Source organism: Pseudooceanicola nanhaiensis DSM 18065 (assembly GCF_000688295.1).
GTDB lineage: Bacteria > Pseudomonadota > Alphaproteobacteria > Rhodobacterales > Rhodobacteraceae > Pseudooceanicola > Pseudooceanicola nanhaiensis.
Genome location: NZ_JHZF01000013.1, coordinates 229,803 through 457,059 on the forward strand (window position 1 = coordinate 229,803; position 227,257 = coordinate 457,059).

At 68.7% G+C, this 227,257-nt stretch carries 196 protein-coding genes, 5 tRNA genes and 1 riboswitch (2 of these 202 only partly in view); of the genes, 91 read left to right on the top strand and 110 right to left on the bottom strand.

What is annotated here, in order from left to right; translation table 11 throughout:
* A protein-coding gene (locus Q344_RS0111165) for a sensor histidine kinase (RefSeq protein ID WP_028286772.1) crosses the window boundary here: on the top strand, nucleotides 1–952 show its 3' portion. It extends 131 nt beyond the left edge of the window; the window shows 952 of its 1,083 coding nt (coding positions 132–1,083); its start codon lies off the left edge, out of view; the stop codon is at nucleotides 950–952.
* 206 nt (nucleotides 953–1,158) lie between these two features.
* On the opposite strand, the gene Q344_RS0111175 is transcribed toward Q344_RS0111165, so the two are convergent.
* The 5 genes from Q344_RS0111175 to Q344_RS0111195 form a co-directional block, all read right to left on the bottom strand.
* Entirely contained in the window at nucleotides 1,159–1,920 is a 762-nt protein-coding gene (locus Q344_RS0111175; protein WP_229669215.1) for an ABC transporter ATP-binding protein, read from the bottom strand.
* A complete protein-coding gene (locus Q344_RS0111180; protein WP_028286774.1) occupies nucleotides 1,917–2,690 on the bottom strand; it encodes an ABC transporter ATP-binding protein in 774 nt (257 codons plus the stop codon). Before Q344_RS0111180 ends, Q344_RS0111175 begins: the two co-directional genes overlap by 4 nt.
* Before the next feature lie 3 nt (nucleotides 2,691–2,693).
* A complete protein-coding gene (locus tag Q344_RS0111185) occupies nucleotides 2,694–3,959 on the bottom strand; it encodes a branched-chain amino acid ABC transporter permease (RefSeq protein WP_028286775.1) in 1,266 nt (421 codons plus the stop codon).
* A complete protein-coding gene (locus Q344_RS0111190) occupies nucleotides 3,956–4,888 on the bottom strand; it encodes a branched-chain amino acid ABC transporter permease (protein ID WP_028286776.1) in 933 nt (310 codons plus the stop codon). Before Q344_RS0111190 ends, Q344_RS0111185 begins: the two co-directional genes overlap by 4 nt.
* Before the next feature lie 119 nt (nucleotides 4,889–5,007).
* Nucleotides 5,008–6,243, bottom strand: coding sequence for a branched-chain amino acid ABC transporter substrate-binding protein (locus Q344_RS0111195; RefSeq protein WP_028286777.1), 1,236 nt, complete (start codon nucleotides 6,241–6,243; stop codon nucleotides 5,008–5,010).
* Nucleotides 6,244–6,393: 150 nt separating this feature from the next.
* Between Q344_RS0111195 and Q344_RS0111200 the strand changes: the two genes are divergently transcribed.
* The 9 genes from Q344_RS0111200 (at nucleotide 6,394) to Q344_RS0111240 (ending at nucleotide 14,416) form a co-directional block, all read left to right on the top strand.
* Nucleotides 6,394–7,590: an acyl-CoA dehydrogenase family protein gene (locus Q344_RS0111200; protein WP_028286778.1), complete on the top strand. Its 1,197-nt coding sequence runs from the start codon at nucleotides 6,394–6,396 to the stop codon at nucleotides 7,588–7,590.
* A gap of 12 nt (nucleotides 7,591–7,602) precedes the next feature.
* On the top strand, nucleotides 7,603–8,724 hold the full coding sequence (locus Q344_RS0111205; RefSeq protein WP_028286779.1) for an acyl-CoA dehydrogenase family protein: 1,122 nt from the start codon (nucleotides 7,603–7,605) through the stop codon (nucleotides 8,722–8,724).
* A 32-nt stretch (nucleotides 8,725–8,756) separates the two neighbouring features.
* Nucleotides 8,757–9,584 (top strand): SDR family oxidoreductase, encoded by an 828-nt coding sequence (locus Q344_RS0111210; RefSeq protein WP_028286780.1) that lies wholly within the window; start codon nucleotides 8,757–8,759, stop codon nucleotides 9,582–9,584.
* A gap of 18 nt (nucleotides 9,585–9,602) precedes the next feature.
* Nucleotides 9,603–10,064, top strand: a complete 462-nt coding sequence (locus Q344_RS0111215; protein WP_028286781.1) for a MaoC family dehydratase — start codon at nucleotides 9,603–9,605, stop codon at nucleotides 10,062–10,064.
* Nucleotides 10,061–10,987: an SDR family NAD(P)-dependent oxidoreductase gene (locus Q344_RS0111220; protein ID WP_028286782.1), complete on the top strand. Its 927-nt coding sequence runs from the start codon at nucleotides 10,061–10,063 to the stop codon at nucleotides 10,985–10,987. The genes Q344_RS0111215 and Q344_RS0111220 overlap by 4 nt, the downstream gene beginning before the upstream one ends.
* Nucleotides 10,988–11,004: 17 nt before the next feature.
* Nucleotides 11,005–12,207 carry an acetyl-CoA C-acyltransferase gene (locus Q344_RS0111225; RefSeq protein ID WP_028286783.1) on the top strand — a complete coding sequence of 401 codons (1,203 nt, stop codon included), beginning with the start codon at nucleotides 11,005–11,007 and terminating at the stop codon, nucleotides 12,205–12,207.
* A gap of 66 nt (nucleotides 12,208–12,273) precedes the next feature.
* Nucleotides 12,274–12,942, top strand: coding sequence for a histidine phosphatase family protein (locus Q344_RS0111230; RefSeq protein ID WP_028286784.1), 669 nt, complete (start codon nucleotides 12,274–12,276; stop codon nucleotides 12,940–12,942).
* Between the two features lie 12 nt (nucleotides 12,943–12,954).
* Nucleotides 12,955–13,989 carry a phosphotransferase family protein gene (locus tag Q344_RS0111235; protein ID WP_229669213.1) on the top strand — a complete coding sequence of 345 codons (1,035 nt, stop codon included), beginning with the start codon at nucleotides 12,955–12,957 and terminating at the stop codon, nucleotides 13,987–13,989.
* A 13-nt stretch (nucleotides 13,990–14,002) separates the two neighbouring features.
* Nucleotides 14,003–14,416: a PaaI family thioesterase gene (locus Q344_RS0111240; protein ID WP_028286786.1), complete on the top strand. Its 414-nt coding sequence runs from the start codon at nucleotides 14,003–14,005 to the stop codon at nucleotides 14,414–14,416.
* Here Q344_RS0111240 and Q344_RS23795 read toward each other — a convergent pair.
* Complete coding sequence (locus Q344_RS23795; protein ID WP_051630580.1) at nucleotides 14,401–15,087, bottom strand: class I SAM-dependent methyltransferase; 687 nt, start codon at nucleotides 15,085–15,087, stop codon at nucleotides 14,401–14,403. The two genes, Q344_RS0111240 and Q344_RS23795, sit on opposite strands and share 16 nt — an antisense overlap.
* Nucleotides 15,088–15,093: 6 nt before the next feature.
* Nucleotides 15,094–17,082 carry a lytic transglycosylase domain-containing protein gene (locus Q344_RS23800; RefSeq protein WP_084178389.1) on the bottom strand — a complete coding sequence of 663 codons (1,989 nt, stop codon included), beginning with the start codon at nucleotides 17,080–17,082 and terminating at the stop codon, nucleotides 15,094–15,096.
* A 118-nt stretch (nucleotides 17,083–17,200) separates the two neighbouring features.
* On the opposite strand from Q344_RS23800, the gene dapA reads away from it, so the two are divergent.
* The gene (dapA, locus tag Q344_RS0111255; RefSeq protein ID WP_028286787.1) at nucleotides 17,201–18,076 is read left to right on the top strand and encodes a 4-hydroxy-tetrahydrodipicolinate synthase; all 876 of its coding nucleotides are present in this window, start codon (nucleotides 17,201–17,203) and stop codon (nucleotides 18,074–18,076) included.
* Nucleotides 18,077–18,344: 268 nt separating this feature from the next.
* Here the strand turns inward: dapA and Q344_RS0111260 are convergent, their stop codons facing one another.
* A complete protein-coding gene (locus Q344_RS0111260; protein WP_028286788.1) occupies nucleotides 18,345–19,529 on the bottom strand; it encodes an amino acid aminotransferase in 1,185 nt (394 codons plus the stop codon).
* Nucleotides 19,529–20,386 (bottom strand): 3-mercaptopyruvate sulfurtransferase, encoded by an 858-nt coding sequence (gene sseA / locus Q344_RS0111265; protein ID WP_028286789.1) that lies wholly within the window; start codon nucleotides 20,384–20,386, stop codon nucleotides 19,529–19,531. The genes Q344_RS0111260 and sseA overlap by 1 nt, the downstream gene beginning before the upstream one ends.
* A gap of 135 nt (nucleotides 20,387–20,521) precedes the next feature.
* Between sseA and Q344_RS0111270 the strand changes: the two genes are divergently transcribed.
* From Q344_RS0111270 to Q344_RS0111285, 4 genes are all read left to right on the top strand, one after another.
* Entirely contained in the window at nucleotides 20,522–21,919 is a 1,398-nt protein-coding gene (locus tag Q344_RS0111270; protein ID WP_028286790.1) for a dihydrolipoyl dehydrogenase, read from the top strand.
* A 73-nt stretch (nucleotides 21,920–21,992) separates the two neighbouring features.
* Complete coding sequence (locus Q344_RS0111275; protein WP_028286791.1) at nucleotides 21,993–22,835, top strand: methylated-DNA--[protein]-cysteine S-methyltransferase; 843 nt, start codon at nucleotides 21,993–21,995, stop codon at nucleotides 22,833–22,835.
* A gap of 114 nt (nucleotides 22,836–22,949) precedes the next feature.
* Nucleotides 22,950–23,591, top strand: coding sequence for a YiaD family glycine zipper/OmpA-like lipoprotein (locus tag Q344_RS0111280; protein ID WP_028286792.1), 642 nt, complete (start codon nucleotides 22,950–22,952; stop codon nucleotides 23,589–23,591).
* Between the two features lie 100 nt (nucleotides 23,592–23,691).
* Nucleotides 23,692–24,102 carry an NUDIX hydrolase gene (locus Q344_RS0111285; protein ID WP_028286793.1) on the top strand — a complete coding sequence of 137 codons (411 nt, stop codon included), beginning with the start codon at nucleotides 23,692–23,694 and terminating at the stop codon, nucleotides 24,100–24,102.
* 178 nt (nucleotides 24,103–24,280) lie between these two features.
* Here the strand turns inward: Q344_RS0111285 and Q344_RS0111290 are convergent, their stop codons facing one another.
* From Q344_RS0111290 to ade, 6 genes are all read right to left on the bottom strand, one after another.
* The gene (locus tag Q344_RS0111290) at nucleotides 24,281–25,114 is read right to left on the bottom strand and encodes an alpha/beta fold hydrolase (RefSeq protein WP_028286794.1); all 834 of its coding nucleotides are present in this window, start codon (nucleotides 25,112–25,114) and stop codon (nucleotides 24,281–24,283) included.
* 105 nt (nucleotides 25,115–25,219) lie between these two features.
* Nucleotides 25,220–26,284, bottom strand: coding sequence for an acyl-CoA dehydrogenase family protein (locus Q344_RS0111295; RefSeq protein ID WP_028286795.1), 1,065 nt, complete (start codon nucleotides 26,282–26,284; stop codon nucleotides 25,220–25,222).
* A gap of 3 nt (nucleotides 26,285–26,287) precedes the next feature.
* Entirely contained in the window at nucleotides 26,288–27,475 is a 1,188-nt protein-coding gene (locus Q344_RS0111300) for an acyl-CoA dehydrogenase family protein (RefSeq protein WP_028286796.1), read from the bottom strand.
* Nucleotides 27,476–27,478: 3 nt separating this feature from the next.
* The gene (locus Q344_RS0111305; protein WP_051630582.1) at nucleotides 27,479–29,575 is read right to left on the bottom strand and encodes a 3-hydroxyacyl-CoA dehydrogenase NAD-binding domain-containing protein; all 2,097 of its coding nucleotides are present in this window, start codon (nucleotides 29,573–29,575) and stop codon (nucleotides 27,479–27,481) included.
* Between the two features lie 153 nt (nucleotides 29,576–29,728).
* On the bottom strand, nucleotides 29,729–30,010 hold the full coding sequence (locus Q344_RS0111310) for a hypothetical protein (RefSeq protein WP_028286798.1): 282 nt from the start codon (nucleotides 30,008–30,010) through the stop codon (nucleotides 29,729–29,731).
* Between the two features lie 90 nt (nucleotides 30,011–30,100).
* The gene (gene ade, locus Q344_RS0111315; RefSeq protein ID WP_036539133.1) at nucleotides 30,101–31,801 is read right to left on the bottom strand and encodes an adenine deaminase; all 1,701 of its coding nucleotides are present in this window, start codon (nucleotides 31,799–31,801) and stop codon (nucleotides 30,101–30,103) included.
* A gap of 124 nt (nucleotides 31,802–31,925) precedes the next feature.
* Between ade and aroQ the strand changes: the two genes are divergently transcribed.
* From aroQ to maiA, 4 genes are all read left to right on the top strand, one after another.
* On the top strand, nucleotides 31,926–32,363 hold the full coding sequence (gene aroQ, locus Q344_RS0111320; protein ID WP_028286800.1) for a type II 3-dehydroquinate dehydratase: 438 nt from the start codon (nucleotides 31,926–31,928) through the stop codon (nucleotides 32,361–32,363).
* The gene (locus Q344_RS23805) at nucleotides 32,360–33,778 is read left to right on the top strand and encodes a hypothetical protein (protein WP_036539134.1); all 1,419 of its coding nucleotides are present in this window, start codon (nucleotides 32,360–32,362) and stop codon (nucleotides 33,776–33,778) included. Before aroQ ends, Q344_RS23805 begins: the two co-directional genes overlap by 4 nt.
* A 64-nt stretch (nucleotides 33,779–33,842) precedes the next feature.
* Nucleotides 33,843–34,532: a fumarylacetoacetate hydrolase family protein gene (locus Q344_RS0111330; protein WP_028286801.1), complete on the top strand. Its 690-nt coding sequence runs from the start codon at nucleotides 33,843–33,845 to the stop codon at nucleotides 34,530–34,532.
* Nucleotides 34,529–35,164 (top strand): maleylacetoacetate isomerase, encoded by a 636-nt coding sequence (gene maiA / locus Q344_RS0111335; RefSeq protein WP_028286802.1) that lies wholly within the window; start codon nucleotides 34,529–34,531, stop codon nucleotides 35,162–35,164. Before Q344_RS0111330 ends, maiA begins: the two co-directional genes overlap by 4 nt.
* Before the next feature lie 96 nt (nucleotides 35,165–35,260).
* Here the strand turns inward: maiA and Q344_RS0111340 are convergent, their stop codons facing one another.
* Complete coding sequence (locus Q344_RS0111340) at nucleotides 35,261–35,641, bottom strand: PaaI family thioesterase (RefSeq protein WP_028286803.1); 381 nt, start codon at nucleotides 35,639–35,641, stop codon at nucleotides 35,261–35,263.
* A 101-nt stretch (nucleotides 35,642–35,742) separates the two neighbouring features.
* Here Q344_RS0111340 and Q344_RS0111345 point away from each other — a divergent pair, with 101 nt between their 5' ends.
* Nucleotides 35,743–36,138 (top strand): acyl-CoA thioesterase, encoded by a 396-nt coding sequence (locus Q344_RS0111345; protein ID WP_028286804.1) that lies wholly within the window; start codon nucleotides 35,743–35,745, stop codon nucleotides 36,136–36,138.
* 7 nt (nucleotides 36,139–36,145) lie between these two features.
* On the opposite strand, the gene Q344_RS0111350 is transcribed toward Q344_RS0111345, so the two are convergent.
* Complete coding sequence (locus tag Q344_RS0111350; RefSeq protein WP_028286805.1) at nucleotides 36,146–36,763, bottom strand: VOC family protein; 618 nt, start codon at nucleotides 36,761–36,763, stop codon at nucleotides 36,146–36,148.
* 67 nt (nucleotides 36,764–36,830) lie between these two features.
* Nucleotides 36,831–38,009, bottom strand: a complete 1,179-nt coding sequence (locus Q344_RS0111355) for a MalY/PatB family protein (RefSeq protein WP_028286806.1) — start codon at nucleotides 38,007–38,009, stop codon at nucleotides 36,831–36,833.
* A 95-nt stretch (nucleotides 38,010–38,104) separates the two neighbouring features.
* Between Q344_RS0111355 and def (Q344_RS0111360) the strand changes: the two genes are divergently transcribed.
* From def (Q344_RS0111360) to thiQ, 7 genes are all read left to right on the top strand, one after another.
* Entirely contained in the window at nucleotides 38,105–38,620 is a 516-nt protein-coding gene (gene def, locus Q344_RS0111360; protein ID WP_028286807.1) for a peptide deformylase, read from the top strand.
* A gap of 3 nt (nucleotides 38,621–38,623) precedes the next feature.
* A complete protein-coding gene (def, locus tag Q344_RS0111365) occupies nucleotides 38,624–39,121 on the top strand; it encodes a peptide deformylase (protein ID WP_028286808.1) in 498 nt (165 codons plus the stop codon).
* Entirely contained in the window at nucleotides 39,118–39,612 is a 495-nt protein-coding gene (gene def / locus Q344_RS0111370; RefSeq protein WP_028286809.1) for a peptide deformylase, read from the top strand. The genes def (Q344_RS0111365) and def (Q344_RS0111370) overlap by 4 nt, the downstream gene beginning before the upstream one ends.
* Entirely contained in the window at nucleotides 39,612–40,517 is a 906-nt protein-coding gene (gene fmt / locus Q344_RS0111375) for a methionyl-tRNA formyltransferase (RefSeq protein WP_028286810.1), read from the top strand. Before def (Q344_RS0111370) ends, fmt begins: the two co-directional genes overlap by 1 nt.
* A gap of 204 nt (nucleotides 40,518–40,721) precedes the next feature.
* A riboswitch (TPP riboswitch) is annotated at nucleotides 40,722–40,822 on the top strand.
* Between the two features lie 35 nt (nucleotides 40,823–40,857).
* A complete protein-coding gene (thiB, locus tag Q344_RS0111380; protein WP_028286811.1) occupies nucleotides 40,858–41,835 on the top strand; it encodes a thiamine ABC transporter substrate binding subunit in 978 nt (325 codons plus the stop codon).
* Nucleotides 41,811–43,358 (top strand): thiamine/thiamine pyrophosphate ABC transporter permease ThiP, encoded by a 1,548-nt coding sequence (locus Q344_RS0111385; protein ID WP_028286812.1) that lies wholly within the window; start codon nucleotides 41,811–41,813, stop codon nucleotides 43,356–43,358. The genes thiB and Q344_RS0111385 overlap by 25 nt, the downstream gene beginning before the upstream one ends.
* Entirely contained in the window at nucleotides 43,345–44,037 is a 693-nt protein-coding gene (gene thiQ, locus Q344_RS0111390; RefSeq protein WP_028287826.1) for a thiamine ABC transporter ATP-binding protein, read from the top strand. Before Q344_RS0111385 ends, thiQ begins: the two co-directional genes overlap by 14 nt.
* A gap of 80 nt (nucleotides 44,038–44,117) precedes the next feature.
* Here the strand turns inward: thiQ and Q344_RS26750 are convergent, their stop codons facing one another.
* The 7 genes from Q344_RS26750 to dapF all read right to left on the bottom strand — a co-directional run bounded on the left by Q344_RS26750 (nucleotide 44,118) and on the right by dapF (nucleotide 51,304).
* Nucleotides 44,118–45,494 (bottom strand): cytochrome c1, encoded by a 1,377-nt coding sequence (locus Q344_RS26750; protein WP_036539137.1) that lies wholly within the window; start codon nucleotides 45,492–45,494, stop codon nucleotides 44,118–44,120.
* Between the two features lie 19 nt (nucleotides 45,495–45,513).
* Nucleotides 45,514–46,857, bottom strand: coding sequence for a cytochrome b (gene petB / locus Q344_RS0111400; RefSeq protein ID WP_028286814.1), 1,344 nt, complete (start codon nucleotides 46,855–46,857; stop codon nucleotides 45,514–45,516).
* Between the two features lie 15 nt (nucleotides 46,858–46,872).
* Nucleotides 46,873–47,454: a ubiquinol-cytochrome c reductase iron-sulfur subunit gene (gene petA, locus Q344_RS0111405; protein WP_028286815.1), complete on the bottom strand. Its 582-nt coding sequence runs from the start codon at nucleotides 47,452–47,454 to the stop codon at nucleotides 46,873–46,875.
* Nucleotides 47,455–47,734: 280 nt separating this feature from the next.
* A complete protein-coding gene (locus tag Q344_RS0111415) occupies nucleotides 47,735–48,340 on the bottom strand; it encodes a glutathione S-transferase (protein WP_028286816.1) in 606 nt (201 codons plus the stop codon).
* A gap of 260 nt (nucleotides 48,341–48,600) precedes the next feature.
* On the bottom strand, nucleotides 48,601–49,215 hold the full coding sequence (locus tag Q344_RS0111420; protein ID WP_028286817.1) for an FMN-binding negative transcriptional regulator: 615 nt from the start codon (nucleotides 49,213–49,215) through the stop codon (nucleotides 48,601–48,603).
* On the bottom strand, nucleotides 49,215–50,474 hold the full coding sequence (mtaB, locus tag Q344_RS0111425; RefSeq protein WP_028286818.1) for a tRNA (N(6)-L-threonylcarbamoyladenosine(37)-C(2))-methylthiotransferase MtaB: 1,260 nt from the start codon (nucleotides 50,472–50,474) through the stop codon (nucleotides 49,215–49,217). Before mtaB ends, Q344_RS0111420 begins: the two co-directional genes overlap by 1 nt.
* Nucleotides 50,474–51,304 carry a diaminopimelate epimerase gene (dapF, locus tag Q344_RS0111430; protein WP_028286819.1) on the bottom strand — a complete coding sequence of 277 codons (831 nt, stop codon included), beginning with the start codon at nucleotides 51,302–51,304 and terminating at the stop codon, nucleotides 50,474–50,476. The genes mtaB and dapF overlap by 1 nt, the downstream gene beginning before the upstream one ends.
* Nucleotides 51,305–51,445: 141 nt before the next feature.
* Between dapF and Q344_RS0111435 the strand changes: the two genes are divergently transcribed.
* The 5 genes from Q344_RS0111435 (at nucleotide 51,446) to Q344_RS0111455 (ending at nucleotide 54,948) form a co-directional block, all read left to right on the top strand.
* Nucleotides 51,446–51,521: transfer RNA gene (locus Q344_RS0111435), tRNA-Lys, on the top strand.
* Nucleotides 51,522–51,634: 113 nt separating this feature from the next.
* Nucleotides 51,635–52,051: a response regulator gene (locus Q344_RS0111440; protein WP_268238650.1), complete on the top strand. Its 417-nt coding sequence runs from the start codon at nucleotides 51,635–51,637 to the stop codon at nucleotides 52,049–52,051.
* A complete protein-coding gene (locus Q344_RS25140; RefSeq protein ID WP_051630585.1) occupies nucleotides 52,048–54,330 on the top strand; it encodes a sensor histidine kinase in 2,283 nt (760 codons plus the stop codon). Before Q344_RS0111440 ends, Q344_RS25140 begins: the two co-directional genes overlap by 4 nt.
* Nucleotides 54,330–54,782: a response regulator gene (locus Q344_RS0111450; protein WP_036539140.1), complete on the top strand. Its 453-nt coding sequence runs from the start codon at nucleotides 54,330–54,332 to the stop codon at nucleotides 54,780–54,782. Before Q344_RS25140 ends, Q344_RS0111450 begins: the two co-directional genes overlap by 1 nt.
* An 89-nt stretch (nucleotides 54,783–54,871) precedes the next feature.
* Nucleotides 54,872–54,948 (top strand) — tRNA-Met (locus Q344_RS0111455).
* A 265-nt stretch (nucleotides 54,949–55,213) separates the two neighbouring features.
* Here Q344_RS0111455 and Q344_RS0111460 read toward each other — a convergent pair.
* Nucleotides 55,214–55,612, bottom strand: coding sequence for a diacylglycerol kinase (locus Q344_RS0111460; RefSeq protein WP_028286822.1), 399 nt, complete (start codon nucleotides 55,610–55,612; stop codon nucleotides 55,214–55,216).
* A gap of 409 nt (nucleotides 55,613–56,021) precedes the next feature.
* Between Q344_RS0111460 and Q344_RS0111465 the strand changes: the two genes are divergently transcribed.
* Nucleotides 56,022–57,359 carry a serine hydrolase domain-containing protein gene (locus Q344_RS0111465; RefSeq protein ID WP_028286823.1) on the top strand — a complete coding sequence of 446 codons (1,338 nt, stop codon included), beginning with the start codon at nucleotides 56,022–56,024 and terminating at the stop codon, nucleotides 57,357–57,359.
* 18 nt (nucleotides 57,360–57,377) lie between these two features.
* Here Q344_RS0111465 and Q344_RS0111470 read toward each other — a convergent pair whose 3' ends face one another.
* The 8 genes from Q344_RS0111470 to Q344_RS0111510 all read right to left on the bottom strand — a co-directional run bounded on the left by Q344_RS0111470 (nucleotide 57,378) and on the right by Q344_RS0111510 (nucleotide 66,222).
* Nucleotides 57,378–57,875 (bottom strand): nucleoside deaminase, encoded by a 498-nt coding sequence (locus Q344_RS0111470; RefSeq protein ID WP_028286824.1) that lies wholly within the window; start codon nucleotides 57,873–57,875, stop codon nucleotides 57,378–57,380.
* A complete protein-coding gene (locus Q344_RS0111475; protein WP_156954695.1) occupies nucleotides 57,868–58,836 on the bottom strand; it encodes an ABC transporter ATP-binding protein in 969 nt (322 codons plus the stop codon). The genes Q344_RS0111470 and Q344_RS0111475 overlap by 8 nt, the downstream gene beginning before the upstream one ends.
* On the bottom strand, nucleotides 58,833–59,801 hold the full coding sequence (locus Q344_RS0111480; RefSeq protein WP_028286826.1) for an ABC transporter ATP-binding protein: 969 nt from the start codon (nucleotides 59,799–59,801) through the stop codon (nucleotides 58,833–58,835). Before Q344_RS0111480 ends, Q344_RS0111475 begins: the two co-directional genes overlap by 4 nt.
* Nucleotides 59,798–61,228, bottom strand: a complete 1,431-nt coding sequence (locus Q344_RS0111485) for a chlorohydrolase family protein (protein ID WP_028286827.1) — start codon at nucleotides 61,226–61,228, stop codon at nucleotides 59,798–59,800. The genes Q344_RS0111480 and Q344_RS0111485 overlap by 4 nt, the downstream gene beginning before the upstream one ends.
* Nucleotides 61,229–61,430: 202 nt before the next feature.
* Complete coding sequence (locus Q344_RS0111495) at nucleotides 61,431–62,612, bottom strand: amidohydrolase family protein (protein WP_028286829.1); 1,182 nt, start codon at nucleotides 62,610–62,612, stop codon at nucleotides 61,431–61,433.
* Nucleotides 62,613–62,617: 5 nt separating this feature from the next.
* Nucleotides 62,618–63,613, bottom strand: coding sequence for an ABC transporter permease (locus tag Q344_RS0111500; RefSeq protein WP_308423368.1), 996 nt, complete (start codon nucleotides 63,611–63,613; stop codon nucleotides 62,618–62,620).
* Complete coding sequence (locus Q344_RS0111505; protein WP_028286831.1) at nucleotides 63,606–64,598, bottom strand: ABC transporter permease; 993 nt, start codon at nucleotides 64,596–64,598, stop codon at nucleotides 63,606–63,608. Before Q344_RS0111505 ends, Q344_RS0111500 begins: the two co-directional genes overlap by 8 nt.
* 55 nt (nucleotides 64,599–64,653) lie before the next feature.
* Nucleotides 64,654–66,222 carry an ABC transporter substrate-binding protein gene (locus Q344_RS0111510; protein WP_028286832.1) on the bottom strand — a complete coding sequence of 523 codons (1,569 nt, stop codon included), beginning with the start codon at nucleotides 66,220–66,222 and terminating at the stop codon, nucleotides 64,654–64,656.
* 163 nt (nucleotides 66,223–66,385) lie between these two features.
* On the opposite strand from Q344_RS0111510, the gene Q344_RS0111515 reads away from it, so the two are divergent.
* Both Q344_RS0111515 and Q344_RS23815 read left to right on the top strand, forming a co-directional pair.
* Nucleotides 66,386–67,075, top strand: a complete 690-nt coding sequence (locus tag Q344_RS0111515; RefSeq protein WP_028286833.1) for a GntR family transcriptional regulator — start codon at nucleotides 66,386–66,388, stop codon at nucleotides 67,073–67,075.
* Complete coding sequence (locus tag Q344_RS23815) at nucleotides 67,072–67,734, top strand: flavin reductase family protein (protein WP_036539145.1); 663 nt, start codon at nucleotides 67,072–67,074, stop codon at nucleotides 67,732–67,734. Before Q344_RS0111515 ends, Q344_RS23815 begins: the two co-directional genes overlap by 4 nt.
* A gap of 7 nt (nucleotides 67,735–67,741) precedes the next feature.
* Here the strand turns inward: Q344_RS23815 and Q344_RS0111525 are convergent, their stop codons facing one another.
* The 9 genes from Q344_RS0111525 to Q344_RS0111565 all read right to left on the bottom strand — a co-directional run bounded on the left by Q344_RS0111525 (nucleotide 67,742) and on the right by Q344_RS0111565 (nucleotide 77,364).
* Nucleotides 67,742–68,431, bottom strand: coding sequence for a FadR/GntR family transcriptional regulator (locus Q344_RS0111525; protein WP_036539532.1), 690 nt, complete (start codon nucleotides 68,429–68,431; stop codon nucleotides 67,742–67,744).
* A gap of 20 nt (nucleotides 68,432–68,451) precedes the next feature.
* Nucleotides 68,452–69,279, bottom strand: coding sequence for a sulfite exporter TauE/SafE family protein (locus Q344_RS0111530; RefSeq protein WP_028286835.1), 828 nt, complete (start codon nucleotides 69,277–69,279; stop codon nucleotides 68,452–68,454).
* A complete protein-coding gene (locus Q344_RS0111535; protein WP_028286836.1) occupies nucleotides 69,280–70,029 on the bottom strand; it encodes a DUF1028 domain-containing protein in 750 nt (249 codons plus the stop codon).
* Nucleotides 70,029–71,819 carry a gamma-glutamyltransferase family protein gene (locus Q344_RS0111540; RefSeq protein ID WP_028286837.1) on the bottom strand — a complete coding sequence of 597 codons (1,791 nt, stop codon included), beginning with the start codon at nucleotides 71,817–71,819 and terminating at the stop codon, nucleotides 70,029–70,031. The genes Q344_RS0111535 and Q344_RS0111540 overlap by 1 nt, the downstream gene beginning before the upstream one ends.
* An 18-nt stretch (nucleotides 71,820–71,837) precedes the next feature.
* Complete coding sequence (locus Q344_RS0111545; protein WP_028286838.1) at nucleotides 71,838–72,716, bottom strand: ABC transporter permease; 879 nt, start codon at nucleotides 72,714–72,716, stop codon at nucleotides 71,838–71,840.
* The gene (locus Q344_RS0111550; RefSeq protein ID WP_028286839.1) at nucleotides 72,716–73,660 is read right to left on the bottom strand and encodes an ABC transporter permease; all 945 of its coding nucleotides are present in this window, start codon (nucleotides 73,658–73,660) and stop codon (nucleotides 72,716–72,718) included. The genes Q344_RS0111545 and Q344_RS0111550 overlap by 1 nt, the downstream gene beginning before the upstream one ends.
* 74 nt (nucleotides 73,661–73,734) lie before the next feature.
* A complete protein-coding gene (locus Q344_RS0111555) occupies nucleotides 73,735–75,243 on the bottom strand; it encodes an ABC transporter substrate-binding protein (RefSeq protein WP_028286840.1) in 1,509 nt (502 codons plus the stop codon).
* Nucleotides 75,244–75,301: 58 nt separating this feature from the next.
* Complete coding sequence (locus tag Q344_RS0111560) at nucleotides 75,302–76,381, bottom strand: ABC transporter ATP-binding protein (RefSeq protein WP_028286841.1); 1,080 nt, start codon at nucleotides 76,379–76,381, stop codon at nucleotides 75,302–75,304.
* Nucleotides 76,381–77,364: an ABC transporter ATP-binding protein gene (locus tag Q344_RS0111565; RefSeq protein ID WP_036539149.1), complete on the bottom strand. Its 984-nt coding sequence runs from the start codon at nucleotides 77,362–77,364 to the stop codon at nucleotides 76,381–76,383. The genes Q344_RS0111560 and Q344_RS0111565 overlap by 1 nt, the downstream gene beginning before the upstream one ends.
* 284 nt (nucleotides 77,365–77,648) lie before the next feature.
* On the opposite strand from Q344_RS0111565, the gene Q344_RS0111570 reads away from it, so the two are divergent.
* Entirely contained in the window at nucleotides 77,649–79,031 is a 1,383-nt protein-coding gene (locus Q344_RS0111570) for a bifunctional enoyl-CoA hydratase/phosphate acetyltransferase (protein ID WP_028286843.1), read from the top strand.
* The gene (locus Q344_RS0111575) at nucleotides 79,028–80,194 is read left to right on the top strand and encodes an acetate/propionate family kinase (protein ID WP_028286844.1); all 1,167 of its coding nucleotides are present in this window, start codon (nucleotides 79,028–79,030) and stop codon (nucleotides 80,192–80,194) included. Before Q344_RS0111570 ends, Q344_RS0111575 begins: the two co-directional genes overlap by 4 nt.
* 7 nt (nucleotides 80,195–80,201) lie before the next feature.
* Here Q344_RS0111575 and Q344_RS0111580 read toward each other — a convergent pair whose 3' ends face one another.
* Both Q344_RS0111580 and Q344_RS0111585 read right to left on the bottom strand, forming a co-directional pair.
* Entirely contained in the window at nucleotides 80,202–80,897 is a 696-nt protein-coding gene (locus tag Q344_RS0111580) for a TetR/AcrR family transcriptional regulator (protein ID WP_028286845.1), read from the bottom strand.
* A 93-nt stretch (nucleotides 80,898–80,990) separates the two neighbouring features.
* Nucleotides 80,991–81,908, bottom strand: a complete 918-nt coding sequence (locus tag Q344_RS0111585; protein ID WP_028286846.1) for a quinone oxidoreductase family protein — start codon at nucleotides 81,906–81,908, stop codon at nucleotides 80,991–80,993.
* A gap of 174 nt (nucleotides 81,909–82,082) precedes the next feature.
* On the opposite strand from Q344_RS0111585, the gene Q344_RS0111590 reads away from it, so the two are divergent.
* Nucleotides 82,083–82,871, top strand: coding sequence for an FAD binding domain-containing protein (locus Q344_RS0111590; protein ID WP_028286847.1), 789 nt, complete (start codon nucleotides 82,083–82,085; stop codon nucleotides 82,869–82,871).
* Nucleotides 82,872–82,874: 3 nt separating this feature from the next.
* Here the strand turns inward: Q344_RS0111590 and Q344_RS0111595 are convergent, their stop codons facing one another.
* The 3 genes from Q344_RS0111595 to Q344_RS0111605 form a co-directional block, all read right to left on the bottom strand.
* A complete protein-coding gene (locus Q344_RS0111595) occupies nucleotides 82,875–84,083 on the bottom strand; it encodes a winged helix-turn-helix domain-containing protein (RefSeq protein WP_028286848.1) in 1,209 nt (402 codons plus the stop codon).
* Between the two features lie 3 nt (nucleotides 84,084–84,086).
* Entirely contained in the window at nucleotides 84,087–85,106 is a 1,020-nt protein-coding gene (locus Q344_RS0111600) for a LacI family DNA-binding transcriptional regulator (RefSeq protein ID WP_028286849.1), read from the bottom strand.
* 116 nt (nucleotides 85,107–85,222) lie between these two features.
* On the bottom strand, nucleotides 85,223–87,625 hold the full coding sequence (locus Q344_RS0111605; RefSeq protein WP_028286850.1) for a methyl-accepting chemotaxis protein: 2,403 nt from the start codon (nucleotides 87,623–87,625) through the stop codon (nucleotides 85,223–85,225).
* 202 nt (nucleotides 87,626–87,827) lie between these two features.
* Between Q344_RS0111605 and Q344_RS0111610 the strand changes: the two genes are divergently transcribed.
* The 3 genes from Q344_RS0111610 to Q344_RS23820 all read left to right on the top strand — a co-directional run bounded on the left by Q344_RS0111610 (nucleotide 87,828) and on the right by Q344_RS23820 (nucleotide 90,777).
* A tRNA-Arg gene (locus Q344_RS0111610) sits at nucleotides 87,828–87,904 on the top strand.
* A gap of 231 nt (nucleotides 87,905–88,135) precedes the next feature.
* Nucleotides 88,136–89,776, top strand: a complete 1,641-nt coding sequence (locus tag Q344_RS0111615; protein WP_028286851.1) for an FAD-binding dehydrogenase — start codon at nucleotides 88,136–88,138, stop codon at nucleotides 89,774–89,776.
* Nucleotides 89,773–90,777, top strand: coding sequence for a 2-dehydropantoate 2-reductase (locus Q344_RS23820; RefSeq protein ID WP_036539154.1), 1,005 nt, complete (start codon nucleotides 89,773–89,775; stop codon nucleotides 90,775–90,777). Before Q344_RS0111615 ends, Q344_RS23820 begins: the two co-directional genes overlap by 4 nt.
* Here the strand turns inward: Q344_RS23820 and Q344_RS0111625 are convergent.
* Entirely contained in the window at nucleotides 90,761–91,465 is a 705-nt protein-coding gene (locus Q344_RS0111625; protein WP_028286852.1) for a winged helix-turn-helix domain-containing protein, read from the bottom strand. The genes Q344_RS23820 and Q344_RS0111625 overlap by 17 nt on opposite strands.
* Nucleotides 91,437–91,724, bottom strand: coding sequence for a hypothetical protein (locus Q344_RS0111630; RefSeq protein ID WP_028286853.1), 288 nt, complete (start codon nucleotides 91,722–91,724; stop codon nucleotides 91,437–91,439). Before Q344_RS0111630 ends, Q344_RS0111625 begins: the two co-directional genes overlap by 29 nt.
* A 200-nt stretch (nucleotides 91,725–91,924) precedes the next feature.
* Between Q344_RS0111630 and Q344_RS23825 the strand changes: the two genes are divergently transcribed.
* The 4 genes from Q344_RS23825 (at nucleotide 91,925) to Q344_RS0111650 (ending at nucleotide 95,046) form a co-directional block, all read left to right on the top strand.
* Complete coding sequence (locus Q344_RS23825) at nucleotides 91,925–92,407, top strand: hypothetical protein (protein ID WP_036539157.1); 483 nt, start codon at nucleotides 91,925–91,927, stop codon at nucleotides 92,405–92,407.
* A gap of 169 nt (nucleotides 92,408–92,576) precedes the next feature.
* Nucleotides 92,577–93,209, top strand: a complete 633-nt coding sequence (locus tag Q344_RS0111640) for a ribonuclease HII (RefSeq protein ID WP_028286854.1) — start codon at nucleotides 92,577–92,579, stop codon at nucleotides 93,207–93,209.
* A 92-nt stretch (nucleotides 93,210–93,301) separates the two neighbouring features.
* Nucleotides 93,302–94,402, top strand: a complete 1,101-nt coding sequence (locus Q344_RS0111645; RefSeq protein WP_028286855.1) for a site-specific DNA-methyltransferase — start codon at nucleotides 93,302–93,304, stop codon at nucleotides 94,400–94,402.
* A gap of 182 nt (nucleotides 94,403–94,584) precedes the next feature.
* Entirely contained in the window at nucleotides 94,585–95,046 is a 462-nt protein-coding gene (locus tag Q344_RS0111650; protein WP_028286856.1) for a VOC family protein, read from the top strand.
* Here the strand turns inward: Q344_RS0111650 and Q344_RS0111655 are convergent.
* Nucleotides 95,043–96,170 carry an alkane 1-monooxygenase gene (locus Q344_RS0111655; RefSeq protein ID WP_028286857.1) on the bottom strand — a complete coding sequence of 376 codons (1,128 nt, stop codon included), beginning with the start codon at nucleotides 96,168–96,170 and terminating at the stop codon, nucleotides 95,043–95,045. The genes Q344_RS0111650 and Q344_RS0111655 overlap by 4 nt on opposite strands.
* Before the next feature lie 33 nt (nucleotides 96,171–96,203).
* Nucleotides 96,204–97,304, bottom strand: coding sequence for an A/G-specific adenine glycosylase (locus tag Q344_RS0111660; protein WP_028286858.1), 1,101 nt, complete (start codon nucleotides 97,302–97,304; stop codon nucleotides 96,204–96,206).
* 79 nt (nucleotides 97,305–97,383) lie between these two features.
* Between Q344_RS0111660 and Q344_RS0111665 the strand changes: the two genes are divergently transcribed.
* The 3 genes from Q344_RS0111665 to Q344_RS0111675 are packed head-to-tail and all read left to right on the top strand — an operon-like array spanning nucleotide 97,384 to nucleotide 99,702.
* On the top strand, nucleotides 97,384–97,890 hold the full coding sequence (locus Q344_RS0111665; RefSeq protein ID WP_028286859.1) for a DUF721 domain-containing protein: 507 nt from the start codon (nucleotides 97,384–97,386) through the stop codon (nucleotides 97,888–97,890).
* Between the two features lie 13 nt (nucleotides 97,891–97,903).
* Nucleotides 97,904–98,584, top strand: a complete 681-nt coding sequence (locus Q344_RS0111670) for a DsbA family protein (RefSeq protein WP_028286860.1) — start codon at nucleotides 97,904–97,906, stop codon at nucleotides 98,582–98,584.
* Complete coding sequence (locus Q344_RS0111675; protein ID WP_028286861.1) at nucleotides 98,584–99,702, top strand: CaiB/BaiF CoA transferase family protein; 1,119 nt, start codon at nucleotides 98,584–98,586, stop codon at nucleotides 99,700–99,702. The genes Q344_RS0111670 and Q344_RS0111675 overlap by 1 nt, the downstream gene beginning before the upstream one ends.
* A gap of 408 nt (nucleotides 99,703–100,110) precedes the next feature.
* Here Q344_RS0111675 and Q344_RS0111680 read toward each other — a convergent pair whose 3' ends face one another.
* On the bottom strand, nucleotides 100,111–100,929 hold the full coding sequence (locus Q344_RS0111680; protein WP_028286862.1) for a sulfotransferase family protein: 819 nt from the start codon (nucleotides 100,927–100,929) through the stop codon (nucleotides 100,111–100,113).
* Nucleotides 100,930–101,077: 148 nt separating this feature from the next.
* Between Q344_RS0111680 and Q344_RS0111685 the strand changes: the two genes are divergently transcribed.
* The 4 genes from Q344_RS0111685 to polA all read left to right on the top strand — a co-directional run bounded on the left by Q344_RS0111685 (nucleotide 101,078) and on the right by polA (nucleotide 106,335).
* Nucleotides 101,078–102,655 (top strand): DUF5928 domain-containing protein, encoded by a 1,578-nt coding sequence (locus Q344_RS0111685; protein WP_028286863.1) that lies wholly within the window; start codon nucleotides 101,078–101,080, stop codon nucleotides 102,653–102,655.
* Between the two features lie 9 nt (nucleotides 102,656–102,664).
* On the top strand, nucleotides 102,665–103,045 hold the full coding sequence (locus tag Q344_RS0111690) for an HIT domain-containing protein (RefSeq protein ID WP_028286864.1): 381 nt from the start codon (nucleotides 102,665–102,667) through the stop codon (nucleotides 103,043–103,045).
* Nucleotides 103,046–103,215: 170 nt separating this feature from the next.
* Nucleotides 103,216–103,416 (top strand): zinc-finger domain-containing protein, encoded by a 201-nt coding sequence (locus Q344_RS0111695; RefSeq protein WP_028286865.1) that lies wholly within the window; start codon nucleotides 103,216–103,218, stop codon nucleotides 103,414–103,416.
* Between the two features lie 120 nt (nucleotides 103,417–103,536).
* Nucleotides 103,537–106,335 carry a DNA polymerase I gene (polA, locus tag Q344_RS0111700; protein WP_028286866.1) on the top strand — a complete coding sequence of 933 codons (2,799 nt, stop codon included), beginning with the start codon at nucleotides 103,537–103,539 and terminating at the stop codon, nucleotides 106,333–106,335.
* Between the two features lie 50 nt (nucleotides 106,336–106,385).
* Here polA and Q344_RS0111705 read toward each other — a convergent pair whose 3' ends face one another.
* The 3 genes from Q344_RS0111705 to secA all read right to left on the bottom strand — a co-directional run bounded on the left by Q344_RS0111705 (nucleotide 106,386) and on the right by secA (nucleotide 111,834).
* Complete coding sequence (locus tag Q344_RS0111705) at nucleotides 106,386–107,957, bottom strand: phosphate ABC transporter substrate-binding/OmpA family protein (RefSeq protein ID WP_028286867.1); 1,572 nt, start codon at nucleotides 107,955–107,957, stop codon at nucleotides 106,386–106,388.
* Nucleotides 107,958–107,979: 22 nt separating this feature from the next.
* Nucleotides 107,980–108,999 carry a hypothetical protein gene (locus Q344_RS0111710; protein ID WP_028286868.1) on the bottom strand — a complete coding sequence of 340 codons (1,020 nt, stop codon included), beginning with the start codon at nucleotides 108,997–108,999 and terminating at the stop codon, nucleotides 107,980–107,982.
* A 129-nt stretch (nucleotides 109,000–109,128) separates the two neighbouring features.
* Nucleotides 109,129–111,834, bottom strand: a complete 2,706-nt coding sequence (secA, locus tag Q344_RS0111715) for a preprotein translocase subunit SecA (protein ID WP_028286869.1) — start codon at nucleotides 111,832–111,834, stop codon at nucleotides 109,129–109,131.
* Nucleotides 111,835–112,022: 188 nt separating this feature from the next.
* Here secA and Q344_RS0111720 point away from each other — a divergent pair, with 188 nt between their 5' ends.
* The 5 genes from Q344_RS0111720 to Q344_RS0111740 all read left to right on the top strand — a co-directional run bounded on the left by Q344_RS0111720 (nucleotide 112,023) and on the right by Q344_RS0111740 (nucleotide 115,885).
* The gene (locus tag Q344_RS0111720; RefSeq protein WP_028286870.1) at nucleotides 112,023–112,922 is read left to right on the top strand and encodes a peptidylprolyl isomerase; all 900 of its coding nucleotides are present in this window, start codon (nucleotides 112,023–112,025) and stop codon (nucleotides 112,920–112,922) included.
* Nucleotides 112,923–112,929: 7 nt separating this feature from the next.
* Nucleotides 112,930–114,156, top strand: coding sequence for a bifunctional glutamate N-acetyltransferase/amino-acid acetyltransferase ArgJ (argJ, locus tag Q344_RS0111725; protein WP_028286871.1), 1,227 nt, complete (start codon nucleotides 112,930–112,932; stop codon nucleotides 114,154–114,156).
* On the top strand, nucleotides 114,153–114,551 hold the full coding sequence (gene mutT / locus Q344_RS0111730; RefSeq protein WP_028286872.1) for an 8-oxo-dGTP diphosphatase MutT: 399 nt from the start codon (nucleotides 114,153–114,155) through the stop codon (nucleotides 114,549–114,551). Before argJ ends, mutT begins: the two co-directional genes overlap by 4 nt.
* Nucleotides 114,552–114,739: 188 nt before the next feature.
* Nucleotides 114,740–114,883, top strand: coding sequence for a hypothetical protein (locus Q344_RS26360; protein WP_169739191.1), 144 nt, complete (start codon nucleotides 114,740–114,742; stop codon nucleotides 114,881–114,883).
* Nucleotides 114,884–115,021: 138 nt separating this feature from the next.
* Complete coding sequence (locus Q344_RS0111740; protein ID WP_028286873.1) at nucleotides 115,022–115,885, top strand: DMT family transporter; 864 nt, start codon at nucleotides 115,022–115,024, stop codon at nucleotides 115,883–115,885.
* A 27-nt stretch (nucleotides 115,886–115,912) separates the two neighbouring features.
* Here the strand turns inward: Q344_RS0111740 and infB are convergent, their stop codons facing one another.
* Genes infB through rimP form a run of 4 tightly spaced genes read right to left on the bottom strand, consistent with a single transcriptional unit; the run spans nucleotide 115,913 to nucleotide 121,299 of the window.
* Nucleotides 115,913–118,420, bottom strand: coding sequence for a translation initiation factor IF-2 (gene infB / locus Q344_RS0111745; protein WP_028286874.1), 2,508 nt, complete (start codon nucleotides 118,418–118,420; stop codon nucleotides 115,913–115,915).
* Between the two features lie 17 nt (nucleotides 118,421–118,437).
* Nucleotides 118,438–119,052 (bottom strand): RNA-binding protein, encoded by a 615-nt coding sequence (locus tag Q344_RS0111750; protein ID WP_028286875.1) that lies wholly within the window; start codon nucleotides 119,050–119,052, stop codon nucleotides 118,438–118,440.
* A gap of 25 nt (nucleotides 119,053–119,077) precedes the next feature.
* Entirely contained in the window at nucleotides 119,078–120,703 is a 1,626-nt protein-coding gene (nusA, locus tag Q344_RS0111755) for a transcription termination factor NusA (protein ID WP_028286876.1), read from the bottom strand.
* A gap of 5 nt (nucleotides 120,704–120,708) precedes the next feature.
* On the bottom strand, nucleotides 120,709–121,299 hold the full coding sequence (gene rimP / locus Q344_RS0111760; protein WP_028286877.1) for a ribosome maturation factor RimP: 591 nt from the start codon (nucleotides 121,297–121,299) through the stop codon (nucleotides 120,709–120,711).
* Nucleotides 121,300–121,519: 220 nt separating this feature from the next.
* Here rimP and Q344_RS0111765 point away from each other — a divergent pair, with 220 nt between their 5' ends.
* Both Q344_RS0111765 and Q344_RS0111770 read left to right on the top strand, forming a co-directional pair.
* Nucleotides 121,520–122,212 carry a hypothetical protein gene (locus Q344_RS0111765; protein ID WP_156954697.1) on the top strand — a complete coding sequence of 231 codons (693 nt, stop codon included), beginning with the start codon at nucleotides 121,520–121,522 and terminating at the stop codon, nucleotides 122,210–122,212.
* 138 nt (nucleotides 122,213–122,350) lie between these two features.
* Complete coding sequence (locus tag Q344_RS0111770) at nucleotides 122,351–122,794, top strand: PaaI family thioesterase (RefSeq protein ID WP_028286879.1); 444 nt, start codon at nucleotides 122,351–122,353, stop codon at nucleotides 122,792–122,794.
* A 4-nt stretch (nucleotides 122,795–122,798) separates the two neighbouring features.
* Here the strand turns inward: Q344_RS0111770 and pip are convergent, their stop codons facing one another.
* Complete coding sequence (pip, locus tag Q344_RS0111775; protein WP_028286880.1) at nucleotides 122,799–123,770, bottom strand: prolyl aminopeptidase; 972 nt, start codon at nucleotides 123,768–123,770, stop codon at nucleotides 122,799–122,801.
* Nucleotides 123,771–123,821: 51 nt separating this feature from the next.
* Here pip and ubiG point away from each other — a divergent pair, with 51 nt between their 5' ends.
* A complete protein-coding gene (gene ubiG / locus Q344_RS0111780) occupies nucleotides 123,822–124,562 on the top strand; it encodes a bifunctional 2-polyprenyl-6-hydroxyphenol methylase/3-demethylubiquinol 3-O-methyltransferase UbiG (RefSeq protein ID WP_028286881.1) in 741 nt (246 codons plus the stop codon).
* A 125-nt stretch (nucleotides 124,563–124,687) separates the two neighbouring features.
* A complete protein-coding gene (locus Q344_RS0111785) occupies nucleotides 124,688–125,725 on the top strand; it encodes a sodium:calcium antiporter (protein ID WP_028286882.1) in 1,038 nt (345 codons plus the stop codon).
* A 46-nt stretch (nucleotides 125,726–125,771) separates the two neighbouring features.
* Here Q344_RS0111785 and Q344_RS0111790 read toward each other — a convergent pair whose 3' ends face one another.
* Genes Q344_RS0111790 through Q344_RS0111805 form a run of 4 tightly spaced genes read right to left on the bottom strand, consistent with a single transcriptional unit; the run spans nucleotide 125,772 to nucleotide 128,061 of the window.
* Nucleotides 125,772–126,209 (bottom strand): MarR family winged helix-turn-helix transcriptional regulator, encoded by a 438-nt coding sequence (locus Q344_RS0111790; protein WP_028286883.1) that lies wholly within the window; start codon nucleotides 126,207–126,209, stop codon nucleotides 125,772–125,774.
* A 2-nt stretch (nucleotides 126,210–126,211) separates the two neighbouring features.
* Nucleotides 126,212–127,045 carry a carbon-nitrogen hydrolase family protein gene (locus Q344_RS0111795; protein WP_028286884.1) on the bottom strand — a complete coding sequence of 278 codons (834 nt, stop codon included), beginning with the start codon at nucleotides 127,043–127,045 and terminating at the stop codon, nucleotides 126,212–126,214.
* Nucleotides 127,045–127,302 (bottom strand): glutaredoxin 3, encoded by a 258-nt coding sequence (gene grxC, locus Q344_RS0111800; RefSeq protein WP_028286885.1) that lies wholly within the window; start codon nucleotides 127,300–127,302, stop codon nucleotides 127,045–127,047. Before grxC ends, Q344_RS0111795 begins: the two co-directional genes overlap by 1 nt.
* Before the next feature lie 36 nt (nucleotides 127,303–127,338).
* The gene (locus tag Q344_RS0111805) at nucleotides 127,339–128,061 is read right to left on the bottom strand and encodes a ComF family protein (protein ID WP_036539168.1); all 723 of its coding nucleotides are present in this window, start codon (nucleotides 128,059–128,061) and stop codon (nucleotides 127,339–127,341) included.
* A 23-nt stretch (nucleotides 128,062–128,084) separates the two neighbouring features.
* On the opposite strand from Q344_RS0111805, the gene Q344_RS0111810 reads away from it, so the two are divergent.
* Both Q344_RS0111810 and hemH read left to right on the top strand, forming a co-directional pair.
* The gene (locus tag Q344_RS0111810; RefSeq protein ID WP_028286887.1) at nucleotides 128,085–128,903 is read left to right on the top strand and encodes a methyltransferase domain-containing protein; all 819 of its coding nucleotides are present in this window, start codon (nucleotides 128,085–128,087) and stop codon (nucleotides 128,901–128,903) included.
* Between the two features lie 50 nt (nucleotides 128,904–128,953).
* The gene (gene hemH, locus Q344_RS0111815; RefSeq protein ID WP_028286888.1) at nucleotides 128,954–130,003 is read left to right on the top strand and encodes a ferrochelatase; all 1,050 of its coding nucleotides are present in this window, start codon (nucleotides 128,954–128,956) and stop codon (nucleotides 130,001–130,003) included.
* A 95-nt stretch (nucleotides 130,004–130,098) separates the two neighbouring features.
* On the opposite strand, the gene Q344_RS0111820 is transcribed toward hemH, so the two are convergent.
* Both Q344_RS0111820 and Q344_RS0111825 read right to left on the bottom strand, forming a co-directional pair.
* Nucleotides 130,099–130,281 (bottom strand): hypothetical protein, encoded by a 183-nt coding sequence (locus Q344_RS0111820; protein WP_028286889.1) that lies wholly within the window; start codon nucleotides 130,279–130,281, stop codon nucleotides 130,099–130,101.
* A gap of 143 nt (nucleotides 130,282–130,424) precedes the next feature.
* Nucleotides 130,425–131,036 (bottom strand): L,D-transpeptidase, encoded by a 612-nt coding sequence (locus Q344_RS0111825; RefSeq protein WP_028286890.1) that lies wholly within the window; start codon nucleotides 131,034–131,036, stop codon nucleotides 130,425–130,427.
* Between the two features lie 175 nt (nucleotides 131,037–131,211).
* Between Q344_RS0111825 and dalA the strand changes: the two genes are divergently transcribed.
* Nucleotides 131,212–131,751 (top strand): divisome-associated lipoprotein DalA, encoded by a 540-nt coding sequence (gene dalA / locus Q344_RS0111830; protein WP_028286891.1) that lies wholly within the window; start codon nucleotides 131,212–131,214, stop codon nucleotides 131,749–131,751.
* A 235-nt stretch (nucleotides 131,752–131,986) separates the two neighbouring features.
* Here dalA and gltB read toward each other — a convergent pair whose 3' ends face one another.
* From gltB to Q344_RS0111850, 4 genes are read right to left on the bottom strand one after another with little or no spacing between them, the layout of a single operon-like run.
* A complete protein-coding gene (gltB, locus tag Q344_RS0111835) occupies nucleotides 131,987–136,525 on the bottom strand; it encodes a glutamate synthase large subunit (RefSeq protein ID WP_028286892.1) in 4,539 nt (1,512 codons plus the stop codon).
* Nucleotides 136,522–136,950 carry a GFA family protein gene (locus tag Q344_RS0111840; RefSeq protein ID WP_028286893.1) on the bottom strand — a complete coding sequence of 143 codons (429 nt, stop codon included), beginning with the start codon at nucleotides 136,948–136,950 and terminating at the stop codon, nucleotides 136,522–136,524. The genes gltB and Q344_RS0111840 overlap by 4 nt, the downstream gene beginning before the upstream one ends.
* Nucleotides 136,947–137,381 (bottom strand): GFA family protein, encoded by a 435-nt coding sequence (locus tag Q344_RS0111845; protein WP_036539172.1) that lies wholly within the window; start codon nucleotides 137,379–137,381, stop codon nucleotides 136,947–136,949. Before Q344_RS0111845 ends, Q344_RS0111840 begins: the two co-directional genes overlap by 4 nt.
* A 40-nt stretch (nucleotides 137,382–137,421) precedes the next feature.
* On the bottom strand, nucleotides 137,422–138,900 hold the full coding sequence (locus Q344_RS0111850) for an NAD(P)-dependent oxidoreductase (protein ID WP_028286895.1): 1,479 nt from the start codon (nucleotides 138,898–138,900) through the stop codon (nucleotides 137,422–137,424).
* Nucleotides 138,901–139,125: 225 nt separating this feature from the next.
* Between Q344_RS0111850 and Q344_RS0111855 the strand changes: the two genes are divergently transcribed.
* Nucleotides 139,126–139,929, top strand: coding sequence for an undecaprenyl-diphosphate phosphatase (locus Q344_RS0111855; protein ID WP_028286896.1), 804 nt, complete (start codon nucleotides 139,126–139,128; stop codon nucleotides 139,927–139,929).
* An 18-nt stretch (nucleotides 139,930–139,947) separates the two neighbouring features.
* Here Q344_RS0111855 and Q344_RS0111860 read toward each other — a convergent pair whose 3' ends face one another.
* Entirely contained in the window at nucleotides 139,948–140,931 is a 984-nt protein-coding gene (locus tag Q344_RS0111860) for a complex I NDUFA9 subunit family protein (protein WP_028286897.1), read from the bottom strand.
* 159 nt (nucleotides 140,932–141,090) lie between these two features.
* On the opposite strand from Q344_RS0111860, the gene Q344_RS0111865 reads away from it, so the two are divergent.
* Nucleotides 141,091–141,176: transfer RNA gene (locus tag Q344_RS0111865), tRNA-Leu, on the top strand.
* A 140-nt stretch (nucleotides 141,177–141,316) separates the two neighbouring features.
* The gene (locus tag Q344_RS0111870) at nucleotides 141,317–142,105 is read left to right on the top strand and encodes an enoyl-CoA hydratase (RefSeq protein ID WP_028286898.1); all 789 of its coding nucleotides are present in this window, start codon (nucleotides 141,317–141,319) and stop codon (nucleotides 142,103–142,105) included.
* 224 nt (nucleotides 142,106–142,329) lie between these two features.
* On the opposite strand, the gene Q344_RS0111875 is transcribed toward Q344_RS0111870, so the two are convergent.
* A complete protein-coding gene (locus Q344_RS0111875; protein ID WP_028286899.1) occupies nucleotides 142,330–143,103 on the bottom strand; it encodes an ion transporter in 774 nt (257 codons plus the stop codon).
* Nucleotides 143,104–143,266: 163 nt separating this feature from the next.
* On the opposite strand from Q344_RS0111875, the gene Q344_RS0111880 reads away from it, so the two are divergent.
* The 4 genes from Q344_RS0111880 to Q344_RS23830 are packed head-to-tail and all read left to right on the top strand — an operon-like array spanning nucleotide 143,267 to nucleotide 150,699.
* A complete protein-coding gene (locus tag Q344_RS0111880; protein ID WP_028286900.1) occupies nucleotides 143,267–145,516 on the top strand; it encodes an acyl-CoA dehydrogenase in 2,250 nt (749 codons plus the stop codon).
* Nucleotides 145,513–146,796 (top strand): acetyl-CoA C-acetyltransferase, encoded by a 1,284-nt coding sequence (locus tag Q344_RS0111885; RefSeq protein WP_028286901.1) that lies wholly within the window; start codon nucleotides 145,513–145,515, stop codon nucleotides 146,794–146,796. The genes Q344_RS0111880 and Q344_RS0111885 overlap by 4 nt, the downstream gene beginning before the upstream one ends.
* Nucleotides 146,793–148,862 (top strand): 3-hydroxyacyl-CoA dehydrogenase NAD-binding domain-containing protein, encoded by a 2,070-nt coding sequence (locus Q344_RS0111890; RefSeq protein WP_028286902.1) that lies wholly within the window; start codon nucleotides 146,793–146,795, stop codon nucleotides 148,860–148,862. The genes Q344_RS0111885 and Q344_RS0111890 overlap by 4 nt, the downstream gene beginning before the upstream one ends.
* Nucleotides 148,855–150,699: an acetyl-CoA hydrolase/transferase C-terminal domain-containing protein gene (locus Q344_RS23830; RefSeq protein WP_229669211.1), complete on the top strand. Its 1,845-nt coding sequence runs from the start codon at nucleotides 148,855–148,857 to the stop codon at nucleotides 150,697–150,699. Before Q344_RS0111890 ends, Q344_RS23830 begins: the two co-directional genes overlap by 8 nt.
* Here Q344_RS23830 and Q344_RS0111900 read toward each other — a convergent pair.
* The 3 genes from Q344_RS0111900 to ku form a co-directional block, all read right to left on the bottom strand.
* The gene (locus Q344_RS0111900) at nucleotides 150,681–151,292 is read right to left on the bottom strand and encodes an exopolysaccharide biosynthesis protein (RefSeq protein ID WP_028286903.1); all 612 of its coding nucleotides are present in this window, start codon (nucleotides 151,290–151,292) and stop codon (nucleotides 150,681–150,683) included. The genes Q344_RS23830 and Q344_RS0111900 overlap by 19 nt on opposite strands.
* A 101-nt stretch (nucleotides 151,293–151,393) precedes the next feature.
* Nucleotides 151,394–153,826 (bottom strand): DNA ligase D, encoded by a 2,433-nt coding sequence (ligD, locus tag Q344_RS0111905; RefSeq protein ID WP_028286904.1) that lies wholly within the window; start codon nucleotides 153,824–153,826, stop codon nucleotides 151,394–151,396.
* A complete protein-coding gene (gene ku, locus Q344_RS0111910) occupies nucleotides 153,823–154,686 on the bottom strand; it encodes a non-homologous end joining protein Ku (protein WP_028286905.1) in 864 nt (287 codons plus the stop codon). Before ku ends, ligD begins: the two co-directional genes overlap by 4 nt.
* Nucleotides 154,687–154,869: 183 nt before the next feature.
* Here ku and Q344_RS0111915 point away from each other — a divergent pair, with 183 nt between their 5' ends.
* Nucleotides 154,870–155,226 (top strand): hypothetical protein, encoded by a 357-nt coding sequence (locus tag Q344_RS0111915; RefSeq protein WP_028286906.1) that lies wholly within the window; start codon nucleotides 154,870–154,872, stop codon nucleotides 155,224–155,226.
* Between the two features lie 18 nt (nucleotides 155,227–155,244).
* The gene (locus Q344_RS23835; RefSeq protein ID WP_028286907.1) at nucleotides 155,245–157,761 is read left to right on the top strand and encodes a pyrroloquinoline quinone-dependent dehydrogenase; all 2,517 of its coding nucleotides are present in this window, start codon (nucleotides 155,245–155,247) and stop codon (nucleotides 157,759–157,761) included.
* A 114-nt stretch (nucleotides 157,762–157,875) separates the two neighbouring features.
* Here the strand turns inward: Q344_RS23835 and Q344_RS23840 are convergent, their stop codons facing one another.
* The 5 genes from Q344_RS23840 to Q344_RS0111945 all read right to left on the bottom strand — a co-directional run bounded on the left by Q344_RS23840 (nucleotide 157,876) and on the right by Q344_RS0111945 (nucleotide 167,251).
* Nucleotides 157,876–159,294, bottom strand: a complete 1,419-nt coding sequence (locus tag Q344_RS23840; protein WP_084178461.1) for a CoA transferase — start codon at nucleotides 159,292–159,294, stop codon at nucleotides 157,876–157,878.
* 106 nt (nucleotides 159,295–159,400) lie between these two features.
* Entirely contained in the window at nucleotides 159,401–160,102 is a 702-nt protein-coding gene (locus Q344_RS0111930; RefSeq protein ID WP_028286908.1) for a CpXC domain-containing protein, read from the bottom strand.
* A gap of 18 nt (nucleotides 160,103–160,120) precedes the next feature.
* Nucleotides 160,121–165,148 (bottom strand): hypothetical protein, encoded by a 5,028-nt coding sequence (locus Q344_RS0111935; protein ID WP_028286909.1) that lies wholly within the window; start codon nucleotides 165,146–165,148, stop codon nucleotides 160,121–160,123.
* Between the two features lie 128 nt (nucleotides 165,149–165,276).
* Nucleotides 165,277–166,332, bottom strand: coding sequence for a protein-L-isoaspartate O-methyltransferase family protein (locus Q344_RS0111940; protein WP_028286910.1), 1,056 nt, complete (start codon nucleotides 166,330–166,332; stop codon nucleotides 165,277–165,279).
* Nucleotides 166,333–166,357: 25 nt separating this feature from the next.
* Nucleotides 166,358–167,251: a M15 family metallopeptidase gene (locus Q344_RS0111945; RefSeq protein WP_028286911.1), complete on the bottom strand. Its 894-nt coding sequence runs from the start codon at nucleotides 167,249–167,251 to the stop codon at nucleotides 166,358–166,360.
* A 146-nt stretch (nucleotides 167,252–167,397) separates the two neighbouring features.
* Between Q344_RS0111945 and Q344_RS0111950 the strand changes: the two genes are divergently transcribed.
* Together Q344_RS0111950 and Q344_RS0111955 are read left to right on the top strand one after the other, a co-directional pair.
* Nucleotides 167,398–167,976, top strand: a complete 579-nt coding sequence (locus Q344_RS0111950) for an OmpA family protein (protein ID WP_028286912.1) — start codon at nucleotides 167,398–167,400, stop codon at nucleotides 167,974–167,976.
* The gene (locus Q344_RS0111955) at nucleotides 167,976–170,147 is read left to right on the top strand and encodes a serine/threonine-protein kinase (RefSeq protein ID WP_028286913.1); all 2,172 of its coding nucleotides are present in this window, start codon (nucleotides 167,976–167,978) and stop codon (nucleotides 170,145–170,147) included. The genes Q344_RS0111950 and Q344_RS0111955 overlap by 1 nt, the downstream gene beginning before the upstream one ends.
* Nucleotides 170,148–170,150: 3 nt before the next feature.
* Here the strand turns inward: Q344_RS0111955 and Q344_RS0111960 are convergent, their stop codons facing one another.
* The 23 genes from Q344_RS0111960 to tssA all read right to left on the bottom strand — a co-directional run bounded on the left by Q344_RS0111960 (nucleotide 170,151) and on the right by tssA (nucleotide 200,997).
* Nucleotides 170,151–170,873 carry a PP2C family protein-serine/threonine phosphatase gene (locus Q344_RS0111960; RefSeq protein WP_028286914.1) on the bottom strand — a complete coding sequence of 241 codons (723 nt, stop codon included), beginning with the start codon at nucleotides 170,871–170,873 and terminating at the stop codon, nucleotides 170,151–170,153.
* Complete coding sequence (gene tagF / locus Q344_RS0111965; RefSeq protein WP_028286915.1) at nucleotides 170,870–171,538, bottom strand: type VI secretion system-associated protein TagF; 669 nt, start codon at nucleotides 171,536–171,538, stop codon at nucleotides 170,870–170,872. The genes Q344_RS0111960 and tagF overlap by 4 nt, the downstream gene beginning before the upstream one ends.
* Nucleotides 171,538–175,116: a type VI secretion system membrane subunit TssM gene (gene tssM, locus Q344_RS0111970; protein WP_028286916.1), complete on the bottom strand. Its 3,579-nt coding sequence runs from the start codon at nucleotides 175,114–175,116 to the stop codon at nucleotides 171,538–171,540. The genes tagF and tssM overlap by 1 nt, the downstream gene beginning before the upstream one ends.
* The gene (gene icmH, locus Q344_RS0111975) at nucleotides 175,113–176,501 is read right to left on the bottom strand and encodes a type IVB secretion system protein IcmH/DotU (protein ID WP_028286917.1); all 1,389 of its coding nucleotides are present in this window, start codon (nucleotides 176,499–176,501) and stop codon (nucleotides 175,113–175,115) included. The genes tssM and icmH overlap by 4 nt, the downstream gene beginning before the upstream one ends.
* 18 nt (nucleotides 176,502–176,519) lie before the next feature.
* Nucleotides 176,520–177,860, bottom strand: a complete 1,341-nt coding sequence (tssK, locus tag Q344_RS0111980) for a type VI secretion system baseplate subunit TssK (RefSeq protein ID WP_028286918.1) — start codon at nucleotides 177,858–177,860, stop codon at nucleotides 176,520–176,522.
* Between the two features lie 25 nt (nucleotides 177,861–177,885).
* On the bottom strand, nucleotides 177,886–179,445 hold the full coding sequence (gene tagH, locus Q344_RS0111985) for a type VI secretion system-associated FHA domain protein TagH (RefSeq protein WP_028286919.1): 1,560 nt from the start codon (nucleotides 179,443–179,445) through the stop codon (nucleotides 177,886–177,888).
* A 7-nt stretch (nucleotides 179,446–179,452) separates the two neighbouring features.
* A complete protein-coding gene (locus tag Q344_RS0111990; RefSeq protein ID WP_028286920.1) occupies nucleotides 179,453–179,770 on the bottom strand; it encodes a PAAR domain-containing protein in 318 nt (105 codons plus the stop codon).
* On the bottom strand, nucleotides 179,770–180,414 hold the full coding sequence (locus Q344_RS0111995) for a DUF6931 family protein (RefSeq protein WP_028286921.1): 645 nt from the start codon (nucleotides 180,412–180,414) through the stop codon (nucleotides 179,770–179,772). Before Q344_RS0111995 ends, Q344_RS0111990 begins: the two co-directional genes overlap by 1 nt.
* A gap of 8 nt (nucleotides 180,415–180,422) precedes the next feature.
* The gene (locus tag Q344_RS0112000) at nucleotides 180,423–182,567 is read right to left on the bottom strand and encodes a type VI secretion system Vgr family protein (RefSeq protein ID WP_028286922.1); all 2,145 of its coding nucleotides are present in this window, start codon (nucleotides 182,565–182,567) and stop codon (nucleotides 180,423–180,425) included.
* Between the two features lie 28 nt (nucleotides 182,568–182,595).
* Entirely contained in the window at nucleotides 182,596–182,883 is a 288-nt protein-coding gene (locus tag Q344_RS0112005) for a hypothetical protein (RefSeq protein WP_028286923.1), read from the bottom strand.
* A complete protein-coding gene (tssB, locus tag Q344_RS26755) occupies nucleotides 182,883–187,124 on the bottom strand; it encodes a type VI secretion system contractile sheath small subunit (protein WP_028286924.1) in 4,242 nt (1,413 codons plus the stop codon). Before tssB (Q344_RS26755) ends, Q344_RS0112005 begins: the two co-directional genes overlap by 1 nt.
* Nucleotides 187,121–187,945, bottom strand: coding sequence for an ion transporter (locus tag Q344_RS23845; protein ID WP_036539549.1), 825 nt, complete (start codon nucleotides 187,943–187,945; stop codon nucleotides 187,121–187,123). Before Q344_RS23845 ends, tssB (Q344_RS26755) begins: the two co-directional genes overlap by 4 nt.
* Nucleotides 187,946–188,029: 84 nt before the next feature.
* A complete protein-coding gene (locus Q344_RS0112020) occupies nucleotides 188,030–189,043 on the bottom strand; it encodes a hypothetical protein (protein WP_028286925.1) in 1,014 nt (337 codons plus the stop codon).
* A 56-nt stretch (nucleotides 189,044–189,099) separates the two neighbouring features.
* Nucleotides 189,100–190,332, bottom strand: a complete 1,233-nt coding sequence (locus Q344_RS0112025) for a hypothetical protein (protein ID WP_028286926.1) — start codon at nucleotides 190,330–190,332, stop codon at nucleotides 189,100–189,102.
* 28 nt (nucleotides 190,333–190,360) lie between these two features.
* A complete protein-coding gene (gene tssH / locus Q344_RS0112030; protein ID WP_028286927.1) occupies nucleotides 190,361–193,063 on the bottom strand; it encodes a type VI secretion system ATPase TssH in 2,703 nt (900 codons plus the stop codon).
* Nucleotides 193,056–194,111: a type VI secretion system baseplate subunit TssG gene (gene tssG / locus Q344_RS0112035; protein ID WP_028286928.1), complete on the bottom strand. Its 1,056-nt coding sequence runs from the start codon at nucleotides 194,109–194,111 to the stop codon at nucleotides 193,056–193,058. The genes tssH and tssG overlap by 8 nt, the downstream gene beginning before the upstream one ends.
* The gene (gene tssF / locus Q344_RS0112040) at nucleotides 194,075–195,952 is read right to left on the bottom strand and encodes a type VI secretion system baseplate subunit TssF (RefSeq protein ID WP_028286929.1); all 1,878 of its coding nucleotides are present in this window, start codon (nucleotides 195,950–195,952) and stop codon (nucleotides 194,075–194,077) included. The genes tssG and tssF overlap by 37 nt, the downstream gene beginning before the upstream one ends.
* A gap of 7 nt (nucleotides 195,953–195,959) precedes the next feature.
* Nucleotides 195,960–196,457, bottom strand: a complete 498-nt coding sequence (gene tssE / locus Q344_RS0112045) for a type VI secretion system baseplate subunit TssE (RefSeq protein ID WP_028286930.1) — start codon at nucleotides 196,455–196,457, stop codon at nucleotides 195,960–195,962.
* Nucleotides 196,450–197,253, bottom strand: a complete 804-nt coding sequence (locus Q344_RS0112050; protein WP_028286931.1) for a type VI secretion system accessory protein TagJ — start codon at nucleotides 197,251–197,253, stop codon at nucleotides 196,450–196,452. Before Q344_RS0112050 ends, tssE begins: the two co-directional genes overlap by 8 nt.
* A gap of 78 nt (nucleotides 197,254–197,331) precedes the next feature.
* Nucleotides 197,332–197,850 carry an Hcp family type VI secretion system effector gene (locus Q344_RS0112055; RefSeq protein WP_028286932.1) on the bottom strand — a complete coding sequence of 173 codons (519 nt, stop codon included), beginning with the start codon at nucleotides 197,848–197,850 and terminating at the stop codon, nucleotides 197,332–197,334.
* Between the two features lie 52 nt (nucleotides 197,851–197,902).
* Nucleotides 197,903–199,399: a type VI secretion system contractile sheath large subunit gene (tssC, locus tag Q344_RS0112060; RefSeq protein ID WP_028286933.1), complete on the bottom strand. Its 1,497-nt coding sequence runs from the start codon at nucleotides 199,397–199,399 to the stop codon at nucleotides 197,903–197,905.
* 3 nt (nucleotides 199,400–199,402) lie between these two features.
* The gene (gene tssB / locus Q344_RS0112065; protein WP_028286934.1) at nucleotides 199,403–199,918 is read right to left on the bottom strand and encodes a type VI secretion system contractile sheath small subunit; all 516 of its coding nucleotides are present in this window, start codon (nucleotides 199,916–199,918) and stop codon (nucleotides 199,403–199,405) included.
* 62 nt (nucleotides 199,919–199,980) lie between these two features.
* Complete coding sequence (gene tssA / locus Q344_RS0112070) at nucleotides 199,981–200,997, bottom strand: type VI secretion system protein TssA (RefSeq protein ID WP_028286935.1); 1,017 nt, start codon at nucleotides 200,995–200,997, stop codon at nucleotides 199,981–199,983.
* A 212-nt stretch (nucleotides 200,998–201,209) separates the two neighbouring features.
* Here tssA and Q344_RS0112075 point away from each other — a divergent pair, with 212 nt between their 5' ends.
* From Q344_RS0112075 to Q344_RS26695, 5 genes are read left to right on the top strand one after another with little or no spacing between them, the layout of a single operon-like run.
* Nucleotides 201,210–201,629, top strand: a complete 420-nt coding sequence (locus Q344_RS0112075; protein WP_028286936.1) for a hypothetical protein — start codon at nucleotides 201,210–201,212, stop codon at nucleotides 201,627–201,629.
* 1 nt (nucleotide 201,630) lies between these two features.
* A complete protein-coding gene (locus tag Q344_RS0112080; RefSeq protein WP_028286937.1) occupies nucleotides 201,631–202,263 on the top strand; it encodes a MotA/TolQ/ExbB proton channel family protein in 633 nt (210 codons plus the stop codon).
* Nucleotides 202,260–202,685 carry an ExbD/TolR family protein gene (locus Q344_RS0112085; protein WP_028286938.1) on the top strand — a complete coding sequence of 142 codons (426 nt, stop codon included), beginning with the start codon at nucleotides 202,260–202,262 and terminating at the stop codon, nucleotides 202,683–202,685. The genes Q344_RS0112080 and Q344_RS0112085 overlap by 4 nt, the downstream gene beginning before the upstream one ends.
* The gene (locus Q344_RS0112090) at nucleotides 202,682–203,086 is read left to right on the top strand and encodes an ExbD/TolR family protein (RefSeq protein ID WP_028286939.1); all 405 of its coding nucleotides are present in this window, start codon (nucleotides 202,682–202,684) and stop codon (nucleotides 203,084–203,086) included. The genes Q344_RS0112085 and Q344_RS0112090 overlap by 4 nt, the downstream gene beginning before the upstream one ends.
* Nucleotides 203,086–204,678 (top strand): DUF4384 domain-containing protein, encoded by a 1,593-nt coding sequence (locus Q344_RS26695; protein WP_051630589.1) that lies wholly within the window; start codon nucleotides 203,086–203,088, stop codon nucleotides 204,676–204,678. Before Q344_RS0112090 ends, Q344_RS26695 begins: the two co-directional genes overlap by 1 nt.
* A gap of 9 nt (nucleotides 204,679–204,687) precedes the next feature.
* Here the strand turns inward: Q344_RS26695 and Q344_RS0112100 are convergent, their stop codons facing one another.
* Nucleotides 204,688–206,133, bottom strand: a complete 1,446-nt coding sequence (locus tag Q344_RS0112100) for a caspase family protein (RefSeq protein ID WP_084178463.1) — start codon at nucleotides 206,131–206,133, stop codon at nucleotides 204,688–204,690.
* A gap of 155 nt (nucleotides 206,134–206,288) precedes the next feature.
* On the opposite strand from Q344_RS0112100, the gene Q344_RS0112105 reads away from it, so the two are divergent.
* The 5 genes from Q344_RS0112105 to Q344_RS0112125 all read left to right on the top strand — a co-directional run bounded on the left by Q344_RS0112105 (nucleotide 206,289) and on the right by Q344_RS0112125 (nucleotide 217,430).
* Nucleotides 206,289–207,308 (top strand): OmpA family protein, encoded by a 1,020-nt coding sequence (locus Q344_RS0112105; RefSeq protein ID WP_244881785.1) that lies wholly within the window; start codon nucleotides 206,289–206,291, stop codon nucleotides 207,306–207,308.
* A 32-nt stretch (nucleotides 207,309–207,340) separates the two neighbouring features.
* Nucleotides 207,341–208,708, top strand: coding sequence for a hypothetical protein (locus Q344_RS0112110; protein WP_028286942.1), 1,368 nt, complete (start codon nucleotides 207,341–207,343; stop codon nucleotides 208,706–208,708).
* A 214-nt stretch (nucleotides 208,709–208,922) separates the two neighbouring features.
* Nucleotides 208,923–210,653 (top strand): ShlB/FhaC/HecB family hemolysin secretion/activation protein, encoded by a 1,731-nt coding sequence (locus Q344_RS0112115; protein ID WP_244881786.1) that lies wholly within the window; start codon nucleotides 208,923–208,925, stop codon nucleotides 210,651–210,653.
* Entirely contained in the window at nucleotides 210,613–215,508 is a 4,896-nt protein-coding gene (locus Q344_RS0112120) for an MBG domain-containing protein (protein ID WP_084178396.1), read from the top strand. The genes Q344_RS0112115 and Q344_RS0112120 overlap by 41 nt, the downstream gene beginning before the upstream one ends.
* A gap of 11 nt (nucleotides 215,509–215,519) precedes the next feature.
* Nucleotides 215,520–217,430, top strand: coding sequence for a caspase family protein (locus tag Q344_RS0112125; protein ID WP_028286945.1), 1,911 nt, complete (start codon nucleotides 215,520–215,522; stop codon nucleotides 217,428–217,430).
* Between the two features lie 58 nt (nucleotides 217,431–217,488).
* Here the strand turns inward: Q344_RS0112125 and Q344_RS0112130 are convergent.
* The 4 genes from Q344_RS0112130 to Q344_RS0112145 all read right to left on the bottom strand — a co-directional run bounded on the left by Q344_RS0112130 (nucleotide 217,489) and on the right by Q344_RS0112145 (nucleotide 221,413).
* A tRNA-Thr gene (locus Q344_RS0112130) sits at nucleotides 217,489–217,564 on the bottom strand.
* A gap of 85 nt (nucleotides 217,565–217,649) precedes the next feature.
* Nucleotides 217,650–219,200: a heme biosynthesis protein HemY gene (locus Q344_RS23855; RefSeq protein WP_051630591.1), complete on the bottom strand. Its 1,551-nt coding sequence runs from the start codon at nucleotides 219,198–219,200 to the stop codon at nucleotides 217,650–217,652.
* Nucleotides 219,201–219,266: 66 nt separating this feature from the next.
* Nucleotides 219,267–220,640, bottom strand: coding sequence for a COG4223 family protein (locus tag Q344_RS23860; protein ID WP_051630593.1), 1,374 nt, complete (start codon nucleotides 220,638–220,640; stop codon nucleotides 219,267–219,269).
* A 50-nt stretch (nucleotides 220,641–220,690) separates the two neighbouring features.
* Nucleotides 220,691–221,413 carry a uroporphyrinogen-III synthase gene (locus Q344_RS0112145; RefSeq protein WP_028286946.1) on the bottom strand — a complete coding sequence of 241 codons (723 nt, stop codon included), beginning with the start codon at nucleotides 221,411–221,413 and terminating at the stop codon, nucleotides 220,691–220,693.
* Nucleotides 221,414–221,485: 72 nt separating this feature from the next.
* Between Q344_RS0112145 and tsaD the strand changes: the two genes are divergently transcribed.
* From tsaD to Q344_RS0112165, 4 genes are read left to right on the top strand one after another with little or no spacing between them, the layout of a single operon-like run.
* Entirely contained in the window at nucleotides 221,486–222,574 is a 1,089-nt protein-coding gene (gene tsaD / locus Q344_RS0112150) for a tRNA (adenosine(37)-N6)-threonylcarbamoyltransferase complex transferase subunit TsaD (protein ID WP_028286947.1), read from the top strand.
* A complete protein-coding gene (locus Q344_RS0112155; RefSeq protein WP_028286948.1) occupies nucleotides 222,571–223,530 on the top strand; it encodes an NAD(P)H-dependent glycerol-3-phosphate dehydrogenase in 960 nt (319 codons plus the stop codon). The genes tsaD and Q344_RS0112155 overlap by 4 nt, the downstream gene beginning before the upstream one ends.
* Nucleotide 223,531: 1 nt before the next feature.
* Entirely contained in the window at nucleotides 223,532–223,804 is a 273-nt protein-coding gene (locus Q344_RS0112160) for a YciI family protein (RefSeq protein ID WP_028286949.1), read from the top strand.
* The gene (locus Q344_RS0112165) at nucleotides 223,804–224,226 is read left to right on the top strand and encodes an EVE domain-containing protein (RefSeq protein ID WP_028286950.1); all 423 of its coding nucleotides are present in this window, start codon (nucleotides 223,804–223,806) and stop codon (nucleotides 224,224–224,226) included. The genes Q344_RS0112160 and Q344_RS0112165 overlap by 1 nt, the downstream gene beginning before the upstream one ends.
* Before the next feature lie 480 nt (nucleotides 224,227–224,706).
* On the opposite strand, the gene ahcY is transcribed toward Q344_RS0112165, so the two are convergent.
* Nucleotides 224,707–226,101 carry an adenosylhomocysteinase gene (ahcY, locus tag Q344_RS0112170; RefSeq protein WP_028286951.1) on the bottom strand — a complete coding sequence of 465 codons (1,395 nt, stop codon included), beginning with the start codon at nucleotides 226,099–226,101 and terminating at the stop codon, nucleotides 224,707–224,709.
* Between the two features lie 214 nt (nucleotides 226,102–226,315).
* On the opposite strand from ahcY, the gene Q344_RS0112175 reads away from it, so the two are divergent.
* Nucleotides 226,316–226,912, top strand: a complete 597-nt coding sequence (locus tag Q344_RS0112175) for an HD domain-containing protein (protein WP_028286952.1) — start codon at nucleotides 226,316–226,318, stop codon at nucleotides 226,910–226,912.
* Nucleotides 226,909–227,257, top strand: the 5' portion of a protein-coding gene (locus Q344_RS0112180; RefSeq protein WP_028286953.1) for a GNAT family N-acetyltransferase. 122 nt of this gene lie beyond the right edge of the window; the window shows 349 of its 471 coding nt (coding positions 1–349); it begins with the start codon at nucleotides 226,909–226,911; its stop codon lies beyond the right edge, outside the window. The genes Q344_RS0112175 and Q344_RS0112180 overlap by 4 nt, the downstream gene beginning before the upstream one ends.

Consider the following 227,257-nt stretch of genomic DNA (forward strand, 5'->3'; position numbering starts at 1 on the left):
CATGTCGCTGATCAGCTTCGTCGATGCGGAGCGTCAGTGGTTCAAGGCCGAGACCGGGCTGGGGACGCAGGAGACGCCGCTCGACCAGTCGATCTGCGCGCATGCGATCCTGACGGACGGCTTTCTCGAGGTCCGCGACACCCAGCTCGACGCGCGCACGCGTGACAACCCGCTGGTGACGGGCGATCCGAACCTGCGCTTCTATGCCGGGGCGGTGCTTTTCACGCCCCAGGGGCTGCCGCTCGGCACGCTCTGCGTGCTGGACGACAAGCCGCGCGAACTGACCCCGCTGCAACGGCAGACGCTGAAGGTGCTGGCGAAGCAGGTGATGACCCAGCTCGACCTTCGCCGCGCGCTGCGCGAGGCCGAGATCCTGCGGCGCGAGGTCGATCACCGGGTGAAGAACTCGCTGCAATCGGTCTCGTCCCTGACCCGTCTTCAGGCGCGCCGGGCCGATAGTCCGGACACCCGCCATGCGCTCGACCTCGTGCGCCGGCGCGTGGACACGGTGGCGGCCCTGCACGAGGCGCTCTACCGCGCCGAGAGCGACGGGCTGGTCGCGATGAAGCCCTTCGTCGAGAAGGTCGCCGCGCTGATCCGGGGCTCCGCGCCCGAAGGGGTGCGCATCCGCACCGACGTGCCGGATGCCGACATCTCGCCCAGCCAGGCGACGGGACTGGGAATCATCCTGAACGAATTCGCGTCGAACTCGTTCAAGCACGCCTTCCCGGAAGGCCGCGGCGGCATGCTGTGGATCACCGCCTCCTGCAACGGCGAAGAGGTCAGCTTGACCTGCGCCGACGACGGTGTGGGTTTCGAGGGCGAGTCCGACGGCAAGTCGCTGGGCCTGAAGGTGATGGAGACCTCCGCCCACCAGATGAAGGCCCAATACGACCTGAGCACGGGCGGCGACGGCACGGTCCTGAAACTGGCGTTCCCCGCGGATTGCTGACCCGGGCCCGGGATTTCCCGGGAAGCCCCGTGACCCTCGACCACCGCTTCGACCTCGGGGACGGGCTGATCACCCGGCCCGAGATCTCGTGAAACGGCAACGGGGCGGCCATGGGGCCGCCCCGTGCAGGACGTCTCAGGACCAGGCCGGTCGCCGTGCCCGGCGCTCCACCGGAGCCCTGGCCCGGCGAAGCCGGGTCCGGACCATCACACCTCCAGCCATTCCTTCCGCACGTCGTCGCGTGTCTTGAAGTCGGCCGGGGTGCCGCCGTAGACGATCTCGCCGTGGCCCATCACGTAGACCCGGTTCGCGATCCGGAGCGCGATGGAGAGCTTCTGCTCGACCAGCAGGATCGACACGCCGGACTTGGCGATCTCGGCGATCATGTCGCCGACCTGCTGCACGATCTTGGGCGCGAGACCCTCGGTCGGCTCGTCGATGATGATCAGCTCCGGGTCGCCCATGAGCGTCCGGCACATCGTCAGCATCTGCTTCTCGCCGCCCGAGAGCACGCCCGCCATGTTGTCCGCCCGGCTTCGCAGGTTGGGGAACATGTCGAGCATCTGGTCGACGTCGTATTTGCCCGGGTTGCGCAGGTCCTTGACCCCCAGCATGAGGTTCTGGCGCACCGTCATCGTCGGGAAGATGTCCCGGCTCTCGGGCACGTAGCCGAGACCCAGCCGGGCGATCTTGTGGTTCGGCATGCCGCCGATCTCCTGCCCCTTGAACTTGACGGAGCCGACGGGCGTCACCTCGCCCATGATGGCCTTGGCGGTGGTGGAGCGACCCACCCCGTTGCGGCCCAGGAGCGCGATGACCTCGCCCGGCATGATCTCCATGTTCACGCCGTGCAGGACGTGGGACTTGCCGTAATAGGCATGCAGGTCCGAAACCTTCAGCATCGGCTCACCGCTCGGCGGAGGGGCGATGTCGGGCGTATGGGCGGTGTCGACGTGGAAATCGCTCATGCCGGTTCTCCCTCGATGTGATCGGCTTCCTCGCCGAGATAGGCCTCGCGCACCCGCGGATCGCCGCGGATCTCGGACGGCGCGCCGGTGGCGATGATCTCGCCGTAGACGAGCACCGAGATCCGGTCGGCCAGACCGAAGACCACGCCCATGTCGTGCTCCACGATCAGGAGCGTCTTGCCCTTCGCGGCCTTCTCGATCAGCTCCACCGCGCGGTCGGTCTCGGAATGGGACATCCCGGCGGTCGGTTCGTCGAGCATGATGACCTCGGCGCCGCCCGCGATGGTGATCGCGATCTCGAGCGTCCGCTGGTCCGCATAGGGCAGGAGCGAGGCGGGCAGGTTCGCCTTGTCGAGCAGCCCGACGTCCTCGAGGATATGGGCCGTCTTCTCCTGCACTTCCTTCAGGTTGCCGATGTTGCGCCAGAAGGAATAGCCGTAGCCCATCGAGTAGAGCACGCCGCAGCGCACGTTCTCGCGCACCGTCATGTTGGCGAAGATGTTCGAGACCTGGAACGAACGGGACAGCCCCATCCGGTTGATCTGGAACGGTTTCTTGCCCGATATGACGGCGCCGTTGAGTTGCACCTCGCCATCCGAGAGCGAGTAGAGCCCGGAGACGAGGTTGAACAGCGTCGACTTCCCGGCCCCGTTGGGACCGATGATCGCGTGCCGCTCACCGCGGGCGATCTCGAGGTTCACGCCCTGGATGATCTTGGCGGGGCCGAAGCTCTTGTGGACGTTGACGAGTTTCAGAGCAGGGGGGTGCATGGCTCAGACCTCCTCTTGCTTGCGGGTGACGTGGCGGAGCACGGCCACGCCCGCGACGAACGGGATGATGCCGATGATCCATGTCAGGATGGCGTCATGCGGCAGGGCGATGCCGAAGGGCTCCCAGACCTCGCCGTAGCCTTCCGACCAGCGGAACGCGACCTCGACGAAGACGATGATGCCGATCGCCAGCAGGAAGACGCCCGCCAGCTGCTGCGCCCACTTGCCCATCAGATGCCCCCGGTCGGGCGAGCGGATGCCGCGCCAGAAGCCGAAGACGATCCCGGCGATCCCGTCGGGCAGGAACATCACCACGCAGATGAACATGATGCCGAGATAGAGCAGCCAGCCCGCGGTGTAATCGCTGAGGTTGGAGCCCATGTAGGTCATCACGATCGCCCCCATGATCGGCCCGCTGAAGTAGCGGATGCCGCCCACGTAGGCCGCGATCAGGATCGCGCCCGAGGGCAGGAGAGACAGGCTCTCCGGCGTGAAGATCTCGTCCTGCACCGCCGACATCCCGCCGGCCATGCCCGCGAAGGCCCCGGCGAAGATGAAGACGAGGTAGCGCACGCGCGTCGGGTTGTAGCCGATGAACTGCACGCGCTCGGGGTTGTCCCGGGTCGCCTCGGAGAGCTTGCCCAGCGGGGTGCGGGTGAACATGTACATCGCCACCACACCCAGGAAGGTCCAGAAGGCGATGAACCAGTAGACCTCCTCGAGCGGACCGAGGGAAAGGCCGAGGAACTCGGGCCCCGCCATCCGGTCGCCCGAGATGCCCATCTCGCCGCCGAAGAGGCTGTCGAACATGTAGGCGAAGGCCGCCATCAGCTCGGCCACGCCCAGCGAGATCATCGCGAAGGCGGTGCCCGCGCGACGGCAGGAGGGCCAGCCGATCACCGCGCCTGCCAGCGCGCCCATGGCGAAGCCGAAGACGGGCATGGAGAAGACCGGCAGGTTGCCCCAGAAGCCGCCGTCGGCCGCGTCGATCCAGTTCAGGATGTGGACGCAGAAATAGCCGCCGAGGCCGAGGTAGACCGCATGGCCGAAGGTCAGCAGACCCGCCCGGCCGAGCAGCATGTTGAAGCTGAGCGCGAAGACGATGTTGATCCCGATGTGGTTCAGCAGCGTCATCGTCGTCCGCGACGGCCCGAAGAACGGGATCACGATCAGCACCAGCCCGAACAGGATGAAGGGCAGGACGCGCTCGCGGAACTTCTCGCCCGAGCTGGGCGCGAGGGCCGCGGAATTTGTGGTCATGTCGGTCATACTTCACGGTCCCCCATCAGGCCGGTCGGTTTCACGATGAGGATCAGCACCAGCAGCAGGAAGGGCAGCATCGGCGCCATGGAGGAGATGGTGATCTCGCCCACTTCCGAGGCCGGAGAGAGGCCGAGGAAGCCGAAGATGTCCGCCAGCGAGGCGTTGATCGACACCGCCGAGGTCTGCAGGATCCCGATCAGCATCGCCGCGATGAAGGCGCCCTCCAGCGAGCCGAGCCCGCCGACGACGACCACCACGAAGACGATCGGCCCCATCTGCACGGCCATGGCCGGGTCGGTGATGAAGTAGTTGCCGCCGATCACCCCCGCGAGGCCCGCCAGCGCACAGCCCGCGCCGAACACGCCCATGAAGACGAGCGGCACGTTATGGCCGAGATGGCCGACCATGTGGGGATGGGTCAGCGCCGCCTGGATGATCAGGCCGATGCGCGTCTTCTTCAGCATGTACCAGAGGAAGATCAGCATCGCGACGGCGACGAAGAACATGAAGATCCGGTAGGCGGGATAATCCGCGCCGTAGAGCGTGAAGAGCGTGAAGTTCAGCGAGTCCGGCACCTGGTAGTTCACCGAGGTCCGGCCCCAGATGATCTTGACGATCTCGTCGATCAGGTAGGCCAGCCCGAAGGTGAAGAGCAGCTCGGCCACGTGGCCGTTGGCATGCACCCGCCTCAGACCCCATTTCTCGACGCCCATGCCGATGACGCCCACGAGGACCGGCGCGATGAAGAGCGCGAGCCAGAAGCTCGAGACCCCCATGATTGTGTAAGCGAAATACGCGCCCAGCATGTAGAAGCTGGCATGCGCGAAGTTCAGAACGCCCATCATCGAGAAGATGAGCGTCAGCCCGCTGGAGAGCATGAAGAGCAACAGCCCGTAGATCACGCCGTTCAGCAGGGAAAAAACGATCGTTTCCATGATCTTCCCCGTCGGCCCCTTGCCGGGCCGTTCCGTGTTTGCCTGTCCCGAGAGAAAGGGGCGCCACGTCCGGTCGTGAACGTGGCGCCCCGATCAGAGCGATGTCGGCGCCGCCTGGATTACTCCGGGCGCTCCATTTCGCAGGTCGTGGGCTCTTCGGCCGCCGAGGCGTCGATGGTGCCGTTGTCCACGAGCACCCAGCCGAGGTCGATGTTGTCGACACCGTACTTCACGTCCTTCGAAACGGTCGAGATGTACAGGTTCTGCTGGGCCTGGTGATCCTCGGCCCGCATCGTGACGGGGCCGTAGGCGCCCTCGACGGTCAGACCTTCGAGCGCCTTGGCGACCTCGATCGGTTCGTTGGACCCGGCCTTCTCGGCCGCGGCCTTCAGCATCTCGGCCGCCACGAAGGCACGGTGGTAGTAGTAGTCGTAATCGGGGAAGCGCTGCTTGTATTCCTCGATCAGGGCGTATTGCTCATCCGACGCTTCCTGGTTGGTGACGCCTTCGGACACCTGGTAGAGGGTGTCGATGGAGCCTTCGCCCAGGGCCGCGACCGCACCCAGCGACCCGCCGTAGAAGGTCAGGAACGGGATGGTCAGGCCGGAATCGGCGGCGGCCTTCACCAGCAGGGTCATGTCCTGGCCCCAGTTGCCGGTGATCACGGCGTCCGCTTCGGACTGGATGATCTTCTGGATGTAGGGGGTGAAGTCCTTCACCTTCGCCAGCGGGTGCAGCTCGTTGCCGACGATCTCGATCGAGCTGTCCTTCTCGCCCAGCTGCTTCTCGGCCGCGGCGGCCACGGCTTCGCCGAAGACGTAGTCCTGACCGATCAGATAGACCTTCTGGATGTCGTCGCGCGCGGTGATCCAGTCGGTGATCGCGTTCATCTTCATGTCCGCATGCGCGTCGAAGCGGAAGTGCCAGAACGAGCAGGCCTCGTTGGTGAAGGCCGGCGTCACGGCGGCGTAGTTCATGAACAGAACTTCTTCACCCGGGTTCCGTGCGTTGTGCTTGTTCACCGCATCGATGATCGCGGCGGCCACGGACGAGCCGTTGCCCTGGAAGATGTAGCGGGCGCCCGAGTCGATCGCCTTCTGCAGCTGGACCAGCGATTCCTTGGGCGAGACCTTGTTGTCGTAGCCCGTCAGCTCGACCTGCTCGCCGTTGATGCCGCCCTCGTTGTTGATGTGCTCGAACGCCAGCTTGTACGAGGTGAAGGCCGCATCGCCCGAGGGGCCCATCGGACCGGACAGCGGATCGATGAAGGCGATCTTCATCTCGGCATAGGCAGAGCCCGCCATCGCCATGAACGAAACGGAAGCCGCGAGAGCGGCGCGCGTGAACTTTGTCATTTATTTCCTCCCGAAATAGAAAAGCCCAACCTGATCAGGCTTTCCTTGCCGACGATCAAAAGGTCTGCTAGCCCCGTTGTCAAGCGACTAGCAAAATTAAATTCTGCATTGCAGAAGTGGACCTTTGCCGCTTGTCTTGGGAGGAGTGAAATGAGCCGTTTCAGCACGGAACCGGACCTGTTCCGGCAGGAGATTGCAAGTTACATTTCCGACAATTGTTCCGCCGAATTGCGCGGGATTCCCGCAGGCCGGCGCGAGGTCTGCTGGGGCGGCAAGCGGTTCAGGTTCTCGTCCGATGCGCAGCGCGACTGGATGAATGCCGCGGCGGCCGTCGGGCTGACGGCCCCGCGCTGGCCCGAGGCCTACGGCGGGGCGGGTCTGAGCCGCGAGCAGGAGAAGATCTTCCGCGAGGAGATGCGGAAGGCCAAGGCGCCCTCGCCACTCGAATCGTTCGGGCTCTGGATGCTCGGGCCGGCGCTGCTGGCCTTCGGCACCGAGGAACAGAAGACGCATTTCCTGCCGCAGATCACCCGTGGCGAGATCCGCTGGTGCCAGGGCTATTCCGAACCGGGGGCCGGGTCGGACCTCGCCTCCGTCCAGACGCGGGCCGAGGACAAGGGCGATCACTGGCTGGTCAACGGCTCGAAGATCTGGACCTCCTACGCCAACCATGCCGACTGGATCTTCGCGCTGGTGAGGACCGATCGCGAGGCGCCCAAGCACAAGGGCATCTCGTTCATGCTGATCGACATGGAGAGCGAGGGCGTCTCGACCAAGCCGATCAAGCTGATCTCGGGCATGTCGCCCTTCTGCGAGACCTTCTTCGACAACGTGAAGGTGCCCAAGAGCTACGGCGAGGGGATCTCCTCGATCGTGGGCGAGCAGAACCGGGGCTGGGACGTGGCCAAGCACCTGCTGACCCACGAGCGCACCATGATCGGCGGCGGCGGCGGTGGCGGCATCCTGGGCGGGCGGTCCCTAGGCGACTTCCTGAACTCGCTCGAGGACGGCGTGATGGACGATCCGGTGATCCGGTCCGAGGCGATGGAGCTCGAGATCGACAGCCTCGCCATGGCGATGACGATGGAGCGCTATGGCGACATGGCGAAGGCCGGGGGCGTCGGGAACGCCTCGGCCATGCTCAAGTACTACGGGACCGAGCTGAACAAGCGCCGGTATGAGCTGCTGATGTCGGCGGGCGGCGCCTATGCGACCGAGTGGGACGGGCCCTTCGGCTCCACCGCGCCGGAATGGCTGCGCACCAAGGCCAACTCGATCGAGGGCGGCACGTCGGAGGTGATGCTCGACATCATCTCGAAACGTGTCCTCGAACTGCCCTCGAAGTAAGGAGCCCGCGCGATGACGACCTTGATGCTGACCGAAGACGAAACCATGCTGCGCGACGCCGCCCGGGGCTTCCTGGACGGGGCCGCACCGGTGAGGAACCTGCGCGAGAACCGCGACCAGGGGCGGGCCTTCGATACGGGTCTCTGGAAGGAGATGGCGCAGATGGGCTGGGCCGGGGTGCTGGTGTCCGAGGACAACGGCGGCTCCGACATGGGCCACCGCGCGGCCGGGATCCTTGCCGAGGAGATGGGCCAGACGCTGGTCGCCTCGCCGTTCATCTCGTCGGCGGTGATCGCGGCGACGGCGCTGCGCAACGCCGCCTCGGACCGGCTGGCCGGGATCGCGGACGGCTCGCTGCTTTATGCGCTGGCGGTGGATGAAGGGGCCAAGCACGGTCCCGCGAAGACCGCCATGAGCGCCGAGAAGAGCGGCAACGCCTTCCGCCTCTCCGGCCGGAAGACCTTTGTCGCCGACGGCGCCTCGGCCGACCGCGTGCTGGTGCTGGCCCGGACCGCGGGCAGCGCCGGTGAGACCGAGGGGCTGACGCTCTTCGACCTCGACGCCTCCCGCGCCGGGATCAGCCGGAGCGCAAAGAACACCGTCGACAGCCGGGACTTCGCGCAGATCGACTTCGACGGCGTGGAGGCCACCGGAGACGACGTGGTGGGCGAGGTCGACGGGGGCCATGCCGCCATCGCGCGTGCGCTCAACGCAGGCCAGGCCGCGCTTTCGGCCGAGCTCACCGGCCTTTCCGCCGGGGCCTTCGCGATGACGGCGGGCTACCTCAAGGAACGCCGCCAGTTCGACCGGATCATCGGCACCTTCCAGGCGCTCCAGCACCGTGCCGCACATATGTGGAGCGAGATCGAAGTGACTGCCTCCGCCATCGCCAATGCCGGTAGGGTCCTCGACGAAAAGCCCGACGAGTCGGAGCTTGCCGTGTCCATCGCCAAGGCCCGCGCCACCAAGACCGCGAAGCTCGTGGTCAGCGAGGGCGTCCAGATGCACGGCGGCATCGGCATGACCGACGAATTCGACATGGGCTTCTACATGAAGCGCGCCCGCGTGGGTGCGGAATGGCTGGGCGACTACGGCTACCATGCCGCGCGGGTCGCCCGCGCCCGGGGGTTCTGAGGAGGATCCTCGACAGGGGGGAGGAGACCCGCATGACACCCGACAAGCTTTTCGACCTGACCGGCAAGACGGCCCTGATCACCGGGGCCGCCACCGGCATCGGCTACATGGCGGCCGAGGGCCTCATGGGTGCGGGCTGCAACGTGATGATCGCCTCGCGCAAGCAGCACGCCTGCGAGGGCGCGGCGAAGGAGCTGAATTCCCTCGGCCTGCGCGGCAAGGCGGAGGGGTTCGCGGGGGACGTCGGCTCCGAAGAGGGCATCAACGCCCTCGTCGAAGAGGTGAAGAGCCGCACCGACAGGCTCAACATCCTGATGAACAACGCCGGCAAGACCTGGGGCGCGCCCTTCGAGGAATTCCCCTACGAGGCCTGGTCCCGCGTCTTCGACGTGAACGTGACGGCCATGTTCGTGCTGACCCAGAAGCTGATCCCCCTGCTGAAAGCCGCCGCCACGCCGGAGGATCCGGCGCGGGTCATCAACACCGGCTCGATCGGTGGTATCCTTCCGGGCGGAGGACAGGCCTATTCCTACGGTGTCTCCAAGGCCGCCGTGCATTTCATGACCGAGACGCTGAGCGCCAAGTTCGCGCCGCAGCACATCACGGTGAACGCCATCGCGCCGGGGCCCTTCATGTCGAAGATGATGGCCTTCGCCATCGGCACCGAGGAGCAGCGCGAGGAGGCCGGCAAGCGGATCCCGCTCGGCCGCGTCGGAGAGGCCGAGGACATCCAGGGCGCGGTGCTCTACCTCGCCTCGCGGGCCGGGGCCTATGTCTCGGGCCACACGATCCCGATCGCGGGCGGAATGAACGCCGCGCCGCGCACGAGCTCCGCCTCGGCCATGGCGGCGCAGGACTGAAGAGAGAGAAGGACAGCGATGAACAGGGAAGAGCTGAAGGGCAAGGTCGGCGAGGTCGTCGGCACCTCCAAGTGGTTCGTGATCGACCAGGCGCGGATCGATCGGTTCGCGGACGTGACCGAGGACTGGCAGTACATCCACGTCGACCCGGAGAAGGCCAAGGCATCGCCCTTCGGCACCACCATCGCGCATGGCTTCCTGACGCTCTCGATGCTCTCGGCCATGGTCTATGACGGCGGGCCCGAGGTGGACGGCGTCGTGATGGGCGTGAACTACGGCTTCGACAAGGTGCGCTTCGTCTCGCCGGTGAAGGAGGGCGCCCGGGTGCGCGCCGTCTTCACCATGATGGACGTGACCGACAAGGGCCCGAACGAGATCCAGACGACGATGGGCGTCTCGGTCGAGATCGAGGGACAGGAGAAACCCGCGCTGGTGGCCGAATGGCTGGGCCGGCGCTACTTCGCGGAGGCCGCGGCATGAGCATTTCGTTCGAGGGCCGCGTGGCCATCGTCACCGGCGCCGGCGTCGGACTGGGCCGGAGCCACGCGCTCGGGCTGGCGGCGCGCGGCGCGAAGGTTGTGGTGAACGATCTGGGCGTCGCGACGGACGGCACCGGGCAGAGCTCCGAGGCGGCGCGTTCCGTCGTGGCCGAGATCGAGGCCGCGGGCGGCGAGGCGATGGCGCATGGCGCGAACGTCACCGACGCGGCCCAGGTGCAGGACATGGTCGACCAGGCGATCGACAAGTGGGGCAAGGTCGACATCCTCGTCTGCAACGCCGGCATCCTGCGCGACAAGACCTTCTCGAAGATGACGCTCGAGGATTTCGAGCTGGTCGTGAAGGTCCACCTGATGGGCTCCGTCATCCCGACAAAGGCGCTCTGGGAGCACTTCAAGGCCAATGAATACGGCCGGATCGTCTATACGACCTCGGCCTCGGGGCTTTACGGCAACTTCGGCCAGTCGAACTACGGCGCGGCCAAGGCCGGTGTCGTGGGGCTGATGAACGTGCTCACGCAGGAAGGCGCGAAGTACAACATCAAGGCGAACATCCTCGCCCCGACCGCGGCCACCCGGATGACCGAGGGGCTGCTGCCCCAGCAGGTGCTGGAGCTGCTGAAGCCCGAGACGATCACCCCCGGCCTGCTGACGCTCCTGCACGAGGACGCACCCAGCCGGATGATCCTCGGCGCGGGCGGCGGCGTCTTCGCCGAGACCCGCATCTACGAGACGGAAGGCGTGGCCTTCGGCGACGACGAGCTCGACGCCGACGCGATCGCCGCCCGGATGGACGAGATCCGCAGCGAGGCCGGCCAGCAGATCATGCCGGGCGCCTTCGCCCAGACCCGAAAATACGCCCAGATGGCCGCGAAGAAGCGCGGCATCGAGCTTCCCGAGAAATAATAGAGAGGAGTTACCCCATGCGTGACGCAGTCATCGTATCCACGGCACGGACCCCGATCGGCAAGGCCTTTCGCGGTGCGTTCAACAACACCCAGGCGCAGGAGCTGATCGGCCATGCCGTGAAGAACGCCGTGTCCCGGGCCGGTCTGGAAGGCGGCGAGGTGCAGGATTGCGTCATCGGCGCAGCGCTCCAGCAAGGCTCCACCGGCGGCAACATCGGCCGCCAGGCGGCGATCCGCGCGGGCCTGCCGACCAACGTCGCGGGCATGTCGATGGACCGCCAGTGCGCCTCCGGCATGATGGCGATCGCCACGGCCGCCAAGCAGGTCGTGCATGACGGCATGCAGATCGCCGTCGGCGGCGGCGTCGAGTCGATCTCGCTCGTCCAGAACCAGAACATGCGGACCGACCGGGCGCGTGATCCCTGGATCCAGGAACACATCCCCTCGCTCTACATGTCGATGCTCGAAACCGCCGAGATCGTCGCCGACCGCTACGGCGTGTCGCGCGAGGCGCAGGACGAATACTCCGCCCGCTCCCAGGCCCGCACCGCGGCCGCGCAGCAGGCCGGCAAGTTCGATGACGAGATCGTGCCGCTGACCACCACCATGGGCGTGATGGACAAGGAGACGAAAGAGGTCTCCTTCAAGGAAGTGACGCTCGAGAAGGACGAGGGCAACCGCCCCGGCACCACCGTCGAGAACCTCCAGAGCCTCCAGCCGGTCTTCAAGGACGGCCAGCAGGTCAAGGAAGGCAAGTTCATCACCGCCGGCAACGCCTCGCAGCTGTCGGACGGCGCCTCCGCGTCGGTCATCATGGAAGCGAAGGAGGCCGAGAAGCGCGGCCTCCAGCCGCTCGGCCGCTACATGGGCGTCATGGCCGCGGGCCTCGACCCCGACGAGATGGGCATCGGCCCGATCTACGCGGTGCCGAAGCTGCTGGAAGCGCACGGGCTCAAGATGGACGACATCGGCCTGTGGGAGCTGAACGAGGCCTTCGCCTGCCAGGTGCTCTACTCGGCCCAGAAGCTCGGCATCCCCGAGGACATCCTGAACGTGAACGGCGGCGCGATCTCGATCGGCCACCCCTACGGCATGTCGGGTGCCCGGATGGTCGGCCACGCGCTGATCGAGGGCAAGCGCCGCGGCGCCAAGTACGTCGTCTGCACCATGTGCGTGGGCGGCGGCATGGGCGCGGCCGGCCTCTTCGAAGTGCTCTGAGCCAGCGTTAGACACGACATCGGCCCGCCGCCCCCCGGGGTGGCGGGCCTTTCACGAAGGAATTCCATGCCCGTTCTCTACGTTGTCCGCCACGGCCAGGCCTCGTTCGGGGCCGACGATTACGACGTCCTCTCGCCCACGGGGCACACACAGGCCGAAGCCGTCGGCCGCGCGCTGGCCGCCCAGGGCGTCAAACCCGACGCCTGGATCATGGGCGACATGCGCCGCCACCGCGAGACGATGGAGGGCATCCTGAAGGGGATGGGCGTCGAGGGCGTCACCCCCGAGATCCACGCGGGCCTGAACGAATACGATTTCGGCGCGCTCCTGTCGGCCAAGCTGAAGGCCGCCGGGCAGGACGAAAAGCCCCCGCTCGACCGGCGCAACTATTTCCGGACGCTCAAGGACGTGGTGCAGGAATGGCACCGGGACGAGATCCCGGACCCCTACGAGACCTACGGCGCCTTCCGCGACCGGGTGGAGGATGCCCGCCGCGTCTGCATGCGCGAGGGGGTCGAGACGGTGCTCGCCGTCTCGTCCGGCGGGGCCATCGGGCAGATGATCGCCCGCGCGCTGGACGCACCGCCGATCACGCAGGTGAAATTGCAGCTACAGATGAAGAATTGCGCCGTGAACCGTTTCGTTTATTCCGCGCGCAACATGTATCTTCACGGGTTCAACGAGACCCCGCATATCGACGCCTCGAACGAGGCCGACATGCTGACCTATTCCTGAGGGAGGAAAAGAATGGCCAGCCCCAACATGGATCCGACCAAGCTCGATCTCGAGGCCGTGGAGGCCTATCTCGAGCGCCACATCGACGGCTTCGAGGGCCCGCTGACGGCCGAGAAGTTCGCCAACGGCCAGTCGAACCCGACGTTCAAGCTGATCACGCCGAAGCGGAATTACGTCCTGCGCCGCAAGCCGCCGGGGCAGCTTCTGAAATCGGCGCACGCCGTCGACCGCGAGTTCCGGGTGCAATCCGCGCTCTGGGAGACGGACGTGCCCGTCGCGAAGATGCACGTGCTCTGCGAGGACGACGACGTCATCGGCTCGATGTTCTACGTGATGGAGGCGGTCGAGGGCCGCAACATCAACCTGCCCACGCAGGACGAGATCCCCTTCGAGCAGCGCCGCCAGATCAACGAGGAGATGGCCCGCGTGCTGGCCCGGATCCACGCGGTGGACCTCGAGGCCGTCGGACTCTCGGACTACGGGCCCGAGGGCAATTACTACGAGCGCCAGATCGGCCGCTGGACCAAGCAGTACCGCGCTTCCGAAACCGAGAACATCCCGGCGATGGAAGAGCTGATGGCCTGGCTCAACGACAACATCCCGGCCGATGACGGGCTGCGCACGCTGGCGCACGGCGATTACCGGATCGACAACATGCTCTTCCACCCGACCGAGCCGCGCTGCGTCGCCGTTCTGGACTGGGAGCTCTCGACCACCGGCCATCCCTATGCGGACGTCGCCGCCGTGGTGATGCAATGGAACATGCCGCAGGAAAGCCGCGGCCTCGAAGGCGTCGACCGCAAGGCGCAGGGCGTGATGGAAGACCAGGAATTCATCGACGCCTATTGCCGGAACGCCGGAATCTCGGAAATCCCCGACTTCGGCTTCTACCTCGCCTTCACCTGCTTCCGCATGGCGGGCATCCTGCAGGGGATCCGCAAGCGGCTGATCGACGGCACCGCCTCCAACCCGGAACGGGCCGCCACCGTCGCCGCCGGCGTGCCGCGCTTCGCGGAATTCGGCCTGGACGCCGCCCGCTCGGTCTGAAGGAAGGAAAGACATGAAGGACGTTTCGCTCGACCCCGCACTGGTCGAGGACCCCTACCCGTTCCAGGCGCATCTCGGCTTCTACCTCGTCGACTGGCGTGAGGATTACGCCCGCTTCGAACTGCCGATCCGCGAATTCCTCGGCAACCGCTACGGCATCCTGCACGGCGGCGTTCACGCGCTGATGTGCGACACGGTGATGGGCTTCGCGGGCTGCTATACCGGCGATCCCGAGAACCGGAAGCTCGGCATGACGCTGTCGCTGAACGTGAACTACCTCGGCCAGCTCAAGGGCGAGACGCTGATCGCCGAAGGCCGCCGCACCGGCGGCGGGCGCAAGAGCTTCTTCGGCGAGGCGAAGATCACCGACGAGCTCGGCAACCTCGCCGCGACGGGCACCGGCGTCTTCCGCTACCGCGGGAGCTGAGGCGGCACCGCGGGCCAGTCCATGACCCGCACCCGCCACGGCGGCTGCGAGGGCGCGTCGCCGACGTCGCGCACCTCGTAGGCCGCGCGCTCGGTCAGCCCCGCCTTCGGCAGGCAATGCCGGCCGATGTCGCCGACCAGCACCTCGGCTCCGCGCGCCTTCGCGGCGTTCAGAAGCGCGGCCGAGGCCTGCGCGACCTCCGGGTCGTAGAACACGTCCCCCGCCAGCAGAAGCTCCACCGCGTCCAGACCGGCAAGGTCGATGGCCGCCGCGACCTCGACCTCGACCCCGTTCGCCGCCGCATTGGCGCGGCAGGCCGCGCGCGCCATCGGGTCGGGATCGACGCAGACCGCCCGGCGCGCACCGTGCCGCATCGCCTCCACCGCCAGCAGGCCGGACCCGGCGCCGAGGTCGACGACGACCCGCCCCTGCACAGTCTCGGGATGGGCGCGGATGTAATGGATCAGCCCCGCCCCGCCGGGCCAGAGCCAGGCCCAGAACGGTGCAAGGTCCTCGGCCGTCGTGCCCAGCTTCTCGGCCAGGCGAGAGACCCGCGCCTCGGGCCGGGCGGCGTGATGCACGAGCCCCGGAAGACCCGGCACCTCGGCCAGCGGAAGATGCGCGCGGATCAGCGCGATCCGCGCCGCGGAATCGTCCTGCGTCAGGTCCATCGCGGCTCAGTCGATCCCGGGTTTCAGCGAGCTGCCCTTCAGCTCTTCGCTGAACGGCACCGGCAGCGGCTCCTTGCCCAGCCGGGCGCGGTAGATCGGCAGGCTCTCGGCCACCCGCATCACGTAGTTCTGCGTCTCGCGGAACGGGATGTGCTCGATCCAGTCGACGGCATCCACCACCTTGCTGCGCGGGTCGCCGAACAGCTCGATCCATTGTGCGGGCCGCCGCGGCCCGGCGTTGTAGCCGGCCGAGACGAGCAGCACGTTGCCGCTGAAATCGTCCGCCAGCCCGGCCAGGTAGGTCGAGCCGAGCCGCGCATTGTAGGTCCAGTCGCTCCACACCCGGTCGGGCGAATGCGCCATCCCCAGCCCGCGGGCCACGTCGCTGGCCGTGCCGGGCATCAGCTGCATCAGCCCGCCCGCGCCGACCTGGCTGGTGACGGCGGGATCGAACTCGCTTTCGCGCCGCGCGATGGCCAGCGCCATCTCCATCGGCACCGGCAGGTCGAGCTCCCGCATCGGGTGCAGCGGGTAGTAGTGGCGCGGCACGACGGTGGCGGTCTGCGCACCGGACTTGCCGATCATCACCTCGAGATGGGTCTCGCCCCGCTCCTCCAGCATCGCGCCGAGCTGTCCGAGCGATCTGCGGTCGAGCCCTTCGGCCAGCTGCATGAGGAACCGTTCGGCCAGCTGGCGGTTGCCCGCCGCCAGTAACAGCATCGCCGCGTCCTTGAGCGGGTTCTCGGCGATCGGCGCGGTGCGCCAGTCGCCGAAATCCTCGGACCCGGTCAGGGTCATGTCGAAGGGCATGCCCGCCTTCTCGGCCGCCAGCAGACCGTAGAAGCTGGTCTGCTGCATGCCGCCCTGGCGATAGGCCTCCTCGGCCTTCTCGGCCTCGCCCGCCTCTTCCAGCGCCCGGCCCAGCCAGTAATACCCCCGCCCGAGCGAGATCGGCGTGTCGACCGCGGTCAGGAAGCGCTCGAAATGCCGCGCGGCCGTGACGGGATCGTCCAGCTTGCGCAACGCGATGTAGCCCGAGAGCCATTCGAGATCGGCGAAATCCGAGCCCTCCCGCAGCTGGTGCTGCGAGGCGAGCCTGTAGGCCCGCTCGGGGTTGCCGCGGCGCATGTCCTCGCGGGCATAGGAGCGGCGGCGGTTCGACCATTCCTCGGCCAGTCCCAGCCCGCCGGGAATCGCGCTGCGCTCGAGCATCAGCTCGCGGGCCTCGTCGTGGCGCCCCTTGCCGACGCGCCAGGCGAAGCGGTCATGCGCCAGGCCCGGGTCCTTCATCTGCTCGGCGCTGAGCGCTTCGAGCCGTTCGTCCACGCCCGCCTCGCCGCGCTGAAGCGCGATCCGCGCCTGCGCCAGCTTCCACTGGTCCGCGGTGACGAGGGATTGCATCCGGTCGGTGTCGTTGCGGAGCTTCTTCCAGACGGTCATGTCCAGCCGCGCCGCATGATGCGGTTTCAGAAGCTCCCCATGCGCCGCGACGAAGGCATCGTGATCGCGTGGCCCCAGCTCCATGCTGCGCCACGCCAGCACCAGCGCGGCCTCGGCCTCGCCGCGTTCGCCCGCCCGGGACAGCGCGGCGGCATGCAGCAGCACGCCGCGGCCGGTCTGCGGCGGCGAATCGTGGAAATAGGCCAGCACGTCGGCATCGCTCGCCCCGGACAGCGCGTGTTCGCCCTGCCGGCGCATGTAGTCGAGCCCCGGCCAGTCCGGGTTGCGCGCGATGAAGTCCTCGATGTCGGTCAGCGTGCCCTCGCCCGAGCGCAGGCGATGCCATTCGATCAGGTCGCGCGCCACCGGCCCGTCGCGCAGCGCAAGCTGCATCGCGCGGGACCAGTCGCCCCGGCCCATGGCGTGAAAGGCGCTCGACAGGGGCCGCGGCGCCACGCGCTGCGCGGCGCCGTCGGTCCCGGCGACCGCGGCACCCGGGACAAATGAGCTTGAGATCACCAAGAAGGCGATCCAGTGACGGAACTTCCCTTGCATTTCACCCGACGACTCTGGATAGACAGCGCCTAGGATAAACCACCGCCCACGGGTCTCAACACACGATTTCGACAGGAACAATTCCTGGGCGGCCTCGAAAACGATAAAGGAGCGTGCCATGTTCAGGGGATCCCTTCCCGCCCTCGTCACGCCGTTCAAGAACGGCGCAGTCGATATGGATACGCTCAAGAAACTCGTCGACTGGCACGTCGAAGAAGGCTCTCACGGGCTCGTGCCGGTCGGGACCACCGGGGAAAGCCCGACGCTCAGCCACCGCGAGCACGAAGAGGTCATCGAGGCCGTGGTCGCATTCTCCGCAGGCCGCCTGCCGGTGATCGCGGGCGCGGGGTCGAACAACACGACCGAAGGGGTCCGGCTGATCCAATACGCCGCCAAGGTCGGCGCCGATGCGGCGCTCGTGGTCACGCCGTATTACAACAAGCCGACGCAGCGCGGGCTCTACGAGCATTTCAAGGCGATGCACGACAGCTGCGAGCTGCCGATCATCATCTACAACATCCCCGGCCGGTCGGTGATCGACATGACCCCGGCGACGATGGGCGAGCTGGCGAAGCTGCCGCGCATCATCGGCGTGAAGGACGCGACCGGCAAGATCGAGCGCGTCTCGATGCAGCGCGCCACCTGCGGGGCGGATTTCGTCCAGCTCTCGGGCGAGGACGCGACCGCGCTCGGCTTCAACGCCCATGGCGGCGTGGGCGCGATCTCGGTCACCGCCAACGTGGCGCCCCGGCTCTGCGCCGAGTTCCAGGAAGCGACGCTCGCCGGCGACTACGCGAAGGCGCTGACCTACCAGGACCGGCTGATGCCGCTGCACGAGGCGATCTTCATCGAGCCCGGCCTCGCCGGCGCCAAGTTCGCCATGTCCGAGCTCGGCCTCTGCTCCGACGAGGTGCGCCTGCCCCTGACCGGGCTCGAGGACAGCACCAAGGAAAAGATCCGCGGCGCCATGCGCCATGCCGGGTTGATGAACTGAGAGGCCGCACGGGGGCTCTGCCCCCGTCGCCCCTTCGGGCCGACTCCCCCGGGATACATTGACCAGAGGAAAGCAGGGGCGGTCCGGAGCGACGCCCCGGCTGAGAAGGCCCGAGCCTTTCCCAAAGCTCGGCCATCGCGTCGCCCGCCCGCGCAGCCCTGTTCACGGCGCATTAAGGTTAACGCGCCCCCACTTTCCTCTGGTCAATGTATCCTCGGGGGGCTGAGCCGCAGGCTCAGGAGGGGGGCAGACAGCCCCCCTTCCGACGTCAGATGCCCGCGTCCACGATCGCCCTGGCGAGCAGCGGCACCGTAGTGCTGTTCAACCCGGCGATGTTCATCCGGCTGTCGCCCACCATGTAGATCCCGTGATCCTTCCGGAGCGTCTCCACCTGCTCCGGCGCGCAGCCGAGGCGCGAGAACATGCCGCGGTGCTGGGCGAGGAAGTGGAAGCGGTCGGAGCCGGAGAGCCTCTGGAGCTCGGACGCCAGCTGCTCGCGCAGGCCCAGCATGTTGAGCCGGACATCCTCGAGCTCGGCCTGCCAATCGGCGCGGAGACCGTCATCCGTGAGGATCGTCGAGACGATCCGCGCTCCGTGGTCCGGCGGGAAGGAATAGTTCTGCCGGTTGAGGAAGGCGAGGTTGCCCTGCGTGGTCCTGCCGAGCCCGCGGTCCTGCGCCACAGCCATCAGCAGGCCCGTGCGCTCGCGGTAGATGCCGAAGTTCTTCGAGCACGACGCCGCGATCAGGCATTCCGGCACGGAGGACGCCACCAGCCGCACCGCGGCCGCGTCCTCGTCCAGACCGTCGCCGAAGCCCTGGTAGGCGATGTCGATCATCGGCAGGGCGCCGGCCTCGGTCAGCCTGGCGACGACGGCCTTCCATTCGGTCAGGTTCAGGTTCGCGCCGGTCGGGTTGTGGCAGCAGCCGTGCAGCAGCACCACGTCGCCCGCCTTGAGCTGGCCGAGGTCTTCCATCATGCCGGCGAAATCGACGCCGCCGGTGCTGCTGTCGAAATAGCGGTAGGAGACGGTCTCGATCCCGAGGTACTTCAGGATCGACAGGTGGTTCGGCCAGGTCGGATCCGAGACGAAGATCCGCGCGCCGGGATTGGCCATCCGGATCAGCTCGAACGCCTGCCGGACCGCGCCGGTGCCGCCGGGGGTCGCCACGGCGGAGACCTGGTCGCGGCTCACCGCGTCGCCCAGCACGAGGCCGATCATCGCGTCGGCGAACATCGGGTCGCCCGCGAGCCCGGTATAGGCCTTGGTCTCCTGCTCTTCCCAGATCCGCTGCTCGGCGGACTTCACCGCGCGCATCACCGGGGTGATCCCCTCGGGGTTCTTGTAGACCCCCACGCCGAGGTCGATCTTGTCCTCGCGCGGGTCGGCCTTGTAGGCCTCCATCAGCGCCAGGATCTTGTCGGCGGGTTGATCTTTCAAGTTCTCGAACATCAGGCCTCTCCGGTCGCGACGGGCAGCGTGGGGAAGGCCCCCCACTCGGTCCAGGACCCGTCATAGAGTGAATGGTCGCGCTTGCCGATCCGTTCCAGGGCAAGCGACAGGAGGGCCGCCGTGATCCCCGAGCCGCAGGTGGTGATCACCGGCTTCTTCAGGTCGACACCGGCGGCTTCGAAGATCGACCGCAGCTCGGCCGGGTCCTTCATCGTGCCGTCCTCGTTCAGCAGCGTCGTGTAGGGCACGTTGCGCGATCCGGGGATGTGCCCGGACCGCAGGCCCTTGCGGGGTTCCTCGACCTCGCCGCGGAAACGGGCGGCGGCGCGGGCGTCGACGATGGCGTAATCGCCGAGCTTCGAGGCGGCAGAGACCTGCGTGACGTCCTTCACCAGCTGGTTCTGCCGGCGCACGGTCATGTGGCGGTCGCGGATCACCGGCTCCATGTCCTCGACCTCGCGCCCCTCGGCCTGCCATTTCGGGAAGCCGCCGTCGAGCACCGCGATGTCCTCCTGCCCCATCAGCCGGAACAGCCACCAGACCCGCGCGGCCGAGAACAGCCCGTGGGTGTCGTAGACCACCACCTGGTGCCCGTCGCCCACGCCCATGGCGCGCAGACGCGACATGAACTTCTCGACGGGGGGCGCCATGTGCGGCAGGTCGGACCGGCCGTCGCTGACGTCGTCGATGTCGAAGAACCGGGCGCCGGGGATATGCGCCTCCTCGTACTCGGCCCGCGCGTCGCGGCCGGTGCCGGGCAGGAAGGTGGTCGCGTCCAGCACCCGCAGGTCCGGATCCTTGAGATGCGCGGCCAGCCAGTCGGTGGAAACAAGCGTCTTCGGATCGTCCTCGGCCATCCTCTTCCCTTTCGATAAGGCGGGTCCTGCCTAGCGCCGCGCCGCCTGAGTGGCAAGTGTCATGGGGGGCTTCGCAGGAACCTGCGCCCCCGGCGCGCGGTTGAGCCGGGGACCGGGAACAGGAGACAGGCGCCCATGGCGAAGGAATGCGACGTGGCGGTGATCGGCGCCGGAACGGCGGGGCTGGCCGCGGAACGCAAGGCGCGCGCCTGCGGCGCCGCCACCGTGCTGATCGACCCGGAGTTCTCGGGCACCACCTGCGCGACGGTCGGCTGCATGCCCTCGAAGCTCCTGATCGCGGCCGCGGGGGTGGCGCATGGCGTCGCCGGGGCCGGGGAATTCGGCATCCGGGCCAGCCACAGCATCGACGGCGCGGCGGTGATGCAACGGGTCCGGCGCTTCCGGGACGAGTTCGCGCAGGGCGTGCGGGACCAGATCGCGGATCTGCCGAACGGCGTGGCGCGGCGCGGGCGCGCCCGCTTCACCGCCCCGGGCGAGCTGGAGCTGGACAATGGCGAGCGGATCCGCGCGAAGGCCGTCGTGCTCGCCACCGGCAGCGCGCCCAGCCTGCCCGGCCCGTTCCGCGATCTCGGGGACCTCGTTCTCACCAACCGCGACGTCTTCGAGCTGGAAGACCTGCCCGAAAGCCTCGGCGTGATCGGCGCGGGCCCCATCGGGTCGGAACTGGCGCAGGCCTTCGCCCGGCTCGGCGTGCGGGTCGAGGTGTTCGACCGCGGCGAGACCCTCGCCGGGCTGCCGCCGGAAAGCAGCGCCCATCTGCGCCGCCTGCTGGAGCGCGAGATGGCGCTCCACCTCGGGGTCGATCCGAAAGTCGAGGCGCTCGGATCCGAGGTGCAGGTCAGCATCGACGGGCACAGCGCGCGGTTCGAGCGTCTGCTCGTCGCCACCGGGCGGCCGCCGCAGCTGGACGGGCTGGACCTGCAGGCGGCGGGGATCCGGGTCGAAAAGGGCGGGATGCCGCATGTCGATCCGCAGACGCTGCAGGTCGGCACCACGGCGGTCTTCCTGGTCGGGGACGCGAACGGCGACCGGCCCCTGCTGCACGAGGCCTCGGACGAGGGCGCCATCGCCGGGCACAACGCCGCGCATTTCCCCGAGCTCTCGATCGCCCGTCGCAAGCTGCCGATGGCGGTCACCTTCACCCGCCCCTCGGCCGCGGTCATCGGCACGATCCCGGACGGGCGCGACGACCTCGTCACCGGCTGCGCCGATTACGCCGACCAGGGCCGCGCCCGGGTCGAGGGGCGCGCGGGCGGGCTGCTGCGGCTGCACGCGCAGAAGGCGACGGGGCGGCTCGTCGGGGCCGACCTCTGCATCCCGGACGGGGAGCATATCGCCCATCTGCTGGCCTGGACCATCTCGCGCGGGACCAGCGTCAGCGATGCGCTGAACCTGCCGTTCTATCACCCGACGACCGAGGAGGGGATCAAGCCCGCCCTCCGCGAGCTCTGTGCGAAGATCGACCGCGTGCCGGCCTGGGACGAGGACGAGGGCAACCCGCCCGGCCACTGAGCAATGCGCAATATCCGGGTCGCCCGGCCCCGCGCCGCCCGTTAGATTGGTGGCGTGAACGGAGGGCCGGACCATGCGCCATGAACAGCTCGAACAGGGGTATCACTACCAGGTCATGCGCCGGGCGCTCGACCTGATCGACGCGGCCGAGGGCACGATCCCGCTCGACGATCTGGCGGCGCAGATGGGCATGTCGCCCGCGCATTTCCAGCGGCTGTTCTCGGCCTGGGTCGGGGTCTCTCCGAAGCGCTACCAGCAGTATCTCGCCCTCGGTCATGCCAAGGCGCTCCTGGCGGAGCGTTTCACCACGCTCGAGACGGCGCATAACGCGGGCCTGACCGGCACCGGGCGGCTGCACGATCTCTTCATCCGGTGGGAGGCGATGAGCCCCGGCGATTTCGCCCGCGCGGGCGAGGGTCTGACGATCCGGTGGGACCACATAGACAGCCCCTTCGGCGAGGCGCTGGTGATGGGCACCGACCGCGGCATCTGCGGCATCGCATTCACCGCCGAGACCGGGCAGGCGGCGGCGATGGCCGACATGACGGCGCGCTGGCCCAGGGCCAGCTTCGTCGAGGCACCGGGCGCGTTGTCGGACTGGGCTCGGGCGGCCTTCGCCCAGGCGGGCGAGACGCGGCTGCACATGCTTGGCGCGCCGTTCCAGATCAAGGTCTGGGAGGCGCTGCTGCAGGTCCCCTCGGGCCATGTCACGACCTATTCCGAGATCGCCGGCGCCATCGGGCGGCCCCGCGCCGTGCGCGCCGTCGGCACCGCCGTGGGGCGCAACCCGGTCAGCTTCCTGATCCCCTGCCACCGCGCGATCCGCAAGAGCGGGGGCCTCGGCGGGTACCATTGGGGCCTGCCCGTGAAGCGCACGATCCTCGCCTGGGAGGCGGCGCGCGAGGACGCCATGTGATCACGCAGATGTGGGCGGAATCCTGCTTACGCCCGTGCGATGCTGCGTTAGGCATGGCGCGTGCTTTGGTATAAGCATCGCCAAACAGAGCAATTCCCACCCGAGGGGCAGACAATGACACTCAAGATTTCCACGAAATTCGCCATGGTGGGCCTCGCCGCCCTGACGCTTGCCGCGTGCGAGAACCCCGATGACGGCTACCGCAACACCCGGCAGGGTGTCGGCGTGGGCGCCCTCGTCGGCGCGGCCACCGGCGCGATCATCGGCGGCGACGCCAAGGGCGCGGCCATCGGCGGCATCGTCGGCGGCTCGGCCGGCGCGCTCTACGGCGGCTACCTCGACAAGCAGGAAGCCGAACTTCGCGGCTCGCTGAACAACGCGCAGATCGTGAACACCGGCGACCGCCTGGTCGTGACGATGCCGCAGGACATCCTGTTCGCCACCGACAGCGCGACGCTGAACCCGGGCCAGACCTCGGACCTCTACACGGTCGCGACCTCGCTGAACAAATACCCGGCGTCGAACGTGCAGGTGATCGGTCACACCGACAACACCGGCGCCGCGGCCTACAACCAGAGCCTTTCGGAGCGCCGGGCCCAGTCCGTGGCCTACACGCTGGTTTCGGGCGGCGTGTCCCAGCAGCGGATCACCTCGATCGGCCGTGGCGAGGATCAGCCCCGCGCGACCAACCAGACCGCCGATGGCCGCGCGCAGAACCGCCGCGTGGAAATCGTCATCATCCCGACGCAGCGCTGATCGCGCCAGCGACGGAAACACACTGGACGGAGCCGGCACCCCCGGCTCCGTTTCGCGTTTCCGGCTTCCCCCTCCCGCCGCAGCGCGCTACCGATCGGGCATGAGACAGATGCCCCGCCTTGCCGCGCTGGCCGTCGTCCTGCGGGGCGATGAGGTCCTGCTCGTCCGCCGCAGGAACGAACCCGATGCGGGCCTCTGGGGCTTTCCCGGCGGTCATGTCGAACCCGGCGAGACCGTGGGCGCCGCCGCCGCCCGGGAACTGCTCGAGGAGACCGGGGTCGAGGCCCTTCCCCGCGGCACCATCGACACGCTCGACATCATCCTGCGCGAGGACGGCGTGCTCAGGCATCACTTCCTGCTGGTCGCGGTGCGCTGCGATTATGCCGCCGGGACGCCGCGCGGCGCCGACGACGTGCACGAGGCCGCATGGGTGCCGGTGGCGGAGGTCATGGCCCGCGCCCGCCCGCTCAGCGAGGACGTGGACACGATCGTCGCGAAGGCGCGGGCCTAGCCGGCGCTGCGGACCGCCCCGCGCTCCGTGGAGAGCCGCATCCGGAGGTCGGCAAGCGCCATCATCCCGGTCATGCGCCCGGTTTTGCCGGTCAGGGGCTCCCCGCCGGTCGCACCCGTCCGCGATGTCTGCCTTCATGATACGGGATCTGCCCCGGTGGCAGTGCCGTGACCCGGCGTCACTGGTCGGTATGGGCGGCGACGATCTCGACCAGAGAGGGCAGCACCTCGTCCGGCAGCTCATGGCCCAGACCCGGGATCGACAGGAACCGCGCCACCGCGATCCCTTCGGCCAGCGCCCGGCCGTTGTCGGGCGGCAGCACCGGGTCGGCGGCGCCGTGGATGACCAGCACCGGCTGGCGGATCGCGCGGAAACGCCCGGTCCAGTCGCCGCGCAGCCCGATGGTCGCGTGGTTGAACATCGAGGGCAGATGCGGCGAGCGGGCCATCACCGCGCGGATCCGGGCGCGGGCGCCCGCGGCGTCGAATGTGGTGCCGGCGCTGAGGCGGTCGATGGTGAAGAGAAATTCCTCGACCGCCGCGCCGTCGGTCCAGTCGAGCCGGCCGAGCTGTCCGAAATGGTCCAGCAGCTCGGGCCGGATGTGCGGCAGCGGTTCGCCCTCCCAGCCCAGCGGCTCCGAGGCGAGGAGCGTCAGGCTCGCGACCCGCTCGGGCGCCACCAGCGCCACCATCTGCGCGAGGTAGCCGCCCAGCGACATGCCGACGATATGCGCCGATGCGATCCCGTAGCCGTCGAGCACGGCGAGCAGGTCGTCGGCCATGTCCTCCCCGTCATAGGCGCCGCGGCCGAGCGGCACGCAGGTCGACAGCCCGGTGTCGCGGTGGTCGTAGCGGATCACGTGGCGCGCGCGATGCGACAGCGTCTCGCAGAACGTGGCGGGCCAGCCCAGCATCGAGGCGGTCGCGCCCATGACCAGCACGACCGCGGGATCGGCAGGGTCGCCGAAGGCTTCGGTCGCGATTTCAATGCCCTGTGACTGGACTATTTTCATGCTGGTCCCGGGATGTGACGGTACTGCGTGGCATGGCGCTGACGCCACGGCAAGAAAAAACCCCGCGCCGGGGCGCGGGGTCACGTCTTTCCGCCGATCGTCGGTTCAGGCGGCGGAGGCCACCTTGGCCAGCTGGTAGTCGGTGTCGCCCAGCTGCGCGTCGATCATGATGATCCGCTTGGCGTAATGCGAGCCGGGGTATTCCCAGGTCATCGCGATGCCGCCGTGCATCTGGATCGCCTCTTCGGCGACCAGCCGTCCGGCGCGGCCGATGAGGTTCTTCGCCATGGCGCAGAACTTCGTCGCATCCTCGCCGTTCAGCTCGGAGGCCGCCTTGATGACGATCGAGCGCGACTGCTCGATCTCGGTCAGCATGTCCACCGCGCGGTGCTGCAGCGCCTGGAACGAGCCGATGGCACGGCCGAACTGCTTGCGCTGCTTGAGGTAGTCGACGGTCATCGCGTGGAGCACTTCCATCGCGCCGACAGCTTCCGAGCAGAGCGCCACGATCCCCGCGTTCACCGCGTCCTGGATCGCCGCTTCGGCATCCGCCAGCACCAGCTCGGCGGGCGTCCCGTCGAGCAGCACCTCGGCCGCGCCGCCGCCGTCCATCATGCCGTAGCCGGTGACGTCGGCATCGGCCGCCTTCACGCTGAGCACCGCGAGCTTGCCGTCGAGCTTGGCCGCGACGAGGATCACCTCGGCCGCCTGCCCGCCGTAGACCGCGCTCTTGCGGCCCGTCACGGTGTAGCCGTCGCCCGACTTCTGCGCCTCGGTCTTGATGAAGCTCAGGTCATAGGGCGCCTCGATCTCGCCCAGCCCCACGGCGTATCTCACGGCACCCGAGAGCAGCGCCTCCTGGTCCGCATCGGTGTGCGACAGGATCCGCGAGGCCAGCAGCGCGCCCAGCACGGGCTCGGGGCAGATCACGCGGCCCATGGCCTCGAACACCACGGAGATGTCGAAGCCGGAGCCGCCGAAGCCGCCCTTGTCCTCCGACGCCAGCGCGAAGAGCGCGCCGAGCTCCGCGATCCCGTCCCAGAGGGCCGGGTCGTGGTAGGGCTCCGCATAGGCCACCTTGGTGCGGTGCTCCACGGGGTACTTGTCAGCCAGGAAACGGTTCAGGCTGTCCGACAGCATCTGCCGGTCTTCGGTCAGGTCAAAGTCCATAAATCAGAGCTCCAGCACGGCTTTCGACAGGATGTTCCGCTGGATCTCGTTGGACCCGCCGAAAATCGAGGTCTTGCGGTTGTTGAAGTAGCGCGCGGCATTGTTCGCCTCGCTCGCCGGGGCGAGCGCGAGGTTGCCGTCGGTGATATGGCCCGGGAAGGGCGCGGCCGACGGGCCGAGGGCGCGACGGGCGAGGTCCTTGAGCTCCTGGTTGATCACCGTGCCCTTGATCTTGAGGATCGAGGTCTCGGCCCCCGGGGCCCCCTGTTTCTGCGCCTTGAAGAGCATCCGCAGGTTGGTGATCTTCATCGCCTCGAGGTCGACCTCGACCTGCGCGATGCGGGCGGCGAAGAGCGGGTCCTCGATCAGCGGCTTGCCCGAACGCATGGTCTTGCGCGCCAGGGCCTTGACCTCTTCCAGCGACTGCATCGACGCGCCCACCCCGGCGATGCCGGTGCGTTCGTGGGTCAGCAGGTACTTGGCGATGGTCCAGCCCTGGTTCTCCTTGCCGACGAGGTTCTCGACCGGGACGCGCACGTCGGTGAAGAACACCTCGTTCACCTCGTGACCGCCCTCGATCAGCTTGATCGGGCGCATCTCGATCCCGGGGGTCTTCAGGTCCACCAGGATGAACGAGATGCCTTCCTGCTGCTTCACGTCCGGATCGGTCCGGCAGAGGCAGAAGATCCAGTCGGCGTGCTGGCCCAGCGTGGTCCAGGTCTTCTGGCCGTTGATCACGTAGTGATCGCCGTCACGCACCGCGCGGGTCTTGAGCGAGGCAAGGTCGGAACCCGCGCCCGGCTCGGAATAGCCCTGGCACCACCAGTCGTCGCCGTTCAGGATGCGCGGCAGATAGTAATCCTTCTGCTCCTGCGTCCCGAACTTCTGCAGCACCGGGCCCAGCATGTTCAGGCCGAAGGGCACGATCCGCGGGGCATAGGCGCGGCAGCTTTCCTCGTCGAAGATGTGCCGCTGCACCGGGGTCCAGCCCGGCCCGCCGTATTCCTCGGGCCAGGTCGAGGCGAGCCAGCCCTTCTCGTTCAGGATCGCGTGGTAGCGCTCCATGTGCTCCTTGGTCAGCTCACCGCCGTTCTTCACGGCGTCCGAGATTTCCTTGGGCAGGTTCTCCCTGAAGAAGTCGCGCACTTCCTGGCGGAAGGCGTTTTCCTCGTCGGTAAAGGTCAGATCCATGGCTCAACCCTCCTTGTTGAGATCAGCGAACGTGGTGCCGTCCGCGGCCATCTTGCGCAGGAGCTCCGGCACCTGCCAGTAGTTCGGGTCTTCTTTCGCATATGCTTCGATCCGGCGCACCAGTTCCTCGGCGCCGATCGTGTCCGCGTAGTGCAGCGGGCCGCCGCGGAACCGCGGGAAACCGTAGCCGAACAGGAAGACCATATCGACATCCACGGGCCGCTTGGCCGTCCCGTCTTCCACGACGCGCGCGGCTTCCGAGATCATCGCCGTCATGTAGCGGTCGACGATTTCCTCGTCGGTGAAGCTCTGGGGCGTGATCCCCTTCTCGGCGCGGACCTCGTCGATGATCGTCTCGACCTCGGGGTTCGGCACCGGACGGCCGGCGTCGTAGAGGTAATACCCCTTGCCGGTCTTGCGCCCGTACCAGCCCTTTTCGGCGATCCGGTCGGCCACGTCGCCACCGTAGCGCGCGTTCGGGTCGAGCCCCTCTTCCTTCATCCGCTGGCGGTTCATGTAGCCGATGTCGAGCCCGGCGAGGTCGCCCACCTTGTGCGGACCCATGGCGAGGCCGAAGCGCTCGAGCGCGTCATCCACCTGCTGCGGCGAGGCGCCGTCGAGCACGAGGAAGGCGTTGACCTTGCTGTAATGCCCAAGGATCCGGTTGCCGATGAAGCCGTCGCAGACCTGGGCCAGCACGCCGACCTTCTTGAGCCGCTTGGCCAGCGCGAAGCCCGTCGCCAGCACGTCGGGCGCGGTCTTGGCGCCCTGCACGATCTCGAGCAGGCGCATCACGTGGGCGGGCGAGAAGAAGTGCAGGCCCAGCACGTCCTCGGGGCGCGAGGTCATCTCGGCGATCTTGTTCACGTCGAGATAGGATGTGTTCGACGCGAGGATCGCGCCCTTCTTGCAGATCGTGTCGAGCTTGCCGAAGATCTCCTTCTTGATCTCCATCTTCTCGAACACCGCCTCGATCACGAGGTCAACGTCCGCCAGATCCTCCATCGCGAGGCTCGGCTCCAGCATGGCCAGCGCCGCATCGCGCTTCTCGGCACTCATCTTCCCGCGGGAGACGGCGCCGTCGAGGTTCTTGGTGATCGTGGCGACGCCCCGGTCCAGACCTTCCTGCGCGACCTCGATCAGCCGCACCGGGATGCCCGCCATCAGGCAGGAGGTGGTGATGCCCGACCCCATCGTACCGCCGCCGATCACGCCGATCTTGTCGAGCGGGCGGGTGTCGCCCTTCGCCTCGGGGATGTTCGACACGGCGCGTTCGCCGAAGAAGGCGTGGATCAGGCCGGCGCGCTGCGGGGTCTGCATGCAGTCGATGAAGCACTGCCGCTCGACCTTCAGGCCCTCTTCAAGGGGTTTGTTGCAGGCGGCGACCGCCTCCACGCATTTGACCGGAGAGATCAGGTGCGGGTTCTTCTTCTTCACCCCCGCCAGCGTCTCCTCGATCACCTTGGCGTCGTAGTCCGCCGTCAGGTTCTTGGTCTTGCGGGTCGAGAGCTTGCCCGCCAGCACGTCCTGCGCCGCGGCCAGAGCCACGTCGCGCGGCTCACCGGACATGACGCGGTCCACCGCGCCCTTCTCGAGCGCCTCCTTCGCCGGGACCTGCCGCCCCGACAGGATCACGTCGAGCGAGAACGGCAGACCGGAGAGACGCGGCAGCCGCTGCGTGCCGCCGGCGCCCGGGAGAAGACCCAGAAGCACTTCCGGCAGGCCGATCTTGGCGCCCTCGATGGCGACGCGGGCATGGGTGGCGAGCGCCAGTTCCAGCCCGCCGCCAAGCGCGGTGCCGTGGATGACCGAGATCACGGGGATCTCGCTGTCCTCGATCTGGTTCAGCACGTCGGGCAGCGACGGCGGCAGCGGGGTCTTGCCGAATTCCTTGATGTCCGCGCCCGCGACGAAGGTCCGGCCCGCGCAATAGATCGCGATGACCTTGGCCGAGGTGCCGATCTGCGCCATCGCGTCCAGCAGCCCCTGCCGGACGGCCTGCCCGGTCGCGTTCACCGGCGGGTTGTCGATGCAGATGAGGGCGACATCGCCCTCCTGCCCGATCGAGATCACGTCGTTGATGCTGGTGGTTTCGGCCATGGGTGCCCTCCGGATACAGTCATGGGGAGCACACGGGGCGTACGATGGATCGCGTCCCGGCTCCTCCCCTGTCGCGCGGCAAGGTATGCCGCGCGGCGAGGGAGGTCAATAAATGGAAATCAGTTTTGCATTGCAGAAAATTGCAGCGCCAGATCAGAGCGGCAGGAGGCTCTGCCGTTTCGGGACCAGCCGCTCGGTCTCTTCCTCCTCCGACTGCACCGGCAGGGGGCCGCAGACCGGCGCCTCTCCGGACCACTGGGTCTTGCCGCAGAGCTGGAGCCCGCCGCCGTCGCGGTCGATGGTGATCACGCTGACGAAGGGATGGCCCGTGGGCGCCGTCAGCCTGGGCGCGCCGCGCGCGATGTCCGACTGGGCCTGCGCCGCGCCGGCGATGGTGAGCGCGGAAACCGCGCCGAGAAGTAGGGTCCGGGTCACTCTCTCGTGCCTCCTGTTGACGTCTGGGCCCGACATACGCCCTGCGGCACCGGATGTTGCGTGACAAAGCCGTTCATCGGCCGTGAGCGGTCAGGAGATGATCTCGAATTTCGTCACGTCGACCATGCCGCGGTCGGTGATCTTCAGCGCCGGGATCACCGGCAGGGCGAGGAAGGCAAGCTGGAGGAACGGCTCCTCGAGCGTCACGCCAAGCGCCCTGGCCGCGGCCCGGAGCACGACGAGGTCGTCATGCACCGCCTCGAAGGGCGCAAGGCTCATCAGCCCGGCGACCGGCAGCGGCAGCTCGGCCTGCACGCGGCCGCCTTCGACGACGACGAAGCCGCCCTCGATCTGGCCCAGCCGGTTCGCGGCCAGCGCCATGTCGTCGTACTCCACGCCGACCACGGCGATGTTGTGATGATCGTGGCAGACGGTCGAGGCGATCGCGCCCCGCTTCATCCCGAACCCCCGGACGAAGCCGGTGGCGATGTTGCCGTTCCTGCCGTGCCGCTCGATCACCGCGATCTTCACGAGGTCGCGGGACGGGTCGGGCCGCTTGTCGCCGTCCTCGACCGGGATCTCCTCGTGCAGGTGCTCGGTGATGATCTTGCCGTCGATGATCCCGATCACGTCGGTCTCGCTGCGGTTGGCCGTGCTGCGGAAATCCTCGGGCGTGACCACCGGCGCCTCGACCGAGTTCCGGCCCACGGGCGCCACCGGCCGCCGTTTCGCGAAGGCCGTCTCCTCAAGCAGGACGCCGCCCGCGAAGACCATGCCGGCGCGGCAGGTCGCAAGCTCGTCCAGCACCACGATGTCCGCGCGCTTGCCCGGCGCGATCTGGCCCCGGTCCTTCAGCCCGAAGGCCTCGGCCGCCGAGAGGCTCGCCGCGCGATAGACGGCGAGCGGCGGGCAGCCCAGCCGGATCAGCTCCCGGATCATGTAGTCGAGATGCCCGTGCTCCCCGATGTCGAGCGGGTTCCGGTCATCGGTGCACAGGCACATGTAGGCGCTGGTCACATCCGTCAGCAGGGGCTGCAAGGCATGCAGATCCTTCGAAACAGAGCCTTCCCGGATCAGCACCCGCATCCCCTTCTGCAGCTTCTCGCGCGCCTCCTCGGCGGTGGTCGCCTCGTGCTCGGTCCGGATGCCGGCCGCGACATAGGCGTTCAGGTCCTTCCCCACGAGCTGCGGGCAATGGCCGTCGATATGCCGCCCCCGGAAAGCCTCGAGCTTGGCCATGCAACCGGGGTCCTGGAAGATCACGCCGGGGTAGTTCATGAACTCCGCCAGACCGATCACGGCCGGGTCGTCCATCAGCGGCGTCAGATCCTCGGCCATGATCTCGGCCCCCGCCGTCTCCATGTGCGAGGACGGGACGCAGGAGGACAGGTTCACGCGGATGTCGATCACGGTCTCGCGGGCACAGGCGAGGAAATACTCGATCCCCGCCACGCCGATCACGTTGGCGATCTCGTGCGGGTCGCAGATCGCGGTCGTCACCCCCCGCGGCCCGACGCAGCGGTCGAACTCGTGCGGCGTCACCAGCGAGCTCTCGATGTGTAGATGCGTGTCTATGAAGCCGGGAACGAGCGTTTTGCCGGTGACGTCGATCACCTCGCGCCCCTCGTAGGCGGCCCCGATCCCCACCACCGTGTCGCCGCAGATCGCCACGTCGCCGTCGATCATCGAGCCGGTCACCACGTCCAGCACCCGCCCGCCGCGCAGGACCCTGTCGGCGGGCACGTCGCCGCGGCCTTGCGAGATCAGGTCGGACAGGGAGGGACGTGTCATGAATTCACCATGGGAAGAAGAGCTTCCGCCACAGGTGAGCCGAAAGCGCCGGCCCTGTCCAGATCGGCCATTGCACCATGCGGGCTTGCATGGCAGGTCTCGGCCAGACCAGCGGAACCCTGACATGGCGAAAATCCTGATCCTCAACGGGCCGAACCTGAACCTGCTCGGCCAGCGGCAGCCCGAGATCTACGGCGCCACGACCCTGTCCGACATCGAGGCCTCCTGCGCGAAACTGGGACAAAGCCTCGGGTTCGAGACGGAATTGCGCCAGTCGAACCACGAGGGCGTGCTGGTCGACTGGATCCACGAGGCGCGGGGCACCACGGCCGGGATCGTCATCAACCCGGGCGCCTATTCGCACACCTCCGTCGCGATCCTCGACGCGCTGAACGCCTACGAGGCGCCGGTGATCGAGGTGCATATCTCGAACATCCACAAGCGCGAGGCCTTCCGGCACCATTCCTTCGTCTCGACCCGCGCCGAAGCGGTGATCGCCGGCTGCGGCCCGCACGGCTACGAGCTGGCCCTCCGACACCTCGCGGTGATCGCCGGGGCATGAGCGGACCCGCGCCGCAGCCCGGCCTGGACATCCGGCTGACCGGCCCGGTGATCGTGGCGCTCACCGCGCTGGTGGCCGTCTCGCAACTGGGCGGCCCGGCCTGGGCGGGGCTGGCGGCGGCGGGCCTCTATCCCTTCCTGATCCTGCTGCTCATGCCCCGCGTCCGGCGCACGCGGCTGATCTTTCCGGCCCTGGCCGTCGTGCTGACGATCGCCGCGCTGGCGACGCGGCCGGACTGGCCCGGGACCATCCTGTCGGCCCTCGACCGGGCGGCGTTCATCGCGGCGTTCTTCTCGGCGCTGACCTCGCTCAGGCACGCCGCCGACGGCTCTCCGGCGATCCGGACCTGCGGCATGTACCTCGCGCACCAGCCGCCGGGGCGGCGCTATATCGCGCTGTCGGCCGGCGGGCAGATGTTCGCGCTGCTGCTCAATTACGGGGCGATCGCGCTGCTCGGCTCGCTCGCCACCGCGGCCGCGCGCGAGGAATCCGACCCCGAGATCCGCCAGCACCGGATGCGCCGCATGCTGCTCGCCGTGCAGCGCGGCTTCATCTCGATGCTGCCGTGGTCGCCGCTCGCCTTCGCGGTGGCGATCATGTCGTCGCTCATTCCCGGCGTCACCTACGGGCGCACCCTGCCCTACGCGATCTTCACCTCGGTCCTGCTGGTCGCCATCGGCTGGGCGCTGGACACGCTCTTCAAGCCGCGCCTCGCCCGCGCGGCGCCGCCGCAGGCCCGCGGCGAGGGCGAGACCTGGCGCGCGCTGCTGCCGCTCGGCGGGCTGCTGGTGCTGCTGATGACCGTCGCGCTCACCCTGCACGAGACGACCGGCGCGCGGATCACCGCGATCATGCTGGTGGTCGTGCCCGCCATCGCCGCCCTGTGGTTCACCGTGCAGGGGCCGGAGGGCGCCCGGCTCCGGCACGGCGCGCAGCGGGTGCGGGCCTATGTCGGCCTCGACCTGCCGCGCTACCGCGACGAGGTGCTGCTCCTGTCGCTCGCGGGCTACATCGGCTCGGTCGGCGCGGTGCTGCTGACGCCCCTGATCGAACAGACCGGGTTCGACCTGCATGTCCTGCCCGGCTGGGCCGTCCTCGTGGCCGTCGTCTGGCTGATGCCGCTGACCGGGCAGCTCGGGATGAACCCGATCCTGTCGGCCACGCTGATCTATCCCTTCGTGCCGGATGCGGCGGTGCTGGGGGTGACGCCGACGGCGGTCTTCATCGCCTTCACCGGGGGCTGGGCGCTCTCGGGGTCGAATTCGCCCTTCGCGGCGACGACCCTGCTTCTGGGGAATTTCGCCGGGATCTCGGCCTTCCGGGTGGGCTGGCAGTGGAACGGGGTCTACACGATCTGCTGCGGCGTCGCCCTGTCGCTCTGGGTCGCGGCGATGGCGCTTTTCGGTCTCGGATAGAGCCGCTTTCCCCCGCCGCCCGCGCGCCCTAGTATCGCGCCGAACTCTGACAGAAGGACCGATCATGAGCCTGTTCGACCTCCCCTCCCATCCCGACGTGCCCGTGAAGGGCGAGTCCGAGGGCTATCCCGTCCGCCGCATCTTCTGCGTCGGCCGCAACTATGCCGCCCATGCCGCCGAACTGGGCAACGAGGTTCCCGAGGCGCCCTTCTACTTCACCAAGATGCCCGCCCACCTCGTGCTGAGCGGGGCCGAGCTGCCCTATCCTCCGGGCACCGCGAATTATCACCACGAGATGGAATTCGTGATCGCCATCGGCGCGCCCGTCTTCAGATGCACCCCCGAGGAGGGGCTGGCCGCCGTCTACGGCTATGCCGCGGGCCTCGACATGACGCGGCGCGACCTGCAGAACGAGGCGAAGGACCAGCGCCGGCCCTGGGACCTGTCGAAGGATTTCGAGGGCGCCGCGGTGATCGGCGAGATCACGAAAGCCGCCGAGTTCGGCCCGGTTTCCGACCAGAAGATCGTGCTGACGGTCGACGGCGAGACCCGGCAGGACGCGACGCTGGCCGAGCTGATCCACTCGGTCCCGGACGTGATCGCGCATCTCTCGGGCTACTACCACCTGGAACCGGGCGACCTGATCTACACCGGCACGCCGGCGGGTGTCAGCGCGGTCGAGGCCGGCGCGGTGCTGGAAGGGTCGGTCGAGGGGCTCGCCCCGGTCAGTCTGACGCTCGGCGCGGCGGAATGAAGCTCCTGGCGCGATCCGGATCCTCGGCGGCCTACCGCTGCCGGATCGCGCTGAACCTGAAGGGCATCGCGGCGGAGATCGAGAACCTCCCCGCCGGCGCCCATCGGGACGCGGCCTATCTCTCGGTCAACCCGCAGGGCCGGATCCCGGCCCTGCTGACCGACGAGGGCGCGCTGGTCCAGAGCATGGCCATCCTCGACTATCTCGACGAGCTCGTGCCCGACCCCTCGCTCCTGCCCGAGGGGTTGCATGCGCGGGCCCGGGCGCGGGGCGTGGCGCAGATCATCGTGGCGGATGTGCATCCGCTGCAGAACGTGGGCGCAATGGAGGTGATGGGCGGGATGTTCGGCGTCGATGCGGAGGGCCAGCGGGCCTGGGCGCGGCACTGGATCGAACGCGGGCTCGCCGCCTGCGAGGCGCTGCTCGCGCGGGAGACCCATGGCGGGGCCTATGCCTTCGGCGACCGGCCCGGCCTCGCGGACCTGTGCCTCGTGCCGCAGATGCGCAACGCGGCGCGCTTCGGGGCGGATGTCTCGGGGCTGATCCGGATCAACGCGGTGACCGAGGCCTGTCTCGTTCATCCGGCCTTCGTGGCAGCGCATCCCGACCGGCATCCGGATCCGGACGGATAGGGCGCAGGGGGGCCAGCCCCCCGTCGGCCGGAGGCCGACTCCCCCCGGGATATTTTCGGCAAGAGGAAGCAGGCGGGATCTGCGGCCTGTTCGGGTCTAATCCGAGGGGATGTGGCTGGTCGTCATCTCGATCATGACGCGGCCGTCGGGGCGGGTGACACGGGTGCGGACGACGGAGAGGCGGCGGCCCTGTTTCACGTAATCGGCGCTTGCGGTCAGCGTGCCCTCGCGGGTGTTGGCCAGGAGGTTCGCATTCAGGTTCACGGCGAGGGGGAAGCCCGCCATGCCCTGGCGTGCCTCCCTGTCGCCCAGCACGAGGCGGGTGGCGACCACGTCGGCGAACCAGATCATCGCGCCCGCGTGGACCGTGCCGAAGGGGTTGAGGATGCCCGGCTGGACCTCCATCTCGCCGCGCGCCGTGCCATCGCCCTCGTAGCGGGCGGTGAAGTCGATGGTGCCCTCGAACCTGTCGGTCATGGCGTCCTCCGTTTTGCCGCGGCAGGCCACGGCACGAGACGGGTTGCAAGCCCGGGCCGAAGCGCGAGGATGGGCGGGATCCGCGACGGAGGAGAGAGACCATGGCCGGAACCGAGACGCTCAGGACCTATGTGCAGCCCTGGCATTGCGACGAGATGGGGCACATGAACGTGCGCCATTACCTCGGCATGTTCGACGATGCCGCCTTCGTGCTGCTGGCGATGATCGGCCATGTCACCGACGAGGCCTACGGCTGGGCCGATGTGCAGCACACGCTGCGCTACCTTGCCGAGACGCCGCAGGGCTCGGCCGTGGTGGTGACCTCGGAGCTGGTGAAGCTGGGGACGAGGTCGATGACCGTGCTGCACCGGATGCAGGACGCCACGAACGGCACGGTGCGGGCCGAGGCCGAGACGGTGACCGTTTATTTCGACCTCAGGGCGCGGAAGGCCGCGCCGATCCCGGAGCGCTACCGGGCGGCGCTGGAGGCGCTCTGATCCGGGTCTAATGCAGCCATTTCGGGCCGCCGGGCGTCGCGACAAGGGCGGCGAGGGACGGGGCCGGTGCGGCCGCGACGACCACGCGCGGGTCGGAGAAGAGCGGATCGAGGCGGGCGGAGAGGCGCGCAGGCTCCGGGTGGCCGATGTCGAGGCGGAGGAGGTCGAGCCCCGCGTCGGGCATCGCCCGTGGCGGCAGCGGGTCGGTGCGCCATTCGATGACGCTCGGGAAGGTGCCGCCTTCGGGCAGCGCGCCGTCCTCCGGCACCGTCAGCAGCCAGCTGAGCGCGCCGCGGCTCACCGGCAGGGCGGGGCCCGAGGCCCGGGGCAGGCGCGGATGCAGTGCGGCCATGTCGTCGGTGCGCACGACCCAATGGGCGAGGCGGGGCGCCGCGGGCGGGGTGTCGAGCGTGAACCAGCGGGGCCGCGCCGGCGGGGCCGCCGCGGGATCGACGGCGATCACCTCGAGGAAGGCGGCGGCGCCGAGGCGGACCAGGTGGTTGTGGGTGCCCATCAGGGGATGGGCACCGCCCGGCGGCAGGCGCAGGCCGATCTGCGCCTCGACATGGTCGAGTCCCGAGGCGAGATCGGGGGCAATGACGACGATATGGTCGAACTCGGTCATGGCGGCGCAGGTCCCGGCGATGAGGTGGCGAAGGTCGGGGCGGGATCCTGCCCGCCCCCGTTCGAGCCTATTGCAGGTCCTTGAAGGCCTTCTGCATCCGCTCGACCGCCTCTTCCACCCGGCTGCGCGGGGTGGCGAGGTTGAAGCGGTTCCAGCTCTCCCCACCCTGCCCGAAGGTCAACCCCTGGTTGACGGCGATCTTCGCGTCCTCGGCGATCCGGCGCATGACCTCGTCGCGGTCCATGCCGGTGCCGCCGAAGTCGACCCATGCGAGGTAGGTGCCCTCGAGCGGCATCGAGCGCAGGCCCGGGATCGCGTTGATGCCCGCGTCGAAGACCTGCGCGTTCTGCCCGATATAGGCGCACATCTCGTCGACCCATTGCGCGCCCTCGGGCGAATAGGCGGCGGGGACCATGTGCTTGGCGAAGGCGTTCGGGGAGAGGCCCAGCCCCGCGATCGTCGCGGCGAAGGCGGCTTTCAGCCCCTCGTCCTCGAGGATCACGTTGCCGGTGTGCATGCCGGCGAGGTTGAAGGTCTTGGTGGAAGCCGTCATCATCACCGTGCGGCCCCGCGCCTCGGGCGCGGCGACCGAGAAGGGCACGTGCTTGTGGCCGGGCAGGACGATGTCGCAATGGATCTCGTCCGAGACGACCAGGAGGTCGTGCTTCTCGGCGAAGGCGGCAAGCTGGCGCTGCTCCTCCACCGACCAGACCCGGCCGCCGGGATTGTGCGGCGAGCAGAAGATGATCATCTTCTCGCGCCCGGTCATCCGGGCCTCGTAGGCGTCGAAATCCATCTCGTAGCGGCCGTCGTTCAGCGCCAGCTCGAACTGGACGATCTCGCGCCCGCCCGCCGCGATCACCTTGTGGAAGGCGTGGTAGACGGGGGTGAAGAGGATGATCCCGTCGCCCGGTTCGGTCCAGGTCTGCATCGCCAGCGCGGCGCCGTTGACCAGGCCATGGGTCGAGAAGATGCCGTCGTCATCTGCCGCGATCTCCCAGCCGTGACGCTCGCGCGCCCACCAACGGATGGCGGAAAGATAGGCGCCTTCATCGCCGAAATAGCCGAAGACGCCGTGATCGGCATAGGCCTTCACCGCGTCGATCACGCCCTGGGGCGGGCGGAAGTCCATGTCGGCGACCCACATCGGGATCCCGTCCTCCGGGGAGACCCCGGCGAATTCCTGCATCTTGTCCCATTTCGCCGAATGGGTGCCCCGCCGCTCGATCAGCTCGTCAAAGTTCATGGTCGTCCTTTCTGCTTGGCGGGGACGCTATAGCACCTGTTTCCGAGGGCAAGTGCGCCGTTGCACACGAAACTTCCATCGCCTACATGAAGCGGATGAAGCGCCCGATCCTGATCCATCCCGACCCGCGCCTGAAGAAGGTCGCCGCCCCGGTGGCGGACCTTTCGGACGAGTTGCGCGTGCTGGCCGACGACATGCTCGAAACCATGTACGACGCGCCGGGAATCGGGCTGGCCGCGCCGCAGGTCGGGGTGATGAGCCGCCTGCTGGTGATGGATTGCGTGAAGGACGACGGTCCGCCGCAGCCCTTCGTGATGTTCAACCCCGAGATCGTCTCGGCCTCGGACGAGAAGAGCGTCTACGAGGAAGGCTGCCTTTCGATCCCCGACCAATACGGCGAGGTCGAGCGCCCGGCCGAGGTCGAGGTGCGCTGGATCGACCGCGACGGGAAGGCGCGCGAGGAGCTCTTTGCCGGGCTCTGGGCGACCTGCGTGCAGCACGAGATCGACCACCTGGACGGCAAGCTCTTCATCGACTACCTCAGCCCGATGAAGCGGCAGATGATCACCCGCAAGATGCAGAAGCTCAAGCGCGAACGCGCGAGGGTCTGAGGCATGGCGGTCCTGCCGATCCTGCGCTGGCCCGACCCGCGGCTCATGCGGGTCTGTGCGCCCGTCGGGCCGGACGAGGATGTCGCGGGGCTGGTTTCCGACATGTTCGAGACGATGTATGCCGCGCCGGGCCGGGGGCTCGCCGCGCCGCAGGTCGGCGTTCTGAAGCGCATCTTCGTGATGGACGTGACCTGGAAGGAGGGCGACCGCACGCCGGTGGCCTGCATCAATCCCGAGATCCTCGCATCCGCGCCCGAGATGGCGGTGGCCGGAGAGGCCTGCCTGTCGATCCCCGGCGTGGCGGCCGACATCGCGCGGCCCGCCTGGGTCCGGCTGGGATGGAGCGACCTGCAGGGCGCGCGGCACGAGGCGCGACTCGAGGGCTTCCGGGCGGTCTGCGCGCAGCACGAATACGACCATCTCGACGGCAAGGTGATCTTCGACCGGCTGGGCGCGGAGGACCGCGCGGCGCTGGAGGATGCCTACGAGGGGCAGGCATGAGCGTCCGCCCGATCCTGCAATGGCCGGACCGGCGGCTGCGGACGGCGGCGGGCGACGTGGCCGAGGTGACAGACGCGGTCCGGCAGGTCTGGGCCGACATGGTCGACACCATGGAGGCGATGCCGGGCGTGGGCCTTGCCGCCGTGCAGATCGGCGTGATGCAGAGGCTCGCGGTGGTGGATGCCTCCGACAGACGGGGCCAGGCGGTGCTGCTGGCCAACCCGGAGGTGCTGCATGCGAGCGTGGAGCTGCGCCCGCACGAGGAGGCGAGCCCCTGCCTGCCGGGCGTGTCCGCGAAGATCGAGCGGCCACGGGCGGTGACGGTGCGCTTCCTGAATGTCGAGGGCGCGGTCGAGGAGCGGGATTTCGTCGGGCTCTGGGCGACCTCGGTGCAGCACCAGATCGACCATCTGGCCGGGCGGATGTATTTCGACCGGCTGAGCAAGGTGAAGCGCGACATGCTGCTCAGGCGCGCGCGGAAGGGGGGCTGATGCGGATCGTCTTCATGGGCACGCCGGATTTCTCGGTGCCGGTTCTGGACGCGCTGGTCGCCAAGGGGCACGAGATCGTCGCCGTCTACTGCCAGCCGCCCCGGCCGGCGGGCCGCGGCAAGAAGGACCGCCCGACGCCGGTCCATGCGCGGGCCGAGGCGCTCGGGCTCGAGGTCAGGCATCCGGTGTCGCTGAAGGGTGCCGGGGAACAGGCCGCCTTCGCCGCGCTCGGTGCCGAGGTGGCGGTCGTCGTGGCCTATGGGCTGATCCTGCCGCAGCCGGTGCTGGATGCGCCGGCGCATGGCTGCCTGAACATCCACGCCTCGCTGCTGCCGCGCTGGCGCGGCGCAGCGCCGATCCACCGGGCGATCATGGCGGGGGACGCCGAGACCGGCATCTGCATCATGCAGATGGAGGCCGGGCTCGACACCGGGCCGGTGCTGCTGCGCGAGGCGACGCCGATCGGCCGCAACGAGACGACCGGAGAGCTGCACGACCGGCTGTCGCGCATCGGCGCCCGGCTGATCGTCGAGGCGCTCGACCAGATCGGCGACCTGGTGCCGGTGCCGCAGCCCGACGAAGGCGTGACCTATGCCGCCAAGATCGACAAGGCAGAGGCCCGGGTCGACTGGTCCCGTCCCGCCGCCGAGATCGATCGGCAGATCCGCGGCCTGGCGCCCTTCCCGGGCGCCTGGTGCGAGATCGCGGGACAACGGGTCAAGCTGCTCGCCTCGCGTCTCGCCAAGGAGCAGGGGCCGGCGGGGCGGGTGCTCGACACCATGCTGACCGTGGGCTGCGGCGAGGGCTCGGTCCAGGTGCTGCGGCTGCAGCGTGCGGGCAAGGGGCCGCAGGACGCCTCGAGCTTCCTGCGCGGCATGCCGGTGCCCGCGGGCACGCAGCTCTGAGGCCGGAGGGGGGCCAGCCCCCCGTCGGCCGTTGGCCGACTCCCCCCGGGATACATGGACCAGGGGAAAGTGGGGGGCCGGCCTCCTGCTTTCCTCTGGTCCTTGTATCCCCGCCGGAGGCATGAAATCGCTGTCCGGCGCCCCCCGCCCGCGCCGTCCCGGCAGCGGAGAGCCTTGCCCTCGCCCGTCGCCCGCACTAGGCTCCGGCCTACCTCGGGGAGCCTGACAGGGCTGAGATGCGGCGACGCGAACCCGTTGAACCTGAACCGGTTAAGACCGGCGGAGGGAAGGTTGTTCGCAGCATCCGAAATCTCCGCCCGTCGCGATATGGAGGATGCACATGAGACATCTTGCGATTGCCACGGGACTTCTGTTTGCCACGCAGGCCGCGGCGCAGGACCCCGTTCTGACGATCTACACCTATGACAGCTTCAACACCGAATGGGGCCCCGGCCCGGTGGTGGAGGCGGCCTTCGAGAAGGAGTGCGGCTGCGACCTGAAGTTCGTCACCGCAGGGGACGGCGCGGCGCTGCTGTCGCGGATCCGGCTGGAAGGCGCGCGGACAGAGGCGGACGTGGTCCTGGGGCTCGACACCGCGCTGATCGCGCAGGCGGCCGAGACCGGTCTCTTCGCGCCGAGCGGGGTGGAGGCCGGGTACAACCTGCCGATCACATGGCGCGACGAGACCTTCGTGCCCTTCGACTGGGGCTATTTCGCCTTCGTCGGGCTGAAGGACGGGCCGAAGCCGGGATCCTTCGAGGATCTCGCCGCCGGCGACGCCACCGTGGTGATCCAGGACCCGCGCAGCTCGACCCCCGGGCTGGGTCTGCTGATGTGGGTGAAGGAGGCCTATGGCGACCGGGCCGAGCAGGTCTGGGAGGGCCTCGCCGACAACATCGTCACCGTGACGCCCGGCTGGTCCGAGGCCTACGGCCTGTTCCTCGAGGGCGAGGCGGACCTCGTGCTGTCCTACACGACCTCGCCCGCCTATCACCTGATCGCCGAGGAGGACGACACCAAGATCGCGCTGCCGTTCGAGGAAGGCCATTACCTGCAGGTCGAGGTCGCGGGGATGCTCGCCGGCACCGACCAGCCGGAGCTCGCGCGGGACTTCCTGCAGTTCATCACGACCGACGCCTTCCAGTCGGCGATCCCAGAGACCAACTGGATGTACCCGGCCGTGACGCCCGACGGCGGCCTGCCCGAGGGTTTCGACACGCTCGTGCAGGTCGACAAGCCGCTGCTGACCGCGCCCGAGGCGGCGGCCGGGATCCGGGACGCGGCGCTCGAGGAATGGCGCCGCGCGCTCTCGCAATAGGCCGCGGCTGGCCGGGACGGCTCGCGGCGCTCTGCGTCGCGGGCTTCCTTCTCGCGCCCCTGGGCGCGGTGCTCTGGCGTGCGGGCGGGGCCGGCTGGCCCGGCGCCGCCGACTGGGCGGCGGTGCGCTTCACGCTGGTGCAGGCCGTGCTGTCGGCGGCGATCTCGGCCGCGCTCGCGGTGCCGGTGGCCCGCGCGCTGGCGCGGCGGCGGTTCCGGCTGCGCGGGGCCTATGTGGCGCTCATGGGGGCGCCGTTCATCCTGCCGGTGATCGTGGCCGTCATGGGCCTTGTCGTCGTCTTCGGCCGGGGCGGCTGGATCAACGACCTGCTGGGGCTGGCGGGGCTTGGCCCGGTGTCGATCTACGGGCTGCACGGGGTGGTGCTGGCGCATGTCTTCTTCAACCTGCCGCTCGCGGTGCGGCTGATCCTGCAGGGGTGGCAGGAGATCCCGGGCGAGCGCTTCCGCCTCGCCGCGCAGCTTGGCGCGGGACCGGCCGAGATCCGGCGGCTTCTGGAATGGCCGATGCTCAGGCGTGTCCTGCCGGGGGTCTGCGCGGTGATCTTCGCCATCTGCCTCACCAGCTTCGCGGTGGCCCTGACGCTGGGCGGCGGGCCGCGCTCCACCACGGTCGAGCTGGCGATCTACCAGGCGTTCCGCTTCGAATTCGACCTCGGCCGGGCGGCGATGCTCTCGGTGATCCAGTTCGCGATGGTGACGCTGGCGGGCCTGGCCGCGCTGCGGCTGTCGCGGGGCGAGGGGTTCGGAACCGGATTCGACCGGGTGGTGCCCCGCTGGGACGCGCGCGGGCGCTGGCTGCGGCTGGCGGACGGCGCCTGGCTGGTCGTCACGGGGGTCTTCCTGCTCGGGCCGCTCGCCGCGGTGGCGTGGCGGGGGCTGCCGGGGCTCGACGCGATGCCGGCGAGCGTCTGGACGGCGGCCCGCGCCTCGCTCGCCGTGGCGCTTGGCGCGACGGGGGTGACGATGGGCCTGACCCTGGCGATGGCGCTGGCCCGGCGGGGCTGGGTGGAGCTGATCGGGCTCGCGCCGCTTGCCGCCTCGCCCCTCGTGCTGGGCTCGGGGCTGTTCCTGCTGCTCAACCCTGTGGCGAACCCGGCGTCGCTGGCGCTGGCCGTCACCATGGCGGTGAACGTGGTGATGGCCCTGCCCTTCGCGCTGCGCATCGTCGGACCCGCCGTCGCGGGGGTGGAGGCGGATTACGGGCGGCTGGCGGATTCGCTGGCGATGCGGGGCGCGGCGCGCCTGCGCTGGCTGGTCCTGCCGCGCATCCGCCGGCCGCTGGGATTCGCGGCGGGGCTGACGGCGGCACTGTCGATGGGCGACCTGGGGGTCATCGCGCTGTTCGCCGATCCGGAGCGGGCGACCCTGCCGCTGACCATCTTCCGGCTGATCGGCGCCTATCGCATGGAGGCGGCGGCGGGCGCGTCGCTGTTGCTGCTGGCCCTGAGTTTCGGGCTCTTCGCCCTGTTCGACCATGGAGGCCGCTGGCGTGCTGACACTTGAGGCGCTGGACATCCGGCAAGGCGATTTCCGGCTGCGGGCCGACTGGTCGGTGGCGGCCGGCGACCGGGTGGCGCTGATCGGGCCCTCGGGCGCGGGAAAATCCACGCTGCTCTCGGTGGTCGCGGGGTTCTTCGCAGCCGCGTCGGGCCGGGTCCTGTGGGACGGGCGCGACCTGACCGGCGCGGCCCCCGGAGAGCGTCCCGTCGCGATGCTGTTCCAGGACGGGAACCTCTTTCCGCATCTGACGGCGGCGCAGAACGTCGGGCTGGGCATCCGGCCGGACCTGCGGCTCGCCCCGGCGGACAAGGCCCGGGTGGCCGAGGCGCTGGCCCGGGTCGGGCTGGAGGGCTACGGCGCGCGCAAGCCCGGCGCCTTGTCGGGCGGGCAGCAGAGCCGCGTGGCGCTGGCGCGTGTGCTGGTGCAGTCGCGGCCGCTCCTGCTGCTGGATGAACCCTTCTCGGCCCTCGGCCCGGCGCTCAGGGCCGAGATGCTCGATCTTGTCGCCGGGCTCTGCGCCGAGAAGGGCGCGACCCTGCTGATGGTGAGCCATGCGCCGGAGGATGCGCAGCGGATCGCGGACCGGCTGGTGCTGGTCGACGAGGGCGTGGCCGAGGCGCCGGTCGCGACGGCGGAGGCCTTCGCGCGGCCCTCCGACCGGCTGCGGCGCTACCTGGGCTGATCCGAGGGGCCCCCGCCCGACAGCCTGCCCAAAGGAAAAGGCCCCGCCGGAGCGGGGCCTTTCATCTTTGGCGGACGGGATCAGTCCCGCTTGGTCCGGTGCTTGTGCGGGTACCAGATCCGCTTGTTGGTCAGGTAGAGCAGCACGGCCAGGATGCCGAGGAAGATCACCCCGGTGAAGCCGGCCTGCTTGCGCGCCATCATCTTCGGTTCCGCGGCCCACATCAGGAACGCGGCGACGTCCTCGGCCTCGTGGCTCAGGTCGTTCGCGTGACCGTCGGCGAATTCCACGTCCTCCCCGGCGAGCGGCGGGGCCATGGCGATCCAGCCGCCGTCGAAGGCGGTGTTTTCGTAGAACGTGGTGCCGGCCTGTTCCCGCGTCCTGCCCGTGTAGCCGGTCAGGATCGAGTAGATGTGCTCGGGGCCGCCGATGCCGTTGACGAACTGGTTGATGCCCAGGCCGTAGGGACCGTGGAACCCGGCACGGGCCTTCGCCATCAGCGACAGGTCGGGCGCGTTTTCCAGGGCCGAGCCGGGGAAGTGGTCGCCGGGCGTCGCCGGGCGGAAGTCTTCCAGCTCGTCGTCATAGACCTCGAAGTTCGCGGCATAGGCGCGGACCTGATCCTCGGGCATGCCGGGGCCGCCCTCGTCGCCGATCGTGCGGATCGGGACGTAACGCAGGCCGTGGCAGGCCGAGCAGACCTCGGTGTAGATCTGCAGGCCGCGCTGAAGCTGGAACTGGTCGTAGGCGCCGAAGGGGCCTTCGAAGGAGAAGTCCACGTCGGTCGTGTGCGTCTCGCCGTGACCGCCCGCGGCATGTTCTTCCTCGGCGGTGTCGCCTTCGATCTCGGTATGCTCGGCTTCCGCGGCCTCGCCGGCCTCGGGTGCCACCGCTTCGGTCTCGACGGTGTTCTCCTCGGCGGCGGGGCCGACCTCTTCACCGGCGGCGTCGATGGCATCGGGGCCGTCCTCGGCCTCAGCGGAGGGCTCTTCGCCCGCGGTCACGACGGAATCGCCGGTCTCTTGCCCGGTCGTCGCCTCCGCATCCGCGGCGGGTTCTTCCTCGGTGGTCGCCTCGGCCTCTGCTGCCGGGGCTTCCTCAGTGGTCGCCTCGGCCTCTGCTGCCGGCGCTTCCTCGGTGGTTGCCTCGGCCTCTGCTGCCGGGGCTTCCTCAGTGGTCGCCTCGGCCTCTGCTGCCGGAGCTTCCTCGGTGGTCGCCGCGGGCGCGTCCTCGGTCGTTGCCTCGGCTTCGGCTGCCGGAGCTTCCTCGATCGTCGCCGCGGGCGCGTCCTCGGTCGTCGTCTCTGCCTCGGCCGCGGGGGCCTCGGTTGCGGCGGCCGGCGGAATCTCGGTCCTGGGCTCGTCCGTGGTCGTCGCCTGCTGGGCCACGGCGGGGAGACCGCCGAGACCGATCAGCAGGGCCAGTGCGCTGACGGAAAGCGTTGTCTTGCGGATCATTTCAATCGTTCCTTTCCGCTCACTCGGCCGGTTTCACGATGGTTTCGGTGCCGCCCGTGTGGGGCGCGTAATGGGCATCGAAATCCTCTTCGATGGTCGCCGGGGGCGCCTTCGGCTTCTCGATCACGCCAAGCAGCGGCAGGATCACGAGGAAGTAGGCGAACCAGTAGGTGGCACCGATCAGCGAGATCGTCGAATAGGGCGGTTCCGCCGGCATCGCTCCACACCACATCAGGACGATGAAGTCGACGACCAGCAGGGCGAACCACCATTTGAACATCGGGCGGTAGCGGCCCGAGCGCACCGACGAGGTGTCGAGCCAGGGGACCAGTGCCATCACCGCGATCGCGCCGAACATGGCGAGCACGCCGAAGAACTTGGCGGTGATGATGCCGCCGGTGATCCAGCTGGCGAACATCACGACCCAGACGTCGGCGGTGAAGGCCCGCAGGATCGCGTAGAACGGCAGGAAGTACCATTCGGGCACGATGTGCGCGGGCGTCGCCAGCGGGTTCGCCTCGATGTAGTTGTCGGGGTGGCCGAGGTAGTTCGGCATGAAGCCCACCACCGCGAAGAAGATCAGCAGGACGACGGCCAGGCCGAAGAGGTCCTTGATCACGAAGTAGGGCCAGAACGGCAGCGTGTCCTTCTCGGCCTCGGCCTTGGAGCCGCGGCGCACTTCGACACCCGTCGGGTTGTTGTTGCCGGTGGAGTGGAACGCCCAGATGTGGACGATCACGAGGCCGGCGATCACGAAGGGCAGCAGGTAGTGCAGCGAGAAGAAGCGGTTCAGCGTGGCGTTGTCCACCGCGGGCCCGCCGAGCAGCCAGGTCTGGATCGGCTCGCCGATCAGGGGGATGGCGCCGAACAGGCCGGTGATGACGGTCGCGCCCCAGAAGGACATCTGACCCCAGGGCAGGACGTAGCCCATGAAGCCGGTGGCCATCATCAGCAGGTAGATCAGCATGCCGACGATCCAGGTCACTTCGCGCGGGGCCTTGTAGGAGCCGTAGTAGAGGCCGCGGAAGATGTGGATGTAGACGGCGAAGAAGAAGAGCGAGGCGCCGTTGGCGTGCAGGTAGCGCAGCATGTGGCCGCCGTTCACGTCGCGCACGATGTGCTCGACCGAGGCGAAGGCGTAATCGACATGCGGCGTGTAGTGCATCACCAGCACGATGCCGGTCGCGATCTGCAGCACCAGGCAGAAGGCCAGAACGATGCCCCAGATCCACATCCAGTTCAGGTTCTTGGGCGTGGGAATGAAGAGCGTGTCATAGAGCAGGCCGAGCACCGGAAGGCGCGCGTGAAGCCATTTCTCACCGCCCGTCTTGGGCTCGTAGTGATCGTGGGGAATACCGGACATGGTGACTTACCTCCCTCAGCCCAGAACGATTTCGGATTCGCCGTCGAACCGGGCAACGGGGACGGGCAGGTTTTCCGGGGCCGGGCCCCTGCGGATGCGGCCGGCGGTGTCGTAGTGCGACCCGTGGCACGGGCAGAACCAGCCGCCGAAATCGCCGGCCTCGCCGAGCGGCACGCAGCCGAGGTGGGTGCAGACGCCCATCATCACCAGCCATTCCTCCGCGGCCTCGCCCTCGGCGCCCTCGGGCGACAGGGCGCGGTTCGGATCGGTCGCCTCGGCGCCCTCCGGCAGGTTCGCGTTCCGGGCATTGGGGTCGGGCAGGTCCGACATCGGCACGCCGCGCGCCATCTCGATCTCTTCCGGGGTGCGGCGGCGGATGAAGACCGGTTTGCCGAGCCACTTGACCGTCAGCTGGGTGCCCGGTTCGACGCCCGAGACGTCGACGCGGATCGACGACAGCGCCTGCACGTCGGCGGAAGGGTTCATCTGGTTCACCAGCGGCCAGACGGCCGCCCCGGTGACCACCGCGCCCGCACCTGCGGTGGCATAGTAGAGGAAGTCTCTTCGGGTGCCTGCGTGATCGTCAGCGTGGGACACGAGTTCGTCTCCATTACCTGGGCCTGTGAGGCAGGCCATAATGTTCGTTGGGCCGCGCAGGGCACAGCCGTTCGGTGCGGTTCTTAGCGGCGCAACTTCGTGACGTCCAGAGAACAATGGACGCAGGCCAAGGGGAGGCGCGCATGTGTCGCGGTCTGGACGCGCGGCAGGGGGATCGCCCCGGCCGCATGGGGGGAATCGGTGCCGGTCGGGGAACGCGATGCGGCGGCCGCCCCGCCGGGACAGCCGCCGCCATGCGCGTCGAAGGCCGTGGTCCGGGTCAGGCCGGCGCGGTGGCCTTCATCGCCTCGCGCTGCGCGAAGGTCTCGTACCACGCGGCCAGCGCGTCGCATTCCTTGCGCCAGCCGTACTGGTCGTGCCGGAAGTCGAGGTAGCCGAGCGCACAGCCGAGCGCGATCTGACCCATGTCGAGCGGCCCTGCGAGGTGGCTCATCCAGCGGTCGTTCACCACCTTCACCGCCCGGGCGATCTTGGCCCAGTGCGAGTCGATCCATTCGTCCATGACCTTGTCGGCCGGCCGGAGGCGCTTTTCATAGGCGATGCCGGTGACCGCGCTGTCGAGGATCCCGTCGGCGGTGGCCTCGAGGGTCAGGACCTCCCAGAGCCGCGCCTCGGGGTAGAGACCGGCCTGCGCCTTCGCGTCGAGATAGCGGCAGATGACGCGGCTGTCGTAGAGCGTCGGCCCGTCGTCGCGTGCAAGCGAGGGGATCCGCGCGAGCGGGTTCGCGGCGGTGAGCGCCGCGTCGGACTCGAGCAGCGAGGTCGAGACCGGCATCTCCTCGACCTGACCGGTCAGGCCGGCTTCGCGGATCACGACCCGGACCTTGCGGACATAGGGCGATGCGTTGGAGGAAAAGAGTTTCATGCGGGCTCCCCTTGGATATGCGCCGTCACGTTAGGTAACGGCCGGGGGGAAGTAAATCGGCGAGACCGGCGCGGGCGGGACGAAGCGGAGGGGGCCCGGACACATGGTCGATCGCGGCGCCCCCCGCGCGGCTGTCGCCTTGGCTACCGCCGGCTCCGGGGGCCCGAGGGAAGTGCACATGGCGAGGGTGGCGGGGGCGCTGCCCCCGTCGGCCGGAGGCCGACTCCCCCGGGATATTTGGGGCAAGAGGAAGCAGGCCGTCAGGCGCGGTCGGGCGGGGTCCGCATCAGGGCCGCGAGGGCGGGATCGCCGGCGGCTTCGACGCCGTCCGCAGCGGCCCGGCGCACCGCCTCGGGCTTGTTCTGGGAGAGCTTCCAGGTGCCGTCGATCTCCTCGATGGCGAGGCGGGCGGGGACGATGGCCCGCATCATCCGCTCCATCAGCCCCCCGGTCATCTTGTCCGAGGTCCAGGGTGTCTTCGGCAGACGGCGCTCGAACTCCGCCGATTGCCGGTCGAGGAGGTCCTGCAGCCCCGCCTGCGGGGTAAGTTCGAGCGTGCCCGTGAGGTGGACGGCGACGTAGTTCCACGTCGGCACCTGGTCCTCGATCCGGTACCAATCGGGCGAGACATAGCCGTGCGGCCCGGCGACCACGAGCCGCGCGGAGGCCGGCGCGGCGAGGGCCGCGACGATGGGATTGGGGCGCGCGAGGTGCACAAGCGCCTCGGTGCCGGCCTCGTTCAGCAGGAAGGGGACGTGGCTGACGAGCGGGGCCGCCGTGCCGTTCGAGACGGTCAGGATGCCGAAGCCCTGGTCGCGCGCGAAGGCGAGGTTCGTCGCATCGCCGGCGTCGCGGAAAGCGCGGTTGGGGTGCATCAGGCCAGGAGCCCCGTGGCGCCCGCGCCGCGGATCCGGGCGGTGACGATGGCGCCCTCGGGCTGGTCGGTCCCGAAATGCACCTCGGCGAATTGCGCGGTGCGGCCCATCCGGGGGCTTTCCATCAGCACGGCGTGGTCACGCCCGACCTGCGCGGCGTGATGGGCCTGCGCCGCCACCTGCCCCGCGGCGCGCAGCCGCGCGGCCCGCTCCTTGATCGCCACGCCGTTCACCTGCGGCATCCGCGCGGCCGGCGTGCCGGGGCGGGGCGAATAGGGGAAGACGTGCAGCCAGGTGAGGCCGCATTCCTCGACCAGCCGGAGCGAGTTGTCGAACATCGTCTCGGTCTCGGTCGGGAAGCCCGCGATGATGTCGGCGCCGTAGGTCATGTCGGGGCGGAGCCGGCGCGCCTCCTCGCAGAATCGGATCGCGTCGTCGCGGAGGTGCCGGCGCTTCATCCGCTTCAGGATCATGTCGTCCCCCGCCTGGAGCGAGAGGTGGAGATGCGGCATCAGGCGCGGCTCGGTGGCGATCGCCTGCATCAGGCTCTCGTCCACCTCGATCGAATCGATCGAGGAGATCCGCAGGCGCGGCAGGTCCGGGACCAGCCGCAGGATCCGCAGCACGAGGTCGCCGAGCTTCGGCGCCATCGGCAGGTCGGCGCCCCAGGAGGTCAGGTCCACCCCGGTCAGCACGACCTCGTTATAGCCGCGATCCACCAGCCGCTTGATCTGATCGACCACGACGCCCGCGGGGACCGAGCGGGAATTGCCGCGCCCGAAGGGGATGATGCAGAAGGTGCAGCGGTGGTCGCAGCCGTTCTGAACCTGCACATAGGCGCGGGACCGGGTGCCGAAGCCGTCGATCAGGTGGCCGGCGGTCTCGGTCACCGACATGATGTCGTCGACCTGCACGCGCTCGGTCTCTCCGATCAGGTCGGGGACCATGCGTCGCCAGCTCTCGGGCTGCATCTTCTCGGTATTGCCGAGGACGATGTCGACCTCTTCCATCGCCGCGAAGGTCTCGGGCTCGGTCTGGGCGGCGCAGCCGGTGACGATCATCCGCGCGTTCGGATTGTCGCGCTTCAGGCGGCGGATCTCCTGCCGCGCCTTGCGGACGGCCTCGGCGGTGACCGCGCAGGTGTTCACGATCACCGCGTCGTCCACGCCGGCACGCGCGGCGAGATCCTTCATCGCTTCGGTCTCGTAGGCGTTCAGGCGACAGCCCAGCGTCGCGAAGACGGGCACCTTGCGGTCCATCAGGACACCCCCGGGAAATCTGCGTCGAGTTCGGCCCGGAAGACGAGCGCCGTCGGCCCGGACATCCAGACGCCGTCCTCGCGCCAGTCGAGCTCAAGCCAGCCGCCGTCGAGCTCCATCCGGACGCGCCGGTCGGTGAGCCCGCGCAGATGGGCCGCCACGGCCGTCGCGCAGGCGCCCGAGCCGCAGGCCAGGGTGATGCCGGTGCCGCGTTCCCAGACGCGCATCCGGATCTCGCCGGGGCCGCGCACCTCGGCGAATTCGACATTGGTGCGCTCGGGGAAGAGCGGGTCGTGCTCGACCTCCGGGCCGCGGAGGGCCGGGTCGGTCGCCTCCGCATCGGCGACGAAGACCACGCAATGCGGGTTGCCCATGCCGACACCCACCGGATCCCCGTCGAGCGGCAGATGCAGCGGATCGACCTCGCGCGCCAGCGGGATCGCGTCCCAGTTCAGCTGCGGCGGCCCCATGTTCACCCAGAGCGTCCCGTCCTCGCGCCGCGCCTCGAGCAGCCCGCGCGCGGTGCGGATGGTTAACCGGTCGCCCCCCTCGCCCATCACGAGCTCGGCCACGCAGCGGGTGGCGTTCCCGCAGGCCCCGGCCCGGCTGCCGTCGCTGTTCCAGAAATCGAGCGCGATGTCCGCATCCGTGCCGTCGCGAATCTCGGCGAGCTGGTCGAATCCGACGCCGCGGTGACGGTCGCCGAGGGCGCGGGCCAGCGCGGGCGTGGTCACGGCGTCGCGGCCCCGTGAATCGATGATCACGAAGTCATTGCCCGCCCCGTGCATCTTCAGGAAGGCCAGAGTCTTATGAGTCGCCGCGTCGCGCATGGGCGGGCATATAATCCCTTGGCACGCGGTTTGAAAGCATGGTGAAAACGGGTGCCGTAACGGCGTGGCCTCAAATCCCGGCAGGGCGCCAGTTTTCCGCTTGACCTCCCAAACGGCTGACCTTAGACGGGCGCCCTGAGTGGGCCGTTAGCTCAGTTGGTAGAGCAACTGACTTTTAATCAGTGGGTCGCAGGTTCGAATCCTGCACGGCTCACCACTGAAACCTCCCTGCAGTTCGAACGATCCTGCGCGCCGAGACCTCTCGAGCGCTTACGAAGGCTCAATCTTTTGCCGCTATCCCCGGGGATGGAAGCGAAAGCGACGGCAGATATGCAGAATTCATGTCCCGCCCGGCCAGGGCGCCCGGGCGCAGGGCGCCTCCGAGCCCTCGTCATCGATGACAGCACCTTCGATCTGCGCCTTGTGACGCGGCACTGCAAACGGCTGGGGATCGACGTCACCTGCGCCCGCTCCGCGGCGGAGGCGCGGGCCCGCCTCGACGGCGGCGGTTACGATCTTCTCCTCGTCGATCACGCGCTCGGCGCCGCCACCGGGTTCGATGTGCTTGCGGCGCTCGACGGGCACCCCGCCCTGCCGCGGCGGCGCATCCTGCTGACCGGAAACGACGACCCGCGCATCGCGGCGGAAGCCGCGGCGCAGGGCCTTGGCGCCTGTCTCCCGAAATCCGCGCTCGGCAGCAGCCGGATGGCCGCGCTCCTGCGCGCCGGACCGGAGGCAGAGGCATGAGCAGCGTGCTGAACCTCCCCCTGCGCAGCCGCCTGATCCTGCTTGCCGTGGCGGCGGCCCTGATCACCGGGGCCGTCACGAGCGCTGCGGCCTATTTCCTCGTGCGCGGGTCAGAATTCGCGGCCGCCGACCAGCGGCTCGGGGCGGCCGCGCGCCTGCATTCCGCAAAGCTCCGCGCCACCCTGGACCTGATCCGCGCGGACGCTGCGTCGATCGCCGCCATGCCCGCCGTGCCCGGCATCATCCGCAGCAGCACGAGCGCCGACGGGACCGATGCGCAGGAACGGTCCGATTTCGCGCTCTGGCAGCGGCGTCTGGAAACGATCTTCGCCGCGATCCTCTCCACCCGGCCGGCCTATACGCAGCTGCGCTACATCGGTATTGCCGACAACTGGAAGGAGCTCGTCCGCGTGAACCAGGGCGCCGAGGGCCCGACCGCGGTCCGGGGCGACGCCCTCCAGTCCAAAGCGGCAGAGCCCTACCTGCAGCATCCCGATTTCCTCGCCGCCGGGCGAACGCTCTTCTCGCAGGTCACCTACAACCGCGAGCAGGGGCGCCGCGACGGCCCCCCGACCCTGCGCTTCGTGCAGCCGGTTTTCGATGCGCAGGGCCAGCTCTTCGGGGTCGTCGTGATCAACGCCGACTTCGCCGAGCTCCTGCGCAGCGCGGGCTTCGATCCGACAGAGGGCAACCGCGTCCACGTCCTGACGGATTCCGGCGATCACATGAGTTTCCGCGCCGAGGCAGCCCCCGCGACGCTGCAATTCCACGAGGACGCGGGCTGGGCCCCCTCGCCCTTCGCCGCAGCCGTGGCAAGCGGGGCGGGCCGGACGGAGCTGGCGCGCGTCGCGGGCTCGGCGGTGCGCTCGGCCAGCATCGTCGCCAGCCGGGCCGAGGCGCCCCTGACCCTGAACCTTCTCGTGGAGACACCGCTCACCGCGATCCATGCCGCGGCGCGCGCCGCATTGCTGCGGACCGCCGTCGTCTCGGCCGTTCTCGTCCTGCTGGTCTGGGTGGTCGCGCAGAATGTGGCGGCCCGTCTGCCGATCGCACGGCTCGCCGCCGCGCTCCGTGACGCGGGCTCCGCGGTCGGATTCGACCTCACGAGCCTGCCCGATGACGAGACGCGCGAAGTGGCCCTCGCCTTCTCGCGGATGTCCAACGATCTTCTCTGCCAGACCCTCCGCGCGGGGGCTGTCTTCGAGAGCGTGCCCGACGGCGTGGTCACGATCGACGCCGACGGCCGCATCGAAAGCGCCAATCCCGCGATGACGCAACTCTTCGGCTATTCCGAGGCGGAACTGATCGGCGCGCCGGTCGGCATGCTGATGCCGGACGCGATCGCCGCGCGGCATCCCGGGTTCGTGGACGGCGCGACCGAGCTGTCGGGCCGGCAGGTGATGGCTGCGAACCGCGACATCCGCGGGCGCCGCAAGGACGGCAGCCTCGTCCCGCTCGAGATCTCGGTATCGCGATTCCATTTCGGCGGCGCCAACCATTTCGTCGGGGTCCTCCGCGACATCACCGAACGGCGCGAGGCCGAGGCCGAGACCGCCGCGCTGGTCGCCGCGCTGCGCCGTTCCAACGAAGAGCTCGACAAATACGCCTTCGTCGCATCCCACGACCTGAAGGCGCCGCTGCGCGTGATCGACAATGTCTCGTCCTGGCTCGAAGAGGATCTCGAGCCTGTCCTGACCGACGACACCCGCGACAGCCTCGCCATGCTGCGCAACCGCGTGCGGCGGATGGAACGGCTGCTGGACGACCTGCTGATCCATTCCCGCATCGGCCGGACCGAGGAGCGGGCGGTGCGCATCTCCGGTACGGAACTGGCGGAGACCCTGCGCGATCTCGTCGATCTGCCACCGGCCATGGAGCTGGAGATTTCCCCGCAATTTTCCGGAATAGAGATCCCGAACATGCCGATCACGACGATCCTCCTGAACCTCGTGAACAATGCGATCAAGCACCACGACCGGCCGGATGGCCGCATCATGCTCGACGTGAACGAGACCGTCGGGGGCTACGAGTTCACCGTGACCGACGACGGTCCCGGCATTCCACCCAGATATCACGCCCGCATCTTCGAGATGTTCCAGACCCTCCGGCCGCGGGACGAGGTCGACGGAAGCGGCCTCGGCCTCGCCATCGTGCGCAAACATGCCGAGGTCGCGGGCGGCCGGATCGAGGTCGCCTCCGACGGCGGGCGCGGCACGCGGTTCACGCTGTTCTGGCCGCACGACCCGGCGCCGGCCCTGCCGACGGGGCGGGCCGCGTGATGCGCCGCGCCTCCAGATCGCAGGCCACGCTCGACATCATACTCGTCGAGGATGACGATGCCGACGCCAAGGCCGTGCACCGCGCGCTCGAGAAGTCGCAGGTCGCCAAGCCCGCCGCCCGGCTGACCGACGGGGTCGAGGCGCTCGCCTATCTCCGCGGCGAAACCGGAACGCCGCCGTCTCATTACGTCCTGCTGGTCGACCTGAACATGCCGCGCATGAACGGGCTGGAGCTGCTGGCCGAGATCCGACGTGATTCCCGACTGCACGGCGCCGTGGCCTTCCTGCTGACCACCTCGGCGGATTTCGGCGACATCGCCGCGGCCTATGAACAGAACGTGGCCGGCTACATCGTGAAGGAGAATGCTGGCACGGGCTTTGCCGATCTCGTCGGCACGCTCGACCATTACCGCCGCCTGGTGGAACTTCCCCGCATCGAGGTGCGTCATTGATGCGCCGCGCTGCCGCGGCGGCACCGCGCCCCGGCGCCGGAATTCCCACTTGACGGGGTGCGGCGCTTGGCATATCCGACCCGTCGTTCGGCGGAGTAGCTCAGTTGGTTAGAGCAGCGGAATCATAATCCGCGTGTCGGGGGTTCAAGTCCCTCCTCCGCTACCAAACTTCCCCTTCCTTTCCGGTTGCGTCGGCTGCTCCGAAGTCGTCCTGGCACGTTGGCGGTCCGCGCTCCCGCAAAGAGCCGCGGGCAGCACCTGAATCCCGGCGCAGCGCGGCAGGGTAGTCTCCGGAATGAATTTTAAGCGTCGGTTTGTCAGCCGGTCCGTCCGCGTGCAGCGCTCCGACGGTGCCGCGATGAGGGAGGCGATCTTCACCCCAGGCCGGCCATTCCGGGCCGTTTCGCGCCAGCCACGCGGCGCGCGCGCCCTCACGCGAGCCCGGTGCAGACGGCAGCCACCCAGCCGGCATTGGCGAGGATCAGCAGGCCCACGGCCAGCGACCCGAGGTCCTTTGCATCCTTCGCATCTTCGGACCATCCGGGCGAGACGCGGTTTGTCAGCACTTCCAGCGCCGTGTTGATCGCTTCGACCGCCAACAGAAGCAGGAACAGGATCGCGGCGACAAGCACGTCGACGGCCGAGGCCCCCGCGCCCCAGAGCGCCGCCGCGCCAAGTGCCGCTCCGAGGCATTCCATCCGCGCGGCCGTCTCGCGGGACAATCGCCGCAGACCGGCGAGCGAATAGCCGGTCGCGTCCCAGGCATGCCGGAGGCCACGGCGCCGCTCCGGGATCCGCGGGTCGGAACGGGGGTCCGGACGCTCTCCCATCAGGCGGCCTCCGGGGGATCATACAGGTGGAGAGTATTGCGTCCGGGTTGGGCGCTTGTGCCGGAACGCGAGCCGCCGGAGCGTCGGCTCCGGGCCGAGAGTAGGATGATCGCCGGCATTGCGCCCTCCGTGTCCCATTGCGCGTCGCGGGGGCCCGGGCACGGCCGCGGGTCCTGCCGTCGCAGGTGGTCATGATTTGCCCCGCCGCGCAACCGGGTGCCACCCGTCCAGCCACGCGACGCCGGGCAGCGCCCCGTCCGGCCGCCCCGCGATCCGGCCGTGCCCCCACGTCGCGCTGGCCTGAACCGGAAAGCTGAGGGAACATCGCGCAGGACCCGGGCCGACGAAGCCTCTGCCCCGGGTTGCGGGATCATCAGGGGGGCGCCGGGCGACCGGCCGGGGACATGAGATGTTGGGCAAGGCACTGAAGATCATCATCGGCACCCTCGTGCTGATCGTGGTGGCCGCGGCGGGCTACCTGCTGGTCGCGCCGCCGGACCTGCTGCGGGTCGGCACGAATTATTCGGCCAAGATCGTCTGTTCGAACGTCTTCCTTGCCGGGCGCGACGCCGAGGACGTGCTGGCGACCGACGTGCAGGCACCGGGCCATCCGCTGCTGAAATATGTCTCGGTCGACACCGACACCGAGGCACGGCGCGTGACGGCCCATGTCTTCGGCATCTTCGCCCCGGCGGTCTCGCAGTACCGCGACGGTCTCGGTTGCAGCAACCTGCACGAGGCCGAACCGGCCGAGGCGGCCCGGCTCGCCGCAACCGCGGCGCCGGATGGCCTCTGGCCCGAGGGCGACCGGGTCGCGCCCTCGCAGGATACCGGGCTGGCGGCGATCCTGTCGGATCCCGCACTGCTCGGCGACGGTTACCGCGCGGTCGTCGTGGTCCGGAACGGGCGCATCCTGGGCGAGGCCTATGCGGAGGGGTTCGACGCCGGGACCCCGCTGCTTGGCTGGTCGATGACGAAGACGGTCGTCGCCGGGCTGATCGGCACGCTGATCGAGGCAGGCCGGGTCGAGCTGGGCGATCCGCTCACCGACAGCTTTCCCGCCTGGGCCGAGGACGACAGGCGCGACATCACCGTCGAATCCATGCTGGCCATGGCCAGCGGGCTCGAGTGGAACGAGGATTACGGCGACGTCTCGGACGTGACGCGGATGCTCTATCTCAACGACGACATGGCCGGCTTCGCCGCGGGCCGCCCGGCGCGCGCGGCGGTCGGCAGCGTGTTCAACTATTCCTCGGGCACCACCACCATGCTGTCGCGCTTCTGGCAGGACCGGGTGGGCGCGGAGAGCCTGTCCTATCCCCGCGCGGCGCTGTTCGGCCCGCTCGGCATGGCCTCGGCGGTGATGGAACCGGACGCGGAGGACACCTTCGTCGGGTCGAGCTACATGTACGCCACCGCCCGGGACTGGGCGCGCTACGGGCAGTTCCTGCTGCAGAAGGGCGCGTGGAATGGCCGGCAGATCCTGCCCGAGGGCTTCACCGACTGGATGTTCGAGCCGACCGAATCCTCGGGCGGGCTCTATGCGCGCGGCCATCTCTGGCGTGAATCGCCGGGCGATCGCCCGGCCTTCGAGGATGCGGTCTGGCTGCAGGGCCATGACGGGCAGTCGGTCGGCATCTTCCCGTCGCGCGACATGGTGATCGTCCGCATGGGGCTGACCCCCTCGCGGCTTGGCTATTCGCCGCTGCCGCTGGCGCAGGCGGTGATCGCGGAGCTCGACGGCTAGGCGCGGATTGCCGGTAGGTCAGCCACCGGACCGGGCCCGCGCGGCCCATGCGTTCAGCACCTCGGCCGCCGATGCGGCGAGGTGCTGGCTCGCGGGCATCCGCCGCGCGGCCACGGGATGCCCGCATTCATGCCGCAGATGCGCCGGGTCTATCGGGAAGCGGGCGCTTTCGGGCAGCGTGCCGAGCGCGGCGCCCGCCTGGTCCATGTCCGCCGCGTAATAGAGCACCGAGATCCCCGCGATCCCCATGGCCGCGACGCAGAGCGCGCAGGGCTCGCAGGAGGTGTAGAGCGCGCAGCCCCGCAGATCGACCGTGCGGAGGTTTCGGCAGGCGTCGCGGATCGCCTCGGTCTCGCCGTGCGAGGTGGGATCGTGGTTCATCACCGAGCGGTTGATCCCCTCGCCGACGATCCGGCCGCCCTTGACGACGACGGCGCCGAAAGGCTCCGTCCCCGGCGTGTCGAGCGCCTGCCGCGAGATCTCGATGGCGCGGCGCATGAAGGTCTCGTCATACATCGGCCGTCTCCTCGCAGGCGAAACAGGCGACGCGGCGGTCGTGCACCTCGGGGCGGCGCTGCGGGCGCTCGGCCCGGCACCGGTCGAAGGCCAGCGGGCAGCGCGGATGGAAGCTGCAGCCCGGCGGCGGCGAGACGGGGGAAGGCACCTCCCCGCCCATCGGGCTCCGGTCGCGCTTCGGCGCTTCGAGGTCGGGGATCGTCTCGAGCAGCAGCCGCGTATAGGGGTGCAGCGGGGAGGCGAAGAGATCGGCGGTCGGCTGGATCTCGACGATCCGGCCAAGGTACATCACCGCGATCACGTCGGCCATGTGCCGCACCACGCTCAGGTCGTGGCTGATGAAGAGATAGGTGAGGTCCATCTCCTTCTGGAGCCGCTTCATCAGGTTCAGCACCTGCGCCTGCACGCTCACATCCAGCGCCGAGGTCGGTTCGTCGCAGACGAGGAACTCCGGCTCTCCGGCGAGCGCCCGCGCGATCGAGATGCGCTGCCGCTGCCCGCCCGAGAATTCATGCGGGAACTTCAGGCCGTCCGACGGAGACAGGCCGACGGTGCGCAGCAGCTCGTCCACCCGGGCCGAGACCTCGGCCTCCGGCGTGCCGGGCCGCAGCGTGCGCAGCGGCTCGGCCACGATGCGTCCCACCCGCCAGCGCGGATTGAGGCTGGCATAGGGGTCCTGGAAGATCATCTGGAGCCGGTCGCGATCTCCGTGGAAGCGGATCGCCCCGCCCGAGGGCGCGTGCAGCCCTGTCACCAGCTTGGCGATGGTGCTCTTGCCGCAGCCCGATTCCCCGACCAGCGCCAGCGTCTGGCCGCGCCGGATGATGAAATCCACCCCGTCCACGGCGCGGAGCGTCCGGCGCGGCTTGCGCTCGATCAGCCGGTTCAGCCAGGGGGCGGACACGTCGAACCGGCGTTCCAGCGCGTCGACCTCGAGGATGGCATCGGGGCGCAGGCTCATGCGGTTTCTCCTTCGAGGGCGAGCCAGCAGGCGGCGCCGGGCCCGTCGATGCGGGGCACCGCGCGGCGGCATTTCGGCCCGGCATGTTCGCAGCGGGGATGGAAGGCGCAGCCTTGCGGGATCGCGTCGAGCCGCGGCATCGCGCCTGGGATCATCCGAAGCTCCTCCGCCTCCGACCGAAGGCTCGGGATCGAACCCATCAGGCCCGCGGTATAGGGATGCTGCGGCCGGCGCACGACGTCCTCGACCGCGCCGACCTCGGCCAGCCGCCCGGCATACATCACCGCCACCCGGTCCGCGGTTTCGGCGATCACGCCCATGTCGTGGGTGACCAGCATCACGGCCGTGCCCCGCTCCCGGCAGAGCCGTTTCAGCAGCGCCGTGATCTGCGCCTGGATCGAGACGTCGAGCGCGGTGGTCGGTTCGTCCGCGACGATCAGCTCGGGCTCCGCGCAGAGCGCCAGCGCGATGACGATGCGCTGGCGCATCCCGCCCGAGAACTGGTGCGGGTAATTGTCGATCCGCTCCTCCACCGCGGGGATCCCCACCTCGCGCATCAGGTCCCTGGCCCGCGCGCGCGCCTGCGCCTTGCCGAGGTCGGTGTGCAGGCGGATCGTCTCGACCAGCTGGTCGCCGACCCGAAAGAGCGGGTTGAGAGAGGTCAGCGGGTCCTGGAAGATCGCCCCGATGCGACGCCCGCGGATGTCCTGCATCTCGCGGTCCGAGAGCGTGTCGATCCGGTCGCCGGACAGGTGGATGGCGCCGCTGGCGATCCGGCCGGGTGGCTCCAGCAGGCCGAGGATCGCCATGCCGGTCATCGACTTGCCGGCGCCGGATTCGCCGACCATGCCGAGGATCTCGCCCTTCCGGATGGTCAGAGAGACGTCGTCCACCGCCGTCAGGATGCCCTTCCGTGTGGGGAATTCGACGCGCAGATTGCGGACGTCGAGCACGATGTCACTCATTCGCGGATCCTTTCGTAGCTCGGGGTGAAGATCTCGGACAGCGGCGGATGGCCGACGGTCCGGTCGGGATATTGCGCGATCAGGCGGTCGAATTGCACCTGCGCGCGGGCGGCATCGGCGGCCTCGTCGATGCCGGGAATGACCCGGTCGGCCATGACGCGGCGCCCGTCGATCCAGACGTCCCGCACGTCGCGGCCCGAGGCCCCCGTCATCAGGCTCTGCACCGGGTCGGTGCCCTGCAGGAGGCGGGCGAGGTCGATCACCGCGATATCCGCCCGGGCACCCGGTGCGAGCCGGCCCAGATCGTGGCGACCGAGCGCCTGCGCCCCGCCGAGCGTCGCCGCGTCGAACATCGCCTCGGCGCGGATCGCCTCCATCCCGTCCGACAGGCGCGCGGTGATCATGCCGATCTGCATGTTCAGGATCATGTCCGGCGGGAAGGTGTCGGTCCCGAGCCCGATGTTGATCCCCATGCTGCGGCATTTCGGGAAGGACCGCAGCATCCCCCCGTGCCGGGCCGAGACCAGCGGGCAATGGACCAGCGTCGCGCCGGCGTCAGCGATCAGGGCGAACTCGGCCTCGGTCGCGTGGGTGCCGTGCGGCAGCAGCCAGTTCGGCCGCAGGGCACCGATCCGGTCGAGCCATTCGATCGGTCCGCAGCCGTGCTGCGCCTGCACCAGACGCAGCTCGGTCGGAGACTGGGCGCAGTGCTGGCGCACCGGCGCGCCCATCTCGGCCGCGATGGCAGCGGTCCGCGCAAGGAGGGTTTCGGTGCAGGTCTCGATCCGGTCGGGGGCGAACATCGCGCGGATGCGGCCCCCCGCGGCACCGTCGATACGGCGGGCGAAGGCGGCGGCCTCCTCCAGCCCCTGCAGGCCGCGTGCCTCGTCATGAACCGCGCGGATGGTGCCCTGCGCATCCGTCACCTGCCCGCCGGTGCGATAGGCGGGGCCGAGATAGACCCGGAGGCCGAGGTCCTCGGCCGCGGCTGCGGCATCCTCGAACTCCTCGACCGTCTCGCCCCATTCCCGGTAGAAGAGCGAGGCGATCGGCAGCGCGGTGGTGATCCCGTTGCGGATGAGCTGGGCGAAGGCATGGTGCTTCTGGAAGGCCAGTTCCTCGGGCGTATACATCTCGCGCGGACCGGCGGCGACGTAGCTCTCGGGCCAGACCCGGCCCTTCCGCCAGGCGGGCCCGTTGTCGTAGCCGAGGATCGTCGTGTCGAGATCGGAGAGCGCGTCGAGGTCTATGAACCCCGGGGAGATGACGGCCTCGCCGTAGTCGATCCGTCGGGCGACCTCGCCGTCGAAGGAGGCGCCCACATGCTGCACGGCATCGCCCTCGATCACGACGACGCCGTTCTCGTGGACGACGTGGCGGTCGTCGCGGTGGCCGATGACCCAGCGGGCGGAGAGGAGGGTCTTCATTTCGGGCCGTCCATCGCGCTGCGTTCGATCAGCATGGCCCGGCGGGACGCCGGGCCGCGCCCGAGCCTCCCCCCGAAAGGGCGCATCCTCTCCGTCCCGCGCCGAAACATCGGCATGGGCACGATCACGCCGCGCATCGCTCGCAGCAGGGATGCGCCCACCCAGGGCCGGACGCGGCCCTTGCCTGTTTCCCTAGGATCGCTCACGGCGCCTCCACCACGCATTTGCCATCCCGCGCGGTGACGTCCCCGCCCTTCAGCACCAGCTTCCGCGGCGCCCGGGTCACCACCGCCTCGGCCAGCGTCTCGCCCTCGACCAGCACGCAATCCGCGCGGCAGCCGATCTCCAGCCCATAGCCCTCGTCCCCGATGATCGCCGCACCGCCGTAGGTGCAGATCTCGAGCGCCAGCTCCAGCTCGTCGTCCCGCCGGAACCCGTTGCGCTGCCCGACCGCCATCGCCTTCTCCAGCATGTCGGAATTGCCGTAGGGCCCCCAGGTATCCCGGATGCCGTCGCACCCCGCTCCGACGAGGATACCGAACGCGCTCAGCTCCTTCACCGCCGGGACCGGCGCGGCCGCGGGCGCGGTCGTCAGGATGTGGATGCGGTTCTCGGCGAGCTTCTCCTGGAGCCCCGCGACATAAGCCCGGTCCACCGCGCCGAGGCAGAAGGCGTGGGAGATCGCCACCTTGCCCTGCATCCCGTGCGCGACCGTCCGTTCGATGATCTCCTCCATCGAGAACCAGCCGAGCGCGTCGCGTTCATGCAGGTGGATGTCGATGGGCTTCCCGTGCTTCTCGGCCAGCGCGAAGACCGTGTCGAGATGCCCTTTCGGGTCCTTCTCCATCCCGCAGGGGTCGATCCCGCCGACCAGCTCCGCCCCCATGGCCAGAGCCTCGTCCATCAGTTCGGCCGTGCCCGGCCGGGTCATCATGCCGGACTGCGGGAAGGCGACGATCTCGATGTCGATCATGCCCTTCAGCTTCTCGCGGGTGGCCATGACTCCCTCGATGCCGGCCAGCCCGTGATGGGTGTCGACGTCCACGTGGCTCCGGATATGCGTGCAGCCGTGCGACATGGCGAGGATGGCGTGGCGCTCGGACTGCACCTGCGGGTCAAGCCCGAGAGAGACCTTCACCTCGCGCTCGTTGTCGATCTTGTCGATCAGCCGCGGCCCGACCTCGTTGCGATACCACGGCAGCCCGAGGAGCGACTTGTCGAGATGGGTATGCGCCTCGACCAGCCCGGGGATCAGGATACGGCCGCCGCAGTCGATGACCTCGGCGCCCTCTCCGGCCGAGGCGGCGAACCTGCCGTCCACGATGTGCAGCTCTGTCGCAGCGGCCCCCATGGGGCGGACGTTCTTGAGGGTCTTGGGCGTCATCTTGGTCACCGGAGTTTGGGGTTGAGGGCGTCGCGCAGCCAGTCGCCGATCATGTTGACCGACAGCACGATCAGGCAGAGCTGGATCGCGGGGAAGACCACGATCCACCACAGGCCCGAGAAGAGGTACTGGTTGCCGATCCGGATCAGCGTGCCGAGCGACGGCTGGTCCGGAGGCATGCCCACGCCGAGGAAGGAGAGCGTCGCCTCGGACAGGATCGCCAGCCCGAAGTTCAGCGTCGCGGCCACCATGATCGGCGTCATGCAGTTGGGCAGGATGTGGTGCAGCATGATCCGCCACGCCTTCACCCGGATCAGCCGCGCCGCCTGCACGTATTCCTTGCGGCTCTCGACCATGGCCGAGGCACGGACCGTCCGGGCGTATTGCACCCAGGAGGGCACGGCGATGGCGACGATCAGGATGGGCGCCGCGAGCACGTCCTTCAGCCCTGTCGGCAGGGAGGCGGAGGCAACCGCGGTGATCAGGATCGCGATCAGGATGAAGGGCATCGACAGGAGCACGTCGCCGATCCGCATGATGACGTTGTCCGACCAGCCGCCGAAGAACCCGGCGACGAGCCCGAGCGCCAGCCCCACGGCCAGCGCGAGGATGACCGAGGCAAAGCCGATCACCAGCGAGATGCGCGAGCCGTAGAGGATGGCCGAGAGGATGTCCCTCCCCTGGGTGTCGGTGCCGAGGATGTAGGGCCACTGCCCTTCGGCGTTCCAGATCGGCGGGATTTCGGAATTCCAGAGCTCGAGCGAGGACAGGTCATAGGGGTTCTGCGGCGTGATCCACGGCGCGAGGAAGGCGGTCAGCGCGATCAGCGTCAGCAGCCCGGCCGCGAAGATCGCCGAGGGGTGGCTGCGGAAGGAGAACCACAGGTCGCTCTCGCGCAGCCGCTTCAGGCGCGAGCGGCGGACCGGAACCAGCGTCGCGTCGGTGGCGGTGCGCATGTCGGGTGTCAGGGTCTTGTCCATCGGGTCCTTGGCCTCAGCCATGTGCGCCACCGGCGCGGGCGGTGTCGTCCCTGAGCCGCGGATCGACCCAGGCGTAGGTGATGTCGACAACCGTGTTCAGCACCACGAAGATCAGCGACACCAGCATCAGGTAGGCGGCCATCACCGGGATATCGACGAAGGTCACCGCCTGGATGAAGAGCATGCCCATGCCGGGCCACTGGAACACCGTCTCGGTCACCAGCGCGAAGGCGATGAGGTTGCCGATCTGCATCCCCGTCAGCGTGATGACCGGCATCAGGCAGTTCCTGAGCGCATGGCGCCAGTGGACGCGGCCCCTGGGCACGCCCCGGGCGCGGGCGAATTTCACGTAATCGGTGCGCAGCGTCTCGAGCATCTCGGCCCGGACCAGCCGCATCACCATGGTGATCTGGAAGATCGAGAGCGAGATCGACGGCAGGATCAGCGCCTGCCGGCCCGATGGCGTCAGCAGGCCGGTGGACCACCAGCCGATGTCGACCGTCTCGCCGCGGCCGAAGGCGGGCAGCCAGCCCAGCGTGACCGAGAAGAGCAGGATCAGCATGATCCCGACGACGAAACTCGGCAGCGAGATCCCGACGATGGAGCCGGTCTGGAGCACGTTCGCCAGCGCCGAATTCCGGTGCACCGCCGTCACCACCCCCAAGGGGATCCCGACGACGAGGGAAATCACGGTGGCCACCAGCACCAGCTCGAAAGTGGCGGGGAAACGGTCCTTGATGAGCACGGTGACGTCCTGCTGGTTCCGGTAGGAGATGCCGAAATCCATCTGCGCCGCGTTCACGACGAAGCGGACGTACTGGGTGATGAACCCGTCGTTCAGCCCCAGCCTTTCGCGCAGCTCGGCGCGGTCGGACTGCGTCGCCTGTTCGTTCACCATCATCTCGACCGGATCGCCGAAGAAACGGAAGATCACGAAGGCGAGGAAGGCGACGGCCAGCATCACGAAGATGGCGTTGGCTGTGCGCTTGATGAGAAAGGCGAGCATGGCTGTCTCCGGGGGTGCAGGTTGGGCCGGGCCCGCCGGGGCCCGGCCGTCAGGCTCACTTCATCGTCGCGAACCAGAGCCGCGGCTTGTTGTCCGGGAAGAGCGGCATCGCGGACACCTCGTCGGTCACCGCCCATGCCATCGGCTGCTGGTGCAGCGGCAGCATGATGTGCTCTTTCTTCACGATCCCGAGCGCCTCGGTCTCGAGCGCCAGCCGCTTTTCGAGGTCGAGCTCGCTGCCCGCCGCGTCGATCAGCTTGTCGAGCTCGGGGAAGGACCAGCCGCCCCAGTTGAACACGCCGGAATTGCCTTCCTTGGTGTGGAAGATCTGCAACAACGGCGAATAGGCGTCGAGCATCGGCAGCGTCGCCCAGCCAAGGATGTAGACGTCGGTGTTTCCGCTCGTCCGCTTCGGCGTCTGCACCGCGCGCGGCGCCACGTCGAGCTTGGGGGCAAGACCCACGCGCGACCACATCGAGGCGATGGCCTGGCAGAACTGCTCCTCGTTCACGAGACCGTCCGAGATGCAGCTGAACTCGAAGGACAGCCCCTCGGGCACGCCCGCCTCGGACAGCATCTGCCTGGCGGCGTCGGGGTCGAATTCCGGCAGCTCGTCCAGCTCGGGCGCATAGCCCGGGATCGGCGGGGCGACGGTGGCACCCGCGATGCGGGACTTGCCGCGCATGACCTTCTGGTGGATCAGGTCGAGGTCTATCGCCTTGTAGAGTGCCTCTCGCACCTTCACGTCGGTGAAGGGATTGGCCTCGCTGGTGGTGAGCGTCTCGCGGAACGGGAAGCCGATCATCACCGTCCGCAGGTCGACACCTTCCAGCACCGAGACGTTCGGCGCGGCCTCGAGCCGCGGAAGGTCCTGCACCGGCGCGTCGTTGGTGAAGCTGATCTCGCCCGAGAGCAGCGCCGCGACCCGGGTGGCCGCCGAGGTCACCGGCAGCAGCTCGAAGCCGTCCAGGTTGTGCTGGGGCGTGTCCCACCACTCCGGGTTCTTGACGAAGACGGTCTTCGCGTCGGGCTGCCGGCTCTCGACGCTGAAGGGTCCGGTGCCGTTCGCGTTGTAGGTGGCATAGCCCTCGACCCCGGCGCCGATGTCCGTCGGCTTCAGCGCGTCATGCTCGGTCATCCACTCCTCGTCGAAGATGTGGATGTTGGTCAGGTCGTTCAGCAGCAGCGGGTATGTGCCGTTCAGCTTGATGTCGACGGTCAGGTCGTCGACCGCTTCCGACGAGACATAGGCCGGCAGGTTCCCCTTCAGCGGCGAGGCGTCGTCGCTGACCCGGGCGAGCGAGGCGACCACGTCGGCGGCCGTGAAGGGATTGCCGTTGTGGAAGGTCACCCCCTCGCGCAGCTTGAACCGCCAGGTCACCTGGTCGTCGAGGATTTCCCAGCTTTCGGCCAGCGCGGGCTCGATCTTGAGATCCTTGTTGTAGCGGACGAGACCTTCGTAGACGTGATTGAGCACGTTGATGGTGAAGCTGTCGCCGTAGGAATAGGGATCGAGCGAGCCGATGTCCCGGTTCGCGCCCCATTTCAGGACCGAATCAGCCGGCGCCGCCCCGGCGAGGGTCGCGAGCGCCGCAGATGCGAGCAGTATCTTCCGAAGTTTCATTCTGGTCATCCCCTGTCGAGTGGATTGTATTTTAGAATCGCGAAGATTGGATACGATACAACAGGCATGCAGACCGGCCGGACACGATGCAAGTAAATTGTATCCAATTGACGTAAAAAATCGCATGCGATATGACGAGTGCAGGAAAGACAGGCGGACGGACATGAGCGACGGCAAGAACACGCTGACCACGGCAGTCTACGATCTGCTGCGAAAGGCCATTATCGAACAGGCTCTGAAGCCCGGCATGCGCCTGCCCGAGGACACGGTGGGCGAGCAGTTCGGCGTGAGTCGCACCATCGTCCGCCATGCGCTCGTCCGGCTCGAGAACGAGGGCCTTGTCGTCACGCAGCGCAATCGCGGGGCCTTCGTGGCCGAACCGTCGAAGGAGGAAGCGCAGCAGATCTTCGAGGTGCGGCGCATTCTCGAGAACGAGGTGATCCGGATCCTCTGCAATCGCATCCCCGACACTGGATACGATCAGCTCCGCTCGCATGTCCGGAACGAGGAAGGCGTGCGCGGCAAGGACGGCCCCGTCTCGATCCGGCTGGCCGGAGAGTTCCACGTCCTGCTCGCCGAGCTGACCGGCAACGAGATCCTCGCCCGCTACGTTTCCGAGGTCGTGATCCGCTGTTCGCTCATCATGTCGCTCTATGCCCGCAGCCATTCCTCGGACTGCGCCGTCGACGAGCATTCCCAGATCATCGACGCGATCCAGTCCGGTGACGCGGAGCGGGCCATCGCGATCATGGACCATCACCTCGGCGCGGTGCAGGGACGGGCGGAGCTGGCCCGCCAGCCCGACAGCATCCGCTCCATCCTGTCGCATTACGGAAAGGAGCTCGCGCAATGAGCCACCACGCGCTGGATTTCGACGCGCTGACCCCGCGCGAGGCCTACAAGGTGATGATCGGCACCATCGTCCCCCGGCCGATCGCCTGGGTCACGACGGTCTCTCCGGACGGCGTGGTGAATGCGGCGCCCTATTCCTTCTTCAACTGCCTCTCGGCCGATCCGCCGATCCTCGCCCTCGGGGTCGAGAACAAGCCCGACCGCAGTTTCAAGGACACGGCGTGGAACATCCGGATGACCGAATGCTTCACGGTGAACATCGTGGACCGCGCCAACGTCGCCGCGATGGCCGCCACCGCCGCTGCCTTCGGACCCGAGGTGGACGAGGTGCGGATGGCGGGCCTGACCACCGTGCCCGGCGACCGGATCGCCGCACCCCGCATCGCCGAGGCGCCGGTCGCCTTCGAATGCCGCCGCTACCTCGGGATACAGGTCAGCTCCGCGCGCGAGATCATCCTGGGCCGGATCGTGATGGCCCATGTCCGCGAGGACATCATCGACACCGCGACCTGCTATTCGGATCACGAGAAGCTCGACGCCATCGGCCGGATGGGCGGCAACGGCTATGCCGGGACGCTCGACTATTTCGACTGGCCGACGCCCAGCGTGGAAGAGGTGGAGGCCGCCTCGGCCCTGGCCCCGGCACGACGCCGCGGCTGAGCCGGGCTCAGTCGCAGATCACCGAACGGGCGCCGCGGTTGCGCAGCATCGCGTTCGAGACGGTGATCAGGTGATCCTCCATCAGATGCGCGGCCTCCGCCGCGTCGCGCCCGGCGATCGCCACGGTCAGCGCCTCGTGCTGGCGGCCCAGCAGGGTGATGCGGCGCAGGGAATGGGTGTGCCGGCGGGCGTCGGTCCAGCGCGCATGGCGCCGGACCGCGCGGACGGACTGGTAGATGCTGAGGAACAGCGGATTGTGCGCAAGCTCCGCGATCCGGTAGTGAAAGACCTCGTCCGCGGCCTCGTAGGCCGCCATGTCCTCGACCCCCAGCGTCGCCTGCATCAGGCGCTTGAGCGACTCGAGCTCGGCCCGGCTGGCGCGTTCGGCGGCCAGCGCGGCGAGCGCGGGCTCCACCTCGATCCGGACTTCCATGACGTTCTGCGGCGTGACCTGCCGGGCCAGCGCCTCGTGCCCCGCCACCTCGAGCGCGGGAGGCGGCGAGATGAAGGTGCCCTGCCCCTGGTGACGGAAGAGGCGCCCCTCCTCGGTCAGCCGGTCCAGTGTCCGGCGCAGCCGCGCGCGGCTGATGCCCATGGCCTCGGCCAGCCGCCGCTCCGGCAGCAGCCGGTCGCCCGAGACGAAGCGCCCGTCGTCGATCCCGCCGAGGAGCAGGGTCAGGATGTCGTCGTCGCTCATCGCCTCCTCCGCGCGGCTGATCACATGGCGTGCATGATCAAATCGCGCACCATGTTCACGGCTGTTGCCACGAGGAACAACCCGAAGAGAAGCCTCAATCTGCGTTGCGGGATGGAATGTGCCAGAGAGACACCAACCCGGGCGAATGTCGTGGTCAGCGGAACGAGGAACACGAGCAGGATCAGGTTGACATAGCCCAGCGAGAAGGGCGGCAGGTCCGCCTGCCCCATGCCGGTGATGGCATAGGTGATCGCGCCGGGCACGCCGATGAAGAAGCCGATGGCGGCCGAGGTGCCGACCGCGCGCCGGATGTCGTAGCCCAGGAAGTTCAGCACCGGCACGCAGACCGTGCCGCCGCCGATCCCCATCATCGCCGAGATCGCGCCGGCGAAGACGCCCGAGCCGATCCAGACGGGCCGCGAGAAGCTGCGCGGGGTCTCGGAGGCCGAGGGTTTGCGGAAGATCATGTCCATCGCGACGATGAAGGCCACCACCGCGAAGACCGCAATCAGCACCTGCCCCGAGACGACGCCGCCCACGATGGCGCCGCCGACCGTTCCGACGAGGATCGAGGGCGCCCAGAGCTTCAGGAGCTGGACGTCGATCGCGCCTTTCTTCCAGTGGCCCCAGGACGAGGAGGCCGAGGTGAAGATGATCGACGCCAGCGAGGTGCCGACCGCCACCTGCATGATGAGGCCGGGGTCCATGTCGGTGAACGACAGGGCAAGGTAGAGCGCCGGGACGATGACGATCCCGCCGCCGACGCCCAGAAGGCCCGCGAGGATGCCGCCGGCGATACCGGCGAGGACGGCGATACCGGCGATGAGCGCGATGTGGGTGGGATCCATTCAGGCCTCGGTGCTTGTGGCGCGGGAGGCCGAGGGGCGGCCCTCCGCGCGGCGTTGGTCTTCGGCGGCGGCGATGGCCGCGTCGATATGGCGGCGGTCGGTCGTGCCGGAGAAGTTGTCGGCGGTCGGGAAGGTCTCGGCCACCATCAGGTAGCGTTCGCCCGCGACCTCGAGCAGGCGCGCGAGTTCCGTCAGCGGGTCGTCGTGATCGTCGATGCGGAGCGACAGGTGCGCGTAGTCCTGCCCGCGGTGGATCGTCAGGCCGGCGGCCTGCCTGCCGCGCTTGTCGCCGCCCGCGGCCTCGCCCGCCTGCATGGCGGCAAGGAGCCGGTTGGCGAGCGGGCCCTGCGTTTCGGCGAAGGTGCGGGAGGTCTCCTCGATCACCTCGGGGCCCGCGAGCATGTTGCCCGCCACGGAATGATCCGACCGGATCAGGTGCCCGCACCACGGGGTGCAATCGTCCCCGGTATGGGCGGCGAAGGCGCCGTGGCTGTCCATCATGTGCGACTGGCGCAGCGCCTGCCCGCCGTCCCGCGCGCGGAAATCCTCGAGCACGGCCTGCGCCGCCTCGCCCGCCTTCAGCCGCGCCAGCCCCTCGACCCCCCAAAGCGGGTTGACGAAGGCCTGGGTGGCCACGGCGGCATTCGCGCCCACGTAGGGCACGGCGGCCCCACAGGCGAAGAAGCGGGAGGCGACGGCGATGCCGATCTCTCCCGTGCGCTCATCCCTTGCGACGATCGACCAGGTCATCAGCGCCCCACGGCATAGGCCTGCATCAGCCGCGGCGTCGCGGCGGCGCGCAGGGTGCCGTCCGCCTCGCGCATCGCAGCGGTCAGGCGGCCGACGGTCCAGGGACCGGCGACGTGGACGATGTGGCCCCGGTCGCGGAGCCCTTCGATGGTCGCTTCCCCCACGTTCGGCTCGATCATCATCTCGGCGGGCTTGCAGGCGCGCGGGTAGAAGGACCCCTGGAAATGCATCGAATGGAAGAGCGGCGCGTCCATCCCCTGCTGGAGCGACAGCCCGTGGTGGACGAAGCGCAGGAACCACACCAGCTGCCACTGGTCCTGCTGGTCACCGCCCGGGGTGCCGAAGGCCAGCAGCGCGCCGTCCTTCTCGGCCATCGAGGGCGTCAGTGTCGTGCGGGGCCGTCGGCCGGGCGCCAGCGTCAGCGGCTGGCCGTCCTCCAGCCAGTACATCTGCGCACGGGAGTTGAGCGGGAAGCCCAGCCCCGGCACCACCGGGTTCGACTGCAGCCAGCCGCCCGAGGGCGTGGCCGAGACGGCATTGCCCCAGCGGTCGATCACGTCGAGGTGCACGGTGTCGCCCTTGCGGTCGGTCAGATGCGCCATGGTGGGCTCCTGCGCGGCGACGTCGGAGACCTCGTAATTCCGGGTCGAGCGGGCGATGCAGGCATCCGCGAGATGCTCGAAGCCGGGAACGCGGCCCGGGCGCTGCTCGGTCGAGGCCGTCTCGGTGATGAGCCTGGCGCGTTCGGCGGCGTAATCGTCCGACAGGAGGTGCTCCATCGGGATCTCGCTCTGCGCCGGGTCGCCGTAATAGGCCTCGCGGTCGGCATAGGCGAGCTTCATCGCCTCGATGACGGTGTGCACGAACTCCGCCCCGTTCGGGTCCATCGACGCCAGGTCGAAGTGCTTCAGGATCTGCAGCGCCTGCAGGAGCACCGGCCCCTGGCTCCAGCTCTGGGTCTTGTAGACCGTCCAGCCGTGGTATTCGACCGAGAGCGGGGTCTCGACTGTGGCTTCCCAGCCCGCCATGTCCGCCTTGGTCAGCACGCCCTTGTGGGTGCTTTCCGAGACATCCATGACCTCGGCCTCGGCAACGAACCTGTCGATGGTCTCGGCCACGAAGCCCTCGGCCCAGGTCCGGCGGACGGCGTCGATCCGGGCCTCGCGGGTGTCGCCCTCGGCGCTGTCGGCGAGCCGCTGGTAGGTCGCGGCGAGGTCGGGGTTGCGGAAGAGCTTGTGCGCCTCGGGGGCCTTGCCGTCCGGGCACCAGGTGGCGTGGGACGAGGGCCAGTGTTCGGCGAAATACGCCGCGAGCCCCGCGATCTGGTCGGCCACGCGCGGCAGCATCGGGTGGCCGTCGCGGGCGTAGCCGATGGCGGGGGCGAGGATGTCGGCGGGCTCCATCGTGCCGTAATCGCGCAGCATCAGCATCCAGCCGTCGAAGGCGCCGGGGATCACGGTCGCGAGGTGGCCGGAGCCCGGGATCAGCGCGTGTTCGCCGCCAAGTTCCTTGCGGTAATGCTCCAACGTCGCCCCGGCGGGTGCCGGGCCCTGGGCGCAGAGGACCTGCACGTCGCTCTCGGCCTGCCTGAAGATCGCCGGAAGGTCCCCGGCGGGGCCGTTCAGATGCGGCTCGACGATCTGGAGCGTCAGGCCCGTCGCGACGGCGGCATCGAAGGCGTTGCCGCCCTTCTCGAGGATGCCCATGCCGACCGTCGAGGCGATCCAGTGGGTGGAGGTGACGGTGCCGAAGGTGCCGCGGATCTCGGGGCGCGTGGTGAAGTCGTTCATCTCATCCGTCCTTGGGTATTACGTTTCGCGGGGATCGAGCGCGTCGCGCAGCCCGTCGCCCAGAAGGTTGAAGCCCAGCACGACGAGGAAGATCGCGATGCCGGGCCAGAGCGCCATCCAGGGCGCCTGGTTGAGGAAGTTCTTGGCCGTGTTCAGCATCGAGCCCCAGGACGGCGCGGGCGGCTGCTGGCCGAGGCCGAGGAAGGACAGCGACGCCTCGGCGATGATCGCGGTGGCGACGGTGAGCGTGGCCTGCACCAGAACGGGGGGCAGCACGTTCGGGAAGATGTAGCGCGACAGGATCTTCATCGTCGGCAGGCCGATGGCATTGGCGCTTTCGACGTAATCCTCGGCAGCGACCGAGATCACCTGGCCCCGGGTCAGGCGGATGAAGATCGGCGTCGCCGACAGGCCGATGGCGATCATCGCGTTCCCGAGCGACGGCCCGAGGAAGGCGGCCAAGGCAATGGCCAGGATCAGGAAGGGCGCGGCCAGCAGCGCCTCGGTGCAGCGGGAGATGACGCTGTCCGTCCAACCGCCGAAATACCCCGCCGCGATTCCGAGCGGCACCCCGATGCCGAGCGCGATCGCGACCGACAGCACGCCGGCCATGAGGGACGCACGCGCCCCCCAGATCAGGCGGGACATCACGTCGCGCCCGATCTCGTCGGTGCCCATCGGGTGGGCGAGCGACGGCGCCTTGCGGACCGCGCCCCAATCGGTCGCGGTCGGGTCGGGGATCGGCAGGATCGGGGCGAGGATCGCGAGCAGGACGAAGAACAGGACGATCACGCCGCCCAGCATCGCGCTGCGGTGCGAGCGGAATTTCTTCCAGACCCGGCTCTCGGATTTCGCGTCCAGCGCCTCGGCGCCAGCGGGTTCGGCGACATGGGCCATCACTGCTTCCTCAGACGGGGGTTGAGGGCGAAATAGGCGGCATCCGCGACGAGGTTCATGATGATGAACCCGACGGCGGTGCAGAGCACGATCCCCTGCACCACGGCATAGTCACGGTTGAAGACCGCATCCACGACGAGCTTGCCGAAGCCCGGGATGGTGAAGATCTGCTCGGTCAGGACGGCGCCCGCGATGAGCTCGCCGAAGAGCAGCGCCATGAGCGTCACGATCGGGACCAGCGCGTTGCGGAAGGCGTGTTTCAGGATCACCCGCCGCTCCTTCAGCCCCTTGGCGCGGGCGGTGCGGACGTAGTCGGATTTCAGCACGCCCAGCATGGCCGACCGGGTGTGGCGCATCAGCGTGGCGGCGAGCGCGGTGCCCAGCACGAAGGCGGGCATCAGCATCGTCTTGATCGAGAGCCAGAGATCCTCGCCCGGCGGCACGTAGCCCGAGGCGGGCAGCAGGCCCCATTTCACGGAAACGAGCAGGATCAGCATGATCCCCAGCCAGAAGTTCGGGATCGAGAGACCGGACAGCGCGATCAGGTTCGCCGCGTAGTCGAGGACGGTCCCCTTCTTCACCGCCGAGACGATGCCCATGGGCACCCCGATCGCGATGGCGAAGATCATCGCCATGATGGCGAGCTGGATGGTGACGGGCAGCTTCTGGAGCAGCAGCTCGCTCACCGGCTGGTTGGAGCGGAGCGAGATGCCCAGATCGCCCTGCACCACGCCCGTGACCCATTTCACGTATTGCACCGGCAGCGGGTCGTTGAAGCCGTATTTCTCGCGGAGAAAGGCGATGGTCTCGGGGTCGCGCTCCTCACCGGCCATGGCGAGGATCGGATCGCCCGGCAGAAGCTGCTGGAGCGAGAAGACGAAGATCGAGATCAGCACGATCGTCGGGATGGCAACGAGGATCCGTCGGCCGATGAAGGCAAGCATGGCGGGGTCCGGTTCAGACGAGAGGAGCAAAAGGACCCGCGGCCGGAGGTGGTCCGGCCGCGGGCGGGTTCAGGTCACTCGGAGAGCGAGACGCCCTCGAGACGGATCATGCCGTCGGCGTAGGGGGTGAAGCCCTCGACGCCCTCGGCCAGACCCCAGATCCAGGTCGGGTGGTACAGGTAGACCAGCGGGCTGTCCTCCATGAGGATGTCGCGCGCCTTGTTGTAGAGCTCCTTCCGCTCGGCCGTGTCGTTGGTGACGCGGGCGGCGTTCAGGTACTCGTCGACCTGCGCGTTGGAATAGCCGGAATCGTTGATCCCGCCGCCGGTGGTCAGGAACTGGTGGATGTTGCCGTCCGGATCGACCCGGCCCGACCAGCCGACCTGGCTCGCGGTGTAATCGCCCGCGGTCTGGTCCTGCAGCATCGTCGCGAATTCCTTCGACACGATCTCGATGGTGATGCCCGCTTCGGCGGCCATCGCCTGCACCACCTGCATCACCTGCTGCGGCTCGGTGGAGTTCGGCGCCTGGATCTCGATGGTGATCCCGTCCGGGTAGCCGGCTTCGGCCAGCAGGGCCTTGGCGGCTTCCACGTCACGCTCGGGGATCGGATGATCCGGGTCGAACCAGGGCGAATTCGGCGGGAACGGCTGGTTGCCGGCCGCGAAGGCGCCGTTGAAGACGACCTGGTTCAGCGCTTCGCGGTCGATGGCGAGGCTCAGCGCGCGGCGGATCTTCGAATCCTCGCCCAGCGGGTTCTTCGCCTTGTCGCCGTTGCCGACGTTGATCGTGATCCCCTGGTAGCCGAGCGAGACGGCGCTTTCGATCTGCACCTTCGGGTCGGCCTTGGCCTGTTCGAGGTCGGTGGCCGAGACGCGGTCGACGATGTCGACGTCGCCCGACTGCAGGTTCGCCAGACGCACGGTGTTGTCCGGGATCGGCAGGTAGGTGACGGTCTCGAAGTTGATCTCGTCCGCGTTCCAGTAATCGGCGTATTTCTTCAGCACGATCCGGTCCTGCGCGACGCGGTTGTCGAAGGCGAAGGGGCCGGAACACACCGGGTTGGAGCCGAAATCGGCGCCCGCTTCCCGGGCCGCGGTCGGCGAGATCATCATGCCGGCGCGGTCCGCGAGCTGCGCCAGCAGCGTCGCGTCGGGCTGCTCGAGGTCGAGGCGGATTTCATATTCGCCCAGCACCTCGGTGCCGGTGATCGAGGCGACCTCGGACTTGCGGCGGCTTTCCTCGAGGGTCTGGGACCGCTCGATGTTGTAGGCCACGGCCTCGGCGTTGAAGGGGGTGCCGTCGTGGAAGGTGACGCCTTCGCGCAGCTGCATGGTCAGCTGGGTCTGGTCGTCGTTCCAGCTCCAGTCCGTGGCGAGCTGGCCTATGAGTTCGAGCTCGGGCGTGATGTCGACGAGCTTGTCGCAGAGCGCGGTATAGACGATCCGGCCCACGAAGGTCCGCGACTGGTCGGGATCGAGCACGTCGGCATCGGATTGCAGCGCGATGCGCAGGTCCTGCGCCTGGGCGCCGAGGGCGCTGGCGCCCATCAGGACCGCGGTGAGGGTGAGTTTGCGTAGCATTCGAGACTTCCTTTCTGTTGGCAGAAGACGGCGTTGACCGCCGCACGTTGGTTTCTTGTCAGGCCTGGCGGTCGGCGATCGCCTGCGCGTAGAGGGCGAAGCGGCGCTCCGCGCCCGCCGTCCGGGCGGGCGGTTCGGGATGCGACCCGGAGCCGTGCTCGGCCGTGATTTCCTCGGAATAGTGACAGGCGGCGCTCTGCCCGTCCGCGATCTCGCGCAGCTCGGGCACGCGGGTGGCGCAATCGGGTCGGGCGAAGGGGCAGCGGGTGTGGAAGCGGCAGCCCGCGGGCGGGTTGGCGGGGCTGGGCGTCTCGCCGTTCAGCGCGATCCGTTCGCGGGCCGTGCCGAAGACCGGCTCGGGGACCGCCGAGAGCAGCGCGCGGGTATAGGGATGGCGCGGCGTCTCGAAGACCTGGTCGGCGGTGCCGAGCTCGACGATCTGGCCGAGGTACATCACCGCGACCCGGTCGCTCATGTGCCGGATGACGGCGAGGTCATGGGCGATGATGACGAGCGTCAGGTCGAATTCGTCCTTCAGGTCGTGCAGCCGGTTGATCACCTGCGCCTGCACCGAGACATCGAGCGCCGAGACCGGCTCGTCCCCGATCAGCACGCGGGGGCCGGTGGCGAGCGCCCGGGCGATCCCGATCCGCTGGCGCTGGCCGCCCGAGAATTCGTGCGGGTAGCGGTCGGCATGTTCGGGGCGCAGACCGACGCGGCCCAGCAGTTCGGCCACCTTGGCGCGGCGGTCGCTGGCAGAGAGGCTCGGCGCGTGGACCTCGAGCGGTTCGCCGATCAGCTTGCCCACGGTCATGCGCGGGTTCAGCGAGGAGAACGGGTCCTGGAACACGAACTGCATCTCGCGCCGCAGCTCGCGCAACTCGCGGCCCTTCAGGCCCGCGATGGACTTGCCCTCGAAGAGCGCGTCGCCCTCGGTGGGTTCCAGCAGGCGCATCAGCAGGCGTGCGAGGGTCGATTTCCCGCAGCCCGACTCGCCCACGATGGCGAAGGTCTCGCCCTGCCGCACCTTGAGCGAGACGCCGTCCACCGCGCGCACGGTGCTGGCCTTGCGGCCAAGCCCGCCGCCCGAGCGGAAGTGCTTCTTGAGGTCGACCGCCTCGAGGATCGTTTCGGCCATCAGACAGCCTCCAGCCGGGTTTCGAGCGGCGCGAAGTGACAGGCGACGCGGTGATCCCCCGCCACGGGGGCCAGCGGCGGCACGGTCGCGCAGACGGATTGCGCGAAGGGGCAGCGGGTCGCGAAGCGGCAGCCCTCGGGCATCCGGTCGGGCGTCGGCACGAGGCCGGGCACGGTCGAGAGCCGCTGGCGCGGGCCGGTCAGCTTCGGAACCGAGGACATCAGCCCGATGGTGTAGGGATGCTGGGGATCGTCGAAGATCTCCTGCGCGGTGCCGATCTCGACGATGCGGCCCGCGTACATGACGGCCACCCGGGTCGCCACCTGCGCCACCACGCCGAGGTCGTGGGTGATCATGATCGTCCCCATCCCCGAGCGGTCCTGCAGCGAGGCGATCAGGTCGAGGATCTGCGCCTGCACCGTCACGTCGAGCGCGGTGGTCGGCTCGTCCGCGATCAGCACGGAGGGATCGTTGACCAGCGCCATCGCGATCATCACCCGCTGGCGCATGCCGCCCGACAGCTGGTGCGGGTATTCGCCCAGACGCTGCTTCGCCGCCGGGATGCCGACCTGCTCCAGCGCCTGCAAGGCGCGGTCGCGGGCCTCGGCCTTGGAGCCGCCCCGGTGGGCGCGCACCGCCTCGGTGATCTGGTCGCCGATCTTGTAGGCCGGGTTGAGCGAGGTCATCGGCTCCTGGAAGATCATCGCCATCCGGTCGCCGCGCAGGGTGCTCAGGCGGCGGAAATCGTCCGCCGGGATCGCCTCGCCCTCGAAGGTGATGGTGCCCGAGGAGATCCGGGTGGCATCCGGCGGCAGGAGCCCCATCAGCGACAGCGCCGTGACGGATTTCCCGCAGCCGGATTCACCGACGATGCAAAGCGTCTCGTTCCGGTTCAGCGCCAGGCTGACCCCCTCGACGAGATCGGTCGCCTGCCCCCGGAACCCGAAGGACAAATTGTCCACTTCAATCAGGGATCGAGGCATCGCTTTTCCCATCGTCTCCACTCGTCACCTGCTCCCGGGAGACCAGGAGCGAAACCAAATACGGATTGGTTCTTTTCGGACGAGTTCGGTGAGCTTGTCAACGCTCGTCTCCGGCCAGGACGCATGGCGGCCCTCGGGGTGTCGCGGCGATGCCCGGAAAAAAGGCATTCCCAAGCGCCCGCGCCGGAAGCGTCCCGCCGCCAGTGTCCCACCCGCCCTTGCCCGGGGCATTGACTTCACCGCCCCAAACCCGCCGCATGGGCGCGAGGCAACGGAGCGCAGATATGCATATCGAGAACAGGACCTTCGACGAGATCCGCGTGGGCGACACGGCCGAGCTGAAGCGGCTGGTCACGGTGGACGACCTCTTGGTCTTCGCGAACGTCTCGGGCAACCACAACCCGCTGCACATCTTCAACGCGGACGGCGACGGCGACGGACAGAACGAGGCGATCGCGCCGGGGCTTTTCGTCGGCGCGCTGATCTCGGCGGTGCTGGGCAACATCCTGCCCGGCGCCGGCACCCGCTATCATGCGCAGAGCTTCCGGTTCCACGCCCGGGCCCATGCGGGGGACGAGCTGATCTCGCGCGTGACGGTCACCGGCAAGGCCGAGGCGGGGCAGATCCTCACGCTCTCCACCGAGGTCCGGCGGATCGCCGATGACGCGCTGATCCTCTCGGGCGAGGCCGAGGTCGAGGCGCCGCGCGCCCGGATCGCGCTCGACAGCGCCAACCTGCCCGGGCTGATCGTGCAGCGGCACCGGCATTTCGAGAAGCTGCTCGAACAGGCCGCCCCCCTGCCCGCGCTGGTCACCGCCGTGATCTCACCCGAAGAGCCGAAGTCGCTGGGCGGCGCGCTTCTGGCGCAGGATCACACGCTGATCTCCCCCGTGCTGATCGGGGCCCGGGCGAAGATCGAGGCCGCGGCGCAGGAGATCGGGCGCGACCTCTCGGGCATCGAGATCCTGGACGAACCCGATCACGCCGCCGCCGCCGTCCGCGGCGTGGCGATGGTGCGCGAGGGCAAGGCGGGCGCCCTTATGAAGGGGCATCTGCACACCGACGTCCTGCTGCGCGCGACGCTCGACAAGGATGCGGGGCTGCGCGCGGGGCGGCGATTCACCCATGTCTTCGTGATGGACGTGCCGGGGCTGGCGCATCCGCTGTTGGTGACGGACGCGGCGATCAATATCTCTCCCGACCTCAAGACCAAGGTCGACATCGTGCAGAACGCCATCGACCTCGCGCTGTCGCTGGGGATCGCGGAGCCGAAGGTCGGCGTGCTCTCGGCGGTCGAGACCGTGAACCCGGACCTGCCCTCCTCGATCGACGCGGCGCTCCTGTCGAAGATGGCCGAACGCGGGCAGATCACCGGCGGGCTGGTGGACGGGCCGCTGGCGATGGACAACGCGGTCGACATCGCGGCGGCGCGGACCAAGGGGATCCTCTCGCCGGTCGCCGGCCGGGCCGAGGTGCTGGTGGTGCCGGACATCGACGCGGGCAACATGCTGGCCAAGCAGCTCACCTTCATCTCGCATGCCGAGGCCGCGGGGCTGGTCCTCGGCGCGCGGGTTCCGATCATCCTCAACAGCCGCGCGGACGACGACATGAGCCGCCTCGCCTCCTGCGCCGTCGCGGCGCTGCACCACGCCAGGACCTCGGCATGAGCCGGGTGCTGGTGCTGAACGCCGGGTCGTCTTCGGTGAAGTTCGGGCTCTTCACCGATGCGCCCGAGCCCGAGGAGATCGCCGCGGGCCTCGTCGAGACGGTGGGCGAGGAGACCCACCTCCACCTGCGCGACGCGGGCGGCGCAGCCCTGGCCGAGGATCGTCTGCCGCCCCGCGACCGCGGCCATCACCGCGCCGCCATCGCCGCCATTCTCGCCGCGTTGGAGACGCATTTCCCCGGCGAAGCGATCACGGCCGTCGGCCACCGGATCGTGCACGGCGGGCTCGATTTCACCGAACCGCAGGTGCTGGACGAGGCCGCGCTGACAAGGCTCGAGGCGCTGGTCCCCTTCGCGCCGCTGCACCAGCCGCACAACCTCTCGGGCGTCCGCGCCGCGCAGGAGGCGTTCCCCGGCGCGACCCAGGTCGGCTGTTTCGACACCGCCTTCCACCGCGGGCAGCCGTTCGTCAACGACACCTTCGCCCTGCCCCGCGCCTATTACGCCCGCGGTGTGCGGCGCTACGGCTTTCACGGGCTGAGCTACGATTACATCTCGGGCCACCTGGCCGAAACCGCGCCCGAGCTGCACGCCGGGCGGGTGATCGTCGCCCATCTCGGCAACGGGTCGTCCATGTGCGGGATCCGGGCAGGCCGCTCCGTCGCCTCCTCCATGGGGTTCACCGCGCTGGACGGGCTGCCGATGGGCACCCGCTGCGGGCAGATCGACCCCGGCGTCCTGCTCTACATGATCGAACAGGAGGGGATGGGCCCGGCCGAGCTGGGCGAGATGCTCTATCGCCGCTCGGGTCTGCTGGGGCTGTCGGGGGTGAGTTCGGACATGCGGAGCCTGCTGGCCTCGGAGGTGCCGGCGGCGCGCGAGGCGATCGACTATTTCACCGCCCGCATCCGCCGCGAGACCGGCGGGCTGACCGCCGCGCTCGAAGGGCTGGACGCGCTGGTCTTCACCGGCGGCATCGGCGAGAACGCCACGGAGATCCGGGCCGAAATCTGCGCCGGGCTGGGTTGGCTGGGCGTCCGGATCGACCCCGCCGCCAACGACGCGGGCGCGCGGGTGATCAGCGCCGAAGGCGCGCAGGTCACCGTCATGGTGATCCCCACGAACGAGGAGCTGGTGATCGCCCGGGCCGCCGCGCGCGCCTGAACAGGCTCTAATCCGGCTGATCCAGCGTGCCCGGCACGAATGCGACCGGCGCGCTGTTCCGTATCCCGGCCACTGCGAAGGCCACGAGCGCGTCCCGCGCGACGCCGCGGTCGGCGACAGAGGCGCGCCCCTCCGACAAGGCCGAAAGGCGGTCGGCGGCGCGATCCTCGGTGCTGGTGAGGATCGTCGTGCTCACCATCAGCAGGTAGCGCCAGAACAGGTCGCCCGTCTCGGCCCCGGGCACCGCCTTGGCGAAGGCATCGACATAGGCGCGGGCCATGGGGTTGAGGTATTCACCCACGATCCGCCGCGTGGTGTCGCTAGGCTCGAGCCGGTGCGATAGGATGAAGCGTGCCATCAGCACGCCCTGATCCTCGTTGCCGTCGCCCATGTAGGGCTCCACGAAACTCGAGACGATGCGCGCGAGGTCGGGCGCCTCGCCGGCCGCCGCGGCCGCCGAGAGGATGTGGCCCAGCCCGGTCAGGCGCTCTTCCGTCACCCGGGCGATGACCCGTTCGAAGACCGCCTCGGCCAGATCGTCCTTGCTTCCGAAATAGTAGTTCACGGAGGCGACGTTGACCTCGGCCTCCCGGGTGATCTGCCGGACCGAGGTCGCCACGACGCCCTGCCGCGAGAACAGCAGCTCTGCCGCATCCAGAATGCGGCGGGCGGCGGGGGCCTCCGGCTCGGAAAGTCGTTTCAAACTCATGTTTTACGATGAGCCGCGGCCAACCCGCTTGTCAATCCTCGAGGGCGCCTGTCCATCCGGGCGCCTGGTCTTCGGGGCCTTCCGCCGTCACGGCACCAGAACGATCTTGCCGCGGACGTGGCCGGCCTCGCTCTCGGTGTGGGCGCGGGCGGCTTCGGTCAGGGCCATCTCCTCGATCTCGGGCGGAGCCCAGGCTCCGGCGATCGTATGGGCCACCACACGCTCCAGCCGCTCCCGGCTGCGTGTCACGGCGGGCCGCAGCGAGGTGACCCCCTCGCGCGTCGGTTCGGGGGCGGTGGCGCCGGAGCCGATGAAGGCCGCCCGGCCGCCGGGCCGCAGCGCGGCGAAGCTGCCCGGCACGGTCGCGCCGCCGACGCAATCATAGACCGCATCCCGGTCGCCCAGCACCTCGGCCAGGTCCGCCTCGCGGTAGTCGATGCACAGATCGGCCCCCATCTGCCGGAGATAGCCGTGATTCTCGGACCGCGCCGTCGCGGCCACATGGCAGCCGAGGTGATGCGCCAGCTGGATCGCCATGCCGCCGACACCACCCGCGCCGCCCTGGATCAGGACCTTCTCGCCCGCGGTCACGGCGAGCGTATCCTCGAGCCCGACCATCGCGGTCAGCCCGGTCAGCGCCATCGCCGCGGTCTCGACATGGCTGAGCGAGGGCGGCTTCAGCGCCAGCAGCTCCGAGGCGAAGACGATGTGGCTGGCATAGGCGCCCTCCTTGTCCTGCGGGCTCACGCCGAAGACCTCGTCGCCCACCTTGAGGTCGGCGCCTTCGCCGCAGGCCACCACCACGCCCGAGAAATCGCGCCCGGGCACATGCGGCAGTGCGTGTTTCTGCATCGCCTTGCCGCGCCGCACCTTCCAGTCGGCCGCGTTCACGCTGGCCGCATGGATCTCGACCAGCACCTCGCCGGCGCCGGGCACCGGGTCCGGCCGCTCGGCGGGCTTCAGCACTTCCGGGGCGCCGTATTCCTTGAACTCGATCACAAGCATGTCGCTCTCCCTCTCGTCAGTGCACCATAACGTGGCCATGGCGCGCTGCATCCGCAAAGCGCGCACGGTCCGCATATTGACATGCTCCGCCCCGGCCCCGAGGGTATGGCCGAACCGGCGCCGCGTGCCGCCCTGCCGCGACACTCTCGCTGCAGGAGACCAGGGAGACATCCGATGTACAATTTCGAGCTCGTGAAACCGACCACCGTGGAAGAGGCCGTCGCCGCACTGAAGGCGGAGGAGGCGCAGCCGCTGTCTGGCGGGCAGACCCTGATCCCGACGATGAAGCAGCGGCTCGCCGCGCCCGAGGTTCTGGTGAGCCTTGCCGGCATCGCCGAGATGAAGGGCGTCTCGGTGGCGGATGGCGTGCTCACCATCGGCGGCGGCACGACCCATGCGGTGGTGGCGAAGGAGGCGGCCGAGGTCTATCCGGCGCTCGCCTACCTGGCCGGCAAGATCGGCGACCCGGCGGTGCGCAATCGCGGCACGATCGGCGGCTCGATCGCCAACAACGACCCGGCGGCCTGCTACCCGGCGGCGGCGCTCGCCTCGGGCGCGACGATCGTGACGAATGCACGGGAAATTGCCGCGGACGACTTCTTCGAGGGGCTCTTCACCACCGCGCTGGAAGAGGGCGAGATCGTCACCGCGGTGAAGTTCCCGATCCCCGAGGTGGCCGATTACCAGAAGTTCGAACAGCCCGCCTCGCGCTTCCCGCTGACCGGCGTCTTCGTCGCCAAGTTCGCCGAGGGCGTCCGGGTGGCCGTCACCGGCGCGGGCGAGGACGGGGTCTTCCGCTGGACCGAGGGCGAAGAGGCGCTCTCGGCCGATTTCTCCAAGGACGCCGTCGCGGGCCTGACCGTCGCGGCAGAGGGGCTGATGTCGGACATTCACGGCTCTGCCGAGTACCGGGCGCAGCTGGTGAAGGTGCTGACCGGCCGCGCGGCCGCCGCCGCGCGCTGAGGCTCAGCCCGGCAGCCAGCCGGGTGCATGGCGCACCTGGTGCACCCCGGCGAAGCGGGCGACGCGGACCAGCTCCGCGTCGAGCCGCGCCTGCCGCCCCTTCGACAGCCTGACCCCCGGTTCCAGCCAGAGCCGCTTTACCGCCAGCCCGTCGTCCTGCCGCCGGGCGGTCATGTCGATCCGGCCGATCAGCCGGTCCCCCTCGAGGATCGGGAAGACGTAATAGCCGTAGCGGCGCTTCGGCTCGGGGACGAAGATCTCGATCCGGTAGTGGAACCCGAAGAGGAACTCCGCCCGCTTCCGGTCGCGCAGCGCGGGATCGAAGGGCGACAGGATGCGCAGCCGTCCGGTGACCTCGGGCAGCGCCTCCGCCTCGGCGACCAGGCCGGGGCGCGCGTAATGCGGCCGGGTGCGGCCGTCGGCGCCCTGCACGTCGATCCGCTCGAGCCGCCCCGCCGCCTCTTCCGCCGCGCACCAGGCGGCGGCCTCCTGTGGCGTCACATGGGCCCAGAAGGCGGCGACATGGCCCGAGGTCGCGAAGCCCAGCCGCGTGATCGCCGCGTGGTTCAGCCAGTCGATGCTGTCGGCCTCGGTCGGCGCGGGCGCCCGCGCCTCGGGCGGGATGACCCGCTCGGTCAGGTCGTAGACCTTCGTGAAACCTTCGCGGCGACAGACCGAGAGCTGACCGGTCCGCCAGAGATATTCCAGCGCGGTCTTCGACGGATGCCAGTTCCACCATCCCGCGGTCTTACCCGGCGCGCGGTCTTCGGCCAGGTCGCCGGAGCGCACGGGGCCGTGCGCGGTGACATGGGCGAGCACCTTCTCCACCTCCGACCGGTATTGCGTGCCCTGCCAGCTCTCCCACCGGCCATGCAGCCGTGCTTCATCCCGCGCGAAACGCAGCCGCCAGTGCGGGAAGAACTCGACCGGCACGATCGCCGCGTCATGGGTCCAGTGTTCGAAAAGCAGCCTCTGCGTTTCAAGCAGCGGGCGGAGGTGTCTCGGCCGATAGGCCGGGCGCCGCGCGAAGAGGATCATGTGATGCGCGCGTTCCACCGTGTTCACGCTGTCGACCTGCACGAAGCCGAGCGCGCGGATCACCGACATCAGGTCGTCGCCCTTGCCGGGGCCCTGCGGCGGATCGCCCAAGAGGTGACGATGCAGGAAGACGCGCCGCGCCGCGCGGTTGGTGAGAAGCGGGCGGGGCGGCATGGCTCAGCGGCGCATCGTGTCGCCGGGGTCGATGGTCGGCGCCAGCTCGACCTTCTCGCCGGGTTCGCCCTGGTCCTTCAGTCGGTCGGCGATGATCTGCGCGGCACGGCGCCCGATCTCCTCGCGGCAGCTGTCGATCGTGGCCAGCTTGCGCGGCAGCCCGTTCAGCAGGCGGACCCCGTTGAAGCCGGCCATGCCGACCCGGCCCGGCACGTCGTACCCCTTCTCGATCATCCACAGAAGGCCGCCGGCACCGATCAGGTCGTTGGAATAATACAGGAAATCGAGATCGGGGGAGCGCGTCATCATCTCTGCCGTCATCTCCCGCCCCTTCGCGAGCGCGGAGCCGCCGGAGTAGAATTCCTGGTCGGCCACCTCGACCCCGCCCTTGGCGAGGGCTTCGGTGAAGCCCTCGAACCGCTTGCGGGCACGGTGGTCGAGCCCGACGCCGGTGCCGAGGAAGCCGATTCGCCGATGGCCGGCCTTGACGATGGCCTGCCCGATCTCGCGGCCCGCGCGACGGTGCGAGATGCCGACCATGGAATCGATCGGCGTGCCGTCGGTATCCATGATCTCCACCACCGGGATCCCGGCGGCGCGCAGCATGGCCCGCGCCGCGTCGGAATGTTCGAGCCCGGCGATGATGACACCGGAGGGGCGCCACGAGAGCATCTCGTAGAGGACCTTCTCCTCCTTCTCCGGAAGGTAATCGGTCAGACCCACGACCGGCTGCAGGTCGGTCTCTTCCAGCGTGCGGCTGATGCCGGTCATCACCTCCGGGAAGACGAGGTTCGACATCGAGGGGATGATGACGGCGACCAGGTTCACCCGCTGGCTGGCCAGCGCGCCCGCGATCTTGTTCGGCACATAGCCGAGCTGCTTGGCCGCGCGCAGCACCTTTTCGCGGGTCGCCTGGGACACGTCCCCGCGGTTGCGCAGCACCCGGCTCACGGTCATCTCGGAGACGCCCGAGGCTTCTGAGACGTCGCGGAGCGTGAGGGGGCGCGGGTCTTGGCGGGTCACGGCATTGTCCTGATGATGGACCCCAGTGTTAGCGCGAAGGTCTCAGCCGGATCAAGCGGCTTGCCCGCCCTTCCGGGCGGGCGCGCGACTGGCCCATTGTGTCACAGGGGCCAAGGTCAGAATTCCGCCCAGACATCGTCCGAAAGATCCTGCGCCCCCATCACCGGGCCGGCGTTGACCGCGGCGGGGAGGGCTGCCGGCGCGCGGACGGATGGCGCCGGGGATGCGGGTTGGGCGGCAGGCGCGGCGGAGGCCTGCGGAAGGGTGGTCGGGTCGATCCGGAACAGCCCGGCGATGCGGTTGAGCTTGGCCGCCTCGGTGACCATGATCTTGCCCGTGCCATGCACCTCGGTCGCGACCGCGGCATTCTTCTGCGTCACCCCGTCGAGCTGGTCCACGGCGGAGTTGATCTCCGACAGACCCACCGATTGCTCCCGCGCTGCGGTGGCGATGGAGGACACGGAGGCCGAGACCTTCTCGAAATCGAGGATCAGGCTCTCGAAGCTCTTGCCGGCCTTTTCGACAAGGTCGACCCCGTTGGTGACATTGTCCGCACTTTCCTGGATCAGGCCGTTGATCTCCTTTGCGGCGTCCGACGAGCGCTGCGCCAACGCCCGGACCTCGGACGCGACCACGGCGAAGCCCCGGCCGGCCTCTCCGGCGCGCGCGGCCTCCACGCCCGCGTTGAGGGCGAGGAGGTTCGTCTGGAAGGCAAGGTCCTCTATGACGGAGGTCACCTGCGTGATCTTCTGGGAGGAGGTCGCGATCTGATCCATGGCGGTCATGGCGCGATTGACCTCCTGCCCGCTCTCCTCGGCATCCGCCTTGGCGCGTCCCATGATCTTGTCGGCCTCCCCCGCCGCATCTGCCGTCGACTTGACGGAAGCCGACAGCTCGGTGATCGCGGCCGCCGTCTGTTCCAGGCTGGCGGCCTGTTCGATCGCCTTCTGGCTCAGCTCGTTCGACGCATTCTCGACGTCGCGCGAATTGCTGTCGATCTGCTTGGTCGCGGCGATCAGGGCCGTCATCGTCTCGTTCAGGCGGTCCAGCGCGCCGTTGAAGGCGTTGCGGAGCGATTCGTACTCTGCCGCGAAGGGCTGCACGATCTTCGCCGTCAGATCCCCGCCCGCGAGCTTGGAGATGCCATCCGACAGTTTCTCCACGACGACGCGTTGTTCGGCAGAGCGGCGGTCCTGGTCGCGACGGGCCCTTTCGGCCTGGTGCAGCTGGACGCGGAGCCCATCGAGGTCGGAGGCGAGCTCGCCCACGTCATCGCGGCGATCCTGGTAGGGAATTTCGGTCGCATAATCCCCGGCCGCCATCCCGTTGAGCGAATTGCCGATCACCGTGAACGGCCTGGTCACGCTGCGCGCGAAGAAAAGTCCGACCAGCGCCATGATGAGCGTCATCCCGACCGCCTGCAGGCCAAGCGTCAGACCCAGGTCGTGCACGGGGGCGAGGAATTCCTCTTCATCCTGTTGGGCGGTTACGAACCAGGTGAGCCCGCCGTACCGGACAACCTCGGAGAAGGCGCGCACCTCGCTGCCGCGCAGTCCCGTGACGGTCTCGAAATGCGGCACGCCCCCGGCAAGCAGCTGGTTCTGGAGCGTCATGTCCCGCACCGGCTCGAGGAACTTCGGGCCGTCGGCATGCCGCGAATTGCTGCGCATCTTGCCGTCTGCGCCGAGGAAATAGACCTCTCCGGTGTCGCCGAGCCCCGAGAAGCTGCTGACCAGATCGTCGATGAGGCCCGGATCGATTTCATAGAGGAGCGCGCCGATCACGGCGCCACCGCGATCCGTGATCGGGGAACCGAAGAAGGAGACGGGGACGCTTCCCTGCGCTTCGTAGATCTCGAAATCGGAGAAGACCGCGCCGTCCGGCGCGCTCTCGATCGCCTCTCGCCAGATGCGCGTGATCGTGCTTCCGCGCCACTGGCCGGACGCGAGGTCGGCCCCGAAATCGGCGCCCTTGGCGGTGGTGTAGACGATGTTCCCCTCGGGATCGATCAGCATGATGTCCTTGTAGCCGCGGGCGGTGCGCAGCGCGCGGAGGTAGGGGTGGAACTTGCCGTGCATGATGTCGTACTGCGACGGCTTCTCGGGGGTCATCATCTCGTCCCGCCGGTCCTCGGGGAACGGATTGCCGGTGATGTAGGTGTTGCGGACGGCCGCCTGCGGATCCGCGCCGGAGGCCGTCCAGCTGAGCGAGAAGCTGAGCATGGCGCTCTTGACGGTCGGGTTCTCCGACTGGGTCCGCAGGTCGTTCTCGATATCCTCGAGCTGCTCTTTCAGGGCTTTCGCGCGGCTTTCCACGACGTTCCGGAACTGGTTGTTGATCTGGTCGAGCACGATATTGCTGCCGCCGACGAAGGCCGATCCCGTCAGCACCACCGCGACCACGATCGTCAGCCCAAGGATGATCAACGGCAGCTTGACCACGAGCCGCAGGTTGCGGAGGCGCCCGAGTGGGGACCACCCGCCGGAGCCACGGGAAACAGAAGCGGCCTGCGCGTTCATGCGACGAATCCTTCTCAACAGGGCGGGGCCGGAGCACCCGGCCACATCGTTCAGGGCAGACAGTGACGCGGCAGTTTTAATGTCCGCTTAAACGAGATGCCGGTTTCGACATCGCGGCCCGGGAAATCTGTCGAATTGTGCCGACGTGCTGGGTGTCTCGGCGGATGACAATCCCCCACGGGTTGGGTAAGAGGGGCGCGGCGGTCCCGTGGCTCAACTGGATAGAGCAGCCCCCTCCTAAGGGGCAGGTTACAGGTTCGAATCCTGTCGGGATCACCACTTTCCGGACAAAGACGGTTGCGAGCCACGCCATCGCGCCGTGCTCACCCCTGGCCGGTCCCTCGCGCGGGCGGGCAGCCTTGCGCGCCCCGACACAATGCGCGCCCGCAGGACGCCGGGCGGGCCTCTCATCGGGCCCTGCCTCGGCGGCGTGCGGTCCGGCTCCGCCTCCCCTCTTTCCGTTTACGTCACCTTGCGGCTAGGCTGGATCCGCAGCAGCGGGAGGAGCGGATGACCGGCGACGTGATCGTTGTGGGCGCGGGACTGGCGGGGCTGGTGGCGGCGCATGAACTGGCGGAACGCGGCCTGAACGTCAGGATCCTCGACCAGGAGGGCCGGCAGAACCTTGGCGGTCAGGCGTTCTGGTCGCTCGGCGGGCTGTTCATGGTCGACACGCCGGAACAGCGGCGGATGGGAATCCGCGATTCGATCGAACTGGCGCGGGGCGACTGGATGGGCTCGGCCGGCTTCGACCGGCCCGAGGACGGATGGCCGCGCCGATGGGCCTCGGCCTATCTCGACTTCGCGTCCGGCGAGATGCGGGCCTGGCTGAAGGGCCTGGGGCTGAGCTGGTTTCCGGTCGTCGGCTGGGCCGAGCGTGGCGGCGGCCACGCGGACGGGCACGGCAATTCGGTGCCGCGCTTTCACCTGACCTGGGGCACCGGGCCGGGCGTGCTGGCGCCCTTCGTCCAGAGCGTTCTGGAGCACGAGGAGGCCGGGCGGATCAGCTTCGGGTTCCGCCACCGGGTGGACGGGCTGGAGATCTCGGGCGGCAAGGTTGCGGCCGTGGCGGGGTCGATCCTGGCGGACAGCTCCGTCGCGCGCGGGGCCGAGAGTTCGCGCGAGGTGACGGGCGACTTCCGGATCGAGGCGGATGTCGTCATCCTCGCCTCCGGCGGGATCGGGGCGAATTTCGACCTCGTGCGGAAGAACTGGCCCGAGGCCCGGCTTGGTCCGCCGCCGGCAACGATGATCTCGGGCGTGCCCGCGCATGTGGACGGGCGGATGATCGGGATCGCCGAGGCCGCGGGCGTCTCGGTCATCAACCGCGACCGGATGTGGCACTATACCGAAGGGATCCGGAACTGGGATCCGATCTGGCCGCATCACGGCATCCGGATCCTGCCCGGCCCCTCATCGCTGTGGTTCGATGCCGAGGGGCGGCGACTGCCGGCACCCTGTCTGCCGGGATTCGACACGATGCGGACGCTGCGCGAGATCTGCACCCGGGGCCATGACCATTCATGGTTCGTCCTGACCCAGAAGATCATCGAGAAGGAATTCGCGCTGTCGGGGTCCGAGCAGAACCCGGACCTGACCGCGGCAAGCTGGGCGCAGGTCCTGAAATCCCGCCGCGGAAAGGGCGCGCCGCCGCCGGTGGAGGCCTTCAAGACGAAGGGCGCGGATTTCGTCGTGGCCGACGACCTCGAGACGCTGGTCGCGGGGATGAACCGGATCGGCACCGGACGGATCGACCTGCAATCCCTGCGCGAGCAGATCCTCGCGCGGGACCGGCAGCTCTCCAACCCGTTCGGCAAGGATGCGCAGGTCACCGCCCTGCGCGGTGCGCGGGCCTATCGGGGCGACCGGCTGATCCGGACGGCCAGACCGCACGCGATCCTCGATCCGGGGAACGGGCCGCTGATCGCGGTGAAGCTGCACATCCTGACGCGCAAGACCCTCGGCGGGATCGAGACCGACCTCGACGGCAAGGTGATGGGCGCGGGCGGCGCGCCGATCGAGGGTCTCTACGCGGCCGGAGAGGCGGCCGGGTTCGGCGGCGGCGGCTACCACGGCTACAACGCGCTGGAAGGGACGTTCCTGGGCGGCTGTCTCTTCTCGGGGCGGCAGGCCGGGCGGGCGGCGGGATGATCGCGGTCCTCGGTGCCGGGGCCATCGGCGGCTATGTCGGGGGCATGCTCGCCGCATCGGGGCTGTCGGTGACCTTCATCGGCCGCGCCGGTCCGCCCGAGGCCCTGGCCGAGGGGATCGTCCTGCACCCGCAGGGCGGCCCGGCCCGCGGCGTCTCGGTGCACGATATTACGCTCGCCGGGCCGGAGGGGCTGCACGGGGCCGAGACGATCCTTCTGTGCACCAAGAGCGGCGACACCGCCGCGGCCGCCCGGACGATCGCGGCCCATGCGCCGGAGGGCGCGCCGGTGGTCAGCCTGCAGAACGGGCTGGGCAACGTCGAAACGCTGTCGGCACGGCTGGGGCCGGGGCGCGTGGTGCCGGGGATGGTCGGCTTCAACGTGATCTCGCCCGCGCCGGGCGACTACCGGCAGGCATCGGAGGGCGAGATCCTCGTCGGTCCCGCGGCGGAGCGTCTGGCCGACCAGATGCGCGGCGCGGGACTTCCGGCGGCGGTGCACCGGAACATGACCGGGGTGCAATGGTCGAAGCTGATCCTGAACCTCAACAACCCGCTCAATGCGCTCTCGGGCCTGCCGCTGCGCGATCACCTGATGGACCGCGACTGGCGGCGCATCTCGGCGGCCTGCGCGGAAGAGACGATCGCGGTGGCCCGGGCGAAGGGTATCGCGCTGGAGCGGATCGGGAAGGTGCAGCCGCGGCTCGCGCCCCTGGTGATGCGCCTGCCGACGCCGCTGTTCCGGGTGATCGCCGGGGCCATGCTGCGGGTGGCGCCCGAGGCGCGGACCTCGATGGCGGGCGATCTGGCGGCGGGCAGGCGATCCGAGCTGCCCTGGCTCAACGGCAAGGTGGCCGAGGCGGGGCGGGAGACCGGCGTGCCGACCCCGGTGATCGACGCGGTGATCGCGATGACGGAAGAGGCATTCGCGGCCGGGCGCTCTCCGCGGATGACGGGGGCCGAGGCGCGGGCGCGGCTCGCGGCGCTCAGATCACGCGGATGACATCCTTGCCGACCGCCAGCATGTAGCCGCGGCGGGCGATGTTCTTCACCAGAAGCTCCGACACGATCTGGTTGCCCAGCGTGTCGCGGAGCCGCTTGATCCGGGTGGCTCCCGCGGCCTCCTCGCAATCGGCTTCGGGCCGGCCCGAGATCATCGATTCGATCTGGATCCCCGAGAGCACGTCGTCGTCCATCCGCGCCTCGGCGAGGACGGCGAGCGTCTCCATCGCGGCATCGGTCAGCTTGAAGCCGAGGTTGTTGAGGTAGACGGTCTTCTCGTCGCGCGAGATGAGCAGCGAGTTCACCTCGATCCCCGCCCGTTCGATCTGAGCCATCCGGCGGTTCATCGTCACCAGCAGGACAAGGAAGACGAGCGCCGCCAGCAGCAGCGCGGTGGAGAACACCAGAAGCACGAAGATCACGGTGCGGTAGCTGGCCAGCACTTCCGAGAAGGCGGTGCCGGACTGGGCGAGAATCTCCAGAAGCTTCACCTCGCCCTGGCTCTGCAGGTTGTCGTTCTCGGCGAAGATCCGCGCCACGCGGTCGTTGAAGGCGTTGGCGTCGGGCAGGTTGACGAACAGAAGCACCCCCGCAAGGACCAGCAGCGCCACGATGGCACCGAGGCCGATGGTGACGGCCCGCGTGCCGGTGCGCCGCGCGTCAGAAGCGAAGGTAGTATTCTCCTGCATTGGCCTTCCTCTTCTCCAGCCCGGATTCGTCGAACGTGCCCAGCACATTGAGCAGCGTCCAGCCGTTCCGCGCAAGCCGGTCCGCCACCTCTCCCTGGGCCGCGCCGCGGTCACAGGACGAGACCTGCATCACCCCGTAATGCAGTTTCAGCGGGTTGTCCCGCCGCGCCTTGTAATCGGCGTAGCAGGCGGCTTCGGCGATGGCCGGAAGGGCCGTGATAACGGCTGCGGCGAGGAGGGGAAGGAGGAAGCGTGTCATGCGCCAATAGATGCCGACAAGCCGGCGGATATTCAATAACACAAGGGCTTCGCGGCGCTTCCGGGCGCCTGTTATCGGATAGCGACGCGCTGTTATTGCCCGATTTCGCGGTTCGGCCCCAGTTTCGGTTCATCGCCTCCCGGGCTTGTCCGGGGTCACAGTACCCGGGCCGGGTGCCCGCAACCGAAAGGACCGAAACAATGGGTCGCAAGTTCATCGCCACCATCCTCGCCGCCGCACTCGCGGTCACGGCCGTCTCCGCCCCCGCACGGGCCGACAACCAGGACATCATGAAGTTCCTCGCCGGGGCGACCGCGCTCGTCATCATCGGGAAGGCGATCCACGATTCGAAGAAGAAGGACGACAAGCGGGATCACGTCAGCCGGTACGATAACCGGCATGACCGCTACGACCGGCGCGACCGGCGCGACGGCCACCGCTGGAACCGCCATGACCGTCATGACCGTCATGACCGCCGGATCAGCATGCCCGCCGAATGCCGTGTCGACGTCCGCACCCCGCGCGGCACGATCGCCGGCTACGGCTACCGCTGCGTCCAGCGTGACGCGCGCCTTGCCAACGCCATCCCCGGCCAGTGCGTCACCGCCACCCGCGCCAACCGCGGCCCGCGCTTCATCTACGACAGCCGCTGCCTGGCCCGGAACGGCATCCGCGTGAACTGAGACAGCGAACGCCCCCGCCCGATCCGGTGCGGCGGGGGCCAGGCCCCGGCGGTTTGAGCAGCGTCGGGGCCGACCTGACGGAGGGGGAGCGCAAGCCGCTCCCCCTTTTTGCGTGGATAACCCGGCCGCGCGGCTTTTCTTCGCGCCGCGTCCCGATTATCCCGTGGGCATGGATGCCCCCGACCTGTTCTTCGAAACCGCCGCCCGTGCCCGCGGCGCCATCCGCATCGCCGGCGTCGACGAGGTCGGCCGCGGCCCGCTCGCCGGGCCGGTGACCGCAGCAGCGGTGGTGCTGGACGTCCAGCGCATCCCCGAGGGGCTCAACGATTCCAAGAAGCTGACCGAGAAGCGGCGGGTCGCGCTGTCCGAGCTGATCCATGTCTCGGCCGAGGTCTGCATCGCCCATGCCAGCGTCGAGGAGATCGACACCCACAACATCCTCCGCGCCAGCCACATCGCCATGTGCCGGGCCATCGCGGGGCTGTCGTCTCCGCCCTGCCACGTGCTGATCGACGGCAACATGATCCCGCGGGATCTGGACCTGCCCTGCGAGACGATCGTGAAGGGCGACGGGCGGTCGCTGTCCATCGCCGCGGCCTCGATCGTGGCCAAGGTCGCCCGAGACGCGATCATGCGGGACTTGGCGCAACACTTCCCCGGCTACGGCTGGGAGACCAACGCCGGTTATGGATCGAAAAGCCACAGCGACGCTTTGCTAAATCTCGGGGTGACCCCACACCATAGGCGGTCCTTCGCGCCGGTCCACAATATCTTGTGTAAAGAGCTCAAACTAAGTTCTTGATTCAAAAATAGAAATTGACCACGATTCGGCTTTGACTCATCTTTCTGTGCAACCACAGAGCGCAACCAATTGCGCCGGGACAGAGGCAGAGAATGACGAAGACGAGATCGCAGAAGGCAGCTCCGCTGCCGCTGGACAGTATCATTGCGGGTGATTGCGTGGAGGCGATGAACGCCCTCCCGGAAAACTCGATCGACCTCATCTTTGCGGATCCGCCCTACAATCTGCAGTTGCGCGGCGACCTGCACCGGCCGGACAATTCCCGGGTGGACGCGGTGGACGACCACTGGGACCAGTTCGCGAGCTTCCAGGCCTATGACCAGTTCACCCGCGAATGGCTCGCCGCCGCGCGCCGGGTGCTGAAGCCCGACGGGGCGATCTGGGTCATCGGGTCCTACCACAACATCTTCCGCGTGGGCGCCTCGCTCCAGGACATGGGCTACTGGATCCTGAACGACGTGGTCTGGCGCAAGTCGAACCCGATGCCGAACTTCCGCGGCAAGCGCTTCACCAATGCGCACGAGACGATGATCTGGGCGTCGAAGTCCGAGGGCGCGAAATACACCTTCAACTACGAGGCGCTGAAGGCGCTGAACGAAGGCGTGCAGATGCGCTCGGACTGGGTGATCCCGATCTGCAACGGGGGCGAACGCCTGAAGGACGCGAACGGCGACAAGGCGCATCCGACCCAGAAGCCCGAGGCGTTGCTGCACCGGGTGCTGGTCGGGGCGACGAACCCGGGCGACGTCGTGCTCGACCCGTTCTTCGGCACCGGCACGACCGGCGCCGTGGCCAAGATGCTCGGCCGCCACTTCATCGGCATCGAGCGCGAGGAAGCCTATCGCAAGGTCGCCGCGGAACGGCTCAGGCACGTCCGCAAATACGACCGCGAGGCGCTGCAGGTCTCCACCAGCAAGCGCGCCGAGCCCCGGGTGCCCTTCGGGCAGCTCGTGGAACGCGGCATGCTGCGGCCGGGCGAGGAGCTTTTCTCGATGAACGGCCGCCACAAGGCCAAGGTCCGCGCCGACGGCACGCTGATCGGCGAGGATGTGAAGGGCTCGATCCACCAGGTCGGCGCGCATCTGGAAGGGGCGCCGTCCTGCAACGGCTGGACCTACTGGTGCTTCCGCCGGGACGGAAAGACCGTGCCGATCGACCTGCTCCGCCAACAAATCCGGTCCGAGATGATCTGAGACCGGGGCCGACGATTTCCAACAGTTGAACACCGCCAGCGCCGCGCAATCCGCGTGCGGCGCGCACCTGTGCCCCGTCTCGCAAGAGGCGGGGCTCTTTTTTGGTGACCTCACCCGCGCCACCCGATGATGGGCAGGGCCCGTCAGGGCGCTAGATCAGACCCTGACACGGAGGATTTCACATGGCGGACGACGGCAGGGCCCGGCTGGTCGGGATCAATCACATCGCGCTCGAGGTCGGCGACGTCGACGCCGCGCTCGCGTTCTACGGCAGGATCTTCGCCTTCGAGCTGCGGGGCCAGAACAAGGCGAAGGACGGCACGCTCGACATGGCGTTCATCGACATGGGCGACCAGTTCATCGCGCTGTCCCGCGGCCGTGAACAGGGACCCGACCGGCACCGCCATTTCGGGCTGGTGGTCGAGGACCGCTCGCAGGTTGCGGCGCTGGCCAGGGCCGCCGGCGCCGAGATGGTCGAGGGTCCGTTCCTCGATTTCCGCGACCCCTGGGGCAACCGCATCGAGGTGGTGGAATACCGCGACATCCAGTTCACCAAGACGGACGGGGCGATGGCAAGGCTGGGCGCCTCTCCGGACAAGAGCGAGAAGGCGCGGAAGGAGATTGCCGAAAGGGGGCTCTCCTAATCGGCGTGGACCCCTGACTTGTAGGGCGCCCAGTCCGTGATCTCAGGGTAATGCGCGCGGCGCCATTGCCGGACCCGGGGGTTCATCACGCGTCGCCAGACCGGCGGGATCATCGCCAGCGTTCCCATCAGCGGGTAGCCGTAGGGCAGCTGCGGCGCCTCGTCCTCGGAATAGGTCTGGAGCAGCGGGAACCGCCGGTCGGGCTTGTAGTGATGATCCGAATGGCGCTGCAGGTTGATGAGCAGCCAGTTCGACGCCTTGTGCGAGGCGTTCCAGCTGTGATGCGGCCGAACATGTTCGAACCGGCCCCGGCCGAGGTATTTCCGCGTCAGCCCGTAATGTTCGACGTAATTCGTCAGCTCGAGCTGCCAGATCGCCACGATGGCCTGAAAGACGAAGAGCCCCAGCCCGGCCCAGCCTCCGACGATCAGCGCGAGCAGCAGCATCCCCGCCTGAAGCGCGGCATAGCGCCAGAAGGGATTGCGCCGGTCCCAGACGCCGGCCTTGCGCCGCGCCAGCATCCGCTTCTCGGCGGCCCAGGCCGAGGGCGGGCATTGCCGCAGCACGCGGAAGAAATAGCGGTGGAAGCCCTCGTTGTACCTCGCCGTCACCGCGTCGCGGGGGGTGCCGACATCGACGTGATGGACCAGCAGATGCTCGGTCCGGAAATGGGAATAGAGCACGTTCGCCAGCAGCAGGTCGCCCAGCCAGCGTTCGATCCTGTTCCGCTGGTGCACAAGCTCGTGCGCATAGACGATCCCGATCGAGCCGGTCATCACACCCACGCCGAAGAACAGCACCAGCCGTTCGGCAAGGCCCAGGTGATCCGCCCGGGTGACATACCAGATCAGGCCGAAGACCGTGACGAACTGCACCGGGAACCAGACCATGGTAAGCAGGCGATACCAGCCCAGCTCGTCCTCGGGCGTCTCGGGGTTCGCGTTCTCGAGGTTCACGCCGATCAGCGCGTCCATCCCGGTGATGACCCACCAGACGTAGAGCGGCAGGAGCGCCACGGTCCAGCCGCCCTGCAGCGCGCCGACCCACGCCAGCGGCACCGTCAGCAGCGACAGCGCGAACGGCAGGGCGGCGGTCAGTCTGGAGGTCGTGTCCGGGGAGGTCATCGGCTGCTCTCGGCTCTGGCGGGTTGGCCCCGCCTAGGCATCATTGTCCATGGCCGACCGCGCAAGGTCAAATGCCTTGCGCATCACGGTCGGCATGTCCGAAGGGCGGAAATCCCCGCGCGGCACCCATCCCTGCGCGCCGGGGCGCAGCGTGGCCGAGGCGGTCTCGCCCCCCGACGCGGGCAGCCCTTCGGCCACCATGATCGAGAGCCGCAGGTGGAAATGCGTGAAGGTGTGCAGCGCCTCGGCCGGGAGAAGGCGCCATTCGGCCTCCGCCGGCGGAATGGCCTCGGGCACCTCCTCCGACACCGCGACCCAGGCGGTTCCGGGCCAGCCGAGCGTGCCGCCCAGCAACCCGCTCTCGGGTCGCCGCTCCATCAGCCAGGCGCCGTCGCGGCTCCGCCCGATGAAGACGACGCCGTGCCGGACGGGTTTCTGTTTCTTCGGCGTCTTCTTCGGCAGCTCCGGCGCGGTGCCCTCGGCGCGGGCGGCGCAGGGATCGCGCCACGGGCAGATCCCGCAGGCGGGGCTGCGCGGCGTGCAGATCGTCGCGCCAAGGTCCATGACGGCCTGCGCGTAATCCCCGGGCCGGGCTTCGGGCGTGTGCAGCGCGGCGAGCGCCGTCAGCTCGGGCTTGGCCGCGGGCAGGGGCGTGTGGACGTCATGCAGCCGCGCCATCACCCGTTCCACGTTGCCGTCGACGACCGTCTCCGCCCGGTCGAAGGCGATCGCGGAAATGGCCGAGGCGGTGTAGGGCCCGATCCCCGGCAGGCTCATCAGCGCCTCGCGCGTGTCGGGGAAGACCCCGCCATGATCGCGCACCACCGCGCGGGCGCATTTCAGCAGGTTCCGCGCGCGGGCGTAATAGCCGAGCCCCGCCCATTCCGCCATCACCCGCCCGTCCTCCGCGGCAGCGAGATCGCCGACGGTCGGCCAGAGCGCAGTGAAGCGGGCAAAGTAATCCCGCACCGCGGCGACGGTGGTCTGCTGGAGCATCACCTCGGACAGCCAGACGCGATAGGGATCGGGGCGTACGCCCGCGGCACGGTCTGCCGGGCTCACCCGCCACGGCATGTCCCGCGCGTGGATGTCGTACCAGTCCAGCAACGCGCCGCTTGTCGCACCGTCACGCAATCTTTATCCCCCTTGCAACTTCCTTGCTGGCCCTCACGTCCCGGGCCACTAGAATAGGGCCGGACCGAGGGAAGCAACCATGAAGCGCCGCAGCACCACAACCTACGGCTTCAAGCGGACCGCCAGCCTGCTGGAGGGCCGCATCCGCCGTGCCGGAGAAAGCCGCGGCTTCGCGGTGACCCGGCTGCTCACCCATTGGGACGAGATCGCGGGCCCCGACCTTGCCGCCATGGCGCGGCCGGTCGAGGTCAAATACGGTCGCCAGAACTTCGGCGCCACGCTGACGCTGCTGACCGACGGGGCCCGTGCCCCGCTGGTCGAGATGCAGAAGGAGCAGCTGCGCCAGAAGGTGAACGCGGCCTATGGCTACAATGCCATCGCGAAGATCAGGATCACCCAGACCGCCTCGACCGGCTTTGCCGAGGGGCAGGTCGCCTTCACATCCGCGCCGAAGCCGGAACCGGCCGCGCCGGACCCGGTGGCCATCAGTGCCGCGCGGGACCGTGCGGAGGGCGTATCGGACGAGGGGCTCAGGGCAGCGCTTGAGGCTCTCGGCCGGAATGTTCTAAGCAGGCGCAAGACCTAGGAAAGGATAAGACTTGGATCGCAGGACACTTCTCGGAGGCGGCGTGGCCGTCGTGGCGGCGGGCGGCGTGGGCTACTGGGCCCTGAACCGCGAAAGCGCCGCCCCCGTCACCCAGATCAACGCCGCCACGACCGAGGGCGACACGGAGGCGGCGGAGGCCGTCGACACCTCGTCGATCCAGGAGATGGTGCTGGGCGACCCGGACGCGCCGGTGACCTTCATGGAATACGCGAGCTTCACCTGCCCGCATTGCGCCAATTTCCACAATGGGCCGTTCCAGAAGCTGAAGAGCGAATACATCGACACCGGCAAGGTGAAGATGGTCTACCGCGACGTCTTCTTCGACCGCTTCGGGCTCTGGGCCTCGATGATCGCACGCTGCGATCCGAACCGGTTCTTCGGCATTTCCTCGATGCTCTACGAGCAGCAGAAGGAATGGCTCGCCGGCAACGAGCCCGCCGCCATCGCCGACAACCTGCGCAAGATCGGCAAGGTCGCCGGGCTGAGCGACGAGCAAATCGAGACCTGCCTCGCCGACGAGGAGAAGGCCACGACCCTCGTCTCCTGGTTCGAGCAGAACGCGGCGGCGGACGAGGTCACCTCGACGCCGACCCTGTTCATCGACGGCGTGAAGCATTCGAACATGAACTGGGACGACCTGAAGAAACTGATCGACGAGGCGCTGGCCGGCTGATGACGACCCCCCTGGCCGGCCTGAAGGTCGTCGAACTCGCCCGTATCCTGGCCGGCCCCTGGGCCGGCCAGACGCTGTCCGACCTCGGCGCCGAGGTGATCAAGGTGGAGGCGCCGCAGGGCGACGACACCCGCACCTGGGGGCCGCCCCACGTCACCCGCAACGGCGAGACGACGGCGGCCTATTACCACTCCTGCAACCGCGGCAAGCAGTCGGTGACCTGCGATTTCCGGACCCCCGAGGGGCAGGCCTTCGTGAAGGAGCTGGTGAAGGACGCCGACGTCCTGATCGAGAACTTCAAGGTCGGCGGCCTCAAGAAATACGGGCTGGATTACGAGAGCCTGGCCGAGCTGAACCCCCGGCTGATCTACTGCTCGATCACCGGCTTCGGCCAGACCGGGCCCTACGCGCGCCGCCCGGGCTACGATTACATCATCCAGGGCATGTCGGGCTTCATGTCGATCACCGGCGAGCCCGACGGCCAGCCGCTGCGCGCGGGCGTGGCGATCACCGACATCTTCACCGGCGTCTACTCGACCACCGCGATCCTGGCGGCGGTCCAGCAGCGCCACGTGACGGGGCGGGGCCAGCATATCGACATGGCGCTTCTGGATTGCGCCGTCTCGGTCATGGCGAACCAGGCGATGAACTACTTCGCCTCCGGCAATCCGCCGGTGCGGACCGGGAACACCCACCCGAACGTGGTGCCCTACCAGGTCTACGAGACCGCGGACGGGCACATGATCGTCGCGACCGGAAACGACGGGCAATACCAGCGGCTCTGCGACATCCTCGGCGTGCCGGAGCTGAAGGACGACCCGCGGTTCCTGCGCAACAGCGACCGGCTGGCGCATCGCGAGGAGCTGCTGCCGATCATGGTGGAGCGGATCAAGGGCTTCACCAAGGCCGAGCTGCTGGCGGCCTGCGAGCAGAACAACGTTCCCGCCGGTCCGATCAACGACATGGCAGAGGTGTTTGCCGATCCGCATGTGCAGGCGCGCGGGATGAAGGTGGAGCTCGAGGGCGTGCCCTCGGTCCGCTCTCCCTTCCGGTTCTCGGACGCGGAGCTGAAGCTCGAGACACCCTCGCCGACCCTCGGGGAGCATGACGAGCGGTGAGGGCCAGGGGTCGGGCTCGGCCTGCATATCATGAGGGCGACGGGATGGCGGGTTGAAATCCGGCCCTACGTGGCCACGATCGGCGTAGGGTGGGTTTCAACCCATCCTCCCCGGTCCACCACACGGTGCAAGCCGGGCAAGCGCCGGCCCGTGGGATGGCGCTGCGCAACCTAAGAGCCTCGCGCTTTATGCCAACCGTGGTAGCGCCCATGTCGAAACGGAGCACTGGCGTCACCAAAGCGCCAGCCCGTGGGGACGGGCCGGCGCTTGTCCGGCGGCCTGCGGCCTTGCTCCGGACATCGGGAAAAGCTCGATCGTCGGGGCGTGCCGGGCTTAAGCCTCACCTACCGAATTGATGGACGTCATCGCGAGACGGGCGCCGCGGGTCAGGCTTCACCCCGCGCCCCCTCACTCCCCCAGCTTCGCGTGCACCTCGTCGAGGTCGATCTCTCCCACGGGCATCTTGTTGCCGGGGTTCGCGGCGTCGTACTTGAACAGGTCGAAATCCGCCTTGTAGATCTCGTAGACCAGATGCATCGACAGGTCGTCGAAGTAATCCTCCACCGGGTGCGCCCGCTTCGGCCCGTGCCCCTCGCTCTCGTTGAACCGCGGGATCGCGCCAAGGTCCACCGGCACCGGCGTCTCGATCGCGTCGAGCACGGCCTGCATCCCCTCGTTGAACCTTTCGGTCCAGAAGATCCGGTCGTAGCGCCCGCCGTTCACGATGAAGGTCGAGACATGGCCCGACATGGCCGACCAGTGGATGTCCGGGTCCATCGGCCTGCGCCAGCGGATGGTGTCGCGGGCGAACAGCAGGAACCGCCGGAAGGAGCGGATCTGGTCGAACTCCTCCTTGCCGTCGTCGCCGCCGACCTCGACCCCGTATTTCTGCACCAGCATCGGCACGAGGTTGCCGCGATACCGGTTCCCGTTCCGCTGGATGCCGCAGATCTTGTCGAAGAAGGACGACAGGATCCGCGCATAGGGGTTGCGCACGCAGGTGAAGGCATAGGATCCATGCGCCGAGACATTCGCCTCGATCACCGGCTGGGAGGCGTCGATGCCCCACTTGTGCAGCCCCTCCTTCGCGTCGTGGATATCGCCGTCGTAGAAACGCCCGTGGTCCGAGTAGTAGAGGATCTGCCCGATGGTCGAGCAGGCGCATTTCGGCACCACGCGGTAGACGACGCTCTCGCTCTCGGTCATCCATGTCCCGGGAAAGCCCATCTCGGCCCGACGCTCCTCTGCGAGGCCGGTCTTGTGCGGCCTTTGCTGCAATGGCGGCCAAAAAAGCAGAGGCGGCCTGTTTAATCAACGCGGCTTCCTGCCTATCAAGGTAGAAACCGGAAAAAGGTTGCAGGTACACCCGCGGGACATGGCTCGGATCGCCTTCATACTTCTCTGCCACAAGGACCCGCAGGCCGTGATCGCACAGGCCCGGCGCCTGACCGCCGCGGGCGATCACATGGTGATCCATTTCGACGGACGCGCCGACGATGCCGCCTATCGCGAGATCGCCGCGGCGCTCTCTGACACCCCGGACGTCGTGGTCCTGAAGAAACGGGTGAAATGCGGCTGGGGCGAATGGTCCCTCGTGCAGGCGACGCTGAACGCGGTCGACGCGGCGCTCGAGGCCTTTCCGAAGGCCACGCATCTCTACATGGTGTCGGGCGACTGCATGCCGATCAAGTCGGCGGAATATGCCCACGCCCTGCTGGATTCGGCGCAGGTCGACCATATCGAGAGCGTCGACTATTTCCGCAGCGGCTGGATCAAGACCGGGATGCGCGAGGAGCGGCTGATCTACCGGCATTTCCTGAACGAGCGGAAGCACAAGCGGCTGTTCTACGCGGCGGTCGACTGGCAGAAACGGCTTGGCCTGCAACGGAAGGTGCCCGCGGATCTCGAGATGATGATCGGCAGCCAATGGTGGTGCCTGCGCCGCCGGACGGTCGAGGCGCTGCGCGACTTCTGCCGCGCCCGCCCGGACGTGATGCGCTTCTTCCGCACCACCTGGATCCCCGACGAGACCTTCTTCCAGACGCTGGTGCGTCACCTCGTGCCCGGGGACGAGATCCGCTCGCGCAGCCTCACCTTCCTGATGTTCACCGATTACGGGATGCCGGTGACCTTCTACAACGACCACTACGACCTGCTGCTCGGGCAGGATTACCTCTTCGCGCGCAAGATCTCGCCCGGGGCGGAAGAGCTGAAGCAGCGGCTCGGCGCGCTCTGGGCAGCGACGGGCGCAGGCTTCGAGATCTCGGACGAGGGGCGCAGGCTGCACCAGTTCCTCACCGGGCGCGGCCGCATCGGGCGCCGCTTCGCCCCGCGCTTCTGGGAAACCGAAAGTTCCATCGGCCGGGACCGCGTCCTGATGATCGTGATCTGCCGGAAGTGGGACCTTGCCCGCCGTCTGGTGGAGCGTATCCGGCAGGTCACCAACCTGCCCGCTCTCGGATACGTCTTCCAGGACGCGGCAACCCCCCTGCCCGATCTCGGCGGCCTCCAGTCCACGCTGGAAAAGCGCGACAGGCACCGGCGGGCGCTGGTGCGCATGCTCTTCGACTATTACGCCACGGACCGGATGATCCTCTGCATGGACCCGGCCGGGTTCGACCACCTGCGCGACTTCGCCTCGGACCGGGCCGAGGTGCGCTTCCTCGACATCGAGTGTGAGACGCCCGACAGCTACCTGACGGCCCACGCCGTGCGGATGGGTCTGGCCGGAGAGACGACCCCGCCCGCGGCGATGGACCGCCTGCTGACCACCCTCCGGCACGATTTCGCCTTCCAGACCGACAGGATCCGCGACGCGGGGTTCGACAATTACCACGTGATCCGCGACACCGACGCAGCCGAGCGGACCACCGGCCCGCTGGCCGAATTCCTCGGCATCCCGCGCGAGGCCGCGCTGGAGATCGCCGGGACCGACACCCTGTTTGCCGATTGAGGAGAGCCCATGGCCTACGCCTATGACGACCAGAACATCTTCGCCAAGATCCTGCGCGGAGAGATCCCCAACAAGACCGTGCTCGAGACCGAGCACACCCTCGCCTTCGAGGATATCCGCCCCCAGGCCCCGGTCCACGTGCTGGTGATCCCCAAGGGGGCCTATGTCACCTACGATCATTTCTGCGAGGCCGCGAGCGACGCCGAGCTGGTGGACTTCAACCGCGCCGTCGCGGCGGTCTGCCGCCAGATGGGGGTGACGGCGGACGCGGGCGAGGGCTGCCGCTTCATCTCGAACGCGGGCGAGCACGGGGTGCAGGAGGTGCCGCATTTCCACCTGCACGTGCTGGGCGGGCGCGCCATGGGGCGGATGCTGCAGAAGGTCGATTGAGGCGGCAAGCCGGGCGCAAGCCCGGCCTGCATCTTCGGATCGCGCGGCTGCGTCCGCGCAACCGGCGCGACGGTCCGAAGCGCGCAGGGTGAGCCCCCTGCTCTTGCCCAGCCCGGCCGGATCCACCATAGTCCGGCCCTGAGACGCGCCAGTGAAAAGGATCACCCGCCATGCCCATCGACCCGCCCGAAACAAGGATCGTGGACAGCCACAAGGTCGCCTGCGACGGCGGCGAAGGTGCGCTTGGCCACCCCCGTGTCTGGCTGCTGATCCCGGACGAGACGGGCTTCGTCGAATGCGGCTATTGCGACGCGAAATTCGTGCTGCGCGGGCACGAGGCCGCTGCCGGGGTGTCCGAGAACCCCGCCTGACGGCCCGACCCCGCCGCTGCGGGATCGCGGGCCCTGCCCGCGATACCTCCGGCGGGCATATTTCTGGAACGATGAAGACCGGGGGCGTCCCCGGTACGGCAACTGGCAGAGGGGTGCATCATGGCATTCGGCAAGGGGTGTCACCTTCACCTGATCGACGGGTCCGCCTTCATCTTCCGGGCCTACCACGCGCTGCCGCCGCTGACGCGGAAATCCGACGGGTTGCCGATCGGCGCCGTCTCGGGCTTCTGCAACATGCTGCACCGCTACGTCGAGGGCAACACCGGCCCCGACGCGCCGACCCATGTCGCGGTGATCTTCGACAAGGGGTCGCACACCTTCCGGAACGACCTCTACGATCTCTACAAGGCCAACCGCGAGGCGATGCCCGAAGACCTGCGGCCCCAGATCCCGCTGACCCGCGAGGCGACCATCGCCTTCAACATAGCCTGCAAGGAGATGGAGGGCTTCGAGGCCGACGACATCATCGCCACCCTCGCCTGCCAGGCCCGCGATGCCGGCGGCCGGGTGACGATCATCTCGTCGGACAAGGACCTGATGCAGCTCGTCGGCGACGGGGTCGAGATGCTGGACGCGATGAAGAACCTGCGGATCGACCGCGACGGCGTCTTCGAGAAGTTCGGCGTCTTCCCCGAACGTGTCGTGGACGTGCAGGCGCTGGCGGGGGATTCCGTCGACAACGTGCCGGGCGCGCCCGGGATCGGGGTGAAGACCGCGGCGCTGCTGATCAACGAATACGGCGACCTCGATACGCTGCTTGCCCGCGCCGAGGAGATCAAGCAGCCGAAGCGCCGGCAGACCCTGATCGACAACGCGGAGCAGATCCGGCTGTCGCGCCGCCTCGTGCAGCTCGATTGCGACACGCCGCTGGACTTCACGCTCGACGATCTCGAGGTGCAGGACCCGGTGCCCGAGGTGCTGCTGGACTTCCTGACCAAGATGGAATTCCGGACATTGACCAAGCGCATCTCGGACGCCATCGGGGTCGAGGCGCCGGCGATCCCGGAACCCTCCGTCGCCGCCCCGGCAGAGGCCGAGGCGCCGGAGATGCCGCCTATGGATACGGCCGCGTATGCCGCGGTACAGGACAGCGCTGCACTGCAGCACTGGATCGCCCGGATCCGGGAGGTCGGACATGTCGCGGTCGATACCGAGACGACCGGGCTCAACGAGATGCGCGCCGATCTGGTCGGCATCTGCCTCGCCGTGACGCCGGGCGAGGCCTGCTACATCCCGATCGCGCACCGCGCCGGAGAGGGCGAGGGGCTTTTCGACACCGGGGAACTGGCGGCGGGGCAACTGCCGATGGCAGAGGTTCTGGACGCGCTCAAGCCGGTGTTCGAGGACCCCTCGATCCTGAAGATCGGGCAGAACATGAAGTACGACGCGAAGATCCTCGCGCGGTACGGCATCGACGTCGCCCCGATCGACGACACCATGCTGATCTCCTATGCGCAACATGCCGGCGAACATGGGCACGGGATGGATACGCTGTCCGACCGCTACCTCGGCCATGCGCCGATCCCGATCAAGGACCTGCTGGGCTCGGGCAAGAGCATGATCACCTTTGACCGGGTGCCGATCGAGGATGCGGTGAAATACGCCGCCGAGGACGCGGATGTGACGCTCCGGCTCTGGCACGTGCTCAAGCCGCAGCTGCACCGCAAGAAGGTCACCACGGTCTACGAGAGTCTGGAGCGGCCGCTGGTTCCCGTACTGGCGCGTATGGAAATGGCCGGCATCAAGGTGAACCGCGACACGCTCAGCCGCATGTCGAACGCCTTCAGCCAGACGATGGCGGGGCTCGAGGCCGAGATCCACGCGCTGGCGGGCGAGACGTTCAACGTGGGCTCCCCGGCCCAGGTGGGCGAGATCCTCTTCGACCGGATGGGGCTGGAGGGCGGCAAGAAGGGCAAGACCGGCAAGTATTCGACCCCCGCCGACGTGCTGGAGGATCTCGCGACGGAGCATGACCTTGCCGCGCGCATCCTCGACTGGCGGCAGGTGAGCAAGCTCAAATCGACCTACACCGACGCGCTGCAGGAGCACATCAACCCCGAGACCGGGCGGGTCCACACCTCCTATTCGATCGCGGGCGCCAACACCGGACGACTGGCTTCGACCGATCCGAACCTGCAGAACATCCCCGTGCGTACGGAAGAAGGGCGGCGCATCCGCGAAGCCTTCGTGGCGGATGAGGGCAAGGTGCTGCTGTCGCTTGACTATTCGCAGATCGAACTGCGCATCCTCGCCCACATCGCCGGGATCGACGCGCTGAAGGAGGCGTTCCGCGACGGGCAGGACATTCACGCCGCGACCGCGTCCGAAATGTTCAACGTGCCGCTTGCCGAGATGACGCCCGACGTCCGGCGGCAGGCGAAGGCGATCAACTTCGGCGTGATCTACGGGATCTCCGGCTTCGGCCTGGCCCGGAACCTGCGCATCCCGCGGGCCGAGGCGCAGGGCTTCATCGACCGCTATTTCGAACGCTTCCCCGGAATCCGGGACTACATGGACGACACCGTGGCTTTCGCCAAGGAACACGGCCATGTCCAGACGCTCTTCGGACGCCGCATCAACACGCCCGAGATCAACGCGCGCGGGCCGCACGCGGGCTTTGCCCGCCGCGCCGCGATCAACGCGCCGATCCAGGGGACCGCGGCCGACGTGATCCGGCGGGCGATGATCCGGATGGAGGACGCCATCGCCGGACTGCCCGCGAGGATGCTGCTGCAGGTGCATGACGAACTGATCTTCGAGGTCGACGCCGGGGCCGAGGACGCCGTGATCGCGATCGCGCGCGAGGTCATGGAAGGCGCGGCGGACCCGGCGGTGAAGCTGTCCGTGCCGCTGGTGGTCGACGCCGGGAAAGGCGCGAACTGGGCCGAGGCGCATTGAACGGCGGGGACTGACCGCAAAGGCACATACCGCGCCGTATGGCGCTTGCGCTATTTCACCCAGACCTCGACCCGGCGGTTTGCCTTGGCACCCCATGTGCTGTCGTCGCAGGCCATGGGCATCGCCTCGCCAAAGGCGTCCACCTCCAGCCTGACGCGGGTCTCGTCCATCGTCTCGGCCGCCGACAGGACCGCGCGGCGCACGCCTTCGGCGCGGGTGCGGGCGATCCGGGCATTGCTCTCGGCACGGCCCTTGCCATCCGAGAAACCGATGAAGACCAGCCGCCGGCCATCGAACTGCCCGGTCTCGAGGTCGGCGGCCAGACGGCGGATGTTCGACCGGGATTGCGCGTCCAGTTCGGTCGATCCGGGCTCGAAGCGGAACGACAGCGTCAGGCGGCGGAGGGGCCTCAGCACCGCGACCATACGCCTGAGTTCGGAAATCGTGACCTCGGTCCCGGCCAGGGCGATGGCGTTGGCGAAACGGTCGCCCTGATCGGTGATCGGTATCTCCTCCGGCGTCTGGTCGATGAACCCCGCACGGCGGATGACCAGCTGGGCCGCATCGCTGCGCGTGTAGTCGAGGAAGGCGCGCGCGATCTGCGGCAGGCGACGGGCAGGAGTGTAGAGGAAGACCGGCGCGGTCAGCGGGTAATCCTCGGTCTTGGCATTGCGCCGCGTCGCCTGCATCGCGAAACCGCAGGCACCGGAAAGGCCGAGCGGCACCGCGTTCCCGGTCTCGGACGTGGTGGAGAGCGCGAGGGCGAAGGGGTCCTGGATCACGGCGGCCGTCAGCGCCCGGTCCGAGGGGTGGCGGACGACATCGGCGCGCAGGGTGGCGCCGACGGGGGCGAGCAGCCGGTCCTCCACCGCCTGAGCCAGACCGGCGACGGGGTCGCGCAGGTGCACGGAGATCGGCGCCTCGGGGCCGCCGAGCCGGGACCAGCTGGTGATCTCGCCCGAGAAGACCGCGGCGAGGTCCGGGACGGAGATGGCGCGCACCGGATTGTCCGGCGCCACGATCGGCACCAGCGCATCCAGCGCCAGAACCCTCACCCGGCCGGCCGCGCGCATGTCGCCCATGCCGGCCTCCCATGCGCGCTCGGCCTCTGCCTCGCGGATTTCGCGCAGGGACATGACGATGTCCGCCTCGTTGGCGAGCAGGTCGGCGAAGCCTTCGTCGGTGTTGGTGGAATGGATCAGCACGCGGGCCGCCGGGCGGCCGCTCTCGGCCACGGCCAGGGTGTAGAGCACCCGCTGGCCGGGCCGTTCCTCACGCGTGACGGCAAAACCGCTGCGCAGCGCGAAGCCCTCGATCAGCGCGGGCAGCAGCACCTCGCCCGCGGCGGCGGCGCCCGAGATGCGCAGCTCGGCGACATAGGTTTCGAGGTCCGGGCAGCCCGGCCCGTCGCAGTTCACGCCCGAGCCGTCGACGGTCAGCTCTCCATAGGCGGTGTCGACCCGGTAGAATTCGCCATCGAACCCGAGCAGCGTGCCGGCGATCTCGACCTTGCCGTCGCGGGAGATGAGCGTCACGTCCTGCGCCGCCAGTGGCAACGGCAGGAGCAGCATCATCCAGAAAAGAACTTGTGCGGCGAAGCTCGCCGCACAGGACACTTGCATGTGATTGACCTCGGCCGTCGCCCTACCTGCCTGCGATCTTCAGGTCATTGACCGGGCTTTTCAACACCAGAAAGCCCCCGACGGAGTCGCAGTCCGGCATCGGCAGGGTGACCTGTTGCGGCGCCGCACGTTCGCCTTCGCGGATCCGGGTGATCGTCGCCGTGACCTCTCCGTCGCAGGTCGCGCGGAGCACCTCGGCCTCGACCGACATGGCGACCTCGCCCGCCTTGAGCGAGGTGCCGCTCGGGTAGGAATAGACCTGCGCAAGGTCCGCATCCGGCAGCGACGGGTCGCCCAGCATCATCAGGAAGCCGCCCTCGCCCCGCGCGGCCACGGCGGGATCGCGGGGCGCGCCGGCCCAGACATGGCCCTCGTCCTCGTAACCCGCGCCGAATTCCAGCGCGTGCAGGGTCAGCCCGGTGCGCCCTTCGGTCTGAAGGACTATGCGGTCGTAGAAGAGGACGGAGCCGACCTGGGTCGTGGCCTCGGCCCCGGTCCCGTCGGGCAGGGTGGCGGTGAAGACGGCCGTTTCGGCCAGCGCGGGCACGGCGATCTCGATCCGGCCGTCGCTGTCGGTCAGCTCGCCGAATTCCATGCCCTCGTGGGCAAAGGAGACGCGGGTGTAGGGCGCGCAGTTCGCCGAGAAGCTGAGGGTCACGAGCGCGGCGACCGAGCTCTGCGCGGCCAGTTCGACACGGCACTCCGCGGGGCCCGACTCGTCCGCGGGCGCCTCGGTGATCGAGGCGACGGCGGGGGCGCCGGGCAGGCGGTCGGCCCCCGGTTCGGGCATCGTGTCGAGCCGCGGCGCGGAGGTCGGCGCCGCGAGCGGGCGTGCGGTAGACGCGCCGGTCTCGGGCAGGGAGGAGGTGAGGGTGATCCCCGACAGCGCCATCGGGGCGGGCTCCGAGGGCGCGTCGGTCAGGACAACGGAGGCAGCCGGCGCCGCGGCATGACCGGGCTGACCGGCGCCCATCTGCATGAAGAAACCCGCGGCGGCGGCGGTTCCCACGGCGCCGGCGGCGATCAGTACCTTGCGTGCCACGCTACCCTCCATGGCGAAACATTCCGATCATAGTATGAAACCGGAAAGGGGCCGAGCTATGGCTGGCGCGGGCACGCAATGCGGCCATTGCGTGACCCGGAATCATCACAATGACCGCGAGGCCAAGGCTCAGAGCGCGCCGTGGCAGTGCTTGAACTTCTTGCCCGACCCGCAGGGGCAGGAATCGTTGCGCGAGGGGTTGCCCCAGGTCGAGGGGTCGCTCTCGTCGAAGCCCTCGATCGCGGCGCCGGGCTGGACCGGATCGGCCTGCACGGCGTCGGCCTGCTTCGCGGCCTCCTGCTGCTGCGCGAGCTGCTGCTGGAAGAAGGCGAATTGCTGGCGCTGCTCTTCCTCGGTCATCGGGCGCACGCGGGAAAGGGTCGCCGTGACCTCTTCGCGCAGCGAATCGAGCATGGATTCGAAGAGCTGGAAGGCTTCCTTCTTGTACTCGTTCAGCGGATCGCGCTGCGCGTAGCCGCGGAAGCCCACGACCGAGCGCAGGTGCTCCATCGTCAGCAGGTGTTCGCGCCACTTGCCGTCGATCGACTGAAGCAGGATCTGCTTCTCGATGCTGCGCATGTTCTCGGGACCGAAGGCCTCGGTCTTCTTGGCCATCATCTCGTCGCTGGCCTTCTCGAGCCGCTCGATGATGATCTCGTCGTCCACGCCTTCCTCGGCGGCCCAGGCCATGACCGGCTCCTCGATGCCCAGCTTCTCGATCACCGCGGCGTGCAGCCCCTCGACGTTCCACTGGTCGGCATAGGCGCGTTCGGGGATGTACTCCGAGACGAGGTCGTCGATCACCTCGTGGCGCATCTCGGTCACCATCTCGGAGAGGTCGTTCGCCTCCATGATCTCCATGCGCTGCTTGAAGACCAGCTTCCGCTGTTCGTTCATCACGTCGTCGAACTTGAGGACGTTCTTCCGCATGTCGAAGTTGCGGCCCTCGACCTTGGCCTGGGCGCGTTCGAGCGACTTGTTCACCCAAGGGTGGATGATCGCCTCGCCTTCCTTCATGCCGAGGCCCGAGAGGACCTTGTCCAGGCGGTCCGAACCGAAGATCCGCATCAGGTCGTCTTCCAGGGACAGGAAGAACGACGACCGGCCCGGGTCGCCCTGCCGGCCCGAACGGCCGCGGAGCTGGTTGTCGATCCGGCGGCTTTCGTGCCGTTCGGTGGCGAGCACGAAGAGACCGCCGGCCTCCTTCACCTTCGCCTCTTCCTCGGCGTGCTCGGCCTCGATCCGGGCGCGGACCTCGTCGGGGTGCGCCTCGGGATTGGCGGCCAGAGCCTCCATCACCTTCATCTCGACATTGCCGCCCAGCTTGATGTCGGTCCCGCGGCCGGCCATGTTCGTCGCGATGGTGATCGCGCCCAGCTTGCCGGCGTCGGCGACGATCTGCGCCTCCTGCTCGTGGTGGCGGGCGTTCAGCACGTTGTGCGGCAGCTCGGCCTTGGTCAGGAACTGGCTCAGCAGCTCGGACTTCTCGATCGAGGTGGTGCCGACGAGGATCGGCTGGCCCTTGGCGTGGGCCTCGCGGATGATCTCGACGATGGCCTCGTATTTCTCCTGCGCGGTCCGGTAGACGGCGTCGTCCTCGTCCAGACGGGCGATCGGACGGTTGGTCGGCACCTCGACCACGCCGAGCGAGTAGATCTCGCGGAATTCGTCGGCCTCGGTCGCGGCGGTGCCGGTCATCCCGGCCAGCTTGTCGTAGAGGCGGAAGTAGTTCTGGAACGTCACCTGCGCGAGCGTCACGTTCTCGGGCTGGATCGGCACGCCCTCCTTCGCCTCGATGGCCTGGTGAAGCCCCTCGGACAGGCGGCGCCCGGCCATCATCCGGCCGGTGAACTCGTCGATCAGCACGACCTCGTTGTTCCGCACGATGTAATCCTTGTCGCGCAGGAACATCTTGTGCGCGCGGAGCGCCTGGTTGACGTGGTGGATGATCGTCGTGCTCTCGGGATCGTAGAGCGACTGGCCCTCGGGCAGCAGACCGCGGGCATGCAGGGTCTGTTCGAGGAACTCGTTGCCCTCGTCGGTGAAAGTCACCTGACGGGCCTTCTCGTCCTTCGAATACATCTCGTCGGTCAGCTCGGGGATGAGCTTGTCGATGGCGATGTAGAGGTCGCTCTTGTCCTGGGAGGGGCCCGAGATGATCAGCGGCGTCCGCGCCTCGTCGATGAGGATCGAGTCCACCTCGTCGACGATGGCGTAGTTGTGCTTGCGCTGGAACATGTCCGACAGCTCGGATTTCATGTTGTCGCGCAGGTAGTCGAAGCCCAGCTCGTTGTTCGTCGCATAGGTCACGTCGCAGGCATAGGCCGCCTTCTTCTCGTCCTGCGGCTGCTGCGGGTAGACGACGCCCGTGGTCAGGCCGAGCGCGCCATAGACCTTGGACATCCATTCCGCGTCGCGCTTGGCGAGATAGTCGTTCACCGTGACGATGTGCACGCCCTTGCCGGTCAGCGCGTTCAGGTAGGCCGGGAAGGTCGCGACGAGCGTCTTGCCCTCGCCGGTCTTCATCTCGGCAATGTTACCCTGGTGCATGAAGATGCCGCCCAGAAGCTGCACGTCGAAGGCCCGCAGGCCGAGCGCGCGCTTGGCGGCTTCCCGGCAGTTGGCGAAGGCCTCGGGCAGCAGATCGTCGAGGCTCTCGCCGCCCATGGCGCGCTTCGCGAGCTCTTCGGTCTTGTCCTTGATCGCCGCGTCGCTCAACGCCTGGAACTCGGGTTCGAGGGCGTTGATCCTTTCGACAAGTGGCCGGGCTGCCTTTACTTTTCGGTCGTTCGGCGTCCCGAACACCTTTTTGGCAATAGTCCCGATACCCAGCATGACAATTCCGATCCGGTCGTTGACGACATCGTGCGAAAGCGCGGGGTTGTCTGGCTTCGGCCCCGCCCATAGAACGGGCCGGAATGGCCACCCGCGCCTTTAACACAAGGCGATGTAAGGGTGGGACCCATGACTGTCAACGCTGGGCGCCGGGGCATCCGGTCGCGTGGCACGAAGGAAGGAACACCATGCCGACCACCAACATGATCCGGGCCGGTCTTGCCGCCGCCCTGCTTGCCGCGCCGCTGCCGCTCTGGGCGCAGAGCGAGACCCCGACCGAAACGCCCTCCGAAACGCCGGGCGCCGCGGTCGAGTCCGCTGACATCGATACCGTCGTGGCCACCGTCAACGGCACGGAGGTCACGCTGGGCCAGATGATCGTCCTGCGCTCCGCCCTGCCGCAGCAATACAACCAGCTGCCGCCCGAGGTCCTGTTCAAGGGCATCCTCGACCAGCTCGTCCAGCAGATCCTGCTCGAACAATCCTACGAGGGCGAGACGCCGAAAGCCGTGGCCCTGTCGCTCGAGAACGAGCGGATGGCCCGCATGGCCGGTGTCGCGATCGAGGAGTTCCTGAAGACCGCCGTGACCGACGAGCAGATCCAGGCCGCCTATGACGAGAAGTACGCGGAAACCGAGGGCAAGGAATACAAGGCCCGCCACATCCTGGTCGAGACCGAGGACGCGGCCCGCGAGCTGATCTCCCAGCTCGACGACGGCGCCGACTTCGCCAAGCTCGCGCAGGACAATTCGACCGGCCCGTCCGGCCCGAACGGCGGCGACCTCGGCTGGTTCGGCCCCGGCATGATGGTGAAACCCTTCGAGGAGGCGACCGTCGCGCTCGAGCCCGGCGCCTACACCAAGGACCCGGTCGAGACCCAGTTCGGCTGGCACGTCATCCTGCTGGAAGACGTCCGCGACCAGGCCGCTCCGGCGCTGGACGACGTCCGGGCCGAGATCGAGGCCGAGCTCCAGAACGCCGCGGTCGAGGCGCATATTGACGCGCTGACCGAAAAGGCTGAAATCGATCGCAGCGGCGCCGAGAGCATCGACCCTGCGCTGCTGTCGAACATGGACCTCGTGGAGTAAGCAGCCAATGGGCAAGTATCCCGTCTCTCCCCTCGCACCCGCCGCCTTCCCGGAGCTTCCGGTGATCCGCGGCGCCTCCTTCGCCACAGTGGCGGCGGGGGTCCGATATGCGGGGCGGACGGACGTGATGCTGGCCCTGCTGGCCCCCGGCACGCAGATGGCGGGGGTCTTCACCCGGTCCTCCACGCGCTCGGCCCCGGTGCTCGACTGCCAGGCCAAGATCGGCGGCGACAGCGAGGCCGGCGCGGCGATCGTCGTGAACTCGGGCAATGCCAACGCCTTCACCGGCAAGAACGGCGTCACCGCCACGGAGGCCGTCACCAGGGGGGCCGCCGAGGCGCTCGGCCTGCCGGTGGAGCGCATCTTCACCTCCTCGACCGGCGTGATCGGCGAGAAGCTCCCCGCCGAACGGATCACCGCCAAGCTGGACGAGCTGAAGGCGGCGCTGGACGAAGCTGCGATCGCGGTGGCGGCGAAGGCCATAATGACCACCGACACCTATCCCAAGGGCGCCGCGGCCGAGGTCTCGATCAACGGCGAGACCGTGAAGATCGCCGGGATCGCCAAGGGCTCCGGCATGATCGAGCCCGACATGGGCACGATGCTGGTCTACATCTTCACCGACGCCAGGATCGCCCGCCCGGCCCTGCAGGACATGGTCTCCGCGATCTCCGACAAGACCTTCAACTGCATCACCGTGGACAGCGACACCTCGACCTCCGACACGCTCCTGATGGCCGCCACCGGCGCCTCGGGCGTCTCGGTCGAGGCGGGCAATGCGGCGTTCGAAGAGGCGCTGCACGGCGTCATGCTCGACCTCGCGCAGCAGGTCGTGAAGGACGGCGAGGGCGCGACGAAATTCGTCGAGGTCACCGTGACCGGTGCGCGCTCGGATGAAGAGGCGCGCATCCACGCCAAGTCCATCGCGAACTCGCCGCTGGTGAAGACAGCCATCGCCGGCGAGGATCCGAACTGGGGCCGGATCGTCATGGCGATCGGCAAGTCCGGGGCGGAGGCCGACCGCGACCTCATCACCATCCGCTTCGGCGACGTGCTGGTGGCCGAGAAGGGCTGGGTCGCCGAAAGCTACCGCGAGGAAGACGGCGCGGCCCACATGAAGGGGCAGAACCTCTCGATCTCGGTCGATCTGGGCCTGGCCGAGGGCGCGGCCACGGTCTGGACCTGCGACCTGACCCACGGCTACATCGACATCAACGCCGATTACCGCTCGTGAAGACCGTCCTCGTCTCTGCCGTCGCGCTGATCGACGTCGACGGGCGCATCCTCCTGACCCAGCGGCCCGAGGGCAAATCCCTCGCCGGCCTCTGGGAGTTTCCGGGCGGCAAGGTCGAACCGGGCGAGACGCCCGAGGCCGCGCTGATCCGGGAACTGCAGGAGGAGCTTGGCATCGACACCTGGCAGAGCTGCCTCGCGCCGCTGACCTTCGCCTCGCACAGCTACGAGGATTTCCATCTGCTGATGCCGCTCTTTGCCTGCCGGAAGTGGAACGGCACGCCGCAGGGAAAGGAAGGTCAGGCGCTGAAATGGGTGCGTTCGAAGGACCTCAGATCCTACCCGATGCCGCCCGCCGACGAGCCCCTCATCCCGATTCTCCGCGACTGGGTCTGACACAACATCTTTCCAGTCCCGATGCCCCCTGCCCCGCATGTTGTCGGGGCAGTCGTGTGTCTTTTGAACAAGATCACGCAGCGTCTCCTAAAATTTGAGCAGAGTTCAGATGCAAACTTGGTGATTTGGCCAATGTTTTGGTGTAATTCTGTCGTTACATTTCCTTTGTGGGGAGGAAAGAAGGGACCATGCAGAGAACAATCACCGTGGGGAACTACGTGTCGGTGCAAGGCACGTTCGTTCGTCAACTGCCCGACGGCCGGATCGAAGTCCGCGTCGGGGACAAGATCTTCGCAGGCTTGCCTGTGACCCGCCAGACCACGGCGGCCTGATCAGGACGACCCCGGCGCCGCAGGGTGCCGGACCGGACGACGCCAGGGCGGTCCCCTTGGGGTCCGCCCTTCGCTTTTCCGCTGGCCCGCGCCGCGCCAACCGCTAGGATCGCGCGGGGAGGCGGCAGGCAGCATTCCATGGACATCCTTCTGGTTCTGACCGCCCTCGCGGCAGCGGTCTTCTACGCCTTCGGCATCGTGCTGGCGCCGCTTGGCCTGCGGGTCGCGCCGCCGGTCGCCGGGGGTGCCGTCTCGGTCCCCTCCTCCGCGCTCTTCTTCCTCTGCCTTGCGCCCTTCACCATTGATGTCGGCAGCTACGATCCGCACGGACTTGCGCTCTTCACGCTGGCGGGCGCGTTCTTTCCCGCCGTGGTGACCCTGCTGAACTTCGCCGGGAACGTCCGTCTCGGGCCGAACCTCGTCGGCGCGCTCGGCAACCTCACCCCGCTCTTCGCGGTGGCGATCGCGGCGGTCCTCCTGGGCGACGTCCCGGGCCCGTGGCAGGTGCTGGGCATCCTCGCGGTCTGCGGCGGCCTGCTGATGCTGGCGCTCGAGCGGATGCGCCTGCACGCCGGGGCCGCGCTCTGGGTGCTGATGCTGCCGCTCGCCGCGGCCGTGCTGCGCGGGGCGGCGCAGCCGATCGTGAAGCTGGGTCTGGAAAGCTGGCCCGACGCCTTCGCGGCGACGACGGTGGGCTACGTCGCCTCGGCCATCGTGCTGGTGTCGGTGCGGCGCGTCGTCTCTCCGGCGCCGCTGCCACGGGACCCCCGCGTGCTGTGGTACTGCGTGATCGGCCTGTGCAACGGGCTTTCGGTGGTCTTCCTCTACACCGCCCTCACCCACGGACCGGTGACGGTCGTGGCCCCGCTCATGGCGACCTATCCGCTGATCGTGATGGGATTGAACCGCGTCATCCACGGCGACCGGGCGCTGACCCCGACGACATTCGCCGGGATCGCCATATCGGTCGCCGGGGTGGCGGTGGTGCTGGCCGCCGGATGAGGCGGCCAGCGGGGCGGGACGCCGGGCTTACGCCAGCGTCCGCGCCACTTCCTCGCGGGTGAAGATCTCGATGACGTCGCCGGGGCGGATGTCGTCGTAGTTCTCGAAGGCCATGCCGCATTCCTGGCCCGACTGGACCTCGGCGACTTCGTCCTTGAAGCGCTTCAGCGTCTTCAGCGTGCCTTCGTGGATCACCACGTCGTCCCGCAGCAGGCGCACACCGGCCGAGCGCCGTGCGACGCCCTCGGTGACCAGGCAGCCGGCGACCTTGCCGACGCCCGTGACCTTGAAGACTTCCTTGATCTGCGCGTAGCCGATGAAGTGCTCGCGGATCTCGGCGCTGAGCAGGCCCTCGGCCGCCGCCTTCACGTCATCCACGAGGTCGTAGATCACGCTGTAATAGCGGATTTCCACGCCCTTCTGGTTCGCCGACTGGCGGGCAGGCGCATTGGCCCGGACGTTGAAGCCGAAGACCGGCGCGCCCGAGGCTTCGGCAAGGCCGATGTCGCTCTCGGTGATGGCGCCGACGCCCGAGTGCAGCACGCGGACGCGCACCTCCTCGTTGCCGATCTTCTCCATCGCCTGAACGATCGCCTCGGCCGAGCCCTGCACGTCCGCCTTGACGAGGATCGGCAACTCGGTGACGTCCTTGTCGTCCTTGGCCTTCTGCATCAGCTGTTCGAGCGTGGTGGCCGCACCGGCTGCCGCGCGCTTGTCCTTGGCGGCCTGCGCACGGTACTCGGCGATCTCGCGGGCCTGCGCCTCGGTCTCGACGACGTTCAGGACGTCGCCGGCCTCGGGCGTGCCGTTGAGGCCGAGCACCTCGACCGGAACCGAGGGCCCGGCGATCTTCACGCGCTCGCCACGGTCGTTCTCCATGGCGCGGACCTTGCCCCACTGTTCGCCGACGACGAAGATGTCGCCCTGGTGCAGCGTGCCCTTCTGGACCAGCACGGTCGCGACGGGGCCGCGGCCCACGTCGAGCTGCGCCTCGATCACCGCGCCTTCGGCGTTGCGGTCGGGGTTGGCCTTGAGCTCGAGGATCTCGGCCTGCAGCGCGATGGATTCGAGCAGCTCGTCCAGGCCCTGGCCGGTGTGGGCCGAAACCTCGACGTCCTGCACTTCACCGGACATCTTCTCGACGATGACCTCGTGCTGGAGCAGCCCGGCCCGGACCTTGTCCGGATCGGCCGCCGGCTTGTCGATCTTGTTGATCGCGACGATCATCGGCACACCCGCCGCCTTGGCGTGGTTGATGGCCTCGACCGTCTGCGGCATGACGCTGTCATCCGCCGCCACCACGAGCACCACGATGTCCGTCACCTGCGCGCCGCGCGAGCGCATCGAGGTGAAGGCCGCGTGGCCCGGCGTGTCGAGGAAGGTCAGCTTCTGGCCGGCCTCGGTCTCGACCTGGTAGGCGCCGATGTGCTGGGTGATCCCGCCGGCCTCGCCCGCGACGACCTTGGCGTTCCGGATCGCGTCCAGAAGCGAGGTCTTGCCGTGGTCGACGTGGCCCATGATCGTGATGACCGGGGCGCGCGGCTTCATGTCCTCGGGCTTGTCCTCGGAGGTCGTGATCACCTGCTCGACGTCGGAGTCGGAGACCCGGACGATGCGGTGGCCGAATTCCTCGACGATCAGCTCGGCGGTGTCGGCGTCGATGGTCTGGTTCTGCGTGACCATCATGCCGTTCTGCATCAGCGCCTTGACGACATCGGCCACACGTTCGGCCATCCGGTTGGCAAGTTCGCCGACCATGATCGCCTCGGGGACCTGAACGTCACGCACGACCTTCTCGCGCTGGACGGGGCCGCCCATGGCTTTCTGGCGCGCACGCTCCTGCTTCCGCTTCATGGCGGCCATGGATTTCTGCCGGCCGCCCTCGCCGCCGAGCGCCTGGTTCAGCGTCAGCTTGCCCGAGCGGCGGTTGCCGTCGTCGCCACGGCCCTTGCCGCGGCCGCCGCGATCCTCGCGGTCGGCACGTTCCGGCGTCTTGGCCTTGGCCGGCGCGCCACGACCGGCACCGCGGCCGGGCTGGTCCTCGCCGGGGGCCGGGGCGGGCGCGGCGGCAGCGGCAGCCGCGGCCTTCGCCGCATCTTCCGCCTCGCGCTTCTGGCGCTCCTCTTCCTCGGCCTTCGCCTTCAGGGCCTCTTCCCGCTCGCGTTCCTCGCGGGCCTTGGCTTCCATTTCCTCGCGGCGACGTTCGCGTTCTTCCTCGCGGGCCTTCTCCACGGCCTCGCGCTGCGCGGCTTCCTCGACCTCACGGGCCTTGGCGGCCTGAAGGGCCTTCAGCCGGCGCTCCATCTCGGCGTCGGAAATGCCCGCGGGGCGGCGCGACGGGTCGCCGAGGGGCGTGCCCCCGGGTCCGGTCTTGCCACCGCTCTGTCCGGGCTTCGTCGGCACCACGACACGCTTGCGCTTGGTCTCCACCACGACGTTCTTCGTCCGGCCATGGCTGAAGCTCTGCTTCACGTTCCCCGACCGGGGACCGCCGCCACGAACACCCAGAGTTTTCTTCCCGTCTTGGTCGCTCATATACGTCTTACATCCTTTCAGGCGGGCCGCTGCCCACCGGGGTCGGCCCGCAGGCCCTTCAGCCTTTGCGCCTCCTCTACAACACGTTTCGCCAGACCGCCAGCCGCCAAAGCCGCATGCACAGCCTGTTGACGGCCGAAGGCCTGCCCTATCTCCGCCATCGTCAGCCAGCCGATGAACTTGCCGTAATGGGGCGTCGAAAGTTTCGACTTGCCCCGTCCCGAGCCATCGCTGGCCTGTATCAGGACCGTGGCGCGCTCCTTGTCGAGCCAGTCCTTAACCTTCTCGTAACCTGCGACCGCGTCGCCAGATTTCCGCGCCAGCCCAAGCAGTTCCACCACATGGCGGGCGACCGCGCCTTCGACGATCCCGACCAGATCGTCGGGCAGTTCGACCAGCTGTCGCGCGGCGCGGGCAAAGGCCTTCTTCTTCACCGCCGTCTCGAGCGCCGAGCGGTCGGCGCTGACCCAGATGCCACGGCCGGGCAGCTTTTCCAGCACGTCCGGCACGACCAGCCCGTCGGGGCTGACCACGAATCGCACCAGGCCGCCCTTGGGCTGGACCTCGCCCGTGACGATGCACTTGCGTTCCGGCCCGTCGGACCTGTCCTTCTCTGCACCGCCACGACTCATTCCGCGCGCCCCCCGGGTCGGGGCCTCAGGCCCCGATCTCCTCTTCGGAGGCGTCGTCTTCGCCGTCGGTTTCTTCCTCCTCGGACACGAGGTCCGCGGGATCGACCCAGCCGAGCGAGACACGCGCCGTCATGATCAGGTGCTGCGCCTCGTCGAGGGACATGTCGAACTTCTCGAGCAGGCCCTCGTCCTTGACGCGTTCGCCGTCCACCGTGGTCCAGCCGCCGGCCAGTTCCCAATCGGCGCAGGTGGCGAAATCTTCCAGCGTTTTCACGCCGTCCTCGGCCAGCGCCTCTACCATCTGGGGTGTCAGGCCCTCGAAATCAATGAGGCTGTCCTCGACGCCCAGCTCGCGGGCGTGATCGAGCGCCGCTTTCGCCTGCGCCTCGAGGTAATCGCGGGCCCGGGCCTGCAGCTCCTCGGCGGTGCCTTCGTCCACACCGTCGATGACCAGCAGCTCGTCCTGTTCGACATAGGCCACCTCTTCGAGGTTGGTGAAGCCTTCCGACACCAGCAGCTGCGCGAAGAATTCGTCGAGGTCCAGCGTGTCCATGAAGAGCTTGGTCCGCTCCTCGAACTCCTTCTGGCGACGTTCGGATTCCTCGGCCTCGGTCATGATGTCGATGTCGAGACCCGTCAGCTGCGAGGCCAGGCGCACGTTCTGACCGCGGCGGCCGATGGCGAGCGAGAGCTGCTCGTCCGGCACCACGACCTCGATCCGCTCGGCGTCCTCGTCCAGAACCACCTTCGACACCTCGGCCGGCTGCAGCGCGTTCACGAGGAACGTCGGCAGGTCCTCGGACCACGGGATGATGTCGATCTTCTCGCCCTGAAGCTCGTTCACCACGGCCTGCACGCGGGAGCCCCGCATGCCGACGCAGGCGCCGACCGGGTCGATCGAATTGTCGTAGGACACGACGCCGATCTTGGCGCGCGACCCGGGGTCGCGGGCCACGGCCTTGATCTCGATGATGCCGTCGTAGATCTCGGGCACTTCCATCTTGAACAGTTCGGCCATGAACTCGGGCGCGGTCCGGGACAGGAAGATCTGCGGCCCGCGGGTCTCGCGACGGACATCCTTGATGTAGCAGCGGATCCGGTCGTTCGGGCGATAGGCCTCGCGGCCGATCTTCTCGTTCCGGCGCAGGATCGCCTCGCCGGTGCCGACGTCGACGATGACGTTGCCGTATTCCTCGCGCTTGACCTGGCCGTTGATGATCGTGCCGACGCGGTCCTTGAATTCGTCGTACTGGCGGTCGCGCTCGGCTTCGCGGACCTTCTGGAGGATGACCTGCTTCGCGGATTGCGCCGCGATCCGGCCCATCTCGACCGGGGGGACTTCCTCGACATAGGTGTCGCCGACCTTCGGCTCGGCCATGTACTGCCTGGCCTGCTCGACGGTCATCTCGGCCTGGTAGTTCTCGAGATCTTCATCCTCGACCACGGTGCGGACGCGGGTGAAGGTCGCGCGGCCGGTCTTGCGGTCGATCTTCACGCGGATGTCCATCTCGGAGCCGTAGCGGCTCTTGGCGGCCCGGGCGAGGGACTCTTCCATCGCCTCGACGACCAGACCGGGGTCGATCATCTTTTCGCGCGCGACGGCCTCGGCGGTTTGCAGCAGCTCGAGCTGGTTTGCAGAGGTGATTGCCATTGTCCTTAGTCCTCCTCGGAACCACTGTCCGCCTCGATCTCGTCGAAGGCGTTTTCGTTCAGAACACCCGCATCCTTGCGGGCCTTGAGCATTTCCTTGATCAGATCGTCGGTCAGGACGAGCTTGGCATCGGCGAGCCAGTCGAACTGGAGCCCGATGGTCGTGACCTCGTGCCCCTGGTCGAGGTTGATCAGCACCTCGCCGTCCTCGACACCGGCCAGCACGCCCTTGAAGCGCTTCTGGCCGCCGATCATCTGGCTGGTCTCGAGCCTTGCCTCATAGCCCTCGAAGGTCTCGAAATCCTTCAGCCGGGTCAGCGGGCGGTCGATGCCGGGGCTGGAGACCTCCAGCGCATAGGGGTCGGTGATCGGGTCCTCGACATCCAGCACGGCGGAAACCGCGGTGGAGATCTGGGCGCATTCGTCCACCTCGATCCCGCCGCCCGGCCGCTCGGCCATGATCTGCAGGGTCTTGGTGGTGTTGCTGCCGCCCATCAGACGGACGCGGACCAGTTCGAACCCCATGTCCTCGATGACGGGGGTCACGATCTCGGCCAGGCGCCGGTCGATGGCGGCTTTGGCGATGAGGTCACTCATGGGATGTCGCACTCACTGGGATCTGGGCACAAAAAAACGGGCGCGCGGCCCGTCGATGCATCCGGTGGAATATCGGGGCCCGAGGACACCGACACGCCGCTGTTGAGCTGGCATATAGGGGGAATCGGGGGGCGGCGCAAGTCCGATCTCCCCGTCTTGCCCGAAACGGTGCGCCGGGGCAGGATTTCCTCCGACGGATGTGCGGAAATCGGGGGTGATCATGCGCGGAGATCCGACGGACCAGGTGGTGGCCGCCTATTACAGGGTGCGGCAGATGCTGGGCGCGCTCGGCGTGGGGCTGCCGTTCATGCTGCTCTTCGCGGGCTGGGTCGAGGAGGGGCGGATCCTGCCGTCGCTCTCGGATTACTACCACACGATCCAGCGCGACATCTTCGTGGGCTGCCTCTTCGCCATCGGCACCTTCCTGATTGCCTACCGCGGCCACGACCGCGCGCCGGGTGAAACCGTTTCGGACGAGATCCTGACGAACATCGCCGGCATCTCGGCCATCGCCATCGCGCTCTTTCCCAGCGAGGCCGAGGCGCAGGAGGTCACCACGCTGACGCAGGCGGCCTTCGGGCTCAGGGCGGCGGTGCTGGGGCACTACCTGTTCGCACAGGCCTTCCTCTATTCGCTGGCGTGGATGTGCTTCGTGCATTTCGGCCGGACCGGCAGCCCGCGGCGCCGCGCCGTCTACCGCGGCTGCGGCCTGGCCATCGTCGCGGTCGGGATCGTCGCGACCCTCGCCGCCATCGGGCGGCGGTTCGGATCGGAGGCGATCCACAGCTTCGTGATCGACAATTCGATCGTCTTCTGGTGCGAGGCGGTCGGCGTCTGGGCCTTCGGCATCGCATGGCTGACGAAGGGCCGGGCCGAGATGCTGCTGACGCGGCGGCGGACCCGGGTGGCCTAGCGGGGCTCCGTTCGCGGAGAATTCCAGGACCCATGGAGCGGAGGCGCTTCAGATGGCTGGCGGGTGCCCGTGCGCCCTCCCGTTCGGTCAGGCCGCGTGCTAAGGGCGGGGCGATTTCAGCCTGACGGATCCCTCACCATGACGCTCGACCCCCAGACGCCGCAGACGACACCACCCGGAGAGGGCTGGGAGCAGATCGAGGACATCGGCTTCCTCGACCTCGTCGGCCCGATCTGGCGGCAGCGCGCGGGCGAGGTCTATCACTACGGCTTCCGGGCCGAGCCGCGGCACGCGAACCTGAACGGTGTCGTGCAGGGCGGCATGATGATGACGCTCGCCGACCGCGGCATGGGCCGCACGGTGCGGATCGCCCATGACGACCGGCCCGTCGCGACGGTGCATTTCAGCTATGATTTCATCGCCCCCGCGCTGATCGGCCATTTCATCGAGCTGCATCCGAAGATCACCCGCCAGACCGGGTCGCTCGTCTTCATGGAAAGCGTGGTGATGGACGGCGAGACGCTGATCGGCCGGGCCAACGGGGTCTGGAAGAAGCTGAAGGCGAAGCCGAAGACCGACTAGGCGCTCAGGCCTTCGCCAGCCGGTCCATCGTCTGCACCAGCTCGGCGCTGATGTCGGGTTCGGAAAGCGCGTGGCCGGCGCGGGCGATCATCCGGATCTCGGAATTGGGCCAGGCCGAGGACAGCTCGTAGGCCATCCGCGGCGGGCAGATCATGTCGTAGCGGCCCTGCACGATCACGCCGGGGATGTGCGCGATCCGGTCCATCCGGTTCAGGATATGCCCGTCCTCCTCGAGGAAGCCGCCGTTGATGAAGTAATGGTTCTCGAGCCGCGCGAAGGCGCGGGCGTAATCGCCCGGCGGCTCGCCACCGGCGCCGTTCGACGCCATCGAGGCCAGCGCGTTCTCCCACTGGGCCCAGGCGCGGGCGTATTTCACCTCTTCCGCAATGACGCCCGAGAAGAGCCGCCGGTGGTAGGCCGCGATCAGGTCGTCCCGCTCGTCCTCGGGGATCAGCCCCTCGAACCGGGCCCAGATCTCGGGCCAGAACCGCCCCGCGCCGCCGGCATAGAACCAGTCGAGCTCGGATTGCGTCATCATGAAGACGCCGCGCAGGATCAGGTTGGTCACGCGGTCGGGATGGGTCTGCGCATAGACCAGGGCCAGCGTCGCGCCCCAGGAGCCGCCGAAGACCATCCAGCGCTCGATGCCCAGCGTCTTGCGGATCGTCTCGGTATCCGCGACGAGGTGCCAGGTCGTGTTCGCCTCGACGCTGGCATGGGGCCGCGACCGCCCGCAGCCGCGCTGGTCGAACAGGATGATCCGGTAATGCGCGGGGTCGAAATAGCGCCGCATCGCGGGGCTGGAGCCGCCGCCCGGACCGCCATGGAGCACGACGACCGGCTGCCCTTCGGGGTTGCCCGACTGCTCCACATAGAGCACATGGCCATCGCCCACCTCGAGCATCCGGCGGTCGAAGGGATCGACGGGCGGGTAGAGGAAATGGGCTGCGTTCTTTTGGCCGCGATACTTGTCCATCATGGCCCTATATAGACAGGCAAGAGACGCCGTCACCAGAGGGATATGCAAATGACAGAGGCCCAAACCACCGTCGATCCCGCCGAGGTCGCCAAGTTCGAGGCGATGGCCGCCGAATGGTGGGACCCGGCGGGAAAGTTCAAGCCGCTGCACATGATGAACCCGGTCCGGCTGGACTACGTCTGCAGCCAGATCGCCGCGGAATTCGACCGCGACCTGTCGTCCGATCGCCCGTTCGAGGGGCTGCGCCTGCTCGACATCGGCTGCGGCGGCGGGCTGCTCTGCGAACCGATGGCGCGGCTCGGGGCCGATGTGGTGGGCGCCGACGCGGCCGAACGGAACATCCCCGTGGCGCGTCTGCATGCCGAGCAATCGGGGCTCGAGATCGACTACCGCCACACCACGGCCGAGGCGATGGCCGCGGCCGGCGAGACCTTCGATGTCGTGCTCAACATGGAGGTGGTGGAGCACGTGGCCGATCCGCTGGCCTATCTCACCGCCTGCCGGCAGCTGCTGAAGCCCGGCGGGCTGCATCTCTGCTCGACCATCAACCGCAATCCCAAGAGCTTCGCCATGGCGATCGTGGGGGCCGAATGGGTGATGCGCTGGCTGCCGAAGGGCACCCACGAATGGGACAAGTTCATCACGCCCGACGAGCTCTACGCGCTGCTCGAACGGGCCGGGATGCGGCCGGTGGACCGCAAGGGCTATGTCTTCAACCCGGTGTCCTGGGCCTGGCGGATCTCGGACCGGGACCTGTCGGTGAACTACGTGACGGCGGCGATCGCCTGAGCCTGCGGTTGTCTGGTGCCGTCAGCCGGGCCTGAGCCCGGCCGGGCGGGAACCCGACCCGAGCCGCGACGTTGGCCCCCCGTGCCGGACCTGTCCCCCCTCCACCGCCCCGCGGGCGTGCGTTCATGATCGCCGAGGCGAGCCTCACCGTGATCCTGCTGCTCTTCGCGGGCGCCGGCGTGGTGATCTGCGGCTGCGGGATCATGATGACCGGCATCGCCGACAAGATCGCCGACCGCACGGGGCTGGGCGAAGCCATCGTCGGCGCCGTGATCCTCGGTGCGGCGACCTCGCTCTCGGGCACGGTCGTTTCGGTGACGGCGGCGCTGGACGGACGGGCCTCCCTGGCCTTCTCGAACTCGATCGGCGGGATCGCGGCGCAGACGGCCTTCCTCGCCCTCGCGGACCTCGTGCACCGGCGGGCGAACCTCGAACATGCGGCGGCCGAGGTGACCAACATCATCCAGGGCGTGATCCTGCTGGGCCTGCTGATGCTGCCCTTCGCGGCCCTGACCACGCCGGAATGGACCATCCTCGCGATCCACCCGGTCAGCTTTCTCATCCCGGCTGTCTACGTCATGGGCCTGTTCGTCAGCCGCACCACCCGCGAACAGCCGATGTGGAAGCCCGTCCGCACGCGTGAGACGCGCGCCGATACGCCCGACGACGAAGACGAGGGCTCCGCGCGCAAGTCGACGCCGCGCCTGTTCGGGGAATTCGGGGCTCTGATGCTGGGCATGGGCGTTGCGGGCTGGGTGATCGCGCAGACCGGGTCCGAGCTGACGGACCGTCTGGGCTTTTCCGCGTCCCTCGTCGGTGCGCTGATGACGGCTGTCGTGACCTCCCTGCCCGAGCTCGTGACCACGCTGGCCGCCGTCCGGCGCGGCGCGCTGCAGCTCGCCGTCGGGGGGATCATCGGCGGGAACACCTTCGACACCCTCTTCCTGAGCGCCGCCGACGCCGCCTATCGCGACGGATCGCTCTACCATGCCGCGGCGATGTCGGATTACTTCTGGATCGTCGCCGCCGCGCTGATGACCGTGGTGCTGCTGGCCGGGCTGATCGTGCGCGAAAAGGACGGCCCTGCCGGGATCGGGGTGGAGAGCGTGCTGATCCTCGGCCTCTATGCCGCCGCCGCCGGGCTGCAGATCCTGGTCTTCTGACGTCGTCCCCGCGCCGCAGCGCCGTGCTCTGCACGCGCCGCCCGCCTCAGCCCTCCTCGAGCTTCAGGCGCAGTTCGCGCAGGATCGGCAGCGCGGCGCGAACCTTGGCATCGCCCAGCTCGCCGACCAATTCCGTCACCATCGGCGTGATCGCCGAGAGCGCGGCATCCCGCGCCTTGTGCCCCGCCGGAGAGATCGCGACCATCTTGCGCCGCGCATCGTCCCAGTCGGGGCGGATGTGGACGTAGCCCGCCCATTCCAGCTTGTTCAGCGTGTTGGTCATCGCCCCGCGGGTCACGTGGAACGCCTTGGCCAGCTGCGCCGGAGACCGCTCTCCGCCCCGGACGAGGTGGTTGAGCACCGAGAAATGCGATATCTCCATCCCCTTCGGCAGCACCCGGCTCAACCGGTTGCGGACGAGCTGGTCAGCGGTCAGGATCTCGCTGAACAGCGTGACCGCGAGGGAATGGGTGGCATCGCTCATGTTCATCGGTCGAGGGTGAACTCCCTGTCATGGCTCAGCGAGGGCACCTTGCCGCGCGCCGTGTCCACGGCACCGAGGTCGAGGTCGAAGCTGGCGATCCCGGGCTCCGTCCCCTGGTCGACGATCACCTCGCCCCAGGGCGCGACGGCCATGCCGTGCCCGTGGGTCGACCGCGCCCGGCCCCGCGTCGCCGCGTGGGTGCCGCATTGCGCCGGGGCCAGCACCCAGCAGCCGGTCTCGATCGCCCGCGCGCGAAGCAGGCTTTCCCAATGCGCCGCGCCGGTGACGGGCGAGAAGGCGGCCGGAACCGTCAGGATCCGCGCGCCCGCCTGTGCGAGCGTCCGGTAGAGCGCGGGGAAGCGGACGTCGTAGCAGACGCTCATGCCGACCGGGGCGAAATCGGCCTCGGCCACCACGGCGCGGGTTCCGGGGCGATAGCCCGCGGATTCGCGGTAGGTCTCGGTCTCGCTGACCTGCACGTCGAACATGTGGATCTTGTCGTACCAGGCGACCTCGGCCCCTTCGGGCGAGAACAGGAACGACCGGTTCGCGAAACGCCCGTCGGGATCGTTCGTCTTCAGCCCGATGGAGCCGAGCAGCAGCCAGATCCCCAGCTCCCGCGCAAGCGCCGGCATCGCGGCCAGGAAGGGATCCTCCTCGGGCATCCGCAGCACCTCTTCCTGCCGGGTGCGGCTGGCCGAGACGCAATTGGTGACCTCGGGCGTCAGGACGAACTCCGCCCCCTCCGCCGCGGCCCGGCGGATCAGGTCGGACACCATGGAGAGGTTCGCCTCGGGATCGTCCGACGAGGTGATCTGCAGCAGCGCGGTCCGCATCAATCCGCCAGCAGCGGGTCGAGCTTGCCCGCCTGCTCCAGAGCATAGAGATCGTCGCAGCCGCCGACATGGGTCTCGCCCACGAAAATCTGCGGGACGGTGCGGCCGCCGTTCGCGCGCTGGATCATCTCCTGCTTGCGCGCGGCGTCCGTCATCACGTCGATCTCGTTGAAGGCGACGCCCTTCTGGGTCAGCAGCCGTTTCGCGGCATGGCAGAAGCCGCAGATCGGCGTTGTGTAGATGTCGACCGGTTTCATCGCGTTCCTCGTGCGGAATTGACTTCCGACTGGAACTTAAGGCTCTTTGGCCACCCGCGCCAGTGTCACCACGGAAACATCGGCCGCCCCGGCCTCCAGACAGGCGCGAGTCGCCTCGGTCAGGGTGGCGCCCGAGGTCATCACGTCGTCGACCAGAAGCACATGGCGGTCGCGCAGCCTCCCGGCCCGGCGGTCCGGCACGACGAGCGCCCGGTCGAGCGTGACGAAACGCGCCTCCACCCCCTTGCCGTCCAGCACCGGCGTCCGCCGCACGCGCTCAAGCAGGTCGGGGCAGACCTCGGCCCCGAGCCAGCGCCCGAGCGCGCGGGCGAGCAGCGCGGACTGGTTGTAGCGCCGCCGGACCAGCCGCCAGCGGTGCAGCGGCACCGGCGCAAGCAGCATGCCCGTGGTGTCGACGCCGGCCAGCGCGCGGGCCATCCAGTCGGCGCAGGGCATGGCGAGGTCCTGCCGGTCGCCGTGCTTGAGCGCCAGCACCAGCCGCCGTGCCGTCCCCCTGTAGAGCATCGCCGCCCGCCCCTGCCGCCACGGCCGCGGCAGCGCCATGCACTCGTCGCAATGCGCCACCTCGCCGGGCCGGCCGCCGGGCAGCGGCACGCCACAGTGGTCGCAGGTGAACCCGGTGATGAAGGGCGTCTCGCGCCAGCAGGGGCCGCAGAGGCCGAAATCGCTCTGCACCATCGTGCCGCAGCCCATGCAGCGCGACGGATAGAGCACGCGCAAGGCCGTTTGAATGTTCATCGCCCGCCCCTTATCTAGCCATCATGACCACGCCCCGCCTCACCGACCGCCAGGCCCTGATCCGCAACCGTGCCCGCACCCGGGACGAGGCGCTCTTCCTGCATGACGCCGCCATCGAGGAAACCGAGGCTCGCCTCGCGATGGTTAAAAGAACGTTTACGGCGCCGCTGATCGTCGGGCCGCAGGCGGAGAGATGGGCCGCGGCGCTCGGGCTTCAGGCGCGCTGCATCGCGGATGACGAGGTGCTGGACGTGGTCGAGGGGGCGCATGACCTCGTCATCCACGCCATGGCGCTGCACTGGGCCTCGGACCCGGTCGGCCAGATCATCCAGTCGCGCCGGGCGCTGCGGCCGGACGGGCTGTTCCTCGCCACGCTCTTCGGGGGCCAGACGCTGCACGAACTGCGCGCCGCGCTCGCCGCGGCCGAGACCGAGATCACCGCGGGATTGTCCCCGCGTGTGGCGCCCATGGCCGAGATCCGGGATCTCGGCGGGCTTCTGCAACGCGCGGGTCTTGCCCTGCCGGTGGCCGATTGCGACCGGCTCACCGTGACTTATGCCACCCCGCTGCACCTGATGCGCGAGCTTCGCGCCATGGGCGAGGGCAACGCGCTCGACCACCGTCTGCGCCGGCCCACCCGGCGCGCGGTCCTGACCCGCGCCGCCGAGATCTACACCGAACGCTTTGCCCTGCCCGACGGCCGGGTCCCCGCCACGTTCGAGATCGTCCACCTCTCGGGCTGGGCGCCGGACGCGAGCCAGCCGCAGCCGCTGCGGCCCGGGTCCGCGACCCATCGCCTCGCCGACGCGCTCGGGGCCGCGGAAACGCCGCTCAAGGATTGACCCCCCCGGAGAAGCCTCTATCTGCGGCCCGGATGGACAGGAGAGACCAGATGACCGAAGCATTCCGGCCCGAGCACGCCCCCGCAAGCCACCCCGCGGTCCCGCGCGAGAAGGTGGGCATCCTGGTCGCCAACCTCGGCACGCCGGACGGCACCTCCTACTGGCCGATGCGGCGCTACCTGAACGAATTCCTCTCGGACAGGCGGGTGATCGACTACCCCCGCTGGAAATGGCAGCCGATCCTGCAGACCGTGGTCCTCGGCAAGCGGCCCTTCACCAGCGGCAAGGCCTACCGCTCGATCTGGAACACCGAGGCGAACGAGAGCCCGCTGATGACGATCACCAAGCAGCAGGTCGCCAAGCTGAAGACCGTGCTGCACGAACGCTACGGCGCGCGCGTGATGGTCGACTTCTGCATGCGCTACGGCAATCCATCGACCCAGTCGAAGGTCCGCGCGATGGTCGAGGCGGGTTGCACGAAGATCCTCTTCTGCCCGCTCTACCCGCAATACGCGGGCGCCACGACGGCGACGGCGAACGACCAGTTCTTCCGCGCCCTGATGGACGAGAAGTGGCAGCCCGCCTCGCGCACCCTGCCGCCCTATTTCGATGACCCGGACTACATCGACGCGCTCGCGCAATCGGTCGAACGGGCCTACGCGAAGCTCGACCAGGCGCCCGACATCCTCGTGTGCTCCTACCACGGGCTGCCGTACCGCTACCTGATGGAAGGCGATCCCTACCATTGCCAGTGCGTGAAGACGACGCGGCTGCTGAAGGAGCGGCTTGGCTGGGGCGATGACCGGATCACCACGACCTTCCAGAGCCGATTCGGCCCCGAGGAATGGCTGAAGCCCTACACCGTGGAAGAGGTGGCCGAGCTGGCGCGACGCGGCAAGAAGCGGATCGCCGTCATGGCGCCGGCCTTCTCGGCGGATTGCATCGAGACGCTGGAAGAGATCAACGAGGAGATCCGCGAAAGCTTCGAACACGCGGGCGGCGAGAGCTTCACCTACATCCCCTGCCTGAACGACGACGACGCCCATATCGAGGCGCTGGCGGGCCGAATCGGCAGCAATCTCGGCGGCTGGCTCACATGAGCCTCACGCCTGCTTTATCTGGCGTTACTGACCGCCAGACATAGAAAAAGGCGGTGTGGGGACACACCGCCTTTTTCCGTGTAGTCAGTCGAGCCTTAGCTGGCTGCGATGGCTGCGCCGATGACGACGAGCAGAAGCAGCGGGATCAGGATGCCCGACGAGGTGCTGCTGGTTTCTTCCACGATGACCGGCGGTTCGATGACCGGCTCGGCCATGGAGCCAGCGTAGGCGGTCGAAGCGGCGGCAACCAGGGCAGCAGCGATAACGAGTTTCTTCATATTAACCTCCAGATATGTGCCCTAAGCCCCAACAGGTAAAGGACAGGGACACCCAAGACTTACCTCGTGACTCGTTTCTGGCAATTAAATCCTGCGATTGCAATTGCCCACGCGCCACCGACGATGCGATCGCCGGTTTGTCGTCAAATTAGCAACACCTGTGTGCCCACGTTGGTCAGGCCGAAGAGCTCGGCGATGTGCTCGTTGTAGAGCCCGATGCAGCCGTTGGAGGATTTCCGGCCGATCTTGCGCGTGTCGTGGGTGCCGTGGATCCGGAAGTAGGTCCAGCTCAGGTACAGGGCATGCGTGCCGAGCGGGTTGTCCGGGCCGGGGCCGACGAAGTCGGGCCACTCGGGGTTGCGTTCCTTCATCGACGGCGTCGGCCGCCACTCGGGTCCCACAACTTTCTTCACGATTTCGGTACGACCGAGCTTCGTCAGCTCGGGAGTCAGGGGCACCGAGGTGGGGTAGAGCTTGTAGATCGACTGGTCCTCGGACCAGAAATGCAGCGCCCGGCTGGTCACGTCGACAAGGACGGCACCGCCCCGCGTATCGGAGAAGTAGGGGCGCCAGTCCAGCGACCGGAAGGACGAGATGTTCCGGCGGACGGAATCGGTCGGATCACGTTCGACGAGCGTGGAATTCTCGAACGAACTCGTATAGTTGGTCGTCTGCGCAAGCGCGGGCGCAGCGAGGAAGGCCGCACCGCTGGCAAGGAACGCACGGCGACCCGTGGCGGGGGGAATCCGGGACATGGGCTGCTCCTTTGAGCTCTTCGTAAGATTGCCTGGGCGGCAGGATAGGATTTCGCGGGGAAACCTTCAAATCAAACTCGCGTCGGGCGGCCACGTTCCGCCGGGCCGGGGGTTTGTCAACCGCGTCGCGCCGCGCTAAGTCGGGTGGAACCCCTCGAAGCAACGCGGACCTGCCATGCGACCGATCCACCTTCTCCTCGCGCCTGCCCTTCTCCTGCTGGCGGCCTGCGCCCAGGCTCCGATCTCGACCATCGGTCCGGACGGTCGCCCGCTGCCCAAGGTCTACCAGATCGGCCCCGGAGACGAGGGCCGCATCCAGTACGAGATGCTCGACGGGGTGAACGCGCTGCGGCAGGCCGCAGGGGCCGCGCCGGTCACGCTGAACCCGCAGCTCAACGCCGCGGCCGCGACCCATTCCCGCGACATGTCGAACCAGAACCGGCCCTGGCACTTCGGGTCCGACGGCTCCTCCCCGCTCGATCGGGTGCGCCGCGTCGGCTACACCGGCCAGATGCTGGGCGAGAACATCTCGGAGACCTACGAGACCGAACTCGAGACGCTGTCCGCGTGGATGGAGCAACCCGACACCCGTGACGTGATCCTCGACCGCCGTGGCCGCGACATGGGGTTCGCCTGGTATCAGGAGCGCAACGGCAAGATCTGGTGGACGCTCATCATGGGCGGCGGTGCGGGCGGCGTCGGGCTGGGCAGCTGATCCCTCGGAACCAGAGCTGGGCCAGGCTCCGCGCGTGACCGGGCAGGGGCTCGAACCCTCCGCGCCCGTCCGGATGGCGGGCAGCGGAGAGGCCCCCGGCTCATGCGCCTTGGCCGGAGCCGCGATGGCCAGGTGACCGGCCGCGCGGGGTCCGGCGCGACCCGGGGGACCGTCATATCGGGCGAGAGACGAGAAAGGGCGGCCCCGGGGCCGCCCTTCCTTCATGCGCCGGGGATCACTCCGCCGGGATCGCCGTATCCTCGACCGTCACCGGATGCGCGAGCTTGTTCAGCATCTCCTTCGGCACGACCTGAAGGAAATTGTCCTTCTCGGCGTCCCAGTGCTGCAGGATGTCCGCGGCCTTCCGGCTGCCGGTCTCGTCCAGATGCCGCTCGATCAGCGCGCGAAGCTGGCCCATCCAGTGATCGACCGTGACCTTGCAGGTCACCAGCGTCTCGAGGTTCATGAGCGTCTCGGCCCGGCCTTCGGGGTCGTAGAGGAAGGCCATGCCGCCGGTCATCCCGGCACCGAAGTTCGGCCCGATCTCGCCCAGGATCACCGCGACGCCGCCGGTCATGTATTCGCAGCCGTTCGAGCCGCAGCCCTCGATCACCACCTTGGCGCCCGAGTTCCGGACCGCGAAGCGCTCGCCCGCGCGGCCGGCGGCGAAGAGGTAGCCGTCGGTCGCCCCGTAGAGCACGGTGTTGCCGATGATCGTGTTCTCCGACGCCACCAGCGGCGAGGCCATGGAGGGCCGCACCACGATGGTCCCGCCCGAGAGCCCCTTGCCGACATAATCGTTGGCCTCGCCCGAGACTTCCAGCTTCAGCCCCGGTGCCGCGAAGGCGCCCAGCGACTGGCCCGCCGAGCCGGTCAGCTTCACCGTCAGGTGGTCCGACTGCAGCGCGTTGCGCATCCCGAACTTCCGGACGATATGGCTCGAGGTCCGCGTGCCCACCGTCCGGTGCGTGTTCTGCACCGCGTAGGAGAGCTGCATCTTCTCGCCGTCCTTCAGGAAGCGCGCGGCATCGCGGACGATCTCGGCGTCGAGCGTGTCGTCCACCGGGTTCCGCTCCTTGTCGCGGTTGTAGCGGATGTCATGCGCCCCATCGACCGTGATGAGCAGCGGGTTGAGGTCCAGATCGTCGAGGTGATCGGCCCCCCGGCTCACCTGGTGCAGCAGGTCCGCGCGCCCGATCACGTCGTCGAGCGACCGCGCCCCGATGGAGGCCAGGACCTCCCGCACCTCGGTGGCGTAGAAGGTGATGAGGTTCACCACCTTGTCCGCATTGCCGGTGAACTTCGCGCGGAGCGATTCATCCTGCGTGCAGACACCCACGGGGCAGGTGTTCGACTGGCACTGGCGCACCATGATGCAGCCCATGGCGATCAGCGCGGCGGTGCCGATGCCGTATTCCTCGGCCCCCATCATCGCCGCCATGACGATGTCGCGCCCGGTCCGCAGCCCGCCGTCCGTGCGCAGCGTCACCCGTTCGCGGAGGTTGTTCATCGCGAGGACCTGGTGCGCCTCGGTCAGGCCCATTTCCCACGGGAGGCCGGCGAACTTGATCGAGGTCGCCGGAGACGCGCCCGTGCCCCCGTTGTGACCCGAAATCAGGATGATGTCGGCCTTCGCCTTCGCCACGCCGGCCGCGATCGTGCCGACGCCGGAGGAGGCCACCAGCTTCACGGTCACCTTCACGGTCGGGTTGATCTGCTTCAGATCGTAGATGAGCTGGGCCAGATCCTCGATCGAGTAGATGTCGTGGTGCGGCGGGGGCGAGATCAGCGTCACGCCCTTGGTCGAATGCCGCAGCCGCGCGATCAGGTCGGTGACCTTCATGCCGGGCAACTGCCCGCCCTCGCCGGGCTTCGCACCCTGGGCCACCTTGATCTCGAGCTCTTCGCACTGGTTGAGGTATTCCGCCGTCACGCCGAAGCGCCCGGAGGCCACCTGCTTGATCTTGGCCGAGGGGTTGTCGCCGTTCGGCTCGGGCACGAAGTGTGCCGGATCCTCGCCGCCCTCGCCCGAATCGGACTTCGCACCGATCCGGTTCATCGCGACGTTCAGCGTCTTGTGCGCCTCGGGCGACAGCGCGCCGAGCGACATGCCCGGGGTCACGAAGCGCTTCCGGATCGAGGTGATCGATTCGACCTCCTCGATCGGGATCGCCTTGCCGAGCGGCTTGATCGCCAGGAGGTCGCGCAGGTGGATCGGCGGATTCGCCTGCATTCGAGCCGAATACTGCTTCCACAGCTCATAGGACGCCCGGTTGCAGGCGGCCTGGAGCATGTGCATCGTCTGCGCTTCCCAGGCGTGGGTCTCGCCGGATTTCCGCGCCTTGTAGAAGCCGCCGATCGGCAGGACGTCCTGTCCGCCGCGCCAACCCTTGCCGTGGATCTCCTCGACCTTCTTCTGGATGCCCGAGACACCGATCCCGGAGATCCGAGACGTCATGCCGGGGAAATACTCCGCGCACATGGCGCGGCTCAGGCCCACGGCCTCGAAGTTCAGCCCGCCGCGATAGGAGGAGACCACCGAGATCCCCATCTTCGACATGATCTTCAGAAGCCCCTGGTCGATGGCCTCGCGATAGCGCGCGACAGCCTCGGTCAGGGAGCCCTCGATCAGGCCCTTGCCGATCCGGTCGGCGATGGTGTCCTCGGCGAGGTAGGCGTTCACGATGGTCGCGCCGCAGCCGATCAGGACGGCGAAGTAATGCGGGTCGATGCACTCGGCCGAGCGCACCCCGAGCGAGCAGAACGTCCGCAGCCCCTTCTTGGTCAGCCACGAATGGACGGCGCTGGTCGCGAGGATCATCGGCATCCCGACGCGGTCCTCACCCTGCAGCTGGTCGGTCAGCACGATATGCCCGCCGCCGGACCGCACGGCCTCCTCGGCCTCGGCCCGGATCCGCTCCAGCCCCTTGCGGAGCGCGTCATGGTCGTCGGTCACCTCGAAGGTGCAGTCGATCTCCACGAGGTTGTCGATGAAATGCGTCTTCAGCTCCTCGAACTGCTGGTTCGCCACGAAGGGGCTCTCCAGCACGAGGATCTCCGTCTGCGCGCTCGACTCGTCGAGCACGTTCTTCAGGTTGCCGAAGCGCGTCTTCAGCGACATCACCCGGTATTCGCGAAGCGAGTCGATCGGCGGGTTCGTCACCTGGGAGAAGTTCTGCCGGAAGAAATGGCTCAGCGGCCGGTACTTGTTCGACAGCACGGCAGAGGGCGTGTCGTCGCCCATGGAGGCCACGTTCTCCTTCGCATCCTCCACCATCGGGGCGAGGATCGTCTCGATCTCCTCCATGGTGAAGCCCGCCGCGATCTGGCGCTTGCGCAGCTCGCCGCCCGAGAACAGCGGCTTCTCGGTCACCGCGCCCAGCGTCTCTTCCAGGTCGTTGATCTTGCCGACCCACTCGCCGAACGGCTGCGCGGCCGAGAGTTTGTCCTTGATCTCGGTGTCGTGGTAGAGCGCGCCCTTCTTCATGTCGACGGCGATCAGCTGGCCCGGTCCGAGGGCGCCCTTCTCGCGCACCGTCGCCTCGTTGGTCGGCACCATCCCGGCCTCGGAGCCCGCGATCAGCAGCCCGTCGCCCGTCACGACATAGCGCATCGGCCGCAGCCCGTTCCGGTCCAGCCCGGCGCAGACCCAGCGGCCATCGGTCATCGCCAGGGCGGCGGGGCCGTCCCAGGGCTCCATCACGCCGTTGCAGTAGGAATACATGTCACGCCATGCCTGCGGCAGCTCGAGCGCCTGCTTCGACCAGGACTCGGGCACCAGCATGGTCTTCGCCATCGGCGCGGAGCGTCCGGCGCGGACCAGGACCTCGAACACGGCATCCAGTGCCGCCGAGTCGGACGAGCCCTGCGGGATGATCGGCTTGATGTCCTCGGCCAGCTCTCCGAAGGTCGACGAGGCCATCCGGATCTCGTGGCTCTTCATCCAGTTGACGTTGCCCTTCAGGGTGTTGATCTCGCCGTTATGCGCGAGCATCCGGAAGGGCTGTGCCAGCCACCATTGCGGGAAGGTGTTGGTCGAATAGCGCTGGTGGTAGATCGCGAAGGCGCTCTCGAAGCGTTCGTCCATCAGGTCGGGATAGAATTCGCCCACCTGTTCGGCCAGCATCATGCCCTTGTAGATGATCGAGCGGCAGGACAGCGACGCGATATAGAGGTGGTTGATCCCCGCCGCGGCCGAGGCCTTCTCGATCCGGCGCCGGATCACGTAGAGCTCGCGCTCGAAGGTTTCCTCGTCCACGCCCTTGGCGTTCGAGATCAGGATCTGCTCGATCTCGGGCCGGGTCGCATTGGCCTTTTCGCCCAGGCAGGAGACATCCACCGGCACGTGACGCCAGCCGTAGATGTAATAGCCCATCTTCAGCACTTCGGCCTCGACGATGGTCCGGCAGGTTTCCTGCGCGCCGAAGTCGGTCCGGGGCAGGAAGACCTGGCCGACGGCCATCAGCTCGTCCTCGCGCGGCTCGTGGCCGGTGCGCTTGATCTGGTCGTAGAAGAAGGGCACCGGGATCTCGACGTGGATGCCCGCGCCGTCGCCGGTCTTGCCGTCGGCATCGACCGCGCCGCGGTGCCAGATCGCCTTCAGCGCGGCGATGCCCGAATCCACGACCTTGCGGCTCTTCTTGCCGTCGATCGACACGACGAGGCCGACGCCGCAGGACGACTTCTCGTCCTCGTAGGAGAACATGCCGTTCTCGGACATCCACTTGCGCTTCGCTTCCTCGGCGCGGGCCCAGTTTTCGTCATACGTGGTCATGGCGTCTCTCCTTCGTCGAGGAACGGGAATTCTTGTTCGTACTGGGCCGAAGTCATCTCGATCTCGGCGCCTTTCAGATGCACCCCGGTCGCCCGGTCGGCATAAACGATGCGTTTCAGTGTCGCCCCGCCGTCATGGTCGAACAGACCCGGCGAAAGCTCGAGATAGCCGGTGTCCGGCCCCTCGACATAACGGAACCAGACCGGCGAGCCGCAGGTGTCGCACCACGCCCGCTCCGCCAGTTTCGAGGACCGGTGCGTCTTCAGCGGGCCGGTGATCGTCACCGTCTCCGCCGGCGCTTCGATCCCCATCTGCAGGCCGCCCCCGGCGCGCCGGCACATGTCGCAGAAACAGGCCGAGATCTCGTCGGACAGTCCTTCGACCGACACCCGGACCTCGCCGCAGAGGCATCGACCTTCGGTCAAATCGCGTCCTCCGCCGGGCCGAAGCGGTCCATCGCCTCTTCCCGGGTCAGCCGCTCGCGCTCACCGGCAAAGGCGAAGGCGTCGGGCTTGTGGTCGATCCAGATCTCGCGCCTGAACTCCATGCCGGAAATGTCGTCGATCAGCCCCACGGGGATCTCGATGGTCGAGGCCCCCTCCGTCGTCAGCCGGTAGTAGAGCCCCGTGCCGCAGCGTCCGCACCAGGCGCGCTCGGCCCATTCGCTGGATTGCAGCGTGCGGATCTGCGCGGCGCCGGCCCATGTCACCGAGGCTTCGGGGACCGAGACCGCCAGCATCGCCGAGCCGGTCCAGCGGCGGCACATCTCGCAATGGCACGCGCCGAAGCCTGCCGGAACATCGGTCGCGGTGAACCTCACCGCGCCGCACATGCAACCGCCCTGACGTTCGCTCATGCTCTTCTCTCCCTACAGGGCCGGGGGGCCGGCCGTTCAGTCACTCCGCCGCGATGGCCGATGCCTCGGTGTCGAGGTATTCGAGGATCGCCTGCGCCGAGTCGCGCCCGTCGCGGATCGCCCAGACGACGAGGCTCGCGCCGCGCACGATGTCGCCCACGGCGAAGACCCCGTCGAGGCTGGTGCGGCCGGACCCGAACTCGGCCCGGACGGTGCCCCAGCGGGTCACTTCCAGCCCGTCGGTGTTCCAGAGCTTCGGCAGGTCCTCCGGCTCGAATCCGAGCGCCTTGATCACCAGGTCCGCATCCTCGAGGTAATCCGACCCCTCGATCACCTCGGGCGCCTGCCGCCCGGAGGCGTCGGGCGCACCCAGGCGCATCCGCTGGACCGTCACGCCATGCACGAAGCTCTGCGGCGAGGCGTCCGACGGCTCGGCCGAGCGCGGGTTCGAGGCGAAGCCGACCGGCGCGGAGAGCCAGACGAATTCGACGCCCTCTTCCTCGGCATTGGCCACCTCGCGCTGCGAGCCGGGCATGTTCATCCGGTCGCGGCGGTAGAGCAGCTTCACGCTTTCGGCGCCCTGGCGGATCGCGGTGCGGACGCAGTCCATCGCCGTGTCGCCGCCGCCGATCACGACGACCTTCTTGCCGTCCGCGTTCAGCTCGCCGCTTTCGAATTCCTCGACAATGTCGCCGAAGTTCGACGCGCGGTTCGACGCGGTGAGATAGTCGATCGCGCGCACGATCCCCTGGCTCTCCGCGCCCGGACCGCTCAGATCCCGGCTCTTGTAGACGCCTGTCGCGATCAGCACCGCGTCATGCTTGCCGCGGATCGCGTCGAACGAGATGTCCTCGCCCACGGTGCAGTTCAGCACGAATTCGACGCCCGATTGCTCGAGCTGCTCGATCCGGCGCATCACCACGTCCTTCTCGAGCTTGAAGCCCGGGATCCCGTAGGTCATCAGCCCGCCCGCGCGGTCGTAGCGGTCATAGACCGTGACCTGCACGCCCGCCCGGCGCAGCATGTCCGCCGCCGCCAGCCCGCCCGGGCCCGCGCCGATGATGCCGACGGACTGGTCACGCTCGGCATGGGGTGTGATCGGCTTGACCCAGCCCTTTTCCCAGGCGGTGTCGGTGATGTATTTCTCGACCGCACCGATGGTGACCGTGCCGTGGCCGGATTGTTCGATCACGCAATTGCCTTCGCAGAGACGGTCCTGCGGGCAGATGCGGCCGCAGATCTCGGGGAAGGTGTTGGTGGACTGGCTGACGGCATAGGCCTCTTCCAGCCGGTGCGTCGCGGTCAGGCGCAGCCAGTCGGGGATGTTGTTGTGAAGCGGGCAATGCGACTGGCAGTAGGGCACGCCGCATTGGGAACAGCGTGCGGACTGCTCCTCGGCCTTGGCGGCCGCGTATTCGGCGTAGATCTCGCTGAAATCCTGCTTCCGCACATTCGCGTCACGCTTCTCGGGCATGTCGCGGGGGACGGTCACGAATTTGAGCATAGGTTGCTTGGCCACGACGCTGCCTCTCCTCGGAATCGATCTTCTGCGACGTCTCTAGACAATCGCAAAAAGAAATAAAAGTCAGTCGAGCTGACCTAATATACGATTTTCTTGCCCCTTGCTACCCCGGGGAGGGATCATGAGGGCAAATTTAGGTCAGCACAATTGACCAAACACGTTTCTTCCCCCGCTCCGACACTCGGTGTAAGCCTCCGCGGACGTGTTGCGGAGCCTCTCTGAATGTCCCTCTTCCACCTCTTCCTTCTCGCCGTCATCCAGGGCCTGACCGAGTTCCTGCCGATCTCCTCCTCGGCCCACCTCATCCTCTTCCCGCAGGTCACCGGCATGCAGGATCAGGGGCAGGTGATCGACGTCGCGGTGCATTTCGGCACGCTCGGGGCGGTGATCCTCTACTTCTGGCCGGACGTGAAGATGGGGCTTCTGGGCATCCCGGACATGCTGCGCGGGCGGCTGGAGACGCCCGGGGCGCGGCTTGCCTTCCTGCTGGTGATCGCGACGATCCCGGTCATCCTCTTCGGCCTCGCGCTCAAGCTCACGGGGCTGGACGACGCGATGCGCTCGGTCGCGGTGATCGGCTGGACGATGCTGGGCTTCGGGCTGGTTCTGTGGTGGGCCGACCGGGTGTCGGACGGGCAGAAGGCCGATACCGACTGGACCCTGCGCGACGCCATTGTCATGGGACTGTGGCAGGCCGTGGCGCTGATCCCCGGCACCTCGCGATCCGGGGCGACGATCACCGGGGCGCTGTTCCTCGGCTACAACCGGCGGGATGCCGCGAAACTGTCGATGCTGATGTCGATCCCGACCATCATCGCCAGCGCCTCGCTTCTCAGCCTCGACATCATCCGCGACGGGAATACCGAGCTGGCCTTCGAGGCGGTGATCGCGGCGATCTTCGCCTTCCTCTCGGCCCTGCTGGCGCTGGCGCTGCTGATGCGGCTGCTGAAATCGATCAGCTACACGCCCTTCGTGATCTACCGCGTGATCCTCGGGGTGGTCCTGCTGGCCTGGGCCTATTCCTGACGGCCGGCGGCCGTCAGGTCATGCCTTGAGGTTGCGGGCCGAGTTCTTGATCGCCGCATACTGGCCCGAGGGGCGGTAGGGCCAGAGGTAATCCGGCAGCACCGCCTCGACCGCCATCGGTTCGATCCCGAGGTCCTCGAAGCCCTTGTGCCGGCCCGAGACGACGTTGTCGGTGGACAGCTGCTTCACCTGGTCCCGCGTGAGGATGCCGTTGTGGAACAGCCCGAAGGTCGCGGCCTGCGCCATGTCGAGGAAGAAGGCCGCGATCCGCGCCACGAACATCGGCATGTTGATGATCATCCGGCGCCGTTGCACCACGTCCAGCATCTGCTGCATCAGCTCGCGGAAGGTGTTCACGTCCGGCCCGCCGAGTTCATAGATGCCGCCGGGCGCCCGGCCCTCGATCCCCATCTGGGCCGCGGCTGCCACGTCGTCGACATAGACCGGCTGGAATTTCGTGTCCGCCCCCGCGATCGGCAGGGTCGGGCCGAATCGCACGTTTCCGGCGAAACGGTTGAAGAAGTTGTCCTCGGCCCCGAAGATGACCGAGGGGCGCAGGATCATCGCGTCGGGCATGTGCTCTAGCACGCCCGCCTCGCCGGCGGCCTTGGTCTGCGCATAGGTGCTTTCGCCCTCGGCATCCGCGCCGATGGCCGAGATGTGGACCATGCGGGCCACGCCCTCCTCGGCCGCGATCCGGGCGATGCGCGTCGCGCCCTCGTCCTGGACGGCGCCGAAGTTGTTCTTGCCCTTGGCGTCGAAGGTGCCGACGCAGTTGACCACGGCGTCCGCGCCGCGCGTCACGTCGCGCACCGAGTTGTCGTCACGGATGTTGCAGAACACCGGCTCGACCTGGCCGACCACGCCGTAGGTCCGGACGAACATCGCCTCGTTCGGGCGCCGGACGGCCACGCGCACCCGCCAGCCGTCCTTGGCCATGCGCCCAGCGATGTAGCGGCCGAGGAACCCCGACCCGCCGAAAATGGTGACAAGCTTGGACATATCCACGCCCTCCGTCCTGGCAGTTCCCTGTTTTCCTAGCCCCCCCGCGGGCCTGCGGCAAGGCGATAAGCCGGGCTGACGCGCGGGAGAGGAAAAAACTCGATCGAATCCCGTTGACACTCTCCGGGGCCAAATATAAACGCCCACTCCACGACACCTGCCCAGGTGGCGGAATGGTAGACGCGCTGGCTTCAGGTGCCAGTGGCCGCAAGGCCGTGGAGGTTCGAGTCCTCTCCTGGGCACCACTTCTCTCCCGACACTCCGACACCATCGCCGCCCCCGGGCGACAGCCGCCCGACCGGTGGCCTTGCGTGCACGCATCTGGAAAGCGTTGGACCTGCGGGGCGGGGAAAGTGCAGGCTGCCCGCGCCAGGAGGAGCCCGCCATGACAGACCCGATCCCCACCTTCGCCCATTGCGAGATCACCCGCGACGACCGCGGCGTCTATACCGCGACGATCGCCAATGCGAAGAGCCTCAACATCCTCGGGACGCCGGTGATCCGGTCCGTCACCGAGGCGGTCGCCTGGATCGCCGGGCGGACGGATGCGCGGGCGATGATCCTGCGCGGCAGCGGCGACCGGGCCTTCGTGGGCGGCGCCGACATCTTCGAGATGGCCACGCTCGAGCCCGCTTCGGCCCGCGCCTTCATCTCGGGCCTGCGCGATCTCTGCGAGGCGGTGCGGCAGGTGCCCGTCCCGACCATCGCGCGGATCCCCGGCCATTGCCTCGGCGGCGGGCTGGAGCTCGCGGCCTGCTGCGACATCCGCCTTGCCTCCTCCGACGCGGTCTTCGGGATGCCCGAGGTGCGCGTCGGCATCCCCTCGGTCATCCACGCGGCGCTCCTGCCGGGCCTGATCGGCCCCGGCGCGACGAACTGGCTGCTGCTCACCGGCGAGACGGTGGATGCGGCGCAGGCGCGGGAATGGGGGTTCGTGCAATTCACCTGCCCGCCGGGAGAGCTGGACGCGCTGGTGGAACGGACCGTGGACCCGATCGTGGCCGGCGGCCCGGCGGCGATACGCCAGCAGAAGGCGCTGATCGCCTATTGGGCCGAGGCCGATCTCGAGGACGGCATCGCGCGCAGCGTCACGGCGTTCGGCGCCGCCTTCGAGACGGATGAGCCGCGCCGCTTCATGGCGCCCTTCCTAAACCGGGGAAAGTCGCGCGGCTGAAATGCACCACTCGGCGGGGGTTCACCAATCTGTGAGGCGGGGAAGGAACCGGCCCGGGGTTGCGGCGTTGCCATCCCAGCAAATAGCCGGAAGGAGACCCGAAATGCTGCGTTCCATCATCTTTCTCGTCGGACTGGTCGTCGTCGTTCTCGCCATCGTGAACTTCGTTCTCTGAACACCGCCAAGACTGGCGACAAGATTGGGCACGCGCCTGCGGGCGCGGCTCACCCCCTCTCCCTCAGATGCCGTTCGATCGCGTCCAGCCGCGCCACGACCTCGTGCCGGTAATCCTCGGTCGCGGCATTCGATTCCTCCGCATGGGCGTCCTGCATCGAATTGACGATGAGACCGACGACAAGGTTCATCACCGCGAAGGTGGTGATCAGGATGAACGGCACGAAGAACAGCCAGGCCTCGGGGTAGACCTCCATCACAGGCCGCACGATCCCCATGGACCAGCTTTCCAGCGTCATGATCTGGAACAGGGAATAGGCCGAGGCGCCGAGCGTGCCGAACCAGTCCGGGAAACTCTCTCCGAACAGTTTCGTCGCCATGACCGAGGCCACGTAGAAGATCAGCGCCATCAGCGCGAAGACTGATCCCATGCCCGGCAGTGCGGTCAGCAGCCCCTCGACCACGCGGCGCAGCGTCGGCGTGACCGACACCACCCGCAGCAGCCGCAGGATCCGCAACGCCCGCAGAACGCCGAAGCTCTGTCCGGCGGGCACGAGCGCGATGGCGACGACGGCGAAGTCGAAGATGTTCCAGCCGCTGCGGAAGAAGCGGAGCCGATGCGCATAGAGCTTGGCCGAGATCTCCAGCGTGAAGAACGCCAGGCAGAGCCGGTCCAGCGCGGCGATCAGCCCGCCGGCGAGACGCATCACGGGGTCGATGGTCTCGAGCCCCAGCAGGACCGCGTTGAACAGGATCACGGCGGTGATGACATTCCGGGTCCGGGGTCTGTCGAGAAACGCGGCAAGTTGCTGGCGGGAAGTCATGCGGGCTCCGTCGGCTTTCGTGTTCGGTCGGGTTCCCGGCAGATATCCATCGCGCGCCCCGCTTACCAGTGCCCGCGGCGGCGGCGCGCGCGGTGCCGCAGGAACCCCTGTCGCAGGAACCAGCCCGACGCGGGCCGAGTTGACTGTGCAGGAGGGCCTGCTCATGTCGTTTCGCAAGGATTATCTCACCCGGCCGATCTACAAGTGGGCGAAAGGTGCCCTGCCCGCCCTGTCGAAGACGGAGGCCGAGGCGATCTCGGCCGGCGACGTCCATTTCGAGGCGGAGCTTTTCTCGGGCAAGCCCGACTGGAGCATGCTGCGCGACATGAAAGCGCCCCGTCTGACGGCCGACGAACAGGCCTTCCTGGACGGGCCCTGCCGCGAATTCTGCGACATGCTGAACAGCTGGGAAATCGACCACGCGACCGCCGACCTCCCGCCCGAGGCCTGGGACTTCCTGCGCGACAAGGGCTTCTTCGGGATGATCATTCCCAAGGAGCACGGCGGGCTCGGCTTCTCGGCCTTCGCGCATTCCGAGGTGGTCCGCTACATCTCCAGCCACTCGATCCCCGGGGCAGTGACCGTCATGGTCCCCAATTCTCTCGGTCCGGGCGAGCTGATCCTGCAGTTCGGCACGGACGATCAGAAATCGCACTGGCTGCCGCGTCTCGCCAGGGGCGAGGAGCTTCCCGCCTTCGGCCTCACAAGCGAGGACGCCGGATCCGACGCTTCGGCCATGCGCGATGACGGCGTGGTCTGCCGCGGGACCTGGAACGGCGAGGAGGTGCTCGGCATCCGCCTGAACTGGGCCAAGCGCTACATCACCCTCTCGCCGGTCTGTACCGTGCTGGGCCTGGCCTTCAAGCTGCGCGACCCGGACGGGCTGCTTGGCGAGGAAGAGGACATCGGAATCACCTGCGCCCTCGTGCCGACCGACCTGCCGGGGGTCGAGACCGGGCGCCGCCACCTGCCCTCGGGCACGATGTTCCAGAACGGCCCGACCACCGGCGAGGACGTGTTCGTGCCCATCGACCACATCATCGGCGGGCCCGAATACGCCGGTCGCGGCTGGATGATGCTGATGAGCGCACTGGCCGCCGGGCGCGGCATCTCGCTGCCCTCGCAATCCGCCGCCGCCTGCGCCATGGCCGCCCACACGACCGGGGCCTATGCCCGCGTCCGCCAGCAGTTCGGCCTGCCCATCGGCCTGTTCGAGGGTGTGCAGGAGCCGCTGGCCCGGATCGCCGCCAATGCCTATGCGGTGGACGCCGGGCGCCGCCTGACATGCGCCGCACTCGACGACGGCTACAAGCTCGCCGTGATCTCGGCGATCATGAAGTATCACGCGACGACGCGGATGCGGGAAAGCATCACCGACGCGATGGACGTGCATTCCGGCAAGGCGGTGATCGACGGTCCGCTGAACTACCTCCAGCCGATCTACCGCTCGCTGCCGATCGGGATCACGGTCGAGGGCGCGAACATCGTCACCCGCAACCTGATCATCTTCGGCCAGGGCGCGATCCGCGCGCATCCCCACCTTCTGGACGAGATGCAGGCGCTTGGCGAACCCGACCCCGACGAGTCTCTCGAGGCGTTCGACAAGCACTTCTGGCGCCACGTCGGCCATTCCACCCGCACCTTCTTCCGTGCCTGGTGGTCCGCCTGGACCGGACGCGGCGCGGTGCCGAAGAAGGCGGGCGACGTCGCCTGGGTCTATCGCCGCCTGTCGCGCTGGTCCGCCGCCTTTGCCGTCACCGCCGACTTCGCCTTCCTGACCCTCGGCGGCGCGCTGAAACGGCGCGAGATGCTCTCGGCCCGGCTGGGCGACGCGCTGTCCGAGATGTTCCTGCTCGCCGCCGTGCTGAAACGCTGGGAGGACGAAGGCCGTCGCGAGGAAGACCTGCCCCTGGTCGAATATTGCGCCGAGCAGGCCTTCGAACGGATCGGCCGCGCGCTGGACGAGACCATCGCCAACATGCCCGACCGCTGGGTGTCCTGGCTGCTGCGCCCGACCCTGCTGCCGGGATCGCGGTCGCGCGGGCCGAAGGACCGGACCGCGACGAAGGTCGCCATGGCGCTCTACGAACCCGGCGCGGCACGGGACCGGCTGACCGCCGGCCTGCACCGGCCCGATCCGCAATCGGGTCTGGGTCTGCTCGAAACCGCCTTCCGGCTGGTGACCGAGGCCGAACCGCTGCGCAAACGTCTGCGCGAGGTGCGCAAGACCCCGCGCGAGGCGCGCGATGCCGGCATCCTGACCGAGACGGAATTCGCCCAGCTCGCCCGGGTGGACGAGGCGGTCAGCGCCGTCGTCGCGGTCGACGATTTCACCCCGGAAGAGCTGCGCGGCATGTACCGCGACTACAGCCCCAACCCCGCCAACCCGATCCCGAGAGAGGCCGCCGAATGAGCAGACCCGTCTACCTCGTCGATGGTGCGCGGACACCGTTCCTGAAGGCCCGGGGCAAGCCCGGGCCGTTCACGCCGGTGGACCTCGCCGTGCAATGCGGTCGCCCGCTGCTGATGCGCCAGCCGTTCGAGCGTACGGCCTTCGACCTTGTCATCCTCGGCTGCGTCAATGTCATCCAGGACGAGATGAACCCCGCCCGCGTCGCGGCGCTGCGGCTCGGCATGGGCGACAAGCAGGTCGCCTTCACCGTGCAGATCAACTGCGGCTCGGGCATGCAGTCGATCGACACCGCCTTCCGCTACATCCGCGACGGCAGCCACGAGATGATCCTGGCCGGCGGGGCCGAGGCGCTGTCGCAGGCGCCGCTTGTCTACCGGCAGGAGGCCGTCGAATGGTTCGGCGGCATGGCCCGCGCCAGGAGCCCGCTCGACAAGGCGCAGAAGATGGCAGAGGTGCGTCCCGACTTCTTCTCGCCCGTCATCGGGCTGGAGCGCGGGCTGACCGATCCGATCACCGCCCTCAACATGGGCCAGACCGCCGAGGTGCTGGCGCATCGGTTCAACATCGACCGCCAGACCGCCGACGCCTACGCGGTCTCGTCGCACAAGCGCCTCGCCGCCGCGCAGGACGAGGGGCGGCTGGACGGAGAGGTCCTGCCGGCCTTCGACCGGGACGGCAATGCCCATGCGAAGGATGACGGCGTCCGGCCCGACAGCTCGATCGAGAAGCTCGCCAAGCTGGAGCCCGCCTTCGAGCGGCCCTATGGCAAGGTGACGCCCGGCAATTCCAGCCAGATCACCGACGGCGCGTCCTGGGTGATCGTCGCCTCCGAGAAGGCCGTCGAACTGCACGGCCTGACCCCGATCGCGCGGATCGTGGACAGCGAATGGGCGGCGCTCGACCCGTCGATCATGGGGCTCGGCCCGGTGCTGGCCTCGACCCCGCTGGCGCAGCGCCACCAGCTCGAGGTCGGCGACATCGACCTGTGGGAGATCAACGAGGCCTTCGCCGCGCAGGTGCTGTCCTGCCTCGCCGCGTGGCAGGACGAGGATTTCTGCCGTGACGTGCTGGGCTACGACCAGGCCTTCGGGCGGATCGACCGCGACCGCCTGAACGTGGACGGCGGCGCGATCAGCCTCGGCCATCCGGTCGGGACCAGCGGCAACCGTATCGTACTTCACCTCGCCAACGCGCTGAAGGCCCGCGGTGCCCGGCGCGGCATCGCCACCGAGTGCATCGGCGGCGGCCTTGGCGGAGCCATGTTGCTGGAGGCCGCATGACCGACGTTCTGGACGAACTCACCCCCGACGAACCGACCGACGCGCCCCGCGCCCCCGCGTCGCTGAACTGGCGGCAGGAGGCGGAAGACGGCATCGTCCGGCTCTGGCTCGATTGCGAGAACTCGGAGGTCAACGTCATCTCCGAGACGGTGCTGACCGAGCTCGACACCCTGCTCGACCACGTCAAGGAAACCCAGCCGAAGGCGCTGGTGATCCGCTCCGCCAAGCCGGCGGGCTTTGCGGCCGGGGCGGACATCGACAGTTTCGCGGAGCTGCGGGGCGAGGGCGCGGTCGCCAAGCTGGAACAGGGCCACGCGGTGCTCGACAAGCTCGAGGCGCTGCCCTTCCCGACGATCGCGGTGATCCACGGCGCGGCGCTCGGCGGCGGGTTCGAGCTGGCGCTGGCCTGCGAATACCGGATCGGCATCGAGGGGGCGAAGTTCGGCTTCCCCGAGATCCAGCTGGGCCTGCACCCCGGCCTTGGCGGCACGTGGCGGCTGAGCCAGCTGGTCGACCCGGTCGAGGCGATGCAGATGATGCTGACCGGCAGGACGGCCCATGACCGGAAGGCGAAGAAGCTCGGGATCATCGACGCGCTGGTGCCCGAACGCCATGTGGAGGCCGCGATCCATGCGGCGGCGAAGGGCGAGATGAAGCACCACGCGCAGGGGTTCCGGGCCTCGGCCCTGCGGACCCGGGCGGCGCGGTCCCTGGCGGCCACCCGGATGCGCTCGGAAAGCCAGAAGCAGGCGCCGCGGACCCATTTCCCGGCCCCCTTCGCGCTCATCGACCTGTGGGAGGACCACGGCGGCAGCAAGGCAGAGATGGAGAAGGCCGAGATCGCCTCCTTCGCCGAACTGCTCGACAGCGTGACGGCACAGAACCTGATCCGGGTCTTCTTCCTGCGGCGCAAGCTGAAGGCGGCGGGCAAGGGCCGCTCGGGCATCGCGCATGTGCATGTCATCGGCGCCGGGACCATGGGGGCCGAGATCGCCGCGTGGTCGGCGATCCAGGGCCACAGCGTCACCATCGAGGACGTCAATCCCGAACCGCTCGGACGTGCGGTGAAGCGGGCCTCGGACATCTGCGAGAGAAAGCACCTCTCGGGGATCGACACGCGCGATGCGCTCGACCGGATGATGCCCGACCCCTCGGGTCTGGGCCGCGCCCGCGCCGACCTGGTGATCGAGGCGGTGCCCGAGAAAATGGAGCTGAAGGAGAAGATCTATGCCTCGCTCCGTGGCAAGATGAAGCCGGGCGCGATCCTCGCCTCGAACACCTCCAGCCTGCGGCTCGCCGACCTGGTCGATGCCGCGCCGGAACGGACGCGGTTCGCGGGGCTGCACTTCTTCAATCCCGTCTCCTCGATGCAGCTGGTCGAGGTCGTCTCGCACGACAGGGCCGAACGCGAGACGCTGGACCGGCTCGCCGCCTTCGTCACCGGCATCGACCGTCTGCCGGCCCGCGTCACCGATTATCCCGGCTTCCTCGTCAACCGCATCCTCGCCCCCTACCTGATGGAGGCGATGGTGCTGCTGGACGAGGGCCGCAGCAAGGAAGAGATCGACCGCGCCGCGCTGGCCTTCGGGATGCCCATGGGCCCGGTGACGCTGGCCGATCAGGTCGGGCTCGACATCTGCCTCGAGGTCGCGAATTCGATGCGGAGCTCGCTGGATCGCCCGGTGGCCGAGACGCCCGCCTGGCTGCGCGAGAAGGTCGAGGCCGGCGAGACCGGGCGCAAGGCCGGCAAGGGGCTCTACGATTACAAGGGCGGGGCCGAGCCGCCGAAATCGCCCGAGCCCGACCCCTCGACCGAGATCATCGACCGCCTCATCCTGCCGATGTGCGACGCCGCGGTCGAATGCCTCCGCAACGACGTGATCCACGACGAGGAGCAGCTGGACGGCGCCGTGATCTTCGGCACCGGCTGGGCGCCCTTCCGCGGCGGCCCGATGCGCTATGCCAGGACGCGGGGCCTGGGGGAATGCCGCGACCGCCTGCGCGCGCTGGCCGAGCGGCATGGCGACAGGTTCCGGCCCGACCCGGGGTGGGACAGCCTTGCCTGAGCCGACCGCGCGCGCCGAGGCCATCGCGCGGTCCATACTCGCGCGGACCGACGGTGACATCCGGCTTGCCCTGCCACTGGGACTGGGCAAGCCCGTCACCCTGGTGAATGCGCTGACGAAGCTCGTGGCGCAGACGCCCTCCGCCCGCCTGTCGATCCTCACCGCCCTGACGCTCGAACGCCCCTCCATGCCGGCGGGGCTCGCCCGGCGGTTCATGGAGCCCGCGGCGGACCGGCTCTTCGGCGCCTATCCCCAAATCGCCTATGCCGGGATGATGCGCGACGGGACCCTGCCGCCCAATATCGAGGTCTCGGAATTCTTCATGATGGCCGGCCGCTGGCTTGGCGTGGGCGAGGCCCAGCGGAACTACATCGCGGCCAATTACACCCATGCCTACGACCGGCTGCGGGAATGGAACCCGAATGTCGTCATGCAGCTGCTGGCCGAGGCCGAGGACGGCACCCTCTCGCTCTCGTGCAACACCGACATCACCGCCGACCTGCTGCGCGACCGCGAGGCGGGGCGCCTGAGCTTCCTTCTGGCGGGCGAGGTGAACCGCCAGCTTCCGGCCATGGGCGGCGACGCGGCCACCCTGCCGGGACAGGCGGTCGACCTGCTGATGCGGGATGGCATGGAGTTCGAGCTCTTCTCGGCGGTCAAGCGGCCCGTGGGCGTCACCGAACACGCCATCGGCCTTCATGTTGCCCGGCTGATCCGGGACGGCGGCACGCTCCAGATCGGCATCGGGGCCATCGGCGACGCGGTGGCCCATGCCCTGCTGCTGCGGCACGCCGGGCAGAGCGCGCCGGTCCACCGGGCCTGCCCGCTGCCGCCCGACGGCATCGACGACGCCGGCGCGTTCGACGAAGGGCTCTATTGCGTGACCGAGATGCTGGTCGACGGGCTGCTGCAGCTGTTCGAGGCCGGGATCATCCGGCGCGAGGTCGACGGCGCGGCGATCCATGCCGGGTTCTTCGTCGATTGCCGCGACTTCTACGCCCGGCTGCGCGAGATGCCCGAGGCCCGGCGGGACCGCATCCGGATGGTGCCCGTGTCCTACACCAACCAGCTCTACGGCGACGAAGCGGCCAAGCGTGCGGCCCGGCGCGACGCCCGCTTCGTCAACGCGGCGATGAAGGCCACGCTGCTTGGCGGCATCGTCAGCGACGCGACCGCGCAGGGGCGCGAGGTGAGCGGGATCGGCGGGCAGTTCAACTTCATCGAACAGGCCTTCGCGCTGGAAGACGGCCGCGCGATCATCACCCTGCCCGCGACCCGGACCCGCAATGGGCGGACGGAATCGAACATCGTCTGGGATCATCCGCACGAAAGCGTGCCACGGGCCTATCGGGACATCGTGGTGACGGAATACGGCATCGCCGACCTGCGCGGCCAGCGCGATGCCGAGGTGGTGAAGCGGATGCTGCGCATCACCGACGCCCGCTTTCAGGATGCGCTGCTGGACAAGGCCCGCGCCGCCGGGAAGATCGGGCGCGACTTCTCCATCCCCGACGCATGGCGGGTGAACACACCCGGGACCATTGCCGGATGGCTCGCCCCGTTCGACCTGCCGCAGTTCCCCTTCGGCAGCGATTTCGACGAGACGGAGCGCCGTCTTCTGCCCGCCCTCGATCTGCTGTCCGAAACCCAGGGCAGCCGGCGCGGCCTCGCTCGGCTGGTGGTCGCGGGCCTCCGCAGCTCCGCGGCGGATGAGGAGCGCGCCTGCATGGCCCGCATGGGCCTGGACCAACCGCGCGGGATGGAGCGGCTCGAGTCGCTTGCGCTCAAGGGTGCGCTGGCCGAAACCCGGCGCGCGCCTCAGGTGATCAGGAAATAGGCCCCGCCGCCGATCAGGGCGAGGAAGGCGATGGCGAAGACGGTATAGAGCCCGTCGCGCACCAGCAGCGCCAGCGAGAAAAGCACCACCGCCGCGCCCAGGGTCGAGGACGAGAAGGGCACCAGTTCGAGGAAGGGCATCGCCAGACCGCAGAGCAGGCAGGCCGCCTCGGTGATCCAGTCGAAGGGCCGCTTGACCAGGAAGCGCAGCCGCTCGCGCGAATGGCGATCCAGCCAGCGGGCCGGTTTCTTCAGCCATTTCGCGGCGTTGCGCAGCCTGTCGCTCGGCACCTGCCGATGCATGATGAAGCCCGGCAGCCAGATGTGTTTGCGGTTCAGCAGCATCTGGAGCGACACCAGCGCGATCAGGATCCCGCAGGTGCTGGAAAACAGCGGCACACCCGAGAGCGGCGAGACGACGGCCAGTGCGGGCGCCATCAGCACCGGCACGAAGGACGCCTCGCCCATGGCCGCGGTGATCTCTTCCAGACGGGTCTTGTCGCCGTTCGCCGCTCCCTCGATGCGTTCCACGACGTCGATGACCGAGCCGAGTTCGTCCTTGTCCCGGGCGGGCTGGGTGTCCTGGGTCGTCATGGGTGTCTCCGGGGAGAAGGATGGGCGTTTGGGCACGATATGGCGCTAGTTTTCCCCGCCGTCCATGTCCCGCGTGTGACTGAGCTCCATTCCGCCAGCCGTCATTCCCGCGACCACGCGTCGAGCGCGTCCACGGTCGCGCCGCTGATGCCCCTGGCCTTCACCGATTGCAGCGGGCAGTCGCGGCCCAATCGCGCCTTCATGTCGGCCGGATGGAATCCGTTGGCCGCCTCGAGCTTTGCCAGCTCGTCCCACGTCACCGGCACGGCCACCGGGGCCCCGGGGCGGGCGCGCAGGGAATAGGGCGCGATGGCCGTGGCGCCGCGCTCGTTGCGGAGCCAGTCGATGAACACCCGGCCCTTGCGCTTGGCCTTGGACATCGTGGCGGTGTAGCGGTCGGGATGCCGTTCGGCGAGGATCGTCGCGAAGGTCTTGGAAAAGCCCTTCACCGTGTCCCATTCCGCGACCCGGCGCAGCGGCACGATGACATGCACGCCCTTGCCGCCCGTCACCATGGGCACCGACTCGAGCCCGCAGGCCTCCAGCCCCTCGCGCACCTCCTGCGCGGCCTTCTTCAGGTCGGCGAAGGACAATCCCTCGTCGGGGTCGAGGTCGAAGACCATGCGGTCCGGCCGCTCGATCCGGTCGCGGGCGGCGCCCCAGATGTGGAACTCGATGGTGCCCATCTGCGCGGCGCCCAGCAGACCCTCGGGCGCGGCGATGTAGATGTAATCCTCGGTCCCGCCATCCTTCTCCTCGACGGGCATGGATTTCACGGCGTCCGGAAAGCCCTTTCCGGCGTGCTTCTGGAAGAAGCTCTCGCCCTCGATCCCCTCGGGACAGCGCAACAGGGACACCGGCCTGTCGGCAGCGTATTCGAGCATCCTTTCGGCCACCGTTTCGTAGTGCCGGGCCACATCGCCCTTTGTCAGACCCGCATCCGGATAGACCACGCGCCCCGCGGACGAGATCCTGACGCCCCCGATCTTCTCGTCGCCGCCATCGGTCGCGGCCTCGGCCCTTGCACTCACCTCACCGGCCTCCTTGTCCTCGCGCAGCCCCTTGTAGACGCCGTGGCGGATCCGGCCCTCGGCGGTGAACTCGGTGTATTCCACCTCGACCACCAGCCGGGGCGTGACCCATTTCGCGCCCCGCGTCTCGGCGGGCAGATCCTCGTCGAACGGCGGGGTCTTGCGGTCCGAACCCGAGAAGGCCGCCATCAGCTCGTCGAAGGCGTCGCCGTCGAACCCGGCGCCGACGCGGCCGCGGTAGACCAGCGCGCCGCCCTCGTAGCTGCCCAGCAACAGGGACGAAAACGGCCGCCCCCGCTTGTCCGAGGGGGACCATCCGGCGACGACGAACTCGGCCCGACGGGAGCATTTCGACTTGATCCAGGCCCGGCCCCGTCCGCCGCGATAGGGCGCGTCCATCCGTTTCGAGACGATCCCCTCGCCCCCCGCCCGGCACATCGCGTCGAGCGCGGCGTCGCCGTCGCCCTCGATCACCGGCGAGAGACGCATGACGCCGCGCGGCGGCAAACCGTCGAACAGCCCCTCGAGCGCCGCGCGGCGTTCGGTCAGGGGCTTGCCGGTCAGGTCCTTTCCATCGAGATGCAGGCAGTCGAAGGCGTAGTAGGTCAGCTCGCCCCCCTCCTTCAGCGCCTTCTGCAGGGTCGAGAAATCGCCGCCACCGCCCCCCGCGATGACCTCTCCGTCAATCAGCGCGGCGTCGCATTCCAGCGCCGCGGCCGGATCGCAGAGCGCGCCGAACCGGTCCGACCAATCCTTCCCGTTCCGGGTATAGAGCCGCACGCCCCCCTTCCCGACCGCGATCAGGCAGCGATAGCCGTCGAACTTCGCCTCGTGCTGCCAGCCGTCGCCCGCGGGCGGCGCATCCTTCAGCGTGGCAAGCTGCACCTCGCGGAACCGCGGCAGCGCCATGCCGTGCGTCGCGGGCCTTGCCGCGGGCTTGTCGGCGGCGATCGCCCGCATCGCCCGCCCGGTCGTGACGCTGGTCTTGTGCTTGTTGGTCAGGGCATCGGCGCTGCGGCCCGCGAAATCGTCGCGTTCCTTGATGAGCAGCCAGTTCTCGCGCTTTTCCTTGCCGCGCATCCGGACCAGGGCCCAGCCCCCCTTCATGCGTGCGCCGTGCAGGCGGAAGTGCAGCTTGCCCTGCTTCAGACCCTCTTCCGGATCGTGCAGCGGTTCCCACCATCCGTTGTCCCAGAGCATCACGGTGCCGCCGCCGTACTGGCCCTCGGGGATCGTCCCCTCGAAGGCGCCGTAGGCCACCGGGTGATCCTCGGTCCGGACGGCCAGACGTTTCTCGGACGGATCGGCCGACGGCCCCTTTGTCACCGCCCAGGACAGCAGCACGCCCTTCCATTCCAAGCGGAAATCGTAGTGCAGCCGGGTCGCGTCATGTTTCTGCACGACGAAGGACAGCCGGTCGCCCCCCGCCTCCACGAGTTCGGCCCGGGGCTCCGGCGTGACGTCGAAGTCGCGCTTCCTGCGGTATGTGTCGAGCGAACTCACGAGGCTTTCTTCCGCCGCGTGCCTCCGGACCCGGCACCCGATCTGGCGGTCGCGCCGGAGCGGGAGGATTTGCCCTCCTTGAGGCTCTTCTTCAGGGCATCCATCAGGTCGACCACGTTCTCGGCCTCGGGCCGACCGTCATCGTCCTTGGTCCTGGCCCGCGGGGTCTTCTTCGACTTCATCTTGCGATTGATGAGGTCCTTCAGCGCGGCGGCGTAATGGTCCTCGAAGGCCGAGGCGTCGAAGGGCGCGGTCTTCTTGTCGATGAGCTGCGTCGCGACCTCCAGGAGCTCCTTGTCCGTCTCCTCGTCCTCGATCGACGAGAACAGCGGATCGGCGTCGCGAATGTCTTCCTTGTAATGCAGCGTCTCCAGCAGCAGCCCGTCGCCACAGGGCCGCAGCGCGCAAAGGTATTCCTTGCCGCGCATCGTCAGCTGCCCGAGCCCCGCCTTGCCGCTCTGGCGGAGCGCATCGCGCACGACGCGATAGGCGTCCTCGGCCAGCTCGTCGGTCGGCACCACGTAATAGGGCCGGTCGAACCAGATCGGGGCGATCTCCTTGGCGTCGACGAACTGCACGAGCTCGAGCGTCTTCTTGGTCTCGAGCTTGATCGCGTCGATCTCGTCGGGATCGAGCAGGATATATTCGCCGTCGTCGGTCTCGTAGCCCTTGAGGATGTCGTCACCTTCGACCGGACCCACGCCCTGCACGACCTTCTGGTAATGCACGGGCTTGCCCGAGGGCTGGTGGATCTGGCGGAACGAGACACGGCCGCCGGAATTGCGGGCCGAGTGGATCTCGACCGGGATCGAGACCAGCGACAGCCGGATCTGGCCCTTCCAAATTGCGCGTGACGCCATAGAACTTCTCCCGATCTCACCCGGATGATGGCGCCCGGCGGGCACCTCGGAGGTCATTGCGTCAACGTCCGGACCGCGACAAAGTTTCGCGGAGCGGGAACATGCCGCCGGGCGCGCCCGTTGCGAACCTGAGGATATCGGTCCCCGGACCATTGTCCTCCCACAATTCAGAGGGGTTTTCCGATGGTCACCGGAACCGAAAATCATTCTCCACATCGCCGCAACTATGCCGTCATGACGCTGGGGTGGATCTGCGTTCTTCTCGGACTCGCGATCCTGGCCGGCGGCGTCTGGCTCATCCTGCTCGGAGGCAGCTGGTATTACGCGCCCGCCGGCCTCGGCCTGATGCTCACCGGGCTGATGCTCAACTGGCACCGGATGGACGCCGTCTGGATCTACGGGCTGACCTGGCTCGGCACCGCGATCTGGGCCTATTGGGAGGTCGGGACCGACTGGTGGGCACAGCTGCCGCGCATGCTCGCTCCGACGCTCATCCTCATCCTCGTGCTGATCTGCATCCCCGCCCTGCGGCGCCGGTAAGCCGGAAAGGACCATCCCATGACACGTACACTGCTCATCCCGCTCTGCCTGATCGCCCTCGCCGTCTCGGACGCGTCACTGGCACAGGAGACCCAGACCCCGCCCCCGACCGACCAGACGCAGACCACGCCGCCGGCCGGGACCGACACGACGGACAGCGACCAGCCGGCCGCCACCATCGAGGAGGACGCGGCCACCCCTGACAGCCCCGCCGCGACGGAAGGCGACGCCGACCAGCCCGCCGCCGTGGCGGAGGAGGCCACGCCGGACACGGCTGCACCCGAGGCGACGGACGACACGGCGACCGCGGCCGAAGACGACCAGCCCGCCGCGGTGACGGAGGAGACGACGACCGAGACCACGCAGACCGAGGCGACGGACAGCCCGGCGACGGAGGATGACCAGCCTGCCGAAGCCGCCGGTGAGACCACGACCGACAGCGCAGCGACCACCGACAGCGCGGCCACGACCGACCAGCCCGCGGATGCCGCGGAGGAAGCCGCAGAGCCCTCTGCGGCCGCGACGGAGGACGGCGCGGCCGACGCGGCCACGGCCTCCGACGACACGGCCGGCACCGAAACGGAAGCCGAGGGCGACACGCCCTCCGATGCCGTCGCCGCCGCGCCGCAACCCGAGGTGGGCGCGGACTGGCCCTTCTACGGCGGCGATGCGGGGGCGACGCGGTATTCGCCGCTCGACCAGATCAACCGCGAGAACGTCGCTCAGCTGGAACGGGTCTTCACCTATCACACCGGCGACCTGCCCGAGGGTGAGGCGGTCGGGATGTATTCGCCCGAGACCACGCCTCTCAAGGTGGGCGACGACCTTCTCATGTGCTCGGCCATGAACGTGCTGATCTCGGTCGATGCCGCCACCGGCGAGGAGAACTGGCGCTACGATCCGGGCGTTCCGAACGAGGCGATCCCCTACGGCGCGACCTGCCGGGGCGTGACGCTCTACACCGATCCCGAGGCCGCCGAAGGCGACGCCTGCGCCACGCGGGTGATCGAGGGCACGCTCGATGCGAAGCTCGTGGCGGTCGACGCCGCGACCGGCGCGCCCTGCGAGGATTTCGGCGAGAACGGGACGGTGGACCTCTGGCAGGACCTCGGCGAGAGGGTGCCGGGCTGGTATGCCGTCACCGCCCCGCCGGTCGTCGTGCGCGGCGTCGTCGTCACCGGTGCGCAGGTGCTGGACGGGCAGGCCGAGGATTCGCCCTCGGGCGTGATCCGCGCCTATGACGTCCGCACCGGGGAGCTGGCCTGGGCCTGGGACCTCGGCGCGCCCGAGGCGAACCGCGACGGCCCGCCCGAGGGCGAGGTATATACCCGCGGCACGCCCAACATGTGGACGACCGCCGTGGCGGACGAGGAGCTCGGCTACATCTACCTTCCGATGGGCAATTCGGCGGTGGATTACTACGGCTCCAACCGGTCCGAGCAGGAAAACGAATACGCCACCTCGCTCGTCGCGCTCGACGCGACCACGGGCGAGGAGGTGTGGCATTTCCAGACCGTCCGGCACGACGTCTGGGATTACGACCTCGGCTCGCAGCCCAGCCTGATCGACTTCGAGGGGACGCCCGCCGTGGTGCTCGCCTCGAAACAGGGGGACATCTACGTGCTCGACCGGGCCACGGGCGAACCGCTGACCCCGGTGGACGAGATCACCGACCTGCCGCAGGGCGACGTGGAGCCCGATTACATCGCGGACAGCCAGCCGATTTCGACCTGGCACACGCTCCGCAAGCCGCCGCTGGAAGAGAAGGACACCTGGGGCTTCACGCCGATCGACCAGCTCTGGTGCCGGATCAAGTTCCGCCAGGCGAATTACGAGGGCTACATGACCCCGCCCTCCGCCGACAAGCCGTGGATCCAGTATCCGGGCTACAACGGCGGGTCCGACTGGGGCTCGGTCGCCATCGACACCGAACGCGGGATCATGATCGCCAATTACAACGACATCCCGAACTACAACCAGCTCATTCCGCGCGAGCGGGCCGACGAGATGGGGCTGAAGCCCATCGACGAGGTGGAATCGCGCGCCGGGGCGCCCGAGGGGGCCGGCGATCCGCAGACCGGCTCGCCCTATGCGATCAACGTCAACGCGGGCTGGCGTTCCGAACTGACCGGGATGCCCTGCTCCTCCCCGCCCTATGGCGGCATCCGGGCGATCGACATGGCCACGGGCGAAACGCTCTGGGACCGGCCGATCGGCACCGCGCGGCGGAACGGGCCCTTCGGGATCCCCTCGTTCCTGCCCTTCGACATCGGCACGCCGAACAACGGCGGGTCGGTGGTGACGGCGGGCGGGCTCGTCTTCATCGCGGCGGCGACGGACAACCTGTTCCGCGCCATCGACATCGAGACCGGCGAGACGCTCTGGTCCACGGTGCTTCCGGCCGGCGGCCAGGCGAACCCGATCACCTACGAGGTCGATGGCCGGCAATACGTCATGGTGACCGCCATGGGGCACCATTTCATGGAGACGCCCGTCGGGGATGAGGTGATCGCCTGGGCCCTGCCCGAGGAGTGAGCCCCGCGCGCTCCTGCCGGCTGCTTGCAGGACGGGGGGGCGGATTTCGCGCCGCCGAGGCGGCGCGAAGCCTCCGGCGGGGATATTTTCGGCAAGAGGAAGGGGGAGCGGCGCCTAGGGCGCCGTTTTCCATTCCGCGCTGTCCTGGCCGAGGATCGGGGATTGCGTCTCCCAGCGGGGCGGGGTCCGTTCCATCCGCAGGACCGGGCCGACGTGGCGCAGCGGGCCGCGCGGGCCGTCGCTCTCCACCATGACCTCGTCGACAACCTCGGGCGCGGGGAAGGTGCCGCGCGCGGGCCAGCGGCCCTGGTCCTGCAGGAACATCGCCGAACGGCAGAGCGAGACCTGCACGTGCCAGCTGCCGCCCTCGGCCGCGCGGCGCTCGAGCGCGATCAGGATGCCGAGCGCGCCGAGATAGCCGGTCAGGTAATCGCAGGCCGGCAGCGGCACCAGCTCGGGCGCGCCGGGCAGGCCCTGTTCGTGGCACATGCCGGTCACCGCCTGGGCCACCTGCTCCCACCCGGCGCGGTCCGACAGGGGGCCGCCGTGGCCATAGCAGGAGGCCGAGAGGCAGACGATCCCGGGCCGCGCCGCGGCGAGGTCGGCGGGCGCGAAGCCGCGGGCGCCCAGCGTGCCGGGGCGGTAGCCCTGCGAGAAGACATCGGCGCTGCGCACCAGCTCGTGCAGACGCGCCGCGTCCCCCGCGCGGTCGAGATCGAGGAAGCAGGAGCGCTTGCCGTGGCTCGTGTCGCGGACGAATTCGGCCACCTGCGGCGTCTTCCCGGCGGCGACCATGAGCACTTCGGCCCCGTGTTCGGCCAGCGTCCGGGCGGCGACCGGACCGGCGAGGATGCGGGTCAGGTCGAGCACCTTCAGACCCGAAAGCGGGCGATCTCCGCCCGGCACGGGTTCGGGCGGGGCGTCACCGATCCGCTCGATCGTGATGACCGGGCGCGCCGCCAGCATCGCGCCCTGCGGATGCGCGCGCCACTCGGCCTCGGTCCGGACCTTGCCGCCGCAGACCCGCCGCGCCGCGATCGCCTCTTCCAGCGCGTCGGCCTCCCAGGTGGCGACGGCGGCGGCGACCGCCTCGGGCGAGAGCGTGCAGCCCAGCAGGTCCAGCATGCGCGCCTGCAGGTTCGGCAGGCTCAGATGCGGCAGCACGTGGCCGCCATCCCGGGTCGGCCAGGGCCGGATGGCAGATCTGGCGATCTCGCGCTCGGGCGGGACAGCGGGCGCGACCCATTGCCCGTCGGGCCCCTTCTCGCGCGTGAGGGTCGACATGGCGAGCGCGGCCACCGCGTGGCGCGGATCGACGGAAACCTCCTGCGCCGGGCCACCGCGATCCTGGACCAGATCCCCCACCACCGCGCCGATGGTGCCCAGCACCGCCGCGACGGTGTCGCCCACGCGGAAGGTGGTCGGGGCGGCGGGGCCCATCTCGGGGATGCGGATCGGGGTGCGGGAGGGTCGGTGTCGCAGCGCCGCCAGCTCGGCCAGCGTGTCGGCGGCGATCGGGGCTTCGATGGTCATGGCGGTCTCCTCCTCCGCGCCGGGTCGCACCGGCGCGGCCAGCATAGACCCGGTTCGGCGCGAGACGCGCGGAGCGGACCGGTTTTTCACGCTCCTGCGACCGGGATCACTCGGCGACGGCGCGGCCCTCGCCCATGTAGAGCTTCTGCATGTCGACGAAGGGCCCGTTCTCGAGCGCCGCGCGGATCGGGGCCCAGCCCTCGGCATTGCCGCGGATCTCATCCAGCAGGGCGGTCGCGGCGGTGAATTCCTGCAGCACCGTTTCCGAGACCGTCTCGACCCAGATCAGCACCAGCCCGTCCCCGGTCCGGTCCACGATGCGCAGCTCGATCCCCGGGGCCAGTGGCGCCTCGGGCAGGCGGCGCATGAGGTCGAGCTTCAGCATCTCGGCCTCGGCATCCGCGATGCCTTCGGCGCGCAGCAGGATCTTCTCGCGCACCGCGGGCCAGCCGAAGGTCAGGCGCTTCTGAAGCACCTCTCCGACCGCCTGGGCCGACTGCATCGCCCCGGCGCCGTAGGACTTGCGGTAGACCTCGTTCACGCTGTCCTCGATCTCGAGGAGATCGGGCATCAGCCGGCCCGGGTAGGCCGCGATCCAGAGCCCGGCCGACACGTCGAGATAGTTGAACTGCGGTTCCAGCCGGACCGGCTCATCGCAGCTTTCGCAGGGCGAGACCTGGAAGGTGCCGGCGAGGATCGCGTCCCGCAGATCGGGGCGGCGGTCGGCATTCACGCTTTCGACGGCCTCGATCCGGTTCACCGCACCGCAGTTCGGGCAGGTGATCGACATGTCCATGAAGAGCGACATCCGGGGTCCTTTCGGGGATCATTGCGCGTTGGCGATGATGTTGTAATGCGTGTGCGACGGTTTGAGCTTGCGGGTGTGCACGGCGGCGTAGAGCTCCGAGAACCACTCGCCCGGCGCGCGGAACTGGTAGCCCGAGACGCCCTTGGCCCGCGCCGCGTAATCGTAGCTGCACCAGCTGTTCGCGTAGCTCTCGTGGAAGACCTTGCCCGCGGCGGTCTTGGCGTTCTTCGCGGTGCTGTCCATCGCCCAGGGCTGCTTGTCGACCCGGACCCGGTCGATCCAGGCACAGGCCTCGCGGCGGCGGCGCTCCCATTCCTCGGGGCTGCATCCGGCCGGGTCGGGCACCGGAGGGGCCGACCCCTTGCCCTGGCTGATGTACTCGGCCAGGTAGCCGCTGTCGAAGCCCAGCTCGGCCGCGATGGCTTCGGCCACGGGGCGGACGTTGGTGCCGTAGACCTTCCACCCCGCAAGGCTTTCGCCGTTCCTGTCCATGAAGCCGAGCTTGTCGTCCACCGCGTGACCGACCTCGTGCAGGGTGTTCCAGCTGAAGAAGTCGATCGACTCGCCCTCCTGCAGCTCGAGCGTCGCGGGATCCACGCCCAGCTCGTGCTCGAGCCCGACGCCGTAGGTCCCGCTCTTGGCCGCCTCGCCCTCGCGCATGGCGACCTCCTTGGCGCTCGGCGCGTAATAGGAGCCGGTCGCCTCTGTCCCGACGTGCGAGAAGGTGAGCATGGAGTCGTTGTCCCGCGTCGCCGAGGCCGGGAGGTCCGACATCAGCTTGAAGAAACGCTGGAGGTTGGGGGCCTTCTTGCCGAGGTCGGTGTCCGCCCTCCCCTTCTCGAAGTCCTTGGGCGAGGCGAAGACGTCCAGCTTGCAGCCGAACCGCGCCTCGAAGGCGACGGTCATCACCTTGCGCTGCGTCTCCTCGTCCAGCCCGTTGATGACGTCATCCAGCATCGCGTCGCCGCCGGGCGCCGCCAGGAGCGCCTCCAGCTCCTTGCGGTCCGGCGCCTGGTTGTTGCACGCCTTGAGCCGCAGCCGCGCCTTGGCCATCAGGTCGCGCGCGCCGGCGATGTCCTTCATCGCGCCGGCATGGTCACGACCGGTGGCCTTGGCGGTGGAGTCGTCCAGCTTCTGGCGGCAGGCCCGGACGTCGGCGCCGATCTGGCGCCGGTCCGGATCGGCCTCGAGCAGCTGCAGATCGGTTTCGGCCGTCCGCATCTCCACATGCCAGGCCTGGTGCGCGTCCAGCAGGTGCCGCAGGTCGCGCAACGTGGCGATCGCCTTCTCGATATCGTCGCGCGCGGCACTGCGGCGTGCGGGATCCGCGCGAACGGCGGTCATCCGGGAATCCACGCGCGAGGCGAGGGCCTGGATCTCGTCGCGGGCGAAATCGGCCTGGGGATGGGTGTCGAGCAGGTCGGTCGCCAGCCTGCCCGCCAGCGCGACACTGTCGGTGAACTGGTCGAAGCGGCCCATCTCTCCGGCGAGCCTGCCGCAATCGTCGACCGCCCCCGTGACCAGCGCCAGCGCCCCGTCGAAATCGCTATCCGCATCGGCGCGGGCCTTGTCGAGCGCATCGTCCACCGCCTCGAGCTCGGGCACGAGGAAGAGCGCCGCGGGCCGCGCCCGGAGCTGCTTCAGCGTGTCGGTGGCCGAGGCGATGGCGGCGGTGAGCCCCGTCGTATCGCCGTCGTCCACAGCCTTGATCTCGGCCGTCACCCGGTCGAACTCCGCCTGCCGTGCCAGCGTCTGCTCGGCCGTGCGGCAATCCTCGAGCAATTCGGTCAGCAGGTCGCGGGCGGTGGCGAAATCCTGTTTCCCCGCCAGCCGGAGGGCGTTGTCGCGCTTCTTCTCGATCCGGTCGACCATCGGCTGGATCGGGTCCGCGCCCTTGTCGGTCAGCGCCGTGATGGCCTTCTGCGCCTCCTCCCGCGCCGCGGTATAGAGGTCGAAGGCATCGAGCAGCGGCTTCACCGCGTCGCACCGCTCGGGGAAGCCGGTCAGCAGCCGGGCGGCGCCGCCGTAGTTCTTCATGTTCTCCTTGTCCAAGGCCGCGTCGAATTCGGCCCTGAGCGCGAGGATCCGCTCGTGGGCCATCGCGTTTGCCGTGTCGTCGCGGTCTTCGAGATCGCGCAGCGCCGTGATCGCGGCGGACTTGATCGGGGTCAGCGCATCGAACGCCTTGATCGCCTCCTCGGCGCTGTCGATCGGCCATTGCGCCCGCCGCGCCATGCGCACCGCCATGGTGTAGAGACGGTCGGACATCGCGCGATCGACCTCGGCGATCTCCGCATTCGCCTTGTCCATGTGGTCCTTGGCGGCCGGATGCTGAAGCGCCGGGACGATCCGGGCCTTCACGGCATCACGCGCCTTCACGGCGTAGACGTAATTGCTGCCCAGCGTCACATAGGCCCTGCCAAGCTCCGCCGCCTGCCGCGCGAGGTTCATCATCTCGCCCATCCTGCGGTCCCGGAATGCCGTTTCGACATCCGAGACGAGCGTGTCGAAGCGCGCGATTTCGGCGGTCAGCCCGGGCGCCATGGAGGCGCCGGAGAACTTGGCGCGGAGCTTCTTCAACGCCTTCAGCTCGTCCCGGTAATACCCGATGTAGGGCGTCGTGCCGTAGGCCGTCTTCACCTCGGTCTGGGCCTGCGCCATCTCGTCCAGCGCGGTCCTGAAATCGAGCGTCTTGGCCGCCTGCTTCGCGGCCGAGAGATGGCCCGTGATCGCGTTGATCTCGGGCTTGACCAGATTGTCCTTGTCCTCTTTCCGGATCGCCTTGAGCGCATCCTCGATGGTCTGCCGCTGGATGTCGTAGGTGTCGGCCTGCACGATGAGGACGAGCACGTCCCGGGTCTCAGCTATCGCGCCCTCCAGCTCGGCCCGGGCGCGGCCCGGGTCGGCGGGCAGCGCGTTCCGGGCCTGTTTCGCAGCCGTCGCGGCATCCGCGAGCCGCTTCTGGAAGAGGTTCCCGGAATCGAGGTTCGCGACCTGACCGTGCAGCCTGTCGAACTCGGCATGGGCGGCGTCGAAATCGGTGCCGATATTCACGAGGACCGCCGAATTCACCATGTTCGACGCGATCTCGTCGTTCTTCCGGATCTCCTCGGCCGCGGTCACGATGTCGAGCGCCGCCTCCATCATCCGCGCGGCCTGGAACCAGTCGTCCTTCTGGCTGATCGCGATGGCGTCGGTCACCATCTGCTTGGCCATCGCCAGCGTCTCCGCCGCCGCTGCCGTGCCCGCGCCGCCCGCCTCGAGCGTCGCCACCTTCGCATCGACGTCCGTCTTCGCGGCGAGGTAGGTCTTGGCCTCCGCCGCGTCGTCGAGCCTGTCGGCGTGATCGCCCTTGAGCTGCTTCGCGAGCGCGGTCGCCGCGTAGAACGAGCCTTCGGCCTCCCACTTGTCCATGCGGGTCTTCGCCTCGTTCATCTCGACGATGTAGTCGGCGACCGCGATCCGGCCGTCGGGGTCGGTGATCGCGTTGGCCTCGCCCAGCCGGACGAGGAAACTCGCCTTCTCGGCCAGGTAGGCCTCCGCCTCTTCGTTGCGGCGGGGGGATTCGTTTTCGGCAATCTCCTCCGGGGACCGCTTCGTCAGCGACAATGCGAACCCGTAGAGCCCCGACAGCCGGGCCGAGGCCGCGTCCACGTTCCCGCCGTCGGCATCCGCGACAGAGGCGTCCAGTTCATCGGTGAGATGGGTGATCTCCGTATCGAAGAGCGCCTTGAGCTCTGCCGGGCCGTTGTTGAGCCCGTCGCGGATTGCGGTGATCTCTTGCCAGAGGTCGACGAATTCCTCTTCCGCCCGGACCAGCTTCGCGGCCCTGGCGGCCGCCGGCGCGACGGCGGTCAGCTTCCTCAGCGCCGCGCCCATGTTGCCGTTGTCGCGCTCGGTCCCGGCCTCGGCCAGCAGGTTGCGGGTGTCGGTGATCGCCTGCTTGACCTGATCGTATCGCCGCGTGTCCGCGGCGGGCAGGTCATCGGCCATCGCCTTGCGGCGGTCGTGGATGGCGAGGAAGTTCTGGCAATCGTCCGCGAATGTCAGCGCCGTGTCGACCTGCGCGAAGAGCGGCGCGAGAGCGGCGGTCGCCCGGGCGTAATCATGCGCCAGCGCATGGTCGCCCGCGGCCTTGTAGGCGGTGCGGACCGCATCGAACTTCGGTTTCACATGCGTCGCGTCCGAGGCGAGCGCGTGGCCATCCATCAGGTCATAGCGCAGCCGGAAGCGCGCGTGATCCGCGTTCCAAGTGCGGCGCGCGGCATAGAGCGCCTCGGCCGCGGTGTCTACGCCGTCCATCGCGGTCTCGGCCGCGGTCGCGGCGGCGGGCAGCGCGGCGACATCGGCACCGGCCCCGTCGGAAAGCCTGTCGTGCACCGTCCGGAAAAGCGTGGTCAGCGCGGGCGGCACGTGCTTGGCGTCGAAGACGACGGCCGCCGTCTCCTCGGCCTTCGCCAGCCGTTCGCCGACCGCGCGCAGCCTGGCCTTCGACTCGCGCCCCTCGCCCGTGATGTCGGGCCGGCCGGCGTTGATCAGCGCGGGCAGCTGGTCGAGCGCGCGCTCCGCATCGCCGATCCTGGCCGGATCGTTGCTGCGGATGCCGCTTTCGAAGGTCGTGTCGGCGAAGGTCCAGAGGCGGGTGATGTCGTCGATGTTGTCGAGCGGCGTGCCGTCCTCCACCTCGGCCATCCGGGCCAGCATCAGGGCGTGCTTCTCCTTGACCGCCGCCTGCCGCTTGTGGTCCGCGACGGCGGTGTTCACCGCCGCGAGCTGCGCCATCGCATCATCGAAATGCAGGTCCGAGGCATCGGTCCCGATGAGCGTCTCGGCGCGGGCGAGCTCGCCGCGCAGGAGTAGCTTGACCGCCGGATCGCCGAGCTCTTCGACCCGCCGGGCGACCGCCTCGCGATTGACGTTGAAGCGGCGGAATTCCCTGGTGGCCTCCTCGCGCCGGGCCTTCTTCTTCCGCCCGCCGATCTTGGGGGCCTTCAGGTATTTCTCGATGAAATCGCTTTGTGTCTTGGTCAGTCCGTCAATCGGCATTCGCGGCCACACTCGAAAAGGAATGTCTGTCATCCGGGCCCGCTGGTGCGATCCCGGCGACAGTCAAGCGGTGAGGTCGATTCGATACAACCGAAAATGACCCTGCGTCATCCCTGTTCGCGTCGCGGCTATCCGCCGTTGAACTGCGCGGCCTCGAGGATCGGCGACCAGAAGCCGGTGTCGAAGGGAAAGTCGCGCGGCCGGCGCACGATCTCGAGCCCGGTGTATTCCGCCTTGCGGCGCAGGTCGTCCGCCTCTCTCTGGCTGACGCCGGCGATGAAGACGGGATCGGCGACCTTGGCGCCGTCCAGATCGGGGCGGGGCCGGAGCGAGGTGTTGTAGGGCGCGAGGATGATCGTGCCGGGCCGCGCCTGGGTGAAGATGCGCTCCTCGAGCCGGGCGAGCAGCGCGTCCTCGTTCAGCGGCCGGTAGAAATAGATCACGTCGTAATCGCCGTAGTGCTCGAAGGTCAGGCCGTCGCCCTGCATCACCCGGCAGGTCTCGGGCGCGACGAGCTGCATCGCGCGGGCCCCGGCAGCGGCATAGGCGGTATCGTATTCCAGCCCGTCGCAGGCCGCGAAGTAATGGCTGGCAAGCAGCACCTTGGTCCCCCCGCCCGAGCCCACATCGAGGAAGCGCGCCCCTTCGGTCCGGCCCTGCGCCAGCAGCAGGCGATAGGCCGCGATCATCAGCATGTCGAATTGCGGCAGCGGCATCGGGATGTCGGCGAAACAGCCATGCGCCCGCGCCTCGGGTGTCTGGGTGTGGGGGTTCGCCAGCAGATAGACCGCGTTGTGCAGCAGGATCGCCAGCCCGTCCTCGGTCGCGAGCGTCCGGGCGGTGCGGATCGGCACCCGGCGCGGGGCGACGTGGCGCGCCACGAGGTCGCGCATCTGGTCCCACATGTCGATGCGCTGGCGCAGCTGGGTGAGGGCCTTCTTCCGGTCGCGCACGTCCTTGTGGCCGGCCCGCGCCTCGCCCGCGTCGCTGTCGCGGCCCCGGCGGCGTTCGCGGCGCAGCAGCGCGCTGGCGCGCCGCCGCTGCAGCTCGATCCGCTCCCAGCCGCGGCGGATCGCGGCCCCGTCGCGGCGATCCGCCGGCACGGCCATCTCGGCCGCAAGCTCCGTCGCCAGTCCCAGAAGTTCGGCCTGCACCGTGTCGGCCTGCTGCACGCTCGTGGTCATCGCGATCCTCCCGCGGGCCGGTCGGTCAGAGTTTGCCTTCCTCGATCCAGCGTTCGACGAGGTCCCGGCTGGCCTCGAAATGCATGGAATCCTCGCGCCCGAACCCGGCGCCCCAGTACCAGCCCTCGTTGCGGAAGAAATCCGCGAGGATGGTCAGCCCGAGCTGCGTCCGCCCGTCCCCGAGCGTGTCGAGCTTGCCGTCGATGTTGAGATCCAGCGACAGCCCGAACGCATGGGTCGAGATGCTGCTGCTCGAGCCGCGGATCAGCCGGACGCAGAGCGATCCGGCGGTGTTGATCCGGGCGTAGAGGTCGGGATCGGTCGCCTCGATCTTCGCGAAGACGTTCCGGAGAGAGTCGATGGCGGGCCGCAGCATGGTGACCCGGATCGGCCCGACCTCCTCGGTCACCAGCTTGTCCTTCAGGCGCTGGTTCGTCATCGACCGGCAGTCCTGCGTCAGGTCCTCGCGCGGCTTGCCGAAGATGCTGGCCAGATAGCTTGGCGTGGCGATCCGCACGCCCTGGTTCAGCGTCCGCCGTGCCGCGATCAGCACCACCTGCGGATAGGAATCGATGATCTTGTTCGGCCCGTCGCGCGGGAAGGCGGCCGATCCTTCCTGCTGCTGGCCTGCGGGCGGCGGGGCCGAGGGCATGGGGCGCGACCGCAGTTCCGAGATGTCGCGTTCGAGCCCCTCGATCCGTTCGGACATCGCCTCGACCTGCTGGCGCAGTTTCTCCAGCTCGATCCGGGCGCCGCTGTCGATGGCGGGGCCGTCGAAATCGGAACCGGCCTCGGTGAACGTGTCGGACTCGTAGACCGGCACCCGGGGCCCGCTGAGCGCGATCCAGCCCAGCACGGCGATCCCCGCGAGGATGACGCCCATGGCCCCGACGATCGCGATGATGATGCGCTTGTCCATTCCGTCCCGACCGCCCGACCGTCCGTTCGCCCGACAGTGAGACATGGCGCCCGCGGAAGTCAACAAAACCGGACCGGCACAGCAGCGTTGTCGGATGTCCGGGCGTGGTGTAGCATTCGGAAAATTTTCCAGAAAGAGGCACCGCGATGCTGTTGCGTTCGACGATTGTTCCGACTTTCCTGCTGGCCGCATTCCTGTTCCAGCCCGCCTCCGTTTCCGCACAATCCAACGACGCGAGCGAGATGAGCGCCGAGGAACTGGAACAGGTGTTCAAGAAGCAGAAGACCCGCGGCCTTGTCCTCGTGCCCACGAACCAGGAAGGCGCCGCCCCGGCCGAGACCGAGGGCGCGGCGCAATCCGCGGCCGCCACCTATGTCGAGCTCAATCCCGATGAGCAGGTGAACATCCAGATCAGCTTCGACTTCGACTCCGCCGCGCTGCGGGACGACCAGAAGACCAAGCTCGCCACGCTCTGCGAGGTGATGAAGGACGGAGAGCTCGGCAGCTTCCGGATCATCGGCCATACGGATGCGTCCGGCTCCGCCGGCTACAACGAGAAGCTGTCGCTCCTGCGCGCGCAGGAGGTGAAGCGCTTCCTGACCGGCGATTGCGGCGTGGCCGAGGACCGGCTCGATGCCGTCGGCGTGGGCGAGGCCTTTCCGCTCGACAAGCAGGACCCGCGCGGCGACGTGAATCGCCGGGTCGAGTTCCAAGCGCTGAGCTGATGAACGACGCCCGATCGGGGCAGATCTTCAGCCCCGGCGACCTTCTCAACAACACCTACCGGATCGAGGCCATCCTCGGCCGCGGTGGCACATCCGAGGTCTATCGCGCCCGGTCCGAGATCTCGGGCCGCGTCATGGCGATCAAGGCGCTCCGCGCCGAATACGCCACCAACGAGGATTTCCTGGCCCTGATGACGCGCGAGGAGGACATCCGCGATGTCCGCCACGACGCCATCGTGCGCTATTTCGACACCCAGCGGATGCCCGACGGGGTGGTCTACCTCGTGATGGATTACGTCGAGGGCCCGGCGCTCGACCGGAAGATGGCCGAGGGCGGGATGAGCGCGGCCGACCTGCTGATCGTGGGCGAGCGGGTCTGCGAGGGGCTGATCGCGGCGCATGGGCGCAACATCGTCCACCGCGACCTGTCGCCGGACAACATCATCCTCAGGAACGACAACCCGGCCGAGGCGGTGATCATCGACTTCGGCATCGCCAAGGACACCAACCCCGGCGCCGAGACCATCGTCGGCAACGAATTCGCCGGGAAATACGCCTATGCCGCGCCCGAGCAGCTGAGCGGGCGGACCGATCCGCGCTCGGACATCTATTCGCTGGGCGCGCTGCTGCTGGCGACGTTCCGCGGCAAGAAGCCCGACATGGGGCGCAACCCGATGGAGGTGGTGGCCAGGAAGTCCGAGCCGCTCGACCTCGAGGGGGTGCCCGATCCGCTGCGGCGGCTGATCGCCCGGATGTCCGACCCGGATCCCGACCGCCGCTTCGCCGATGCCCGCGAGCTGCTGGAGGCCTTCCATGACCCGGGCGCCCTGCCCGCGCCGGCGCCGGCGGTGCCCGCGGGGCTGGACGACGCGACGGTGATCGTGCCCGCGACGCGACCCGGGACCGTGCCGCCCGCCGGATCCGTCACGCCGCCGCCCGCGGCGGACCCGGCGCGCGAGCGGCGCGGTCGCGGCGGCATGGTCGCGCTGCTGGCTGTGGTTCTGGTCGCGGCGCTCGGCGCCGGGGGCTGGGCGCTCGGCCTCTTCGACGGGCTGTTCGGGCCGGCCTACCCGGTGGCCGATCCCTATACCTTCTCGGCGCAGCGCGAATTCGGCGGCACCCCGCAGGCGGTCGGCTCCGTCCCCTCCGAGGAGGTCGGCGCCGCGATTTCCCGGCGGATGGACAGCATCGACGGCACCGCCGACCTGACCCTTGCCTCGGGCGATATCGACGAGGATTGGGGCGCGTCGCTGGTGAGCGTGCTGGACGCCGCCCTCCCGCTCGAGGAGTTCCGCCTTTCGGTCCAGAACGACGAGCTGCGGCTGACCGGGCTCGCCCATGATGCCGACCAGCAGGCGGCCGTCAGCGCCGCCTTCGAGCGCGGCCTGCCGGGTGCCTTCGAAGGCTCCGCCGACATCCAGCTGGGGCCGCGGTTCCTGATGCCGGACGCGCTCAGGCCGATCCTCGCCCGCCACGCCGATTGCGGCGCGCTGCAGCTGCTCAGCCCGCCGCCGGTCGGCTACGGGCTCGAGGACCAGATCATCGTGACGGGGCGCTTCGCCGAACCCGCCAGCCGCGCCGCGCTGCAATCCGAGATCGCCGAGCTGGCGGGCAACCGTCCGGTGCGGATCGAGGGCGAGGTGCTGAACCCCGGCCTCTGCCAGATCGACAACGCCCTGCCGCGCGCGGGCGCGGGCGGGTTCGAGCTGCGCTTCGGCGAGGGCGGACAGGAGGGCGAGAACATCTCGGCCACCTACAAGGTCGGCGAGAACCCGGTGATCGACGTCTTCCTGCCCGACGACATCGAGGACGGGTATCTCTGGGTTTCGGTGGTCGACGTGAAGGGGGTGGTCTTCCACCTGCTGCCGAACCTGATCCGCCCGGACAACAGCATCGCCACGCTGCGGGAGCAGGCCGAGGACGGCTTCGTCCGGCTCGCCTATCCGCTGGACGAGGCGCAGGGCACCGGCCGGATCGCCTTCAACGTCGATGGCAGCGTGCTGGGCAAGAGCATGGTGATCGTGCTTCATTCCGACGAACCGCTCTTCGACGAGATGCGGCCGACGACGGAATCCGTGGAAAGCTATGCCGCCGCGCTGGAAGAGGCGCGCGACACCGGCGGGCTGACCGTCGCCTCGATCGACAGCGCGATCCTGACCACGGAGGAGTGAGCGCTAGAGCACGTCGATCACGATGATCGAGATGTTGTCCGCGCCGCCGCCCTCCAGCGCGATCTGCTGGAGCGCGTCGGCCACGGTCTCGATCGGTTCGGTGCCCAGCACCCGTTCGAGCGTCGCGAAGGTGGCGTATTTCGTCAGACCGTCCGAACACAGCAGGAAGCGGTCGCCGGGGAAGAGCTCTCCGCGCACCTTGTCGAGCTCCAGCGCCTCGCCGACACCGACCGCACGGGTGACGGCGTTGGACTGGGGGTGCCGTTCGGCCTCGTCCCAGCTCAGCTGTCCGGCGAGCACGAGGCCCGCGACCACCGAATGGTCCGTGGTGAGCAGTTCGATGGAGCCCGATTGCAGCCGGTAGAGCCGGCTGTCCCCGGCCCAGAAGGCCGCGAAATGCCCGTCGGCGATCACGAAGGTGACGATCGTCGCGCCGATGGTGGCCCCGCCGCGCGCCTCGGCCTCGCGCAGGATGGCGGCGTGCGCCCGGTCGATCGCCTCGCGCAGGGCGCGGATCATCTCTCCGGGCGGCAGGTCCGGCTGGATCATCGCGATGCTGTCGACGACGGTCTGCGAGGCGAAGTCGCCGCCCGCATGCCCGCCCATGCCGTCCGCGACGGCCCAGATGCGATGGTCCGGCAGGGTGAGGATGCTGTCCTCGTTCACCTTGCGCTTCAGCCCGACATGCGTGGTCGCCGAAAACCGGATACGGGAGGGCGGCGTCATGCGGGGCTGGCCGCCGGCAGGGCGCGCCACACCGGCGCGTCGAGGTCGAAGAGCCCCTCGACCCGCAGCGGATCGGGCAGGCCGGGCGACAGGAAGAGCCGGTGGTCGCCCGCGACCGCGGCGGTCCAGACGCAGGTCTCGCCGTGACGCTCGCGCAGCCAGCGTGCCGCCAGAACGGCTTCGGGCGGGCAGGCGCCGGCGTAGGTCTCGGCGGTCTCGGCCGGGGCGTCGGGGCTTGCCGGGGCGCAACCCTCGAGCAGCGCGGCCAGCGCGTCGCGCGACAGTTCCTCTTCCAGGGCGGTCAGGGCGGTGTCCTCCAGTGCGGTGAAGAAGGCGTCGTTGGCGAAATGCCGGAGCGCCGTCGGCCCGGCCCCGCAGGGCGCGGCGAGCGTCAGCGGATATTGCCGCCCGACCCGGTCGACCGAGGGCATCGTCACGCCGCTGATCGCCTCGGCCCCCGCCACGCCCGGCGGCAGCGAGAAGCGCCAGATCGGGGCCGAGAGGTAGCAGGCGTTCCAGCGCTCTCCCAGCCGGTCGCGGGCCGAGATCAGCCCGGCCTGCAACCACGCGTCCCACGCGCGGGTGAAGCCCGCCGGCAGGTCCAGCCGCAGGAAATCGCCCATTCCGGGCATCTTGCCGAAGGCCCCCGCCCCGCGCGCCGCCATCAGAACGACGTCGGGCAGGCGAATTCCGCCAGCGCGCCAAGGTTGAACGGGTTCAGCACCGAGCCGGACTGAAGCTGGAAGATCGCGATCCGCCCGCCCACGTTGAAGATCAGCCGGGTCCGGTCCGACACGTTGGTGCGCCGGATCTCGGCCGCGTTCAGCAGCCGGAACCAGGCCCAGGGCCCGTCCCGTCCCAGCGAATTGCCGGCCCCCTGCAGGATCGGCTGGAAGGTCACGCGCGCCGCGCCGACCGAACCGGGCCAGGTGATGGCCGAGGGGCGCGGCGCCGCGGAATGGCGGAACTCCACCGTCTGGCCGTCGATCTCGAGGAAGACCTCCTGCGCCTTGGGATCGAGCGCCTCGGGCGTGATCTGGAAGCTGATCGAGGGCGCGGCGCCGCCCGCGAAGAAGGCGTCCCGGATCTCGGCGGCGTGCTGGAACTGCACCAGCACCGCGGGGCTGATGCCGAGGTCCGCGTCGTTCACCGGCTTCCAGGCCCAGGGCCGGGCGCGGGTGTCGACGAAATCGCGCAGGTTCTCGTTGAAGAAGCTCTCGATCATGCCGCCGGGCGCGAAGAGGCGCTGGAAATCGGCGATCGCCACGTCGGCGCTCGCCCGGCTGTCGAACGGGTAGCGGTTGGTCAGCGCCTGCTGGCAGAACGGCAGCACCTGCGATTGCCACTTGGCGTTGATCGAAGAGCGCGTCCCGTCCGCCGTGATCCCCGAGGAGCCCGAGGAGATCTGCGTCGACCAGCGCGGGATCGGCCCCTCCATCCGGTTCGCCATCTCCTGGAACCGCAGGATGGCCGAGCCCTCTCCGGTGGTCGCCGGTGCGGCCCCGCCCGCGAAGGAGAGCTTGTTGAGCTCCTGGTAGACCTCGGTCAGGCGGTCCATCAGCTGGGACAGCTGCGAGGCCTGCCCGTCGGGTTCCGCCACGAGGTCGTGCAGCCACGAGAAACGCTCCTCGACATAGGCGCCGGGCTTCTTCGGTGCCGGCCCGTTGCCGGGCAGGATGTTGCTCTGCAGGGCGTTCAGGAACAGCTGGCTGCGGCTCGAGAGCGAGGATTGCAGCTCGAGGTTGCCGATCTCCTTGGCGCTGTCGCCCAGCCCGTCCGTGCCGAGCGCGCTGCGGTCCTCGGTCAGCCTGGTCTCTTCGGAGACGGCCTTGAGGATGTTCACCAGCGGCGAGGTCGGGCCGGACAGGACGTTCGTCACCTCGACCGCGTGGCTCAGGCTCTCCATCGGGATGATGTCGATGTCGCCCAGCATCTTGTCGTAGCGCGAGATGAAATCGTTGTAATAGAGATCCAGCACGTCGCGGCTCATCGCCAGCAGCGCGGTCTCGCTCTGCTCGCTCTCGCCGCGGGGGCCGAGCACCCAGCTTTCGCTCTGGATCCGCTTGGCCACCCCGAGCGCCTCGTCGAGGAAGACCTGGTTGAAGCCGTCGTAGGTGAAGATCCCCTCGATCCCCTCGTTGAGCGGCTTGCCCGATGAGCGCACGATCACCCGCGCGATGGCCGGGCCGCCGATGTCGGTCAGCCGCCATTCCGGCAGCTCCTTGGCGCGCGGCGAGTTGATGATCCCGTTGTAGACCCGCTGCGCCAGCGGCATCTCGGAGAGGATGCCCTGCACCTGTTCGACGAGCGGTCCGTTCAGGGCGATGGCGTCCATCGGCTGCGAGAGCATCGCATCCAGATGCCCCCTCAGGTCCTCGCGCAGATCCTCCCGCCCCGGTCCCGCGTAGGAGACCGACCAGTCGAGCTCCATCCACTCCTTCACGAGGTCCTGGTTCATCGGTCCCTGCTGGCCGAGCATCAGGTAGATCTTCAGCGCCTCGTAGAGGAAATCAGGGTTGTTCATGTTGGCCTGCATCTGCTCTTCGAGGCGCAGCAGCAGGCGCGGCAGTAGGTGCTGGTTCAGCGCGGCGCGATAGGTCAGCGCGGCCTGGTTGCCCAGCACCTTGCCCTGATAGAGCCCGTAGGTCAGCGCACGCGGCGGGTTCGGCGTCGCGGGCGAGGGCTGGCCCGGCATGTCCCGCAGGGTGTTGAGCGCGGGCACGACGCCGGGCAGGTCGCTGTCCTCGATCGGGCTGGGCGGGATGTCGGCGGCGGCGGTGCGGTATTCGGCCACGCTTTCGCTCGCATCGGCGATCAGCTCGGCATTGCCGAGATAGCTGCGGGTCCAGAGCGCGCCGATCCCGATCGCCGCCAGCAGCGCCGCCGCGATCGAGATGCGCTTGGACCAGCGGTAGCGCCGTTCGACCTTGTCGTCGGCGCTGACCAGCCCGGCCTCGGTGAAGATCACGCCCGAGAAGAGCCGCGTCAGGAAGAACGACCGGCCCGAGCCGCGGCCGGTGCCGATGGCCTGCCGCCCGATCCCGAAGGTCCGCGCCATGCCCATCATCAGCCGGTCGATCGGCGTGCCTTCCTGCGTGCCCGAGGTGAAATAGACCCCGCGCAGAAGGTGCCGCTTCTCGAACCGGTTGTCCTGGAAGACCTCGTCGAGGAAGCCGCGCGCCGTCGCCCGGACCGAGGCGAACTGCGCCGGGAAGCTCGCGATCAGGCTCCGCCGCTGGTGGTCGGTCTCCTGCTGCATCTTCTCGAGCGATTGCGCGTTCAGCTGCCGGAGCAGCAGGTCGAACTCGTCGTCGAAGGCGGCGACGGGGTTCAGCTCTCCCTTCGTCTTCTTCGGCAGCGGCAGGGTGAAGCCCCAGACCTGTTCGCGGTCCTCCTTGCCGAGGCTGTCGTAGAATTCGGTGAAGCCCGCGATCATGTCGGACTTGGTGAAGATCACGTAGACCGGGAAGCGCACGCCCAGCTTCTCGCGCAGCTCGTGCAGCCGGCGCCGGATCGCGGCGGCGTGGCTCTTCTGGGTGATCTCGTCCTGCAGCGCGAGATCCGAGAGCGAGATCGCGACGATGGCGCCGTTGATCGGCTGCCGCTTGCGGTGCTTCTTGAGCAGGTTCAGGAAGCCCAGCCAGCCGGCGTTGTCCTCGGCCTCGGTGCTGTCCTGCGTGGTGTAGCGCCCGGCGGTGTCGATCATCACCGCGTCGTTGGTGAACCACCAGTCGCAGTTGCGGGTGCCGCCGACGCCGCCGATGGCGTTCTTGCCCATCGAATCCGCCAGCGGGAACTGGAGGCCGGAGTTGACGATGGCCGTGGTCTTGCCCGCGCCCGGCGGGCCGATCATCACGTACCACGGCAGCTCGTACAGGTGCCGGCGGCCCAGCTTGGACTTGCGCAGGGCGGCCATGGCCTCCTTCAGCTTGCCCTTCAGCTCGACCAGCTCGGCCTTGACGATCTCGTCCTCCTCGTCGGTCTCGTCCACCGTCTCGACGATCTCCTCGGTCAGCTTCGCGTCGCGGCGGGCCCGGCGGATCAGGATGATCAGCAGCACCGTGAGCGCCAGAAGCAGCACGACGCCGATGGCGATGAACCGCGCGATGGCGCTGTCGAAGGGATGCGCCTCGCCGATCGGCAGCAGCGGGCCGAGATACCAGATCAGCAGCGCGAGGCCGAGCGCGACCAGCAGCGTGATCGAGACGGCCGAGCCCAGGCGGCGCAGGATGCGGATGATCATGAGGCGTCCTCCCGGACCAGCACAATCTCGATGCGCCGGTTCTTCGCGCGGCCGTCGCGCGTGTCGTTCGATGCGATCGGGCTCTTGTCGGCCTGCCCCTCGGCCTTGAGCCTTTCGGGTTCGGCCAGAAGGCCCGCGAGCTTCTTCATCACCGTCTCGGCACGGGCCAGCGACAGCGCCATGTTCGAGGCGAAGCGCGAGGAGCGGATCGGCACGTTGTCGGAATGGCCGACCACGATGACCGGCCCTTCGGTTTCGACCAGCGCCTTGGCGACGCGTTCCAGCGGCGCCTCGAACTCGGGCTGGAGCCGGTCCGAGCCCGAGCCGAACATGTTCGATCCGGCGACCCGGATGGTGATCGTCGACTGGTCCTGGAAGACCTCGACGATGCCCTGGTCGATCTCGGCCTCGAGGAAGCCCTTCACCTTCTCGACCTGCTCGGCCGAGGGCGGCGCGGGCGGCGGCGGCGGCGGGGCGCGGCGCACCAGCTCGGCCACCCGTCCGGTGTCGAGCACCGAGAGTTGGCCCAGCACCCGTTCGGTCGCATTGTTCAGCACCCAGGAGAGCGACAGGTAGCCGACGGTCAGCAGGAAGCAGACCGCGGCGAGCGTGATCCAGACGGGCTTCCACACCGACAGCACCTTGTGCGGCAGGATCAGGCCCTTCCAGTGCGGCGAGAGGTCCCTTTCGACCACGCCGCGCTGGCCCCGGATGATCCGCGCCAGCCCGGCCCGGATCTGCAGATGCTTGTCCGACCCGTTCTGTTCGACCCGGAGCCGCCCCTCGAAGCCCAGCGACAGGCACATGTAGAGGAATTCGAGCAGGTCGATGTTCTTGCCCGGCTCCTGCTCAAGCCGCGCCAGAAGATCGTAGAAGCGGTCGCCGCCGACGGTTTCCTTGTGGAAGGTGCCGACCATGCTCTGCTGCGCCCAGACCGACTGGCCGCCCCAGGGCGTGTTCAGCACCACGTCGTCGAGCGTCGCGCAGATGGCGTAGCGGGCGATCTTGACGTCCTGCGCATCGACGCCCGCCTGCAGGGCGCGGTTCTCGAAGGCGCGCACCTCGGTCACCACCGACCGGCGCAGCTTGTCCGGGTCCATGTGCTGCGCCCGGTTCCGGATCCGGCTGACCAGCGAGAAGAGCGTCGCGGCCGCGGCGTTGATCCGGTTCATCCCGGTCATGCCCAGCTCGGCCCCCGGGTCCGCGGCGGCGCTCGCGCCACCGCCCGGGACCCCGTAGCTTTCGGCGCGCGGCTCCGCCGCCGCGGGCTCGGGCCGCGGGTCGGGTTGCCGGGGCGCGGACAGCGTCCGGCGGCCACCGGGGTTCGGCTTGATCACCGTCCTGTCGGCGTCGTCCGGTTCCGCGAATGGATCCTTGTCAGACATCTGTCACCCTCTCCCCGGTCACCCCTGGCGGATGGCCCAGAGCTCCATCTTCAGGCCCGGAAACTCTCCGGACACATGCACCGCGATGCCCCCCGACGTGGACATCTTGCCCCAATGGGGGCTGTCCCTGTCCAGTTCGAAATAGACCACCCCCGCGTGATAGGGGATCTGCCGCGGCGCCACCGGCAATGGCCGGAGCGGGATCCCCGGAAGGGCCGAGTTCACCAGCTGCCGGATCTCCTCGACCGGGCCGACCTTGGCCTGGTTGGCGAAATGGCGGCGCACGTTCTCGGCCGGGATGTCGGCCTGCACCGCCAGCACGAAGCCAGCCGTCGAGAGCAGCTTGCGGTCCGCGATCACCCCGACGCTGATGCCGTATTTCCGCGGGTCGAGCGGGATCGAGATCGCGGTCTGTTCCAGCACCGAGGACAGGTACTGCCGCAGCGCCTTGATGACGGGGTTGAACGACCGGGTCAGGTTGTCGTGGGCATAGGGCGGGAATTGCGGTGCCGACTTCTCGACCGCCATGAAGGTGGCAAGCTCTCCGGCCAGGCCGACACAGGCACGGTAGAAGGCCTCGGGGTGCACGTTCTCGATCTTGGTCAGGTGCTGCATCACCGGCTGGGCGCGGTTCACGCACATCAGCAGCAGGAAATCCGAGATCTCGGCCACGCCCTTCGCGGTGCCGCCTTCGGACATCCGCCCGGCAAGCGCGGTCATGCGGTGCCGCAGCAGCCCGTCGAGCTCCTGCAGGAACCCGGCCAGCGGCGGGGCGGCGCGGATGTCGACGCAGGAGGCGACGAAGGCGGTGTCGAGCACGACCTCCTTGTCGGGCTTCACCTCGACGATCCGGGCGATCGGGATCGCCAGCCGGTCCGACAGGTCGTCGACCTCGAGCGCGAATTGCAGCCGCAGCTTGCCGACGCCCAGCGTCACCGCCTTGCGCCCCGCGCCGGTGACATCCGTCACCTCGACCTCGGCGGGCCGGAGCCGGGCGGCGGACAGCTCCGCCCCGGACATGTCGACCTCGAGCGCGCCCTGCCGACGGTGGGGCACGGTCAGGTAGATGACGCAGTTCTTGATCGTGTCGGGCACGTCCAGCGCGGGCGGATGATCCTCGGCCGCGGGCACCCGGAAGACGGTGCCGTCCTGCGTCAGCCCGGAGCAGGACTTGATGGCGAACTGCCCGACCTTCAGCACCTCCTCGTCGATCTCCAGCGCGTTGACGCCCCAGGCATAGGGGGTCACGCGGCGCGCCAGCCCGGCGACGAGGCTCTCGGTGTACCTGTCCGCCTGCTGGAAGTGATGCGGCTGCAGGAACAGCCCTTCGCTCCACAATACCTTGCTGTCCCAGGACATCAGGCGGTCCACTTCTTGTTGTCGGTCATTTCAGCTTGTCCAGTTGTTCCTTGTAGGCCCGGGCGAATTCCCGCGCGAAGAGCTCGTGAAAATCGTTCTCCGCCTGGTCGGCGATTTCAGCATACATCTTCTCGTAGGTTTCCCAGTACCGGGCCTTCTTGCTCTTGAGCATCCCGGACAGCCCGCTGGCGCCCGAGATCCGGTCTTCCAGCCGCGCCGGATCAAGCCGGGACAGCACGCCGCGCAGGGCCGATTCCATGCCGGTGACCATCGCGACCTCGTGCGCCTTGATGTCGTCGAGCGCCTGCGAGGCGGCCTCGGTCGCGTCGAGGTAGCCCTTGGCCTTGGGCTTCACCATCGCCTCGATCGCCTGCTCGGGGCTGATCGAGAACTTCAGGGGGTTGTTGCCGCCCGCCTGGATCATCGTCTGCTCGATCCGGAACTCGGACTTGATCGAGGTCCGGGTCATCAGGATCTCGCGCATCCCCTCGACCATGATCCGAAGCACCTGCCCGAGGCGGGAGAGCGTCGGCGTCAGCTCCTCCGGCTTCACGCTCCCCTCCTCGGCGCCGAGGGCGCGCAGGAAGGCGCGGGCGGCGGCATCGTCACCGGCGGGGGCCGAGGGCGGAACCGGCGCGGGGGCCGGTGCAGGGGGAGGCTGGTCTTCGGGGGCGGGGTCCGGGGGCGGGGTCCGGGCCGCGGGCGGGGCGGTGTCGGGATCGGGTTCAGGCAGCAGGGGCTCCGCCGGCGGCTCCTCCGGCGTGTCGTCGAGGGTGAAGTCGTCGGGGATATAGGCCGAGGCCCCGGGGCCGCTGCCCTCGAGCGGGGCGGCGAAGGGATCATCCGCATCGCCGGTGCGCCCCGGCGGGGGCGACGGCGCAGGTGCGGGCTGCGGCGAGAGAAGGTCGTCCTCCCAATCGTCGGGGATCTGCTGGGACGCCGGCGCGACCCGCGGCGCGTGGAAATGATCCTGGCCGGAGGGGTTGTGCATCCCGGCGCTGCCGCCCTGCCGGGGGCCGTCGTCCTCCGGCGGCAGGATGTCGTCTTCTTCCCCGAGCGGCGGCAGCAGCCCGTCCTCGCCCAGCTCCTCGCGCGCGACGCCGCGCGGGCCGACCGGACCGTCCCGCCCGCTGAGCAGATCGTCGAGGAAATCGCCCCCGTCGCCGGGCGCATCGAGCAGGTCGGCGGCGCTGAGCGCGCGCTCTGCCGCGCCGTGCGAGACCGGGCCCTCGGCGAGCGGATCCGCGATCTCGGTCCGCGCGTCGGTGGCGGAGGAGATGCTGACCATGATCTCGTAGGGCCCGAGCGACAGGATGTCCCCGTCGTTCAGCGGCGTCGGCACCGACCCGAGCGGCAGCTTGCCGTAGTTCAGGAAGGTCCCGTTGGTCGAGAAATCCACCACGATCACGTTGCCGTTGTGATCCTCGATCGCGCAATGGCGCTTCGAGAGCATCCGGTCCGGATCGGGCAGCACGAGGTCGTTCTCGGGCCCGCGGCCGATGGTCAGGCTGTCACCCACCATCGGGACCGGGTCGCCGTTGCCCGGGATGCTTCCGGTGGACTGGAATTTCAGAACGACGGCCATGCCTGCGTCAACCTCCTGTCAGGACGGTGAATTCGCCCTTGATGATGGCGCCGCCCATGGCGCAGAGATCGCCGATCCGCGCGGCGGGCATCTTCTGGATCAGCACGGTGGCCGAGCCCTTGACGAGCGGGTGCGGCGGCGTCGGGATCGGCACGCCCACGGGCGAGAGCATCATGCCCACGCACATGTCGGTCACGCGGGCGGCCGGCAGCTTGCCGACCAGGACGGTCGTGGCCCCCGGCGAGACGATGGGCATCGGGCCGGTGACGGTGCAGGCGGGGCCCGCGTGCAGGTCGAAGAGCCTGGCTTGCGGCGGTCCGGGCATCAGGCGTCCTCCTCTTCGTCGTCGTCCCCGGTCGCGTCGTCGGGCAGCGGCGGCAGCGAGGTGTCGACCTCGGGCACCGGCACCTTGCCGTTGCCGCCCCGGGCGATGTCGAGCGCCCGGTCGATCAGCCAGTGCATCTGGAGCACCGGATCCTTGGCCGCGCCCAGCGTCATCAGGTTCTGCCCGAAGGCGCAGGAGGATACCGCCCCCGGCGGCGCGGGATGCTCGGACATCTCGCCCGGCCCCAGATCGCCCGGCGCGTAGAGCGCGGCGGTGGCGACGAGCGTCGTGTCGTCGTCCATCTCGGCCGCCTCCAGCGCCATCTGCACGGCGCGGCGCCTTTCGTCGGTGGGGCCGAAGACCCAGGCCTCGGCCGCCCTGAGACAGGGCGTCACCTCGTCCCCGGTCAGGTCGCGGGCGGCGATGCAGGCCCACCACACCGCCTCGCGCGGGGGTAGCGCGACCGAGAGCAGGCGGATCATGTCGGGCAGCGCGTCCTTGTCGGAGAGCTCGGCCAGAACGGTTCCGACCGGGGCGCTGGCCGGGCTTTCCAGCGGCGTCTGGAGCTTGGCATTGGCCACGGCCAGCAACCGCGCGGCGGGCTGCGCGGGGATCTTCTTCAGGCCCTCGAAACGGTCGGTCATCCTCGGCCTCAGTTGATCATCGTCAAGGCGCCCTTGACGGTCATGATGGCATCCGCGCTCACGGTGGTCAGCAGGCCCTTCACGTTCATGTTGGTGGTGGCCTTCACGTCCACCATCAGCGACTCGATGGTGATCTGCGTGGGCGTCATGGTGATCTTGCTCATCCCGCATTTCAGCTCGATCTTCTGCAGCGCCTCGATCGTCGTCGCCCCGACCGAGGTCTTGAGGTCGTAGTTCCCCAGCTTCACCGTGTGCTTCTCGTTGCCCATGTCGACGCTGCGGGTCACGTTGCCCATCTTGATCGTCTGCCGGTAATTGCCCTGCTTGATCGTCTGCGTGGTGTTGCCGGTGATCGTCTGGGTCGCCTTGCCCTCGATCGTCTCGGTGTGGTCCTTCTTGATCGACACCTTCTGGTTGCCCGCCTTCACCGTGAAGATGTGGTCCCCGGTGTTCAGCGTCTCGGTCTTGTGCCGGTGGATCGTCTGGGTCAGGTCGCCCTTGTCCTTCTTCTCGAGACCGATGGTGATCTCGGCATTGTTCTTGATCGTCTGCTTGTAATCCTTCTCGGACTGCATCCGGACGAATTCGGCGTCCTTCTTGTCCTCGAAGATCAGCTCGTTGAAGGTCGAGGCCGAGCCCCCCTTGCTCGAGCGGGTGACGATCCCGCTCTGGGTCATGTTGGCGGGCAGCGGATAGGGCGGCCTGGTGTCGCCGTTGTAGAGCATGCCGGTGCAGATCGGGCGGTCGGGATCGCCCTCCTCGAACTGGATCGCGACCTCCTGCCCGATGCGGGGAATGTGGATCATGCCCCAGTTCTTCCCGGTCCAGGGCATCACGCAGCGCACCCAGCACGAGGTCTTCTCGTCCATGTTGCCCTGCCGGTCCCAGTGGAACTGCACCTTGATGCGGCCGTATTCGTCGGTGTGGATCTCCTCGCCCGAGGGGCCGGTAACCATGGCGGTCTGCAGCCCCGGTATCTCGGGCCAGGGGGTGGTCTGCAGGGCGCGGAACGGCTCCTTCTTGGGCATCACCTCGAAGACGCAGCGATAGGTGTCGCGGTTGTCGGGCCCGAAGGCACCGGCATTGGTCTTGGCGCCGCCGCGGAACGGAGAGGTCGTCGTCTCGCGATCCTCGTAGTCGCTCTCGATCTGCAGCAGGTGCACGGCGTTCAGGATCAGGAAGTCGTTCGGCGCGACCTTGCCCACCCGGTCGTGGCCCTTCAGCCGGAAGGTGCGTCCGACGCGCAGGCCCCGGACGTTGCCGATCCCGTGGGACTTGAGGTGGCGCACCGCCTCGGCCTGCATCCGCACCCGCGAGCGCGCGTTGCCGTGGGCCGAGGTCGTGTAGCGGCCGGGATGGTCATAGACCTCGAAATCCTTGTAGGAATGCTGGCCCTTCGGGATCGCCCGCGTCGTCTTGAGCTCGGATCGGGGCGTCTCGAAGAAGTAATCGTCCAGCGTCACCTTGCCCGAGGTGAGATGCGTCGCCTCGGTCCATTCGAAGATGTGGTCCTTGCGCCGGCGATACTCGGGCTCGGCGAAGTGGAACTCGATCTCGGCGTTCCCGGGAACCGGCGTATGGGCCGAGACGTCATCGCAGAGGACCAGCTTCTCCTTGTCGCCGACCTGCTGGAAGTAATAGTAGATCCCCTCCTCCTCCATCAGGCGGCTGATGAAGTCGAAATCGGTCTCGCGGTATTGCACGCAATAGGTCCGCGTCAGGTAGCTGCCCTGCACCTTGTCGCTCAGATCCGCCGAGAAGCCGTGATCGCTCAGCACGCTCTTGATGATCTCGTGCGCGGTCTTCTCCTGGTAGATGCGGCTGTTCCGGGTCCGGGTCAGCATCCAGAGCCACGGCCGGACCTCGGCGACGATATGCAGCATCCCCTGGTAGAGCCCGACATATTCCGCCGAGATGCAGAGGCCCGAGAAGCCCTGCGCCTCGTCCTCGCCGTCCACCTCCAGCGTGATCCGGGTGCCGAGGACCTTCTGCAGGTCAAGCTGCATGTCCGAGGACAGGAACTCGATCCGGGTCTCGGTCAGGCGGCTCAGCCCCTCCTCGACGCGGGCGTTCTTGAGCGAGACGACGCTCTCCGGCAGGACGGATTTCATCCGGACCGAGCGGTTCTTGAAGGCGAGGTTCTCTTCGGGCATGCGATGTTCCTTTACCGTGGCGCGCCGGTCAGGCGCCGGTTTCCACGAGTGTGCCCGTGTCGCGCAGGCGGGCCACGATATCGGGGTGAAGGCTCCAGAACCTCGAGACGTTGACGGACTGGCCGAGGCTCATCCGCGCGTCGAACTGGCTGTGGAAATGCAGGCATTGAACGGGTGTCGGGTAGACCCCGTCGGTCAGCATCAGCTGGTTCAGGTATTCCTCGCCCCGGTAGACGAAGTAGTGCTTGCCGTCCTCCAGCCCGATCAGCGTGATCGCGAAGGTCTCGTCGGGGCCGGCGTCGGTTTCGGTCGTCATCAGAGGTCCTCCAGCAATGCGGCCAGCTCCGGGTCCATCTCGTCCTCGGGGCCGGCATCGTCGGTCGTGTCGTCGTCGAACGCCGCCAGGATGTCGTCGAGATCGGCGTCCTGTGCGGCGGTGTCCTCCGCGGGCGGCGCGGCGACATCGAGCTGCACCTCCGCCTGCGGTTCGGGGGCCGGCCGCGGCGGCGGCGCCTCGCCCGACCAGGGCCCGGCGATCGTCTCGCCGCCAAGCGCGCGGAACGAGGCCAGACGCACCTCGTTGCGGCCCTTGAGCGACACCACCGGCATGATACCGCGGCCGAGGCTCTGCTGCACCGGGTCGCTGGTCAGGTTCCGCTCGGTACAGGGCAGCGCGACCTGATCGCCGTGCCGGTCGGTGACGTAGTGGAACGGCATGTCGCCCAGCGACATCACGCTGCCGGGCTCCATCGCGCGGCCGTCCTTCTTGTGCGCCGCGGCAAGCAGGATCGCCACCAGCACCACGGGATTCCCCCAGAGCATACCCGAAAGCCCCTCGCGCGGGGTGAATTCCTCGAAGTCGAAGGCGCTGCAGGGGTCGGATTTCCGGCCATATGGCAGCCGCAGGAGGAATCGCGGCGAGGCGATGCCGATGTAATTCGCCTCGGGCATGGCGCGGAGCGCGTCCCAGGCCTGCGCCACCAGCGGGTGCCGGTCCTCCTTCGCGGTCTCGAGGTAGGCGGGCGTCAGCGCGGTGAAGAAGGGCGCGTCGACATGGGCCGCCACCTGCGCCAGCCGGGCCAGAAGCTCGGCATGGGGCGGGGTCTCCTCGAAGGTGTAGAGCCCGAACAGGGCCGAGAACCCGCCCGCCCCGGTCTCGGGGTCGATCACGCCCGTCAGCAGCCGGAAGAGCCCGCTGTCCGAGAGATCCTCCTGCGCCGCGAGGTCGGCGGCGATCTCGGCCGCGGAGACGTCGTAGAGCACGATCTCGAGATCGCTGTCGGTCTCGATCCGCCGCGCCAGCATGTCGAGCGACCGCCAGAGCGCCTCGACTGCCTGGAAATCGGGGTGATGCAGGACCAGCCGCATCGCCGAACTCAGCGCCTCGTCCACCGCCCCCTGCATCGCCGGGACCCCGGCATCGGGCGCCTTGACGACATGCGGCCCGACGATCCGCGCGATCAGCGCATCGGCCGGGCCCTGCGCCTCGTCCCTCGGGGTGGTGTCGCCGATCAGCCGCTGGAAATCGCTCAGCCGCATCCCCGCCGGGACCGAGGTGCTGGCCGAGCGCTTCGGCAGCCGCACCGGCGTGTCATGCGCCGCACCCCAGGCGGCAAGCCGCTCGGCGGCCTTCGCGGCCATCGACCCGGTGCCGAGCTGCTGGCGCAGGCCCGAGAGCGCGTCGAAGATCGCAACCTTGTCGTAAAGCTCGTCCGGGTGCAGATCGTCCAGCTCGGCCAGCCTGACGTCGATCCCCGCGCCATCCTTCCCGATCGGCAGGGTGAGCGTCGTGGAGAACCCCTCGATCACCTCGTCGATCGTGTCCACGTCGAGCGGGATCGCCCGCCGCGCCGCGAGGTCGTCCCCGATCGCGCAGAGCCCCCGCCCCGCACGCCCGGTGAAATCGCCGAAGACCGCCATCCGGAACCGCCGCCGGTCGAGGCCCGCCCGGTCCGGCCGCGCGGCCGATATGGTGCCGAAGGGCGATTGCACCGGTGCCGGATTTGCGGGCACCGCTTCGCCGTCGCCTGACCCGACCTCCGCCGGCATCGCGCCGAGCCCGTCTTCCGCCGCGGGCGCCGTGCCCTTGTCGTCGTCGAGATCGGCAAGCAATGCGTCCAAGTCGTCGAGCCCGTCACCCGTCGCCCCGGGCGCTCCCGGCGCAGGCGCGGCGCCCTCGTCCGCGCCACCGCCAAGATCCGACAGAAGCGCGTCGAGATCGTCCTCGCCCGCCTCCGGCTCGGCCTCCTCCGCGCCGCCCAGCTCGGCGAGCATGGCGTCGAGGTCACCGACCCCGTCCTCGTCAACCGCTGCGGTCTCGGTCCCGGCCTCCGCCGAGATGTCCTCCGCATCGCCCCCAAGGTCGGACAGGAGTGCGTCGGGACCGCCCGCGTCCGCGTCAGCCGCTCCCGCGTCACCCCCGGAAGCCGCCCCGGCGTTCGCGCCCTCGAGGTCCGACAGGAGCGCGTCGAGGTCGCCTTCCGCCTCCGGTTCGGCAGCGTCCGCGTCCGAGGCATCTTCATCCGCGTCACCCTCCAGATCGGAGAGCAGCGCATCGAGATCGCCCTCATCCCCTTCTGGTCCGGGTGCAGAGCTCTCCGCCTCAACGTCGCCCAGATCGGACAGGAGGGCATCCAGATCGTCCAGTCCGCCCGCGTCACCCCCGGAAGGCTCCCCGTCGTCCGCGCCCTCGAGGTCCGACAGAAGCGCGTCGAGGTCGTCTCCCTCCGCCTCGGGCGCGGCAGCGTTGGTCTCCGCCGCGTCGCCCTCCGGATCCGAGAGCAGGGCATCAAGATCGTCCTCACCCGCCGCGGGCTCGGGCGCAGCGTTCTCCGCCTGATCCGCGTCGTCGTCCAGACCGGAGAGGAGCGCGTTCAGCGCCTCCGCGTCCGCCTCTCCCGCGCCGCCCCCGGACAGCGCCGCACCCTCCGCCGAGCCGCCGTCGAGGTCGGACAGGAGTGCGTCGAGATCATCCGCGGCGGCGTCCGTTTCACCAGCCGCGTGTTCCGCATCGTCCTCGCCGTCGCCCGGATCGGAGGGGTCTGCGTCGAAACCTTCGGTCTCGCCGCCAGCCTCGGCGCCCGTGCCGCTTTCCAGATCGGAGAGCAGCGCGTCGAGGTCGTCCTCCTCCGCCTCCGGCGTTGCCTCGATCCTGTCGAGGATCCCGGCCATGTCGGGACCGGCCTCCTCCGTCGCCGCCGGGCGGGCGGCGAGGTCGGACAGGGTGGCGGAGCTGTCGTCCTCCTGGGCCACCTCCGCCATCCGCTCGATGCCGGAGAGCACATCCGCCGTGTCGTCTGTCTCCTCGGGCGCTTCGGCGGTCGTCCGGCGCAAGCCATCCAGCGCGTCACCGGGCGCGTCCTCCCTTGCCTCCGGCGCCGGCGCGATGCTGCCGAGGATCCCGGACACGTCGGGACCGGCGTCCTCCGGCGGCACCATGCGAGAGGAGAGGTCGGACAAGGTGGCCGCACCGTCCTCCGCCGAGGTATCGTCGCTCACCCGCGCGATGCCCGAGAGCACCTCCGCCGTATCCACCCCCGGCGGTTCGTCGGACACCCGCTCGATCCCGGAGAGTATGTCTGCCGTGCCATCTTCCACCGGGTCGTCGCTCACCCGCGCGATGCCGGAGAGCACGTCGTCGCTTTCGTCCCCCGGCGCCTCCTCCGTCACCCGTTCGAGGCCCGAGAGCACCTCCGCCGTGTCGTCCGCCGCCTCGGGCCTGTCCGGCTGCGTGGCGCGCAGGGCGTCCAGTGTCCCGGCCGAGCCGTCCTCCGCGTCCGGCTCGCCGGGCGCGGCGGCGCGGAGCGCGGAGAGTGCGGCGCCGGTGTCGTCGGGCGCCGGGGTCTCCTCGGGGCGGGCGGCGCGCAGGGCGTTCAGGGCGGTCTCGGCGCTGTCGTCGGGGGCGCGCTCTTCGGCGGGGGCGATGCCGGAGAGGATGTCCTCCACCCCCGGGCCGGGCGTCGCGCCGGCGGGCACCGTGGCGGCAAGGGCGGAGAGGGTGGCGTCGGTCTCGTCCGCGGCGGGCGTGTCTGGCAGGCGGTCGCGCAGGCCGGCAAGCGCGGCCTCCGTGTCGGGGGAGGCGCCCTCCGGGCCGCCGAGCGCGCGCAGGATCTCGGGCGAGGCGAGCAGCGTCTCGATCAGGGTTTCCGCGCCCGCCTTGCCGTCCATGTAGGCCAGCAGGTCGGTGAGCTGCCGCCGCGCTTCCAGCAGCGGGGCGAGCGCGCCGATCTTCCGGGCGATCGCCTCGGGGCTGAAATCCGCCATCTTCTCGAAGGTCAGATCGACCTCGAGCGAGCCCTCCCCGGTCAGGGTGTTGGGCACCGAGAACTGCGCGCGCGGCGCCATCGCCTTCATCCGGTCGTCGAAAGTGTCGGCGTCGATCGCAAGGAACTGGCGGTCGCCGACCGCGGGCACCTCGGCCTTGCCCGAGAGGTCGGCCATGACGCCCATGACGAAGGGCAGCTGCACCTTCTTCTCGGCCCCGTAGAGCTCCACGTCGTATTCGATCTGGACCCGGGGGGCGCGGTTGCGCGAGACGAATTTCTGGCTGTCGCTCATGTCGGCCCCGCCCGGTTGGCGCGCAGCTCCTCGCGGAGGGCGCGGATTTCTTCCCTGAGGTCGAGCACGTGGGAATCGACCTGATCGGTCTCGGAGCGCACCAGAAGCTGGAGCTTCTCGAACTCGGCCTCGGTGTCGTCCTCCACCGCGGACTGCATGGTGTTGACGAGAAGGCCGATGAACAGGTTCAGGACCGAGAAGGCGGTGATCACGATGAAGGGCACGAAGAAGGCCCAGGCCATCGGGTAGACCTCCATCACCGGGCGGACGATGCCCATCGACCAGCTTTCCAGCGTCATGATCTGGAACAGCGAATACATCGAGCGCCCGAGGGTGCCGAACCATGCGTCGAAGGTGTCGCCGTACATCAGCGTCGCCATCACGGCGAAGACGTAATAGACGATCGAGAGCATCAGGATCACCGCGCCCATGCCGGGCAGCGCGTCGAGCAGCGCCTGCACCACGGCACGCATCTGCGGCACCACCGACAGCAGCCGCAGCGCCCGGATCACCCGCAGCCCGCGCAGCGCGGAGAGCGAGCCCGAGGCCGGGAACAGGCTGATGCCGACGATGCAGAGATCGAAGATGTTCCAGGGGTTGCGGAAGAAGCCGACGAGGCCGAAGGCGAAGAACTTCAGCGCGATCTCGAACACGAAGATCGTCAGCACCACCCTGTCGACGATGCGGAGGAAGCCGCCGATCTCGGCCTGGATGGTGTCCGAGGTGCTCAGCCCGAGTGTGACGGCGTTGAAGATGATGATGCCGAGGATCGTGTTCCGAACGACGCTCAGCTCGAGCCAGGCGCGAATCCGGCCGCGCAGGGTGCGGCTGTCGCCCCGCTCGGCCGGCGGGGTCGCCCGCGCGTCGGCCTGTGCATTCCCGTTACGATCCACGCTCACCATGTCTCAGGCCTTCACCTGCTGAGAGGTCTTGTTGAATGCCTTGCCGATCGCGTCCATGTGCCGGGCGGCCTCGGCGAGGGTCTTGTCCTTGTCCTTGTGGTCCTTCTCGAACTGCTGGGCGGCGGTCTTCACCTCGGCCTCCGAGGCCTTGCCGTCCGACACCAGGCGGTCCACGTCGTCCAGCGACTTGCCGAAATCGTCGACCGCGGCCGAGATCCTGTTCAGCGCGGATTTCATCGGGCCGTTGGCCGACAGCTTCTTGCCGATCTCCTGCAGGGCGGGGGCGGCGTTCTTGTCCCTCGCCATCTTGTCGCCCTTGAAGAGCAGGTACTTGGCGACGTTCTGAACCTCTTTCGCGCTGCTCGCGAAGGCTTTCTGGCAGACGGCCATGCTCGATTTGGCGTCCTTGTAGGCCGCGGCCGCCTCTTTCTCGTCGGCGCCCTTCAGATCGCGCGCCAGCGCCTTCAGCGTGTCCGCAACATCCTCGGTGAGGTTCGAGAACATCCGGTCGTCGACCTGCGCGAACTTCTTCAGCGCCTCCTTGCCGGCGGCCAGCGCCTTCTTGTTGTCGCCCTTGTCCGCCTCGACCTCGTCCAGCGCGGTCGAGACCTTGGCCTCGATCGCCTTGGTGATCTTCTTGTGCAGCTTGACGACGTCGCCCTCGACCTTCTCGAACTCCGACTTGAAATCGTCCGAGATCGACTTGGCGTTCTTGTCGAGCTTCGCGCGCTTCTGGTCCTTCGGCAGGGCCTTCACGATCTTCTTCTCGAACCCCGCCATCGCGGTCGCGAAGAGCGCAAGCTCGTAACGGGCGACGGCATAGGCCCCGTCCTCCAGCGTCTTGCGGTTCCACTTGCGCGGATCCAGCTCGAGCGTGCGCTTCACGTCGATCGTCTGGTCGAGCTTCTGCAGCGCGGGGCTGGCCGCGAACCACGCGGGCGGCTCCTTGCCCTTCGCCTCGCCGTAGAGGTTGATCTTCGTGTCCACGGTGATCTTCTTCTTTCCGACTTCAGCCATGGCGTCCTCCCTCTGGCTGCGGACCGGGCCTGGCGGGCCCGGCACTGATGGGTCGATCAGGCCGCCACCTTGGCGATCTCATCCAGCGTGCCCTTGATCGTCTTGAGCGCCGAGCCGAGATCCTTGGCGTTGGTCAGGATCGTGGTCTTGTCCAGCGCCTGGATCTTCTGGATCGTGGTGCGGTCGTCGATCTCGAGCCCGTTGGCCTTCATCAGGTCCTGCATCTCGTCCAGGTATTTCTCGCGCGTGTCGAGCTTGGCGGCCATCTCCGACACCGTGCGCTTGACCGCCATGCACTCGGCGCCGACCCTGACGCCTTCCTTCAGGGTCCTGGCCGATTTCATCGCGGCCTGGAGCTTGCCCGCCTGCACCGAGATGGCGTCGGTCCTGTGCCGCGTCCTGGTGGTGTGCTCACGATACTTCTTCCGCGCCTCCTCGGCGTCCTTGAGGCCGGACTTTATCTTCTTCACCGCGAAATCCAGCACGTCCCGGGCCATGGCCTTCTTGTCCTTGCCCTTGGTGACCTCTTCGCCGGCGGTCTTGATCTTGTTCAGGATGCCGGCCAGCGCCTCCTTCGGCTTCTTCACGTCGATGCCGGACAGGTCGGTGATGTTCTGCCGTGCGGCGGCCTGCTGGATGGCGGTGCCGCGCAGGGTGATGAAGCTCTGGATCGCGGCGTTCAGATCCTTGCGCAGCTTCTCCTCGGTCTTCAGCTGCTGCGCGAGGTCCGAGCCGAGGTCGTAGAGCGTCTTGGCGATGGCGACGTAGGAGGTGACGTCGGCCCCCGCCGTTGCGACCAGCTTGGCCACGTTGCCGGCGACCGAGATCACGCCGAGCGTCCATTTGACCCCGGTGCGGACGCGCGCCTCCTTCAGGTTCTTGTCGCCCTGCGCCTCTTTCTTCAGCCGCGCTTCGACGGCCTTCTGGGCCGCCCCCTCGGCCGAGGCGAGCGCGTTCTTGATCGACTGGTTGACCCCCTGGGTGAGGCTCTCGGCCGCCTTCAGGTTCGCCGGCGTCGGCTGCGCCATCAGGTCGGCGATCTTCCTGTCCAGCCGCTCGGCTTCGGAGGCGATGATCTTCTCGTAGGCCTCCAGCTCGTCCCGCGCGGCCGTCTCGAGCCGCTTGAACAGCGACTCGGGGATCGGGGGCGCCTTGAACGTGCCCTTGGTCGTCACCTCGATCGTGACGTCCACCCGGTACTTGGGAATCTCGAGGAACTGCGCCTTGGGCTTCCTGCGGACAAGGTCCACGACGTAGAACTTGTGCTGTTCGGTATTCGTCTTGGCCATCTTCAAGGTCCTCCTCTCGGCAGGGCGCTCATTCGAACGCGTAGGTGAATTCGCCGTCCTCGACGTCCAGGGCGACTTTTGTCACGGCGCTGCCCTCCATCATCCGGCGCAGGAACTCGGCCGAGATGTCGGGCAGCATGGTGTTGGTGACGATGGCGTCGATCATCCGCCCGCCGCTCTCAAGTTCCTGGCAGCGGTCGACGATTTCCTGCACCACCGCGTCGGAATAGGCGAAGGGCACGCCATGCGCCTCTTCCACCCGTTTCTTGATCCGGTTCAGCTGAAGCTCGGTGATCTTGCCGATCATGTCCGGGCTCAGCGGGTAATAGGGGATCGCCACCAGCCGCCCGAGCAGCGCGGGCGGGAAGACCTGCAGGAGCGGCTCACGCAGCGCCTTTGCCATGCCCTCGGGGTCCGGCATCAGATCCGGGTCCGAGCAGAGGTCCATGATCAGGTCCGTGCCCGCGTTCGAGGTCAGCAGGATCAGCGTGTTCTTGAAGTCGATGCTGCGGCCCTCGCCGTCCTCCATGACCCCCTTGTCGAAGACCTGGAAGAAGATCTCGTGCACGTCCGGATGCGCCTTCTCGACCTCGTCGAGCAGCACGACGGAATAGGGCTTGCGCCGCACCGCCTCGGTCAGCACCCCGCCCTCGCCATAGCCGACATAGCCCGGAGGGGCCCCCTTGAGCGAGCTGACGGTATGCGCCTCCTGGTATTCGCTCATGTTGATGGTGATGAGGTTCTGTTCGCCGCCATAGAGCACCTCGGCCAGCGCCAGCGCGGTCTCGGTCTTGCCGACGCCCGAGGTGCCGGCCAGCAGGAAGACCCCGATGGGTTTCGAGGGGTTGTCGAGCCCCGCGCGCGAGGTCTGGATGCGTTTCGCGATGGCCTTCATCGCGTGGTCCTGCCCGATCACCCGCTTCGCCAGCAGGGTCTCGAGGTTCAGGACCGTCTCGATCTCGTCCTTCACCATCCGGCCCACGGGGATGCCGGTCCAGTCGCCGACGACGCTCGCCACCGCCTGGTGATCGACGATCGGCATGATCAGCGGGCTGTCGCCCTGCGCCGCGACCAGCTCGGCATTCTTCGCCCTGAGCTGCGCCATCAGCTCGGCGCGGTCGGGCGCGGCGAGCGGATCGGCCGGATCGCCCTCGGCCGGGGCGGCCTCGACCGGCTGGGCCCCCTCGCGCAGCCTGGCGCGCAGCTCGATGATCTCGGAAACCAGCGCCTTCTCGGTGTCCCAGCGGGCGGTCAGCTCCTCCAGCCGTGCTTCCTCGGCCGTCTTCGCCTGGGTCACCGTCGCCCGGCGCTCCGCCACGTCGAAACCCGCCGATTCGTCACGGCCGATGATCTCGAGCTCGGTCGCCAGCGCCTCGATCCGGCGCTGGCTGTCGTCGACCTCGGCCGGCACGGCGTGCTGGCTGACCGCGACCCGCGCGCAGGCGGTGTCGAGCAGCGAGACCGACTTGTCCGGCAATTGCCGCGCCGGGATGTAGCGGGCCGACAGCGTGACGGCGGCCTCGATCCCCTCGTCGAGGATCTGCACCTTGTGGTGCTTTTCCAGCATCGAGGCGATGCCCCGCATCATCAGGACCGCCTTCGGGATGTCCGGCTCCTCGACATGGACCACCTGGAAGCGGCGGGTCAGCGCCGGGTCCTTCTCGATGTACTTCTTGTACTCGGCCCAGGTCGTCGCGCCGATGGTGCGGAGCGTGCCGCGCGCCAGCGCCGGTTTCAGCAGGTTCGCCGCGTCACCGGTCCCGGCCGCGCCGCCCGCACCGACCAGCGTGTGGGTCTCGTCCACGAACATCACGATCGGCGTGGTGGAGCCCTGCACCTCGTCGATCACCTGCCGCAGCCGGTTCTCGAACTCGCCCTTCATCGAGGCGCCCGCCTGCAGCAGCCCCACGTCGAGCACCAGCAGCCGCACGTCCTTCAGCGCCGGGGGCACGTCGCCCCGCGCGATCCTGAGCGCGAAGCCCTCGACCACGGCGGTCTTGCCCACGCCGGCCTCGCCGGTGAGGATCGGGTTGTTCTGACGCCGCCGCATCAGCACGTCGACGATCTGGCGGATTTCCTCGTCCCGGCCCACGATAGGGTCGATCTCGCCGTTGCGCGCCTGCTCGGTCAGGTCGGTGCAGAATTGCTGCAGCGCCTCTTCCTTGCCGGTTCCCTTCGGCGCCCGCGCGCCCGAGGCTTCGCCCGGCTCGACCCCGCCGCCGGTGTTCGACCCGTCCTGCGGCCGCATCGCGTCCTCGGGCGAACCGTCGGTGATGGCGTGGAACTCGTCGGCCAGGTCGTCCGGCCGGATGGAAGCCAGCGTCGGAGAGATGCCCTGCAGGATGTTCTTCAGGTTCGGCGTCTCCAGCATCCCGAGCAGCAGGTGCCCGGTCCGGACCTGGTTCGAGGAATAGAGAAGGGAGCCCCAGACCCAGGCCCGCTCCATCGCGTCCTCGATATGCGAGGACAGGTCGCTGACCGAGGAGGCGCCGCGCGGCAGGGCGTCCAGGGCCGAGGTGATCTCGGTCGCGATGCGTCCGGCGTCGAGGTCGAAATGGCCGATGATCCGGTGCAGGTCGCTGTCCTGGTTGTTCAGGATCTGGTGGATCCAGTGGACGATCTCGACATAGGGGTTGCCCCGCATCTTGCAGAAGACCGTCGCCCCCTCGATCGCCTTGTAGCCAAGGGGGTTCAGCTTGCCGAACAATGCCACGCGGCTGATTTCAGTCATGTCGTGTCCCTTTGTTGTCGCCTGCGGCCCCGGCCTGGAGGCCCGGTTCGAGGTAGAGATCGTCCGCGTCGCGGCCGGAGTGTCGCGTGCCGATCCAGCTGGTCTGACCCAGCCGGACGGCCTGCCCGAGGATCGGCGCGGGGGTCTCGCCCGCCCGCAGCACGAGGTTCACATCCCAGTCGAGCGCATCGCCCGCGTAGCTGCGCACGATGGCGCGCAGACGTCCGAGCGACGCCCCCCCGGGCAGGAGCCGTTCATATTCCGGCAGCGAGAGCGGGCCGATGCGCAGCCGGAACTTGGCGCCGCGGCTCCAGACCCTTTCGCCGATCGAGGTGGTCTGCCCCAGCCCCGCCCGCGCGCCGAGTTGCCAGCGGTCCTCGGGCTCGAGCGTCAGCCAGGATCCCACGAATTCCTGCAGCTGGACCCGGGCGCCGAAGAACGCCGACAGGATCGCCACCAGCCCCTCGGCATTCTTCGGCCCCTGGGCGAGCAGGCCCGAGAAATGCCGCTTGGCGAGGTCCGGGAAGGCATCCTTGCCGCGCAGCGCCTCGCCATGCAGACCCGAGATCGCGGCCACCTTGCGCTCGAACGCGTCATTGTCGCCCCGGTCGAAGCTGGCGGCGGGCTGGCCCGACCGCCACGCGCGGAAGAGCAGCGTCATCATCCGGTGCGTGAGCATGTTGGCGAAGGCCACGAAGGTCGGATCGCGATGCTGCCGCTGCCGGTTGCGGGCGTATTCGGTCAGGTGCAGCGGCAGCGGGCCGTTCGGCCCGAACAGACCGAAGAACCGGTTGGTCAGCCGTCCCGGCCGCTTGCCCTCGGGCGGCAGGAACCCCTGCACCGTCGAGGGCGGAAAGGACAGCTCCGCCTCCTGGCCGAAGCGGATCCGGTCCTCGCGCGGACGCCGGGCGTTGCCGATCCGCGGCGCGTCGGCATAGGCGCTTTCCAGAACGCGGAAAGCGTGGAAGATGTGAAAGGATTCCGGGGTCCGGCTCAGGCGCTCGAGATGCGTCAGATGATCCGCCCCATGCCGCTTTCCGGGCGCCATCGGGTGATTTCTCCGCGTTGCTGGGTGCTGAACACCGTTTCGGTAAAGGAATTGATCGAGACATACTTGCGCATGAACCGTTCGAGCACCGCCGCCATCAGGTAGGCGTTGGTGCCCTCGAAAAAGCTTTCGTCGAAGGTCAGCGAGACCTCGAGCCCGCGCACCGCCGTCGACATCACGCCGTCGGCCATCCGCCGCACGATGGGGCGGGATGAGACGGCGGTGAGCCCCTCGAGCTGCTTCTCGAGCACCCGGTCGCCTTCGGGCGCGTAGATGCCGATCAGCTCGCGCAGCGCGGCGGCGCCGTCCTGGCTCTGGCCGTCCGCGATCGACAGGTAATTGAGGCTGAGGTGGCTGATCAGCCGCCACGCGGTGTCGCCCTGCGCCAGCGATGGCCGGGGCCGGGTCGGGCTGACGGGCGTGGTCACATGGGCCACGGGCCCGCCGTCGGGCAGATAGAAGAGGTCCCGCGCGCCGGTCGGCAGCAGCAGCGGCAGATCGCGGTTCGTCACCATGGCGGTGACGGCCAGCTGGTCGAGCCCGGCGTCGTAGGGCGCCTGCGAGGCGTCCACCAGCGACAGGTAGACCTCGGACCCGAGGTAGGAGGTCCGCACCCCCTTGAGCCGCTCGCGCTCGGCCCGCTGCCGCATCTTGCGCGACTGGGTGTAATAGGCCGGGTGGGTCTCTCCGGCCGCGGTCAGGTCGTCGGCGGAATAGAACGGGCGGAATGCCGTGTCCTTCTCGCCGCGGGCGCTGATGCCGGTGACGGAGCGCAGCGAGTGGATCTCGAAATCCAGCGGGGCGGTGCGGTCGGCGACCACGTGCTGTTCCACGTCGCTCGCCGAGACATGCACCCGGTCGCAGCGCTTCTCGAAGAGGTTGATCGCCGGGGTGGCATGCAGGGTGAAGGCTTCGGGCGTCACGCCCGAGGCGACGCCCGGATCGCCGTCGCGCAGAAGGATGTAGATGTCGACATCGTGGCCCTTGGACCGGCCGAGCGCCATCGACAGGCCCTGAAGCTCCACGAAGTGGTAGCGCTCCGGCATGGCGAAGTACTCCTGCAACAGCCGGTAGCCGTCGAAACTCTGCCGGGGCGTGGGCAGAAGCGCCTCGTCAGGGTCGAATCCGCGCGGCACGACGCGCCCGTTTGGCAGCTCCGCGATCCAGTCCGCCCGCCGGTCGGTCGAGCGTCCGATGACCCCCGTGACCTGCGTGCAGAGCAGTTCGTGCAGCATCCAGTTCTTGCCCTCCTGCCCGTTCAGGAAGAGCGCCAGCCGGTCCAGCGACAGCTCCGCGATCGGCAGGCCCTGCGCGCGGCTCAGCCGCAGCCGGACCGCCGCCCGAGTCTCGGTGTCGCGCGACACCCCGGCGGCCACCAGTTCGCCGCGGCCGTCGATGTATTCCGCCTCGGTGATGGTCACGGGCCAGAGCGTCACGTCGCTGGCGGTGCGGAAGACGCAGGCGGTGTGGTCGTCGTCGCCCAGCGTGCTGCGCAGCTCGGATCCGCGCGGGATCAGGTGGCCATCGGCGAGCGAGGCGTTCTGCATGTCGGGTTCGAAGGCCGCCACCATCATCGAGGGCGTCGGCGCGAGGTAATGCGGATAGACGATTTCCAGCAGGTGGCTCGTCAGGTTGGGATATTGCAGCTCGAGCTCGAGCTGCACCCGCGCCGACAGGAAGGCGACCCCCTCGAGCAGGCGCTCGACATAGGGATCGACGACCTCGACCCCGTCCATCCCGAGCCGCGCCGCGATCTTGGGATAGGCCTGCGCGAATTCCGCCCCCATGTCGCGCATGAAGGCCAGTTCGCCCTCGTAATGTTTCAGCAGCCGGGTATCCATGGGGGGCTCAGGCGATCCTTTCCAGTTCGATCTCTCCGGTCGTCACGTCCACCTGCGACCGCAGATAGAGCTCGAGCGGAATGGGCTGCGCCCACATGTCGGCGCGGATGTCGAAGGTGACGAGCGTCTCGCGGTTGCTGTCGCCCTTCCGCAGCAGCACGTTCACCGAGCCGGGGTGAATCCGCGGCTCGAACACGCGGATCGCCTCGGCGATGGACTTGCGGATCAGGCCGGCGCGTTCGGCGGTGGAATATTCGCCCGCGACCTCGTGGATCCCGAAGTTCAGGACCGAGCGGCTGGCATGGGGATAGCGGTCCGCGTCGATCATCGAGCTGTTGTCGGAGGTGTTCAGCAGCCAGGACAGGTCGCGCTGGATGATCTCGCGCAGGCGGCGCAGGTCGATGACCCGGTCGTCGCGCCGTTCGGCCGGCACGCCCGGATCGCTGTCCGTGAGCCGGTCGAGCAGCGACGGCTGGAGCCGTTCGGTGATCGTCCGGTCAGACATCGCCGCCCCCGGTGTCCATCTTCAGCAGCCGGACGTCCATCAGCGGCAGGTCGCCCAGATCGGTCGTCCAGAGCCGCTGGCCGATGCCCGCGTAGGTCTCCGCACCGAGGTCGTTCCACCGGGTGACGCGCGCCAGCTTCTCGGCGTCACTGCCGGTCTCGGCGGTGCCCGGATAGCGGGTCGGGATCAGCGCCACGATGTCGCCGCCGTTGGCCAGCCGGATGCTGGCGGGCGTCCAGACGGCGTCGCGCAGGTCGGCGGGGGGCTCGAAGCTCGCCTCGGCTATGGCGCTGAAGGGCATCCAGAAATAGCGCCCGTTCACGATCACCTCGAGCAGCGGCCCCAGCCGCATGTCGGCGTCGGCGATCCATGCGAAGGCCTGACCGTCGACCTGACCCGAGACCGCCGGGGCGGCATCGAAGGCGCGGTCGCGGATCTCGGCGGCACGGTCGGGCTGGCCGGCGGCCTGCGCCTTGAGCGCCTCGATCATCAGGGCGGTCCATTCCTGCGGTTCGCCGAAGATCAGCGGGTCCTTCTCGCCCGCGAAGACCTTCTCGCGGTAGACCTCGCAGACGATCCCCTCGCGATAGGTCTGGGCCATCGGCGTGGCCGCCTTGTCGAGCTCGGCCGACACCTTGAGCTGGGCGATCGCCCGTTTCCATTCGCCGCGGACGCAGAGCAGCTGGAACAGGAAAATCCGCAGCGCCGCGTTCGAGGCATCCGCTCGCACCGCGTCCTGCAGGGCGGCGAGGGCGCCGTCCAGGTCTCCGGCCTTCAGCAAGTCTTCGGCAGTCAAGGGTCGTCTCCCGTCTATGAGGCAACGACAGGCCCCGAGGGGAGCCTGCCGTCAGCGCAACCGGTAAGGCGGAGGGGTCTACTTGACCGCCAGGTTCGCCTCGTTGAGCACGCGGCTCCATTCGCCCGACTTCGACGAGCCCAGCCGGCCGTCCGCCATCTGTTCGGTGTAGGTCACCTTCATCGCGCCGTACTGGATCACGACGGTCTCTTCGCAGATGTCGTCACCGTCCGAGCCGGACCAGCTGATGTCCTGGATCATGACCAGCTTGAATTCCCACTTCAGGAACTCGTCGCCGGATTTCCCGCCGCCGCCGGACCGGCGCAGGACGATGTGCATGTCGTCGAAATGGGTGCCGTCGCAAAGGCGCGAGAACATCTCGCACGAGGCGGTGTCGGTCTTCTTGGTGATCGTCAGTTCCTTGAACGTCGCCTTGCCGGCGCCGCCCCCGGCCGAGATCGAGCCGATGTTGATGTTGTTCTCGGCCCCGATTTCGAAGCTCAGGATCTCGAAGGCGCCCTTGTCCTTGTATTTCTTGTCCTGGGTTTCGCCCTTCACGTCCTTGTCGAGGAAGTAGCAGAATGCGTCGAATGCCATTGGTCAGTCCCTTTCGATGTAACAGGTCTTTTTTGAAGCGTGAGCGGGGCGGTCAGGCGCCCTTCTCGGTCGGAAGCTTGGAAACGAGGCGGAGGGACACGGACAGTCCCTCGAGCTGGTAATGCGGCCGGAGATAGAATTTCGACGTGTAATACCCCGGGTTGCCCTCGACCTCCTCGACGACGACCTGCGCCGCGGCCAGCGGGCGCCGCGCCTTGACGTCCTCGGGCGAGGTGGCGGAGTTCAGATCGACGTAATTGCTGATCCACTCCTGCAGCCAGCGTTCCATGTCGTCCCGGCTCTTGTAGGAGCCCACCTTGTCGCGGACGATGCACTTCAGGTAATGCGCGAAACGGCAGGTCGCGAAGAGATAGGGCAGCCGCGCCGCGAGGTTGGCGTTCGCGGTCGCGTCCTCATCGTCATATTCGGCAGGCTTGTGCAGCGACTGGGCGCCGATGAAGGCCGCGATGTCGGAGTTCTTCCGGTGGATCAGCGGCATCATCCCGTTCTTGGCCAGCTCCGCCTCGCGACGGTCCGAGATGGCGATCTCGGTCGGGCATTTCTGGTCCACGCCGCCGTCGTCGGTCGGGAAGGTGTGCGAAGGCAGGTTGGCCACCGCGCCGCCGCTCTCGATCCCGCGGATCCGCGAGCACCAGCCGTATTCCTTGAACGACCGGTTGATGTTCACCGCCATGCCGTAGGCCGCGTTCACCCAGCTGTACTTCTCGCTGTCGGCGCCGTCGGTGTCTTCCTCGAAGGCGAAGGCCTCGACCGGGTCGGTCTTGGAGCCATAGGGCAGCCGGCCCAGGAACCGCGGCATGGCGAGGCCCACGTACTTGGAATCCTCGCTCTCGCGCAGCGACCGCCAGGCGGCGTATTCCGGCGTCTGGAAGATCTTGGTCAGGTCACGCGGGTTGGCGAGCTCGGACCAGCTGTCCATCTGGAACAGGTTCGGGCTGGCGCCGGTGATCAGCGGCGCATGGGCCGCGGCGGCGATCTTGGACATCTCGCCCAGAAGCTCGACGTCGGGCGGGGAATGGTCGAAGTGGTAATCCGCCACCAGCGCGCCGTAGGGCTCGCCGCCGAACTGGCCGAATTCCTCTTCGTAGACCTTCTTGAAGATCGGCGACTGGTCCCACGCGGTCCCCTTGAACTTGCGCAGGGTCTTGTGCATGTCCTTCTTCGAGATGTTCATCACCCGGACCTTGAGCATCTCGTCGGTCTCGGTGTTGTTCACCAGGTAATGCAGGCCGCGCCACGCGCTTTCGAGCTGCTGGAAGTCGGCGTGGTGCAGGATCAGGTTCACCTGCTCGGTCAGCTTCTTGTCGATCTCGGCCACGATGCTCTCGATCGAGCGCAGCGCGTCGTCCGAGATCAGGTCGGTATTCGCCAGCGCCTGTTCCGCCAGCGTCTTGACCGCCTGTTCGACCGCCGTCTTGGCCTGGTCGGACTTCGGGCGGAATTCCTTCTTCAGCAGGTTCTCGAAATCGGAGGACCCGAATGCGGTGGCACCGGCGCCGGCTGCTGCTTCGGTTTCAGTCTCGGCCATGTCTCACTCCTGCTCTTGGGTGTCGGCTTTGGGGGCAGGCTGCGCCGCGAGGGTCTTCAGCAGCGCGGGGTCCTGGATGATCTTGCCGATCAGGTCCTCGGCGCCCGATTTGCCATCCATGTAGGTCATCAGGTTGGACAGCTGCGTCCGCGCCTCGAGGAGCTCCTTCAGCGGCTCGACCTTGCGGGCGATCGCGGCGGGGCTGAAATCGTCCATCGACTCGAAGGTGATATCGACCGCCATGTTGCCCTCGCCGGTCAGCGTGTTGGGCACGGTGAAGGCGGCGCGCGGCTTCATCGACTTCATGCGTTCGTCGAAATTGTCGACGTCGATCTCGAGGAACTTGCGGTCCGCGACGGCGGGCTGGGGCGCTTCGGACTTGCCGGCCAGGTCGGCCATGACGCCCATCACGAAGGGCAGCTGGACCTTCTTCTCGGCGCCGTAGAGCTCCACATCATATTCGATCTGAACGCGGGGCGCCCGGTTTCTGGCAATGAACTTCTGTGAACTTCCAGACATAAACAATGACTCCTTCGCACCTGTCGCAGTTCGCTTTCAGCCACGCGCGGTGGCGGTTGATCTCAATAGTCTTCTTCCTCGATGCCACCGATCAGGTTGACGTTGTCGACGCCCCCGGGGGCGAGGTCCTTCACGATGGTCAGGAAATCCGCGTTCACGAGCTTCTTCGCGCGGTTGAGGAGGATGGGGACGGGGCTGGAGGGCTCCGCCCGGGCGTAATAGGCGATGATCCGGTCGATCGCGTTCAGCACGTCGGTCGAGGTGTTGATCGCGCCGCCGCCGCCCTGGGCCGGGCGGGCGGCCGGGGCATCGCCCGGTTCCTCCTCCGCCGGCACATCCTCGACCGGCCCGCCGAGCGCGGAGGTCATCCGGGTGTTGGCCTGTTTCAGCAGCTTGATCAGCGGATCGAGGTCGGGCCCCTGCCCCGGCACCTCGGCATCGAACTTGGCGCTGATCGCCTCCACGTCGCCCAGCGCGCCGGAGACGGCGGTGGCGATCCGGCGCAGGACCTCCTCGTCGGTGTCCTGGAACGCGGCGCCGACGCTCGACGTGTCGGGCACATCGTCCATGTCGGCGCTCGGGGTGATCTCGCCCTCGGCCACGGCGATGTCGCGCAGGGACATGTTGCCGAAGGTCCGGCTCTGGGTCAGCGGCGCCTTGCGGACGCCGCGCAGGATCCGGTTCGGATCGGCCAGCGTGAGCACCGCGTTGACCCGCATCGTGGGGTCGTTGTCGTCGTCGGCATCGAGCTGCGGGTGGCAGGTCTCCCAATGGGTCTCGAGGCACTGGCGGATATAGCGCGTCGCCTCGGCAAAGCCGGGGAAGCCGCTCAGCCGGAGCTGCGCCTCGGCCAGGTAGATCGCGGCGCGCAGGTCATGGCTCCGTTCCAGCACCGCCAGCGCGAGTTTCGAGACCTCCTTGTAGTCCGGTTCCTCGGCCGCGAGGATCTCTTCCCCGGCCTGGCGCTCCTCGCCGGGCTGGGCCGCGATCTCGAGCTGCGTGAAGCCCGGGTCATACTCCAGATCCTCACCGCTGGGCGGATCTTCTTCACGATCCTGAAGAAGAAGCTCGACGTCCATTGACCCTCCCTGAATTCGAATTAGTTCATGATTTTGGCGCGTTGCGCCTGAAAAGTTTACGTCACGTTATCACGAAACTTGGCTTTTGCTAGGCACTCCGCGCCTTTCCGAGCCATTTCGTGAATATTTCGCATCTCCGCCCCGCACCCCCGAAAAACTTGACCGGATTGGGCGTTTCGCCTTTGATCGACGGTGATATCAGCGGAGGTCACATGCGTTCATTGATGGCAATCCTGCTCTGCGGGTCGGTGTCGCTGGCCACGCAGGCTGCGGCGGACGCAGGCAAACTCACGGTTGAGCTGAACAAGTTCGAATCGTCCGACGGTGGCGGATGCCGGGCCTTCTTCCTGTTCCGGAACGACAGCGGAAAGGCCTTCGAGGGGTTCGAGATGTCGCTCGCGATCCTCGACGGCGGGGGCGTGATCGACCGGCTCCTGAACGTCGACGCCGCGCCGCTCCCCGTCGCCCGCACGACGCTGAAACTGTTCGAGATCCCCGGCATCGCCTGCGACGACATCTCGGAGGTGCTGCTGCACGCGATCGAGGTCTGCAAGCCGCAGAACGAGGAGGCCGCCGACTGTTTCCCGCTGGTGGACCTCGTCAGCCGGACCACGGCCCGGCTGGAGAAATAGAATGCCCGGCGCCCTTCTCGAGACCGCGGGAAGCGGCGGGCCGATCATCATCATCCTCGCGATCCTGTCGCTGCTCTCGATCGCGTTGATCGTCGGCAAGGGCCTGTCGCTGGCCCGCGTCCGGTCGGGCCGGGCCCGGCGGGACGACGCGCTGGTGACATGGGCGAAGGGCGACCGCGAGGCGGCATCGGCGGCGGTCGCGCAGGGCGGCGCCCCGGCCGACCGCGTTCTCGCCTACGCGATGGAGGCGACCCGCAGGAAGATGCCGCGCAAGCCGCTCGAGGCCGAGCTGATGCGCCGCGGCAATGCCGAGGTGGAGGCGATGTCCCGCCATCTCCGCCTGCTCGAGCTGATCGCCATGGTCTCCCCGCTGCTCGGCCTGCTTGGCACGGTGCTGGGGATGATCCAGTCGTTCCAGCAGCTCGAGATGGCGCAGGGCGCGGCCAATGCCTCGGTGCTGGCGGGCGGCATCTGGCAGGCGCTGCTGACCACCGCCGCGGGGCTGATCGTCGCGATCCCGGCGGCGATCGGGGCCGGGCTCCTCACCACCCGCGTGGACGGCGCGGCCCATGACATCGAAACCGCCGTCGGGCAGTTCTTTCTGCTGGAGGACACCGGAAGCACCACGCCATGAAGCTCGCCCGGTATCACTCCGACAAGGCGCTGATCTCGCTGGTCCCGCTGATCGACGTGATGCTGATCCTGCTGGTCTTCTTCATGGTGACCTCGACCTATCTCAACCTCGACATGATCCCCTTCGTCGAGCGCAGCGAAGAGGCGCCGGCGGACGCGGGCGCGGGCGCGGCCTCCGAACCGGCGGGCACCCTGCTCCTGCGGATCTCGGCGGACGGGCAGGCGATCCTCGCCGGGCAGCCGCTGACCGATGAGGCGCTCGGCGCCGAGATCGCCGCGCGGATCGCGGACAACCCGCTGCTCTCGGTCGTCGTCCTGCCGTCCACGCGCGCGACCACGCAGGACCTCGTCTCGGTGCTGGACGCGCTGACGCTGGCAGGGGCGACGCGCATCCGGCTGATGCAGCTGGCGGCGCAGCCATGAAGCTGAAACGGCCGCCCCGGCGCAGCGCGCCCGAAACCATCGTCGCGCTGATCGACGTCGTCTTCTTCCTGCTCGTCTTCTTCATGCTGATCGGCCGGCTCGACGCCACCTCCCCGTTCGAGCTGCGCCCGGCCCGCGCCGTCACCGGCACCGACATGCCCGCGGGCGGGGTCACGCTGGCCATCGCGGCGGACGGCGCGCTGGCGCTCGACGGCGCGGAAGCGGACGCCGCCGCCGTGCTGGACCGGATCGCCGCCCGGCTCGAGTCCGCGCCCGACACGCTGGTGCGGGTCAACGCGGACCGGGCCGCGCATCTGTCCGAGGTCCTGCCGCTGGTGGCCGGGATAGAGGCACTGGGCGCCCGCGACGTGATGCTCGTCGTCACGCCGGAGCGCGAGTGATGCCCCGCGCCGCGACATGGGCCGCGGCGCTCGGCGGCTCGCTCGCCCTGCACGCTGGGGCCGTGGCGCTGATCCTGCCCGCACTGGAACCGGAGCCGGTCCCCGACCAGCCCAGGCAGCGCAGCAGCATGGCGCTCGAGACCGTCGAGGCGCCCACGACCGAGGCCGCGGCGCAGGCACCGCAGGCCGACCCGGCGGCAGAGGCCGAAGCCGCGGCAGCCAGCCTCGATGCCGCCGCCGTGCCGCAATCCCGGGCGCAGCCGCTGGCCGCCCCGGTCGAGAACGCCGCGGCCGTTGCTTCCCCGGGCACACCGCTGCCCGCCACCGCCGCCACGCCGGAAACCGCCGTCGCCACGGCCGCCTCTGCCGACAGGCTCGCCGCAACCGCGCCGCCGGCCGCCTCCGCCGCCCCGGCAGCGGTTCCGGCGCAGTCGATCCCCACGGACACGCCCGCCGCCGCACGCCTCTCCGCCGATGCGCCGCAGGCGGTGACGGCCGCGTCCGTCCAGGCCGCCGCGGCAAGGCTCGCGGCCACCACGCCGGAGGCCGCGGCGCTGCCCGCCCTCCCCGCGCAGGCCGCCCCGGCGCCCCCCGTCGCCGTGGCGTCCGAGCCCGCCGCACCCGCACCGGTCACCGCCGACCGGCTCGCCCCCGGCGTTCCACCCGCCAGCGCCATGGCCGCGGCCAGCCCCGAGGGCGATAGGCTGCCCGAGACCCGGGCCTCCGGGCTTGCCACGACCGCCCCCGGCGCACCGCTGCCCGAGACGCGGGCGACCGCGACGCTCGCCTGGCGCTTCGGCGACAGGCTGGTGACCGATCCGCAGGCGCTGGCCACGATCCAGGCCTTCATGGCCCCGCAGGTGCTGGAGGGCGCGGCCGAGCTGCGGGACGATCTGGCCTCGGTCCTGACCGGGATCGACTGTGCCCGCGTCTCGGCCACCTTCCTGCCCGAGAGCGGCGCGCTCGAGCTGCGCGGCCACGTGCCCGACCCCGCGCTGACGCAGCCCCTGCTCGACGCGCTGCGCGGGCAGGTCGGCGAGGGGATCCCGATCCGCGCGAACCTTCTGCACCTGCCCGCGCCGCAATGCGGGGCGCTGGCCGGGATGGCCGCGACCGGGCTGCCGCAATCGACCGACCAGTTCACCAATCCGCTTCTGATCGGCGCCACCGCGCAGGCCCGCGACTTCAGCTATACCGAGGGCCAGCGGCTGCAGTTCGACATGACGGCGCCCGATTACGATGCCTTCGTCTACGTGGATTACTTCGCCGCCGACGGCTCGGTCATCCACCTCGTGCCGAACGAGGTCATCCCGCTCACCCGCCACGCGGCGAAATCCGTGGTGCCGGTCGGCGGCGACCTTGCCGGTCGGGCGGGGCTGAGGATCACGATCGGCCCGCCGTTCGGGCAGGAGATCGCGGTCGCCTTCGCCGCGTCGGTGCCGCTCTACGAAGGCTTGCGGCCGATCAGCGAACCCGCGGCCCCCTACCTGGACGTCCTGACCGAAAGGATCGCCGCGGCGCGCGCGGCCGATCCGGCGTTCAAGGGCGAATGGGTCTACTTCTTCATCACCACCGCACCCGCCAGTCAGTGAGCCCGGGCCTCACCGGCAGCCGCCCGCGGCCCATTGCCTGAGGACGCGCTTGAAGGTCCCGCCCATCGGATGCTCTTTCTGGAGCGCGCGCGAACCGGCGTCCGAGACATAGGTCTGGCCCTGATCGCAGAGGGCCTCCCGCGTCCACTGGTGGCATCCCGAACAGCTCTGGTCCTTCCAGGCGCTGTCCGGCAGGCCCTCGATCGGCGGGTAGAGCGGTGTGCCCTGGGTGATCTCGGTGATCGTCCGCCCGATCATCTGCGGGCTCCCCAGGGACAGCGGCCGGTCGAAGAAGATGTCGGGCACGCTCGGTTCGGCAGGCGCCTCGGGCGCGGCGGCGGCGGGCGGCGTCGCGGCCTGCCCCGTCCGCGTCTCGAGCGCGGCCAGCTCGATCTTCACCAGCTCGGCAAAGACCCCTTCCGGGTAGGCGTCGAGATAGGCGCGATAGCCTTCCGGCGTGCCGGCGGCGCGGGCGGCCTCCATCAGCTCGGCCTCCGAGGCGGCGGGCGCCACCGGGGCCGGGGCCGCGGGCTGCGGCGCGGCCGGAGCGGAGAGTTCCTCGGCCATCACCTCCTTCAGGAGGGCGCGCGCCTCCTCGGCCTTGCGCCCGTCGGGGTAGGAGCGGAGGAAGAGCATGATCTGCACGGAATCCCGCGTCGGCGCGACGGATTTCCACAGCTGCTCCTCGGCGAAGGCTTCGGGGCTGAGCTCTTCGCCGGCCTTGAAGACGAAATCCTGCGTCAGCGATGACGTGTCCCAGGGCGTCTGCGCGCCGCCGGTCTGCCGGATGACCTCGACCCGGACCGCCTTGAACATCTGCTCGATCGGCAGGTCCTCGGTCTGCATCGCATCGGCCAGCGCCGCGGTGAAGGGGCTGTTGTCGCCAGTCCCGTCCAGCGCCACCGCCCCCGGCGCCGTGGCATAGGCCAGGAAGGTGCCGGTCGGCGCCTTCATCTCGGCCAGCCCGTTGTCGTCCATGTCGGGAATGTCCTCGAACGGGTTGTTCCGGCAGGCGTCGAGGATCACGATGTTGATCCGGTTCCGCGCCGAGGCCATCTGGCGCAGCACGCTCGCCGCCTCGAGCCCCACGAGGTCGAGGTCCGCGGCCACCGTCAGCTCGGTGTCCACCGGCAGCAGGTAGTTCGCGCCGAAGGACTGCACCCCGTGCCCGGCGTAGTAGAAGAGGCCGACCGTCTCGGGCCCCGCCACCCGCAGCCGGCGCCCGAATTCGGCGACCGCCCGGATCAGCTCGTCCCGCGTCGCATTCTCGACCAGGGTCACGTCGAAGCCCAGCGGCCGGAGCGTCCCGGCCAGGAGCGCCGCGTCGCGCGTGGCGTTGTCCAGCGGCGAGACCGCGCCGTAATTGCCGTTCCCGATGACGAGGGCCACCCGCTCGACAGCGCGGGCGGGCAGCGCGCTGGCGAGCAGCATCATGACGACGAAAGCGAGACGCATCATTTCCCTCGTAACCCCCGGCGATACAACGTCAGCGCGCGCGCCGGACCGGAAGATCATATAACAGTTGCCTTGACGCTGGGGTAACATGTTATCCATTGGGCGTATTTTACCGGACGTTTCATATGATCATGCTGCGCCTTTCCGCAATCTTGTTGCTGATATCCCTCGCCATCTCCGGGGGCGTGCATGCGCAGCCGTCCCCTTTCGGCGACGGATGGACGCTCGAACCGGGCGCCTCCACGCTCCAGTTCCAGTCGATCAAGAACGAGTCGAAGATCGAGACGTCGGGCTTCGCCACCTTCACCGGGGCGATCTCTCCGTCGGGCGAGGTGGCGCTGACCGTCCTGCTCGACAGCGTGGACACCAGGATCGACCTGCGCAACGTGCGGATGCGGTTCCTCTTCTTCGAGACCTTCACCTTTCCCGAGGCCAGGGTGAGCGCGCGCATCGACCCCGCCACGATCGCCGATCTGCCCAGTGTCCGGCGCAAGACCATCGAGATGCCCTTCACGCTCGACCTGCACGGCGTCACGCGCGAGATCACGGCGCCTCTGTCGCTCACGCTGATCGGGGATGACCTCGTCGCGGTGTCCACCGCGGAACCGATCGTGCTGCCGGTGGCCGATTTCAACCTGTCCGAGGGGCTCGCCAAGCTGGAAGAGGCCGCCAACGTGAAGATCGTGCCCTCGGGCTCGGTCAGCTTCGACCTGATCTTCCGCAAGACGGCCGGGGGCCCGGCGGCGCCGGTGTCGGCCGCGGCGCCGGCGACACCTGTGGCGCTCGAGACCACGGGCAACTTCTCGCACGAGGCCTGCGTCGGCCGGTTCGAGATCCTCTCGCGCACCGGCAACATCTATTTCGCGCCGGGCTCCGCGCGGCTCGACGACGCCAGCGCACCGCTGCTCCGGCAGGCGGCGGACATCATCACCCGCTGTCCGGACCTGAAGGTGCAGATCGCCGGGCACACGGACGACATCGGCAGCGCGGCCGCGAACATGCGCCTGTCCGAACGCCGCGCCGCCGCGGTCGAGGCCCACCTCGCCGCGCAGGGCATCGGCGGCGGGCGGATCAGCTCGACCGGCTACGGCGAAGCGCGCCCGATCGCCGACAATTCGACCGAAAGCGGACGGGGCAGGAACCGCCGCATCGAGTTTTCCGTCGACGGCTCCTGAGCCGCCGACCAGAGGAACAGGGAGAACCGGACATGGCACTGATGACGAAGGACGACCTCGCCGGGCTGCAGCAGATGTTGCAGAAGGCCCGCCAGCGGCCGATCAGCTTCGGGCTCTGCATGGGCAAGAAGCCCGAGGACACGGTGATCTGCACCGACCTCGTGAAATCCCCCGACGTGATGATGCGGCAGGCGAAGAAGCAGGGCGAGACCGCCAAGCTCACCCAGGGCACGCTGACCGTCGAGGGCAAGATCATCCTCTTCAGCTGCGAGACCGATCCGCCCAAGGGGTTGAAGAACAACCTCAAGAAATTCCTGCTGAAATCCGACATCACGATGAAGCCGCGAGTGCTCCTGCCCGGTGGCGGAGAGATGGCCGACGAGGACGGCGAAGACGGCAACGAGCTGGACGGCGCCGACACCGGCACGGCGGAGCCGGACGCGGCGCAGGACACCGGCCCCACGCCCGAGCCCGTGCAGGCCGGCGACAGCGACAACGGCAATGACAGCACCGACGGCACCCCCGGCAGCGATTCGGACATGCAGGAGGATCCGCTGGCCGGGGAATGGGCGCAGGCCCTTGCCCGGCTCGGCCCCGCCGTCCGGAGCTTCGCGGCGGGCGACGATCCCAAGGCCGCGACGGTCGCCAAGGCATGGGCCGGCGCCGAGGGCGCCGCGGCCAAGGGCCAGTACAAGGTCGCGCTGGCCGTGGTGACCAAGATCGAGCCGCTGCTCGGCGCGCAGGGCATTCGGCCCGCGCCCGAGGCGCCGCAGCCCGATCCGCTGGCCGCGAAATGGGCGGCCGTGGCCCCGGCGCTCGAAAAGCTCTACACCGCCGCGATGGCCCGCAATCCCGAGAACCGCCAGAAGCTTCAGGCCGCCTGGGCGATGGCGACCGAGAAGGCCGGAGCGCAGGATTACAAGGCCGCGCTGACCATCGCCGAACGCCTGAAACCCGCGCTCGACGCCGTGGTGAAGGCGGCCCCGGCCGCGGCGGCGCCCGAGGTGCCAAGGGACGTCGTGCCGTTCCAGAAATCGCGGGTGCTCTGGGCAAAGACGCGCTCCACCATGCGCAGCGAACTGGGCAAGCTGCAGAGCGCGATCGACGCGGTGGCAAGCCAGAACGCGGATCTCGAGATCGATTCGTCGGGCCTCTTCGAACACCTGGAGGTCTTCGACGACGCGCTCGAGGACATCCTCGACCGGATCACGACGACTCCGGACGGGCAGGAGCGCGAGGCCCTGAAGAAGCAGGCGATCGCGGCGATCGAAAGCTACCAGGCAGCGCTGTCCTCGGGCTTCTTCTCGGACGTGGACAAGAACAACGGCTTCGCGCCGGTCGCGATCACCAGCACGGCGGTCAATTCGCTCTCGACGATCTCGCGGGTTCTCTCGGCGTGACGTTACGGCACCGCATCGGAAGGGAATCGATGCGGTGCCCTCACACGAAGGCTGACGCAGGCGATTCGCGCTGCTAGCGTCATGGCGGACCGCACAGCTTTCGGGATCATTGACCGAGGGCGCGCAATTCAGGGTTGATCGGTTCGCAGGATGCGCGATGGTCTGCCGGGGGTCTGCGGGTCGCCAGATTGATTTCGGAAAAGGGAATTTCCACGTGAGGGTGACAGGTCCAGGACGCAGGAAACCGACCGCGGCACGGCTCCGCAGCGCCGCGCTGCTGGCGATCGCCACGCTTCTCGCCGCCCCGGTGCAGGCCCAGACGGCCAGCCAGATCACCCCGCGGGAGTTCACGCCGGAGCTGCAGCGCCTCAGGGGGTCTGTCGTCTTCACCGGCCAGCCCGGCACCCAGCCGCCCCCGGGATCCGAGGCGATCGGCATCACGCTGTCGGGCGTCGACCTGCAGAATCCCCTGCCGCAGATGGCCGGCGCCAACCGGGCCTACGTCGGCCGTCTGACCCGCGGCCGGATCCCCGTCTCGGAACTGTTCGAGGCCACCGCCGCGCTCGAGGCCGCCTATGCCGACGCGGGCTATGTCCTTGCCCGGGTCGTGCTGCCGCAGCAGAGCCTGCGCGACGGCGGGCGCCTGCGGGTCGTCGTCGTGAACGGTTTCGTCGAGACGGTCGACACCAGCAACGTCGATCCGAACATCCGCCGCCGCATCGACCAGCTCACCGCGTCGCTGGTGAACCGCCCCGGTCTGACCCGCGAAGAGCTCGAGCGCCAGCTTCTGCTCGCCGGCGACATTCCCGGCACCGCGCTGCGGTCGGCCATCGCCGCGGGCGAGGCGCAGGGCGCGACGGTGATCGGGGTCGACCCCGAATACCGGCTCATCACCGGCTTCGTCGGTTTCGGCAACCCGTCGAGCACCGAGCTGGGCGAGTTCAACCTGAACACCGGGATCGAGATCAACAGCCCCTTCAAGCTGGGCGAGACGCTCTATGCCCGGCTCTCCGGCGCGCCCGAGAAACTGTTCTCGGAGGATCCGCGCAGCCGGGTCTTCGCGCTCGGTGCCGCGGTGCCCGTCGGCATCTCGGGGGCCAGCGTGAACGTCGAGGCGACGTTCAGCGACACCATGCCGGACGACGCCGCCGCCCCGACGCGGTCGGATTTCGACCGGCAGTCCTTCAGGTTCTTCTATCCGTGGAAACGCGGGCGGATCCTCAACGTCACCGGGCAGGCGATGCTCGACCTCCAGCAGGAGGAGCAGGCGCTCATCGGCGGCGGCACGATCTTCCGCGACCAGCTGACGATCCTGCGGGCTGGGGCGAACATGTCGCTCTTGCTGCCCGACAGGTCCTTCACCCAGGCGGCGCTGGTGCTGTCGCGCGGGATCGACGCCTTCGGCGCCCGGACGGCGGCCGAGGCGGCGGGCGGCCCGCCGCTGTCGCGCGCCGGGGCGGACGCCACCTTCACCAAGCTCGTCGGCTCGGCCTCGCACCAGCGGGACCTGTCCGAGCGGATCGCGCTGTCGGTCACCGGCCGGTTCCAGACCTCCTTCGGCCGGCCGCTGGTGAACTCCGAACAATTCGGCCTGGTCGGCGGCTCGGAATTGTCGAGCTTCGACAACGGCGCCCTGCGCGGCGACAGCGGCGCGGTCGTCCGGGCCGAGCTCTCCACCCGTTTCGACAGCACGATTTCCGAGCTGCCGGTTTCGTTCAGCCCCTATGTCTTCGCCGGCTACGGGGTGGCGAAGCTCGAGAACCCGACGGCGCTGGAACAATCCATTACCAAGGCGGCCTCCTACGGGATCGGCCTGGATGTCGCCTCCTCCATGAATTCGAGCTTCCGGTCAGGCAGCATGCGCATTGAATACGGCATAGGGACACGAGACGATGCCACACCAGATGAAAAGCGGTTCAGCATTTCCGGCACCTTCCGTTTCTGATCCTCGCCCGCGCGGACGACGCGCCCTTGTCGCCGCCCTTCTGGGCGGGGTCGCGCTGCCCGGCGCGCTGCTGGCCGATCCGCTGCCGACCAGCGGCACGGTGGCAAGCGGCACGGTCGGCATCGCCACCCCCGGGGCGCAGAGCATGGTCATCACCCAGGGCAGCGACCGGGCGGTGGTCAACTGGGACAGCTTCTCGATCGGGTCCGGCGCGCATGTCGACATCCGCCAGCCCGACGCCGGGTCTGCCCTGCTGAACCGCGTCACGGGCGACACCACCAGCGCGATCCACGGCCGCCTGACGGCGAACGGGCAGGTGCACCTCGTGAACCCGAACGGGATCTTCATCGGCGCGAACGGCAAGGTCGACGCCGGCAGCTTCGTCGCCTCGACGCTGAACATCTCGGATGACGATTTCCTGGCCGGCCGGCTGCGCTACGGCGGCACCGGGGCTTCGGGCACGGTGCGCAATGCCGGCAGGGTCACGGTGGTGCCCGGTGGCTATGCCGCCTTCCTGGGCGGCCGGGTGCGCAACGAAGGCGTCGTGACGGTGCCCATGGGCCGCATCGGCTTTGCCTCGGGCGAACGGGTGACGCTGGACCTCTCCGGCGACCAGTTCCTGCAGGTGGCGATCCCCACCGGGGGCGACGACGACGGCAAGGCGCTGGTCGAGAACTCCGGCACCGCCAGCGCCGAGGGCGGCCTGATCGAGATGCGGGCCGCCACGGCCCGCGAGGCCGTGCGCCACGCGGTGAACCTCTCGGGCGTGGCCGAGGCGCGCTCCGTCTCGGTGCGCAACGGCGTGATCACGCTGGGCGGCGGCGCGGGCGGGCGGGTGACCGTCTCGGGCCGCGCCACGACCGCCGCGGCGGCCCCCACGGGGGCCGTGCTCACCTCGGCCCGGCCGCGCGCGCGGCCCGAGGTCCGGATCACCGGCGCCCATATCGACTTGGCCGGCGCCCGGATCGACGCCAGCGGCGCGGGCGGGGGCGGGCTGATCCGCATCGGCGGTGACTTCGCCGGTGCCGGCGCCCTGCCCCGTGCCGAGACCCTGACCGCGGACGCCACGACCGAGATCCGCGCCGATGCGATCGGGACCGGCGATGGTGGCCGGATCGCGCTCTGGTCCGACCTGCGGAGCGACGTCGCCGCGCGGCTGAGCGCCCGGGGCGGGGACAACGGCGGCGACGGCGGCTTCATCGAGGTCTCGAGCGCGCGGACGCTCAGCTATTCCGGCCTGGCCGACACCCGCGCCCCGATGGGCGCCTGGGGCACGCTGCTGCTCGACCCCCAGGATATCGTCATAGACCCCGGCGCGGGCGGCGAGGATACGCTCGAGGCCAACCTCGAGTCGGGCAACGTCACGCTCGACACCTTCGAGCCATCCGTGCCCGACGCGGGCGACATCACCATCAATGCCAATATCGACTGGATGGCCGAAACAACCCTGACGCTCGACGCGGACAACGACATCTTCCTGAACGGCGCGATCAACGGACCGAACGGCGGCTTCAGCCTCTTCGCCGCCGGCAGCATCACGCCCGCCGCCGCGGTGAATGTGGACGACTTCAGGCTCTTCAACGGAAGCTGGAGCCAGCTCGGCACCCTGCCCGCCTTCGACGTGGACAGCTTCTCCCTGTCGAGCGGGGCGACCTTCCTGCGCGCGCTCGGCGGCGACGGCGGCACGTCTCCCTACCGGCTGACCGACATCTACGGCGTGCAGGGCGTGGGCACGCTCCCGGGCGACAATTTCGTGCTGGCCAACGATATCGACGCGAGCGGGACGCTGTTCTGGTCCAATTTCGACGGTCTGGGCTTCGCCCCGATCCAGAGCTTCGACGCCGTGTTCGACGGTGACCAGCACAGGATCTCGGGTCTCTATTCCGAATCCGGGTTCGAGGGGCTGAACAACACGGCGATGTTCTACAACATCGGCTCCAACGCGACGGTGCGCGACCTCACCCTCTCGGATGTCGAGATCGTCGGACGCGGCGCCGCGGCGCTCGCCTATATCAACAACGGGCTGATCGAGAACACGCGCGTCTCGGGCACCGTGACCTCGGAGGGCTATGTCACCGGCGGGCTCGTCGCGATCAACAACGGCACCATCGAGGACAGCGCGATCTCGGTCGACGTGACCGCGACCCATGTCTCGGACGGCGAGGTCAACACGGTCGGCGGGTTCGTCGGGTCGAGCTCGGGCAGCATCGCCCGGTCGAACACCACCGGCTCCGTCACGGTCGTCAATTCCGCAGGCGCGATCTCGCTCGATGTCGGCGGCTTCGCCGGGCGCGGCGACGGGATCACCGATTCCTATTCCTGGGCCGATGTCGACGTCTCGGGCGGCAGCGACCCCGATGCCACCATCGCCGTCGGCGGCTTCATCGGCACCGTGACCGGGCCGGTCACGCGCTCCTATTCCACCGGCGCGGTCACGACGTCCGGAAACGCCACTTTCTCGACCGGCGGCTTCGCGGGGCGGGATCTCTCCTCCGGCGGCACGGCCAACAACCTCTGGGACGTCCAGTCCTCGGGGCAGGCAACCAGCGCGGTCGGCACCGGGTTGTCCACGGCCCAGCTGCAGGACACCGAGGCGTTCTTCGGCCTCGCCGCCATGGCCGGGGGCGATTTCCTCCAGGTCTGGGCGCCCGGCGACACCGGCTTCTACCCGGTGAACTATTCGACAAGCCCGGTGATCCTTGCCTCGCCCGACGCGCTGAGCGTCCAGTACGGGCTGACCGGCGACGCCTCGGCCACGGGCACCACCTTCGGCGGACCCGATCCCTATGTCTTCGACGCCCCGTCGGATTCGATCGACCCGGCCGACCTCGCGGCGATCTTCGACGACCTGACCTTCGCCTCGACGAATGCGGGCACCACGACCTTCACGCTCGACACGACCTCGGTCACCAGCGCGGGCGGCGTCACGCACCGCGTCATCGACCGGATCGGCGCGGCCGAGATCACCCCGGCGCCGCTGACGATCACCCCCGACGACGTCACGAAGACCTACGGCCAGAGCGTGACGCTGGACGGCTTCAGCACCTCGACGCTCTACTTCTCGGACAGCGTCGACGACGTCACCCTGACAAGCGACGGAACGGCGGGCTCCGCCCCGGTCGTCGGCTCGCCCTATGACATCAACGCGTCGGACGCGACCGGCACGGGGCTCGAGAACTACACGATCACCTACGCGACCGGCGATCTGACCGTGACGCCCGCGCCGCTGACCATCTCCGCCAACTACCAGACGAAGACCTACGGCACCGCCTTCGACTTCGACGGGAACGAATTCACCGCCACCGGACTGCTCTTCGCGGACAGGATAGAGACCCTCGGGCTCGCCAGCGACGGTGCGGCGGCCGATGCCCCCGTGGCGGGCGCGCCCTACGAGATCGAGGCGTTCGAGGCCTCCGGCTCGGGGCTCGACAACTACACGATCACCTATGTCTCGGGCGCGATGACGGTGCTGCGGGCGCCGCTGACGATCACCGCCGACAACCAGACCAAGACCTATGGCGACACCTTCAGCTTCGACGGGACCGAGTTCACCGCCACCGGCCTGCTCTTCTCGGACAGCATCGACAGCGTCGGGCTGTCGAGTGCGGGCGCCGTGAACGCCGCCACCGTGGCGGGCGGGCCCTACGCCATCAATGCCTCGGACGCCTCGGGCACCGGCGCGGGCAATTACGCGATCACCTATGTGCCCGGCACGATGACCGTGGCCCGGGCGCCGCTGACGATCACCGCCGACAACCAGATCAAAACCTATGGCGACACCTTCAGCTTCGACGGGACCGAGTTCACCGCCACCGGACTGCTCTTCTCGGACAGCATCGACAGCGTCGGGCTGTCGAGTGCGGGCGCCGTGAACGCCGCCACCGTGGCGGGCGGGCCCTACGCCATCAATGCCTCGGACGCCTCGGGCACCGGCGCGGGCAATTACGCGATCACCTATGTGCCCGGCACGATGACCGTGGCCCGGGCGCCGCTGACGATCACCGCCGACAACCAGATCAAGACCTATGGCGACACCTTCAGCTTCGACGGGACCGAGTTCACCACCGCCGGACTGCGATTCCCCACCGACACCGTGACCGCGCTCGACCTGTCGAGCGAGGGGGCCGCGGCCGAGGCCACGACCGAGGGCAGCCCCTACGCGATCACCGGCTCGGGTCCGGTCGGATCGGGGCTGGAGAATTACGACATCAGCATCGTCGACGGAGAGCTGTTCGTGACCGAGACGGCCGCGGATCTGCCGCCGCCCCCGCCGCCGGGGCCCGGCGGCCTGCCCAACCCGAACGACACGATCGACATCTCGTTCGGCGTCGGCAGTGACGGCGGTGGCAGCGTGACGGGCGGCGGGAGCGGTGCCGTGGCGCAGGCGTCACGGGCGCTCGCGCGGACCCGCGATTTCGCCGAAGCGCTCGAGTTCAAGGCCGAGGCCTGCGGGCAGGGCAGCGGAGACGTGACCCGCTACCTCGCCTGCATGTCCGACGCGATGAACGATTTCTCGAACGAGCTCGACAGCATCTCGGCCGACCTTCCGCCGGCCATGCAGAACGTGGCCCGGATCGTCGACGCCGCGAAGGCCGGGGTCGACCGCGCCCGGACCCGCGCGGTCCAGCGCCTGGCCGGGGCCACCACCGAGGCCGAGCGCGAGGCGATCCGCCGCGATGCCTGGACCGAGGCGGAAACCGCGATGACCAGCGCCGCGACCGAGATCCGCAAGACCATCGCGCTGGTCCGGGTCGAGGACCCCGAGCTTGCCAGCATCCAGCAGGCGCAGATCACGACTGTGGCAGACGCGATGGATTCCGTCGCCATCACGTTGAGCCGGGTGGCCGACTTGTGACACACTGGGGCATGTCCCGGCTCATCGCGGTCATCCTGTTCTGGAATCTCTCGGCGCTTTCCGCCATGGCGGAGGGCCGGGTCGCCTTCGTGCTGGGCAATTCGGACTACACGTCGGTCAGCCCGCTGGAGAACCCCGAGAACGACGCGCTCGACATCTCGGTCGCGCTCGAGGGGCTGGGGTTCGAGGTGATCCTCGGCTCGAACCTCGACATGGTGCACACCCGCGACGCCATCGCGCGCTTCGCCACGCGGGCGATGAGCGCGGACGTGGTGATGTTCTACTACGCCGGGCACGGCTTCCAGGTCAGCGGGCAGAACTACCTCGTCCCGGTCGACGCGGCGCTCTCCTCCATCGAGGATCTGCCCGACCAGACGGTGCCGCTCACCGACATCATCGGCGCGATGGAGCAATCCGAGGGGATGAAGCTCGTCTTCCTCGATGCCTGCCGCGACAATCCCTTCGGCGTCGGCCTGCCGGGCGCCGATTCCGGGCTCGCCCGGGTCGGGACCGCCGCCAATTTCATGTTCGCCTATGCCACCCAGCCGGACAACGTCGCCTATGACGGCACCGGCCGGAACTCGTTCTTCACCGAGGCGATGCTGAACCACATCTACACCCCCGGCCAGGACCTGTCCGAGCTGATGGTCGCGGTCCGGCGCGACGTGCTGGCTGCGACCGGCGGGCGTCAGGTCCCGTGGGAGAACTCCTCGCTCACCCGGCTCTTCCAGTTCGACCAGAGCCCCGTGACCGCCTCGGAGGAAACGCTCCTCTGGCAGGTGGCGGCCAGCGAGAAGGACGCGGGGCTTATGCAGCTCTACGTCGACCGCTACCCGCAGGGCGCCCATGTCGAGGACGTGGTGGCCTTTCTCGAAACCGGCACGCGGACCCGCGCGATCGGGATGCGCGACGAACGGGCCGAGGCCGAGCGTCTGTGGACCCTCGCCCGGCGCTCGCGGATGCGGCCGCTGCTGGAATATTACCTCGCCCGCTACCCCGACGGCGCCGACGCGCCACAGGCGCAGCGCCTGCTCGACCTGATCCCGCGGGTCGAGGACAGCAGTCCCGGCGCGCTCTGCGAACGGCTGGCGACCCATCCGCGCGACGCCACGGCCGCCAATGCCGGCGTGCCCTTCGAACGGCTGCGCCAGAACGCGCTCGCCGCGATCCAGGCCTGTTCCGCCGCCGCCGTGCAATCGCCGGAACTGCCGCATTACACCGCCCTTCTGGCGCGGGCGACTGCGGCTTCGGGCGATCTCGACCGGGCCGTCCGGCACTACAAGAGCGCCGCGGACCGCGGCGACCTGCGCGCCATGGTCAGCCTCGCGCAGCTGCTCGAGACCGGCACGGGTGTGCCGCAGGACCTTGCCGGGGCGCAGGCGCTCTATGAACGGGCGGCCGAGGGCGGCAGCCCGGACGCGATGATCAACCTCGCCGTCTCGCTCTTCCAGGGTGACCGCGGCGCGCCGGATCCGGAGCGGGCCATCGCCCTTCTGCGCCGCGCGGCCGAGGCCGGCTCGGCCAAGGCCGTCTTCAACCTCGGCGTGCTGGCGCAGGACGGCGCGGTGGACAGCCCGGCCGATGCGCTCGATTACTTCCGCCGCGCCGCCCGCGACGGCGAGAGCGACGGCTATCGCGCCGCGGCGATCCTGCTCGACGAGGGGCGCGGCGTGGACCGCGACCCCGCAGAGGCCTCCGTTCTGCTGCTGCGCGGGGTGGCCGAGGACCGCGGCACGCTGATCCGCCAGCTGACCGGATCGACCACCGAATGGTCGCGCGACACGCTCAAGGCGGTGCAGGAGCGGCTGAAGCAGGCAGGCTACTACGCCGGCACGCTCGACGGCCTGCCCGGCCCCAACTTCAACGCCGCGCTGGAAAAATGGCGCAATGGCGGCTTCAAGCCCGAGGTTCTGGTGAACTGACGCGCCCGGCGCGGGCGGTTGTCCGGACATCTGCGCGAAGGGGGGAGGGTGAGAAGGATGGTGCCGCTGAAGGGACTCGAACCCCCGACCCCATCATTACGAATGACGTGCTCTACCAGCTGAGCTACAGCGGCATCCTTCTCAGGCCGTGCCTGACGGCACCCCAGGCGCCGTGAGCCGGGGCTATAGCATCGGCTGGACGGCTCGAAAAGGGCAATTTTACCCCTTCCGCGCGGAACCCTCCGACCGCGCCGCGGCCTCGTCCGGCGGCAGGATCTCGGCATCCGGGACATCTGCGGCGGCTTCCGGCATGGCGGGTTCCGGGGCCGGCGCGGGATGCGGTGCGGCCTGCGGCGCGGGCGGCTGTCCGGACGGCTCGGCGCGGGGCTCGTCCAGCTTGCCGACGATCAGCGGCAGGGTGGCGCTCGACATCAGGGTCGAGAATTCCGAGGCCGGGGCCTCGCGCCAGGCCAGCGTGTCGAAGGCGCCGCAATTGGTGCAGACCGGGACCCATTCGCCGTGGATATGGCCGCATTTCTCGCAGGTCCACTGCGGCCCGCGCGAGGCCGAGACGGCCCGCGTCAGCCAGCCGCGCACCACCGCGTCGGGCTTGCCCTCGCCGCGTTCGACGGCGGCCATGATCGACAGGGTCCGGGCGTCCGGGCTTTCCACCGCCAGGTCGCCGAGTGCGCGCCGCGCCTCGGGGAAATCCTCGTCCGCGAGGTAGAGCTCGGCCAGAAGCAGGCGCGTCTCGCGATGCTCGGGGTGCGATTTCGTCAGGGCCTTGTAGCGCTTGAGTCGCGCCTTCGGATCCTCGTCGGGCTCGATCTCCGCGAAGGCGGCGGCGAGGTCGGGGTGCGGATGCACCTCCCAGGCCTTCTTCAGCACCCGGGTCGCGTATTTCGGCTTGTCCTGCGCGATGTAGCTGCGCGCGGCCATGACCGCGGCGGGGATCAGGTCGGGTGACAGGCGGTTCGCCTCGATCGCGGCCTCGCGGGCCTCGATCGTGTTGCCCTCGTCGAAGACCCCCTTCGCCTCGGACAGGGCCAGCACGGCGTCGCGCCGCTTGTGCACGTCCCGCGGCAGGGCGCCGTGGCGGAGCTTGGCGTTCAGGGTCGCGCGGGCGCCCTTCCAGTCCTCCTTTTGGGCCTGCAATTGCAGCAGCGTGTCCTGCACCTCGCGATGCGCGGGCTTCAGGGCGAAGGCCTTCTCGGCCAGCTTCATCGCCGTCTCGGTGTCGCCGTCCGACAGTTTCTGCTTCATGATCCCGCGCACGCCCACGAAGCGCGTCCGGTCATCGGCCAGAAGGGCCTTGTAGGCATCCTCGGCCTTCTTGCGGTCGCCGGCCTGTTCGGCCGCCTGCGCGATCAGCAGCGTCGTCAGTTCGGGGCTGTCGAGGTATTTCTGCGCCTTCTGCGCCTTGGCCATCGCCAGCCGCGATTCGCCCGACGCCAGCGCGATCATCCCGTCCCGCACCGCCTGATAGCCCTTCCGCTCGCGGTTGCGGTCGAAATAGCGCGACATCGCGGTCTCGTCGCCGTTGATGAAGCGCAGCACCGCGACCAGCAGGCCGAGCAGCTTGATCAAGACCCAGACCGCGAGGATCAGCACCAGGAGCGAGATCACGGCCGTCAGCGTGTTCAGGTTGTATTCGACCGACCCGATGGCGATCCGCACCGAGCCGTCCAGTTCCAGGAGGTAACTCGCGAACATCGTGGCGGCGGCCACGATCAGGACGAAGAGAACGATTTTCACGAGCGACCAGAGCATGGGCGGGCTTCCTGAATTGCTTTGCGTCTGGCCGGGCCTCCTGGCCCGGCCAATGGGTGGGGCCGCTCAGCTGTCGCTGAGGCTGGCGTTCAGTTCCTCGGCGGCGGCGATGGCGTTGCGCCGGGTCTCGGCCTGTTCGATCCAGCCGGAGAGTTCGGCGCGGGATGCGTCGGGCAGCGTCTCGAGCTCGGCGAGGGCATCGCCCAGCCGTCCGGCCTTCAGCGCGCCCTCGGCACGCGAGAGCACGGCGTCGGCATCATCGCCATCGCGCGGTTCCAGCGAACGGGCCCCCAGGTTGTCCCTGAGGAAATCACCGATCGACCGGCCGCCCGCATCGTTCGCCCGTGCGGCCGACAGGGCACGGCGGGCGGCGTCCGGATAGGCCGCGCGCAGGTCGGCGAGGGAGGGCACGCCGCTTTCGGCATTGGCCGCCAGCGCTTCGGGCACCTCCATCCCGGCCTCCTGCAGATCGGCCAGAGCCGCGGCATAAGGCGCGCCGGTGTCGAGGGCCGAGAGGATCCGCGTCAGCGCGGCGCGTTGCATCGTGGCCGCGGCGGTGGCGTTGGCGTCGCTCTCCATCTGCCGGGCGTCTTCGATCAGCGCCTCGACCTCGGTCCGCTGGTCCTCCATCGCCTGCCGCAGGCGGTCAAGCTCCTGTTCATAGGCCGCGATCGCCTCCTGGGAGACGCTCTCGGTCACGGGCCGCTTCTCGAGCGCGGTGATCCGCTCGGCCGCTTCGGACATGTCGCCGGCCATCACGTCGAGCCGGTCCTGCACCGCGGAGAGATCCGAGCCGAAGCCGTCGAACCGCTCATCCAGGGACGAGAGATCGGGGCCGGCCTCAACCTGCGAGCGGAGCTGGTCGATCGCGGCGGCCTGATCGGACTGCCGCGTCTCGAGTTCGTCCAGCCGGTTGGCGGAGGGGTCGGCGCCGCCGAACATCAGGTAGGCCAGGCCGAAGCCGAGCGCCGCGGCGATGACCCCGCCCAGAAGCGCCGGGAAGAAACCGCCGCCGCTGCGGTCGCGCGCCATCGGGGCCGCGGCCGGCGTGGGGGGCGCGGTCGCGGCTTCGGCAGCCGGAGAGGGCGCTGCGGCGGCGCCGGTGGCAGCCGCCGCGCCATAGGTCCGCGCCATCGAGGCCGGACGCGGGTCATGCCGCACCGATTCGAGGTGGACGTCAGGCCGAGCGGCGACGGCCGCGGTTGCGGCTGCGGCCGCGGTTGCGGGCCGCGGATCATGTTCGACCGCCTCGACCTGCAGGTCCGGGCGCGGGTCGCCCGCCTCTCCGCCTGTCGGCGTATCGCCGGCCTGGGCGCTCATCACCGCGTCCGAGCCCTCCGTCGCCGGGACCTCGGGCGTGCCGGTCGCCGCGTCACCGGGGGCGGCGGCTCTGTCGTCCTTGGCATCCTTGCCGGTCGAAGAAGCTTTCTTTGCAGACACGTCGCGACCCTCTCAATTCCGTATGTGCCGCCGGGGCAGCATGGGGGACATTACTTTGGCGTCCGGCCGCCCTCAACCCGCGCGGCCAACTCGATACTCTCAACCGTCGCCTCCAGCATGGAGCGGAAATCCATCTGACCGGCAATGGTGCATTTCGTCCGGGGCCAGTCTCCGAGCGCGCTGGCGACCGCATCGCTCATCGCAACGATATAGACCGGTGCCGCGGACTTTTCACCCTGTGCCAGAAGTTTGGCGCTGCGGGGCGAGAAGACCGGCGCCACCACGGGGGCCTCGCCGTCCAGCAGCGCGCGCGCCTCGGCGCTCAGCGGCTGCGCCTCCTGCGCATAGACCACGCGGCCCTCGGCGGCGATGCCGGCCTCGCGCAGACGGGCAGAGACATCGACCCGCACGTGCCGGCCGTGAAGATGCAGCCAACGTCCCTCGGGTGCCTCGCTCCGGATCAGTGCCTCGAGCGCCACCGCATCGCCCTCCGCGAAGCGCGCGGGCATGCCGGCCGCCCGGGCCTCTTCGGCGGTGCCGGGGCCGACGCAATAGCAGGGCCGTGCCGGGCCGTTCAGCTCCCGGTAGGCCCGCACCCCGTTGCGCGAGGTGAAGATCACCCCGTCCACGTCGTCCATGTTCGGCAATGTCCCGTCCGTCACGATCCGCATAAGTGGAGAGACAACCACCGGCACCGCGATGCGTTCCGTCAGCGCGGCCGCGAAGGCAGCGCTGTCCGGGGCCGGGCGGGTGAGCAGGACGGTCGGCGTCATGAGGGCGAAGCCATTGTTTGCGTGACCTTCCGGTGTTACCTGCCGTGCAGGCTGGGCGCAACGGACAGGACAATGGGCGAGCGGGTCATCCTTGGGCTGGAGAGCAGCTGCGACGACACCGCCGCGGCCGTGATCCGTGGCACCCCGGGCGCCGCCGTGATCCTGTCGTCCGTCGTCGCGGGGCAGGCCGATCTGCATGCGCCCTTCGGCGGCGTGGTGCCGGAGATCGCCGCCCGCGCCCATGCCGAGAAGCTCGATGGATGCGTGGCGCAGGCGCTGGCCGAGGCGGGGCTGACGCTCGACCGGATCGACGCGGTCGCCGTCACCGCGGGGCCCGGGCTGATCGGCGGCGTCCTGTCGGGCGTGATGTGCGCCAAGGGCATCGCCGCGGGCGCCGGTCTGCCGCTGATCGGCGTGAACCACCTTGCGGGCCATGCGCTGACGCCCCGGCTGACCGATGGCGCGGATTATCCCTATCTGATGCTCCTGGTCTCGGGCGGGCATTGCCAGTTCCTGATCGTCTCCGGCCCCGACGACTTCCGCCGCCTCGGCGGCACGATCGACGACGCACCGGGCGAGGCCTTCGACAAGACCGCGCGCCTGCTGGCCCTGCCCCAGCCGGGCGGGCCGTCGGTCGAGGCGGAGGCGGCGCTTGGCGATCCGGGGCGTTTCCCCTTCCCGCGCCCGCTGCTCGACCGGCCCGGCTGCGACCTCAGCTTCTCGGGGCTGAAGACGGCGCTTCTGCGGACCCGGGATGCGGTGATGCAGGACGGCAGGCTGAAACGCTCGGACCGGGTCGATCTCTGCGCCGGGTTCCAGGCGGCCGTGACCGAGGTTCTGGCCGAGAAGACCCGCCGCGCCATCGCCGAATACCTCGTGTCAGAGCCTGAAACGCCGCTTCTTGCCGTCGCTGGCGGGGTCGCCGCGAACCGGCCGATCCGCGCCGCGCTTGAGCGGGTCGCGCAGGAGAACGGCCTCGCCTTCCTCGCGCCGCCGCTGCGGCTCTGCACCGACAACGCGGCGATGATCGCCTATGCCGGGCTGGAACGCATGGCGGCGGGGGCGGTTGACGACATGACGCTGGTCGCCCGGCCCCGCTGGCCGCTGGACCGCGCCGCGGCGCCGATGATCGGCAGCGGAAAGAAAGGGGCCAAGGCATGACGGGAGTGATCGGCGCAGGGGCATTCGGCACGGCGCTGGCGGTGTCGCTGGCCCTCGGCGGACGGAAGGTGGTGCTCTGGGCGCGGGACGCGGAGGCCGTCGCCCGGATGAACGATACGCGCGAGAACCCGCGCCTGCCCGGCGTGACCCTGCCCGAAAGCCTGGTCGTGACGGATGATATCGGCTCTCTTTCGGGGGATTTCCCCCTTCTGCTGGCCGTGCCGATGCAGAAACTGCGGGACGCGATCCGCGCCCATGCAGCGGTGCTGGACAATCGCCCGCTGGTCGCCTGCTGCAAGGGGATCGAGCTGTCCACCGGCCTCGGCCCCTCCGAGGTCATCGCGGAAGAGCTGCCCGCCGCCACGCCCGCGCTGCTCACCGGGCCCAGCTTTGCCGCCGACATCGCCCGCGGGCTTCCGACCGCGCTGACCCTCGCCTGCGCGCACGGGCCCTGCGCCGAAGAGCTGCAGCAGGCCCTCTCGGCGCCGAACCTGCGGCTCTACCGGACCGAGGACGTGACCGGGGCCGAGACCGGCGGCGCGATGAAGAACGTCATCGCCATCGCCTGCGGTGCCGCCATCGGCGCGGGCTACGGCGAAAGCGCGCGTGCCGCGGTGATGACCCGCGGCTATGCCGAGATGGTCCGCCTGGCCGTGTCCCGCGGGGCGCATGAGAACACGCTCGCCGGGCTGTCGGGCTTCGGGGATCTCGCGCTCACCTGCACCTCCGAGCAATCGCGCAACTACCGTTTCGGCCGCGCCATCGGCGAGGGACAGAGCTTCGATCCCTCTGTCACGGTCGAGGGCGCCGCGACGGCCCACGCGGTGCAGGAGGCGTCCCGCAAGCGGGGTGTCGACATGCCGATCACCGAGGTCGTGGTTGCGCTGATCGACGGGAAGGTGGACATGGAAACCGCGCTCGGGATGCTTCTGTCCCGCCCGCTCAAGGAGGAATGACATGCTGATCGCGCTCATCGCCCGGGACAAGCCCGGCGCGCTCCAGACCCGCAAGGACAACCGCGACGACCACCTGCAATACATCGCCGAGACCGGCGCGGTCTTCCAGGCGGGCCCGCTCCTGGACGAGGCCGGAGAGATGTGCGGCTCGCTCGTCATCCTCGAGGTGGAGGACATGGCCGCGGCGCAGGCCTGGGCCGATGGCGATCCCTACGCCAGGGCCGGGCTCTTCCAGTCGGTCGAGCTGTCGGCCTGGAAGAAGGTCATCGGCTGATGCGCTACTGGCTCTTCAAGTCCGAGGTCTCGACCTGGAGCTGGGACCAGCAGGTCGCGAAGGGCGAGGCCGGAGAGGAATGGGACGGCGTCCGCAACTACCAGGCCCGCAATTTCATGCGCGAGATGGAGGTGGGCGACCTGGGCTTCTTCTACCATTCCCAGAAGGAGAAGGAGATCGTCGGCATCGTCGAGGTCTGCGCCGCGGCGCATCCCGACAGCTCCACCGATGACGACCGCTGGGAATGCGTCGACATCCGCGCGGTGAAACCCCTGCCGAAGCCGGTGACGCTCGAGGATTGCAAGGCCGAGCCGCGGCTGAAGGACATGGTGCTGATCAACAACTCGCGCCTCTCCGTGCAGCCGGTGACCGAAGCGGAGTGGAAGATCGTCTGCGACATGGGCGGGGTCGGAAAGCTCTAGGCGGATCGGGTCACGGCACAGGTCCCGGCAGCGCAGGTGGATCGGCACCGCCATGCCGGGGCGCCACCGGCCACGCCGTCTGCGGCTGTCGGACCATCGGCCTGATGCCGGACTTCTTCCCGGGATGAAAATGCAGGGGGCACGGCCGGACCGGAACCCCCTGCTCCCCGCATGCTCCCACACACGCGTATCGAAAGGATCTCGGGCCGTCCTGGCCATCGGCTCCTCATAGCGCACGGGCGCGGTCCGGAGCAAAGGGTAAGTCCTTCGAATTGTCGGCACCGCCACCGCCCGGACCCGTCGGAACCCTCTCCGGACCCGAGGATGAGCCGGTGGCGCGCCGGGGTGGATGGGGCAATCCCGGGCGCCTCGGGGCGGCTCCGCGACACGCTTGCGGCACATGGGGGACGACATGAAAACGCCCCCGCAGCAACCTGCGGGGGCGTCGGGTTCTCGGCCTCCGGCCGAAGCCGGCCGGGATCAGTAGCGGTAATGCTCGGGCTTGAACGGGCCCTCGGGGCTCACGCCGATGTACTCCGCCTGGTCCGACTTCAGCTTTGTCAGCTTCACGCCGATCCGGTCGAGGTGCAGACGCGCGACCTTCTCGTCGAGGTGCTTGGGCAGAATGTAGACCTTGTTCTCGTACTCGTCGCCCTTGGTGAAGAGCTCGATCTGCGCCAGCACCTGGTTGGTGAAGGAGGCCGACATGACGAAGGACGGGTGCCCGGTCGCGTTGCCGAGGTTCAGCAGGCGCCCTTCGGACAGCAGGATGATCCGGTTGCCCGAGGGCATCTCGATCATGTCGACCTGGTCCTTGATGTTGGTCCACTTGTGGTTCTTCAGGTTCGCCACCTGAATTTCGTTGTCGAAGTGGCCGATGTTGCCGACGATCGCCATGTCCTTCATCTCGCGCATGTGCTCGATGCGGATGACGTCCTTGTTGCCGGTCGTGGTGATGAAGATGTCCGCCGAAGACACGACATCCTCGAGCGTGATCACCTCGTAGCCGTCCATCGCCGCCTGCAGGGCGCAGATCGGATCGACCTCGGTCACCTTCACCCGGGCGCCCGCGCCGCTGAGCGATGCGGCCGAGCCCTTGCCCACGTCGCCGTAGCCGCAGACCACGGCCACCTTGCCGGCCATCATCGTGTCGGTGGCGCGGCGGATGCCGTCGACCAGCGATTCCTTGCAGCCGTACTTGTTGTCGAACTTCGACTTGGTGACCGAGTCGTTCACGTTGATGGCGGGGAACGGCAGGTGGCCCTTCTCCATCATCTTGTAGAGCCGGTGCACGCCCGTCGTGGTTTCCTCGGACACGCCCTGGATCATCGCGCGCTGCTTGACGAACCAGCCGGGGGTTTCCTTCATCCGCTTCCGGATCTGGGCAAACAGGGCCTCTTCCTCTTCCGAGGTCGGGGTGGCGATCAGCTCGTCCTCACCCTCTTCGACGCGGGCGCCGTAGAGGATGTAGAGCGTCGCGTCGCCGCCATCGTCGAGGATCATGTTCGCGCCGCCCTCCTCGAACTGGAAGATCTGGTCGGTGTAGGACCAGTAATCCACCAGCGTCTCGCCCTTCACGGCAAAGACCGGCACGCCGCTTTCGGCGATCGCGGCCGCGGCGTGGTCCTGGGTCGAGAAGATGTTGCACGACGCCCAGCGGACCTGCGCGCCGAGCGCGACCAGCGTCTCGATCAGGACGGCGGTCTGGATGGTCATGTGCAGCGAGCCGGCGATGCGCGCGCCCTTCAGCGGCTGGCTGGCGCCGTATTCCTCGCGCAGGGCCATGAGGCCCGGCATTTCGGTTTCCGCAATATCGAGTTCCTTCCGCCCGTAGGCAGCGAGTTTAATATCCTTGACGACAAAATCTTTGGCCATGTGGCTTCCTTCCGAACGATTATGGAGCGCGGACTAGCACCCGCAGATTAAGCCTTCAATTACAGACACCGCGGTCATGTGCCAACCGGACTTTCCCTGCGCGGTTGCACGCTCACCGGTCGTCTTTGCCCGATTACGCGGCATCGGGCCCCTCCGCCGGTTGATTTCCCCCCCGCCTTCGCCGCAGATGGGCCGCGTTGGAACGGAGGCGGTGATGGCGAAACAGGCGCGCGCATGGCAGCGGATGCTCTCGGGCCGCAGGCTCGACCTGCTGGATCCCACGCCGATGGACATCGAGATCGAGGACATCGCCCACGGCCTGGCCTTCGTGGCGCGCTGGAACGGGCAGACCTTCGGGGATTTCGCCTATTCGGTCGCCGAGCATTCCCTGCTGGTCGAGACGATCTTCGCCCGGATCGACCCGAAGGCGCCGGTGAAATGGCGGCTCGCGGCGCTGCTGCACGACGCGCCGGAATACGTGATCGGCGACATGATCTCTCCGGTGAAGGCCGCCGTGGGGCCGAGCTACGGAGAGCTGGACGCCCGGCTGACCACCGCCATCCACCTGCGCTTCGGCCTGCCCGCGGCGCTGCCGAAGACCGTGAAGCAGAAGATCAAGCGCGCCGACCGGGTCTCGGCCTGGATGGAGGCGGTCGCGATCGCGGGCTTCTCCGAGTCCGAGGCGGACGGGTTCTTCGGCCGCCCCGACCCCTCCTTGCGCGAGGGGCTGTCGATCCGCCTGCGCCCGCCGGTCGAGGCGCGCAACGATTACACCGCGCGGCACGCCGCGCTGCTGGAGGCCATGGGATGATCCACGTCCGCCGCGCAGGCCCGCTGGACGCCGGGGCCATGGCAGATCTGCTGAACGAGGTCATCGCCCGGGGCGGGACCACGGCGCTCACCCGGACCGACATGCTGGAATGGATGGAGCGCGACCCGCTCTCGATCTGGCACATCGCCGAAGATGGGGCGGGCGGGCTGCTCGGCTTCCAATGGGTCGACCAGCACGACCCGCAGCGGCGCGAGCGGCTGCACATCGCCACCTTCGCCCGGGTCGGGCGCACCGGGCTCGGGATCGGCTCGGCCCTGTTCGCCGCCACGCGCGAGGCCGCGCGGGAGGCCGGCGCCCGCGAGATCGAGGCCGAGATCCGGGCCG

Coding starts and splice junctions, on each gene's coding strand:
- Q344_RS0111890 (WP_028286902.1), top strand. CDS start 146,793: ATGACCGACGTTCTGGACGAACTCACCCCCGACGAACCGACCGACGCG.
- Q344_RS0111505 (WP_028286831.1), bottom strand. CDS start 64,598: ATGCTCGCCTTTCTCATCAAGCGCACAGCCAACGCCATCTTCGTGATG.
- Q344_RS0111275 (WP_028286791.1), top strand. CDS start 21,993: ATGCGCCATGAACAGCTCGAACAGGGGTATCACTACCAGGTCATGCGC.
- Q344_RS0111935 (WP_028286909.1), bottom strand. CDS start 165,148: ATGCCGATTGACGGACTGACCAAGACACAAAGCGATTTCATCGAGAAA.
- Q344_RS0111690 (WP_028286864.1), top strand. CDS start 102,665: ATGGCCTACGCCTATGACGACCAGAACATCTTCGCCAAGATCCTGCGC.
- Q344_RS0111995 (WP_028286921.1), bottom strand. CDS start 180,414: ATGACCGACCGTTTCGAGGGCCTGAAGAAGATCCCCGCGCAGCCCGCC.
- Q344_RS0111820 (WP_028286889.1), bottom strand. CDS start 130,281: ATGAAGAAACTCGTTATCGCTGCTGCCCTGGTTGCCGCCGCTTCGACC.
- Q344_RS0111260 (WP_028286788.1), bottom strand. CDS start 19,529: ATGTTCGAGAACTTGAAAGATCAACCCGCCGACAAGATCCTGGCGCTG.
- Q344_RS0111190 (WP_028286776.1), bottom strand. CDS start 4,888: ATGGAAACGATCGTTTTTTCCCTGCTGAACGGCGTGATCTACGGGCTG.
- Q344_RS0111460 (WP_028286822.1), bottom strand. CDS start 55,612: ATGGGAGAGCGTCCGGACCCCCGTTCCGACCCGCGGATCCCGGAGCGG.
- Q344_RS0111870 (WP_028286898.1), top strand. CDS start 141,317: ATGACAGACCCGATCCCCACCTTCGCCCATTGCGAGATCACCCGCGAC.
- Q344_RS23795 (WP_051630580.1), bottom strand. CDS start 15,087: ATGGACCTGACGCAGGACGATTCCGCGGCGCGGATCGCGCTGATCCGC.
- Q344_RS0112110 (WP_028286942.1), top strand. CDS start 207,341: ATGGCACTGATGACGAAGGACGACCTCGCCGGGCTGCAGCAGATGTTG.
- Q344_RS0111805 (WP_036539168.1), bottom strand. CDS start 128,061: ATGAACATTCAAACGGCCTTGCGCGTGCTCTATCCGTCGCGCTGCATG.
- Q344_RS0111210 (WP_028286780.1), top strand. CDS start 8,757: ATGACACCCGACAAGCTTTTCGACCTGACCGGCAAGACGGCCCTGATC.
- Q344_RS0111885 (WP_028286901.1), top strand. CDS start 145,513: ATGAGCAGACCCGTCTACCTCGTCGATGGTGCGCGGACACCGTTCCTG.
- Q344_RS0111535 (WP_028286836.1), bottom strand. CDS start 70,029: ATGACCTGGTCGATCGTCGCAAGGGATGAGCGCACGGGAGAGATCGGC.
- Q344_RS23805 (WP_036539134.1), top strand. CDS start 32,360: ATGAGCGGACCCGCGCCGCAGCCCGGCCTGGACATCCGGCTGACCGGC.
- Q344_RS0111790 (WP_028286883.1), bottom strand. CDS start 126,209: ATGAGCGATGCCACCCATTCCCTCGCGGTCACGCTGTTCAGCGAGATC.
- Q344_RS0112160 (WP_028286949.1), top strand. CDS start 223,532: ATGCTGATCGCGCTCATCGCCCGGGACAAGCCCGGCGCGCTCCAGACC.
- Q344_RS0111465 (WP_028286823.1), top strand. CDS start 56,022: ATGTTGGGCAAGGCACTGAAGATCATCATCGGCACCCTCGTGCTGATC.
- def (WP_028286807.1), top strand. CDS start 38,105: ATGAAGCGCCCGATCCTGATCCATCCCGACCCGCGCCTGAAGAAGGTC.
- tagF (WP_028286915.1), bottom strand. CDS start 171,538: ATGGCGGCGCGCGGGGCGGGGGCCTTCGGCAAGATGCCCGGAATGGGC.
- tssA (WP_028286935.1), bottom strand. CDS start 200,997: ATGGACGTCGAGCTTCTTCTTCAGGATCGTGAAGAAGATCCGCCCAGC.
- Q344_RS0111330 (WP_028286801.1), top strand. CDS start 33,843: ATGAGCCTGTTCGACCTCCCCTCCCATCCCGACGTGCCCGTGAAGGGC.
- thiB (WP_028286811.1), top strand. CDS start 40,858: ATGAGACATCTTGCGATTGCCACGGGACTTCTGTTTGCCACGCAGGCC.
- Q344_RS0111295 (WP_028286795.1), bottom strand. CDS start 26,284: ATGGACTTTGACCTGACCGAAGACCGGCAGATGCTGTCGGACAGCCTG.
- Q344_RS0111525 (WP_036539532.1), bottom strand. CDS start 68,431: ATGAGCGACGACGACATCCTGACCCTGCTCCTCGGCGGGATCGACGAC.
- petB (WP_028286814.1), bottom strand. CDS start 46,857: ATGTCCGGTATTCCCCACGATCACTACGAGCCCAAGACGGGCGGTGAG.
- Q344_RS0112155 (WP_028286948.1), top strand. CDS start 222,571: ATGACGGGAGTGATCGGCGCAGGGGCATTCGGCACGGCGCTGGCGGTG.
- Q344_RS0111470 (WP_028286824.1), bottom strand. CDS start 57,875: ATGTATGACGAGACCTTCATGCGCCGCGCCATCGAGATCTCGCGGCAG.
- Q344_RS0111595 (WP_028286848.1), bottom strand. CDS start 84,083: ATGCCGCCCCGCCCGCTTCTCACCAACCGCGCGGCGCGGCGCGTCTTC.
- Q344_RS0111615 (WP_028286851.1), top strand. CDS start 88,136: ATGACCGGCGACGTGATCGTTGTGGGCGCGGGACTGGCGGGGCTGGTG.
- polA (WP_028286866.1), top strand. CDS start 103,537: ATGGCATTCGGCAAGGGGTGTCACCTTCACCTGATCGACGGGTCCGCC.
- Q344_RS0111720 (WP_028286870.1), top strand. CDS start 112,023: ATGCCGACCACCAACATGATCCGGGCCGGTCTTGCCGCCGCCCTGCTT.
- Q344_RS0111640 (WP_028286854.1), top strand. CDS start 92,577: ATGGATGCCCCCGACCTGTTCTTCGAAACCGCCGCCCGTGCCCGCGGC.
- Q344_RS0111270 (WP_028286790.1), top strand. CDS start 20,522: ATGGCGAAGGAATGCGACGTGGCGGTGATCGGCGCCGGAACGGCGGGG.
- Q344_RS0111290 (WP_028286794.1), bottom strand. CDS start 25,114: ATGAAAATAGTCCAGTCACAGGGCATTGAAATCGCGACCGAAGCCTTC.
- tssF (WP_028286929.1), bottom strand. CDS start 195,952: ATGGATACCCGGCTGCTGAAACATTACGAGGGCGAACTGGCCTTCATG.
- tssE (WP_028286930.1), bottom strand. CDS start 196,457: ATGTCTGACCGGACGATCACCGAACGGCTCCAGCCGTCGCTGCTCGAC.
- Q344_RS0111990 (WP_028286920.1), bottom strand. CDS start 179,770: ATGCCCGGACCGCCGCAAGCCAGGCTCTTCGACCTGCACGCGGGCCCC.
- Q344_RS26750 (WP_036539137.1), bottom strand. CDS start 45,494: ATGATCCGCAAGACAACGCTTTCCGTCAGCGCACTGGCCCTGCTGATC.
- infB (WP_028286874.1), bottom strand. CDS start 118,420: ATGAGCGACCAAGACGGGAAGAAAACTCTGGGTGTTCGTGGCGGCGGT.
- Q344_RS0111450 (WP_036539140.1), top strand. CDS start 54,330: ATGCGCCGCGCCTCCAGATCGCAGGCCACGCTCGACATCATACTCGTC.
- Q344_RS0111625 (WP_028286852.1), bottom strand. CDS start 91,465: ATGCAGGAGAATACTACCTTCGCTTCTGACGCGCGGCGCACCGGCACG.
- mtaB (WP_028286818.1), bottom strand. CDS start 50,474: ATGGACCGCAAGGTGCCCGTCTTCGCGACGCTGGGCTGTCGCCTGAAC.
- Q344_RS0111215 (WP_028286781.1), top strand. CDS start 9,603: ATGAACAGGGAAGAGCTGAAGGGCAAGGTCGGCGAGGTCGTCGGCACC.
- Q344_RS0111945 (WP_028286911.1), bottom strand. CDS start 167,251: ATGGACAAGCGCATCATCATCGCGATCGTCGGGGCCATGGGCGTCATC.
- Q344_RS0111855 (WP_028286896.1), top strand. CDS start 139,126: ATGTCCCTCTTCCACCTCTTCCTTCTCGCCGTCATCCAGGGCCTGACC.
- tssK (WP_028286918.1), bottom strand. CDS start 177,860: ATGTCCTGGGACAGCAAGGTATTGTGGAGCGAAGGGCTGTTCCTGCAG.
- Q344_RS0111655 (WP_028286857.1), bottom strand. CDS start 96,170: ATGACCTCCCCGGACACGACCTCCAGACTGACCGCCGCCCTGCCGTTC.
- ahcY (WP_028286951.1), bottom strand. CDS start 226,101: ATGGCCAAAGATTTTGTCGTCAAGGATATTAAACTCGCTGCCTACGGG.
- Q344_RS0111900 (WP_028286903.1), bottom strand. CDS start 151,292: ATGACGACCCAGGACACCCAGCCCGCCCGGGACAAGGACGAACTCGGC.
- ku (WP_028286905.1), bottom strand. CDS start 154,686: ATGGCGTCACGCGCAATTTGGAAGGGCCAGATCCGGCTGTCGCTGGTC.
- tssC (WP_028286933.1), bottom strand. CDS start 199,399: ATGGCCGAGACTGAAACCGAAGCAGCAGCCGGCGCCGGTGCCACCGCA.
- Q344_RS0111680 (WP_028286862.1), bottom strand. CDS start 100,929: ATGGGCTTTCCCGGGACATGGATGACCGAGAGCGAGAGCGTCGTCTAC.
- Q344_RS0111475 (WP_156954695.1), bottom strand. CDS start 58,836: ATGAGCCTGCGCCCCGATGCCATCCTCGAGGTCGACGCGCTGGAACGC.
- Q344_RS0111180 (WP_028286774.1), bottom strand. CDS start 2,690: ATGCACCCCCCTGCTCTGAAACTCGTCAACGTCCACAAGAGCTTCGGC.
- Q344_RS0112025 (WP_028286926.1), bottom strand. CDS start 190,332: ATGGCCAAGACGAATACCGAACAGCACAAGTTCTACGTCGTGGACCTT.
- Q344_RS0111285 (WP_028286793.1), top strand. CDS start 23,692: ATGAGACAGATGCCCCGCCTTGCCGCGCTGGCCGTCGTCCTGCGGGGC.
- Q344_RS0111560 (WP_028286841.1), bottom strand. CDS start 76,381: ATGGCCGAAACGATCCTCGAGGCGGTCGACCTCAAGAAGCACTTCCGC.
- def (WP_028286808.1), top strand. CDS start 38,624: ATGGCGGTCCTGCCGATCCTGCGCTGGCCCGACCCGCGGCTCATGCGG.
- Q344_RS0112175 (WP_028286952.1), top strand. CDS start 226,316: ATGGCGAAACAGGCGCGCGCATGGCAGCGGATGCTCTCGGGCCGCAGG.
- Q344_RS0112080 (WP_028286937.1), top strand. CDS start 201,631: ATGCCCGGCGCCCTTCTCGAGACCGCGGGAAGCGGCGGGCCGATCATC.
- Q344_RS0111440 (WP_268238650.1), top strand. CDS start 51,635: ATGCAGAATTCATGTCCCGCCCGGCCAGGGCGCCCGGGCGCAGGGCGC.
- Q344_RS0111175 (WP_229669215.1), bottom strand. CDS start 1,920: ATGAGCGATTTCCACGTCGACACCGCCCATACGCCCGACATCGCCCCT.
- Q344_RS0111570 (WP_028286843.1), top strand. CDS start 77,649: ATGCATATCGAGAACAGGACCTTCGACGAGATCCGCGTGGGCGACACG.
- Q344_RS0111950 (WP_028286912.1), top strand. CDS start 167,398: ATGCTGTTGCGTTCGACGATTGTTCCGACTTTCCTGCTGGCCGCATTC.
- grxC (WP_028286885.1), bottom strand. CDS start 127,302: ATGAAACCGGTCGACATCTACACAACGCCGATCTGCGGCTTCTGCCAT.
- Q344_RS0111235 (WP_229669213.1), top strand. CDS start 12,955: ATGGCCAGCCCCAACATGGATCCGACCAAGCTCGATCTCGAGGCCGTG.
- Q344_RS23825 (WP_036539157.1), top strand. CDS start 91,925: ATGGGTCGCAAGTTCATCGCCACCATCCTCGCCGCCGCACTCGCGGTC.
- Q344_RS0111340 (WP_028286803.1), bottom strand. CDS start 35,641: ATGACCGACAGGTTCGAGGGCACCATCGACTTCACCGCCCGCTACGAG.
- Q344_RS0111355 (WP_028286806.1), bottom strand. CDS start 38,009: ATGAACTTTGACGAGCTGATCGAGCGGCGGGGCACCCATTCGGCGAAA.
- Q344_RS0111550 (WP_028286839.1), bottom strand. CDS start 73,660: ATGCTTGCCTTCATCGGCCGACGGATCCTCGTTGCCATCCCGACGATC.
- Q344_RS23800 (WP_084178389.1), bottom strand. CDS start 17,082: ATGCAAGGGAAGTTCCGTCACTGGATCGCCTTCTTGGTGATCTCAAGC.
- Q344_RS0111750 (WP_028286875.1), bottom strand. CDS start 119,052: ATGAGTCGTGGCGGTGCAGAGAAGGACAGGTCCGACGGGCCGGAACGC.
- Q344_RS0111810 (WP_028286887.1), top strand. CDS start 128,085: ATGACCACGCCCCGCCTCACCGACCGCCAGGCCCTGATCCGCAACCGT.
- Q344_RS0111685 (WP_028286863.1), top strand. CDS start 101,078: ATGGCTCGGATCGCCTTCATACTTCTCTGCCACAAGGACCCGCAGGCC.
- pip (WP_028286880.1), bottom strand. CDS start 123,770: ATGGACAAGTATCGCGGCCAAAAGAACGCAGCCCATTTCCTCTACCCG.
- Q344_RS23835 (WP_028286907.1), top strand. CDS start 155,245: ATGACACGTACACTGCTCATCCCGCTCTGCCTGATCGCCCTCGCCGTC.
- sseA (WP_028286789.1), bottom strand. CDS start 20,386: ATGGCCGAGGACGATCCGAAGACGCTTGTTTCCACCGACTGGCTGGCC.
- hemH (WP_028286888.1), top strand. CDS start 128,954: ATGACCGAAGCATTCCGGCCCGAGCACGCCCCCGCAAGCCACCCCGCG.
- Q344_RS0111705 (WP_028286867.1), bottom strand. CDS start 107,957: ATGCAAGTGTCCTGTGCGGCGAGCTTCGCCGCACAAGTTCTTTTCTGG.
- Q344_RS0111240 (WP_028286786.1), top strand. CDS start 14,003: ATGAAGGACGTTTCGCTCGACCCCGCACTGGTCGAGGACCCCTACCCG.
- Q344_RS0111590 (WP_028286847.1), top strand. CDS start 82,083: ATGTACAATTTCGAGCTCGTGAAACCGACCACCGTGGAAGAGGCCGTC.
- Q344_RS0111605 (WP_028286850.1), bottom strand. CDS start 87,625: ATGAACGCGCAGGCCGCTTCTGTTTCCCGTGGCTCCGGCGGGTGGTCC.
- Q344_RS0111955 (WP_028286913.1), top strand. CDS start 167,976: ATGAACGACGCCCGATCGGGGCAGATCTTCAGCCCCGGCGACCTTCTC.
- Q344_RS23815 (WP_036539145.1), top strand. CDS start 67,072: ATGAGCCACCACGCGCTGGATTTCGACGCGCTGACCCCGCGCGAGGCC.
- Q344_RS0112085 (WP_028286938.1), top strand. CDS start 202,260: ATGAAGCTCGCCCGGTATCACTCCGACAAGGCGCTGATCTCGCTGGTC.
- Q344_RS0111230 (WP_028286784.1), top strand. CDS start 12,274: ATGCCCGTTCTCTACGTTGTCCGCCACGGCCAGGCCTCGTTCGGGGCC.
- Q344_RS0111510 (WP_028286832.1), bottom strand. CDS start 66,222: ATGAAACTTCGGAAGATACTGCTCGCATCTGCGGCGCTCGCGACCCTC.
- Q344_RS0111385 (WP_028286812.1), top strand. CDS start 41,811: ATGGCGCCGCGCGCTCTCGCAATAGGCCGCGGCTGGCCGGGACGGCTC.
- Q344_RS0112075 (WP_028286936.1), top strand. CDS start 201,210: ATGCGTTCATTGATGGCAATCCTGCTCTGCGGGTCGGTGTCGCTGGCC.
- Q344_RS0112005 (WP_028286923.1), bottom strand. CDS start 182,883: ATGACGACCGAAACCGACGCCGGCCCCGACGAGACCTTCGCGATCACG.
- Q344_RS23855 (WP_051630591.1), bottom strand. CDS start 219,200: ATGCTCTGGTCGCTCGTGAAAATCGTTCTCTTCGTCCTGATCGTGGCC.
- Q344_RS0111695 (WP_028286865.1), top strand. CDS start 103,216: ATGCCCATCGACCCGCCCGAAACAAGGATCGTGGACAGCCACAAGGTC.
- Q344_RS0111280 (WP_028286792.1), top strand. CDS start 22,950: ATGACACTCAAGATTTCCACGAAATTCGCCATGGTGGGCCTCGCCGCC.
- Q344_RS0111915 (WP_028286906.1), top strand. CDS start 154,870: ATGGTCACCGGAACCGAAAATCATTCTCCACATCGCCGCAACTATGCC.
- Q344_RS0111420 (WP_028286817.1), bottom strand. CDS start 49,215: ATGCACCCCAACCGCGCTTTCCGCGACGCCGGCGATGCGACGAACCTC.
- Q344_RS0111495 (WP_028286829.1), bottom strand. CDS start 62,612: ATGACGCCCAAGACCCTCAAGAACGTCCGCCCCATGGGGGCCGCTGCG.
- Q344_RS0111195 (WP_028286777.1), bottom strand. CDS start 6,243: ATGACAAAGTTCACGCGCGCCGCTCTCGCGGCTTCCGTTTCGTTCATG.
- Q344_RS0111675 (WP_028286861.1), top strand. CDS start 98,584: ATGACGACCCCCCTGGCCGGCCTGAAGGTCGTCGAACTCGCCCGTATC.
- aroQ (WP_028286800.1), top strand. CDS start 31,926: ATGGCGAAAATCCTGATCCTCAACGGGCCGAACCTGAACCTGCTCGGC.
- dapF (WP_028286819.1), bottom strand. CDS start 51,304: ATGCGCGACGCGGCGACTCATAAGACTCTGGCCTTCCTGAAGATGCAC.
- Q344_RS0111200 (WP_028286778.1), top strand. CDS start 6,394: ATGAGCCGTTTCAGCACGGAACCGGACCTGTTCCGGCAGGAGATTGCA.
- Q344_RS0111860 (WP_028286897.1), bottom strand. CDS start 140,931: ATGTCCAAGCTTGTCACCATTTTCGGCGGGTCGGGGTTCCTCGGCCGC.
- Q344_RS0111565 (WP_036539149.1), bottom strand. CDS start 77,364: ATGCCTCGATCCCTGATTGAAGTGGACAATTTGTCCTTCGGGTTCCGG.
- rimP (WP_028286877.1), bottom strand. CDS start 121,299: ATGAGTGACCTCATCGCCAAAGCCGCCATCGACCGGCGCCTGGCCGAG.
- Q344_RS25140 (WP_051630585.1), top strand. CDS start 52,048: ATGAGCAGCGTGCTGAACCTCCCCCTGCGCAGCCGCCTGATCCTGCTT.
- tagH (WP_028286919.1), bottom strand. CDS start 179,445: ATGGCCGTCGTTCTGAAATTCCAGTCCACCGGAAGCATCCCGGGCAAC.
- Q344_RS26695 (WP_051630589.1), top strand. CDS start 203,086: ATGCCCCGCGCCGCGACATGGGCCGCGGCGCTCGGCGGCTCGCTCGCC.
- Q344_RS0112120 (WP_084178396.1), top strand. CDS start 210,613: ATGAAAAGCGGTTCAGCATTTCCGGCACCTTCCGTTTCTGATCCTCGC.
- icmH (WP_028286917.1), bottom strand. CDS start 176,501: ATGTCTGACAAGGATCCATTCGCGGAACCGGACGACGCCGACAGGACG.
- Q344_RS0111500 (WP_308423368.1), bottom strand. CDS start 63,613: ATGGCTGAGGCCAAGGACCCGATGGACAAGACCCTGACACCCGACATG.
- dalA (WP_028286891.1), top strand. CDS start 131,212: ATGCGACCGATCCACCTTCTCCTCGCGCCTGCCCTTCTCCTGCTGGCG.
- Q344_RS0111485 (WP_028286827.1), bottom strand. CDS start 61,228: ATGAAGACCCTCCTCTCCGCCCGCTGGGTCATCGGCCACCGCGACGAC.
- Q344_RS0111795 (WP_028286884.1), bottom strand. CDS start 127,045: ATGCGGACCGCGCTGCTGCAGATCACCTCGTCGGACGATCCCGAGGCG.
- Q344_RS0111650 (WP_028286856.1), top strand. CDS start 94,585: ATGGCGGACGACGGCAGGGCCCGGCTGGTCGGGATCAATCACATCGCG.
- Q344_RS0111540 (WP_028286837.1), bottom strand. CDS start 71,819: ATGAACGACTTCACCACGCGCCCCGAGATCCGCGGCACCTTCGGCACC.
- argJ (WP_028286871.1), top strand. CDS start 112,930: ATGGGCAAGTATCCCGTCTCTCCCCTCGCACCCGCCGCCTTCCCGGAG.
- Q344_RS0112090 (WP_028286939.1), top strand. CDS start 202,682: ATGAAGCTGAAACGGCCGCCCCGGCGCAGCGCGCCCGAAACCATCGTC.
- Q344_RS0111220 (WP_028286782.1), top strand. CDS start 10,061: ATGAGCATTTCGTTCGAGGGCCGCGTGGCCATCGTCACCGGCGCCGGC.
- fmt (WP_028286810.1), top strand. CDS start 39,612: ATGCGGATCGTCTTCATGGGCACGCCGGATTTCTCGGTGCCGGTTCTG.
- Q344_RS0111940 (WP_028286910.1), bottom strand. CDS start 166,332: ATGACCACGAGCGTGCAGCAGGCCGACACGGTGCAGGCCGAACTTCTG.
- tssG (WP_028286928.1), bottom strand. CDS start 194,111: ATGGCGCCCGGAAAGCGGCATGGGGCGGATCATCTGACGCATCTCGAG.
- Q344_RS0112000 (WP_028286922.1), bottom strand. CDS start 182,567: ATGCCCGAAGAGAACCTCGCCTTCAAGAACCGCTCGGTCCGGATGAAA.
- Q344_RS0111645 (WP_028286855.1), top strand. CDS start 93,302: ATGACGAAGACGAGATCGCAGAAGGCAGCTCCGCTGCCGCTGGACAGT.
- Q344_RS0112125 (WP_028286945.1), top strand. CDS start 215,520: ATGTCCCGGCTCATCGCGGTCATCCTGTTCTGGAATCTCTCGGCGCTT.
- Q344_RS0111845 (WP_036539172.1), bottom strand. CDS start 137,381: ATGAGCGAACGTCAGGGCGGTTGCATGTGCGGCGCGGTGAGGTTCACC.
- Q344_RS0111300 (WP_028286796.1), bottom strand. CDS start 27,475: ATGGATCTGACCTTTACCGACGAGGAAAACGCCTTCCGCCAGGAAGTG.
- Q344_RS0112055 (WP_028286932.1), bottom strand. CDS start 197,850: ATGGCATTCGACGCATTCTGCTACTTCCTCGACAAGGACGTGAAGGGC.
- Q344_RS23840 (WP_084178461.1), bottom strand. CDS start 159,294: ATGACCATCGAAGCCCCGATCGCCGCCGACACGCTGGCCGAGCTGGCG.
- Q344_RS0111480 (WP_028286826.1), bottom strand. CDS start 59,801: ATGAGTGACATCGTGCTCGACGTCCGCAATCTGCGCGTCGAATTCCCC.
- Q344_RS0111740 (WP_028286873.1), top strand. CDS start 115,022: ATGGACATCCTTCTGGTTCTGACCGCCCTCGCGGCAGCGGTCTTCTAC.
- Q344_RS0112145 (WP_028286946.1), bottom strand. CDS start 221,413: ATGACGCCGACCGTCCTGCTCACCCGCCCGGCCCCGGACAGCGCTGCC.
- Q344_RS23820 (WP_036539154.1), top strand. CDS start 89,773: ATGATCGCGGTCCTCGGTGCCGGGGCCATCGGCGGCTATGTCGGGGGC.
- Q344_RS0111960 (WP_028286914.1), bottom strand. CDS start 170,873: ATGACGCCGCCCTCCCGTATCCGGTTTTCGGCGACCACGCATGTCGGG.
- Q344_RS0111205 (WP_028286779.1), top strand. CDS start 7,603: ATGACGACCTTGATGCTGACCGAAGACGAAACCATGCTGCGCGACGCC.
- ubiG (WP_028286881.1), top strand. CDS start 123,822: ATGACAGAGGCCCAAACCACCGTCGATCCCGCCGAGGTCGCCAAGTTC.
- Q344_RS0111770 (WP_028286879.1), top strand. CDS start 122,351: ATGACGCTCGACCCCCAGACGCCGCAGACGACACCACCCGGAGAGGGC.
- Q344_RS0111305 (WP_051630582.1), bottom strand. CDS start 29,575: ATGGCCGAAACCACCAGCATCAACGACGTGATCTCGATCGGGCAGGAG.
- def (WP_028286809.1), top strand. CDS start 39,118: ATGAGCGTCCGCCCGATCCTGCAATGGCCGGACCGGCGGCTGCGGACG.
- Q344_RS0111930 (WP_028286908.1), bottom strand. CDS start 160,102: ATGTCGCTCTTCATGGACATGTCGATCACCTGCCCGAACTGCGGTGCG.
- tssB (WP_028286934.1), bottom strand. CDS start 199,918: ATGTCTGGAAGTTCACAGAAGTTCATTGCCAGAAACCGGGCGCCCCGC.
- Q344_RS0111880 (WP_028286900.1), top strand. CDS start 143,267: ATGTCGTTTCGCAAGGATTATCTCACCCGGCCGATCTACAAGTGGGCG.
- tssH (WP_028286927.1), bottom strand. CDS start 193,063: ATGACTGAAATCAGCCGCGTGGCATTGTTCGGCAAGCTGAACCCCCTT.
- Q344_RS0112165 (WP_028286950.1), top strand. CDS start 223,804: ATGCGCTACTGGCTCTTCAAGTCCGAGGTCTCGACCTGGAGCTGGGAC.
- Q344_RS0111785 (WP_028286882.1), top strand. CDS start 124,688: ATGATCGCCGAGGCGAGCCTCACCGTGATCCTGCTGCTCTTCGCGGGC.
- tssB (WP_028286924.1), bottom strand. CDS start 187,124: ATGAGCGACAGCCAGAAATTCGTCTCGCGCAACCGCGCCCCCCGGGTC.
- Q344_RS0111875 (WP_028286899.1), bottom strand. CDS start 143,103: ATGACTTCCCGCCAGCAACTTGCCGCGTTTCTCGACAGACCCCGGACC.
- Q344_RS0111345 (WP_028286804.1), top strand. CDS start 35,743: ATGGCCGGAACCGAGACGCTCAGGACCTATGTGCAGCCCTGGCATTGC.
- Q344_RS0111765 (WP_156954697.1), top strand. CDS start 121,520: ATGCGCGGAGATCCGACGGACCAGGTGGTGGCCGCCTATTACAGGGTG.
- secA (WP_028286869.1), bottom strand. CDS start 111,834: ATGCTGGGTATCGGGACTATTGCCAAAAAGGTGTTCGGGACGCCGAAC.
- Q344_RS0112100 (WP_084178463.1), bottom strand. CDS start 206,133: ATGCGTCTCGCTTTCGTCGTCATGATGCTGCTCGCCAGCGCGCTGCCC.
- Q344_RS26360 (WP_169739191.1), top strand. CDS start 114,740: ATGCAGAGAACAATCACCGTGGGGAACTACGTGTCGGTGCAAGGCACG.
- Q344_RS0111825 (WP_028286890.1), bottom strand. CDS start 131,036: ATGTCCCGGATTCCCCCCGCCACGGGTCGCCGTGCGTTCCTTGCCAGC.
- tsaD (WP_028286947.1), top strand. CDS start 221,486: ATGGGCGAGCGGGTCATCCTTGGGCTGGAGAGCAGCTGCGACGACACC.
- Q344_RS0111225 (WP_028286783.1), top strand. CDS start 11,005: ATGCGTGACGCAGTCATCGTATCCACGGCACGGACCCCGATCGGCAAG.
- Q344_RS0112020 (WP_028286925.1), bottom strand. CDS start 189,043: ATGGCTGAAGTCGGAAAGAAGAAGATCACCGTGGACACGAAGATCAAC.
- Q344_RS0111530 (WP_028286835.1), bottom strand. CDS start 69,279: ATGGATCCCACCCACATCGCGCTCATCGCCGGTATCGCCGTCCTCGCC.
- Q344_RS0111185 (WP_028286775.1), bottom strand. CDS start 3,959: ATGACCGACATGACCACAAATTCCGCGGCCCTCGCGCCCAGCTCGGGC.
- Q344_RS0111665 (WP_028286859.1), top strand. CDS start 97,384: ATGAAGCGCCGCAGCACCACAACCTACGGCTTCAAGCGGACCGCCAGC.
- gltB (WP_028286892.1), bottom strand. CDS start 136,525: ATGACCACGTATGACGAAAACTGGGCCCGCGCCGAGGAAGCGAAGCGC.
- ade (WP_036539133.1), bottom strand. CDS start 31,801: ATGACACGTCCCTCCCTGTCCGACCTGATCTCGCAAGGCCGCGGCGAC.
- Q344_RS0111630 (WP_028286853.1), bottom strand. CDS start 91,724: ATGACACGCTTCCTCCTTCCCCTCCTCGCCGCAGCCGTTATCACGGCC.
- dapA (WP_028286787.1), top strand. CDS start 17,201: ATGTTCAGGGGATCCCTTCCCGCCCTCGTCACGCCGTTCAAGAACGGC.
- Q344_RS0111350 (WP_028286805.1), bottom strand. CDS start 36,763: ATGACCGAGTTCGACCATATCGTCGTCATTGCCCCCGATCTCGCCTCG.
- maiA (WP_028286802.1), top strand. CDS start 34,529: ATGAAGCTCCTGGCGCGATCCGGATCCTCGGCGGCCTACCGCTGCCGG.
- Q344_RS0111585 (WP_028286846.1), bottom strand. CDS start 81,908: ATGCTTGTGATCGAGTTCAAGGAATACGGCGCCCCGGAAGTGCTGAAG.
- nusA (WP_028286876.1), bottom strand. CDS start 120,703: ATGGCAATCACCTCTGCAAACCAGCTCGAGCTGCTGCAAACCGCCGAG.
- Q344_RS0111545 (WP_028286838.1), bottom strand. CDS start 72,716: ATGGCCCATGTCGCCGAACCCGCTGGCGCCGAGGCGCTGGACGCGAAA.
- Q344_RS0111415 (WP_028286816.1), bottom strand. CDS start 48,340: ATGAAACTCTTTTCCTCCAACGCATCGCCCTATGTCCGCAAGGTCCGG.
- Q344_RS0111575 (WP_028286844.1), top strand. CDS start 79,028: ATGAGCCGGGTGCTGGTGCTGAACGCCGGGTCGTCTTCGGTGAAGTTC.
- tssM (WP_028286916.1), bottom strand. CDS start 175,116: ATGATCATCCGCATCCTGCGCCGCCTGGGCTCGGCCGTCTCGATCACG.
- Q344_RS0111515 (WP_028286833.1), top strand. CDS start 66,386: ATGAGCGACGGCAAGAACACGCTGACCACGGCAGTCTACGATCTGCTG.
- Q344_RS0111555 (WP_028286840.1), bottom strand. CDS start 75,243: ATGCTACGCAAACTCACCCTCACCGCGGTCCTGATGGGCGCCAGCGCC.